Annotated in this window: 227 protein-coding genes and 2 pseudogenes (2 of these 229 running past the window's edge); 122 read left to right on the top strand and 107 right to left on the bottom strand. The window is 71.0% G+C overall.

What is annotated here, in order from left to right; translation table 11 throughout:
- The 4 genes from ASF28_RS08790 to ASF28_RS08775 all read right to left on the bottom strand — a co-directional run.
- Positions 1–123: the 5' portion of an HD domain-containing protein gene (locus ASF28_RS08790; protein WP_056090293.1), read on the bottom strand. Its footprint begins 375 nt before the window's first position; the window shows 123 of its 498 coding nt (coding positions 1–123); it begins with the start codon at positions 121–123; its stop codon lies beyond the left edge, outside the window.
- Positions 123–389, bottom strand: coding sequence for a hypothetical protein (locus tag ASF28_RS08785; protein ID WP_056090290.1), 267 nt, complete (start codon positions 387–389; stop codon positions 123–125). Before ASF28_RS08785 ends, ASF28_RS08790 begins: the two co-directional genes overlap by 1 nt.
- A gap of 16 nt (positions 390–405) precedes the next feature.
- Complete coding sequence (locus ASF28_RS08780) at positions 406–780, bottom strand: hypothetical protein (protein ID WP_082476065.1); 375 nt, start codon at positions 778–780, stop codon at positions 406–408.
- A gap of 65 nt (positions 781–845) precedes the next feature.
- Positions 846–1106 carry a hypothetical protein gene (locus ASF28_RS08775; protein WP_056090286.1) on the bottom strand — a complete coding sequence of 87 codons (261 nt, stop codon included), beginning with the start codon at positions 1104–1106 and terminating at the stop codon, positions 846–848.
- Positions 1107–2495: 1389 nt separating this feature from the next.
- Here ASF28_RS08775 and ASF28_RS08770 point away from each other — a divergent pair.
- A pseudogene (locus ASF28_RS08770) lies at positions 2496–3302 on the top strand (phage portal protein); the annotation flags it as partial.
- Positions 3303–3354: 52 nt separating this feature from the next.
- Here ASF28_RS08770 and ASF28_RS08765 read toward each other — a convergent pair.
- Entirely contained in the window at positions 3355–4293 is a 939-nt protein-coding gene (locus ASF28_RS08765; RefSeq protein WP_056090284.1) for a hypothetical protein, read from the bottom strand.
- 189 nt (positions 4294–4482) lie between these two features.
- On the opposite strand from ASF28_RS08765, the gene ASF28_RS21590 reads away from it, so the two are divergent.
- Both ASF28_RS21590 and ASF28_RS08760 read left to right on the top strand, forming a co-directional pair.
- Positions 4483–4995: a DUF488 domain-containing protein gene (locus ASF28_RS21590; RefSeq protein WP_082476277.1), complete on the top strand. Its 513-nt coding sequence runs from the start codon at positions 4483–4485 to the stop codon at positions 4993–4995.
- A complete protein-coding gene (locus ASF28_RS08760) occupies positions 4940–5692 on the top strand; it encodes a hypothetical protein (protein WP_244474932.1) in 753 nt (250 codons plus the stop codon). The genes ASF28_RS21590 and ASF28_RS08760 overlap by 56 nt, the downstream gene beginning before the upstream one ends.
- Positions 5693–5846: 154 nt before the next feature.
- Here ASF28_RS08760 and ASF28_RS21585 read toward each other — a convergent pair whose 3' ends face one another.
- Positions 5847–6557 carry a hypothetical protein gene (locus tag ASF28_RS21585; RefSeq protein ID WP_157085415.1) on the bottom strand — a complete coding sequence of 237 codons (711 nt, stop codon included), beginning with the start codon at positions 6555–6557 and terminating at the stop codon, positions 5847–5849.
- 270 nt (positions 6558–6827) lie between these two features.
- Here ASF28_RS21585 and ASF28_RS08750 point away from each other — a divergent pair, with 270 nt between their 5' ends.
- Positions 6828–7439, top strand: a complete 612-nt coding sequence (locus ASF28_RS08750) for a plasmid pRiA4b ORF-3 family protein (protein ID WP_056090280.1) — start codon at positions 6828–6830, stop codon at positions 7437–7439.
- Positions 7440–7463: 24 nt separating this feature from the next.
- On the opposite strand, the gene ASF28_RS08745 is transcribed toward ASF28_RS08750, so the two are convergent.
- The 4 genes from ASF28_RS08745 to ASF28_RS08735 form a co-directional block, all read right to left on the bottom strand.
- A complete protein-coding gene (locus tag ASF28_RS08745; RefSeq protein ID WP_056091487.1) occupies positions 7464–8075 on the bottom strand; it encodes a recombinase family protein in 612 nt (203 codons plus the stop codon).
- A 161-nt stretch (positions 8076–8236) separates the two neighbouring features.
- Positions 8237–8572, bottom strand: coding sequence for a hypothetical protein (locus ASF28_RS22365; protein ID WP_157085413.1), 336 nt, complete (start codon positions 8570–8572; stop codon positions 8237–8239).
- A gap of 532 nt (positions 8573–9104) precedes the next feature.
- A complete protein-coding gene (locus ASF28_RS08740; RefSeq protein WP_056090277.1) occupies positions 9105–9293 on the bottom strand; it encodes a hypothetical protein in 189 nt (62 codons plus the stop codon).
- A gap of 412 nt (positions 9294–9705) precedes the next feature.
- Positions 9706–11280: a recombinase family protein gene (locus tag ASF28_RS08735; RefSeq protein WP_056090274.1), complete on the bottom strand. Its 1575-nt coding sequence runs from the start codon at positions 11278–11280 to the stop codon at positions 9706–9708.
- A 46-nt stretch (positions 11281–11326) separates the two neighbouring features.
- Here ASF28_RS08735 and ASF28_RS08730 point away from each other — a divergent pair.
- From ASF28_RS08730 to ASF28_RS08710, 5 genes and pseudogenes are all read left to right on the top strand, one after another.
- A pseudogene (locus ASF28_RS08730) lies at positions 11327–11704 on the top strand (phage portal protein); the annotation flags it as partial.
- Positions 11705–11896: 192 nt separating this feature from the next.
- Positions 11897–12433 carry an HK97 family phage prohead protease gene (locus ASF28_RS08725; RefSeq protein WP_056090268.1) on the top strand — a complete coding sequence of 179 codons (537 nt, stop codon included), beginning with the start codon at positions 11897–11899 and terminating at the stop codon, positions 12431–12433.
- The gene (locus ASF28_RS08720) at positions 12430–13698 is read left to right on the top strand and encodes a phage major capsid protein (protein ID WP_056090266.1); all 1269 of its coding nucleotides are present in this window, start codon (positions 12430–12432) and stop codon (positions 13696–13698) included. Before ASF28_RS08725 ends, ASF28_RS08720 begins: the two co-directional genes overlap by 4 nt.
- Positions 13699–13754: 56 nt before the next feature.
- A complete protein-coding gene (locus ASF28_RS23090; RefSeq protein ID WP_157085411.1) occupies positions 13755–14978 on the top strand; it encodes a hypothetical protein in 1224 nt (407 codons plus the stop codon).
- Position 14979: 1 nt separating this feature from the next.
- Positions 14980–15225, top strand: coding sequence for a hypothetical protein (locus tag ASF28_RS08710; protein WP_056090259.1), 246 nt, complete (start codon positions 14980–14982; stop codon positions 15223–15225).
- 23 nt (positions 15226–15248) lie between these two features.
- Here ASF28_RS08710 and ASF28_RS08705 read toward each other — a convergent pair whose 3' ends face one another.
- Both ASF28_RS08705 and ASF28_RS08700 read right to left on the bottom strand, forming a co-directional pair.
- A complete protein-coding gene (locus ASF28_RS08705) occupies positions 15249–16136 on the bottom strand; it encodes a S1 family peptidase (protein ID WP_082476064.1) in 888 nt (295 codons plus the stop codon).
- 116 nt (positions 16137–16252) lie between these two features.
- The gene (locus ASF28_RS08700; protein ID WP_056090257.1) at positions 16253–16975 is read right to left on the bottom strand and encodes a S1 family peptidase; all 723 of its coding nucleotides are present in this window, start codon (positions 16973–16975) and stop codon (positions 16253–16255) included.
- Between the two features lie 32 nt (positions 16976–17007).
- Between ASF28_RS08700 and ASF28_RS08695 the strand changes: the two genes are divergently transcribed.
- From ASF28_RS08695 to ASF28_RS08650, 10 genes are all read left to right on the top strand, one after another.
- Positions 17008–17568 carry a head-tail connector protein gene (locus ASF28_RS08695; RefSeq protein WP_056090254.1) on the top strand — a complete coding sequence of 187 codons (561 nt, stop codon included), beginning with the start codon at positions 17008–17010 and terminating at the stop codon, positions 17566–17568.
- A gap of 14 nt (positions 17569–17582) precedes the next feature.
- Entirely contained in the window at positions 17583–17939 is a 357-nt protein-coding gene (locus ASF28_RS08690) for a phage head closure protein (protein ID WP_056090251.1), read from the top strand.
- Positions 17936–18433: a DUF3168 domain-containing protein gene (locus ASF28_RS08685; protein ID WP_082476063.1), complete on the top strand. Its 498-nt coding sequence runs from the start codon at positions 17936–17938 to the stop codon at positions 18431–18433. Before ASF28_RS08690 ends, ASF28_RS08685 begins: the two co-directional genes overlap by 4 nt.
- A gap of 28 nt (positions 18434–18461) precedes the next feature.
- Complete coding sequence (locus tag ASF28_RS08680) at positions 18462–18869, top strand: phage major tail protein, TP901-1 family (RefSeq protein WP_056090248.1); 408 nt, start codon at positions 18462–18464, stop codon at positions 18867–18869.
- Position 18870: 1 nt separating this feature from the next.
- Entirely contained in the window at positions 18871–19209 is a 339-nt protein-coding gene (locus ASF28_RS08675) for a gene transfer agent family protein (protein WP_056090245.1), read from the top strand.
- The gene (locus ASF28_RS08670; protein ID WP_056090243.1) at positions 19206–19448 is read left to right on the top strand and encodes a phage tail assembly chaperone; all 243 of its coding nucleotides are present in this window, start codon (positions 19206–19208) and stop codon (positions 19446–19448) included. The genes ASF28_RS08675 and ASF28_RS08670 overlap by 4 nt, the downstream gene beginning before the upstream one ends.
- Positions 19448–20023: a phage tail tape measure protein gene (locus ASF28_RS08665; RefSeq protein ID WP_056090240.1), complete on the top strand. Its 576-nt coding sequence runs from the start codon at positions 19448–19450 to the stop codon at positions 20021–20023. Before ASF28_RS08670 ends, ASF28_RS08665 begins: the two co-directional genes overlap by 1 nt.
- A 318-nt stretch (positions 20024–20341) precedes the next feature.
- Positions 20342–20977: a DUF2460 domain-containing protein gene (locus tag ASF28_RS08660; RefSeq protein WP_056090237.1), complete on the top strand. Its 636-nt coding sequence runs from the start codon at positions 20342–20344 to the stop codon at positions 20975–20977.
- An 11-nt stretch (positions 20978–20988) separates the two neighbouring features.
- Positions 20989–21882, top strand: a complete 894-nt coding sequence (locus ASF28_RS08655) for a DUF2163 domain-containing protein (protein WP_056090233.1) — start codon at positions 20989–20991, stop codon at positions 21880–21882.
- 38 nt (positions 21883–21920) lie between these two features.
- Positions 21921–22385 carry an NlpC/P60 family protein gene (locus ASF28_RS08650; protein WP_443189718.1) on the top strand — a complete coding sequence of 155 codons (465 nt, stop codon included), beginning with the start codon at positions 21921–21923 and terminating at the stop codon, positions 22383–22385.
- On the opposite strand, the gene ASF28_RS08645 is transcribed toward ASF28_RS08650, so the two are convergent.
- Positions 22382–22870 (bottom strand): MucR family transcriptional regulator, encoded by a 489-nt coding sequence (locus ASF28_RS08645; protein WP_082476062.1) that lies wholly within the window; start codon positions 22868–22870, stop codon positions 22382–22384. The two genes, ASF28_RS08650 and ASF28_RS08645, sit on opposite strands and share 4 nt — an antisense overlap.
- 458 nt (positions 22871–23328) lie before the next feature.
- On the opposite strand from ASF28_RS08645, the gene ASF28_RS08640 reads away from it, so the two are divergent.
- The 4 genes from ASF28_RS08640 to ASF28_RS08625 all read left to right on the top strand — a co-directional run bounded on the left by ASF28_RS08640 (position 23329) and on the right by ASF28_RS08625 (position 30575).
- Positions 23329–24297, top strand: coding sequence for a helix-turn-helix domain-containing protein (locus ASF28_RS08640; RefSeq protein ID WP_056090229.1), 969 nt, complete (start codon positions 23329–23331; stop codon positions 24295–24297).
- A 133-nt stretch (positions 24298–24430) separates the two neighbouring features.
- Entirely contained in the window at positions 24431–24877 is a 447-nt protein-coding gene (locus tag ASF28_RS08635) for a DMT family transporter (RefSeq protein WP_056090226.1), read from the top strand.
- A gap of 31 nt (positions 24878–24908) precedes the next feature.
- Positions 24909–28778, top strand: a complete 3870-nt coding sequence (locus tag ASF28_RS08630; protein ID WP_056090225.1) for a baseplate multidomain protein megatron — start codon at positions 24909–24911, stop codon at positions 28776–28778.
- Positions 28779–29012: 234 nt separating this feature from the next.
- Positions 29013–30575 carry a DUF2793 domain-containing protein gene (locus tag ASF28_RS08625; RefSeq protein WP_056090222.1) on the top strand — a complete coding sequence of 521 codons (1563 nt, stop codon included), beginning with the start codon at positions 29013–29015 and terminating at the stop codon, positions 30573–30575.
- A gap of 4 nt (positions 30576–30579) precedes the next feature.
- On the opposite strand, the gene ASF28_RS08620 is transcribed toward ASF28_RS08625, so the two are convergent.
- Complete coding sequence (locus tag ASF28_RS08620) at positions 30580–30867, bottom strand: hypothetical protein (protein ID WP_082476061.1); 288 nt, start codon at positions 30865–30867, stop codon at positions 30580–30582.
- 129 nt (positions 30868–30996) lie between these two features.
- Here ASF28_RS08620 and ASF28_RS08615 point away from each other — a divergent pair, with 129 nt between their 5' ends.
- From ASF28_RS08615 to ASF28_RS08580, 8 genes are all read left to right on the top strand, one after another.
- Positions 30997–31611, top strand: coding sequence for a lysozyme (locus tag ASF28_RS08615; protein ID WP_056090220.1), 615 nt, complete (start codon positions 30997–30999; stop codon positions 31609–31611).
- Positions 31612–31642: 31 nt separating this feature from the next.
- Positions 31643–32155, top strand: a complete 513-nt coding sequence (locus ASF28_RS08610; protein WP_056090217.1) for a hypothetical protein — start codon at positions 31643–31645, stop codon at positions 32153–32155.
- Between the two features lie 37 nt (positions 32156–32192).
- Complete coding sequence (locus ASF28_RS08605; protein ID WP_056090214.1) at positions 32193–32573, top strand: hypothetical protein; 381 nt, start codon at positions 32193–32195, stop codon at positions 32571–32573.
- 14 nt (positions 32574–32587) lie between these two features.
- Entirely contained in the window at positions 32588–32791 is a 204-nt protein-coding gene (locus ASF28_RS08600; RefSeq protein ID WP_056090212.1) for a hypothetical protein, read from the top strand.
- A gap of 85 nt (positions 32792–32876) precedes the next feature.
- Positions 32877–33242, top strand: coding sequence for a PepSY domain-containing protein (locus ASF28_RS08595; RefSeq protein WP_056090208.1), 366 nt, complete (start codon positions 32877–32879; stop codon positions 33240–33242).
- A 28-nt stretch (positions 33243–33270) separates the two neighbouring features.
- Positions 33271–33948 carry a response regulator transcription factor gene (locus ASF28_RS08590; protein ID WP_056090205.1) on the top strand — a complete coding sequence of 226 codons (678 nt, stop codon included), beginning with the start codon at positions 33271–33273 and terminating at the stop codon, positions 33946–33948.
- A 66-nt stretch (positions 33949–34014) separates the two neighbouring features.
- The gene (locus tag ASF28_RS08585; protein ID WP_056090202.1) at positions 34015–34452 is read left to right on the top strand and encodes an antitoxin Xre/MbcA/ParS toxin-binding domain-containing protein; all 438 of its coding nucleotides are present in this window, start codon (positions 34015–34017) and stop codon (positions 34450–34452) included.
- Positions 34449–34955 (top strand): RES family NAD+ phosphorylase, encoded by a 507-nt coding sequence (locus tag ASF28_RS08580; RefSeq protein ID WP_056090199.1) that lies wholly within the window; start codon positions 34449–34451, stop codon positions 34953–34955. The genes ASF28_RS08585 and ASF28_RS08580 overlap by 4 nt, the downstream gene beginning before the upstream one ends.
- Here ASF28_RS08580 and ASF28_RS08575 read toward each other — a convergent pair.
- A complete protein-coding gene (locus ASF28_RS08575; protein WP_056090196.1) occupies positions 34892–35233 on the bottom strand; it encodes a type II toxin-antitoxin system VapB family antitoxin in 342 nt (113 codons plus the stop codon). The two genes, ASF28_RS08580 and ASF28_RS08575, sit on opposite strands and share 64 nt — an antisense overlap.
- Positions 35234–35373: 140 nt before the next feature.
- On the opposite strand from ASF28_RS08575, the gene ASF28_RS08570 reads away from it, so the two are divergent.
- The 7 genes from ASF28_RS08570 to ASF28_RS23250 all read left to right on the top strand — a co-directional run bounded on the left by ASF28_RS08570 (position 35374) and on the right by ASF28_RS23250 (position 43701).
- On the top strand, positions 35374–36795 hold the full coding sequence (locus ASF28_RS08570; RefSeq protein ID WP_056090193.1) for a sensor histidine kinase: 1422 nt from the start codon (positions 35374–35376) through the stop codon (positions 36793–36795).
- 203 nt (positions 36796–36998) lie between these two features.
- Positions 36999–38573: a c-type cytochrome biogenesis protein CcmI gene (ccmI, locus tag ASF28_RS08565; protein WP_056090191.1), complete on the top strand. Its 1575-nt coding sequence runs from the start codon at positions 36999–37001 to the stop codon at positions 38571–38573.
- Between the two features lie 198 nt (positions 38574–38771).
- Positions 38772–39311 carry a cytochrome c maturation protein CcmE gene (gene ccmE, locus ASF28_RS08560; protein ID WP_056090188.1) on the top strand — a complete coding sequence of 180 codons (540 nt, stop codon included), beginning with the start codon at positions 38772–38774 and terminating at the stop codon, positions 39309–39311.
- Between the two features lie 46 nt (positions 39312–39357).
- Positions 39358–41361, top strand: coding sequence for a heme lyase CcmF/NrfE family subunit (locus ASF28_RS08555; RefSeq protein WP_056090185.1), 2004 nt, complete (start codon positions 39358–39360; stop codon positions 41359–41361).
- A complete protein-coding gene (locus tag ASF28_RS08550) occupies positions 41358–41840 on the top strand; it encodes a cytochrome c-type biogenesis protein (RefSeq protein ID WP_056090182.1) in 483 nt (160 codons plus the stop codon). Before ASF28_RS08555 ends, ASF28_RS08550 begins: the two co-directional genes overlap by 4 nt.
- A 161-nt stretch (positions 41841–42001) precedes the next feature.
- On the top strand, positions 42002–42706 hold the full coding sequence (locus ASF28_RS23255; protein ID WP_056090178.1) for a DUF1007 family protein: 705 nt from the start codon (positions 42002–42004) through the stop codon (positions 42704–42706).
- The gene (locus tag ASF28_RS23250; RefSeq protein WP_056090176.1) at positions 42697–43701 is read left to right on the top strand and encodes a nickel/cobalt transporter; all 1005 of its coding nucleotides are present in this window, start codon (positions 42697–42699) and stop codon (positions 43699–43701) included. Before ASF28_RS23255 ends, ASF28_RS23250 begins: the two co-directional genes overlap by 10 nt.
- Position 43702: 1 nt before the next feature.
- Here the strand turns inward: ASF28_RS23250 and ASF28_RS08535 are convergent, their stop codons facing one another.
- Complete coding sequence (locus tag ASF28_RS08535) at positions 43703–44293, bottom strand: histidine phosphatase family protein (RefSeq protein ID WP_082476060.1); 591 nt, start codon at positions 44291–44293, stop codon at positions 43703–43705.
- A 146-nt stretch (positions 44294–44439) separates the two neighbouring features.
- On the opposite strand from ASF28_RS08535, the gene ASF28_RS08530 reads away from it, so the two are divergent.
- On the top strand, positions 44440–45492 hold the full coding sequence (locus tag ASF28_RS08530; protein WP_082476059.1) for a tyrosine recombinase XerC: 1053 nt from the start codon (positions 44440–44442) through the stop codon (positions 45490–45492).
- Positions 45493–45685: 193 nt separating this feature from the next.
- Complete coding sequence (locus ASF28_RS08525; RefSeq protein WP_443189717.1) at positions 45686–47770, top strand: YgiQ family radical SAM protein; 2085 nt, start codon at positions 45686–45688, stop codon at positions 47768–47770.
- Between the two features lie 130 nt (positions 47771–47900).
- Here ASF28_RS08525 and gltX read toward each other — a convergent pair whose 3' ends face one another.
- From gltX to ASF28_RS08485, 8 genes are all read right to left on the bottom strand, one after another.
- The gene (gene gltX, locus ASF28_RS08520) at positions 47901–49247 is read right to left on the bottom strand and encodes a glutamate--tRNA ligase (protein ID WP_056090170.1); all 1347 of its coding nucleotides are present in this window, start codon (positions 49245–49247) and stop codon (positions 47901–47903) included.
- A gap of 10 nt (positions 49248–49257) precedes the next feature.
- On the bottom strand, positions 49258–50610 hold the full coding sequence (locus ASF28_RS08515) for a hybrid sensor histidine kinase/response regulator (protein WP_056090167.1): 1353 nt from the start codon (positions 50608–50610) through the stop codon (positions 49258–49260).
- A gap of 10 nt (positions 50611–50620) precedes the next feature.
- On the bottom strand, positions 50621–51793 hold the full coding sequence (locus tag ASF28_RS08510; RefSeq protein ID WP_056090164.1) for an FIST N-terminal domain-containing protein: 1173 nt from the start codon (positions 51791–51793) through the stop codon (positions 50621–50623).
- Between the two features lie 82 nt (positions 51794–51875).
- Positions 51876–52742: a hypothetical protein gene (locus ASF28_RS08505; RefSeq protein WP_056090161.1), complete on the bottom strand. Its 867-nt coding sequence runs from the start codon at positions 52740–52742 to the stop codon at positions 51876–51878.
- Complete coding sequence (locus ASF28_RS08500; RefSeq protein ID WP_056090158.1) at positions 52739–54793, bottom strand: glycosyltransferase; 2055 nt, start codon at positions 54791–54793, stop codon at positions 52739–52741. The genes ASF28_RS08505 and ASF28_RS08500 overlap by 4 nt, the downstream gene beginning before the upstream one ends.
- Positions 54790–56661, bottom strand: coding sequence for a glycosyltransferase (locus ASF28_RS08495; protein ID WP_056090154.1), 1872 nt, complete (start codon positions 56659–56661; stop codon positions 54790–54792). Before ASF28_RS08495 ends, ASF28_RS08500 begins: the two co-directional genes overlap by 4 nt.
- A complete protein-coding gene (locus ASF28_RS08490; RefSeq protein WP_056090152.1) occupies positions 56658–57332 on the bottom strand; it encodes a hypothetical protein in 675 nt (224 codons plus the stop codon). The genes ASF28_RS08495 and ASF28_RS08490 overlap by 4 nt, the downstream gene beginning before the upstream one ends.
- 44 nt (positions 57333–57376) lie before the next feature.
- Positions 57377–58774, bottom strand: coding sequence for a M20/M25/M40 family metallo-hydrolase (locus ASF28_RS08485; RefSeq protein ID WP_056090149.1), 1398 nt, complete (start codon positions 58772–58774; stop codon positions 57377–57379).
- A 213-nt stretch (positions 58775–58987) separates the two neighbouring features.
- Here ASF28_RS08485 and ASF28_RS08480 point away from each other — a divergent pair, with 213 nt between their 5' ends.
- From ASF28_RS08480 to ASF28_RS08460, 5 genes are all read left to right on the top strand, one after another.
- Entirely contained in the window at positions 58988–59494 is a 507-nt protein-coding gene (locus tag ASF28_RS08480) for a (2Fe-2S)-binding protein (RefSeq protein ID WP_056090146.1), read from the top strand.
- Positions 59491–60501: an FAD binding domain-containing protein gene (locus tag ASF28_RS08475; RefSeq protein WP_056090143.1), complete on the top strand. Its 1011-nt coding sequence runs from the start codon at positions 59491–59493 to the stop codon at positions 60499–60501. Before ASF28_RS08480 ends, ASF28_RS08475 begins: the two co-directional genes overlap by 4 nt.
- Before the next feature lie 10 nt (positions 60502–60511).
- A complete protein-coding gene (locus ASF28_RS08470; protein WP_056090140.1) occupies positions 60512–62764 on the top strand; it encodes a xanthine dehydrogenase family protein molybdopterin-binding subunit in 2253 nt (750 codons plus the stop codon).
- Between the two features lie 198 nt (positions 62765–62962).
- Entirely contained in the window at positions 62963–63358 is a 396-nt protein-coding gene (locus tag ASF28_RS08465) for a CopG family transcriptional regulator (RefSeq protein WP_443189716.1), read from the top strand.
- Between the two features lie 79 nt (positions 63359–63437).
- Complete coding sequence (locus ASF28_RS08460) at positions 63438–64628, top strand: extracellular catalytic domain type 1 short-chain-length polyhydroxyalkanoate depolymerase (protein WP_056090134.1); 1191 nt, start codon at positions 63438–63440, stop codon at positions 64626–64628.
- Here ASF28_RS08460 and panC read toward each other — a convergent pair.
- From panC to ASF28_RS08415, 9 genes are all read right to left on the bottom strand, one after another.
- Entirely contained in the window at positions 64618–65478 is an 861-nt protein-coding gene (gene panC / locus ASF28_RS08455; protein WP_056090132.1) for a pantoate--beta-alanine ligase, read from the bottom strand. The genes ASF28_RS08460 and panC overlap by 11 nt on opposite strands.
- Positions 65479–65580: 102 nt before the next feature.
- Positions 65581–65958 carry a hypothetical protein gene (locus tag ASF28_RS08450; protein ID WP_056090129.1) on the bottom strand — a complete coding sequence of 126 codons (378 nt, stop codon included), beginning with the start codon at positions 65956–65958 and terminating at the stop codon, positions 65581–65583.
- Positions 65959–66023: 65 nt separating this feature from the next.
- Positions 66024–67265 (bottom strand): hypothetical protein, encoded by a 1242-nt coding sequence (locus tag ASF28_RS08445; RefSeq protein ID WP_443189715.1) that lies wholly within the window; start codon positions 67263–67265, stop codon positions 66024–66026.
- Positions 67266–67450: 185 nt separating this feature from the next.
- Positions 67451–68335: a tetratricopeptide repeat protein gene (locus tag ASF28_RS08440; RefSeq protein ID WP_056090127.1), complete on the bottom strand. Its 885-nt coding sequence runs from the start codon at positions 68333–68335 to the stop codon at positions 67451–67453.
- On the bottom strand, positions 68335–69264 hold the full coding sequence (locus ASF28_RS08435; RefSeq protein ID WP_056091470.1) for a vWA domain-containing protein: 930 nt from the start codon (positions 69262–69264) through the stop codon (positions 68335–68337). Before ASF28_RS08435 ends, ASF28_RS08440 begins: the two co-directional genes overlap by 1 nt.
- Positions 69261–70277, bottom strand: coding sequence for a VWA domain-containing protein (locus ASF28_RS08430; RefSeq protein ID WP_056090124.1), 1017 nt, complete (start codon positions 70275–70277; stop codon positions 69261–69263). The genes ASF28_RS08435 and ASF28_RS08430 overlap by 4 nt, the downstream gene beginning before the upstream one ends.
- Position 70278: 1 nt before the next feature.
- Entirely contained in the window at positions 70279–70755 is a 477-nt protein-coding gene (locus ASF28_RS08425) for a DUF4381 family protein (RefSeq protein ID WP_056090121.1), read from the bottom strand.
- Positions 70756–70779: 24 nt separating this feature from the next.
- On the bottom strand, positions 70780–71703 hold the full coding sequence (locus ASF28_RS08420) for a DUF58 domain-containing protein (RefSeq protein ID WP_056090118.1): 924 nt from the start codon (positions 71701–71703) through the stop codon (positions 70780–70782).
- A gap of 8 nt (positions 71704–71711) precedes the next feature.
- Complete coding sequence (locus ASF28_RS08415) at positions 71712–72716, bottom strand: AAA family ATPase (protein ID WP_056090116.1); 1005 nt, start codon at positions 72714–72716, stop codon at positions 71712–71714.
- Positions 72717–73061: 345 nt separating this feature from the next.
- Between ASF28_RS08415 and ASF28_RS08410 the strand changes: the two genes are divergently transcribed.
- From ASF28_RS08410 to ASF28_RS23695, 4 genes are all read left to right on the top strand, one after another.
- A complete protein-coding gene (locus ASF28_RS08410) occupies positions 73062–73961 on the top strand; it encodes an alpha/beta fold hydrolase (RefSeq protein WP_056090114.1) in 900 nt (299 codons plus the stop codon).
- A 45-nt stretch (positions 73962–74006) separates the two neighbouring features.
- On the top strand, positions 74007–74717 hold the full coding sequence (locus ASF28_RS08405; RefSeq protein WP_056090111.1) for an MgtC/SapB family protein: 711 nt from the start codon (positions 74007–74009) through the stop codon (positions 74715–74717).
- Between the two features lie 133 nt (positions 74718–74850).
- Positions 74851–75534, top strand: a complete 684-nt coding sequence (locus tag ASF28_RS08400) for an SDR family oxidoreductase (protein ID WP_056090108.1) — start codon at positions 74851–74853, stop codon at positions 75532–75534.
- A gap of 157 nt (positions 75535–75691) precedes the next feature.
- A complete protein-coding gene (locus tag ASF28_RS23695) occupies positions 75692–76126 on the top strand; it encodes a type II toxin-antitoxin system PemK/MazF family toxin (protein ID WP_082476058.1) in 435 nt (144 codons plus the stop codon).
- 149 nt (positions 76127–76275) lie between these two features.
- Here ASF28_RS23695 and ASF28_RS08395 read toward each other — a convergent pair whose 3' ends face one another.
- Complete coding sequence (locus tag ASF28_RS08395; RefSeq protein ID WP_056090106.1) at positions 76276–76626, bottom strand: hypothetical protein; 351 nt, start codon at positions 76624–76626, stop codon at positions 76276–76278.
- Positions 76627–76851: 225 nt separating this feature from the next.
- On the opposite strand from ASF28_RS08395, the gene ASF28_RS08390 reads away from it, so the two are divergent.
- Entirely contained in the window at positions 76852–77718 is an 867-nt protein-coding gene (locus tag ASF28_RS08390) for a C40 family peptidase (RefSeq protein ID WP_056091467.1), read from the top strand.
- Here ASF28_RS08390 and ASF28_RS08385 read toward each other — a convergent pair.
- From ASF28_RS08385 to ASF28_RS08370, 4 genes are read right to left on the bottom strand one after another with little or no spacing between them, the layout of a single operon-like run.
- Positions 77696–78157, bottom strand: a complete 462-nt coding sequence (locus ASF28_RS08385) for an arsenate-mycothiol transferase ArsC (protein ID WP_056090102.1) — start codon at positions 78155–78157, stop codon at positions 77696–77698. The two genes, ASF28_RS08390 and ASF28_RS08385, sit on opposite strands and share 23 nt — an antisense overlap.
- A 49-nt stretch (positions 78158–78206) precedes the next feature.
- Positions 78207–78704: a UPF0262 family protein gene (locus ASF28_RS08380; protein WP_056091465.1), complete on the bottom strand. Its 498-nt coding sequence runs from the start codon at positions 78702–78704 to the stop codon at positions 78207–78209.
- Positions 78705–78711: 7 nt separating this feature from the next.
- The gene (hisD, locus tag ASF28_RS08375) at positions 78712–80007 is read right to left on the bottom strand and encodes a histidinol dehydrogenase (RefSeq protein ID WP_056090100.1); all 1296 of its coding nucleotides are present in this window, start codon (positions 80005–80007) and stop codon (positions 78712–78714) included.
- The gene (locus ASF28_RS08370) at positions 80004–80471 is read right to left on the bottom strand and encodes a DUF2948 family protein (RefSeq protein WP_056090098.1); all 468 of its coding nucleotides are present in this window, start codon (positions 80469–80471) and stop codon (positions 80004–80006) included. Before ASF28_RS08370 ends, hisD begins: the two co-directional genes overlap by 4 nt.
- Positions 80472–80813: 342 nt before the next feature.
- Between ASF28_RS08370 and ASF28_RS08365 the strand changes: the two genes are divergently transcribed.
- Positions 80814–81125, top strand: coding sequence for a hypothetical protein (locus tag ASF28_RS08365; RefSeq protein WP_187272991.1), 312 nt, complete (start codon positions 80814–80816; stop codon positions 81123–81125).
- Positions 81126–81170: 45 nt separating this feature from the next.
- Here ASF28_RS08365 and murA read toward each other — a convergent pair whose 3' ends face one another.
- A complete protein-coding gene (gene murA, locus ASF28_RS08360; RefSeq protein WP_056090095.1) occupies positions 81171–82460 on the bottom strand; it encodes a UDP-N-acetylglucosamine 1-carboxyvinyltransferase in 1290 nt (429 codons plus the stop codon).
- A gap of 134 nt (positions 82461–82594) precedes the next feature.
- Positions 82595–82795, bottom strand: coding sequence for a hypothetical protein (locus ASF28_RS08355; protein ID WP_056090093.1), 201 nt, complete (start codon positions 82793–82795; stop codon positions 82595–82597).
- A gap of 347 nt (positions 82796–83142) precedes the next feature.
- Between ASF28_RS08355 and hemA the strand changes: the two genes are divergently transcribed.
- The gene (gene hemA / locus ASF28_RS08350; RefSeq protein WP_370692905.1) at positions 83143–84453 is read left to right on the top strand and encodes a 5-aminolevulinate synthase; all 1311 of its coding nucleotides are present in this window, start codon (positions 83143–83145) and stop codon (positions 84451–84453) included.
- Positions 84454–84510: 57 nt separating this feature from the next.
- Here the strand turns inward: hemA and ASF28_RS08345 are convergent, their stop codons facing one another.
- Positions 84511–85029: a TspO/MBR family protein gene (locus tag ASF28_RS08345; protein WP_056090086.1), complete on the bottom strand. Its 519-nt coding sequence runs from the start codon at positions 85027–85029 to the stop codon at positions 84511–84513.
- A gap of 283 nt (positions 85030–85312) precedes the next feature.
- Here ASF28_RS08345 and ASF28_RS08340 point away from each other — a divergent pair, with 283 nt between their 5' ends.
- The gene (locus ASF28_RS08340) at positions 85313–86491 is read left to right on the top strand and encodes a trans-sulfuration enzyme family protein (protein ID WP_056090083.1); all 1179 of its coding nucleotides are present in this window, start codon (positions 85313–85315) and stop codon (positions 86489–86491) included.
- Between the two features lie 73 nt (positions 86492–86564).
- Positions 86565–86981: a hypothetical protein gene (locus tag ASF28_RS08335; RefSeq protein WP_056090080.1), complete on the top strand. Its 417-nt coding sequence runs from the start codon at positions 86565–86567 to the stop codon at positions 86979–86981.
- 7 nt (positions 86982–86988) lie between these two features.
- Here ASF28_RS08335 and mdoH read toward each other — a convergent pair whose 3' ends face one another.
- Positions 86989–88878 carry a glucans biosynthesis glucosyltransferase MdoH gene (mdoH, locus tag ASF28_RS08330; RefSeq protein ID WP_082476057.1) on the bottom strand — a complete coding sequence of 630 codons (1890 nt, stop codon included), beginning with the start codon at positions 88876–88878 and terminating at the stop codon, positions 86989–86991.
- A gap of 227 nt (positions 88879–89105) precedes the next feature.
- Between mdoH and ASF28_RS08325 the strand changes: the two genes are divergently transcribed.
- Positions 89106–90581: a glucan biosynthesis protein gene (locus ASF28_RS08325; RefSeq protein WP_056091459.1), complete on the top strand. Its 1476-nt coding sequence runs from the start codon at positions 89106–89108 to the stop codon at positions 90579–90581.
- Between the two features lie 13 nt (positions 90582–90594).
- Here ASF28_RS08325 and ASF28_RS08320 read toward each other — a convergent pair whose 3' ends face one another.
- Positions 90595–91707 carry a hypothetical protein gene (locus ASF28_RS08320; RefSeq protein WP_056090077.1) on the bottom strand — a complete coding sequence of 371 codons (1113 nt, stop codon included), beginning with the start codon at positions 91705–91707 and terminating at the stop codon, positions 90595–90597.
- Positions 91708–91841: 134 nt separating this feature from the next.
- Between ASF28_RS08320 and ASF28_RS08315 the strand changes: the two genes are divergently transcribed.
- On the top strand, positions 91842–94160 hold the full coding sequence (locus tag ASF28_RS08315; RefSeq protein WP_056090074.1) for a Tex family protein: 2319 nt from the start codon (positions 91842–91844) through the stop codon (positions 94158–94160).
- Between the two features lie 4 nt (positions 94161–94164).
- Here the strand turns inward: ASF28_RS08315 and ASF28_RS08310 are convergent, their stop codons facing one another.
- The 3 genes from ASF28_RS08310 to ASF28_RS08300 all read right to left on the bottom strand — a co-directional run bounded on the left by ASF28_RS08310 (position 94165) and on the right by ASF28_RS08300 (position 96328).
- A complete protein-coding gene (locus ASF28_RS08310) occupies positions 94165–94671 on the bottom strand; it encodes a phosphate-starvation-inducible PsiE family protein (protein ID WP_056090072.1) in 507 nt (168 codons plus the stop codon).
- A gap of 87 nt (positions 94672–94758) precedes the next feature.
- Complete coding sequence (locus ASF28_RS08305; protein WP_056090069.1) at positions 94759–95319, bottom strand: DUF4337 domain-containing protein; 561 nt, start codon at positions 95317–95319, stop codon at positions 94759–94761.
- A gap of 109 nt (positions 95320–95428) precedes the next feature.
- Positions 95429–96328 carry a peptidylprolyl isomerase gene (locus ASF28_RS08300; RefSeq protein WP_056090066.1) on the bottom strand — a complete coding sequence of 300 codons (900 nt, stop codon included), beginning with the start codon at positions 96326–96328 and terminating at the stop codon, positions 95429–95431.
- A 236-nt stretch (positions 96329–96564) separates the two neighbouring features.
- Here ASF28_RS08300 and ASF28_RS08295 point away from each other — a divergent pair, with 236 nt between their 5' ends.
- The 3 genes from ASF28_RS08295 (at position 96565) to ASF28_RS08285 (ending at position 100455) form a co-directional block, all read left to right on the top strand.
- Complete coding sequence (locus tag ASF28_RS08295) at positions 96565–96927, top strand: hypothetical protein (RefSeq protein WP_157085405.1); 363 nt, start codon at positions 96565–96567, stop codon at positions 96925–96927.
- Between the two features lie 219 nt (positions 96928–97146).
- On the top strand, positions 97147–100035 hold the full coding sequence (gene secA, locus ASF28_RS08290) for a preprotein translocase subunit SecA (protein ID WP_056090060.1): 2889 nt from the start codon (positions 97147–97149) through the stop codon (positions 100033–100035).
- A gap of 12 nt (positions 100036–100047) precedes the next feature.
- Positions 100048–100455, top strand: a complete 408-nt coding sequence (locus tag ASF28_RS08285) for a GNAT family N-acetyltransferase (protein WP_056090057.1) — start codon at positions 100048–100050, stop codon at positions 100453–100455.
- A 91-nt stretch (positions 100456–100546) separates the two neighbouring features.
- Here the strand turns inward: ASF28_RS08285 and ASF28_RS08280 are convergent, their stop codons facing one another.
- Positions 100547–102493: a potassium transporter Kup gene (locus tag ASF28_RS08280; RefSeq protein WP_056090054.1), complete on the bottom strand. Its 1947-nt coding sequence runs from the start codon at positions 102491–102493 to the stop codon at positions 100547–100549.
- 207 nt (positions 102494–102700) lie between these two features.
- Positions 102701–104008, bottom strand: coding sequence for a flavodoxin-dependent (E)-4-hydroxy-3-methylbut-2-enyl-diphosphate synthase (ispG, locus tag ASF28_RS08275; RefSeq protein ID WP_056090051.1), 1308 nt, complete (start codon positions 104006–104008; stop codon positions 102701–102703).
- Between the two features lie 361 nt (positions 104009–104369).
- Here ispG and ASF28_RS08270 point away from each other — a divergent pair, with 361 nt between their 5' ends.
- From ASF28_RS08270 to ASF28_RS08260, 3 genes are all read left to right on the top strand, one after another.
- On the top strand, positions 104370–105482 hold the full coding sequence (locus ASF28_RS08270; RefSeq protein ID WP_082476056.1) for a patatin-like phospholipase family protein: 1113 nt from the start codon (positions 104370–104372) through the stop codon (positions 105480–105482).
- Positions 105483–105557: 75 nt separating this feature from the next.
- Positions 105558–106178: a sigma-70 family RNA polymerase sigma factor gene (locus tag ASF28_RS08265; RefSeq protein WP_056090050.1), complete on the top strand. Its 621-nt coding sequence runs from the start codon at positions 105558–105560 to the stop codon at positions 106176–106178.
- 271 nt (positions 106179–106449) lie between these two features.
- On the top strand, positions 106450–107217 hold the full coding sequence (locus ASF28_RS08260) for an anti-sigma factor family protein (RefSeq protein ID WP_056090047.1): 768 nt from the start codon (positions 106450–106452) through the stop codon (positions 107215–107217).
- 528 nt (positions 107218–107745) lie between these two features.
- Here ASF28_RS08260 and ASF28_RS08255 read toward each other — a convergent pair.
- A complete protein-coding gene (locus ASF28_RS08255) occupies positions 107746–108768 on the bottom strand; it encodes a bifunctional riboflavin kinase/FAD synthetase (RefSeq protein ID WP_056090045.1) in 1023 nt (340 codons plus the stop codon).
- A gap of 278 nt (positions 108769–109046) precedes the next feature.
- Between ASF28_RS08255 and ASF28_RS08250 the strand changes: the two genes are divergently transcribed.
- Both ASF28_RS08250 and ASF28_RS08245 read left to right on the top strand, forming a co-directional pair.
- Positions 109047–109430 carry a response regulator gene (locus ASF28_RS08250; RefSeq protein WP_018046001.1) on the top strand — a complete coding sequence of 128 codons (384 nt, stop codon included), beginning with the start codon at positions 109047–109049 and terminating at the stop codon, positions 109428–109430.
- 162 nt (positions 109431–109592) lie between these two features.
- Positions 109593–110126, top strand: coding sequence for a protein phosphatase CheZ (locus ASF28_RS08245; RefSeq protein ID WP_056090042.1), 534 nt, complete (start codon positions 109593–109595; stop codon positions 110124–110126).
- A 7-nt stretch (positions 110127–110133) separates the two neighbouring features.
- Here the strand turns inward: ASF28_RS08245 and ASF28_RS08240 are convergent, their stop codons facing one another.
- Together ASF28_RS08240 and ASF28_RS08235 are read right to left on the bottom strand one after the other, a co-directional pair.
- Positions 110134–111021 (bottom strand): TIGR01459 family HAD-type hydrolase, encoded by an 888-nt coding sequence (locus tag ASF28_RS08240; protein ID WP_056090038.1) that lies wholly within the window; start codon positions 111019–111021, stop codon positions 110134–110136.
- Between the two features lie 90 nt (positions 111022–111111).
- Positions 111112–112542, bottom strand: coding sequence for an EAL domain-containing protein (locus ASF28_RS08235; protein WP_056090035.1), 1431 nt, complete (start codon positions 112540–112542; stop codon positions 111112–111114).
- A 233-nt stretch (positions 112543–112775) separates the two neighbouring features.
- On the opposite strand from ASF28_RS08235, the gene ASF28_RS08230 reads away from it, so the two are divergent.
- Positions 112776–112997: a heavy-metal-associated domain-containing protein gene (locus ASF28_RS08230; protein ID WP_056090033.1), complete on the top strand. Its 222-nt coding sequence runs from the start codon at positions 112776–112778 to the stop codon at positions 112995–112997.
- A 194-nt stretch (positions 112998–113191) separates the two neighbouring features.
- Positions 113192–114865, top strand: coding sequence for a formate--tetrahydrofolate ligase (locus ASF28_RS08225; RefSeq protein ID WP_056090031.1), 1674 nt, complete (start codon positions 113192–113194; stop codon positions 114863–114865).
- Between the two features lie 42 nt (positions 114866–114907).
- Here ASF28_RS08225 and ASF28_RS08220 read toward each other — a convergent pair whose 3' ends face one another.
- The 4 genes from ASF28_RS08220 to ASF28_RS08205 all read right to left on the bottom strand — a co-directional run bounded on the left by ASF28_RS08220 (position 114908) and on the right by ASF28_RS08205 (position 118674).
- A complete protein-coding gene (locus ASF28_RS08220) occupies positions 114908–115324 on the bottom strand; it encodes a hypothetical protein (protein WP_056090027.1) in 417 nt (138 codons plus the stop codon).
- A gap of 97 nt (positions 115325–115421) precedes the next feature.
- A complete protein-coding gene (locus ASF28_RS08215; RefSeq protein ID WP_056090024.1) occupies positions 115422–116114 on the bottom strand; it encodes a uracil-DNA glycosylase in 693 nt (230 codons plus the stop codon).
- Positions 116115–116127: 13 nt separating this feature from the next.
- Positions 116128–117654, bottom strand: a complete 1527-nt coding sequence (locus tag ASF28_RS08210) for a bifunctional metallophosphatase/5'-nucleotidase (RefSeq protein ID WP_056090022.1) — start codon at positions 117652–117654, stop codon at positions 116128–116130.
- 66 nt (positions 117655–117720) lie between these two features.
- On the bottom strand, positions 117721–118674 hold the full coding sequence (locus ASF28_RS08205; RefSeq protein ID WP_056090019.1) for a class I SAM-dependent methyltransferase: 954 nt from the start codon (positions 118672–118674) through the stop codon (positions 117721–117723).
- A gap of 102 nt (positions 118675–118776) precedes the next feature.
- Here ASF28_RS08205 and hemH point away from each other — a divergent pair, with 102 nt between their 5' ends.
- The 3 genes from hemH to hisG all read left to right on the top strand — a co-directional run bounded on the left by hemH (position 118777) and on the right by hisG (position 122110).
- A complete protein-coding gene (gene hemH / locus ASF28_RS08200; RefSeq protein ID WP_056090016.1) occupies positions 118777–119850 on the top strand; it encodes a ferrochelatase in 1074 nt (357 codons plus the stop codon).
- Between the two features lie 105 nt (positions 119851–119955).
- A complete protein-coding gene (locus ASF28_RS08195) occupies positions 119956–121125 on the top strand; it encodes an ATP phosphoribosyltransferase regulatory subunit (protein WP_056090013.1) in 1170 nt (389 codons plus the stop codon).
- 10 nt (positions 121126–121135) lie between these two features.
- Complete coding sequence (gene hisG, locus ASF28_RS08190; protein ID WP_056091452.1) at positions 121136–122110, top strand: ATP phosphoribosyltransferase; 975 nt, start codon at positions 121136–121138, stop codon at positions 122108–122110.
- Between the two features lie 98 nt (positions 122111–122208).
- On the opposite strand, the gene ASF28_RS08185 is transcribed toward hisG, so the two are convergent.
- The 3 genes from ASF28_RS08185 to ASF28_RS08175 are packed head-to-tail and all read right to left on the bottom strand — an operon-like array spanning position 122209 to position 124175.
- Positions 122209–122562 (bottom strand): lysozyme inhibitor LprI family protein, encoded by a 354-nt coding sequence (locus ASF28_RS08185; protein WP_082476055.1) that lies wholly within the window; start codon positions 122560–122562, stop codon positions 122209–122211.
- A gap of 39 nt (positions 122563–122601) precedes the next feature.
- A complete protein-coding gene (hemJ, locus tag ASF28_RS08180; RefSeq protein WP_056090010.1) occupies positions 122602–123045 on the bottom strand; it encodes a protoporphyrinogen oxidase HemJ in 444 nt (147 codons plus the stop codon).
- The gene (locus tag ASF28_RS08175; RefSeq protein ID WP_056090008.1) at positions 123045–124175 is read right to left on the bottom strand and encodes a uroporphyrinogen decarboxylase; all 1131 of its coding nucleotides are present in this window, start codon (positions 124173–124175) and stop codon (positions 123045–123047) included. Before ASF28_RS08175 ends, hemJ begins: the two co-directional genes overlap by 1 nt.
- A 518-nt stretch (positions 124176–124693) precedes the next feature.
- Here ASF28_RS08175 and ASF28_RS08170 point away from each other — a divergent pair.
- Positions 124694–125524: a pyruvate, water dikinase regulatory protein gene (locus ASF28_RS08170; protein ID WP_056090005.1), complete on the top strand. Its 831-nt coding sequence runs from the start codon at positions 124694–124696 to the stop codon at positions 125522–125524.
- A 98-nt stretch (positions 125525–125622) separates the two neighbouring features.
- Here ASF28_RS08170 and ASF28_RS23245 read toward each other — a convergent pair whose 3' ends face one another.
- Positions 125623–126252, bottom strand: a complete 630-nt coding sequence (locus tag ASF28_RS23245; protein WP_244474931.1) for a hypothetical protein — start codon at positions 126250–126252, stop codon at positions 125623–125625.
- Here ASF28_RS23245 and ASF28_RS23240 point away from each other — a divergent pair.
- The 15 genes from ASF28_RS23240 (at position 126236) to ASF28_RS08095 (ending at position 138322) form a co-directional block, all read left to right on the top strand.
- Entirely contained in the window at positions 126236–126649 is a 414-nt protein-coding gene (locus ASF28_RS23240; protein WP_244474930.1) for a glycosyltransferase 61 family protein, read from the top strand. The genes ASF28_RS23245 and ASF28_RS23240 overlap by 17 nt on opposite strands.
- A 70-nt stretch (positions 126650–126719) precedes the next feature.
- The gene (locus ASF28_RS08160; RefSeq protein WP_056090003.1) at positions 126720–126944 is read left to right on the top strand and encodes a hypothetical protein; all 225 of its coding nucleotides are present in this window, start codon (positions 126720–126722) and stop codon (positions 126942–126944) included.
- Between the two features lie 47 nt (positions 126945–126991).
- Positions 126992–127612 (top strand): Maf family protein, encoded by a 621-nt coding sequence (locus ASF28_RS08155; protein WP_056090000.1) that lies wholly within the window; start codon positions 126992–126994, stop codon positions 127610–127612.
- A gap of 26 nt (positions 127613–127638) precedes the next feature.
- Entirely contained in the window at positions 127639–128568 is a 930-nt protein-coding gene (locus ASF28_RS08150) for an AEC family transporter (RefSeq protein WP_056089997.1), read from the top strand.
- A 116-nt stretch (positions 128569–128684) separates the two neighbouring features.
- Positions 128685–129683: a cation diffusion facilitator family transporter gene (locus ASF28_RS23235; protein ID WP_056089996.1), complete on the top strand. Its 999-nt coding sequence runs from the start codon at positions 128685–128687 to the stop codon at positions 129681–129683.
- The gene (locus tag ASF28_RS23230; protein ID WP_244474929.1) at positions 129680–130519 is read left to right on the top strand and encodes a shikimate dehydrogenase; all 840 of its coding nucleotides are present in this window, start codon (positions 129680–129682) and stop codon (positions 130517–130519) included. The genes ASF28_RS23235 and ASF28_RS23230 overlap by 4 nt, the downstream gene beginning before the upstream one ends.
- Positions 130516–131124, top strand: a complete 609-nt coding sequence (gene coaE / locus ASF28_RS08135) for a dephospho-CoA kinase (RefSeq protein WP_056089993.1) — start codon at positions 130516–130518, stop codon at positions 131122–131124. Before ASF28_RS23230 ends, coaE begins: the two co-directional genes overlap by 4 nt.
- 71 nt (positions 131125–131195) lie before the next feature.
- Positions 131196–131918 carry a DNA polymerase III subunit epsilon gene (gene dnaQ, locus ASF28_RS08130; RefSeq protein ID WP_056089990.1) on the top strand — a complete coding sequence of 241 codons (723 nt, stop codon included), beginning with the start codon at positions 131196–131198 and terminating at the stop codon, positions 131916–131918.
- A 3-nt stretch (positions 131919–131921) separates the two neighbouring features.
- Positions 131922–132362: a TIGR01244 family sulfur transferase gene (locus ASF28_RS08125; protein ID WP_056089987.1), complete on the top strand. Its 441-nt coding sequence runs from the start codon at positions 131922–131924 to the stop codon at positions 132360–132362.
- A 239-nt stretch (positions 132363–132601) separates the two neighbouring features.
- On the top strand, positions 132602–133183 hold the full coding sequence (gene msuE, locus ASF28_RS22965) for an FMN reductase (RefSeq protein WP_056089984.1): 582 nt from the start codon (positions 132602–132604) through the stop codon (positions 133181–133183).
- Positions 133180–134118: an aliphatic sulfonate ABC transporter substrate-binding protein gene (locus ASF28_RS22960; protein WP_056089979.1), complete on the top strand. Its 939-nt coding sequence runs from the start codon at positions 133180–133182 to the stop codon at positions 134116–134118. Before msuE ends, ASF28_RS22960 begins: the two co-directional genes overlap by 4 nt.
- A 6-nt stretch (positions 134119–134124) precedes the next feature.
- Positions 134125–134922: an aliphatic sulfonate ABC transporter permease SsuC gene (ssuC, locus tag ASF28_RS22355; RefSeq protein ID WP_056089977.1), complete on the top strand. Its 798-nt coding sequence runs from the start codon at positions 134125–134127 to the stop codon at positions 134920–134922.
- A 45-nt stretch (positions 134923–134967) separates the two neighbouring features.
- Positions 134968–135825: an ATP-binding cassette domain-containing protein gene (locus tag ASF28_RS08105; protein ID WP_056089973.1), complete on the top strand. Its 858-nt coding sequence runs from the start codon at positions 134968–134970 to the stop codon at positions 135823–135825.
- Positions 135826–135929: 104 nt separating this feature from the next.
- Positions 135930–137090, top strand: coding sequence for an FMNH2-dependent alkanesulfonate monooxygenase (gene ssuD, locus ASF28_RS08100; protein ID WP_056089970.1), 1161 nt, complete (start codon positions 135930–135932; stop codon positions 137088–137090).
- A 239-nt stretch (positions 137091–137329) separates the two neighbouring features.
- The gene (locus ASF28_RS08095; RefSeq protein WP_056089966.1) at positions 137330–138322 is read left to right on the top strand and encodes an aliphatic sulfonate ABC transporter substrate-binding protein; all 993 of its coding nucleotides are present in this window, start codon (positions 137330–137332) and stop codon (positions 138320–138322) included.
- A gap of 201 nt (positions 138323–138523) precedes the next feature.
- Here ASF28_RS08095 and ASF28_RS08090 read toward each other — a convergent pair whose 3' ends face one another.
- The 4 genes from ASF28_RS08090 to ASF28_RS08075 are packed head-to-tail and all read right to left on the bottom strand — an operon-like array spanning position 138524 to position 142433.
- Positions 138524–139570, bottom strand: coding sequence for a sulfate/molybdate ABC transporter ATP-binding protein (locus tag ASF28_RS08090; RefSeq protein WP_056089963.1), 1047 nt, complete (start codon positions 139568–139570; stop codon positions 138524–138526).
- Positions 139571–139574: 4 nt separating this feature from the next.
- Positions 139575–140453 carry a sulfate ABC transporter permease subunit CysW gene (gene cysW / locus ASF28_RS08085; RefSeq protein WP_056089960.1) on the bottom strand — a complete coding sequence of 293 codons (879 nt, stop codon included), beginning with the start codon at positions 140451–140453 and terminating at the stop codon, positions 139575–139577.
- Entirely contained in the window at positions 140446–141303 is an 858-nt protein-coding gene (gene cysT, locus ASF28_RS08080) for a sulfate ABC transporter permease subunit CysT (RefSeq protein ID WP_056089958.1), read from the bottom strand. Before cysT ends, cysW begins: the two co-directional genes overlap by 8 nt.
- A 56-nt stretch (positions 141304–141359) precedes the next feature.
- The gene (locus tag ASF28_RS08075; RefSeq protein WP_056089956.1) at positions 141360–142433 is read right to left on the bottom strand and encodes a sulfate ABC transporter substrate-binding protein; all 1074 of its coding nucleotides are present in this window, start codon (positions 142431–142433) and stop codon (positions 141360–141362) included.
- Between the two features lie 1047 nt (positions 142434–143480).
- Between ASF28_RS08075 and ASF28_RS08070 the strand changes: the two genes are divergently transcribed.
- The 3 genes from ASF28_RS08070 (at position 143481) to ASF28_RS23565 (ending at position 146478) form a co-directional block, all read left to right on the top strand.
- A complete protein-coding gene (locus tag ASF28_RS08070) occupies positions 143481–145850 on the top strand; it encodes a putative bifunctional diguanylate cyclase/phosphodiesterase (protein WP_056089952.1) in 2370 nt (789 codons plus the stop codon).
- 148 nt (positions 145851–145998) lie between these two features.
- A complete protein-coding gene (locus ASF28_RS08065; RefSeq protein ID WP_056089948.1) occupies positions 145999–146235 on the top strand; it encodes a DUF6894 family protein in 237 nt (78 codons plus the stop codon).
- Between the two features lie 114 nt (positions 146236–146349).
- The gene (locus ASF28_RS23565) at positions 146350–146478 is read left to right on the top strand and encodes a hypothetical protein (RefSeq protein ID WP_274533114.1); all 129 of its coding nucleotides are present in this window, start codon (positions 146350–146352) and stop codon (positions 146476–146478) included.
- Positions 146479–146517: 39 nt separating this feature from the next.
- Here ASF28_RS23565 and ASF28_RS08060 read toward each other — a convergent pair whose 3' ends face one another.
- Both ASF28_RS08060 and ASF28_RS08055 read right to left on the bottom strand, forming a co-directional pair.
- The gene (locus tag ASF28_RS08060) at positions 146518–147852 is read right to left on the bottom strand and encodes a flavin monoamine oxidase family protein (protein ID WP_056089945.1); all 1335 of its coding nucleotides are present in this window, start codon (positions 147850–147852) and stop codon (positions 146518–146520) included.
- Between the two features lie 69 nt (positions 147853–147921).
- Positions 147922–148899 carry a Kelch repeat-containing protein gene (locus tag ASF28_RS08055; RefSeq protein ID WP_056089942.1) on the bottom strand — a complete coding sequence of 326 codons (978 nt, stop codon included), beginning with the start codon at positions 148897–148899 and terminating at the stop codon, positions 147922–147924.
- A 219-nt stretch (positions 148900–149118) separates the two neighbouring features.
- On the opposite strand from ASF28_RS08055, the gene ASF28_RS08050 reads away from it, so the two are divergent.
- From ASF28_RS08050 to ASF28_RS08010, 10 genes are all read left to right on the top strand, one after another.
- Positions 149119–149835 (top strand): sulfate transporter family protein, encoded by a 717-nt coding sequence (locus ASF28_RS08050; protein ID WP_056089939.1) that lies wholly within the window; start codon positions 149119–149121, stop codon positions 149833–149835.
- A 192-nt stretch (positions 149836–150027) separates the two neighbouring features.
- Entirely contained in the window at positions 150028–151170 is a 1143-nt protein-coding gene (locus ASF28_RS08045) for a complex I NDUFA9 subunit family protein (RefSeq protein WP_056089936.1), read from the top strand.
- A gap of 20 nt (positions 151171–151190) precedes the next feature.
- A complete protein-coding gene (crcB, locus tag ASF28_RS08040; RefSeq protein WP_056089933.1) occupies positions 151191–151559 on the top strand; it encodes a fluoride efflux transporter CrcB in 369 nt (122 codons plus the stop codon).
- 255 nt (positions 151560–151814) lie between these two features.
- Positions 151815–151976, top strand: coding sequence for a hypothetical protein (locus ASF28_RS22840; protein WP_162239966.1), 162 nt, complete (start codon positions 151815–151817; stop codon positions 151974–151976).
- Entirely contained in the window at positions 151973–152296 is a 324-nt protein-coding gene (locus tag ASF28_RS08030) for a hypothetical protein (protein WP_056089928.1), read from the top strand. The genes ASF28_RS22840 and ASF28_RS08030 overlap by 4 nt, the downstream gene beginning before the upstream one ends.
- A gap of 167 nt (positions 152297–152463) precedes the next feature.
- Positions 152464–152634 carry a hypothetical protein gene (locus ASF28_RS22955; protein WP_187273021.1) on the top strand — a complete coding sequence of 57 codons (171 nt, stop codon included), beginning with the start codon at positions 152464–152466 and terminating at the stop codon, positions 152632–152634.
- A gap of 183 nt (positions 152635–152817) precedes the next feature.
- Positions 152818–153072, top strand: coding sequence for a hypothetical protein (locus tag ASF28_RS08025; protein ID WP_082476053.1), 255 nt, complete (start codon positions 152818–152820; stop codon positions 153070–153072).
- A 188-nt stretch (positions 153073–153260) separates the two neighbouring features.
- A complete protein-coding gene (locus ASF28_RS08020; protein WP_056089925.1) occupies positions 153261–153716 on the top strand; it encodes a hypothetical protein in 456 nt (151 codons plus the stop codon).
- A gap of 102 nt (positions 153717–153818) precedes the next feature.
- Positions 153819–154715 (top strand): GGDEF domain-containing response regulator, encoded by an 897-nt coding sequence (locus ASF28_RS08015; protein WP_056089922.1) that lies wholly within the window; start codon positions 153819–153821, stop codon positions 154713–154715.
- Between the two features lie 219 nt (positions 154716–154934).
- A complete protein-coding gene (locus ASF28_RS08010) occupies positions 154935–155606 on the top strand; it encodes a response regulator transcription factor (protein WP_056089919.1) in 672 nt (223 codons plus the stop codon).
- 3 nt (positions 155607–155609) lie between these two features.
- Here ASF28_RS08010 and ASF28_RS08005 read toward each other — a convergent pair whose 3' ends face one another.
- The 4 genes from ASF28_RS08005 to ASF28_RS07990 form a co-directional block, all read right to left on the bottom strand.
- Positions 155610–157019 carry a cytochrome ubiquinol oxidase subunit I gene (locus ASF28_RS08005; RefSeq protein ID WP_056089917.1) on the bottom strand — a complete coding sequence of 470 codons (1410 nt, stop codon included), beginning with the start codon at positions 157017–157019 and terminating at the stop codon, positions 155610–155612.
- Between the two features lie 120 nt (positions 157020–157139).
- The gene (locus ASF28_RS08000; protein WP_056089915.1) at positions 157140–158150 is read right to left on the bottom strand and encodes an SDR family oxidoreductase; all 1011 of its coding nucleotides are present in this window, start codon (positions 158148–158150) and stop codon (positions 157140–157142) included.
- Positions 158151–158271: 121 nt separating this feature from the next.
- Positions 158272–159519 carry a DNA topoisomerase IB gene (locus ASF28_RS07995; protein ID WP_056089912.1) on the bottom strand — a complete coding sequence of 416 codons (1248 nt, stop codon included), beginning with the start codon at positions 159517–159519 and terminating at the stop codon, positions 158272–158274.
- A 77-nt stretch (positions 159520–159596) separates the two neighbouring features.
- Positions 159597–160025: a GNAT family acetyltransferase gene (locus ASF28_RS07990; RefSeq protein ID WP_056089909.1), complete on the bottom strand. Its 429-nt coding sequence runs from the start codon at positions 160023–160025 to the stop codon at positions 159597–159599.
- 42 nt (positions 160026–160067) lie between these two features.
- Here ASF28_RS07990 and ASF28_RS07985 point away from each other — a divergent pair, with 42 nt between their 5' ends.
- Both ASF28_RS07985 and ASF28_RS07980 read left to right on the top strand, forming a co-directional pair.
- A complete protein-coding gene (locus tag ASF28_RS07985; RefSeq protein ID WP_056089905.1) occupies positions 160068–161222 on the top strand; it encodes a glycosyltransferase in 1155 nt (384 codons plus the stop codon).
- Positions 161219–161878 carry a class I SAM-dependent methyltransferase gene (locus tag ASF28_RS07980; RefSeq protein WP_056089901.1) on the top strand — a complete coding sequence of 220 codons (660 nt, stop codon included), beginning with the start codon at positions 161219–161221 and terminating at the stop codon, positions 161876–161878. Before ASF28_RS07985 ends, ASF28_RS07980 begins: the two co-directional genes overlap by 4 nt.
- Here ASF28_RS07980 and ASF28_RS07975 read toward each other — a convergent pair.
- The 3 genes from ASF28_RS07975 to ASF28_RS07965 form a co-directional block, all read right to left on the bottom strand.
- On the bottom strand, positions 161803–162561 hold the full coding sequence (locus ASF28_RS07975; RefSeq protein ID WP_244474928.1) for a hypothetical protein: 759 nt from the start codon (positions 162559–162561) through the stop codon (positions 161803–161805). The two genes, ASF28_RS07980 and ASF28_RS07975, sit on opposite strands and share 76 nt — an antisense overlap.
- Before the next feature lie 132 nt (positions 162562–162693).
- Entirely contained in the window at positions 162694–163101 is a 408-nt protein-coding gene (locus ASF28_RS07970; RefSeq protein WP_056089899.1) for a DoxX family protein, read from the bottom strand.
- A gap of 354 nt (positions 163102–163455) precedes the next feature.
- Positions 163456–163698 carry a hypothetical protein gene (locus ASF28_RS07965; protein ID WP_157085403.1) on the bottom strand — a complete coding sequence of 81 codons (243 nt, stop codon included), beginning with the start codon at positions 163696–163698 and terminating at the stop codon, positions 163456–163458.
- Between the two features lie 350 nt (positions 163699–164048).
- On the opposite strand from ASF28_RS07965, the gene ASF28_RS07960 reads away from it, so the two are divergent.
- Positions 164049–164270, top strand: coding sequence for a hypothetical protein (locus ASF28_RS07960; protein ID WP_056089896.1), 222 nt, complete (start codon positions 164049–164051; stop codon positions 164268–164270).
- A gap of 140 nt (positions 164271–164410) precedes the next feature.
- Here ASF28_RS07960 and ASF28_RS07955 read toward each other — a convergent pair whose 3' ends face one another.
- The 4 genes from ASF28_RS07955 to zapE form a co-directional block, all read right to left on the bottom strand.
- On the bottom strand, positions 164411–164800 hold the full coding sequence (locus ASF28_RS07955; RefSeq protein ID WP_056089894.1) for a hypothetical protein: 390 nt from the start codon (positions 164798–164800) through the stop codon (positions 164411–164413).
- Positions 164801–164980: 180 nt separating this feature from the next.
- Entirely contained in the window at positions 164981–167308 is a 2328-nt protein-coding gene (locus tag ASF28_RS07950) for a molybdopterin cofactor-binding domain-containing protein (RefSeq protein WP_443189727.1), read from the bottom strand.
- Positions 167309–167322: 14 nt separating this feature from the next.
- Positions 167323–167802, bottom strand: coding sequence for a (2Fe-2S)-binding protein (locus tag ASF28_RS07945; protein ID WP_056089887.1), 480 nt, complete (start codon positions 167800–167802; stop codon positions 167323–167325).
- A 437-nt stretch (positions 167803–168239) separates the two neighbouring features.
- On the bottom strand, positions 168240–169418 hold the full coding sequence (gene zapE / locus ASF28_RS07940; RefSeq protein ID WP_056091437.1) for a cell division protein ZapE: 1179 nt from the start codon (positions 169416–169418) through the stop codon (positions 168240–168242).
- Positions 169419–169702: 284 nt separating this feature from the next.
- Between zapE and ASF28_RS07935 the strand changes: the two genes are divergently transcribed.
- The 3 genes from ASF28_RS07935 (at position 169703) to ASF28_RS07925 (ending at position 170951) form a co-directional block, all read left to right on the top strand.
- Positions 169703–170293, top strand: coding sequence for a GNAT family N-acetyltransferase (locus tag ASF28_RS07935; RefSeq protein WP_056089883.1), 591 nt, complete (start codon positions 169703–169705; stop codon positions 170291–170293).
- Positions 170294–170339: 46 nt separating this feature from the next.
- Positions 170340–170639 (top strand): hypothetical protein, encoded by a 300-nt coding sequence (locus ASF28_RS07930; RefSeq protein WP_056089880.1) that lies wholly within the window; start codon positions 170340–170342, stop codon positions 170637–170639.
- A gap of 111 nt (positions 170640–170750) precedes the next feature.
- Positions 170751–170951, top strand: coding sequence for a hypothetical protein (locus tag ASF28_RS07925; RefSeq protein WP_056089876.1), 201 nt, complete (start codon positions 170751–170753; stop codon positions 170949–170951).
- 7 nt (positions 170952–170958) lie between these two features.
- Here the strand turns inward: ASF28_RS07925 and ASF28_RS07920 are convergent, their stop codons facing one another.
- Complete coding sequence (locus tag ASF28_RS07920; RefSeq protein ID WP_056089873.1) at positions 170959–171642, bottom strand: spermidine synthase; 684 nt, start codon at positions 171640–171642, stop codon at positions 170959–170961.
- A 132-nt stretch (positions 171643–171774) separates the two neighbouring features.
- On the opposite strand from ASF28_RS07920, the gene rlmN reads away from it, so the two are divergent.
- From rlmN to ggt, 3 genes are read left to right on the top strand one after another with little or no spacing between them, the layout of a single operon-like run.
- The gene (gene rlmN, locus ASF28_RS07915; protein ID WP_056089870.1) at positions 171775–173088 is read left to right on the top strand and encodes a 23S rRNA (adenine(2503)-C(2))-methyltransferase RlmN; all 1314 of its coding nucleotides are present in this window, start codon (positions 171775–171777) and stop codon (positions 173086–173088) included.
- Between the two features lie 23 nt (positions 173089–173111).
- Positions 173112–173600: a hypothetical protein gene (locus ASF28_RS07910; protein WP_056089867.1), complete on the top strand. Its 489-nt coding sequence runs from the start codon at positions 173112–173114 to the stop codon at positions 173598–173600.
- Positions 173601–175334, top strand: coding sequence for a gamma-glutamyltransferase (gene ggt, locus ASF28_RS07905; protein ID WP_056089866.1), 1734 nt, complete (start codon positions 173601–173603; stop codon positions 175332–175334). It abuts the gene before it with no gap.
- Between the two features lie 206 nt (positions 175335–175540).
- On the opposite strand, the gene rpoN is transcribed toward ggt, so the two are convergent.
- From rpoN to ASF28_RS07875, 6 genes are all read right to left on the bottom strand, one after another.
- On the bottom strand, positions 175541–177115 hold the full coding sequence (gene rpoN, locus ASF28_RS07900) for an RNA polymerase factor sigma-54 (RefSeq protein ID WP_082476051.1): 1575 nt from the start codon (positions 177113–177115) through the stop codon (positions 175541–175543).
- Positions 177116–177452: 337 nt separating this feature from the next.
- Positions 177453–178283, bottom strand: coding sequence for an LPS export ABC transporter ATP-binding protein (lptB, locus tag ASF28_RS07895; protein WP_443189714.1), 831 nt, complete (start codon positions 178281–178283; stop codon positions 177453–177455).
- Between the two features lie 14 nt (positions 178284–178297).
- A complete protein-coding gene (locus ASF28_RS07890) occupies positions 178298–179041 on the bottom strand; it encodes an LptA/OstA family protein (RefSeq protein ID WP_056089856.1) in 744 nt (247 codons plus the stop codon).
- Positions 179038–179769 carry an LPS export ABC transporter periplasmic protein LptC gene (lptC, locus tag ASF28_RS07885; RefSeq protein ID WP_056089853.1) on the bottom strand — a complete coding sequence of 244 codons (732 nt, stop codon included), beginning with the start codon at positions 179767–179769 and terminating at the stop codon, positions 179038–179040. Before lptC ends, ASF28_RS07890 begins: the two co-directional genes overlap by 4 nt.
- Before the next feature lie 136 nt (positions 179770–179905).
- Positions 179906–180532: a ribonuclease D gene (locus ASF28_RS07880; protein WP_056089850.1), complete on the bottom strand. Its 627-nt coding sequence runs from the start codon at positions 180530–180532 to the stop codon at positions 179906–179908.
- Positions 180533–180668: 136 nt separating this feature from the next.
- A complete protein-coding gene (locus tag ASF28_RS07875; RefSeq protein WP_200912651.1) occupies positions 180669–181109 on the bottom strand; it encodes a ComEA family DNA-binding protein in 441 nt (146 codons plus the stop codon).
- Between the two features lie 407 nt (positions 181110–181516).
- Between ASF28_RS07875 and rpmF the strand changes: the two genes are divergently transcribed.
- Positions 181517–181705 carry a 50S ribosomal protein L32 gene (gene rpmF, locus ASF28_RS07870; protein ID WP_018046018.1) on the top strand — a complete coding sequence of 63 codons (189 nt, stop codon included), beginning with the start codon at positions 181517–181519 and terminating at the stop codon, positions 181703–181705.
- A gap of 139 nt (positions 181706–181844) precedes the next feature.
- Here rpmF and ASF28_RS07865 read toward each other — a convergent pair whose 3' ends face one another.
- Both ASF28_RS07865 and phaR read right to left on the bottom strand, forming a co-directional pair.
- The gene (locus ASF28_RS07865) at positions 181845–182084 is read right to left on the bottom strand and encodes a hypothetical protein (protein ID WP_147709681.1); all 240 of its coding nucleotides are present in this window, start codon (positions 182082–182084) and stop codon (positions 181845–181847) included.
- Positions 182085–182180: 96 nt separating this feature from the next.
- Complete coding sequence (phaR, locus tag ASF28_RS07860) at positions 182181–182798, bottom strand: polyhydroxyalkanoate synthesis repressor PhaR (protein WP_056089843.1); 618 nt, start codon at positions 182796–182798, stop codon at positions 182181–182183.
- A 388-nt stretch (positions 182799–183186) separates the two neighbouring features.
- Here phaR and ASF28_RS07855 point away from each other — a divergent pair, with 388 nt between their 5' ends.
- The 4 genes from ASF28_RS07855 to ASF28_RS07840 all read left to right on the top strand — a co-directional run bounded on the left by ASF28_RS07855 (position 183187) and on the right by ASF28_RS07840 (position 186257).
- Positions 183187–184368 (top strand): acetyl-CoA C-acetyltransferase, encoded by a 1182-nt coding sequence (locus tag ASF28_RS07855; protein WP_056089841.1) that lies wholly within the window; start codon positions 183187–183189, stop codon positions 184366–184368.
- Positions 184369–184507: 139 nt separating this feature from the next.
- Entirely contained in the window at positions 184508–185236 is a 729-nt protein-coding gene (gene phbB / locus ASF28_RS07850; RefSeq protein WP_056089836.1) for an acetoacetyl-CoA reductase, read from the top strand.
- A 142-nt stretch (positions 185237–185378) separates the two neighbouring features.
- Positions 185379–185624 (top strand): hypothetical protein, encoded by a 246-nt coding sequence (locus ASF28_RS07845; protein ID WP_157085402.1) that lies wholly within the window; start codon positions 185379–185381, stop codon positions 185622–185624.
- Positions 185625–185678: 54 nt separating this feature from the next.
- A complete protein-coding gene (locus tag ASF28_RS07840) occupies positions 185679–186257 on the top strand; it encodes a Shedu anti-phage system protein SduA domain-containing protein (RefSeq protein ID WP_056089831.1) in 579 nt (192 codons plus the stop codon).
- Positions 186258–186340: 83 nt separating this feature from the next.
- On the opposite strand, the gene ASF28_RS07835 is transcribed toward ASF28_RS07840, so the two are convergent.
- The 3 genes from ASF28_RS07835 to ASF28_RS07825 are packed head-to-tail and all read right to left on the bottom strand — an operon-like array spanning position 186341 to position 187799.
- On the bottom strand, positions 186341–186790 hold the full coding sequence (locus ASF28_RS07835; RefSeq protein ID WP_056089828.1) for a cupin domain-containing protein: 450 nt from the start codon (positions 186788–186790) through the stop codon (positions 186341–186343).
- A gap of 23 nt (positions 186791–186813) precedes the next feature.
- Positions 186814–187530 (bottom strand): hypothetical protein, encoded by a 717-nt coding sequence (locus ASF28_RS07830; protein ID WP_157085400.1) that lies wholly within the window; start codon positions 187528–187530, stop codon positions 186814–186816.
- Between the two features lie 11 nt (positions 187531–187541).
- On the bottom strand, positions 187542–187799 hold the full coding sequence (locus ASF28_RS07825) for a hypothetical protein (RefSeq protein ID WP_056089826.1): 258 nt from the start codon (positions 187797–187799) through the stop codon (positions 187542–187544).
- A 248-nt stretch (positions 187800–188047) separates the two neighbouring features.
- Between ASF28_RS07825 and ASF28_RS07820 the strand changes: the two genes are divergently transcribed.
- Positions 188048–190957, top strand: a complete 2910-nt coding sequence (locus ASF28_RS07820) for a phosphoenolpyruvate carboxylase (RefSeq protein WP_244474926.1) — start codon at positions 188048–188050, stop codon at positions 190955–190957.
- Between the two features lie 98 nt (positions 190958–191055).
- On the opposite strand, the gene ASF28_RS07815 is transcribed toward ASF28_RS07820, so the two are convergent.
- The 3 genes from ASF28_RS07815 to ASF28_RS07805 form a co-directional block, all read right to left on the bottom strand.
- Positions 191056–191268, bottom strand: coding sequence for a DUF1127 domain-containing protein (locus tag ASF28_RS07815; RefSeq protein ID WP_056089820.1), 213 nt, complete (start codon positions 191266–191268; stop codon positions 191056–191058).
- Positions 191269–191446: 178 nt separating this feature from the next.
- The gene (locus ASF28_RS07810; RefSeq protein WP_157085398.1) at positions 191447–192853 is read right to left on the bottom strand and encodes a thermonuclease family protein; all 1407 of its coding nucleotides are present in this window, start codon (positions 192851–192853) and stop codon (positions 191447–191449) included.
- A 25-nt stretch (positions 192854–192878) separates the two neighbouring features.
- Positions 192879–193694, bottom strand: a complete 816-nt coding sequence (locus ASF28_RS07805; RefSeq protein ID WP_056089815.1) for a hypothetical protein — start codon at positions 193692–193694, stop codon at positions 192879–192881.
- A 406-nt stretch (positions 193695–194100) separates the two neighbouring features.
- On the opposite strand from ASF28_RS07805, the gene ASF28_RS07800 reads away from it, so the two are divergent.
- Positions 194101–195030 carry a lipid kinase gene (locus ASF28_RS07800; RefSeq protein ID WP_056089812.1) on the top strand — a complete coding sequence of 310 codons (930 nt, stop codon included), beginning with the start codon at positions 194101–194103 and terminating at the stop codon, positions 195028–195030.
- 35 nt (positions 195031–195065) lie between these two features.
- The gene (locus ASF28_RS07795) at positions 195066–195827 is read left to right on the top strand and encodes a TerC family protein (RefSeq protein ID WP_056089809.1); all 762 of its coding nucleotides are present in this window, start codon (positions 195066–195068) and stop codon (positions 195825–195827) included.
- A 407-nt stretch (positions 195828–196234) separates the two neighbouring features.
- Here the strand turns inward: ASF28_RS07795 and ASF28_RS07790 are convergent, their stop codons facing one another.
- The 6 genes from ASF28_RS07790 to ASF28_RS07765 form a co-directional block, all read right to left on the bottom strand.
- The gene (locus ASF28_RS07790) at positions 196235–197089 is read right to left on the bottom strand and encodes an acid phosphatase (protein WP_056089807.1); all 855 of its coding nucleotides are present in this window, start codon (positions 197087–197089) and stop codon (positions 196235–196237) included.
- Between the two features lie 183 nt (positions 197090–197272).
- Complete coding sequence (locus tag ASF28_RS07785) at positions 197273–198148, bottom strand: alpha/beta fold hydrolase (protein WP_056089804.1); 876 nt, start codon at positions 198146–198148, stop codon at positions 197273–197275.
- 143 nt (positions 198149–198291) lie between these two features.
- On the bottom strand, positions 198292–199134 hold the full coding sequence (gene dapD, locus ASF28_RS07780; RefSeq protein ID WP_056089800.1) for a 2,3,4,5-tetrahydropyridine-2,6-dicarboxylate N-succinyltransferase: 843 nt from the start codon (positions 199132–199134) through the stop codon (positions 198292–198294).
- A gap of 62 nt (positions 199135–199196) precedes the next feature.
- A complete protein-coding gene (locus ASF28_RS07775; protein ID WP_056089797.1) occupies positions 199197–199673 on the bottom strand; it encodes a hypothetical protein in 477 nt (158 codons plus the stop codon).
- Positions 199674–199829: 156 nt separating this feature from the next.
- Positions 199830–200288, bottom strand: coding sequence for a Crp/Fnr family transcriptional regulator (locus ASF28_RS07770; protein WP_056089794.1), 459 nt, complete (start codon positions 200286–200288; stop codon positions 199830–199832).
- Positions 200289–200342: 54 nt separating this feature from the next.
- Positions 200343–201029 carry a response regulator transcription factor gene (locus ASF28_RS07765; protein WP_056089792.1) on the bottom strand — a complete coding sequence of 229 codons (687 nt, stop codon included), beginning with the start codon at positions 201027–201029 and terminating at the stop codon, positions 200343–200345.
- Positions 201030–201396: 367 nt separating this feature from the next.
- Between ASF28_RS07765 and ASF28_RS07760 the strand changes: the two genes are divergently transcribed.
- Both ASF28_RS07760 and ASF28_RS07755 read left to right on the top strand, forming a co-directional pair.
- On the top strand, positions 201397–201930 hold the full coding sequence (locus ASF28_RS07760; RefSeq protein WP_056089789.1) for a L,D-transpeptidase family protein: 534 nt from the start codon (positions 201397–201399) through the stop codon (positions 201928–201930).
- Positions 201931–202173: 243 nt separating this feature from the next.
- Positions 202174–202605: a MarR family winged helix-turn-helix transcriptional regulator gene (locus ASF28_RS07755; protein WP_056089785.1), complete on the top strand. Its 432-nt coding sequence runs from the start codon at positions 202174–202176 to the stop codon at positions 202603–202605.
- Positions 202606–202611: 6 nt separating this feature from the next.
- Here the strand turns inward: ASF28_RS07755 and ASF28_RS07750 are convergent, their stop codons facing one another.
- A complete protein-coding gene (locus ASF28_RS07750; RefSeq protein ID WP_056089783.1) occupies positions 202612–203334 on the bottom strand; it encodes a YggS family pyridoxal phosphate-dependent enzyme in 723 nt (240 codons plus the stop codon).
- A 190-nt stretch (positions 203335–203524) separates the two neighbouring features.
- Between ASF28_RS07750 and leuS the strand changes: the two genes are divergently transcribed.
- The 3 genes from leuS (at position 203525) to holA (ending at position 207882) form a co-directional block, all read left to right on the top strand.
- A complete protein-coding gene (gene leuS / locus ASF28_RS07745; RefSeq protein ID WP_056089780.1) occupies positions 203525–206128 on the top strand; it encodes a leucine--tRNA ligase in 2604 nt (867 codons plus the stop codon).
- Positions 206129–206330: 202 nt separating this feature from the next.
- Positions 206331–206840 (top strand): LPS assembly lipoprotein LptE, encoded by a 510-nt coding sequence (gene lptE / locus ASF28_RS07740; protein WP_244474970.1) that lies wholly within the window; start codon positions 206331–206333, stop codon positions 206838–206840.
- 13 nt (positions 206841–206853) lie between these two features.
- Positions 206854–207882, top strand: coding sequence for a DNA polymerase III subunit delta (holA, locus tag ASF28_RS07735; protein ID WP_056089777.1), 1029 nt, complete (start codon positions 206854–206856; stop codon positions 207880–207882).
- A 133-nt stretch (positions 207883–208015) separates the two neighbouring features.
- Here holA and ASF28_RS07730 read toward each other — a convergent pair whose 3' ends face one another.
- The 9 genes from ASF28_RS07730 to ASF28_RS07690 form a co-directional block, all read right to left on the bottom strand.
- Entirely contained in the window at positions 208016–208912 is an 897-nt protein-coding gene (locus ASF28_RS07730) for a ParB/RepB/Spo0J family partition protein (RefSeq protein WP_056089774.1), read from the bottom strand.
- A gap of 39 nt (positions 208913–208951) precedes the next feature.
- Complete coding sequence (locus ASF28_RS07725) at positions 208952–209818, bottom strand: ParA family protein (RefSeq protein ID WP_082476049.1); 867 nt, start codon at positions 209816–209818, stop codon at positions 208952–208954.
- Complete coding sequence (gene rsmG / locus ASF28_RS07720; protein ID WP_082476149.1) at positions 209815–210453, bottom strand: 16S rRNA (guanine(527)-N(7))-methyltransferase RsmG; 639 nt, start codon at positions 210451–210453, stop codon at positions 209815–209817. Before rsmG ends, ASF28_RS07725 begins: the two co-directional genes overlap by 4 nt.
- The gene (gene mnmG, locus ASF28_RS07715; RefSeq protein WP_056091427.1) at positions 210443–212326 is read right to left on the bottom strand and encodes a tRNA uridine-5-carboxymethylaminomethyl(34) synthesis enzyme MnmG; all 1884 of its coding nucleotides are present in this window, start codon (positions 212324–212326) and stop codon (positions 210443–210445) included. Before mnmG ends, rsmG begins: the two co-directional genes overlap by 11 nt.
- 74 nt (positions 212327–212400) lie before the next feature.
- Positions 212401–213918 (bottom strand): tRNA uridine-5-carboxymethylaminomethyl(34) synthesis GTPase MnmE, encoded by a 1518-nt coding sequence (mnmE, locus tag ASF28_RS07710; RefSeq protein WP_082476048.1) that lies wholly within the window; start codon positions 213916–213918, stop codon positions 212401–212403.
- Positions 213919–214078: 160 nt separating this feature from the next.
- The gene (gene rho, locus ASF28_RS07705) at positions 214079–215422 is read right to left on the bottom strand and encodes a transcription termination factor Rho (protein WP_056089768.1); all 1344 of its coding nucleotides are present in this window, start codon (positions 215420–215422) and stop codon (positions 214079–214081) included.
- Between the two features lie 228 nt (positions 215423–215650).
- Entirely contained in the window at positions 215651–216304 is a 654-nt protein-coding gene (locus ASF28_RS07700) for a Smr/MutS family protein (RefSeq protein ID WP_056089765.1), read from the bottom strand.
- Complete coding sequence (gene mltA, locus ASF28_RS07695) at positions 216301–217479, bottom strand: murein transglycosylase A (protein WP_443189713.1); 1179 nt, start codon at positions 217477–217479, stop codon at positions 216301–216303. The genes ASF28_RS07700 and mltA overlap by 4 nt, the downstream gene beginning before the upstream one ends.
- 26 nt (positions 217480–217505) lie before the next feature.
- Complete coding sequence (locus ASF28_RS07690) at positions 217506–218231, bottom strand: Tim44/TimA family putative adaptor protein (protein ID WP_056089758.1); 726 nt, start codon at positions 218229–218231, stop codon at positions 217506–217508.
- Positions 218232–218707: 476 nt separating this feature from the next.
- Here ASF28_RS07690 and secB point away from each other — a divergent pair, with 476 nt between their 5' ends.
- The gene (secB, locus tag ASF28_RS07685) at positions 218708–219220 is read left to right on the top strand and encodes a protein-export chaperone SecB (protein ID WP_056089755.1); all 513 of its coding nucleotides are present in this window, start codon (positions 218708–218710) and stop codon (positions 219218–219220) included.
- 163 nt (positions 219221–219383) lie between these two features.
- Positions 219384–220585, top strand: partial view of an MFS transporter gene (locus ASF28_RS07680; protein WP_056091422.1) — the 5' portion only. Its footprint extends 13 nt past the window's final position; only the first 1202 of its 1215 coding nucleotides appear in the window; it begins with the start codon at positions 219384–219386; the stop codon falls past the right edge of the window.

The following is a 220585-nucleotide window of genomic DNA, read 5'->3' as shown; positions in this document are numbered from 1 at the left end:
ACGGCCGCTGGCGGCCCCCGCAACGCGGTTCACGTGCCGGATGTAAGGCTTTCCGGCTTTGTCGACCTGTCCTGCATGGGCTTGCGCTGCGAACTGATGCGCGTCGGAGTTGGACGGAGGCATCACACCTTCTCCGGCCGGGCGAGCAGGATCGCCGTGCGCACGGCTGCGCGCTTCAGGTGGTCCGTCGCACCCTTATTCGCCGTCGTGACGGAGGCCCACTCGTGTGCCCGCACGGCCTCGGCCAGGTCGATCCGGTATCCCTCGCCAAACAGGAATGCCGACGTGTTGTGATCGGCCATGAAAGCTTCCACCGCGGCCGCGATGTCCGCGTCGCTTAAGGCCTTCGCCTTAAACAGTTCGCTGGTGGTTTGAAGTGCGTTGGCCATGGGCGCCAGATAGGGCCTAGCGCCCGAACAGCCAGATCGGCACGGCGCCCGTTGGCCGGCCGGGCGTGTCGCGGTAGTGGGCGGTGTTCATGAACGCGATCCGGCTAGCGGTGATCGCTGACACCTTGTCGCCCGACATGACGATGCCGCCGCAATAGTCCGGACGGATCAGGCCGGCCTCGGGGTGCACGCCGAACAGGTCCAGCGTCGTCCAACCCAGCCCGGCAGCCTCGTTGGCCCAACGGTCGAGGAAATCGACGCACTTCTCATGCACACCCGCCCAACTCTGCATCGTCAGGCCGGGGCACGGCACGACGCTCGACCGGAGGTTCAGGAAGCCTTGACGCCAAGCCTGCGGGTCAGCGGGGACGATCTTGGGTGCGGGGGCCATGGGGTCCGGTGCGTGATGGCCAAACGGCCTAGGCGGAGGGCGGCTGCCGCATAGCAGGCGTACCCTCAGTCCGTCTCCCCATTCACGGGCGCTTGCAGCATCCGGAGCGCTTCACTGACGGTCTCTTTCAGGTCGTACAGCGACTGCAGCCCCATCGGTACACCAATGCGCTGCCCCTCAGCCGTGTTTAAAACGACCACTGCCAGATCCTCCCCAACGAGAAGCTCGAAGTACGGCATGCAAACCGGGAGGAGGAAGTCGCCTTCAGCCCCTTCAGGTAGGGCGTCTCTCGCCTCGTTTGGTAGGAAGGGCTTGAGTCCAGTCATCAATCGGCCACTGAGAGACTACGCTCCTTGCGGCACGCAGGAACCCTGTACGAGTGTCGAAACCGAGCGCCAGAGCTACTCGGCACTGTGTCCAAGATGATTGTGTATCCCAATTTGCGATTCAGCGCCGGTCACATCTTATTGAACTTGCGAGAACACGGTCCGATGGGCGGTTGAGTTCGGCCGGCGGCAATTTGCCTGGGTCGCATCTAGCTTCGATCGGGGCGATGCGTATCAAGCAGGAAAACTTTACCGATCCGGCCACACGGCGCTCGCTCTAGCAAACCGTCCGACGTCACTGAGTCGCACGGGATCCGGTCATTGCAATTACACATTGTAAAGGGATGATCCATAGCTTGTGCCAGATTGCTCAACCTGAATTCGGATGCTCAGGATGTTATCGTGGCTCCCTTCCGTATTAAAACGCTTTAGCCCTCCTAGAAACGGCGAAATAAAACGCAAGAAAAATACGGACATCGTCCAGTCCGTTATCCGCATAGGACAGTCCAGTTTTCCCTGCGAAGTTGTTGGGGAACCTTCCGATAAGATACTCATAAATCTCAAACATAAGCCGGCTGGAAAGATCCCTCAGAAACTGGAATTGCGATTTTCGGGAGACAAAACTTTTCGCTGGGTACAACTTCGATGGCACCATGGCGAACAGATTAGCGTCCAGCCGATCACAACCTGGGCTATAAAATAGCGAGCTTTGAAGCACAGTAGCGTTCGCCGCTGCGGCGACGACCGTTTCAGTGATAGCCTTCGCCGTGAACAACTCTACGGTTGTCTGAGGAGCGTCGGCCATGCCGGCAAGATAGAGCCTACCGCGCGAACAGCCAAAGTGGCACCGCCCCCCGCCGGCTGCCCGCCGAACGAGTCACGCGACCGGTTATGATTTCCCCTTTTTCACCACCAAATCGCTTTTACAAGATGCTAGAACGTTCCCCTAATGTTCGACCAATGTTCGACATATTGCTGTAATACTAAGATACTGATTTTACACAATTTATTCCGAAAAACACGAAATCTGCGATTTCGGCCCCGACGGCCTGTCGTCCGGCGCCTCGCCCGACCGCCTCGACGCCCTCGTGTGGGCGCTGACCCACCTCCTGCTGCGCGGGTCGAGCGAACCGCGCATCCGGCGGCTTTAGAAAAGTCGATCGAATCGCTTGACGCGCATTCCCTCGCCCCGCGTGCGGGGAGAGGGCTTTGCCGACCCCGTCGTCGGCACAGCGAGGCGGCCCCCTCACCGTCGCTGCGGCTTCGCCTTCGCTCGCCGCAGGCACGACGGGGTGCCTGCGGCCCTCTCCCCAGCCAAGCGGGAAGAGGGGGAGGCGCGTCGGCGCTCCGCCAAACAGCGCAACGGCTTCGCGGACAAGGATCGATCCCATGCCCAACCTCTTCACCCGCCTCGCGCGGGCCGCCTTCCCCGTGCCCGAAGCCAAGGCGGCGCCGCTCTCGGTGCAGTTCTACGGCGAGGGCCGGGCGGTGTGGACGCCGCGCGAGGGGAGCGCCCTCGCCCGCGAGGGCTTCCAGCGCAACGCCGTGGTCCACCGGGCCGTGCGCCTCGTGGCCGAGGCCGCCGCCGCCCTGCCCCTGGTGCTGGCGGACGCGGGCAGCGATCATCCGCTCCTGCGGCTCCTCGCCCGGCCGAACCCGCGCGAGGGCGGGGCGCGGCTGCTCGAATCCCTCTACGGGCACCTCATGGTCTCGGGCAACGCCTACCTCGCGGCCGAGAGCCTGGACGGCACGGTGCGCGAACTCCATGCCCTGCGCCCCGACCGCATGCGGGTGGTGCCGGGGCCGGACGGCTGGCCGATCGCCTACGCCTACACCGTCGGCGGGCGCACCCTGCGCTACGACCTCGGGGCCGAGGGGGTGGCGCCCATCCTCCACCTCACCCTGTTCCACCCGGCGTGCGACCATTACGGCCTCGCCCCCATGGAGGCGGCGGCCACCGCCCTCGACATCCACAACGCCGCCAGCGCCTGGAACAAGGCGCTCCTCGACAACGCCGCCCGCCCGTCCGGCGCCCTCGTCTTCGCCTCGGCCGCCGGCAGCGCTTTGAGCGACGCGCAGTTCACCCGCCTGAAGACGGAACTCGAAGCCAACTACCAGGGCGCCGGCAATGCCGGCCGCCCGCTCCTGCTGGAGGGCGGCCTCGACTGGAAGCACTTGTCAACGAAAGACCTCGAACAAATCGCGTTGGGCAGAAGCTGTTCGTACTCCGATTAGGTCGTCCGCGCCCTCACTCTGTCTCACGCTCTTCTCCATGCTCCTCGTCAGGCAACCTCTCAGCTCCACAAGCCTCGCAGCGAGAGACGTACAGACCAGAAGGTCCAAGGTCCGGTCGCCAGTCCACCCTGATCTTGTAGGACCGACAGCGTTCGCATCGCACCGGAGAGCCTGCCTCCTTCCGCAAGGCTGCCGCTCCATAGTTCTCAATGACGTGCGAGGTGGCCTGGAACGCAAGTTCAGCGTCGCTTCGTGTCGCGTTCGCGGCGTGCGTCAGCCAACTCACAAGCCTCCAGGCTCGCTCGCCGGTCGTCTTCAGGTAGCCCCGAACGAACTCGGCAGAAGCGCCGGGGGCGAGAGCATTGGCGATCATGTCGTCCCAGGCAGGGAAGTCAGCCGCTTTTGGCACTGTCTCTCCTGCGGGAAGTTCTACGAGGTCGGCCACCTCCCGGATGAACGCGAGTAGGCACTCGCGGCATCTCATGCCGACTGCCTGGAACTCCTCCGCTTCGTCGGCAGCATCGAGGGCTTCTCCCACCTGCACCATCTTCCGGCTGGTGATCAGAAGTAGGTGCTCTTCCGCTTCGGGCACTGGTGGCTTTCGAGATGATGCCACGCGCGCCATCAGGCCCACGTGGAAGGAGAGCGTGTAGTCGAGGCTTGGCATCAGGGACTGGGAGTAGAGGTTCGTCGGGCTGGTGATCACCCACCACCTCTGCTTGTCGGTGTGCACATCCCAGACGTCATGCTTGTTTCCCATGACGCGCTCGCTGGCGATCTTCTCAGCGTGTTGGACGATCTCCTCACCACGGCACTGCCATTCGACGTAGTCCGTGATCTCCTGCGCCTCTTGCGGGGACTGCCTGAAGAGCAGCTTGTCCATCGCAGCGGCCGGTAACGCGGGTGGGACGGTGCAATCCGAGGAGGGCTCGGGGTCGTCGTTTGCGGTCATGCGTTCCTCATCCCGTCGCACCCGCCCAACTGTGGCAGTTCGGCTGGGTGTATCCAACCTGTTGTCTCCGGCAGCGGCTGTGCGGCTCACCCACCTCTTTTTAGCCAAGTTCGCGTTGAGTACGTAGCTGCGAGCGAAAGCCTTTTGGCCTCCTCCCAAAACCAAGCGAACCGAGCGCGAGTGCAGGCAGTGCGGACCATCTTCACCATCGGCTACGAAGGAACGGACATCGACCGCTTCGTCGCAACTCTCTTAGACGTAGGGGTGGAGGTGCTCGTTGATGTGCGAGCGGTCTCGGTCTCCAGAAAGAAGGGCTTCTCGAAGAATGGGCTCAGGGCTCGCTTAGAGGCTGAGGGGATTGGTTACGTACACCTCCGGGGGCTCGGAGACCCCAAGCCTGGAAGGGAGGCTGCGCGCGCTGGCCGATACGACGATTTCCGCACGATCTACGGCCAGCACCTGATTAGCCGGGAGGCTCAAGACGCGCTCGCGCAACTCGGCACGCTCACGCAGGAGCAGACAGCATGCTTGATGTGCTTCGAGCGTGATCCGACCGTGTGTCACCGGTCGATAGTTGCCCTTGCCATCACGGAGCAACCTGGGGCAGTTTTCGATCTCTACGGCGATGTACCGGATCGTTACCGCAATGCTCCAATCCGCACGGGTTACGATCCTCGTCAAGGCGCTCCCGCAGCCGAGTAAGACCTACGGCGAGACCGTCTGCTGCGCCGGGGTGACCACGGAAGGAAAGTGGCTCCGGCTGTTCCCGGTACGGTTCCGGCACTTGAAGGAAGCGAGCTTTAGTCGTTGGGATTGGGTTCGGTTCCAGTACGAACGACCGAAGGCAGACCGCAGGCACGAGAGCTGTCATGTCTACGAAGAGACAATCAAGAGGGACGGCCAACTCCTGGGACGCGAGCGGTCCACCCTGCTCGAACCGCTCCTCGTTAGCTCCGCTCAAGACGCACATGAGCAGGGACATTCCCTCGCTTTGATACGGCCTCGAAACACGCGGTTCATCTACCGCGCCAAGAAGCCCACCGACATCGAAGCAGACCGCGAGGCGTACAGACGAGCTGCACGTCAGACCTCATTCTTCGACGAGGAACTCGCAGCACTTGACCCGTCACCATTCGAGTTCAAGTTCCGCTTCGATGATGCCGCCGGTTCCCACGAGTACCAGAATGGTGATTGGGAAGCCCATGCGATGTTCTGGCGTGAACGTCAGAGAACCAGCGAGGCTGAAGCATTGCGTTGGATGGACGGCATCTTCAACGATGAGTACCCACGTCGCGGGATGGTCTTCGCTCTCGGCAACATGGCAAAGCGACCGCAAACCTGGCAGCTTCTCGGCGTCTTGCGTCTTGATGAAGCCAATCAGACCGCTTTTGCTTTTTGAGGCGGCCATGGAACACAGCATGATTAGTCACCGCTTCCATGCTCGGTAAGACCTAAAAGACTTTCGTCCCCTGCATGTTCGTTGTGCGTACAATCCGCTCTACCAGGACGGTGTTTGCTCTTGATCGAGCAGGCGACCCATCCCACCGCCTACCTCAAGCGGCCAGACGTTCCGGCATGAAGGCGTCGGGATCATTTTTGGGCTGGTTGTGGGCTTCGGTAATGTACCTCGCTCCGCCGGAGGCCAACACCTCAGCTTCGTGTCTCGTAGAAGAGCGGACCTTACAGACGTCGGGAAGGGACCGCTCCTTCCTTTGCCTCGCACTCGACCTCTGCCTCGACTGGATGCCAACGTAACGACTGACCACCTGCTGCGTCACGTCGAGTATGCCGGCCATCTCCGCGTGGGTGAGGTCAGGAAAGTGGTCACTTAGCCAAAGGACACAGCCCTGGACGTTCAGGTCACTGAGGCGTTCAGCACGGAAGGCGTTCAACGCCTCATGCGCCTGGATGATCACGGGACGTGTCTGCTTGGCTTCGAGAGCGGCAATCGTCTCTGACCACCTCCCTTCAATCCACTCTCTTCCGGCTGGACTGATGACGTCGAACGGGTGACGCACCCTCGGAGGCTTTGCTGGGATGTGCTTCCCGAAGCCTCGCTTCACGACATCAGGCGTCAGACGATGGCGATTGTGGGCACGACCACCTTCAACGTAGAGGAAGCCCATCTCACGGAGGATGGTCCTGATCCGACGTGGTGTAACTCCCATCAGCTCACCAAGTTCGGTGATTGTGATCCAGTCGCCTGCGCTGACCTCGACCAGTTCGCCCGTGCGCCTGTCCAGCGTGTGTTCTGTGTACTTCATGTCCGTGTTTCTCTTTTGTTGTGAGCTTCGGCAATCAACCTCGCTCCGCCGGAGGCAGAGGAGGAACAGGGGTGAGCACGACTGATCCCCGCGAGCCGTCAGGCGCACGTCGAGGACATCGTGAGTGTGGATTGGGTGTCGGGAAGGGGATTGAATGGAGGACGGCGTGGGGTCTGAAAAAGGGACCGATACGCACCATCAGAGCCGTGAGCGGAACTACGTCGCCCCTCACAGGCTCGACAGCCTCACTCGTCTGTCTACGATGCGAGCATGAGCTACGTTGACAGCATCGCCCGGCTACGGATCGTCCTCGACGACACCGATCCCCCGATCTGGAGGGTCGTTGAAGTCCCGCTGACAGCGAGCCTCAAGGCGCTGCATGAGGTGATCCAGGCGGTCATGCCCTTCGAGGACTACCACCTGTTCGACTTCCGTATCGGGGAGCGACGCTACGCACTGCCTGACCCAGACTGGCCTGATCCGAAGATCAGGGTCGCTAAGACCACAAGGCTGGGTGCTGCGCTGGAGCCAGGGGTCGAGCAGTTCTCGTACACCTACGACTTCGGAGACAACTGGCAGCACACCATCACGGTCGAGGCAGTCGGCCCCGCAGACCCTGCTGTGGCCTATCCACAGTTCATTGAGGGCAACAGGAGAGCACCTCCGGAGGACGTTGGCGGCACGATGGGCTTCGAGGAGTTCGTTGAAGCTGTCACCAAGCCTCACCACCGTGAACACAAGGCGATGCTGGCGTGGTGTGGTGGATCGTTCGATCCTGAGACCATCCCGACCGAGACCATCACCGAACGGATCGGCAAGCTGGCAGCACGGCGAACTACTGGGAAGGCAGGCTTCGCCAAGAGCCGAGGGCTGAAGGAGTAACCACCCCCAACCTCGCAGCAGCCTTCAGGCGGCCCTCTTCGCGATCTTGGCGATGGTCGCTCGGCTGCAGCCGGTGGCAGCCTGTACCTGGGACCAGGAGAGCCCCTTAGAGAGCATGGCCGCGATGCCGGTGTTGCGCTCGACGTCCTCAGGACGGCCCTTGTATCGGCCCTCTGCCTTCGCCTTCGCCTGACCCTCGGCCTGCCGTCTACGGCGATCCTCGTAGTCTTTGCGAGCTACGGCAGCGAGCACGTCCAGCATCATGCAGTTGACGGCCTCGAACATCCTGAGGGTGAAGGCGTCCGTGTTGGTGCTCGCCATCATCCAGGAGGTGGGAAGGTCCAACGCCACGACGCGCACTCGACGCGAGGCGATCTCGGTTTTCAGCTTGTCCCAGTCGTCAGCGGTGAGACGGGACAGACGGTCCACCTGTTCGACCAGCAGTACGTCACCAGGACGAGCGTCCTTCAGCAGGCGGAACAGCTCGGGACGAGCCAGCGTCGATCCGCTCTCGTTCTCCACGTACCAGCTTGCGATGTGCAGCCCCCGCTCTGTGACGAAGGCTTCGAGTTGCGCCCTTGCGCGCTCGGCATCCTGGTCGGTGGTGGAGGCGCGAAGGTAGGCACGAACGAACATGACGAAGCCCATCGGTCTGGTTTGAATGGTCTACATCATACTGGTTCGATTTGGATGGTCAAGACGTCTTTGTGAACCAGACCATTGGGTGGTACGGTAAGGGCACACCCAAATCGAACCATGCAAATCGGCGGCAACTGGCTGTCAGGCCGTCAGTCAGATCACGATGAACAGGAACCCTGATTGCCACTGCCGCCGTCACAGGAGCCACCGCCGCTACTTGAACTCGTGAACTGACCCATTGAGTGTGCGCCGTTCCCAGCTCTGAAGCACAGGCGACCGTCGGTAAGAGCGCAGATGATGAGCGAGGCACCGAGTAACGGCGCGACGCAGCCTGCCATAAAAAAATGACCGGCGATGCCGTTGAACGGCTTCTGAGGCGGTCCGTAAACAGAATAGTATCCGCCAGCGGCCATGAGCCCGCCAACTACCAAAATCAGGATGCCAAGAGCCAACATCCACGACATCCGCCGGTGTTTCGGCTGTTCATCGTCCATGCAATCTACCCTCTGATTAGGACGCCATACAGTCCCAGAGTTCTCCTGCCTTGGCCATTTTGGTAGTGACGGCTTCAGGCGGTAGCTGTCACCACTGAACTTATAACGCGCCACTCCCCACGAGGGTCGCAACAGCGGGAGCTGTGCAGGTCGCCTGAAGCGAGAGAGACCAGCGGCGGCGGCATGAGAGGCACCCTAGTTGCCCACAGCCCCTGCCGACTGTGCCGACGAGGCAGGCCACGGGGAAAACCGGTCTCCGCGAATGTGTCGATGGGTCTTCGATTGCGTTTCGCCCACATTCCGACCTCCTCAGCCGGCCTCACACAACCCACTGGGTCGCTTGGTTCAGGCTGTCGCGTGATCCACGCCAGTCCTCTCCACGGCCTGAGGTCGCCGCCTTCTCCTAGTGATGGCCCCAATGGCGGCCCAGAGCGCCTACGCACTGATCCCATGGTAGAAGCGCATGTCCGCCTGTAAATGCTTGGCTTGATCGTACTACCCGCCAAGGGCTCTCGGCGGCTGACGGATGTAGTCAGAACGGCCATTCGTAGTGCCGCTCCCAATCCCTCGAGCGGATGAACAGGCCAGAGGCGAAGGCAGCATCCCCCCACAGGGCCGTGATCCCGTACCGTCCCACGTTCAGCTCGACGTCTCCCGAGTAGACGGTGAGGCTGATGCCGAAGGCGTGGACCTCGAAGGCGGGGAAGAGGCGTGACAGCATTGGACCTGACCTATCGGTGCCCACCACGGCTGTGAGCGAACGGTCAGGCTTGCCTCACAGGTTCCGTGAGGTGGCCATGAAGCATGATGCGACATGGACATTCAGCAGATCCCGTGCTCCACTGTGACTACATTGTGCGCAGGGGTGCATACCTCTGCGACTGTGCAGTGATACCGCCACACAGTCTCCGTGGTCTCCTCAGACCGCCACAGCCTTCATCTTGTCTTCCAGCTCGCCCAACCACCGGAACAGGTTCCTGTCCAGGCGGTGCCGACCACTGTCCAGGACCACACAAAGGGCCGTCAGGGAGAGGAAGGTCTCTCGGTGGCCTTGACCCTGCCACTGGGTACGGATGTGTCCTCCAGGCGGTGGTGACGGCGCGCTCTGAAGGCTTCCGTGGACAACTGAAGAACTAGTCAACTGTCCCCAACGGTAGTGACCTTCGGACGGGATCGAAGAGAGGCCCCCAGCGAAGCCAGCTTGTGCTGCCGCTCTTCCAGACGAACTCAATCTGCCCTCTGGGTCTCCGGCGAGACGCCTCCCGGTCGAAGCGGATCACCGCACGATCAACGAGTTGCCGAAGCAACACGTTCGCTCGGCCCACGTTGACCACCCCTTTACCCGCTACGGCGGCTTCGAGATCATCGAGGCGCTTCGAGATGACTGGCTTTGCCGTGTCCCTCAAGTCTGCCGCAATCTGCTCTTGCCGCTTCGTCAACTCACTTAGTTCCACCTGCAGCCCGTCCAACTTGTCGATGAGGGGCACCAGAGGCTTTCTTGCGATGGCCTCCACCAAGCTCTCGATCTGCTCCCTCGTGACATCGATTTCGGTCTCCACCTGATTGTAGGCAGCCGTTAGTTGTTCATCGTGCGAGGGAGCCTCCAGGACGAAGCGGCCGATGTTCTCAACTAGCGCGTCCTCCAACACCACTTGCCTGACAGAACGGCTCTCACAGCCCTGACCGAGCTTCGAGCCCTGACACACGAAGACGTAGTAGAGCCCCTTCTCGGCGTTCCCCTTCCTCGCCCTGATCATCGGCCCACCACACTCCTCGCACTTGGCCAGTCCTGAGAAGATCGAAGCTGTTGCTGTGGGAGGAGCCTTGCCGACTGGCCTGTCGAGGGCCCTGACGGCCTCGAAGGTCTCGGGGCTGATGATTGCCGGGAAGTAGTCCTGGATCGGCTCCATGGGCACTCTCCGGCCCTCCACCATCCTGTGAGGCGTGAAGGTCCCGATGACAGCGGGGTTCTCCAGTACGCGCTTGACGTAGCTCCGATGCCAGAGCTTACCCCCCCCGAAAGCGGGCACGCCCTCCTTACCCAGGATCGACGTGATCGCGTGCTGGCCCTCTCCCTGCAGTGTCAGGTCGAAGACACGGCGGACCACATCGGCACGCTCTGGAACCACAACCAGCTTCTTACCGTCCCGCCGTAGCCACGCCGGCACCTGAGAGGTGATCGCCTCACCCTGGGCTGCCCTCTCCCGCTTCTTCAGCCAGTCGGCCTTGATGCGGCCTGACTTCGTCTCGCTCTCCTCTCGGGCTCGGATCAGTTCGATCAAGGAGATGAGCAGGTCTGTTGGGTTCGCCGTGACCGTCTCACGCGAGTAGACCCGTGGCGCTCCCTTCAACGTCACGAGGGTGATACCGGCGTTGATGATCATCAGGAACGTGCCTTGAGCGTCGAGGATCGCCTCTCGGGAGATGCGGTCCAAGCTCTCCACCAGAAGGTAGCTGCCCTCTGGAATGATCTCCTCGTCCACGAGATCGAGGAACGTGCGTAGAGCGCCCTTGCGTTTGTTGCGCCCTGAGAAGGCCGAGATGCCCCGGTCCTCGAACGTCAGCTCGGTGTCCAGATCAAGCCCGTTCGCGCGGGCGTAGTCCTCCGCCAGAGCCGTCTGGCGACGGAAGCTGTCGCCCTTCGCCTGCTCGGCGGTAGAGAAGCGGAGGTAGCTGTAGGCTCTGGGCTTTTTCACGGTCTCGGCCATCGTGGGTCCTCATGTCAGCAGCTTACATACGAGGTCCTACGTTCACAACTGGAAGCCCCTGGCCCTGTCGCCCAAGGACATGGATTTCGTGGAGGCGAAGAGCGGCGCCGCCCGCGAGATCGCCCTGGCCTTCGGCGTGCCGCCCCTGCTCCTGGGCCTGCCCGGCGACAACACCCACGCCAACTACGCCGAGGCCAACCGCGCTTTCTACCGCCAGACGGTGATTCCCCTCGTGCGCCGCACGGCCGAATCCCTCGCCCACTGGCTCGAACCCGCCTTCGGCCCCGCCCGGCTGGAACCCGACCTCGACGCCATCGAGGCCCTCGCGCCCGAGCGCGAGTCGTTGTGGCGCCGGGTGGGGGATGCGGATTTTTTGACGGATGCCGAGAAGCGGGCGGCGGTGGGTTACGGGGCGGCGGACTGAAGTCGCTCGCGACCCTCCCCCCTCTGCGGGGGAGGGTGCCTGCGGAGCAGGCGGGAGAGGGGCAGCGCGCCATCTCTGGATCAGGCGGTGCCCCCCTCTCCCGACCCGCATGCGCGGGCCACCCTCCCCCGCAAAGGGGGGAGGGACACGCGCACGAAGCGGCGAATTTCGTCTTGAACCCCGGAGCCCCCCATGGACGGCCATTTCACCGGCTATGCCAGCCTGTTCGGCGTGCCCGATCTCGGGCGGGACGTGGTGGCGTCGGGCGCCTTCGCCGCAAGCCTCGCCGCGCGCGGTGCCGCCGGCGTGCGCATGCTGTGGCAGCACGATCCGGCCGAGCCCGTCGGGCGCTGGCTGTCGCTCAATGAGGATGCGCGCGGCCTGCGCGTGGCGGGACAGCTGAACCTCGCCGTGCAGCGGGCGCGCGAACTGAATGCCCTCGTGAACGACGGCGCCCTCGACGGGCTCTCCATCGGGTTCCGCACCGTCCGGGCGGTCCCGGAGCGCGGCGGCCTGCGCCGGCTCCACAGCCTCGACCTGTGGGAGATCTCCCTCGTCACCTTCCCGCTCCAGCCCGGCGCCCGCATCGCGACGAAGGCCGTCCCGAGGCAAGCCGAGCCCCTGGCCCAGGCCCTCCACGCCTTCGCCCGGCGCGTCGCCCCGCCGCGCGCCCACCCCTTCACCCGGCCCGTCGCCGCCCCCTCCCCCCGCGCCCAGAGGCTCGCATGACCGTCCACACCCCCATCGAGACGAAATCCTTTCCCCTGGAGGACAAGGCCGCCGGCGGCGATCCGGCCGTGGCCCACGCCATGACCGACCTGCAGGGCGCCTTCGCGGCGTTCCGCGAGACCAACGACACGAGGCTCGCCGAGATCGAGGGCCGGCTCGGCGCCGACGTGCTGACGGAGGAGAAGCTCGCCCGCATCGACGCGGCCCTCGACACCGCCCGCACCCGCCTCGACCGCCTCACCCTCGACGGCCGCCGCGCGCCCCTCGGCGCCGGAGCGCCGCCCCGGGACGCGGCCGCCACGGAGCACAAGGCGGCCTTCGACCTCTACGTCCGCGCCGGCGAGAGCGGCGGCCTCAAGCGCCTGGAGGAGAAGGCCCTGTCGGCGGGTTCCGGCCCGGATGGCGGCTACCTCGTGCCCGCCACCGTCGAGCGCGACGTGCTGACCCGCCTCGCCCGCCTGTCGCCGATCCGGGCGCTGGCCACGATCCGCACCATCTCGGGCGGCCAGTACAAGCGCGCCGTCTCGGTCACCGAGGCGGTGTCGGGCTGGGTCGCCGAGGCCGCGCCCCGGCCGCAGACCGACGCGCCGACCCTGTCTGAGCTGAGCTTTCCGGCCATGGAGCTCTACGCCATGCCGGCCGCGACCCAGACGCTGCTCGACGACGCCGTCGTCGACATCGACGCCTGGCTCGCCGACGAGGTCGAGACGGCGTTCGCCGAGCAGGAGGGCACCGCCTTCGTCACCGGCAACGGGGTGAGCCGCCCGCGCGGCTTCCTCAGCTACGACACCGTCGCCAACGCCGCCTGGGTTCCGGGCAAGCTCGGCTTTGTCGCCACGGGGGCGGCCGGGGCGTTCCCCGCCGCCAACCCCGCCGACGTGCTGTTCGACCTCGTCTACGCCCTGCGCGCCGGCTACCGCCAGAACGCCGGCTTCGTCATGAACCGGCGCCTGCAGAGCACCATCCGCAAGATGAAGGATGCCGACGGCAACTACCTGTGGCAGCCGCCGCAGGCCGCCGACCGCAGCGCGACCCTGCTGGGATTCCCCGTGACGGAGGCCGAGGCCATGCCGGATGCCGGCGCCGGCAGCCTGTCCCTTGCCTTCGGCGACTTCCGCCGCGGCTACCTCGTCGTCGACCGCGCCGGCCTGCGGGTCCTGCGCGACCCCTACTCGGCGAAACCCTACGTGCTGTTCTACACCACGAAGCGCGTCGGCGGCGGGGTGCAGGACTTCGATGCGATCAAGCTGTTGAAGTTCGCCTGAGCCCCGTGTGCCCCCGGTCCTGGACGGGCCGGGGGCATCGTCCGGTCTGAAACCTGTTGATCCCGCGACACAACCTCCGGTTTATAACCCGCGCGACGGGATTTTCGGGAACCGAGGTCTTCCCCTGGGCCTTGAACTGTCTCAGAATCAACCTGAGGTTTTTTGGGGCGCATGAAATGAACTTGGACGGGGCAGAAAACGCCAAGGCCGACGTGTTCCGGCATGCCTTCCGCTATGGTGAGGTTCCGCGTGCGGCTCTGGATGAGGATGCCCTGCCGACCTTCGCGCCCCTGCCGGGCACGCAGGCGCACGCCGATATCCTGCACGCGCGGCGCGAAAGGACCTTCGATCCGAAGGAGAAGATCGCCGTCGGCATCCTGAGGAACCGGCCCGATCACGATCGGGGCGCGGCCCTGAAGGTCGGATTGTTCGTCCAGCACAAGAAGCTGCTCCATCATCCCGTCGTCGAAGCGGCGCAACGCATCGCGCGCGGCGAGATCGAGGTTCGCGTCACGGGTCGCGTCAGGCGCCGGGCCTCGGCGAACGCCAAGCCATGCCGCCCCCTGCGTATGGGACATTCCGTGGGCCATCACCGCATCACGGCGGGAACGATCGGCTGTTTCGGCATCGATCGCGACGGCGGCATCGGGATTCTTTCGAACAATCACGTGCTGGCCAATACCAACCGTGGCCGCGTGGGCGACATCATCCTGCAGCCGGGTCGTGCCGATGGTGGCCGGATGCAGGAGGCCGACCACCACGTCGCCAAGCTCCACGCCTTCGTGCCCATCGACTTCGACCCCACGGCGTCGAACCTCGTGGATTGCGCGTTCGCCCGGCTCGACGCGGGACGCGACTGCGATCCCCGCCGGATCGATCAGATCGTCCTCGGCGCCAACGGTTGGGACATCGGCGAGATCGAGGATCTCCTTCTGGAGCGGATGCCGGTGAAGAAGGTCGGCCGGACGACGGATTTCCGGGAAGGCTGGGTGGACGCGATCGACGTCGACAACGTCCGGGTCCAGATGATCAGCGGTGCCCGTGCGAAGTTCGCGATCTTCAACCGCCAGATCGCGATCGGCGGCACGGACGGACCTTTCTCGAAGGGCGGCGACAGCGGCGCGCTGATCTGCACGCATGACGGCCGGCCGGCGGCGCTTCTGTTTGCCGGAACCGAAACGGGGGGCCTCAACGGGCACGGCATCACGTATGCAAACCCGATCCGGACGGTCCTTGAAGCCCTCGAAATCGACCTCTACACTCAGCCGGCAGGAGCGTGACATGAGTGACCCGCGGGAGAAGCTGCGCGCATCGAGGCCGGCGGCGATGGCGGCCAAGGATGCGTTCGTATCCCAGTATGCGGCCGGTCGCCGTGACCGTGCCGTCGGCCTGGGCCTCAATCGACGCGGCGACGATTGGACCGTCAAGGTCTTTGCCGAGTCGGCGCTGGCGGCCCGGGAATTGCCGGACCATTTCGGCGAGTTCGACGTGGAAGTTCAGATCACCGGACCGGCCGCCACGTTCTAGGACGCAGGGGAGGGATTTGCCCCCTACCGCCGCCCCGGCCGCGCCATCCACTCCGTGCGGCCGCCGCGCGCTTCGCCCCCCTGCATCCGCCCCATCTCGGCGGCGCGCGAAGAGATCCAGCCCGTGTGCTCGGCCGTGGGGGTGACGGCGGTGAAGCCGCCGCAGGCCGTGCGGGCGCGCTTGTCCTGGCGCATGGCGCCGCTCGACCAGCTCACCACGCCGACGATCTGGTAGCCGCCGGGGCCGCCGCGCAGGATCGGGCCGCCGGAATCCCCCAGGCACGCCCCCGCCCCCGCCGTCTCGGCGAGGCGGCGGCGGTCGGTCACCACGGTGACGCGGTTGGCGACCTGGAGCGAGCCGATGGAGACGAGCTGGGCCTGGCGCAGGGTGCGGGCGGTGTTGCGCCGGTTCTCGGCCACCACGCCGAAGCCCGCGATCTCGACGGCGTCGCCGGTGTTGATGCCGCCGCCGCGCGGGTCGAGGGGCTGGAAATCGCCGCCGAGGGGCTCGGCCAGCTTGATCAGGGCGAGATCGATGCCCGGCTGATCCTCCGGCGTGGTGCCGGGGACGAAGTCGGGGTGCATGGACGCCGCCAGGGCGTTGATGCGGCGCGAGCGGAAGGCGCGGTCCACCACCACCACGCTGTAGCCGGCCTGGTGCATCACGCAATGGGCCGCCGTGAGCACGAGGTCGGCGGCGATGAGGGTGCCCGAGCAGATCTCGCCCTGGGTGCTCTCGATGCGCACCACGGAGGCGCGCAGGCCGTTGGGATCGCGCGACACCGCGCCGTTGATCACCGCGAGGGCGGGGGCGGGCAGGAGCGCGACCAGGGTCGCGACGGCAACGGCGGGCAGGACTTTCTTGCGGAGGGCGGTCGAATGAAGGGCCGTCTGGCGGAACGCGGTCGGCATCGTGTCTCTCCCGCGTCCCGGCCCCGTCGAGGGGCGTTCCGGACGGCACTGGTGGAAACCTATCCGAAGGGAATGGCCCGGCCAAGCTCCGGGTTCCGCTGGGACACGTCCGACCCTCACGGCCGGTCCCAGCGGGCGGCGAGGCCCCAGCCGGCCAGGGTCGCGTCGATCCAGGCGCGCTGCGGCCCGAGCAGGACGCCCTGGGTGAGGCCGCCGCAGGCCCCGCCGACCCAGGCCGCCACGGCGACGACGCCGGTCTCGCCCGTCACCGGTCCGCCGGAATCACCCTGGCAGGCACCGGAGCCCTTTGCGCCGCGCAGCCAGACGAGGATGCGGCTCGGCCCGTAGGGCTCGACCACGGGCACGCCGGCCCGCCGGTAGGTGCCGGTGCTGCGCGGGTCCCCCGGTTTCGCCACGCCGTAGCCGGAGACGGTCAGGGCCTCGCCGGCGCGCGGCATCGCCGCGCTCAGGATGGCGGGCGCGAACGGTGCCGGGAGGGGTGCCGCGAGGCGCACCAGGGCGAGGTCGATGGAGCGGCGGCGCCCGGCGACGGCGCCGGCATCGTAGCCGGGATGCACCGACGTGGCGGCGGGCTCGGCCAGGACCGGAGCCCCGGCGGCGTCCTTGTAGTGGACCCGGTGGACGAGGCGCGGCGCGAGGCAATGCCCGGCCGTGAGCACGGCGCCCGGCGCCACCACCACGCCGGTGCACACGCCGCCGTTCGAGGACAGCACCATCACGGCCCCGGACGCGTCGGGCGCCGGATCGCCGCCCACCACCGCGTGCGCCGGGCCGGCGACGCCCATGAGCACGGCGAAAAGCCCGACCGTCCGCGCCATCGGCGACCCATCCTGTCTTGAGGAGACCATTGATGATTCCGATACGCGTCGCGGGCCCCACCGTCGAGCCGGTGGGCCTCGCGGAGATGCGCGCCTACCTGCGCCTCGATTCCGATGCGGGCGGGGCCGAGGACGCCCTCATCGGCAGCCTCCTGGCCGCGGCCCGCGCCGGCATCGAGGCCGCGACCCGGCGCCTCCTGGCGCCCGGCCGCTACCGGATCATGCTCACGGCCTGGCCCACCGACGGGGTCCTCCCCCTGCCGCTCAGCCCCCTCGTCGCCGTGGAGCGGGCCGGCCTCGTCGATGCGCAGGGGGCGGTGACCGATCTCCCCGCCGGCCTCGTGCGCCTCGGCCCGGACCCGGTGGAGGCGCCGGACCTGCGCATCGATCCCGGTGCGCCCCCCCTCGATGCCCGCGCCGCCCTCGTGGAGGTCAGCGCCGGATACGGCGGCGACGGCCTCCCGGTTCCCCCCGCCCTCGCCCAGGCGATCCGCCTGCTCGCCGCCCACGGCTTCGAGCATCGCGGCGACACCGCCGCCCCGCCGCCCTCCGTCGCCGCCCTCGTCGAGCCCCTGCGCCGCCTGCGCCTCTGACTCCGGAGCCGATCATGCCCGATTCGAATCCGCGCGTGCCCATCGGCGCGCGCCGCCGCCGCTTCACCCTCGAACGGCCCGTGGAGGAGCCGGACGGGTTCGGCGGCGTGGTCCGCCGCTACGTCCCCGGCCCCCTCCTGTGGGGCGCCCTCGAGGCCCTCGGCGCCCCCGAACGGGTCCGGGGCGGGCGCCGCGACGCGGTGGAGACCCACCGGGTCCGCCTCGCCTACCGCGCCGACGTCACCCCCGCCATGCGGCTCGCCGCCGGCCCGCGCCGCTTCGCCATCCGGGCGGCGAGCGACCCCGACGGGCGGGGCCGCGAGCTCGTCTGCCGGGTCGAGGAACTGCTGGCCGGGGCGCGCGCGCCATGACGACCCTCGCCATCGAGACGACCCTTGCCGCCGAAACGACCCTTGCCGCCGAGCCGGCCGTGGTCGCCGATCCGGTCTCCGCGAGCCCGCTGCTCGCCCTGCGCGGGGCGATCCTCGCCCATCTCGCCGGGGATGCCACCCTCGCCCGCCTCATGGGCGGGTCCCTGCGCCTCCACGACGAGCCGCCGCGCGGGGCGGTGGCCGTCTACGGCGTGTTCGGCGACGCCGAGATCCGCGACGAATCCGTCGACGGCGCGAGGCGCCACGCCCACGGCCTGAGCCTCACCCTCTACGCCCGGCCGGGCTCGGCCCGCTCGGGCCTCGCGGCGGCCGAGCGCATGGCCGACCTCCTCGCCGACGCCCCCCTGGTGCTGCCCGGCCACCACCTCGTGACCCTGCGGGTCGCGCGGCTCGGTGCCACCCGCGACCCCGCCACCGGCGAGGCCCGCGCCACCCTCACCCTCCAGGCGGTCACCGAGCACCGCCCGGCCTGACCCGCCTCCAACGTTCCGGAGTCCGACCATGAGCGCACAACGCGGCAAGGACCTTCTCATCCGCGTGGCGAGCGGGGGCGGCTTCGTCGCCGTCGCCGGTCTGCGCGCCCGGCAGATCGCCTTCAACGCCGAGACCGTGGACGTGACCCACGCCGACTCCGCCGGGCGCTGGCGCGAGCTGCTCTCCGGAGCTGGCGTGCGCCGGGCCGCCATCGCCGGCGCCGGGGTGTTTCGCGACGAGGCCTCCGACGCGCGCCTGCGGCAGCTGTTCTTCGAGGGGACCATCGAGACGTTCCAGGTGGTGGTGCCGGCCTTCGGCACCCTCGAGGGGCCGTTCCAGATCACCAGCCTCGAATATCGCGGCGACCATGCCGGCGAGGTCACCTTCGACCTGGCGCTGGATTCCGCCGGCGCCCTCGCCTTCACGGCGGCCTGATATGGCCAACCGCCGACGCGGCGAGGTGCCCCTCGATCTCGGGGGGACCCGCTACACCCTCTGCTTCACCCTCGGGGCCCTCGCCGAACTCGAATCGGCCCTCGGCGCCCGCGACCTCACGGGGCTGGCCGAGCGCTTCGCCGGCGGGCACCTCGCCACCCGCGACCTCATCGCCCTGCTCGGCGCCGCGCTCCGCGGCGGCGGCCATGCCCTCGACGAGGCCGACGTGGCCGCCCTGCCCCTGGCCGGCGGCCTCGAGCCGATCACCGCGGCCCTGGGCGAGGCCCTGTCGGCCGCCTTCGGGGGGGCGCCGGCGGGAGGTCCGCCCGCAAACCCTTGAGCCCCACGGGCGGGACCGCGCCGGAGCCCGCCTCCGCCTTCCCGTGGGACGATGTCCTCGCCCTGGCGCTGGGCCGCCTCCTGTGGCGCCCGCGCGACCTCTGGCGCGCGACGCCGCGCGAACTGTTCGCCGCCGCCGGCCTGTCCGCCCGGGCGCCGGCCCCCGGCCGGGCCGACCTCGACCGGCTGCTCGCGGCCCATCCCGATGTCCCACCATCCTGTGATCCTGGGAGCCTGTGATGCCAGAGACCGAGACCGACCGCGCCCAGGCCGCCCGCGAAAAGCAGCTCCACACCCTCGACCGGCTGGCGAAAGGCTTCGGCCAGAGCCTGACCCAGGCCCTGGGCGGCCCCCTCGGCGCCGGGCGCCAGCTCGACGGCCTCCTCGGCACCCTCACGACCAAACTCTCGAGCCTCGCCCTCAAGGCGGCCCTCGCCCCGGTCAAGACCGGCATCACCGGCCTGGTGAAGGGCGCCCTCAGCGCCGGCCTCAGTGGCACCGAGACCTTCGCCCGGGGCGGGGTGGTCGCGCGGGGACGGGTGCAGCCGTTCGCGGCCGGCGGCATCGTCGCCGCCCCCACCTACTTTCCCATGCGGGGCGGCCACGGCCTCATGGGCGAGGCCGGGCCGGAGGCGATCCTGCCCCTGAAGCGCGGCAGCGACGGCCGCCTCGGGGTCGCGGCCGGCGCCGAGGCCCGGGGACCGAGCGTCACCGTCCACATCACCACCCCCGACATCGCCGGCTTCCGCCGCTCCGAAGCCCAGGTCGCCGCCGGCCTCGCCCGCGCCGTGGCGCGGGGACGGCGGGGATTGTGAGGCGGTTTTTCGCCCGTCGGGTTCGGCCGCCGGCCCACGCGATGATGGCGCGGGTCCTCCTCTCCCCGCCTGCGGGGAGAGGGCCGCAGGCACCCCGTCGTGCCTGCGGCGAGCGAGAGGCGAAGCCGAAGCGAGGGTGAGGGGGCGAATCCGAACCAGGCTCCTCCGGAATCGCCCCCTCACCCTCGGCTGCCGCCTCGTTCGAGACCCGGCAAGGGGTCTCGAACCCTCTCCCCGCAAGCGGGGCGAGGGAATGTGCACGCCCCTCCGCGAGACGTCCGGAACAGCGATTCCCTTTTTCGCACCCAGGAGCCGCCCATGGGCGCCGATTTCCACGAGGTCCGCTTTCCCCTCGACGTCGCCCTGCGCGGCAGCGGGGGGCCGGGGCGGATGACCGAGATCGTCACCCTGGCGTCGGGGCGCGAGCACCGCAACAGCCGCTGGGCCGATTCGCGCCGGCGCTACGATGCCGGCCTCGGCATCCGCACCCTGGACGCCCTCCACGCCGTGCTGGCGTTCTTCGAGGAGCGGCGCGGGCGCCTCTACGGGTTCCGCTACCGCGACCGGGTCGATGCCCGCTCCGGCCCGCCCTCGCGCCCGGTCGCGGCCACGGACCAGGCCATCGGCACCGGCGACGGGGCGACGCGGAGCTTCCAGCTCGCCAAGACCTACGGCAGCGGCCCCCTGCCCTACCGCCGGACCATCGCCAAGCCCGTGGCCGAGAGCGTGACCGTGGCGGTGGCCGGTCTCGCCCTGCCGCCCGCCGGCTTCGCCTGCGACGGCACGACGGGCCGCGTCACCCTCGCGGCGGCCCCGCCGGCGGGGGCGATGGTGACCGCGGGCTTCCTGTTCGACGTGCCGGTCCGCTTCGACACCGACGACCTCACCGTCGACCTCTCGGCCTTCACGGCGGGCGAGATCCCCAAGGTGCCCCTCGTCGAGATCGTCCCATAGGAGGGTTCTCCATGCGCGACCTGCCCCAAAGCCTCGCCGACCATCTCGCCGGCGGCGCCACCACCCTGTGCCATTGCTGGGCGCTGACCCGCCGCGACGGCGCGCGCTTCGGCTTCACCGACCACGACCGCGACCTCACCCTGGCGGGTGTCCCCTACGCGGCCCGCTCCGGCCTGGAGGCGGCGGAGGCCAGCGCCGAACTCGGCTTCGCCGTCGGCGGCGGCGAGGTGGCGGGCGCGCTCACCGCCCTCGGGATCACCGATGCAGACGTCGCCGGCGGCCTCTACGACGGGGCCGGCGTCGAGACCTGGCTCGTGGACTGGACCGACCCCGAGACCCGCCTGCTCCTCGATGTCGGCACCCTCGGCGAGGTGCGCCGGGCGGGCGGGGCCTTCGTCGCCGAGCTGCGCGGCCTGATGGACCGCCTCGACGTGCCCACCGGCCGGACCTACCGCGCCACCTGCTCGGCCGATCTCGGCGACGGACGCTGCCGCGTCGACCGCGACCGGCCGGCGTTCCGCACCACCGGCACCGTCGTGGCCGTCCCGGAACCCGGCACCCTGCGGGTCGCCCTGGCGGCTTCGTTCGCGCCGGGCTGGTTCACCGGCGGTCGCCTCGCCTGGACCGGCGGCGCCCAGGCCGGGCACGCCGCCGACATCCGCGACCACGGCGCCGATCCGGCGGGCCCGCGCCTCGCCCTGTGGCAGGCCCCGTCCCGCCCGGTGGAGCCCGGCGACGGCTTCACGGTCACCGCCGGCTGCGACAAGCGCTTTTCCACCTGCGGGCGGAAATTCGCCAACGCGCTCAACTTCCAGGGATTCCCGCACATGCCCGGCAACGACTTCGTGGTGCGCCACGCGCCGAATTCCGGCCCCGGCCTCGACGGCGGCAGCCTGTTCCGATGATGTTTTTGGAGTCCGACCGGATCTCGCGGGACACGATCTTGCAGGACAGGATCGTGGCTTCGGCCCGGGCCTGGATCGGCACGCCCTACCGCCATCAGGCCTCGGTGAAGGGGGTCGGCTGCGACTGCCTCGGCCTCGTGCGCGGGGTCTGGCGCGACTGCCTCGGCCCCGAGCCCGAGGCGGCCCCGCCCTACGCCGCCTCCTGGGCGGAATCGGCCGCCCCCGGCACCGACCCCCTGGCCGAGGCCGCCGGGCGCCACCTCGTGCCGGTGCCGCTGGACGGCGGCCGAGCCGGCGACGTCCTGCTGTTTTCCTTCCGCGCCCACCTGCCGGCCCGCCACTGCGCGGTGGCCACGGGTGCGGCCACGATGATCCACGCCCATGACGGCGCGGCCGTCACAGAAGTGGCCCTCACCCGCTGGTGGCGGCGGCATTGCACGCACGTGTTCCGGTTTCCGCAGGGCCCCGGCTCCGGCCGGAGGATGACCGGCGCGACGTCCTAGGCCGCGGCGGACTTCCGCACGGCCTGCGACCGCGGAACGGTCCGATCCGGTGTCTGGCGCGCATGGCGGTCCTTGGTGCCGAACCCGCTGGCGATCGCCAGGGCGGAGCGGTTGGCTGCGTAGGACGGGGCGACCATGGGATAGTCCATCGGCAGCCCGAAGCGCTCCCGATAGGTATCCGGGTCCAGGCCGTGCTTGGTGAGATGACGCTTCAGGGTCTTGTACGACTTGCCGTCGATGAAGCTGACGAGTCCGTCCGGCGTGATCGACTTGCGGATCTGGGCCGGCTTGAGCTTCTCGAACTTGTCCTCGGACGCGTCCCCCCGGGCGTCGCGATCCCCCAGATCCATCAGGGCCACGCAGACGTTCCGGATCAGAACCGGAAGTTCGGCCGCCTGGATGGCGTTGTTCGACAGGTAGGCCGAGACGACCTTTTCCGTGAGATCAATACAGGCGCCGGTCGCGGCGGGCCGATGGTCAGTCATGGTGGGGTCCAGTGTGTACGAGCGAGGAGTGTTGAAGGTCCGGCCGATCCGATGAGGTCCCATCGGGACTCCGCAACGGCGCCGGTCGTTACGGTTCCGGCCCGGCATTCCATGAAAACATCCGGTAACGGATGCTGTCCTGCATTCGCCCGGAAAGATCATGGATTGACGGGATTACCGTTTCGGGCGGATCACCGATGACGGACGGCACTTATATTGAAAGACTAACATTTGTTTTTTCCAGAGATATGTCCGCCGGCAATCCAAGACTTGAGATCTTTTCATGCGTCTATTCATCCACAATCGGCGGATTGACGAACCGGACCAAGCCTCTGATTTACAGATTTTATAGACCGAAATGGATTTGGTTTTTTGCACGAAGACGCGGATTGTTTTGCCTATCATGCGCAAGTGAGACATTGCGGCGGCACCAAACAATTGGCGGGGGCACGAAACGATTGCGCACGTTGCTGTCGACGGCATCGGTCCAGAAAAAGGATGCGTTTCGCGTGTGGCGCGAAACGATCTACGATCGGTTGTCCCCCCTCGAGATCACGAAGATTGGCGACCGGCCTTTCGAAGGAGCCATCGAGGCTGCGGATCTCGGGTCCATGCTGGTCACCCGCGTGTCCTCGGGCGCGACGCGGACCCGCCTCACGGCCGACGCGCTCCGGCGCAGCGACAAGGACGCGACGGTCACCGTCGCGATCATGCTCTCGGGCGTCTCGACCTTCACCCGCGACGATCGGGAGGCGGTCCAACGGCCCGGCGACATCGTCGTCCTCGATCGCAGGCCGGGCTCGACCCAGTCGAGCGACGACAGCCGGGCGCTCTTCCTCGAGATTCCCGCGCACCGGCTGGAATCGATGCTCGGCTCGGCGCGCCAGTTCGCGGCCCTGAACATCGCATCGGATCAGGCCAGCGCGTCCCTGGTCCGGACGTTCTTCGACGAACTGGTCCAGATCCACCAACAGCTCGATCCCGAGACCGCCGCGCGGATGTCCTCCATCGGCATCGACCTCCTCGTCGCCAGCATCGCCGAGCGCATGGCGCGGGACGTTCCGACGGGGGTGGACGGCAATCTCGTGGTCCAGCGGGCCAAGGCCTACATCGAGACCAACCTGCACGATCCGACCCTCGATCCCCCCCACCTCGCGGCGGCGGTCGGCGTCTCCCTGCGGCGGCTCCAGGAGCTGTTCCACGCCCGCGGCCGGCACGTCTCCGACTGGATCTGGGGCCGGCGGCTCGACGTGGCGGCCCTGCGCCTGACCGATCCCGGATGCGGCCACCTCGCCATCGGCCTGCTCGCGCACGGATGCGGTTTCTCCAGCCAGGCGCATTTCTCCCGCCGGTTCAGGGACCGCTTCGGGATGACGCCGAGCGAGTATCGCCACGCGGCGAGGCTGGCCGCCGCATCGGCGCCGTGAGGACGCAGTGATCCCGGCGCGCGGCGAGGGCCCTGTCCCGCCCGACGAAGGACCCGGACATTTGACGGCCCGATCGCGCGATGGTTGTCACGGCGGGCCGCCCCGGGGCGGCGATTCCCCGCGAGGTCCGCCGATGCTGAACGTCCTGCTCCCCGCGATGCTCGCCGCCCTGGCGGGCGTCGCCATCGTGATCCAGCAGGGGCTGAACGCGAGCCTGCGCGTCGCCCTGGCCTCGACCGCCTGGGCGGGGGTCGCGAGCTACTGCGCCGGCCTCGCCTGCATGGGCGTGCTGGCGCTGGCGCTCCGCGATCCGCTGCCGGCCTGGAGCGCGCTCGCCCGCGTGCCGTGGTGGGCCTGGAGCGGCGGGGCCTTCGGCGCCCTGTTCATCGGCCTCGGCATCGTCCTCGTGCCGGTTCTGGGGGCCGGGACCTTCATGGCCCTGCTCGTCGCCGGGCAGATGCTCGCCTCCGCGGCCTTCGACCATTTCGGCTGGATGGGCCTCGCCCAGCGCCCCATCGACGGCCCGCGCTGCCTCGGCGTCGCCCTCCTCATCGGCGGGGTGATCCTGATCCGGCGCTGACGCCTTACCCCTCCCGACGCCGGAGCCCGCCATGGCCACGCTGATCCTGCAAACCGCCGGAGCGGCGGCCGGTACGGCGTTCGGCGGCCCCATCGGGGCCATCGTCGGCGGGGCCCTCGGCGCCGCGGCGGGCTCGGGGATCGACGGGGCCCTGTTCGGCGGCGGCTCCGGCCCCCGCATCGTCGAGGGGCCGCGCCTCACGGAGGTGGCGGGCCTGACCTCGACGGAGGGCGATCCGATCCCCCGGCTCTACGGCCGCGCCCGCCTCGGCGGCACCCTGATCTGGGCGACACGCCCCCTGGAGGTCGCCAACACCCGCGTCGAGCGGGCGGGCGCGGGCGCCAAGGGCGGCGGCGGCCAGAAGACCGTGCGCACGGCCTACGCCTACTCCGTCGACCTCGCCATCGGCCTGTGCGAGGGCCCGGTGGCGCAGGTGCGCCGGATCTGGGCCGACGGGCGCGAACTCGACCTCACCACCCTGACCTGGCGCCTGCACCGGGGCGAGGTCGACCAGGCGCCCGACCCGCTCATCGTCGCCAAGGAGGGCACCGCCCCGGCCTATCGCGGCCTCGCCTATATCGTGTTCGAGCGCCTCGCCCTCGCCGAGTTCGGCAACCGCGTGCCGCAATTCGCCTTCGAGGTGCTGCGGCCCGTGGCGGGACTCGCCGACCGGGTGCGGGCCGTGTGCCTGATCCCCGGCTCGACGGAGTTCGACCTCGACCCCGCCCCCGTCACCGAGGCGGCCGGCTACGGCGTGAGCCGGCCCGCCAACCGCTTCCAGCTCCAGGGCGTCACCGACGTGATCGCGTCCCTCGACGCCCTCCAGGCCCTGTGCCCGAACCTCAAACGGGTCTCCGTGGTGGCGAGCTGGTTCGGCGACGACCTGCGCGCCGGGCATTGCACGGTGGCGCCGAAGGTCGACGGCGCCACCAAGGTGACGACGGGCGATGCCTGGCGCGTCGCCGGCCTGACCCGGGCGGGGGCCGGCCTCGTCTCGACCACGCCCGACGGCCACCCGGCCTATGGCGGCACCCCGTCGGATGCCGGCCTCGGCCGCCTGGTGTCCGACCTCCACCGGCGGGGTCTTGGCGTGGTGCTCTACCCGTTCCTGATGATGGATGTGGCGCAGGGCAACACCCTGCCGGACCCCCGCGACCCGTCCGCCCGAGGCCAGCCGCCCTATCCCTGGCGCGGGCGCATCACCTGCGATCCCGCCCCCGGTGTCCCGGGGAGCCCGGACGGCACGGCCGCCGCCGCCGCCCAGGTCGCGGCATTTTTCGCGCAATATCGCCGCCTCGTCCTGCACTACGCGGACCTTGCCGCCGGCTGGGCCGTGCCGCTTGCCGGCTTCCTCGTCGGCTCCGAATGCGTCGGCCTCACCCGCGTGCGAGGCGAAGGCGACACCTACCCGGCCGTGGACGGTTTCCGGGCCCTCGCCCACGCGGTCCGCGACCGCCTCGGACCGGCGATCCCCCTCGTCTACGCCGCCGACTGGACCGAGTACGGCGCCCACGTGCGCGACGGCGGCGCCACCTTGCGGTTCCCCCTCGATGCCCTGTTCGCCGATCCGGCGATCCACGCGGTCGGCATCGACTATTACCCGCCCATCACCGACTGGCGCGACGGGCCGGATCACGCCGACCTGGCGGAAGCCGATTCGCCCTACGACCCCGCCCATCTCAAGGCCCGGCTCGGGGCGGGCGAGGCCTTCGACTGGTACTATGCGGGCGACGCCGACCGAGCGGCGCAGGTCCGCACGCCGATCACCGACGGCGCCCACGGCAAGCCGTGGGTGTTCCGGGCCAAGGACCTCGTCGGCTGGTGGGGCAACCCGCACTGGGAGCGGGACGGCGGCGTCGAGACCCGCAGGACCGCCTGGGTTCCGGAGGGAAAGCCGATCTGGCTCACGGAGATCGGCGTGCCGGCCGTGGACAAGGGCACCAACGGCCCCAACGTGTTCCCCGACCCGAAATCCGCCGAGAGCGCGGCGCCGCCCTTCTCCACCGGCACCCGCGACGACCTCATCCAGGCCCGCGGCCTCACCGCCATCCTGGAGCGGTTCGATCCGAGTGCCCCCGGCTTCGTGCCCGCCCATAACCCGGTCTCGGCCCTCTACGGCGGCCGGATGGTGCCGGCGGACCACGTCTTCGTCTGGTGCTGGGACGCGCGGCCCTACCCGGCGTTTCCGGACTTCGACACCGTGTGGGCGGATGCCGGCAACTGGTCCGTGGGCCACTGGATCACCGGCCGGATCGAGGGCCTCGAACTCGACCGGCTGATCGCCGCGATCCTGGCCGATTGCGGCGTCGCCGTGCCGGCGCGGATCGGGTGCGCGGCGCAGCTCGACGGCTACGTCCTCGACCGGCCGCTCTCGGCGCGGGCCGCCCTCGAACCCCTGGCCCGGCTCTACGGCCTCGACGTCTCGGCTTTGGCCGGCACCCTCACGGTTCGGGGGCCCCGCCCGGAAGCGCCGCGGCCGATTCCAGCCGGGGACCTCGTGGCCGCCTCCGACGCGGCGCCCCTCGCCCTGGTCCGGGCCGAGGAATCGGAACTGCCGCGGTCCCTCGAGGTGACCGTGACCGATGCCGAGGGCGGGGCCTATCGCCGGATCACCGCCGCCGCCCTCCGCCCCACGGGCGCGCGGCGGCGCGAGGCCCGGTTCGAGGCCGCCGTGGTGACGCGGCGGACCCAGGCCGAGGCCCTGGCGGAAGCCATGCTCGACGCCGACCTCGCCGCCCGTGACACGGCGACGTTCTCCTTGAGCCCGCGCCGGATCGACCTCGAACCCGGCGACCTCCTGCGCCTTCCGGGCGAGGCGGTCCCGCACCGCATCGTCCGCATCGCCGACGGCCCCGCCGGGCGCCGGATCGAGACCCGCGCCGTGCCCCGGCACGGCCGGGCCCCCCGGGCGGGGGAGCGTCCCGATGCGGCCCCGCGCCGGGCGCCGCCGGCCCTGCCCGGGCCGCCCTTCGCCGCCATCCTCGATCTGCCCCTCGATGCCGGCAGCCCGACGCCGCTCCAGGTCCTGGCCGTGCGGGCCGAGCCGTGGCCCGGCGAGATCGCCGTGTGGCGGGCCGAGGAGGACGGCCCCCTGGCGCTGCACACCCTCGTCGACCACCCGGCCTGCCTCGGGCAGACCCTGACGCCCCTCGGCGCCGGCCCGCTCTGGCGCTTCGACCGGGCGGCCCGCCTCGAGGTTCGCCTCGGGCCGGCCGGGGGCCTCGCCTCCGTCTCCGAGGCGGCGGCGCTGACCGGCGCCAACCGCTTCGCCCTGGTCGGGGCGGATGGCCAGATCGAGATCGTCGCGGCGGCGGGGGTGACGCTGGTGGGCGCCGACACCTACCGCCTCACCCGCCTCCTCCGGGGTCTCGCCGGCAGCGAGGGAGCGGCCGCCCGCACCCTGCCGGCCGGAGCCCTGATCGTGCGCCTCGACGAGGCCGTCATCCCCCTCGTCACCCGCCTCGACGAGGTCGGCCGCCCGTTCCGCTACCGCATCGGCCCGGCCACCCGCGACCCGGCCGACCCCCTCTTCGTCGCGCGCATCGCCACCGCCGGCCTCGCCCCCTACCGGCCCCTGGCCCCGGTCCACCTCCGGGCCCGGCGCGAGGGGCCGGGCGTTCGCCTGACCTGGACCCGCCGGGTCCGGCGCGACGGCGACGCCTGGGAGCCGGCCGACGTGCCGCCCGACCCCATGGTCCAGGGCTACCGCGTCGACATCCACGGCCCCGGCGGAGCGGTCCTGCGCAGCCTCGCGGCGACGGAGCCCTCCGCCCTCTACGCCGACGAGGCCGCCGATTTCGGCACGCTCCAGGTGACCCTCGAGGCCAGCGTCGTCCCCCTGGGCACCCTCACCGGACCGGGGCCGACCCTGCGGGCGCGGGTGCCCATCCGCGCGGCGTGACGCCCCTTCGGAGAGATGCCGGCCCCTTCCCCGGACGGGCGCAGCGCAGCGGAGCCCGATCCGGGGCCCAGCACACGGTGCCGCGAAGCGCCCGAATGTCCGTGCCGTTCGGATCGCGCCGCTGACGCGGCCTTTCGCGCTGGGTCCCGGATCACCTTCCGCTGCGCTCCAGGCGTCCGGGAAAGGCCTCCGACGCGCGTCCGACACCGTCCCTCTTCACCCCGGAGGCCGCCCATGGCGCAGACCACCCCGCACCTCGCCCTGCCGCTCCTCGCGGGGGGCCAGGCCGGCAAGCACGTCACCCACAACGAGGCGCTCCTCGCCCTCGACGCCCTCGTCCACCTCGCCTGCCGCGGCAAGGATCTCGTCGCACCGCCCGCCAATCCGGCGGAGGGCGACCGCTACCTCGTGGCGGCGCCGAACCCGACGGGGGCGTGGGCGGGATTCACCGGGCGGATCGCGGTGTTCGGCGACGGCGTCTGGACCGGGCTCGTGCCCCGGCCCGGCTGGCTCGCCTACGTGGCCGACGCGGACGCGTTCCACCGCTTCGACGGCACGGGCTGGCGCCCCCTCCTCGACGGCGTCCGGGCCCTGCGCAACCTCACCGCCCTCGGCCTCGGCACCGAGGCGGAGGCCGGCACGCCGTTCTCGGCCAGGCTCGACCGCGCCCTGTGGAGCGCCCGCGCGCCGGCGGAGGGCGGCAGCGGCAGCCTCGCCGTGGTTCTCAACAAGACGGCGTCGGCCGACGCCGCGGCGCTCCTGTTCCAGGCCGCGTTCTCGGGCCGGGCCGAATTGGGGCTTTTGGGCGAGGATGCCATCGGCCTGAAAGTCTCGCCGGACGGCACGGCGTGGCACGGCGCGTGGCGGGCCGATCCGGCCACGGGCCATCTCGGCCTCGGCGCCCTGGCCGCCCCCGGCGCCCCGGCGGCGCGGGCGCCCCTGCACGTGGCGCGGGACGGCGCGGGGCCGGCCCTGTGCCTCGACGCCTACGGCGCCGGGCCGGCGGGAAACCTCATCGAGACCCGCATCGGCCGGGGCAGCCGACAGGCCCCCGCCCCGGTCCGGGCCGGGGATGGCCTCTTCGGCCTTTCCGGCGGCGGGTTTCACGCGGGCGGCCCCGCCGAGGGACGCCTGACCCTGCGGGGCGTGGCCGAGGAGGATTTTCTGGCCGACGCCCAGGGAACGGGAATCGTGGTCGAGACCACGGATCTCGGCGGCACCGCCCCCCGCCCGGTGGTGAAGCTGCGGGCCAACGGCGCCCTCGAACTCGTGGCCCGCGCCAGCGTGCCGGGTGCCGGCACGGCGCCGGGGCAGATCGTGTTCGACAGCACCGCGGGCGCCTTCCGGGGCTGCGGCGGCGCCACGTGGTCGCGCCTTAGCAACCTCGCCCGCTTCCGGGCCACGACGAGCTTCGACAACTACGTCGGCGCCGGCGCCTGGACACGGATCGGCTTCAACACCGGGGTCCTCAACGACCAGGGCCTGTTCCGCGCCGCCGACGGCGCCTTCGTCGTCCCCGAGGCGGGGACCTACACCCTCGCGGCGGGCCTCGCGTTCAAGCGCAACGGCGCCAATGCGCCGGCCTCCCTGCAGGCCCGCTTCCACCGCAACGGCGTCGCCGTGGAGGGGACCCGCCGCGGCGTCGCCGCCCCCGTCGACGGCGTCTCGACGGTGAGCCTGTTCGCCGTGGTGGCCCTGGCGGCCGGCGACGCGATCACGGTCCACGCCCTGTTCACGGGCACCGACGGCTACGTCGCCGCCGCCGACAGCGACTTTTCGGGCGTCGGTCTCGCGTGAGGCCTCAGTACGGGTAGCCGTAATACGGCGCTGGCCTGCGCCGCCCGTATCCGTCGTCCGGGCCGCCACGGACCGGGCGCCCGTAGCCGCGCGGCGCGCCGTAGGCCCCCGGGTAGCCATAGCGCGGCGGCTGGTAGTTGCCGTTGTTCACGCCGGCCGAGCGGTCGTTGCCGCTCTCCGTGGCGAACGGCGTCAGGCCGCTGCCGCTGCTGCTGTTCTGGGCCGTGGCGGCGCCCGCGCCCGCGAGCAGCAGGCCGGCGGCGGCACAGGCGACGAGGCGTGGTCGCGTCATGGCTGATCTCCCGGGCCCGAACCGGGCCCCGTCCTCGGATGAACTCCCCGAACGAACCGCCGGGCATGCCCTTCCGTTCCGCGCCTCGCCTCGCCGTTCCGCGTCCCCCCTCACAATCCGGAGTGTTCCATGGACCTCAGCGCCATCGGCAAGGCCGTGCTCGTCGCCCGCGAGGGGCGGCGCCTCCACGCCTACCGCGATTCCGTCGGCATCTGGACCATCGGGATCGGCCACACCAGCGCGGCCGGGCCGCCCCTCGTCACCCCCGCCCTCGCCCTGACCCCGGCCGAGTGCGACGCGGTGTTCGACCGCGACGTCGTCCGCTTCGTCGCCGCCGTGCGGGCGGCGGTGCGCCGCCCCATCCCGCAGCACAGCTTCGACGCCCTCGTGTCCTTGAGCTTCAACATCGGCCCGGCGGCCTTCGCCCGGTCCACCCTGGTGCGGCGCCTCGCCGACGGCGACGTCGACGGCGCGGCGCAGGCGATGATGATGTGGGACCGGCCGGCCACGCTGATCCCGCGCCGGGGCGCCGAGCAGGACCAGTTCCGCACGCCCTACGCCGTGGCTTTGCCCCGGGCCCGGCGCACGGACGCGACGCCCATCCCGGCCCCGGCCGCGCTCACCCCACCCCGTCCGGCGCCGCGCCGCACGGTGCCGCGCCTGCCCGCCGCGCCGCCGGCCGGGCCCGCACCGGGCTGGCTCGCCCGCATCTGGGCCGCCCTCGGCGGACGACCCCGCGCCTGACCTTTCCACGCCAACTCCGGAGACTCCAACGATGCCCCGTCTGTTCCTGCGGCCGACCCGCGCCGCCCTCGTCCTCGCCCTGATCGCGAGTCCCGCCGCCGCCGGCCTCGATCCCGCCAGCGTGATCGTCCCGTGGGGCGACGCCGTCGCGGCGGCCGCCCAGGCGGTCACCGGCCTCGTCCTGCCCCTGGCCGTCACCGCCGCCACGGCGGCCCTGGCGCGCCTGGCCGGGCCGCTCCGCGCCCTCGTCACCGCCACCCTGGTGGAGCGGCTGGTGCGCAACGTCGGCGACTACGCCGTCAATGCCGTGGCGGGCGCCGTGCGCGGGCGGACGCTCAGCGTCCCCGTGGGCTCGGCGGTCATCGCCCGGGCGGTGCAGCGCGGCCTCGACGAGGCGCCGGCCTGGCTCGTGCGGGCGGCCGGCGGGCGCGCGGGCCTCGCCGAGAAGGTTTTCCGCAGCCTGCCGCTCACGGAGGAGGCCACCGTCGCCAACACCCTGCGCCCGGCCCTGGAGGCGGGGCGGACGGGGCGCCCGACGCCCTGAGACAACGCGCGGAGAGGACGCATCGCGGAGGCGCATCATGGAGACGATCGCCCTCGAAGGCGCCCGCCTGCTGTTCTCCCATGACGGGGCCGGCTGGGTCGTCGCCGTGCTGCTCGGCCTCGCCTGCCTCCACCTCCACCGCGAGACCGTGCGGGCCCAGGAAGCCCGCATCGGCGACACCGGCGCCACCGCCACCGCCCTGGAGCGGGCCTCCCACACCAACGCGGCCGTGGCCGCCGCCCTGGAGAGCCGCACCCGGGTGCTGGAGGATCTCGCGCGCCTCGTGAGCGAGATGGCCCGGGCCGTCGAGCGCGGCGACGCGCGCACCCGCGAAAAACTCGACGCGATCCTGCGCCGCCTCGGCGAGGGCCGCCCCCTCATCCCCCCCCTGAAGGGCCGCCCCCCCATCCCCCCCTGACAGGAGATTCGCCCATGCCCCGCTTCCCCCTCACCGTCGATCCGGCCCGGAGCCGGGCGGCCGGCCTGCGCCTCGGCGCGGCCCGGCGGCGCTTCGACCTCTCCACCATCGCCCTTCGCCGGGCGGCCCTCGACCATGTCGACGGCGAGGCCCTCGTCAGCGCCACCCTGCGGGCGGCCCTGGAACGCGTCGCCCTCCCGGCCGGTCCGGGCCTGTGAGGGTCGACGTGGAACCGAACCGCGCCGGCTCCGCTTGCACCGGCATTCACGGCGCATTCAGTGCCCCCTCCCTATGCCAAGCGTCATGCGTATCTTCCTTGCCCTGCTGCTGATCGGCCTCGCCGTCGCGGGTTTCGCGACGGGCTCGATCGGCACGCAGGCCGAGGAGACCACCGGGGCCGCCATCATCGCCCCGGTGCAGGCGGTGCCGCGCCCCGACACCTGCCTCAACGCCGCCGACCTGCGCGAGGCCGTGGCCGACAAGCGGGTGATCGAGCCCGTGGCCGCCATCCGGGCCGCCCGCAAGGTCATTCCCCGCGCCGAGATCCAGCGGGCGCGCCTGTGCCGGCACGACGACGTCCTGGTCTATCTGCTCACGGCCTTGCGCCGGGACGGGCAGTTCGTCCACGTCATGGTCGATGCCACCACGGGCGAGATCAGCGGCCCCTGAACCCATCGCATTAGAGGAGTACGGGACCGTGCGTCTGCTCGTCGTCGAGGATGACCGGGACATCAACCGGCAGGTGGTCAGCGCCCTGGAGGAGGCCGGCTACGTCGCCGACAAGGCCTTCGACGGCGAGGAGGGCGGCTACCTCGGCGAGAGCGAGCCCTACGACGCCATCATCCTCGACATGGGCCTGCCCAAGGCCGACGGGGTCAGCGTGCTGCAGAAGTGGCGCCGGGCCGGCATCAAGACGCCCGTCATCATCCTCACCGCCCGCGACCGCTGGTCGGACAAGGTCGACGGCTTCGACGCCGGCGCCGACGACTACGTGACCAAGCCCTTCCACATGGAGGAGTTGCTCGCCCGCGTGCGCGCCCTCCTGCGGCGCGCCGCCGGCCATGCCACGAGCCAGATCGCCTGCGGCCCCGTGGTCCTCGACACCCGCTCGGGGCGGGTGTTCGTCGACGGCAACCCCGTCAAGCTCACGAGCCACGAGTACCGGCTGCTGTCCTACCTCATGCACCACACCGGCCGGGTGGTGTCGCGCGCCGAACTCACCGAGCACCTCTACGACCAGGATTTCGACCGCGATTCCAACACCATCGAGGTGTTCGTCGGGCGCCTGCGCAAGAAGCTCGCCGTGGACCTGATCCAGACCGTGCGGGGGTTGGGCTATCTCGTCGACCCGACGCAGCCGCCGCCGCGGGTGTGAGGCGCGGCGGCTTGTGCTCGGCTCATATGAGCCTCATATCTGTCTCAGATGAGACAGGAGCCCAGTATGGCCAGTGGAGCAGCCGTCGCCGACGTTCTCGGCTTCGAACGAGCGGGTTTCGGGGAGACGACGGAAGCGTCCGTCATCGCTCAGATCGTCGCGGGCTTGCCGATTGCATCGGTCGACCGATTGGCGTCCGCCGTCGCTCCCGACGACCGCGCCTTCGCATTCAATCTCGTCGCGCGCGCCACCCTCAACCGGCGCCGTGCGGAGGCGAGGGGCAAGCTGACCGCGCAGGAAGGCGCAAAGGTGGTGCGCCTCGCCAGGGTGTGGGCGATGGCGCGCGACGTCTGGAAGACGGACGCCGCCGCCCGCGACTTCCTGCACCGGGCTCATGCCCTTCTCGAAAACCGCCCGCCCCTCGATATCGTCCTTGAATCCGAGTTCGGTGGACCGCGCGTGGAGGCTGTTCTCGGCCAGTTGAAGTATGGCTCCGCGGCGTGAAGGGGCAGACCCTCGCCCAGGCGCGGAAAGCCTATCGGATCGGAGATCCCGATGGAGATCACAAGATCTTCGACGCGACGGGCTCGCGCCTCTTTCCGGGCCGCTGGAACACGCCCGCGAGCCCAATGATCTATGCGGCGGCCGATTACGCGACCTCCATGCTCGAAAAGCTCGTGCATGGCAGTGGCCAGTTGCCGCCGAACCAGCACTACGTCGAGATCCTGCTGTCAGCGGGTCTCACGTACGAAGTGCTGGCGCAACCTGCGGTGCCGGGTTGGGATCATCCGGATTGCCTCGCGTCCAAGGCCTTCGGCGAGGCTTGGCACAGGTCACGCCGGTCGCTGTTGCTGTTCGTCCCGAGCGTGGTCGCACGGGTGAGCCAGAACATCCTCATCAACCCGGAGCATCCGGATTTTTCGAAGATCACCGTGGGGGACCATCAGCCATGCTGGTGGGATAGCCGTCTGTTTTCCGCTGCGCCCGAGTCCGGTCTGGTGTCGTAACCACCACGGATCGTGTTTGCATCGTCCGGCAACACGGTCAGACATGTCACGGCGAGACCGTCGTAGAACGCCTTGTCGGCGTCGAGCCCCGTCGCCGGGCGGGAGAGAACGCGCTCCTGGATCGGCCGAATCCGCTCCCACAGGCTCAGCGTCCCGTCCTCGCGCTGCAGTTCGTTGCCGACGGCGAGCTTGATCGCCTCATCGGCGGAAAGGCCCCTGCGCGCGGCCAGGGTCCGGACCAGCTGCTCCGTCTCGGGATCGTGGATGTCGAGGCTCATCGTCGAATCTCCGTTCGGATGATGTACAGACGGAACGCGTAACCTTTCAACCGTCGCGCGCGGTGACCAGACCCCACGACGGGACCCGCATGAACCTCGCCCCCGCATGAACTTCGCCCCCGCATGAGCCTCTTCTCCGCATGAGCCCGTTTCCCGCCTGGCTTCCCCTGCGCCGGGGCTCCATCGCCGTGCGCCTCGCCACCTCCGCCCTGCTGGCGAGTTCGGCGATCCTGCTCATCGCCGCCGGCATCCTCACCACGCTGTATCGCGAAAACACCGAGCGGGCCTTCGACAGCCGCCTGCTCGTCTACGCCAACAACCTCGCCACCGACCTCGTCTCGCCCAACGATCCCGAGAGCCGGTCCTTCACCTTGAGCGATCCGCGCTTCGACCTGCCCCTGTCGGGCTGGTACTGGCAGATCGGCCGTCCCGACGCGAAGCCCCGCGACCTGCGGACCTCGCGCTCCCTCGTCGGCGTGCCGCTGAAACCCGCCAGCACGCCCGACACCCAGGCGGGGGTCGGCCAGATCCGCCAGGGCTACGGCCGGGCCCAGGACGAGCGGCCCCTGCGGATCATCGAGCGCGACGTCGATCTCGGCGAGGAGGGGCGCTACACCGTGCGCGTCGCCGGCCCGGCCGACGAGATCGCCAACGATGTCGGGCGCTTCCGCTTCTCCCTGATGGTGACCTTCGGGCTGCTCGGCCTGTCGCTGGCGCTCACCACCCTGCTGCAGATCCGCTTCGGCCTAGCGCCGCTGGCCAAGCTCCGCAACGCGCTCGGCGCCATCCGCCGGGGCGAATCCGACCGCATCACCGGCGAGTACCCGCGCGACATCGCGCCCCTCGCCGGCGAGGTGAACCTGCTCATCGAGACCAACCGCGAGATCCTGGAGCGCGCCCGCACCCAGGTCGGCAACCTCGCCCACGCCCTGAAGACGCCGCTCTCGATCATCGTCAACGAGGTGGGCGCGGCCGACGCCCCCGGCGACCTCTCCGCCAAGATCCGCGAGCAGGCCGCCGTGATGCGCGATCAGGTGAACTATCACCTCGACCGGGCGCGGGCGGCCGCACTCGCCGGAACCCTCGGCACCTCCACGGAGGTCGAGCCGGCGCTGGCCGGGCTGGTCCGGACCTTCGGCAAGATCTACCGCGATAAGGACATCGCCTACGCCGTCCACGTGCCGCCGGGACTGCGCTTTCGCGGAGAGCGCCAGGACTTCGAGGAAATGATCGGCAACCTCGTCGACAACGCCTCGAAATGGGCCGCCGGCCGGGTCTCGATCCGGGCCGAGGCGGTGGCGGAGGACGATTATCCCCACCTCCTGGTCTCCATCGAGGATGACGGGCCGGGCCTCGCCCCCGAGGACCGCGCCGCCGTCCTCGGTCGGGGCCGCCGCCTCGACGAGACCAAGCCGGGCTCCGGCCTCGGCCTCTCCATCGTCGCCGATCTCGCCGCCCTCTATCGCGGCCGGTTCCGCCTGGAGGCGGCGAGCCTCGGCGGACTTCGCGCGGTGATCGAGGTCCCGGGCGACGCCCCCGCCGGCGCCGCGCCGCACGCCTGAGCAGGTTTTTATCGCAGAACCGGGGACCCCTTCTGCGAAACCTGCTTAGGGTGAATCCCGTCCCGGCTGCCATTTGCCAGTCCGCTTCACACGGTTAAGGTCGGCCGCGCGCCGTCCTTCGCGTGACACCGTGTCACCGGAAGTCCGCATCGTAGGAGCCGGAGCGTGGCCTTACATGCGGGCGCACAGTATCTCGAGGCGTGATGACGGCACTCTGGTTCATTCTGGCATTCATGACCGGCGCGGCGGTGCTCGCCCTGCTCTGGCCGATGTCGCGTCGGGCCACTCCGGCGCCGGCGGCCGGCACCCTGGACACCGAGACGGGGTTCTACGAGGACCAGCTGCGCGAGATCGAGCGGGATCTGGCGCGCGGCCTCATCGCCCCGCCCGAGGCCGAGGCCGCCCGCACGGAAGCCGGCCGGCGCCTGCTGCGGGCCAACCGCGCCGGCGTGCCCGTCTCCCCCGGCATGGCCGAGCCGGCCCTGCGCCAGCGCCGCGCCGCCTCCGCCTTCGCCCTCTCGACCATTCCCCTCGTGGCCCTCATCGCCTACGGGCTCTACGGCTCGCCGCACATGCCGGCCCAGGGCGCCGCCGAGCGGCAGGCGGCCGAGACCGGCGGCCAGGACCTGCTCAACGCCATCGGGCAGATCGAGGCGCGCCTCGCCAGCAATCCCACGGACGGGCGCGGCTGGGCGGTGCTAGCCCCCGTCTACATGCGGATGGGCCGGTTCGACGACGCGGCCCATGCCTACGAGGCCGTCGCGCGCACCCTCGGCGAGACCCCGCAGCGCCTGTCCGACTGGGGCGAGGCCCTCATCGCCGGCAACAACGGCGTGATCTCGCCCCAGGCCAAGACTCTGTTCGAGCGTGCCGTCGCCCTCGACGGCACGGCGGCCAAGCCGCGGTTCTACCTCGCCCGCGCGGCCGAGCTCGACGGCGACATTCCCCTGGCGATCCAGCGCCTCACCGCCCTCGCCGAGACGGCGCCCGCCGACGCGCCGTGGCTCCCGGTGGTTCGCGACAACCTCGCCCGCCTGAAGGGCGAGGCCCCCCCGAAGCCCGAGGCCGCACGGCCCGGCACGGGTGCGGCGCCGGAGGCGGGCGCGGCCGCGTCCCTCCAGGCGATGCCGCCGGAGGGCCGGAACGCCGCCATCCGCAGCATGGTCGCCGGCCTCGACCAGCGTCTGTCCGAGAAGGGCGGCACGGCGGACGAATGGCTGCGCCTCGTGCGCTCCCTCGCCGTGCTCGGGGACCGCGACGGGGCCGCCGGGGCCGTGGTCCGGGCGCGCACGGCCCTGGCGTCCGACGCGACGGCGCTCCAGGGCCTCGACGCCCTGGCCGGGGAATTCGGCCTGTCCAAGGAGGCCGGTCCACGGCCCGACGGGGCGGGCAAGGCGGAGGGCGAAAAGTCCGATGCTGCCAAGTCCGATGCTGCCAAGTCCGATGCCGTCAAGTCCGGTCCGGGCGAGGCCGCGAAGGATGCGGGTCAGGCCGGCACCGAGGCGGCGGTGGCCGCCGTGAAGGCCATGCCGGCGGCCGAGCGCGATGCGGCCATCCGCGGCATGGTCGCGGGGCTCGACCGGCGCCTGGCCGCCAAGGGCGGGACCATCGACGACTGGCTGCGCCTCGTGCGCTCCTACGCCGTGCTGGGCGAGCGCACCCAGGCGCTCCAGGCCCTCGACCGGGCGCGGATGGCCCAGAGCCCCGAGCCCCAGGCGAAGGAGCGCCTCGACGAACTCGGGCGCGAACTCGGGCTGAACGCCCAGCCCAGGCCCTGATCGAAGGGCGTCCCGACCCCGGACCGCCGCTGAATCGGGTTTGCCCCTGACAATCGGTCCCGGCCGCCGACCTTGACCCGGGCGGCGGAGCGTCCGACACCGTTCCTTACGCTCATTCCAGAGACGATCACGTCCGCCGGCGACGGAAAAGCCCGCCGCCGGCGCCCGTGACGCCCCAACCGAGACGGGACAACCCGCGTGACCCGCAAGAGCCGCCGCCTCATCCTCATCAGTGCCTGCGGCGCCGTGCTGGCCCTGGCGCTGGGACTGATCCTGTCGGCCATGAGCGGGTCGATCGTGTTCTTCCGCTCGCCGACGGAGGTCGCCGCCCAGGGCGTGGCACCCGGCACGCGGTTCCGCCTCGGCGGCCTCGTCAAGGACGGATCGCTCCAGCGCGGACCGGACCAGACTGTGGAGTTCGCCGTGACCGACACCAACGCCACCGTGACGGTGGCGTATCGCGGCCTGCTGCCCGACCTGTTCCGCGAGGGCCAGGGCATCGTGGCGGAGGGCCGCCTCGAGCCGGGCGGGCTGTTCCGCGCCGACACGGTGCTGGCCAAGCACGACGAATCCTACATGCCCCGCGAGGTCGCCGACGCCCTCAAGGCGCAGGGGCGCTGGCAGGAGGGCAAGGGCATGGTCGACAAGCCCAACCCAGCCAAGCCCAACCCGGCCAAGCCCGCCGACGCCAGCACGGCCCTCACGGACAAGACGCTCGGACAGCGCAGCGAGCGATGATGCCGAGACTGTCCCGCCAAGAATTTTTCCGGAAGGACGCCACCCCGTGCTGATCGAAGTCGGCCACTTCGCCCTCGCCCTGGCGCTCGCCCTCTCCCTCGTCCAGGCGGTGATGCCGGTCTGGGCCGCCCGCTCGGGCGACCGGGCCCTGCGCGCCGTGGCGACGCCGGCGGCTCTGGGCACCTTCGCCTGCATCCTGTTCAGCTTCGGGGCGCTGACCTACGCCCACGCCACCTCGGACTTCTCGGTCCAGAACGTGGTCGAGAACTCGCACACGGCCAAGCCCTTCCTCTACAAGCTGTCCGGCGTGTGGGGGAACCACGAGGGCTCGATGCTCCTCTGGATCCTCATCCTCGCCCTGTTCGGGGCCCTGGTGGCCGTGGCGCGGGACTCCGTGCCGCCGACGCTGAGGGCCAACACCCTCGCGGTGCAGGGCCTGATCACCTTCGTGTTCGTGCTGTTCATCATCACGACCTCGAACCCGTTCGCCCGCGTCAGCCCGGCCCCACCCGAGGGCAACGACCTCAACCCGCTGCTGCAGGATTTCGGCCTCGCGATCCACCCGCCGCTGCTCTACGTCGGCTATGTCGGGTTCTCCATCACCTTCGCGTTCGCCATCGCGGCCCTCATCGACGGGCGCATCGACGCCGTCTGGGCCCGGGCCGTGCGGCCGTGGACCCTCACCGCCTGGAGCTTCCTGACCCTCGGCATCGCCATGGGCTCGTACTGGGCCTATTACGAGCTCGGCTGGGGCGGCTGGTGGTTCTGGGACCCCGTCGAGAACGCCTCCCTGATGCCGTGGCTCGCCGGCACGGCGCTGCTGCACTCCACCGTGGTGATGGAGAAGCGCGACGCCCTCAAGGTCTGGACGGTGCTCCTCGCCATCCTGACCTTCTCGCTCTCCCTCCTCGGCACCTTCATCGTGCGGTCCGGCGTGCTCACCTCGGTGCATTCCTTCGCCACCGACCCGACGCGCGGCATCTTCATCCTGGCGATCCTGATCCTGTTCATCGGCGGCTCCCTGACCCTGTTCGCGTGGCGGGCGCCGATGCTGCGCCAGGGCGGGCTGTTCGCGCCGATCTCCCGCGAGGGGGCGCTCGTCATGAACAACCTGTTCCTCGCCGCCGCCTGCGCCACGGTGTTCGTCGGCACCCTCTATCCGCTGCTCCTGGAAATGCTCACGGCGGAGAAGATCTCCGTGGGTCCGCCGTTCTTCAACTACACCTTCATCCCCCTGGCGATCCCGCTGCTGCTCATCGTCCCCTTCGGCCAGACCCTGGCGTGGAAGCGCGGCGACGTGCACGCCGCCGCCCAGCGCCTGTTCGCGGCCCTCGCCTTCGCCCTGGTGGTGGGCCTGGCCACCCTCGCCTACACCTGGGGCGGCCCGATGATGGCTCCCGTCGGCATCGGCCTCGGCGCCTACCTCGTCATCGGCTCCGTCCTGGAGATCGTCTCGCGGGCGCGGGGCTACGGCGCCAGCCGGACCCGCAGGGCCTCCGTGGTCTGGCGCCGGGCCATCGGCCTGCCGCGCTCGGCCTGGGGCACGGCGCTCGCCCATGCGGGCGTCGGCGTGGTGGTCCTCGGCATCGCCGCCCAGGGTTGGGCGACGGAGGGGCTGAAGACCCTGAAGCCCGGCGAGTCCCTGACCTCGGGCCCCTACGTCGCCACCCTCGACCGGGTCGGCCCGCGCATGGGCGAGAACTATTCCGAGACCACGGCCTTCCTCACCATCCGCAACACGGCCGGCGACATGATCGGCACCGTGGAGACGGGCAAGCGGTTCTACCCGAGCCGCAAGATGACGGTGACGGAATCCGGCCTTCTCACCGTCGGCGTCAGCCAGGTCTATGCGAGCCTCGGCGAGGTGATGCCCGAGGGGGCCATCGGCCTGCGCCTGTACTCGAAGCCCCTGGTGCTGCTGATCTGGCTCGGCGCCGTGGTGATGGCGCTCGGCGGCGCGGTCTCGCTCACCGACCGGCGCATGCGGGTCGGCGCCCCGGCCAAGGCCCGGACGAAGCCCCTGCCCGCCGGCATGGCGGCGGCGGAATGACCGCCCCCCGCCTCGCCCTCGCCCTGCTGCTGGCCCTCGGCTCCGCCGGGGGCGTCGTTGTCCCCTTCGGCGGGGCGCGCGCGGTGCAGCCCGACGAGGTGCTGAAGGATCCGGCCATGGAGGCGCGGGCGCGGGAGATCTCGGCGGGTCTGCGCTGCCTCGTGTGCCAGAACCAGTCCATCGACGATTCCGACGCGCCCCTGGCCCGGGACCTGCGCGTCATCGTCCGCGAGCGCCTCCAGGCCGGCGACACCGACCCCCAGGTCGAATCCTACGTGGTCGGGCGCTACGGCGAGTACGTGCTCCTGCGTCCGGTCTTCGCCGCCCACACCCTGCTCCTGTGGCTGACGCCGCTGGCCGCCCTCGGCCTCGGGATCTTCGGCCTGTGGCGCCTGTCCCGCCGCCGCGCCGGGCCCGCGCCGCAGGGCCTCAGCGCCGCCGAGGAAGCCGAGATCGCCGCCCTGACCCGGCGGGATTGAGCGGCCGTCGACGGACGACGCGCCGGGGCCGAGGACCGCGACGCCTCGCTTTCGCCCCACTGAACCGGAATGGATGAGGCCGGCCCACGCTCGGCAAAGCCCAACTTGGCGAAGGGCGTCGTTTACGCTTTCTTCACCACGACCCGCGAGCGTCCCGTGCCATGCCGACCGCTCTGCCCAAACGCTTCCTGACCGGTCTCGCCGCCCTGGCCGCGGGTGCGGCCCTCGCCCGTCCGGCCGAGGCGCATCCCCACGTCTGGGTTACGACCAAGGCCGAGATCGCCTACGGCGAGGGCGGGCGCGTCACCGGCATCCGCAACGCCTGGACCTTCGACGCCTCCTACTCGGCCTTCGTGGTCCAGGGCCTCGACACCAACGGCGACGGCGTGTTCTCCCCCGACGAACTCTCGTCCCTGGCCCGCGAGAACACCGCGAATCTGGCCGAGTTCGGCTACTTCACCAAGCTCAAGGTCGCGGGCAAGGAGCAGCTCTTCGCCGATCCCACCGAGCCGCGCATGGCCATGGCGGACGGCAAGCTCACCCTCACCTTCCTGCTGCCCCTCAAGGCGCCCGTGGCGCAGGGGCGCGGGGTGACGACCGTGGAGGTGTACGATCCGACCTACTTCGTCGCCTTCGGCCTCTCCGACGAGGCCGACGCCGCCCGCCTCACGGGCGCGCCGGCGGGCTGCGCCGCCTCCCTGACCCGGCCGAAGCCGGACGCGGGCAAGACGGCCGATGGCAGGACGCCCGATGGCAAGACGGCCGATGCCAAGCCCGGCCTGTCGGAGGCGTTCTTCGAGGCGCTGACCGCCTCGGCGAATTACGGCAGCCAGTTCGCCAACCGGATCATCGTCGCGTGTCCGTAGGCGCCGCCGTGGCGGCACCGCCGCCGGGGCTCCTCGGCCGGCGCCTGATCCTGGCCGCCGGCGCGACGGCCCTGGCCGCCGCCCTCCTCACCGGCCTCATGCTCGTCCTCGGACCGGACGTGGCGGCCCCGCCGCCGCGCTCGCCGTTCGGCATCGGCTTTCGCGAGGCGGCGCCCTCGGCCACCGGCCTCGGCGGCCGGGTCCTGGCCCTCCAGGCGAGTTTTTCCCGCAGCCTCCAGGGCGCGCTCCAGGGCATCAAGGCCGGCGGCGCCTGGGGGCCGATGCTGCTGCTGGGCTTCAGCTACGGGGTGTTCCACGCCGCCGGCCCCGGCCACGGCAAGGCAGTCATCGCCGGCTACATCGTCGCCGGGGAACGCACCCTCGCCCGCGGCTTCTCCCTCAGCTTCGCCGCAGCCCTGCTGCAGGCCGTGGTGGCCGTGGCCATCGTCGGCATCGGCAGCCTGCTCCTCAACGCCACCGCCGCCGGCATGACCCGGGCCGGCACGCTCATCGAGACCGCGAGCTTCGCCCTGGTGGCGGCCCTCGGCCTCGCCGTGACCTGGCGCAAGGCCGGACGCCTCGCCGCCCTCGGGCGCGAGGCGGACGCCTGCGGCCCGGGGTGCGGCCACGTCCACCTCACCGACGGCGCGGCCCTGGCCCGCCTCGGCACGTGGCGCGAGCGGGCCGGCGTGGTGCTGGCCGCCGGCTCGCGCCCCTGCGCCGGCGCGATCCTCATCCTCGTCTTCTCGGTGTCCCAGCACATGCTGTGGGCCGGCATCGCCGCCACCTTCGCCATGGCGCTGGGTACGGCCCTGACCACGGGCGTGCTGGCGAGCGTCGCCGTCTTCGCCAAGGCCCTCGCCCTGCGCCTGGCCGGCGGCCGGGGCACGGCGGGCACGCGGGCGGTGGCCGCCCTCGAACTCGTGGCCGGCGCCTTCGTGCTGGTGCTCGGCATGGCCATGCTCACCGGCCTCGCCTTCGGTTCGGGCGGCTGATTCAGGCCCGCCGGGTGATCCGGTCGGTGCCGAGGTCGAGTTCGACGGTCTCGCAGTTGTCGAGCCACACGCCGGTGAGGTGGTAGAAGAACGTGCCGTGGCCGACCACCGCGATGGTGCCCTCGGGCCGCGCCGCGAGCCAGTCGCGAAACGCCGCGACGCGGTCGTCGAACAGGGTGCGGGGCTCGACGTGGATGCCGTCGGCATCGGGCTCGCCGCCTTCGTGCCACCAGATCTCGGGCAGGTGATCGACGGCGACGTCGGGGAACTCGGCGGCGAGCACGGAGGCGGCGCGGCCCATGTCGCAGCTGCTCTCCTGGCACTCCCGGTGCAGCACCTCGACGAGGATTTTCGGCTCGGCCGGATGGCCCGAAAAGATCCCCTTGGTGGTCTGGATCGCCCGGGTCAGGGGCGAGGTCACCACGAGGTCGAAGGCGATGTCGTGGAGATCGGCGCGGGCGGCCGCGACCTGGGCCTGCCCCCGCTCGGTCAGGCGGGCATCGATGTGGCCGGGGTCGCGCCCCGTGAGGCGGTGGGCGGCGTTGAAGGTCGATTCGCCGTGGCGGATGCAGACGATGCGCGTCGGGGTCATGGGGGTCCGATGTGGAGGGCGGGGGTTAGGGCCGAGATAGGCGGCCGGCCCCATGGCGGAAAGGGCGGCGTCGCACCGCGCCCGTGAACGGAGCCTCAACCAAGAGCGCGTTGAGTGGGCGGCCAACGCTCAGGATGGCCGCGCCGATGCTCCAGCCCACGCCGCCCCCGCCGGACGCCCCCCCCGACGCCTCGACCGTCCCCGACGCCTCGACCGTCCCGGACACCTTGGCGTTCCCCGGCGACGCCGCCCTTCAAACCGCGTTCGGCACCTGGCAGGACGAATTGCTGCGCGAGCGCCGGATGGCCGGCAACACGGCGGAAGCCTATGCCCGCGACCTGCGTCAGTTCCTCGCCCACCGCCAGGCCCGGCACGGCCGCCCCGACATTCCCGGCCTCGTCGCCCTGAAGCCCCGCGACCTGCGCGGGTTCCTCGCCGCCCGCCGGGCCGAGGGCATCGGCGGGCGCTCGCTCATGCGCCAGCTCGCCGGCCTGCGCTCGTTCGCCCGGCACCTCGCCCGCGAGGGCCACGGCACCGTGGCGGCGCTGGGCGCCGTGCGCTCGCCCAAGGTGGAGCGCCGCCTGCCCCGGCCGATCCCCATCCCCGCGGCGAAAGCCATGACCGGCACGGCCCTGCGCGACGGCGAGGATCGCGAGCCCTGGATCATCGCCCGCGACGCGGCGGTGATCGCGCTGCTCTACGGCTCGGGGCTCCGCATCTCCGAGGCGCTGGGCCTCGCCGCCAGGGACGCGCCGGGGCCGGGCACGGAGTCCATCACCGTCACCGGCAAGGGCGACAAGATGCGGATGGTGCCGGTGCTGCCCGCCGTCCAGCAGGCGGTGGCGGCCTACCGCGCCGCCTGCCCCTACAGCCTCGACCCGGAGGGACCGCTCTTCGTAGGGGCCAAGGGCGGCCCGCTCTCGCCCCGGATCATCCAGTACGCCGTCGCGTCCATGCGCGGCGCCCTGGGCCTGCCGCCGAGCGCGACGCCGCATGCCCTGCGCCACTCCTTCGCCACCCATCTGCTCGGCCGCCAGGGCGAGCTGCGGGCGATCCAGGAGCTTTTGGGCCACGCCTCCCTGTCGACGACCCAGCTCTACACCAAGGTCGACGCCGCCCGCCTCATGGACGCGTTCGACGCCGCCCATCCGCGGGCGGGGACGGTACGGCGGGTTTCGGGAGGGGCTTCAGGATTGTGAGCTGACGCTGGGTCCTGCCCGGAGCCGACCCGACCCCGCCGTTCAAGCGTCCGCCCCCGACGTCCGTGAGGGTACGTGAAACAGACCCCGCTGCGGACCGAAAGCCGGTCTCAGCCGCTGGGGTGAGGTCGCGGCTCCCGGCCACCCCGCTCTTCGTTGAGCTCGCGGCCTGGGCGGTCTATGGACAGCCCCCATGGACCTCCAAGATTCCCGCCTCCAAGATTCCCACCTCCAGGCTTCCGCGAGCCGATCCCCGGCTCCCCTCGCCTGCAAGCCCCTCGCCTGCAAGCCGCCGCGTCCCGGGAAGGCGGCGCCGTTCCTGCCCATGAGCCGTGCCGAGATGGACAGGCTCGGGTGGGATTCCTGCGACATCGTCCTGGTGACGGGCGACGCCTATGTCGATCATCCGAGCTTCGGCATGGCCATCATCGGCCGCCTGCTCGAAGCGCAGGGCTTCCGGGTCGGCATCATCGCGCAGCCCGACTGGCAATCGGCGGAGCCGTTCAAGGCGCTCGGCCGGCCGACGCTGTTCTTCGGCGTCACCGGCGGCAATCTCGATTCGATGGTGAACCGCTACACGGCGGACCGGCGCCTGCGCAGCGACGACGCCTACACGGCGGGCGGGGAAGGCGGCGCCCGCCCGGACCGGTCGACCATCGTCTACACGCAGCGCTGCCGCGAGGCCTACAAGGACGTGCCGATCATCCTCGGCGGCATCGAGGCGTCGCTCCGCCGCATCGCCCACTACGATTACTGGTCCGACAAGGTGCGCCGCTCGATCCTGGCCGACGCCAAGGCCGATCTGCTCCTCTACGGCAATGCCGAGCGCGCCGTCGTCGAGGTGGCGAACCGCCTCGCGGCCGGCGCGGCGCCGCACGAGCTCGATTCCGTCCGGGGCGTCGCCCTGTTCCGCCGCGTGCCCGGGCACTACACCGAGCTGCCCGCCGACGATCTCGATTCGGCCGACGAGGCCGCCATGCGCCGCCCCGGCGACACCGTGATCCGGCTCCCCGCCTACGACGAGGTCAAGGACGACAAGGAGGCCTATGCCCGCGCCTCGCGGGTGCTGCACCGGGAGGCCAACCCCGGCAACGCCCGCCCCCTGGTCCAGCGCCACGGCGACCGCGACCTGTGGCTGAACCCGCCGCCGATCCCGCTCACCAGCGAGGAGATGGATTCGGTCTACGACCTGCCCTACGCCCGCGCCCCCCATCCCGCCTACGGCGACGCCAAGATTCCCGCCTGGGATATGATCAAGTTCTCGGTGACGATCATGCGCGGCTGCTTTGGCGGCTGCACCTTCTGCTCCATCACCGAGCACGAGGGCCGCGTCATCCAGAACCGCTCGGAAGGCTCGATCCTGCGCGAGATCGAGCTGATCCGCGACAAGACGCCGGGTTTCACGGGCGTGATCTCGGATGTCGGCGGACCCACCGCCAACATGTACCGGATGGCGTGCAAGGACCCGAAGATCGAGGCGGCGTGCCGCCTGCCGTCCTGCGTCTTTCCGGACATCTGCCCGAACCTGAACACCTCGCACGACGACCTGATCCGGCTCTATCGCAAGGTCCGCGAGGTGGAGGGCGTCAAGAAGGTGATGGTCGCCTCCGGCGTGCGCTACGACCTCGCGGTCCGAAGCCCCGAATATGTCGAGGAACTCGTGACCCACCACGTCGGCGGCCGCCTCAAGATCGCGCCGGAGCACACGGAGCGCGGCCCCCTCGACCTGATGATGAAGCCGGGCATCGGCACCTACGACCGCTTCAAGGAGATGTTCGACGCCGCCGCCAAGAAGGCCGGCAAGAAATACTACCTGATCCCGTACTTCATCGCGGCGCATCCGGGCACCACCGACGAGGACATGATGAACCTCGCCGTCTGGCTCAAGAAGAACGACTACCGCGCCGATCAGGTCCAGACGTTCCTGCCCTCGCCCATGGCGACGGCCACGACCATGTATCACACCGAGATCAATCCCCTGCAGGGCGTGCGGCGTGGCGGCAGCGAGCCCGTCGACGCGATCAAGGGGATGCGGCAGCGCCGCCTGCACAAGGCGTTCCTGCGCTACCACGACCCCGAGAACTGGCCCCTGCTGCGCGAGGCGCTGCGGGCCATGGGCCGCGCCGATCTCATCGGCCCGAGGCCGGACCAGCTCATTCCGTTCTCGCAGCCGCCGGGAACGGGTTCAGGCGTGGGCAAGGGGCATGGCCAGCCGCGATCCGGGCGCCATCCGGGCGCGCCGCGTTTCACCACGAAGGGTGTGCCGCTCGGGAAGTGACGGTTTCACGCGCCCGGCGACCGACTGTTCCGAGGGTGGCTTTCGGGGAGTTCCACGTCCCGAAGCGGACACACCGAAAGCCGTCCATCCCGGTCCTTCACCGTGACCACCGAGGCTTCGATCCCGCCCCCTAGGCCAACCGCTCCAGCACCCGCGCGCGGCCGATGAGGGGCAGGAGCCCGGCGAGATCCGGCCCGTGCTCCAACCCCGTCAGCGCGAGGCGTAGGGGCATGAACAGGGCCTTGCCCTTGGCGCCCGTGCGCGCCTTCACGGCGCCGGTCCAGGCCTTCCACGTCTCCCCGTCCCAGGGCTCGGCCGGCAGCAGTTCGACGGCCGTCGCGATGAAGCCTGCATCGGCGATCACCGGCGCGACGGGGCCGGTGACGACGCGCCACCAATCCCCGGCCTCGGCGACCTTCGCGAGGTTGGCCCGGACGGTGAGCCAGAACGACTCCATCACGGCCTCCGGCACGCCCAGCGCGCCCAGGCGCCCGCGGACCTCCTCCACCGGCATGGCGTGGATGAGCCGGGCGTTGAGGCCGTCGAGCTCGTGCGGATCGAACTTGGCCGGCGCCCGCGAAATGTGGGCGAGGTCGACCAAGCGCGCGAGTTCGTCCAGGGACGGCACCGCCCGCACGGCCTCGGCCGAGCCCGTGAGGACGGCGAGCGAGCGCACGGCCGCCGGCTCGTAGCCGGCTTCGCGCAGGCCCCGGAGCGACAGGTGGCCGAGGCGCTTCGACAGCCCCTCCCCGTCCGCCGTGGTCAGCAGGTTGTGGTGGCCGAAGACCGGGACCGGATATCCCAGCGCCTCGAAGAGTTGCACCTGCACGCCGGTGTTGGTGACGTGGTCCTCGCCCCGGATCACGTGGGTGACGCCGAGATCGGCGTCGTCGACCACGGAGGGCAGGGTGTAGAGGTAGGAGCCGTCGGCCCGGATCAGCACGGGATCGGACAGGGAGGCGCACTCGACATGGGCCTCGCCGCGCACGAGGTCGGTCCACGAGACCGTGCGCGGCTCGAGCTTGAACCGCCAATGGGGGGTGCGCCCCTCCGCCTCCAGGGCGGCGCGGTCGGCCTCCGTCAGGCTCAGCGCCGCCCGGTCGTAGATCGGCGGCTGGCCGCGCCCGAGCTGGCGCCGGCGCCGGCGCTCGAGCTCGTCCTGGGTCTCGTAGCAGGGATAGAGCCGCCCGGCGTCCTTGAGGCGTTGGGCCGCCGCGTCGTGGATCGCCGCCCGGTCGGACTGGCGGGCGCGCAGGTCCGGCACGATGCCGAGCCAGGCGAGATCGGTCTCGACGGCGTCGGCGAATTCATCCGTCGAGCGCTCGCGGTCGGTGTCGTCGAGGCGCAGGAGGAAGCGCCCGCCGCGGGCCCGCGCGAACAGGAAGTTCAGCAGGGCCGGCCGGGCATTGCCGAGGTGGAGGTAGCCCGTGGGCGACGGCGCGAAGCGGACGAGGGGCGTGGCGTGATCGGTGGTCATGCGCGACCGTCTAGCAGGCGGCCGGAGCCGAGGAAAACTCCGCGCGCGCCAGCAGGGCGGTGAGCAGGGCCCGCAATTCCGCCGGCCGGGTCGGCTTGTGGACGAGTTCGGCCCCCATTGCCGCGACTTCGGCCGCGATCGCGGCACCGTGGTCGGCGGTGGTGACGATCACCGGCAGGGGCCGCCCGGTCGCTTGGCGAAAATGCTCGGCGACGGCGAGGCCGCAGGCGCCGTTGTCGAGGTGGTAGTCGAGGATGAGCAGGTCCGGCACCGGACCGGCCGCCCGCGCCCCGGCGAGATCGCGCACCACCACCACCTCGGCGTCCCAGGTGCGCAGGAGGCGGGCGAGGGCGTCGGCCGTGGCCGGGTCGTTCTCGACGACGAGGATCTTGGCGCCGGTCAGGCGCGTGACGACCGGGCTGACACGGATTTCGGCGTCCGGCAGGGCCGGGCTGAGCGGGACCGTCAGGCTCACGCGGGTGCCGTGGCCGGGGCGGGAGGCGAGGGTCAGGGGATGGAAGAGGGCCGTCGCCATGCGCTGGACGATGGCGAGGCCGAGGCCGAGGCCGGGCTCGGAATCCATGGTCTCGGCCGCGCCGCGATAGAATTCCTCGAACACCAGGGCGCGCTCGGCCGGAATGATCCCGCAGCCGGTGTCGATCACTTCGATGCGGGCCGCGGCGCCCCGCATCCGCACGGCGATGAGCACCCCGCCGGAGGACGTGTAGCGCAGGGCGTTGGAGACGAGGTTCTGCACGATGCGCCCGAGCATCACCGGATCGCTCGCCACGACGCGGTCCGGGCCGCGCACGTGCAGGCGCAGGCCCTTGCCCGCGGCGCTGCGCTGGAAGCTCGCGGCGATGCCGGCCAGGAGATCGGACAGGCGCACGGGCCGGATAACGGGGCGCACCACGCCGGCATCGAGCTTGGAGATGTCGAGGAGGGTCTTGATCAGGTCCTCGATGGTCTGCAGCCCGCGCTCGATCTGGCCCGAGATCGCCCGCGCATCCGGGGTCAGGGGCATGTCGGCCAGGGCCGAAGCCGAGAGGCGGGCGGCGTTGAGGGGCTGGAGCAGGTCGTGGCTGGCGGCGGCGAGGAAGCGGGTCTTCGAGCGGTTGGCGGTCTCCGCCTCTTCCTTGGCCGCGACGAGGGCCGCGTTGGAGCGCTCCAGGCTGTGCATCAGCCCGGTCAGTTCCTCCGTGCGCGAGCGGACGCGCCCCTCCAGCATGATCGCCGTCTGGAACAGCGAATAGGCGCTGCCCTGCTGGTCCATGCTGCGCTCGACATGGGCCATGAGCGCGGCGTTGATGCGCTCGAGCTTGGCGATGCGGCGGGCGCCGTCGGAATCCGGGGCCGCGCTCATGGGGCGAAACTCATCGGGATGAACGCCGCCCGATGGCGATCCCCGTAAGCGTCTGGTTGAGGTGCATGGCGCGGTACTGTTCGCCGTAGGTCTCGAAGCCGACGACGTCGTAGCGCCGGTAGAGGTCGCAGATGCCGTGGCGATTTTGCGCGTGCTCGGCATCGAGGCGGCGCAGGATGCAGTCGAAGCCGATGACGAGGTCGATGCCGCCGAGCTGCGCGTCGAGGCGTTCGAGCTCGGCCCGGGTGGTGGCGACGATGTCGCGCGGCCGGGCGAGGGTGAGCACCACGCCCTCGTCGATGGCGCAGAAGAAGCTGAGCGAGCCGTCCTCCGGGTCGAGGCGCCGGATCGAGCGGCAGAAATACTCGCCGCCGATCCGCACGGCGAGCGGATAGGCGGCAAAGCTCATGGGCGTCAGCCCTTCCGGGTCGAGCCCCACCGCCATGGCGTATTCCCGCGCCGCCGGCTCGGCGTTGAGCTCGTAGACGATGCGGCGCTCGTCGTCGGAGGCCGTCACCACGAACTTCGTCGTCGTCGGCTCGAAATTGTCGCTCTTGAAGATCTGAGTCGGGTAGGCGGTCTCGACGAGGAGCAGCACCGCCGCCCGCCGGTGGATGGCGCCGCCGTGCAGGAGCGTCGCCTCGCGAAAGTCGAGGCCGTCGCCGGCCGAGCCGCCGACGAGGGGAATGCCGTCGAGGGCCCAGGCGATGGCCGAGACCACGGTCTCCTCGGCATTGGCCAGCCCGTCGATGAGCGAGAGGGCGAAGCGCCCGCCCGGGGGCGGTTCGCCGGCCTCCCCGCCGAGGGTGCGGCGCAGGGCGCGGACGGCGGCGGCGGTGCGGGCGACGTCGAGGTGGTCGATGGCGTCGAGCACCGCCGAGACGATGCGAAAGCCGGCCACCGGAAATGCGATGAGGACGAGGCCGCGGGCCAGGCCCCCGGCCGGGCTGATCCCGCCCGACATGGTGCAGCCGGCGACTGGCACCGCGGGAAAGTGCTCCGCCAGGGCGTGATTGAGGGTCTCGACGCAGTAGTCGGACGAGAAGAACACCACGATCTGCGACAGGTCGGCCGACCCGATGGCGGCGGCGAGGTCGGACACGGCCGCGCGGGCTTCGGACGCGTCCGTCCAGGCCGTCCGGATTCCGCACAGATGCGTGCGCACCTGCGTGCCGTGGCTCACGCTTCGCTCCCGTGGTGGGGAGGGACGTTTCGCCCCTCCGAAGCCGACTGTGTCAGTCCGCCCTGACCGCGGCAAGCGCGCCTCAGGGGACGGTCTCGCGAACGGAGAGGCCGCCGCCCCGGCCGATGGCCCGCAGGTGCGGCCGCTCGGGCACGAGGTCCCAGAGCCGGGCTTCGGCGTAGCGCAACAGCACCGTGCCGTCCGCGCCGGGCCCATGGAAGCAGTGCTCCAGGGCGAGGATCGCGGTCGGGCGCGGCGGATGGGGCCGCGCGGCGGTGTCGACGTCGAGGGTGACGGCGTCCTGGGCCCCTTGCGAGAACCCCTCGATGGATTCGACGAGGGCGGCGGTCTCGGCCCCGTCGAGGGTCAGGACGAGGCAGATCCGGGGGGCGTGGTCGGGGCAGGCCGTCACGGGGACGTCGCGCCGCAGGGTAAGGGCGAAGCGCGGCCCCCGTTGGGAGGGATAGTCCCAGCGGTGCGCGGCGCGCACGCCGGCGAGCGCCACCCACTGGTCGGGATCGGACGCGGACGGGGCGGCGATGCGGCCCTCGGGCCGCCCGTCCTGGCGGTAATGCAGCAGGGGGTTGATGCCGGCCCGGCCGACATCGGGGTAGCGGGCGAGGTACATCAGGGTGCTGAAGGCAGGGCTCGGATCGAGGCCGGCGGCGGCGCCCGCACGCAGGTAGTGCCGGATGGGGTCGAGGCGGGCCGGTCCGCTCTGGCGGCGGTAGAACGCCGTGTCGAAATCCGCGTTCGGATCGTAGGCGAGGCCGACGCCGCGGCGGACGTAGTGGAGGTACGGGTCGACGCCGGAGCGGGCGACATCCGGATAGGTCGCCCGGTAAAAATCCGCGTCGAACAGGCGGGGGACCCGGCCGATGGTGAGCCGGCGAATGGCCTTCGTGACGCTCGCGACGATGCGCTGGCGGGGGGTGGGCTTTGTGCTCATGCGAAGGTCGGGGCCTCGCACAGGCGCCGCAGGGTTTGCGCGTAGGCGGCGGGATCGCATTCCGCTCCGATCCGGGCGAGGCCCGCCCGCTGAACCGCGCTCCAGAGGGCCTCGTCCGTGTGGAGGTTCGCCAGGGCCCCGGCGAAGCCGGCGGGATCGCGCCAGTCGCGCACGAGGGAGCCGGTGCCGTCCGGCCAGCCGATCTGTTCGGCGAGGATCGGCGTGACCACCCCCGGCAGGCCCCGCGCCACGGTCTCGTGGACCTTGTGCGGGATGCCGGCGGCGAACCGCGTCGGGGCCAGCGACACGCGGGCGGCGTCGAGGACGGGGCCGACATCCTCGACCCGGCCGAGGATGCGCACGCCGGCGCCGGCGAGGCGCTCGCGGATGGAGGGCGCCACGGCGCCGACGACGGTGAGGTGCACCTCCGGCAGGCGTGTTCGAAGGAGGGTCCAGACCTCCGCAAAGAACCAGTCGAGGGAATCGATGTTGGGCTCGCCCTCGCGGGCGAGGGACCCGAGGAAGACGAAGCCGTTGCGGGCGGCGAACCCCGGCGGGGTGCCGTGCGGGGACAGGGCATGGCCCAGCACCGTGGCGTTGGGGACGCCGTGGGCCCGCAGCACCCGCGCCTCGGCCTGCGAGACGCAGACCACGTGGTCGGCCACGGCGAAGTGGCGGACTTCGCGGGCGCACGACCGGGCCAGGGCGGGGCCGTCGGCCGGGGCGACGGACAGCGCGTCGGTGACGAAGGTGCGAAGCGCAAAGACCGCTTCCGAATCGAACACCACGCGGGAGCGCCCGACATCCCGGGGGGTGAGGCCGAGGTCGTGCAGCACCCGGCAGGTCCGGTCGATGTTCGGCGGCCGGCTGACCCACAGCACGTCGTAGTAGCCCGGCCGTTCCTGAACGAGGCGGCGCAGGCCGTCTTCGCCGCAGGGCTCGACGATCTCGATGCGGGTGGAGAGGTCGCGGTAGAGCCGGCCCGGTTCCTCGCGCTCGCCGTGGATGGAGCAGAGGGTCACGGCGTAGCCGAGGGCCGCCATGGCGTTGAGGATGTGATTGGCGCGCGGCAGGCCGGCGCCGAGGTCGAGGTGGGGCGCACGATCCTCGACGTAGAGGATGCGCAGGGTCCAGGGATCGTGGTCGCGGGCGGCGAATCCGGTGCGCTGCGGTCCCTGCCCGAACAGCCAGGCGGCGTGGCGGTCGCGAAAGCGCGCGCGGTTGCGGTCGAGGAGCTGCTCGACGTCGTCGCGCCGGGCGCTGGTGACGTTCTCCACGTGGATCGCGATGGCGCGCGGCTGATAGATCACCCGGCGACCCGCCTGATGGCAGCGCACGCACAGGTCCGTGTCCTCGAAATAGGCCGGCGCGAACAGGTCGTCGAACCCGCCGAGGGTCGTGAACAACCCGGCCTCGATCATCAGCACGGCGCCCGAGACGTAGCCGACCTCGCGGGCGAAGGAGGCTTCCGCCGCGAACGGATCGGCTCCGCCGCGGCCATACGGATGGGTGGTCTGGGCGTCGTCGTGGAAATTCGCGCCGGCTTCCTGGAGCAGGCCGCCCGGAAACACGAGGCGGGCACCGGCGATGCCGACGGCGTCGAACTCCCCGAAGGTGTCGAGGAGGGCGCGCAGGGCGCCGGGCATCAGGTCGACATCGGGGTTGAGGAACAGGAGATGCCGTCCGCGCGCCAGGGCCGCCCCGGCGTTGCAGGCGGGGCCAAAGCCGATGTTGTCCTCGTTGAGCACGATGGTGGCGCCGTCGATGCGCCCGAACAGGGCGCGGGTCTCCGGATCGGAGGCGTTGTCGACGACAATGACCTCGAACGAGACGCCGGCCAGCTCCTGCCCGGCGGCGAGGCGGTAGAGGGTCCAGGCCAGCATATGGCGCGCACCGCGCGCGACGAGGACAATGGAGACCTGCGGGTCCGCCTCGGCGCGGTACCGGATGCGGACATCGTTGAGGAACAGGGCGTTCCAGACGAGGGCCGCCTCGGCAAGCGCGGCCTTGCGGCCGGCGGGGGCGTCCACGGGTTCGAAGGGCGGCGTCATGCTCGGCGACCCGCGCCGGGCAGCGTGACGCGGCCGATGAGGTCGTCGTGCAGGACGAGGATCACGCTGTCATTTGCCGGCAAATCTGCACCTTCCACCGTGAGGCTCGCGGGGACGGGGGCGAGGTCCGTGCGGGTCCGGCCCACGAACGGCAGGGTCTGCGTGAGCCCCAGGGGCGCGACGGCGCCGAGGGTCAGTTCGCGGGCGTCGTCGGGCCCGATCAGGAAGGCCGCGCCCGGATGGCGGCCGACACCGAGGTGGCTCGGCAGGGCGAGGGCGACGGTGATGCGCTTGGGGCCTGCGCCGACGGGGCGCGCCTCGGCTTCCCAGTCGGGTCGCGCCGTGGCGATTGCCATTGCCAGGGTGGCGCGGAAGGCCGGCGGCAGCCGGTGACCGCGGACCCATTCGGGCGCGAGGGCCAGTTCGGCCCCGGCCAGGCCCAGCGCGACGTCGGTGGCGATGCCGGTCGCGATACCGGTCGACGGGCCGGCGCCGGCACGGGCGAACCAGCATCTCCGCTCGGGTGCGTAGGGGCCGGCGCCCGGCGGGGCGGCGCGCTCGGTGGCGACGAGGACGCCCCGTTCGGACTCGTCGCGCTCGGCCGTGCTGAGGCCGGTGACGCAGGTCAGGGTGCCGCCGGGCAACGCCTGCGTCAGGGCGTCGACGCGCGCAGCCTCCGGAGGGGCACTGTTCGGGTTCGGCTCCGCCCCGTCCCCCGGCCGGTGCAACAGCGCCAGGAGGGCGTCCTCCGCCGACAGGGTCACGGTATTGTAGTCGGCAAAAAGTCCCGCACAGGCCTCGGTGAGATTCGCGAGGCCGGCCGGATCGTCGCGGAGGGCGAGGACCTGTGCCTTGACCTCGGCGACGGTCCCGCAGCGATGGGCCGGCACGCGCGGCGAGAACCCCTCGAAGCCGATGCCGGTGCCGATGACCGGCATGCCGAAGGACAGGGCCTCGGCGACCTTCATCTTGAGGCCGCTGCCCATGAGCATCGGGGCGACGACGAGGTCGACACCATCGTAGAAGTCCTCCAGCCGCTCGACATAGCCGGCAAACTCGACGCCCGGTCGCGGCGCTTTGCCGAGGCCGGTGCAGATCTCGCCCGCGATGACGAGGGTCGGATTGCCCGGAGCCCAATCGGCGCTCCAGGCCTCGGCGAAGCGGCCGATGGAGAACAGGTTCGGATCGTTGCCGTGGCCGATGAAGCCGATCCGGGCGAGGCGCCGGCGCGCGCGGAACGGCCGGCGCGCCGGGAAATGCGGCGGCAGGAGATGGACGCGGGCGCGGGTGGCTTTGGCGAAATGGGCCGCCTCCTCGGCCTGGATCGCCAGCACCAGGTCGGCCCGGTCGAGGCCCGCCGCCTCACCGGCCGCGTCGGTGTAGAAGAAATTCGGCTCGGCCCGGAACGGGCGGTACTGGGCCTGCCGGTCGGCGAAGCGGTCGTGGGTGTCGATGAGGGTGAGGATGCCGGGCGGCACCGCCTGGAGGCAGCGCGACAGGAACACGTAGTTGACGAGGACGGCCCGGGTCTCGGGGTGGGCCGCGCAGTACCACGCGACGAAATCCCCGACTTCATCGGGGCACCAGTCGTCGAGGCCGAAATGGTGCGCGCGGGTCTTGAGGGGGATCGCCGCCTTCGGCTCGATGCGGAACGTGCGCTGGAAACCCTCGGCCATGGCCGCCGCATCGGTGGGCGGGTGCTGGCCGAAGCGGCGGTAGATCTGATCCTCGTGGGCGAAATAGGCGAGATCGACGGCAAAGCCGCCCCGCGTCAGGGATTCGCACGTGGTCACGAGGCGGCGCCGGTTTCCGGCACTCGTGGGGAAGGCCGGCATCGGCGCGACGACGAGGATGGTCGGCCGGGTCATGATCGCACCTCGGCGGCGACGATCTCGCCGGGCCAGACCAGGAGGGCAGCCTCGGCCGGGCCTTCGGGGGGCCCGCCGGCCTCGGCCAGATCGAGGACGGCGCGGGGCTCGGCGCCGAAGCTCAGGCGGGCGCCCGCGACCCGGAGGCAGCGCCACCGGGCGCCCGCGCGCAGCACGAGATAGCCCGGAACGCGGCTGCCCGTCAGGATCGCACCGGTCTCGCCCGTCGGGGTGAGACAGGGCCTGGGGCCGGACGGGTTTTCACGGGATTCCGCGAGGGCGGACAAGGCGCCCCCGAGGAGCGGCAGCATTCCGGCCAGCGGCGCGAGGGTCGCGGGCGTGAGGGCACCGAGCACGGCCGGGCACAGGGCCGCGCGCGCGGCCGGATCGAGGTCGGTGCCCGCCTGCACCGGCGGCACCGTCACGGCGAGATCGTGAAAGTGCGTCTCGACGGTGAGGCTCTCGGGGGGCGCGTCCGCCGTGAACACGATCAGCGCCGCCGGGTCCGCCCCGCTCGGGCCGAGGCCGCAGAACGCCCAGGTCAGGAGGTGTCCCCCGCGGAGGCGCAACGGAATCGGCAAGGCGGTGGACAGGGGATAGCGCACGACGAACAGCCCCTCGCCCACCGCGAAAAGCTGCCCGGCGACCCGCCGCTCGGGAAGCTCACTCATGCGGAACGGAGACGGCTACGCAACGCTGCGATCCCGTACCGCCCTCAGGCCGTCCGTCCGGCGGCGCCGAAGGCCGCCAGGATGCGGGCCCAGGAGCGGGTGCCCTTGTGGAAGCTCGTGAGGTCGTACTTCTCGTTGGGCGAATGGATGCGGTCGTCGTCGAGGCCGAAGCCGATGAGCAGGGTGTTGCGGTCGAGCAGGCGCTTGAAGTCGCCGACGATGGGAATCGAGCCGCCGGCCCCGATGGTCACGGCGGGCACGCCCCATTCCTCGGCCAGCGCCGCCCGGGCGAGGTCGAGCTCCGGCATGTCGTAGGGCAGGCTGATGGCGCGGCTGCCCTTGTAGCAGATCACCTCGACGGAGCAGTCGGCCGGGATTCTTTCGCGCACGAAGGCCTCGAAGGTCCGGGCCAAGACCTCCGGGTCCTGATCGTCGACGAGGCGGAACGAGACCTTGGCGCTGGCTTGCCCCGCGATCACCGTCTTGGTGCCCTCACCGGTATAGCCGCCGATGATGCCGTTGACGTCGCAGGCCGGACGCGACTGGACGAGTTCGATGAGCATGCGTCCGCGCTCGCCGGCGGGCTCGTTGAGGCCGATGGGACCGAGGAACGTCTCGGCGGTGAAGTCGAGGCCGCGCCACTGGTCGAGGATCTCCGGCGGCGTCTCGCGCACGCCGTCGTAGAAGCCCGGCAGGGCCACCCTGCCGTCGGCATCGTGCAGGTCGGCGATGATCTTGGCGAGGACGTGGATCGGGTTGCGCGCCGCCCCCCCGAAGAACCCCGAATGCAGGTCGCGGTCGGCACACCGCACCTTCACTTCGAAATACGCGAGGCCGCGCAGGGACGTGGTGATGGCCGGTGTCGTCGGATTCCACATGCTGGTGTCGCACACGAGCACGATGTCGGCGGCCAGTTTCTCGCGGTTGGCCGCGACCCATTCGGGCAGGCCCTGCGAGCCGTTCTCCTCCGCGCCCTCGATGAGGATGGTGACGCCGCAGGGCAGTTCGCCCTCCATGGCCTTGAAGGCGCGGCAGGCCTCGATGAAGGTCATCACCTGACCCTTGTCGTCGGAGGCGCCGCGCCCGACGATCTGCTGCTCGCCCTTGGCGTTCAGGGCCATGCGCGGCTCGAAGGGCGGGGTCTCCCACAGGGCCAGGGGGTCCACGGGCTGCACGTCGTAATGACCGTAGAACAGCACGTGCGGCGTGCCGGGCTTCGGCGCGTGGGCGAGCACCACCGGGTGCAGGGAGGTCTCGTGGATACCGGTCTCGAAGCCGAGCGCCGTCAGGGTGCCTTCGAGCCACTGCGCCGCCGCACGGCAATGGCCGGCATAGGCCGGATCGGTGGAGACGGACGGAATGCGCAGGAACGCGAACAGGCGCTCCAGGGCGTTGTCGAGATCGCGGTCGATGTCGTTGAGAACGGGAGCGAGCGCAGTCATCGAGCGTCCTTCGTCTGGAATCGACACCGGGTTAGCCGAGGCGCCCGGAGGGTGCAAACCCGCGCGCGGGGGCGGCCAGGGAACAGGGGCAATCTGGAACGGTTATCGATTGGACCGGCCACGGATGGATGATTTTTCCCAGCCTGCCGTCCCGACGAGATTCCCGAAGCCCGGCGCCCCCAGCGGCGGCCGCTCCTGTCACGGATACGCACCATGCTCATCGAAAGCGGCTCGCCCGGCCCGGCGAACACCATCGCCATCAGCCTGACGATCAACGGGCAGGCCCGCACCCTCGACGTCGCCCCCTGGACCACCCTCCTCGATCTCCTGCGCGAGGACCTCGATCTCACCGGCACCAAGAAGGGCTGCGACCACGGCCAGTGCGGCGCCTGCACGGTGCTGGTGGACGGGGTCCGCATCAATTCCTGCCTCGCCCTCGCCGTGATGAAGGACGGGGCCAGCATCACCACCGTCGAGGGCCTGGCCGAGGGCGCCGGCCTCCACCCGCTCCAGGCGGCCTTCGTCGAGCACGACGCATTCCAGTGCGGCTACTGCACGCCCGGCCAGCTCTGCTCGGCCGTGGGCATGATGACGGAGGGCCACGCCCAGTCCCGCGAAGAGATCCGCGAGGCCATGAGCGGCAACATCTGCCGCTGCGGCGCCTACACCAACATCGTCGATGCGATTCAAGACGTGATGCAGTCGGGAGCCGCGAAATGAACCGCTTCGATTACGTCCGGCCTCAGACCGTCGCCGACGCCGTGAAGGCCGTGGCCGGCGGCAACGCCCGCTTCATCGCCGGCGGCACCAACCTCGTCGACCTGATGAAGTACAACGTCGAGCAGCCCGACCGGCTCGTCGACATCACCCGCCTGCCGCTGAACGCCATCGAGGCCCGCGACGGCGGCCTCAGCATCGGCGCCCTCGTGACCAATTCCACCGTGGCGTACGATGCGCAGGTGGTGGAGCGCTATCCGCTGCTCGCCAGCGCGATCCTCGCCGGCGCCTCCGGCCAGCTGCGCAACGCGGCCACCACCGGCGGCAACCTCAACCAGCGCACCCGGTGCTACTATTTCTACGACGAGGCCACCCCTTGTAACAAACGCCTGCCCGGCTCCGGCTGCCCGGCCATCGGCGGCGTCAACCGCATCCACGCCATCTTCGGCACGAGCCCGAGCTGCATCGCCACCCACCCCTCCGACATGTGCGTCGGGCTGGCGGCCCTCGACGCCGTGGTCCGCGTCGCGGGCCCCGAGGGTGAGCGCACGATCCCCTTCGCCGAGTACCATCGCCTGCCGGGCGACATGCCTGAGCGCGACACCAATCTGAAGCCCGACGAGATCGTCCTCTCCGTCGATCTGCCCGACGAGGAGTTCGGGCCGCACCACACCTACCTCAAGCTGCGCGACCGGCTGTCCTACGCCTTCGCCCTGGTCTCCGTCGCCGCCGTCATGAGGCTCGAGGGCGACACCATCGCGTCCGCTCGCTTTGCCCTTGGCGGCGTCGCCCACAAGCCGTGGCGCGACGGGGACGCGGAAGCCTTCCTCGCCGGCAAGCCGGCGACGCAGGAGACCTTCGCGGCCGCCGCCAACATCGTCGTGGCCGCGGCCCGGCCCCAATCCGAGAACGCGTTCAAGGTCGAGCTCACGCGACGCGCCATCGTGCGCGGCCTGTCCCAGGCCGCCGTCGGCACGCCCCAGTCGCAGTCCGACAAGCGCATCGCCTAGAGGAACACCCATGGCCAACTCCATCAATTCCTCCGGCACGGACACCTATGTCGGCACCGCCCGCAGCCGCGTCGACGGCCCGGCCAAGGTCACCGGTCAGGCGAAGTATGCCGGCGAGTTCTCCGCCCCCGACCTCGCCCACGGCTACGTCGTGTCGAGCGGCATCGCCCGCGGTCGCATCACCGCCATCGACACGTCGGCCGCAGAGGCGGTGCCCGGGGTGATCAAGGTCCTCACTCACGAGAACCGCCCGCGCACGGCGTGGCTCGACTACAATTACCAGGACGCCGTGGCGCCCCCCGGTTCGCCGTTCCGGGCCCTGTACGACGACAAGATCCACTACAGCGGCCAGCCCGTCGCCCTCGTGGTGTCGGAGGATTTCGGCACGGCGCGCCACGCCGCGTCCCTGGTCAAGGTCGCCTACGCGGCCGAGGCGCCGACCACGGACCTGTCCGCCCAGCGGGAGCTGGCCTACGAGCCGCCGAAGAAGCGCTCGGGCATCAAGCCGCCGCCGGCCCCGTGGGGCGATGCGGCCACCGCCTATGACGATGCGCCCATCAAGGTCTCGCAGGATTATCGCCTGGCCGTGGAGCACCACAACCCGATGGAGCCCCACGCCTCCACGGTGGTGTGGGAGGGAGACGGCAAGATCACCGTCTATGACAAGATCCAGGGGGTCGCGAACACCCACGGTTACATCGCCGGCGTGTTCGGGATGAAGAAGGACGATGTCCGCGTCCTCAACCCGTATCTCGGCGGCGGCTTCGGGTCGGGTCTGCGCCCGCAATACCAGCTGTTCCTGGCGGTGCTGGCCGCCCGGGCCCTGGAGCGCTCCGTGCGCGTGGTCCTGACCCGCGACCAGATGTTCTCCTTCGGCTACCGCCCGGACGTGCTCCAGACCGTATCCCTCGGCGCGGACGCGTCGGGCGGACTCCAGTCGATCCGCCACGACGCCATCTCGGGCACCTCGAACTTCGAGGACTACCAGGAGGTCGTCGTCAACTGGTCGGGCGTCCTCTACGATTGCGACAACGTCGCCCTCACCTACAAGCTCGCCCAGCTCGACACCTACACGCCGTCCGACATGCGCGCCCCCGGCGCCGTGACGGGGGTGATGGCGCTGGAAATCGCCATGGACGAGCTCGCCCATGAGACGGGGCAGGACCCCATCGCCCTGCGCCTCAGGAACTACAGCGAGTCGGACCGCACGGAGGGCAAGCCGTTCAGCTCGAAGTCCCTGCGCGCCTGTTTCGAGGAGGGCGCGACACGCTTCGGCTGGTCGACCCGCAATCCGGAGCCCCGCTCCATGCGCGACGGGCGCGAACTCGTCGGCTGGGGCATGGCGACGGGCATCTGGGAATCGATGATGCAGCAGTCGGGTGCCCAGGCGACTCTCACCGCCGACGGCAAGCTCGTGGTCGGCAATTCCACCGGGGACATCGGCACCGGCACCTACACCATCCTGACCCAAATCGCCGCCGACACCCTCGGCCTGCGCATGGAGGACGTGACGACGAAGCTCGGCGACACCGATCTCGCCGAGGCGCCCCTGGCCGGCGGCTCATGGACGGCGGCGTCGTCCGGCACGGCGGTGATGCGGGCCTGTCAGGATCTGGCCGGACAGCTCTTCGCCCTCGCGCGCGGCCTCGACGATTCGCCCCTCGCCAACGTCGATTTCGAGCGTGCGGTGTTCAAGGAGGGTCGCATCGCGGTGGCGGGCGACGAGACGCGCGGCATCGCCATCACCGACGTGCTGCGCGCCACCGGCACCGACACGCTGGAAGCCACCGGCTCGGCCGGTCCGGATGCCGCCCACCAGAAGGCGTTCGCGCCCTACACCCACTCGGCGGTGTTCGTGGAAGTGAAGATCGACGAGGATCTCGGCGTGGTGCGCGTGACCCGGGTGGTCTCGGCCATCGCGGCCGGCAAGATCATCAACCTCAAGACCGCGCGCAGCCAGATCCTCGGCGGCGTGGTCATGGGGATCGGCTCGGCGCTCGAGGAAGAGTCGATGCTCGACCACACGCTCGGCCGGTTCATGAACCACAATCTCGGCGAGTATCACGTGCCGGTGAACGCCGACATCCACGACATCGACGTGATCTTCGTCGACGAGGAGGACAAGGCCAACCCCATGGGGGTGAAGGGCCTGGGCGAGATCGGCATCGTCGGCACGGCGGCGGCGGTGGCCAACGCGGTGTTCCACGCCACTGGCAAGCGCATCCGCGAACTGCCCATCACCATCGACAAGATCCTGGGCTAATCGGCGCGACGCAGCGAGGCGCCACGGCACCGATGCATCGGCCGACATGATGCGAAGCGCATGCATTCGAGTGCGGGATCAGAGTCCAAAGTGCGGCGCAATATTTCATATTGCGCCGCACCATAAGACATCCATATACCATCCCTCTAGATGGTAGTGGAGTTGGCCGTGCTCGGTTTATCGGACAGAACGCGCCCCGTGGTGCGGAGCGCGGACAGCGAGAAGATCACGATCAATCTCGGTTACGTCGATCTCGGACACATCGATCTTCTCGTGTCGGAGAGCGTCTACGCAAACCGGTCCGACTTCATCCGCACCGCCGTGCGCAACCAGATCGAGCGGCACGCCGAGGTGACGCGCCAGTCCGTGGCGCGCAAGCGCGTCGAACTGGGCCTGCGCCGCTACGACCGCGCCGATCTCGAAGCCCACCGCGAGGCCGGCACCACCCTCGACATCCGCGTCCTGGGAATGGCCAGCATCGCCGCCGACGTCTCGCCCGAACTGGCGCGCGCGGCCATCGCGTCCGTCGAGGTCATGGGCAGCCTGCAGGCGAGCCCGGCCGTCAAGGCGGCCTTGGCCGATCGCCTGCGCTGACCTCCCCCTCTTCCCGATCTGCGCCCCGGACCGCTCGTCCGTCCCCCGCGTCGCATCGAGCCTGAAAGCGATTGTTTCGATGAGCGATCAACACAACCGGATGCAGGACCGCATGGCGGATATGATGGAGGCGACCCGTCTGACCGCCAGCGGACGCCTGGGCGACGCTTCGGCGCTGGTCCAGCGCAGCTTGAGCGAGGGCACGACCGAGCCACATGGCGGCGTCGCCCACACGACGGACGCCGGGTTGACCGACCGCCTGCGCAAGGTGGTGGAAACGGTGACGCAGGGCCTTGGACGCAGCGTCGCCCCGGTCCTGCACGGGCTGGGCGTGCAGGGTCTGGGCGGGGGCGCGCAGGAGCCGGGTCAGCGCGGACTGGACGTGCTCGGCCGCCAGGTGGCGGAGCCCGAGGCCGTCCGGGACGCGGACCGGTTCGTCGAGCGCTCCTTCACCGGCGAGCACGGGAGCCGCGACTACAAGCTGTTCGTGCCGGGCTCACGGGCGCGCAACCGTCCCCTCGTGGTGATGCTCCACGGCTGCAGCCAGTCGCCCGACGATTTCGCCGCCGGCACCGGGATGAACGCCCTGGCCGAGGCGCACGGATTCACCGTCGCCTATCCGGGCCAGTCCAGCCGGGCCAACGGCCAGCGCTGCTGGAACTGGTTCCAGCCGGGCGAGCAGGACCGCGAGGCCGGCGAGACCGGCATCATCGCCGGCCTGACCCGGGCGGTGATCGCCGAGTACGGGATCGACCCGCGCCAGGTCTTCATCGCCGGCCTGTCGGCGGGCGGGGCGGCGGCGGCCAACGTGGCCCATGCCTATCCCGAACTGTTCGCGGCCGTCGGCATCCATTCGGGGCTGGCGGCGGGTTGCGCCCGCGACGTCTCGGCGGCCCTGACGGTGATGCGCCTCGGTCCCGTGGCCGAGGCGGATTGCATCGTCCCCGTGACCCCGATGCCGACCATCGTCTTCCACGGCGAGAGCGACGGCACGGTCAATCCGCGCAACGGCGCCCAGGCCCTGGCCCAGGCGGGCATCGGCGGCCTGACGCCCGAGACCACGGAGGCCGTCAGCGCCGGCGGCCTGCCCTACCTCCGCACCCGCTACGCCGACACGAAGGGCCACGTCTCCGTCGAGAGCTGGATGGTCCGGGGCCTCGGCCACGCCTGGTCCGGCGGCACGCCGGCCGGCAGCTACACCGACCCGCGCGGGCCGGACGCGTCGCGCGCCATGCTGAACTTCTTCCTGGCGAACCCGCTCAAGACCTGAACGCCGCGACATTGTCGATGAGACGGGTGCGGCCGAGATAGGCCGCCGCCAGGACCCGCACGGGCCGGTCGGCGCGCGTGACCGGCGCCAGGGTCTCGGCATCGCGAATTTCGAGGTACTGCACCGGCGCGAAGCCGGCGGCGTCCAGGGCGGCATGCCCCTTCGCCACGAGCGGCCCCGCCTCGGCCCCCGCCGACAGGCCCTCGGCAATGCCGGTCAGGACCGCGTGCAGCCGGGGGGCCACGGCCCGCTCCTGCGCGCTGAGATAACGGTTGCGCGAGGACAGGGCGAGGCCGTCGGTCTCCCGCAGGGTCGGCACGCCCCGGATCGCCACGGGCAGGTCGAGGTCGCGCACGGCGCGTCGGATCACCAGGAGCTGCTGGTAGTCCTTCTCGCCGAACAGGGCGATGTCGGGCTGGGCCTGGTTGAGCAATTTCGTCACCACCGTGGCGACACCGGAGAAATGCCCCGGCCGGAACTGGCCGCACAGGCCCTCCGTGAGCCCGTCGACCACGATGCGGCTGGAGAAATCCGGCGGGTACATGGTGGCGACGTCGGGCAGGTAGGCGGCGTCCGCCCCGGCCTCCGCCAGCAGGGCGAGGTCGGCCTCGGTGTCCCTGGGATAGCGTGAAAAATCCTCGGTGGGGCCGAACTGCGTCGGGTTGACGAAGATGCTCGCCACCACGCGGCGCCCGAGTTCGCGCGCCCGCGCCACGAGAGCGAGGTGCCCGGCATGCAGGGCACCCATGGTCGGCACCAGCACCACGGACTCGCCGGCCCCGCGCCACGCCGCCACCCGCGCCCGCAAGGGGGCCACGGCGTCGAACCGAAGGATGGCTTGATCGGACACGGGAGGCTCCGTCTGGGTCGCGCGCAGTCTTGAGGTCGCGCGCAGTTTCAGGTCGCGCGCATGGGCGCAGACCTAATCGCCCCGCCGCGCCGGCGCCAGTCGTCAGGGACAGTAGGGCAGCAGGGGCCGGCCGTAGGGATCGTCGACGCCGAGGGGCGGCGTGAACCCGTAATAGCTCGGCTTGCCGAGACCGTAGCCGGAGCCGACGTAGCTCGGATCGCCCGGCGCATCGGTGGGAATAGGAACCCGGCGCGGGATGCAGCCGACCACGCGACGGCGCGGCACCGGTGAGCGGCGCACCACGGAATCGTCGCCCTCGGCCCGGGGGAAGTAGCGCGGCAGGGGTTCGGCATAGGTCGCGGGACCGTCGGAGCGCCGCCCCGTCTCGGTGAAATCCGCCGCCCGGACCGGCCAGCCGAGCGGAAGCGCCAGGGCGACCAGCCCCGCCGACAGCCGCTGCCCCCTCGTCGTCGACCGCATCGCTCCGCTCCCCGCGGGCCAGACTTGGCAGAGGGACGTAAACCGGCGGTTAACCACGACGGACGTCAGGACCGCCCGTCGAGGTCGGCGAGGCGGCCATGGTTCGCGCGCCGCCGGGCCGGAGCCGGGACCGGACGGGCGAGGCGCCGGGCGAGATCCGGCAGGTCGAGGGCGGTGGCGGGGCCGCGCCCGTAGACGGCGCCGTCGAGGGCCCCGAGGCCGGCGGCGATCGCCGGGTCCGCACGCCAGGCCCGCGCGAGGTCCGGCGTCCCTTGGAGGGCGGGCGTGAGGCGGGTCCGAAAGGCGGCCGCGTCGCCGGTGGCTGCGGCCTGCGCCAGGGCGCGGCGGGTGGCACGGTCGAGGCGCGGCCGCGGCCGCGTCGGCACCCCGAACCCGATGAGCGCCAGGCCGAAACCGAACGCGGCCAAAGCCGCCGCCATCACCACGAGGGGCGAGGCCGGCGTGACCGGCTTGGCGTCCTCCTCCCGGTCGGGCAGGCCGCCGCCGATCTGGCGGGCCGGAATCTCGGCCTCGCGCAGGGTCCGCGACACGGTGTCGAACCACGGGATGACGATGGCGTCCAAGGGAATCACCTCCGCGATGGCCGGCCGGACGTCCCATTGGTAGGTCGCCCGGGCGATGGGACCCGTGGGGGTGATGATGGTCTCGCGGGTCACCGGCCCGGCGAAGGTGAGGATGCCGCGCGTGCGCATGACCGGCCGGGGCGGCAGGCCTTCGGCGACCATGCCGTGCGCCTCCAGGGTGACGATGCGCCGGGTGCTCTCGCCGATCTTCACCGTCTCCGGGTCCGGGCTCCACGAATCCGTGATGGTGACCTCGCGGGCCGGCAGCCACCACGGCTCCTTGGCGTCGGGGCCGCCGACGGGCTTCGTCCAGTTCGCCACGGAGAGCTGCACCGGGGGCGAGGGTACGTCGACCACCTTCCGGATGCCGCCGTCGTTGACGGTGAGGCGGTGGAGGAACGGATCGAGGGTGAAGTCGCCCGGATGGTGCGGGAAGATCGCCACCACCCGGTCGAACGCGATGGCGACCTGCCCGTCCGGCAGACGCGTCTTCGACCAGGTGTCGCGGCCGAGCTGGGTCCAGCTGAAATTCGCCAGGGAGGGCTGGATCACTTCCTCCAGCAGGATCGGCTGGCGGTAGACCCCGCGGATGCGCAGCAGCACCATCTCGCGGGCGAACGGGTCGGCGTTGCCGTTGCGCTCCGGGGTCACCGTGAGGGTGAGGTCGCCGGGGCCGATCTCGGCGCGGGCAAGCCCAGGAAGGATCAGGAACACGGCGGCCAACAGCGAAGCGGCCAGTGAGCGAACCCTCCCCCCCCTGCGGGGGAGGGTGCCTGCGGAGCAGGCGGGAGAGGGGGCAACCTCTCCAGACAGCGGGCTCCCCTCTCCCGACCCGCTGACGCGGGCCACCCTCTCCCGCAGAGGGGAGAGGGGATGCGCGCTGAAGACCATCCAGAACCAGTGACCGCTCACCATGGGTTGCTCCCCCCCGGCACGGCCGTGCCGGCCTCCACGCGCACGGCCTGCTCGGCCTTGAGGCGCAGCTTGAGATAACGGCCGGGATCGTCCGGCAGGGTCTGGAGCCAGAGGCGGTCGGGCCGGATCTCGTGGGCCTCGAAGCTCTTCGTCACCCGCCGCACCTCCCGCTCGGGGGCGGCGGCGACCATGGCCGAGCCGGCGCCCGTGCGCCCGCGCCCGGCGGCGTCGCTGGCCGAGCCGCGCGCCTCGCCCTTGCCGGACTCCACCGAGACCTGCTCGGCCTTGCCCCGCCGTGCCACCTTGCTGTTGCCCGGCGTCGAGGAGGTGGTGCCGCCCTCCTTGTTGCCGGCCAGTCCCTCGCCGCTCGACGTCGCCTGGGTGTCGTCGTTGGGGTCCTGATTCGAGGTCTTGTTGTAGCGCGCGCCCGTGGTCGCGGTCGCATTGGCGACCCCGCCGCCCTTGCCGGGATCGCCGGCCCCCTCGTCGACGAGGCGGGCGATGAGGGAGCGGTTGGCCTGGGCGTCGGCGTCGCGCGGATTGTAGGTGAGGGCCGCGTCGTAGGCGTCCAGCGCCCCCTGCAGGTCGCCGGCCCTGGCGAGGGCGTTGCCGAGGTTGTAGGCCCCGCGCCGCCCGGCCGCGCGGAACAGGGCGGCGGCCTCGTCGTAGCGCCCGGCCTGGTAGAGCGCCGGGCCGCGCCAGGCCGGATCGTCGAGGATGGCGGCGGCGGCCCCGGGCAGGCCGAGGCCCAGGAGCGTCCGTCCGAGACCCGTGCGCGGCTGCGACACCAGGGCGAGGCCGAGGATGCCGGCGGCCGCGAGGCCGAGGCCGGCAAGGCGGGCCCAGGTGGTCCAGCGGCGCGGCAACGCGAGGGGCATCAGGCGCTCCGGCGGAACAGGGCCAGCGCCGGCAGGAGCGCCAGCAGGATCAGCCAGCGCCCGAGATCGGCGAAGGCCAGGACGGTGTAGCCGCCGGCGGCGAGGTGCTGGGCCGTGCTCGCCCCGACGATGTCGAGGACGGGTCCCGGCGCGTCGAGGTCGGCGAGACGCCCGCCGCCCGTGGCGACGAGGCGCTCCAGCGCCGCGCGGTCGGGCTTCGGCGAGCCGGCCGGCAGGCTCGGGCCGGCGGGCACGAAGACCCCGCTCAGGGCCCAGCCCTTGGCCCGGATCGCCGCGGCCTCGCGGGTGGCGGCGTCCCCGATGCCGTCGCCGTCCGTCACCAGCACCACGTCGCCGGCGATGACCCCGGCCTCCGACAGGGTCCGGCGCGCCAGGGCGAGGCCACGTTCGGGGTGGGTGCCCCGGTCGGGCACCGTGTCGCCATCCAGGGCGAACAGGGTGGAGGCCAGCGCGTCGCGGTCGGTGGTGGGCGGGATCGCCAGGTAGGCGTCCCCGGCATAGACCACCACGGCGACGCTGCGGGTGCCGGCCGCCTGGGCGATGCCCTCGGCGATCTGGCGCACGTCCTTGAGGCGCCCGCCCTCGGCGACGGAGCGCGAGAGATCGACCACCACCACGGTGGCGTCGAGGTTGCGGAAGGTGGTGGCGTCGGGCCGCTCCACGGCGGGTCCCGTGAGCGCCACGGCGATGAGGCCGGCGGCCAGCGCCGCGGCGAGGTTGGCCTGCCGGCGTCCGCCGAGCACGGCGCCGCGCTTCGCCAGCAGCGCCATGAGGCCGGGATCGACGGCCTTGGCCCAATCGCCGAGGGGCGCCGAGCGCCAGGCGGCCCGGAGCGCCAGGGCCGCGACGAGGGGGATCGCCGCGAGCCACCAGGGCCGCAGAACCGCGAGGGTGTCGAGGAGGTTCACGCGACCCGCCTCGCCGCGAGAAGGCCGGCCGCGCACAGGAACGCCACGGTGGCGGGCCACGGCCACAGGTCCTTTCGCAGGGGCAGGGGCGGCGCCTTGGCGCGCCCGCCCTCGATGGCGTCGATGGCGTCCGCCATGGCGACGAGGTCCTCGGTGGTCTTCACCCGGAACATCCGGCCGCCGGTGAGCTCGGCGATCTCCCGCAGGGTCTCGGTGTCGACCACATCCTGCTCGCCCTCGGCGTTGGAGAGGTCGCGGGGGCCGAGCGCGATGGTGTGGACCCGCACCCCGAGTTCCTTGGCGAGGCCCGCGACATCGCGCGGCGTGGTCTGGCCGGCGTTGTTGGCCCCGTCCGTCATCAGGATCACCACCTTGGCGGTCACGGGCGGGGCGGCCTCGCCGGTCTCGGCCGAGGGGGCCGGCGTGAGGCGCTTCAGGGCGAGGCCGAGGCCGTCGCCGATGCCGGTGGAGCGGCCGACGAGCCCGATGGTCGCCTCGTCCAGGGCACGGGCGACGGTGGCGGTGTCGAAGCTGGGGCTCGCGGCGACGTAGGATTCGTTGGCGAAGATCACGAGGCCGATGCGGTCGCCGGCCCGGCGGCGGATGAAGTCGGTGCCGACGCGCTTGACCGCCGCCAGCCGGTTCACCGTCTGGCCGTCGAGGGCGAAGTCGCGCCGCTCCATGCTGCCCGACAGGTCCATCACCAGCATGATCTCGCGGCCCGAGGCCGGCAGCGCCGTGGCGGGGAGGACGAGGCGGGGACCGGCCAGGGCCGCCACCAGGGCCGCCCACAGGGTCCAGACCAGCACGGCGCGGCCCCGGCCTCGGGCGGCGACGCTGTCGCCCCGGGCCGCCGCGGCGACGAGGGAGGCGGGCACGCGCAGGGCCCCGCTCGATCCGACCCGCTCGGCCGGCATCAGGCGGGCGGCCAGCAGCGGCAGGGGCAGGAGCAGCAGGGCGTAGGGGCTCGCGAGATCGAAGGCCGAGGCGAGCGCGGTGAGCCAGTTCGGCATGTCAGGCCCCGATCCGCTGCATCAGTCGGCCGAGTTCCGCATCGATGAGGCCGGGTTCGGGCGGGTCGCGGCGGTAGAGCCCGTCGGCGAAGGTCCGGCCGGCGCCCTTGGTGAAGAAGTCCGTGGCGAACAGGCCGTCGAGGGTGGCGGCCCACGCGTCCCCCTGCGTCGAGGCCGCGGCGTCGCCCCGCAGGGTGCGGGCGAGGCGGCGCAGGAGGCGCGCCTGCGCGACCCGGCGCGGCCCCGGCGGCAGGGCATTTGCGGCGGCGAGTTCGCGCGCGGCGACCCGGCGCACGGTGCCCCGCTGCCGCGCCCTGAGGTACCGGACGAGGCCGACGAGCAAGGCCGCCGTGAAGCCGAGGGCGAGGGCGAGCACCACCGGCCCCTGCGCCGCGCCGGCGGCCTCGGCGGGCAGGTGCAGGCCGCGCAGCTGGTCGAGGCCGGCGGGGATGTCGGCGGGGGCGTTTGCGGGATTCATGGGCACCGTCCGTCGGCGCGGATTTCAAAGCACCGCATCGAGCCGTTCCATGAGGGGGGCATAGGCCTCCGGCCCCGCCTCGACGTCGAGGCGCAGGCCCTCGATGCCGCGCCGCGCATACTCAACCAGGCGGGCGTCGGCGTCGCCCGGCGGGCGGTCGGCGCGGCTCGCCTGCACGGTGCCGCGCCGGCCGTCCTGGGTGGCGAAGGGGTAGAAGCCCGGCGGGCGGGTGCGCTCGAAGGCGTCGCTCACCAGCACGAGGCGGATCGACAGGCGCTCGGCCATCACCGTGAGAAGGTGGTCGAAATCCTCCCCCGGATTGTCGAGGGCGGTGCCGAGGACGAGGTGACCGCCCGACGGCAGCAGGCTCCGGGCCAGGGTGAGGGCGCGCGACAGGGGCGGGTCCTGGGTGGAGGTCTCCGCCAGGGCCCGGGCATGCGCCATGGCCAAGGCCCCGGTGACGGCGGTCATGGCCCGCTCGCCCCCGGCCGGGCGCACCACCACGGGTTCGCCGGCCCCGATCGCCACGAGGCCGACCCGGCCGCCATCGCCGGCCACCCGCCAGCCGAGGAGCACCAGGGCCTCGGCGGCGGCCACGGAGCGGAGCGCCCGGCGGGTGCCGAACAGCATGGACGGCCGGAAATCCACGAGCAGCACCACGGCGCGGTCGCGCTCGTCGTGGTGGGTGCGCACGTGCAGGATACCCGTGCGGGCGGTGGCGTTGCGGTCGATGTGGCGGCGGTCGTCGCCCTCGGACCACAGGCGCACGTCGTCGGGCTCGGAGCCGCGCCCGCGCCGCCGGGTGACGATGCCGCCCGGCAGCCCCGCGAGGGTGCGGGTGGCCGGGGACGTGCCGCGCCGGGCGAGGTGGCGCAGGCCCATGAGGGCCTCACCCGAGAGGTGGATGCCGGGCGCCTGCGTCGGATCGGGAACGGACGGGGAGGCCATGGCGGCGGTCAGAGCGCCCGCACCCGCTGGACGAGGTCGCGGATGATGCCGCGCGCGGTCTTGCCCTCGGCGGCGGCCCGCCAAGTGAGGCCGATGCGGTGGGCCAGGGCGTCGGCGGCAAGCGCGGCGATATCCTCGGGGATGACGTGATCGCGCCCGCGAAGGTACGCCCGCGCCTTGCCGGCGAGCATCAGAGCGAGGGTTCCGCGCGGCGAGGCCGGATGCTCGATGGCGGCGCGGAGATCGGGTGCGGCCGAATCCGTGCGGGTGCCGGCCACCAGGCGCACGAGGTAGTCCTTGAGGGCCGGCGCGACATGGACGCCGAGCGCCGCCTCCCGCGCGGCCCGGATCTCGGCCACCGAGAGCTTCACCGGCATCGCCTCGGCGTGGTGGTTCAGCTCGCCCTCGACGAGGTCGAGGATGCGGCGCTCGGCGGCCTCGTCGGGCATCTCCACCACCACGTGGAGCAGGAAGCGATCGAGCTGGGCCTCCGGCAGGGGGAAGGTGCCGGCGTGCTCGATGGGGTTCTGGGTCGCCACCACCATGAACGGATCGGGCAGGCCGTGGGTGTGGCCCGAGACGGTGATCTGCCCCTCCGCCATGGCCTCCAGCAGGGCCGACTGGACCTTGGGCGGGGCGCGGTTGACCTCGTCGACGAGGACGAGGGAGTGGAACAGGGGGCCGGGCAGGAACTCGAAGTCGCCGGCATCCTGGCGCCAGACGGTGGTGCCGGTGAGATCGGCGGGCATGAGGTCGGGCGTGCACTGGATGCGGGCGAAGCTGCCGTCGAGGCCGTCCGACAGGCGCTTGACGGCGCGGGTCTTGGCCAGGCCCGGGGCCCCCTCGATGAGGAGGTGGCCGCCCGTGAGCAGGCCGATGAGCAGGCGCTCCACCATGGCGTCGGCGCCGATGAGCCCGTGCAGCAGGCCGTCGCGCAGGGCCAGGACCCGCGCGTGCAGGGCGGGATCGACGGGGGACGCGGCCGGACGCTCGGCGAGCACGGCGCCGCTCATGCGCGCGGCTCGGCGCTGGCGAAAACGGCCTTCGTAGCAAGGACGGTGATCCGTACCATGCGCGTCTCCTCGACGTTTTTTGGGTGCGGATTCTTAAGCGATCCACATGCTTCGGGTGTGCCGATGCGGGCGACCAGCGTCAATCCCACGCGGGCGGCCCGATGGCCGCATGCCCGCGACCGGGCAATTGGCCCGGCGGCCCGATGGCCGCATGCCTGCGATCGGGCAATTCGCCCGGCGGCCCGATGGCCGCGTACCTGCAATCCGGCAAATGGCCCGGCGACGCGTGGTCGGCGCGCGCGGGCGGCCCTATAGTCCGGCACCCATCGCCGGAGCCCGCGCCCCGTGACCACGGACCTCTTCCCCGGTTTCTCCGCCCCCTGGATCGACATCCCGGCCGGGCGCTTCTTCGCCCGGATCGGCGGCCCGGAGGACGCGCCGCCGGTCCTGTTGCTTCACGGCTTTCCCCAGACCCACGCCTGCTGGCACCGGATCGCCCCGGCCCTCGCCGAGACGCACCGGGTGATCTGCCTCGATCTCAAGGGCTACGGCTGGTCGGCGGCCCCCGGGGGCGATGCGGCGCACGGGGCCTACGCCAAGCGAACCCTCGCGCGGGACGTCGTCGCCGTGATGGAGCATCTCGGCCACGTGCATTTCGCGGTCGTGGGGCACGATCGCGGCGCGCGCGTGGGCTACCGCCTGGCGCTCGACGAGCCCGGCCGCGTCGCGCGCCTGGCGCTCCTCGATATCCTGCCGACCCTGGTGCAGTGGGAGCGCATCGAAGCCTCGAGCGGGTCCGCACATTGGAAGAACCTCGCCCGTCCGGCGCCCGCGCCGGAGAACGAGATCGGACGCGATCCCGACGGATACTTCGAGGGTCTGCTGCGCGACTGGAGCAATGCCAAGTCGCTCGACGCCTTCGCGCCCGCCGCCCTTGCCCTCTACCGGCAGGGCTGGACCGTGCCCGAGCGCATCCATGCCATGTGCGAGGATTACCGCGCCGGGGCGACCCGCGACCGCGAGGCGGATCTCGCCGACCTCGCCGCCCAGCGCACGATCGCCTGCCCGACCCTGATCCTGGCCGGCGACGGCTACCTCGACCGCAGCGCCGAGACGCCGCTCACCGCCTGGCGGCGCACCTTCGCGCCGAATGCGACGGCCGTCGATCTCGTCTCGGGGCACTTCCCGGCCGAGGAGAACCCCGAAGGGACGCTCCAGGCCCTGCGCGTCTTCCTGGCAGCCTAGACGGACCTGTCACGGTTCCGTCACGCGGGATGGCGATGAGACGGGATGCTCCTGCCATCGCCCCTTCCCGAATTCGTCAACTCCGCCGTCAGCCTCGTCGTCGCCTTCGGCCTCGGCACCCTGATCGGGGCTGAGCGCCAGTATCGGCAGCGCACGGCGGGCCTGCGCACCAACGTCCTCGTGGCCGTGGGGGCGGCCGCCTTCGTCGACCTCGGCATGCGCCTCGAGGGGGCGGCCGGCGGCACCCGCACGGTCGCCTACGTGATCTCCGGCGTCGGCTTCCTCGGGGCCGGCGTGATCATGAAGGAGGGCATGAACGTGCGCGGCCTCAACACCGCCGCGACCCTGTGGTGCTCGGCGGCCGTGGGCGCCTTCGCCGGTGCCGACTTCCCCCTGGAGGCCGCCTTCGTCACGGCGGCCGTGCTCGCCGGCAACACCCTGCTGCGGCCCCTGGTCAACGCCATCAACCGCGCGCCCATCGACGAGAGCCAGACGGAGGCGACCTACGAGGTGCAGGTGACGGTGCAGGCGGAGTCCGTCGGCCCCGCCCGCGACCTCCTCGTCGAGCGCCTGGAGGCGGCGGACTATCCGGTGGGCGGGATCGAGGTGGTGGAGCGCGGCGAGGACACCGTCGAGGTGGTGGCGACCCTCGTCGCCACGGCGGTGACCTCGGCCGAGCTCGATGCGGTGACGGCTTCCCTGGCGCGCATGCCCTTCGTCACCCACGCCACGTGGTCGGTGCAGACCGCCGATTGAGGGTGCGCCCGCACACCTCGAACGCACGGGGCCACATTGCCGCGGGATGATCCGCGCCCGACCTGTGAGGCAGCGGGTTCGCACGCTCCGGCTTCGGGCCGGCGACGATCCCAGATCGAGAGGATCGAACACCATGGCAGACCGGAAGAACGCGCTCATCGTCGGGGCCTCGCGCGGCCTCGGTCTCGGCCTCGTCGAGACCTTCCTGCAGCGGGGCTGGCGCGTCACCGCCACCCAGCGCTCGGCCTCGCCGGGGCTCGCGGCCCTGAAGTCCGAGGCGCTTCGCGTCGAGACCGCCGATATCGACGACGACGGCGCCGTCGCCGCCCTCCACGAAACCCTGTCGGGTGAGCGCTACGATCTGATCTTCGTGGTCGCCGGGGTCGCGACGCAGGCGCATGATCCGCTCCACGCGGTGCCGCGCGACGTCGCCGCCCAGGTCTACCTCACCAATGCGGTGAGCCCGATCCGCTTCGCCGAAGCCTTTTTGGACCGGCTCGCGCCGAAGGGGCTCGTCGCCTTCATGAGTTCGATCCTCGGCAGCGTCGGCCTCAACGAGGCGGGCGGCTGGGAGAATTATCGCGCCAGCAAGGCGGCGCTCAACACCCTCGCGCGCAGCTTCGAGATCCGCCACCGCGACGCGGGCTTCGGCGTGGTGCTGCTGCATCCGGGCTGGGTGCGCACGGAGATGGGCGGGGCCGACGCGGACATCGACGTCGCCACCAGCGTCACCGGCCTGACCGACGTGATCGAAGGCCGTCTCGGCCGGACCGGCTGCGTCTATCTCGACTACACCGGCAAGACGCTCGACTGGTAAGGGCGCTCGACTGGTAAGGACGCCCTGTCGCATCCGAAATCCTGGGTATCCCTGACTCGGCGGTCTTTCACAGATCGCCGGGAATCACTAAAGCCACTACACCCTGCGCGGGAAACGGTTCGACACACCGGGCGCCACAGGGTAACCAAAATGTATAATGGCGATCACCTTTACGCCGCGTCGTGGCGGTATCCTCATGTGTGCATTCGGTCCCGATCCTCGCGATCCAACGACGTTTCCGCTGGATCGATCGCCCGTCCCCGTAACGCCAGAAATGTGGAAGACGCGCCGCGTCATCGTTGTTTCAAACGATCGATTGAATCATAGACATGGAACTGGTCCGGGCCTTTGCCTGGTCGTGCCGTGCAGTGCGACGCCACCAGCCACACCGGGACCTTGGGACGTACCGTTCGTGGCCCGATCCTATCGGGCTTTCACCAAGGATATCTGGGCAAGCTGCGCCTCCATCATCCGGGTGTCACATCATCGGCTTGATCGCGTGATCGCCGGACGAGGGTATCGCGGGGAATTTCTGTCGGCAGCCGACATGGCTCGGATCGAGGCTGGAATGCGGGCCGCACTTGAGCTTTGAGGTTGCATTCAGGCTTGGAAACATCCAAATTCAGTGTGTCTCCGAAAGGAGCTTTGGGAGCCCGGTCCGCTCAGGGTCGACACCGAGACTTTACCGAGCTTCAGAACAGGCCTCGTCGAAGCAATTCGGCGGGGCCTTTCTCGTTCGCGCTACCGGCTCAGGGGCGGCCGGCCGCGCCGTTCCACGATGACGGGCGGACGGGTGCGGCGCTCGACGATGACCGTGCGCGGCGCCCGGTTCGGGCTGCCGGCGGTCAGGATGTGCTCGGGGACGCGCTCGGGCTTGGCCTTGGCGGCGGCCAGGACGTGCGGACGGATCTCGTCGGCGGTCAGGCCGATGAGGCCGGCGGCGATCTCGACCTGATGCTCGACCTCGTCGGCGAGGTCCTGCGCGGCGGCCACGGCCTCCGGAATCGTCGGCGGCTCCCGGCGCACACGGATGGGCGGCAGGTCCTTGAAGGATTTCGGGATCTTCTTCACGACGGGACTCGCGCTTGGCATTCCACGATCATACGCCGATCGAGCGATATGTGCAGCGCACAAAATCGCGTCGGGCGGTTGCGCCGCGCACAGTGCTGAGGAACGCGGGCCGCCCCCCCCCGAGCAGGGCACGCGGGACGGCAAGCAAGCGTCGAGCCGCTTGGCCGATCCGGCAGCAATGCGGCACGGTCCCAGGCCGTTGCCGCCCGCGACGGGACAGCGGATAATCCGACCATGCTCGACGCCCTGACCGACATCACCGATCCGCGCCTCACGCCCGCGCGCGCCGATCTCGCCGACATCCGCCTGCGCGGCCGGATCGCGGCGGACCGCTACGTGGCGGGAGAAGCGCGCCGGGTGGTGGTGCCGTCGTCGCCCCTGCGGCGGGCGCCCCGGTTCGATGCCGCCGTGGACACCGAGGCGGTGATGGGCGATGCGGCAACGCTCTACGAGGCGGAAGAAGGCTTCGCCTGGGTCCGCCTCGGTCACGACGGCTATGTCGGCTACCTGGCGGAGGCGGCCCTGGGGCCGGTCGATCCGGCGCCGACCCACCGGATCACGGCGCTCCGGACCTTCCTGTATCCCGGCCCCGACCTGAAACTGCCCGCCACCGGCTACCTGACCCTCGGCGCCCGCGTGGCGGTGGTGGGGCAGGCGGGCGAGTACCTTCGCCTCGCCACGGGCGACCATGTCTTCGCCGGTCATGGCGCCGCGCTTGGCCGGACGGAGCCCGATTTCGCCGGCACCGCCGAGCGCCTCGTCGGCACGCCCTACCTCTGGGGCGGACGCACCAGCCTCGGCCTCGACTGCTCGGGCCTCGTCCAGCTCTGCCTCGCCGCCGCGGGGATCGTGGCACCGCGCGATGCCGACCAGCAGGAGCGGGCCCTCGGGGAAAAGCGGCCGACCGGCCTCGACGGCTTGCGGCGCGGCGACCTCGTGTTCTGGCGCGGCCATGTCGGGCTCATGCTCGACGCGGTCCGGCTCATCCACGCCAACGGCTTCCACATGGCGGTGGCGGTGGAGCCCCTGGCCGAGGCCGTCGCCCGCATCCGGGAGAAGAGCTACGGGCCGGTGACGGCCATCAGGCGCCTCACCCCTTCAGCCGCGTCTTGATCCGGTAGATCAGGCCGTCGCGCACGTCGCGGTAGCCGTCGAGGCGCTGGTCGCGCGACCCCTCGTGAAAATTGGTGGGGTCGGGCGTCGGCCAGTATTCCACCTCGACGGCGTTGGTGCGGGTGAGCTCCAGGGCGGCGTGGTGGGCCTCCGGCGCCAGGGTGACGATGAGGTCGAAGTTCAGGCCTTCCCACTCCTCGAGTTCGGCGAGCGTCCGCGGCTTGTGACGCGACGCATCGATGCCGATCTCATCGAGCGCCGCCACCATGAACGGGTCGGCGGGCTCGCCCGAGCGGACGCCGGCCGACTGCACGTAGATCGATTTGCCGAAATAATGCCGCGCGATGGCCTCCGCCGCCAGCGAGCGCACGGCGTTGAAGTTGCACATGAACAGGGCCGATTGGACGCGCTTCTTCTTCGGGCCGGCCTCGTCCGCCATCCGGTCACTGCCTCCGGGCTCTCAGGCGCAATGCTCCAGGGAACGTCGCTCAGGCCTTCCAGTGCAAGGCGAAGACCAGGGTGAAGAGGCGCCGGGCCGTCTGGTGGTCCAGATCGACCTTGCCTTCGAGACGCTGTTTCAGAAGGTCGGAAGCCTCGTTGTGCAGGCCGCGCCGGCCCATGTCGATGGCCTCGATCTGGGTCGGCGAGGCCGTCTTGATGGCGTTGTAGTAGCTCTCGCAGATCATCTCGTAGTCGCGGATCACCCGGCGGAACGGGGTCAGCGACAGGAGGTGCGTCATCACCGGATCGCCGGACTCGGTGCGGATGGCGAAGGCGAGCTTGCTCTCCACGAGTCCGAGGGTGAGGGCGAACGGCCCCTCGCGGCCGGGGATCGCGAAGCTGTTCTCTTCGAGGATGTCGAAGATCGCGATGGCGCGCTCGTGCTCCTGGTCGGGGTTGCCCCGGCCGATGGAATCCTCGTCGAGGGTTACCGCCACGAGGCGGTTGGGAGATTTCGGCTCCGTGGATCTGGCCGCGCCGGGCATCATCGCCTCACAGGTTCAGGCGGATGGCCACCGAGCGGGCGTGGCCTTCGAGGCCCTCCGACCGTCCCAGCGCAATGGCCGAGGGTCCGAGCGCCCGCAGGCCCTCGGGGGTGCAGCGCAGGATCGTCGTGCGCTTCATGAAGTCGAGGACGCCGAGCCCTGACGAGAACCGCGCCGAGCGGGCGGTGGGCAGGACGTGGTTGGGGCCGCCGACATAGTCGCCGATGGCTTCCGGCGTGTGCGAGCCGAGGAAGATCGCCCCGGCGTTGCGCACCTTGGCGGCCAGCGCCTCGGCGTCCGCCGTCTCGATCTCGAGGTGCTCGGGGGCGAGGCGGTCGACGAGGGGCACCGCCTCGTCGAAGTCCCGCACCACGACGACGGCGCCGTAATCGCGCCAGCTCGCCCGCGCGATCTCCTGCCGGGGCAGGGTCGTCAGCGCCCGTTCCACCGCCGCCTCGACGGCGTCGGCGAGGTCGGACGAATCGGTGACGAGGATCGATTGAGCGGCGACATCGTGCTCGGCCTGAGCCAGGAGGTCGGCCGCGACCCAGTCCGGATTGGCGTGGGCGTCGGCGAGGATCAGCACCTCGGACGGGCCGGCGATCATGTCGATTCCGACCTGCCCGAACACCCGGCGCTTGGCCGCCGCGACCCAGGCGTTGCCGGGCCCGACGATTTTTGCGACGGGCGCGATGGTCTCGGTGCCGTAGGCGAGCGCCGCCACGGCCTGGGCGCCGCCGACGCGGTAGACCTCGTGGACGCCGGCGAGGTCGGCGGCGGCGAGCACCAGGGGGTTCATCGCCCCCTCCGGCATCGGCACCACCATGACCACGCGCGGCACCCCGGCGACGCGGGCCGGGATCGCGTTCATCAGGACCGACGAGGGATAGCTCGCCGTACCGCCGGGCACGTAGAGGCCCACCGATTCGAGGCCGGTCCAGCGCCAGCCGCTGGTGACCCCGAGGGCATCCGTGCCCATGTGATCGCCCGGCACCTGGCCCTCGTGGAAGGTCCGGATGCGCGTCGCGGCGAAGCGCAGGGCCTCCAGGGCGTCGGCCGGGCAGGCGGCGATGGCCGCCCGGATCTCGTCGGCCGTCACCCGCAGGGACGCGGCGGTGAATGCCTCGCCGACCCGGTCGAAGCGGCGGGTGTAGTCGACGAGGGCGGTGTCGCCGCCCGCGACCACGCCGGCGATGATGCCGCGCACGGTCTCGTCGACATCCTCCGAGATCTCGCGCTTGACGGTGAGCAGGCGGGCGAAGCTGTCCGCGAAATCGGCGGCGCGGGAATCGAGGCGGATCATGGGTTGCGTCCCTCGACGGCAGCGCGCCCGGCGGCGGCGGCCTCGTGATCGGGGCGGCCATCGACCTCCCAGACGGGTCCGAGATCCTTCATCCGCACCTCAATGCATTCGAGATCGAGCTGGATCGCGGCGTTGCCGGCGAACACCAGGGTGGCGGTGCCGGATGGGGCCTCGCCCGGCGTGAAGGTGACGGCCAGGAGTTCGAGGGGCGTCTCGGAGGGCGCGCCCGGCACGAGGCCGCGGCTGCGCACGCCGAGGACCCGCTCGAAATGCACACCCGTCAGGCGCCGGCGCGGGGCCTCGCCGTCTTCCGCCGACCAGTCGAACCGCCGCGCCACCAGCACGAAGCGGTGGGTGTCCGTGAGGTAGGCCAGATCCTCGGCCCGCAGGATCGCGTCCTGCAGGTGGGCCGAGACGACGGCGAGGTCGTCGGCATCGAGGGCGGCGAGCTTGAGAAGCTCCATGGCGGGGGTGTCGCGCTCTTGGGTGGGGTTGGGCCGGGGGTGGGGTTGGGCCGGGCCGGTCCCGGATCTGGCAACGGTCGGCCCCGTAGGTAGCGAGACCGTCGGCCCACGGCAACCATGCGCCCGCGGCCCAAAGCCCCCCTGCGCCCGCGGAACGCCCCCGCGCCCGCAGGTTTCTCGCGCGGACGGACGGGCCTCGCGTCAGGGAACGCCGGGTCTCAGGCCCCGTTCATCCGCATCGGTCTAGGTCTCGTGCCCAGACCCTCGGAGCTCACGCCCCGGATTCCGGCCACGAGCGCGCCGGATCGGGCGGCGGGCCGGGATGACGGAAAGGACAGTTCGGTGAAGCGCATTCTCCTGGCGATCGCGACGGCCGCGACCCTCGGCACCGGCCTCGGCGCCTTCGAGGCCAAGGCCCAGTATTACGACGACGGCCCCCGGCGCTTCGAGCGCCGCTATGACGAGGACCGCTACGAGCGCCGCCGGGATCGCTACGACGACGATCGCTACGAGCGTCGCGGCCGGGGCGGACGCGGCGGCAGCGTCTGCGTCACCGCGCGCGGCAACTGCGTCACCCGTCCGGCCCCCTACAACGCGCCTTGCGGCTGCGACATCCCCGGCTTCGGCTTCAAGCGCGGCGCCGTCGGCGGCTGACGCTCCCGGCGTCGGCCCACACGGGCCGGCGCCGATGCCCGATCTCTACGAGCGGACGCGGGTGATCTCGGCGCCGCAGCGGGCGAGCTTGGCCTCCAGGGCCTCGAAGCCGCGGTCGAGGTGATAGACCCGGTTGATGCTGGTCTCGCCCTCGGCGGCCAGGCCGGCGATGACCAGCGACACCGAGGCGCGCAGATCCGTCGCCATCACGGGCGCGCCCTTGAGGCGCTCGACGCCCTCGACGATGGCGAGATCGCCCTCGAGGCGGATCCTGGCGCCGAGCCGGGCCAGTTCCTGCACGTGCATGAAGCGGTTCTCGAAGATCGTCTCGCGGATGTGCGACTGGCCCTTGGCGAGGGTCATCAGCGCCATGAACTGGGCCTGCAGATCCGTGGGGAAGCCCGGGAACGGGTCCGTGGTGACATCGACGGCCGCGATACCGCCGCCGTTGCGGCGGATGCGGATGGTGTCGGTGCCCACCGTGATCTCGGCGCCCGTGGTCGAGAGCACGTCGAGGGCCGAATGCAGCAGGTCGGCCCGGGTGTTCTCCAGGGTGACGTCGCCGCCTGTCATGGCCACCGCCATGGCGTAGGTGCCGGTCTCGATCCGGTCGGGCAGCACGTCGTGCCGCGCGCCGTGCAGGCGCGAAACGCCCTCGATGGTGATGCGCGGCGTGCCGGCGCCCTCGATCCGGGCGCCCATCTTGGTGAGGCAGGCGGCCAGATCCACCACCTCGGGCTCGCGGGCCGCGTTCTCGATGAGGGTGGAGCCGTTGGCGAGTGCGGCCGCCATCAGCGCCACGTGGGTGCCGCCGACCGTCACCTTGGGGAAGTGGATCTCACCCCCGCGCAGGCCGTTCTTGGCGCGGGCGATGACGTAGCCGCCGTCGACCTCGACGGTGGCGCCAAGGCGCTCCAGCGCCATCAGCAGGAGATCGACGGGGCGGGTGCCGATGGCGCAGCCGCCCGGCATCGAGACCCGGGCCTCGCCGAAGCGCGCCAGCAGGGGCGCGATGACCCAGAAGCTCGCCCGCATGGTCGAGACGAGCTCGTAGGGCGCCGTGGTGTCGATGACGTTGGAGGCGGTCAGCCGGATGGTCTGGCCGGTCTCCGTGGTCTGGCCCGGGCGCTTGCCCACCACCATGTGGTCGACGCCGTGATTGCCGAGGATGCGCAGGAGGGCGTTGATGTCGGCGAGCCGCGGCACGTTGCCGAGTTCCAGGGTCTCGCCGGTCATCAGGCTGGCGATCATCAGGGGCAGGGCCGCGTTCTTGGCGCCCGAGATCGGGATCACGCCGTTGAGCGGCCTGCCGCCGATGATGGTGATGCGGTCCATTGTCGTCAAACCTTGCGCTCGGGTCCCGCGTCCTGCGGACGTCGGACCGGTCTCGTGGAGAGCCCGCGGCCCGCCTTCGGTGTCGTTGAGCCGGCGTATACGTCAGTTTTGTCGGAAAAGGGATGCGGTCCCGCTCAGGCCGGATCGTCCTCGGGCGGCTCCGCCGGATCGCCGTCCCGGACCCCTGCGCGTGCCCCTTGCGCCCCTGGCCGGACCTCTTCCAGAACCTCCTCCGGCGCCTCGGAGCGGCCGCGCACCTGCAGCTTGCGCCGTCGCAGGTTCTCCCGCAGGGCCGCCTTCAGGCGCTCGGTCCGCTTGTCCGTCTGCTCGGTCATGGCTCTCGGGTCGGCTTCACGCGACGCATCGTCACCACGGCGACGGGCCGGCTGTCCATCCCCACCGTCCACCGGCCCAACCCGCACCGTCAAGCTGCAGACCAGGGCTGCGGTTGTCGACTTGAACCAATTCCAAGTTCGCCTGTATCGTGCCGACCGCGCTGGAGGAGCCAGCCACGACGCGCGGCGTTCGATGTCTCCGGATCGGGGACAGCGACACCTTGCCGAAACCAAACGCGAAGACCCCGTCTGGCATAAGGGTCCGCGCGGAAACGATCCCGCCAGAGGCCGCGATCCCACCGCCGGCCAATCAGCCCAAGCGTGAAGGACGGATGCCCGTGAACCGGATGCCCGCGACGAGCGAGATCACCGAGACCCGCAAGACCCGGAAGACCACCGAGACCCGTCCGGGCCAGGGCCGGGCCGATTACGACGCCCATTTCCGCACGGCCCTCGACCGCCTGCACACCGAGCGCCGCTACCGCGTCTTCGCCGATATCGAGCGCATCGCCGGACGCTTCCCGACGGCGAACTGGCGCAAGCCCGATGGCGGGACGTCCGAGATCACCGTCTGGTGCTCGAACGACTACCTCGGCATGGGCCAGCATCCCGACGTGGTGAACGCCATGACGCAGACGGCGGCGCGCTGCGGCGTGGGCGCCGGCGGCACCCGCAACATCGCCGGCAACAATTCACCCCTGGTGGATCTGGAGCGCGAACTCGCCGATCTGCACGGCAAGGAAGCCGGCCTCGTCTTCACCTCGGGCTACGTCTCGAACCAGGCCGGCATCTCGACCATCGCCAAGCTGCTGCCGAACTGCCTCATCCTCTCGGATGCGTTCAACCACAACTCGATGATCGAGGGCGTGCGTCACTCGGGCTGCGAGAAGCGCATCTTCCGCCACAACGATCTCGCGCATCTCGAAGAGCTTCTGATCGCGGCGGGCGACCGCCCGAAGCTGATCGCCTTCGAGTCCGTCTATTCCATGGACGGCGACGTGTCCGACATCGCGGCCATCTGCGACCTCGCCGACCGTTACGGCGCCATGACCTACCTCGATGAGGTCCACGCCGTCGGCCTCTACGGGCCGCGCGGCGGCGGCATCTCCGAGCGCGACGGCGTGATGCACCGGGTCGACGTCATCGAGGGGACGCTGGCCAAGGGCTACGGCTGCGTCGGCGGCTACATCACCGGCTCCACCGTCCTGTGCGACGCCGTGCGCAGCCACGCGCCGGGCTTCATCTTCACCACCGCCCTGCCGCCGGCCATCGCGGCCGCCGCCCGCGCCTCCGTGCGCTATCTCAAGCGCTCGAACGTCGAGCGCGAGGCGCACCAGCGTCAGGCCAACCGCACCAAGATGGCGCTCGAAGCCGCCGGCCTGCCGGTGCTGCACACCCAGACCCACATCGTGCCCGTGATGGTGGGCGATGCCGAGCTGTGCAAGGCGGCGGCCGACCACCTGCTGGAACACCACGCCATCTACATCCAGCCGATCAACTACCCGACGGTGCCGCGCGGCACCGAGCGCCTGCGCATCACGCCCTCGCCGTTCCACGACGACGCCAAGATCGCCAAGCTGACGGCGGCGCTCATGGAAACCTGGGACACCCTCGACCTGCCCCGCGCCGGCACCGTGTTCGTGGAAGCCGCCGAGTAGGGCTTTCCGCAGCATCGGCCTTTGCCGAAAACCGGATACCACTTTTCGGGCCGATGCTCAGTTCAACCGCCAGAGGGCGAAGTTGAGAATGGTCGCGAAGCCGACCCAGGCGGCATAGGGCACGAGCAAACCGGCGGCGAGGCGGTCGAAGCGCCAGGACAGGCGGATGGTCCAGAGGATCATCACGAACATCGCTGCCGAGACCACCACGCCCGTCCCGATGGCATGGGCGGCGAAGAACGTCGGGGTCCAGGCGGCGTTGAGGGCGAGCTGCACCGCGAAGGCGATGACCGCCAGCCGCCAGCCCTCCCGGGTCGGTCCGGTGCGCGGCATGGCGCCGAGCAGCCGCCAGGCCGAGACGGCGATGAGGCCGTAGAGGATGGTCCACGCCAGGGGGAACGCCCAGTTCGGCGGATTGAAGGACGGCTTGGTCAGGCCCGCGTACCAGCCCTCGATGTTAGGCCCCGTCGAGAGCGACCCGATTACGCTGGTGACGAGCACGGGCAGGATCGCCGCCGCCAGGCGGGGATAGCGGGACAGGGCCGGCCTGTCGGGCACATGCGGGGTGGCGGTCATCCGTCTCGACGTCCTGGTTTCATTGTCGCTGGGCGGCCAAAGTCTCTCGTCGGCCAAGATCTCTGGTCGGCCAAGATCTCTGGTCCGCCGGGAAGGCTGCCGGGGTGCCCGTGCTTCGGAGGCTGGCATCGGAACGCTGTTCGATCAGCCATGGTTTCATGAGGCCAGCCCCCCGGCCCGGACCGTGCGACGGGTCTGGGTCACGGGGCCGGTGTCGTCGCCAGGGCGGCTTCGCGGGGCCCTTTACGGACCTTCCCAGACCTGACGAAAACGGAGGGACCTCATGCCGGACGACACCGCCCCCCGCCCTTTCCGCGCCCGCAGCCTCGCGGCCCAGGCCATGGGGCGGATCGAGCCCGTGACCCGGGCGGTGGTGGCCCCGCTCCACGTCTCCACCACCTTCCTGCGCGATCCCGACAACGGCTATGCCTCGGGCTTCTCCTATGCCCGGCCCGACAACGCCACCGTGCGCGAGGCCGAGGCCGTCATCGCCATGCTGGAGGACGCCCCGGCCGGGGCGCTGCTGTTCGGCTCCGGCATGGCGGCGGCCACGGCGGTTTTCACGGCCCTGGAGCCCGGCGACCACGTACTCGCCCCCACCGTCATGTACTGGGCCCTGAAACGCTGGCTCCGCGACGAGATGCCCCGCCGGCGGATCGCCATCGACTTCGTCGCCATGGACGACCTCGATGCCCTGCGCGCCGCCCTGCGTCCGGGCACGACGAAGCTCGTCTGGATCGAAACGCCGGGCAACCCGCTCTGGACCGTCACCGACATCGCCGCCGCCGCGCGCCTTGCCCACGCGGCCGGGGCGCGGCTCGCGGTGGATTCCACCGCCGCCTCGCCGATTCACACCCGGCCCCTGACCCTGGGGGCCGACATCGTGATGCATTCGGCCACAAAAATCCTCAACGGGCATTCGGACGTGGTCGCGGGCGTCCTCGCCGGGGCCGAGGCGGACGCGTTCTGGGCGCGGCTCGTCACGATCCGCGCCGGGGGCGGCGCCATCCTGGGGCCGTTCGAGGCCTACCTGCTGATGCGGTCCCTGCGCACTCTGCCCCTCCGGGCCGCCGCCCAATCGGCCGCGGCCGCAGACCTCGCCCGGCGCTTCCAGGCGCATCCCGCGGTGCGTGCCGTGCTCTATCCGGGCCTGCCCGACGATCCCGGCCACGCGGTGGCCGCGCGCCAGATGGCGGGCGGCTTCGGCTTCATGCTGTCGATCCGGGTCGCGGCGGGCGAGCAGGCGGCCATCGCCGCCGCCGCCCGGGTACGCCTGTGGAAGCGGGCGACGTCGCTGGGCGGCGTCGAGAGCCTCATCGAGCACCGGGCCTCCGTCGAGGGGCCGGGCTCGCCCTGCCCGCCCGATCTCCTGCGCCTGTCCGTGGGGATCGAGGATGTCGACGATCTGTTCGGGGATCTCGACGACGCCCTGCGCGGGGGAGATGCGCCGGCCGTGCCGTGATTTTCTCAACCCTGCAGGGGGCCAATGGCAGGGCATCGCGTTGTTGGTCAGAGATCACCCTGAAAGACCGGCGATGACGAATACCCAATCCCTGCTGACCGGACTCGCGGCCCTGCTGCTGATGGGAGCCCCCGTCCTGGCGGCGGACGGCCCGCCGAATCTCGACATCGAGCAGACCTGCAAGTCCGCCGCCTCGGCCGGCGTCAACGACAACGCGAGCCAGGACGGTTGCCTGCGTTCGGAACGTTCGGCCCATGACGAGGTCAAGCGCCGCTGGGGCGAGTTCACCCCGGCGGCCAAGCGCCAGTGCGAGAAGCAGTTCGAGGCCGGCGGGTTTCCCTCCTACGTCGAGATGGTGACCTGCCTCGAACTCGCCAGCGGCACGGGCCTGAAGTCGAACGGCAAGCAGGGGGGCGACAGCGTCACCAAGGAGCCGGGTCCGAGCCAGCGCACGGACCCCATCGAGGTGCTCGGCAAGCCGGCGCAGTGAGGCGCGCTCACGACACCGGCGCCTCACTGGCCCGCAGGGCCGCCGTTTCGGCGAGGGCCGGCCGGTCCGGGCGAACTTCGGCGCCGCCCCGGGACTGGGCCAGGGCGACGAGGTCGGGCGCGCGGTCCGTGTCGTCGATGGTGAGGAACAGACCCCGCTCCTGCGCCCGCCGGCCGAGATCGGCCCGGCTGGTCAGGACGCTCTGGGCCGGGCTCGACAGGAGCCCGAGGGCCACGGGCGCCATCCACAGGGCGAGCCACGGGTCGGCCGCATAGGCCAGGATTCCGGCGAGCAGGGCACCGGCCACGAGGGTGTCGACCTGGAGCCGGCAGGCTTCCGCCCAGGGCACCTGGCGGTCGTCGCGGATCTGCGCGTCCCAGCGCACCACGCGCCCGACGAAGGTGGTGGCGACGGCACCCGCTGCGAACAGGGTCATCACCGGCCAGAGCAGCACCCACACCACCTGCTCCAGGGCCGCGCTCTTCAGGAGCGAGGCGGTGCCGCCGAAGTCCGCCCGGCGCTCGGGCGAGGCGAGGACGTGGCCGAGGCTCAGGAGTTTCGGGAGCGCCAGGACGGTCAGCACCACCAACGCCAGGGCATGGGCGGCCGCCCCCGTGCCGGTGAGGCCGTAGCCCAGGAGGCCGAGGTCGCCGGTCGCCGCGGCCTGGACTGTGCCCAGGGCCAGGAACGCCACCCAGAGCGGGCAGGCCATGTAGGAGAGGATGCCGACGGCGAGATGCCAGCGGCTGGCGGGGCGCAGGCCCGGCATGGGGACGACGCGCAGGTGCTGCATGTTGCCCTGGCACCAGCGGCGCTCGCGGCCGAGGAGATCGACGAGGTTCGTCGGCATCTCTTCCCAGGTGCCGCCCATCTCGGGCAGCAGGCGCACCTCCCAGCCGGCCCGGCGGAGCAGCGCCCCCTCGACGATGTCGTGGCACAGGATCTCGCCGCCGAGCGGCGCCTTGCCGGGCAGCACCGGCAGTTCGGCGTTGTTGGCGAAGGCCTCGACCCGCAGAATCGCGTTGTGGCCCCAGTAGCTCCCATCGGGCCCCTGCCACGTCTCAAGGCAGCGGATCGAGAGCGGCGCGTAGAGGCGCACGGCGAATTGCTGGATGCGGGCGAACAGGGTGTCGCGGCCGGTGGCGTAGCTCACGGTCTGGATCAGGCCGACGCGGGGGCTCTCCTCCATCAGCCGGGCGAGGCGGCGCATGGCCGCCCCGGTCATCAGGCTGTCGGCGTCGAGGACGATCATGAAGTCGTATTCAGCGCCGTAGGTGCGGCAGAACTCGGCGATGTTGCCGGCTTTCCGCCCGGCATTGTCCCGGCGGCGGCGGTAGCGCAGGCGCGGCAGGCCCGCACCGTTCTGGGCCGCCCAGGCGGTGATGCGGGAAAACTCGTGCTCCTCCAAAGCCGCGATGGCGCCGTCGCGGGTGTCGGACAGGACGAACAGATCGATGTCGGAGCCGTCGCCGCCCTCGCGCTGGAGCGAGCGGGCCATGACCCTCAGCGCCGCGAACACCGCCACGGCGTCCTCGGCATGGATGGCGACCACGGCGGCCGTCCGGCTCCGGCCGGAGGCCTTCGCCGGCACGGTCAGGGAGCGGATTTCGAGGTCCGACTTCGCCCTGTCGCCGAGGCCGTCCGCGACGAGGCCGTAGACGTACTGCCAGGCGACGAACGACTGCCAGGCCATCACCAGGCAGAACAGGACGAGGACGGCGCCGGCGAACCACCCGGCCGGCGGGCCGTAGGCCATGGTCGCCAGGGTCGCGATGAGGGCGGCCGTCGCCAGGGTCGGCAGCGCCAGCATCAGCCGACGCCCGAGCAGGGATCGCTCCGAATCCGATCCGTTCGGGATTTCGACTACGGGAGCGTCGTGCGACAACCGCTGGGACATGGGACGCGGGACTCTCGTGCGAGGGGAGCCGAGCGATGCCCGATCACGGGGACAGGCACACGATGGGCGATGGCAACGGTGGGGACGGGAACGGGCAGACCGGCCCCGTCTCGCGGCGGCAAGCCCTTCAGACGCTCGGCGCGGCCACGGGCATGCTCCTGCCTAGTATCACCGATATGAATGCCGTCCGAACGCTGGCCGCCCCCCTCCCCGACCGGGCGACGCCCATGACCTTCGCCGATCTCGCCGAGCGGGCGAAGGCGCTCGCGGCGGCGCCCTACCGGCCGCATCCCGACGACCTGCCGCCCGCCCTCAAGGCCCTGACCTACGATGCCTACCGGGCGATCACCTTCCGCCCCGCGGCGAGCCCGCGCCTGGGCGCCCACTTCTCGGCCCAGCTGTTCCATCGCGGCTTCCTGCAGGCGAAACGGGTGGACCTCTACCTGCAACCGGCCGACGGCCCCGCCAGACCCATCGCCTACGGCTCGGATCTGTTCGACCTCGGCCCAACCCTGCAGGGGCAATCCTTCCCGGCCGACCTTGGCTTCGCGGGCTTTCGCCTGCACTACGCCTTCGACGGTTCCCGGCCGGACACGCAGGAAGAATTCCTCGTCTTCCTCGGGGCCTCGTATTTCCGCCTGCGCGGCAAGGGCCAGGAATACGGCCTGTCGGCGCGGGGCGCGGCCATCCGCACGGGCGGACCGGGCGCGGAGGAATTTCCGGACTTCACCGCGTTCTGGATCTGCGAACCGAAGGACGACGCCCGCACCATCGACGTGCTGGCGCTCCTCGAATCGCCGAGCCTGACGGGGGCCTACCGCTTCGTCGTGGCGCCGGGCGATCCCTCCATCATGCGGGTCGAAGCCGCCCTCCACCCCCGAACCGCCATCGACCGCCTCGGGCTGGCGCCCCTCACCAGCATGTTCCTGCACGGGCAGAACGGGCCGGGCGCGCCGGGCGCCGAGCCCTTCGACGATTTCCGGCCCCAGGTCCACGATTCCGACGGCCTCGCCGTGGCGACGCGGGGCGACCGGATGTGGCGGCCCCTGGTGAACGGGCGCCGTGACCCGCAGGTCTCGGCCTTCGCCGTCGATCCCCTCGACGGGTTCGGGCTGCTCCAGCGCGAGCGGAATTTCGGCGCCTATCTCGACGTCCAGGCCCGTCACGAACTCCGGCCGGGCCTGTGGGTGACCCCGGAAGCGGGGTTCGGGGCCGGCGCCGTGCAACTCTTCGAGATCCCGTCGCGCGAGGAGTACATGGACAACATCGTGGCGGCCTTCGTGCCGGCCGCTCCCGTCACGGCGGGAACGGTCCTGTCCCCGCGCTACACCCTGACCACGGTGGGCGCGGAGCCCACGGGCGTCGTACCGGGGACCCTGGCCCGCGTGGTCTCGACCCGCGTCGGCTCGGCCGAGCGCCTGCGCCCGACGACACCACCGAGCCCGGGCCGGCGCCTCTACACGATCGATTTCGAAGGCCCCGGCCTGCCGCGCGACCCGGCCTCCGCCCTCACCGCCGACATCTCGGCGAGCGCCGGTACCCTGGTGGACCCGTTCATCGAGTTCGTGCCCCAGACCGGGGGCTGGCGCCTCTACGTCGAGTGGCGCCCGCCCGCCACCCGGCCGCCCGGCGACGTGGTGCTGCGCGCCCGCCTGCTCGGCGAGGGCCGGGCGATCACGGAGACCTGGGACGCGGCGGCCTGAAGGCCGCCGCGGGTCAGGGGGCTGGGGCGCGCTTGCGCAGGACCGTGTCGCCTCGAAACACGAACTTCTGGGCGCGCTTGCCGGTGTCCACCTCCGTGGTGAAGACGTTGCCCTTCGAATCGATAGCGAGGTTGTGGACCCAGTGGAAATCGCCGGCCATGCGGCCGTTGCGGCCGAAGGCGCCGACCACTTCGCCGGTATCGCGCTTCAAGGTGCGGACCTCGTTGTTGGCGCCGTCGGCGTTAAGGAGGTAGGTCTGCTCGGCGTCGGGCCACAGGGCGAGTTCCCAGACCGAGCCATTGGCGCGGGTGTTCTTCTCGACGAAGAACTCCTTCACGAAGCGACCGTCCTTGTGAAACACTTGCACCCGGTCGTTGGCGCGGTCGCAGATGTAGACGAGGCCGTCGCGGGCGATCTGCACGCAGTGGACGGGATTGCGGAACTGCTGGGCCGGGGCGGCGGCCGGATCGTAGGGCGGCAGGGCCTCGTCCGTCGGTGGCTTGCCGTAGGCGCCCCACATCCGCTTGAACGCGCCGGTCTCGGCGTCGAACACGATGACCCGGTGGTTGTAGTAGCCGTCAGCCACGTAAAGTTCGTTGGTCTCCGGGTCCACCTGCATGGCGGCGGGCCGGCCGAGACGGGTGGTGTCGAGGCTGTTGGTCTGCGGACCCTGTTTGCCGATCTGCAGGACGAACTTGCCCTCCGGCGTGAACTTCAGGATCAGCCCGTCCTGCTCGCCGTTTCCGGCGAGCCAGACGAAGCCCTTGTGATCGATGTGGATGCCGTGCTCGTTCTGCGGCCAGTCGTAGCCCTCCCCCGGGCCGCCCCAGGACCGGATCAGGCTGCCGGCCTGATCGAACACCAGCACCGGCGGGGCCGGCACGCAGCACTTGGTGCGCGGAGGGGTGAGGCTCGCGGCCTTCTCGTCGTCGGTGAGGGTGCGGGGGCGCTGCACCACCCAGATGTGGTCCTCGGCATCCACGGCGACGCCGGAGGCCTGACCCATGATCCAGTTGTTCGGCAGGGTTTTAGGCCAGGCCGGATCGACCTGGAACGTCGGAGGTTCCGCCGCGGCTGCCCCCGTGAGCGCGAGCCACAGCACGGCGAGCCCAAGCCCGAGCTTCATGACGACCTCCCCAAAGCGTTTGTTGTTGGACGAAAGTGTCTGCCGGGATCGCGGCGTTGTCCAGGATAGCGTGGGCGGTTTGACCGCCCGGCGCGGCGCCCTGTAGACACCCCGGCCCCACCGGGAGACGCTGCATGGCCGCCATCAACGCAATCCTCGCCGCCGAACTCGGCGTGGCCGAGTGGCAGGTGAAGGCCGCCGTCGACCTTCTCGACGGGGGCGCCACGGTCCCGTTCGTGGCGCGCTACCGCAAGGAAGTCACCGGCACCCTCGACGACACGCAGCTGCGCACCCTCGAGGAGCGCCTGTCGTATCTCCGCGAGCTGGAGGCGCGGCGCGCGGCGGTGCTGGAGAGCATCGAGGCCCAGGGCAAGCTCGACGGGCCCCTGCGTGCCCGCATCCTCGCCGCCGACACCAAGGCGCGGCTGGAGGACCTCTACCTGCCGTTCAAGCTCAAGCGCCGCACCAAGGCGCAGATCGCCCGCGAGGCCGGACTCGGGCCCCTGGCGGAGGCCGTCCTGGCCCGGCCCGACCAGGCGCCGGAGGCGGCGGCCAAGTCTTATATTGATGCGGGCAAGGGCGTCGCCGATGCGGACGCCGCCCTGGAAGGGGCACGCGCGATCCTCATGGAGCGCTTCAGCGAGGATCCGGAGCTGGTTGGGTCCTTGCGCGAGACCGGCTGGCAGCGCGGCCGCATGGTCGCCACGGTGAAGAAGGGCAAGGCGGCGGCGGGTGAAAAATTCGCCGACTATTTCGAGTTTACCGAGCCCCTGACCCGCCTGCCCTCGCACCGCATCCTCGCCCTGTTCCGGGGTGAGAAGGAGGAGGTGCTCGACCTCGACCTGACCGATGCCGTGGGCGACGCGCCGGCCAAGGGCCAACCCTCCGCGCAGGAACTGCGCATCGCAAAAACCTTCGGCGTGCGCGACGGCGGCCGACCGGGCGACGCGTTCCTCATGGAGACCATGCGCCGGACGTGGCGAACGAAGCTCAAGCCCAGCATCGACACGGATCTGCGCGCCCGCCTCTGGGCCGTGGCCGAGGCCGGTGCGGTCGGGGTGTTCGCCGGCAACCTGCGCGACCTGCTGCTCGCCGCACCGGCCGGCGCCCGCCCGACCCTCGGCCTCGATCCGGGTTTTCGCACGGGCGTGAAGGTCGCCGTGGTCGATGCCACCGGCAAGGTGGTGGCCACGGACACGATCTATCCGCACGAGCCGCGCCGGGACTGGAACGGCGCCCTGATGGCCCTGGCGAAGCTGTGCCGGGCGCACGGGGTCGACCTCGTCGCCATCGGCAACGGCACCGCCTCGCGCGAGACCGACAAGCTCGCCGCCGAACTCATCGCCAAGCAGCCCGAACTCAAGCTCACCAAGGTGATGGTCTCGGAGGCCGGCGCCTCGGTCTACTCGGCCTCGGCCTATGCCAGCGCCGAACTGCCCGACCTCGACGTGTCGATCCGCGGCGCCGTCTCCATCGCCCGGCGCCTGCAGGACCCGCTCGCCGAACTCGTGAAGATCGAGCCGAAGGCCATCGGCGTCGGGCAGTACCAGCACGATCTGGCGGAGGGAAAGCTGTCCCGCTCCCTCGATGCCGTGGTGGAGGATTGCGTGAACGGGGTCGGCGTCGACGTGAACACCGCCTCCGCGCCCCTGCTCGCCCGGGTGTCCGGCCTCACCGAGCGGGTGGCGTCCAACATCGTCGTCCACCGCGATGCCCACGGCCCGTTCCGCAGCCGGGTCGCCCTCAAGAAGGTCGCCGGCCTCGGGCCGAAGGCCTACGAGCTCGCCGCCGGCTTCCTGCGCATCCGCGACGGGGCCGACCCCCTCGACGCGTCCGGCGTCCACCCGGAGGCCTACCCGGTGGTGCGCCGGATTCTCGCCGCCACCGGCCAGCCGATCCAGGCGGTTATCGGCAATGCGGGCACGCTGCGCGGCCTCGACCCGAAGAAATTCACCGACGCGACCTTCGGCCTGCCCACGGTCACCGACATTCTCTTGGAGTTGGAGAAGCCCGGCCGCGATCCGCGCCCGGCCTTCCGCACGGCCACCTTTCAGGACGGCGTGGAAAAGATCACCGACCTCAAGCCCGGCATGCGCCTCGAGGGCGTGGTCACCAACGTCGCCGCCTTCGGCGCCTTCGTGGATATCGGCGTGCACCAGGACGGGCTGGTGCACATCTCGGTGCTGGCCGACCGCTTCGTGAAGGACCCGCGCGACGTGGTCAAACCCGGCGACGTGGTGCAGGTGCGCGTCGTCGAGGTCGATCCGGGCCGCAAGCGCATCGCCCTCTCCATGCGCTCGGACGATGGGGAAGGCGCCCGCCCCGGCCGGCGCGCGGAGTCCCCGGCACCGGCACGGATGCAGTCGGCTCCGCCGCCGAAGGCCGGAGGGGAACCCGGCGGCGCCATGGCCGAAGCTCTGCGTCGGGCGGCAGAATCCAAGCAGCGGCGCTGAGCGCCTATTCCTGCCCCGCCACCTGCTGGTCGTCGCGGGCGCGGTGCAGGAGGAAGATCGACAGCACCATGACGAGGATGAGCCCGGCGAGCACGCCGAGCTCGATCATCGAGGCGCGAAACAGCGCCTCGCGCTCCGGCGTCAGCGGACCGTGCATCACCTCGGACGATTGCAGGGTGATCACCAGCACCCGCCGGATCGAGGCGATGAGCCCGACGATGAGGAACGGCTCGCAGGTGAGCTTGCCCGAGCGCATGGAGACCCGCACCGTGTGCAGGATCTCCACCAGCATCAGCAGAAACAGGAGCCGGTCGACGATCTCGAGGAGCTTGGCCGATCCGCCGAGTTCGCGGATCGCCCCGACGAGGAGGCCGGTGGCGTCGACGAGCGCCAGGATCGCCGTCGCCGCCAGCAGCACCCCGAGCACGGCGTAGACCGCGTGCTCCGTGTGCATGAACAGAAAGCCCGAGGCCCGCGTGAGCCGGCTTTCCCCGTCCGCGTCGTCCGCCATGGCGTATCCACCCCGGCGCCGGGTTCGATCACCGGTCGCAGGACGGATTAGGCAGGCAAAGCGGCGCGCTGTCGAGTGGCCCGGGCGTCAGTGGAAAAACGGCAGCACGTGCGGGGCGTAGAGGCCGAAGCCGAGCATGGCCAACCCGGCGAGGCCGATGAAGGCACCGCCGAAGACCAGGGCCGAGATGCCGGTGATCACCTCGGCCGAGGCCAGCACGATGCCGATTTGGAAGGCCGCCGAGCCGAACTCGTAATGGTGGTAGCGGTGGAGCGCCTTGTCGCGGACCTCCTGGGCGTGCCGGGCCTTCTCGCTGAGTTCCTTGCGCCCCTCGCCGGTGGTGGGCTCGCTGTCCCAGCGGGCCATGGTCTTGGCCCACTCGGCGCGCTTGGCCTTGATCGCTTCCGAATTCGCGGCATCCGGCGGCAGCAGGGCCAGGGTCTCGTCGGCGGTCTTGAGAATCGTGCCGCGGATGGTGCGGGCCTGGAAGTAGGCCCACTGGTTCGACGATTCGACGTTGGCGCTGAGCGCCTCCGTCTGCGCACCCTTGGCCAGGGTCTCTGCGAGCGCCAGGAACAGCGCCAGCACCGAGATCAGCAGCGCCACGCGCTTGTTGGAACTCCCACCGCCACCGTGACCACCCGACATGCTGCCCCCTCGATTCGACGGCCGCAGTCACAGCCGATCCGGGGGGCAAGCGCAACCACAAACAAGCGCCCCCCGTGAATCGGAGGGCGCCGCTTCGGGACCCTCCGCCTCAGGGCTTCTTGGGCTCGGCCTTCGGCTCGGCCGGGGCGGCGGCCGTGCGCTCGACCTTGGCGGCCTCGCGCAGCTTGAGGATGAGATCCTGCTGGGTCTTGCGGGTGATGTACTGCTCGACCTGCTCCTTCATCTCGGCGAAGGTCGGTACCGGCTTCACCCGCTTCTCCTCGACCTTGATCACGTGCCAGCCGAACTGGGTCTTGATCGGGTCCGAGACCTGACCGGCGCTGAGCTTGAACGCCGCCTCGGCGAAGGGGGCGACCATGCGCTCCTTGGTGAACCAGCCGAGATCGCCGCCCTCGGCCTTCGAGCCCGGGTCCTTCGAGGCCTCGCCCGCGACCTTGGCGAAGTCCTCGCCGCCCTTGATCCGCGCGGCGATCTTCTTCGCGTCGTCCTCGTTGTCGACGAGGATGTGGCGGGCATGAACCTCCTCGTCCGGCTTCATCGCCTTCACGGTCTGCTCGTAGAGAGCCTTGGCGGCCTCCGGCGTCACCGCCTTCTTGGCCTCGCGCTCGAGGTATTCATCGAGGAGAAGCTTATCGCGAAAATAGGCGAGCTTGCGCTGGAACTCCGGCGTCTCGGCCACCTTGGCCGCGTCGGCGGCCTGGGCGCCGACCTTGAGGTCGACCATGTAGTCGACCAGGAGGTTCTTCTTCTGAGCGTCGTCCACGCCCGGCAGGGACAGGGCCGGATCGTCCGACGCGATGGCGAGGTCGCCCTGGGTGATCGGGGCGCCGTTCACCTTCGCCACCACCGTCTCGGGCGCCACGACGGCTGCCGTCGGCGCGGGGGCGGCGGGCTGCTGCGCGTGAACGCCGGCCAGGGGCGTGGCCAGGATCAGCGCCAGGGCGCTGGTGCGTGCGCTCGTGCGCAGGAGGGCGGGGGTGATGGGCATCGCGGCGTCCTTCGGGAATGGCACCCCGCCGCATCCCCGACGTCTGAATGGTCGGGATCGGTGCGAGGCGGTGGCGGCCGGAAGGGCCGCGCGTTTCGCGCCGACACAGGTGGCGTGCGGCGGACCCGAAGACAAGCAGGGCGGCCCCCGATCCGTCGCATCCGCACGGTCGCGGCGAGGCGGCGTTAACGGGTCCGGCCGTAGCCTTCGATCGGTTCGTTCCGGGGAGATGTCGCGTGCGTGCAAATCCGGTCACCCTCGGTTTGATCCTCCTCGGAGCGATCCCGGCCCTGGCCGCCTCGGACGCCGAGGCACGCGGGCGCCGCGGCGCGGGGATCGCCTTCGTCCCCACCGCCACCGGCAGCATCCGCTCCGCGCCGGCGGGCCGGGCGGCGCGTGAGGAACCCGCCGCGAGCCTGGCGATGCCGCGCCCGACCCCGCCCGTTGCCGCCCCGGTCGCCGCAGCCCAGATTGCTGCAGCCCAGGTCGCCGCAGCTACGGTCGCGACCGCATCCGGCCGGGACGCCCGCACGGCGCAGGCCTGGTGCGGCAAAGGGCGGATCGTCGGCTCCGGCGCGGGATTCTGCGAGATCAACTGACCGCTCGCGGCGGACGCGCTCGGCGGGGGCCCAACGGCATCGGCGCGAACGCGGCGCCCCTGCGCATTCTTCCCCCTGTTCCTTCTCCGGCGGCTGACCGGCGACACCTCACGGCGACGATCGACAGGCGCGGCTCTTTCGGATGCGTCGGGCAATATTTACCTCTATAAGCCCGGCCAACATTCGCCTTCACGCTTTTCGATCGACCGTAGGTTCACGATGCTCGGTGCCCTCGCCAAGAAGATTTTCGGCTCGTCCAACGACCGGCGCGTGAAGGGCTACCGTCCCCGTGTGGCCGAGATCAACGCCCTGGAGCCGCAGCTGGCCAGCCTGTCCGACGCGGACCTGCGCGCCCGCACCGACATGCTCAAGGGCGAGCTCGCCGCCGGCAAGTCCCTCGACGACATCTTGATTCCGGCCTTCGCCACCGTCCGCGAAGCCGCCAAGCGCGCCCTCGGCCAGCGCCACTTCGACGTGCAGCTCATCGGCGGCATGGTGCTGCACGAGAGCGGCATCGCCGAGATGCGCACGGGTGAGGGCAAGACCCTGGTGGCGACCCTGCCGGTCTACCTCAATGCCCTCTCCGGTCTCGGCGTCCACGTGGTGACCGTGAACGACTACCTCGCCTCGCGCGACGCCGAGTGGATGGGCCGGGTCTACCGCTTCCTCGGCCTCACCGTCGGCACCATCGTCCACGGCCTCGACGACGAGCAGCGCAAAGAGGCGTATGCCTGCGACATCACCTACGGCACCAACAACGAGTTCGGCTTCGATTATCTTCGCGACAACATGAAGTACGAGCTCGGCCAGCTCGCCCAGCGCGGCCACAATTTCGCGATCGTGGACGAGGTCGATTCGATCCTCATCGACGAGGCGCGGACCCCACTCATCATCTCCGGCCCGGTGGACGACCGCTCGGAGCTCTACGTCTCCGTCGATGCGCTGATGCCCCACCTGGACAAGGAGCATTACGACCTCGACGAGAAGCAGCGCACGGTCTCGCTCACCGAGAGCGGCAACGAGTTCATCGAGGACCTGTTGCGCGGGGCGGACCTGCTGAAGGAGGGCGACCTCTACGACGCCCACAACGTCTCCCTCGTCCACCACGTGAACCAGGCCCTGCGCGCCCACACCCTGTTCACCCTGGACAAGGACTACATCGTCAAGAACGACGAGGTGGTGATCATCGACGAGTTCACCGGCCGCATGATGCAGGGCCGGCGCTACTCGGAGGGCCTGCACCAGGCCCTGGAGGCCAAGGAGCGGGTCACGATCCAGCCCGAGAACCAGACGCTGGCCTCGATCACCTTCCAGAACTACTTCCGCCTCTATTCCAACCTCGCCGGCATGACCGGCACGGCCTCGACGGAGGCCGACGAGTTCGCCGAGATCTACAAGCTCGAGGTCGTCGACATCCCGACCAACAAGGAGGTCGAGCGCGTCGACGAGGACGACGAGGTCTACCGGACGGTTGGCGAGAAGTACGACGGCATCATCGCGGAGATCGAGAAGGCGCATGCGCGCCATCAGCCGATCCTCGTCGGCACCGGCTCCATCGAGAAGTCGCAGCATCTGGCCGAGATGCTGACCAAGGCCGGCTTCACGCCCCTCGACTACTCGGACCTCAACGCCCTCACCGACGTCTACGCCGCCGCCCGCGAGGGTCGGGTGACGAAGCGCTTCGCCGTGCTCAACGCCCGCTTCCACGAGCAGGAGGCCTACATCGTGGCGGAGGCCGGCGTGCCCGGCGCCATCACCATCGCGACCAACATGGCCGGGCGCGGCACCGACATCAAACTCGGCGGCAACGTCGAGATGCGCGTCGAGAAGGAGCTCGCGGGCATCCCCGAGGGCGCGGAGCGCGACGCCAGGATCGAGGCGATCAAGGCCGAGATCGCCGAGTACCGTGAAAAGGTGCTGGCCTCGGGCGAGCCGGCCGATCCGGAGGCGGGCCGCAAGAAGGCCCTGCCCGGCGGCCTCTACATCATCGGCACCGAGCGCCACGAATCGCGGCGCATCGACAACCAGCTGCGCGGCCGCTCCGGCCGCCAGGGCGATCCCGGCCGCTCGAAGTTCTACCTGTCGCTCCAGGACGACCTCATGCGGATCTTCGGGTCCGACCGCATGGACGGCATGCTGACGCGCTTGGGGCTCGAGCAGGGCGAGGCGATCATCCACCCCTGGATCAACAAGGCCATCGAGAAGGCGCAGCAGAAGGTCGAGGCGCGCAACTTCGACATGCGCAAGAACGTGCTCAAGTATGACAACGTCATGAACGACCAGCGCAAGGTGGTGTTCGAGCAGCGCCGCGACTTCATGGGCCAGGAGAGCGTGCGCGACACCGTCGACGAGATGCGCCACGGCGTCGTCGACGACCTCGTCGCCGTGCACGTCCCCGAGAACGCCTACGCGGAGCAGTGGGACGTCGAGGGCCTGCGCGAGCGGGTGCAGACGGTGCTCAACCTCGACGTGCCGGTGGAGGACTGGGCCAAGGAGGAGGGCATCGCCGACGAGGAGATGCGCGACCGCCTGCGCCAGGCCGCCGACGACGCCTACGCGGCGCGCACGGAGAAGAACACGCCCGAGGTCATGACCTATGTCGAGAAGCAGGTTCTCCTGCAGACCCTCGACCACCTCTGGCGCGAGCACCTCGTCACCCTCGACCACCTGCGTCAGGTGGTGGGCTGGCGCGGCGTCGCCCAGCGCGACCCCCTGAACGAGTACAAGTCGGAGGCGTTCGACCTGTTCAACGGCCTCGTCGGAAGCTTGCGCGAGCAGGTGACCCAGCAGCTCGCCCGCATCGAGATCATGTACGAGGACCCCGCCGCCGAGGAGTCGCCGTTCGCCTCCCCCGCCCTGCCGCCGATGTTCGCCCAGCACCTCGATCCCGTCACCGGCGAGAACGAGGTGGGCCGTTCGGGCAGCGGCAGCGACGGCGGGGGCGGTCCGGCCTACGGCTACGCCGCCCAGGCGATGCCGACGGACACGGCGGTGCTGGAGCGCGACCCCACGGATGCCACCACCTGGGGCCGGGTCGCGCGCAACGAGCCCTGCCCGTGCGGCTCGGGCAAGAAGTACAAGCACTGCCACGGCGCCTTCGCCGCCTGAGCTCCCGGGCTCATGGCGGAGATCGCCTACGGCATCGAGCCGGACCTCGACGTGGCGGAGTTCCGCCGCGTCCTCGTCGAATCGGGTCTGGCGCCCCGCCGGCCCGCCAACGATGTGTCGCGCCTGTCCCGGATGCTGGCGGCGGCCGACCTCGTGGTCACCGCCCGCCGCGACGGCGTCCTCGTGGGGGTGGCCCGCACCCTCACCGACTTCTCGTTCTGCGCCTACCTGTCGGATCTCGCCGTATGCGCGTCCGTGCAGGGACTCGGCATCGGCCGGGGCCTGATCGCCGCCACCCGCGAGGCGGTGGGCCCGCAAGCCTCGCTCCTGCTCACAGCCGCCCCCGACGCCATCACCTTCTACGAGCGCATCGCCATGCCCCGGGTGCCCGACGCGTTTCGGTACGACCGGGAGGCTTGAGGGGCGAAAATGGCCCATAACCTTGCAAATCCGGAATCGAATTCCGGATTTGCAAGGTTATTCTCTCACAAGACGGGCCGGGCGCTGGCCTTCACACCGTCACCTGGGTCCCGACTTCCACCACGCGCCCCGTGGGGATCTGGAAGAAGTCCGTGGCGTCGTTGGCGTTCTTCGCCAGGGTGATGAAGATCCGGTCCTGCCACAGGGGCATGCCCGAATGGGCCGCCGGGCGGATGGAGCGTCGGGACAGGAAGAACGACGTCGCCATGATGTCGAACTTGAAGCCCTGCTTCTTCAGGAGCGTCAGGGTCCGGGGGATGTTGGGCGATTCCATGTAGCCGAACTTCATCACCACCTTGGAGAAGTGCGGGCCGATGGGCTCGATGCGGACGCGGTCGCTCGCGCGGGCGCGCGGGGTGTCCACGGTCTCCACCGTGAGGACGACGTTCTTCTCGTGCAGCACCTTGTTGTGCTTGAGATTGTGCAGCAGGGCCGCCGGCGCGATGTAGGGGTCGCTGGTGAGGAACACCGCCGTGCCGCGCACGTGGTGGGGCGGGCTCTTCTCCAGCATGCCGACGAGTTCGGTGAGCGGCACGTCCGTCTTGCGGGTCTTGTTGATGAGGATCGCGACGCCCCGCACCCAGGTCCACATCAGGACGATGAGGGCGCCGGCGAACAGCAGGGGCACGTAGCCGCCCTCGAACACCTTGAGCATGTTCGACAGCAGGAACAGGAATTCGAGGGCCGCGAACGGCAGAATCGCGAGGCCGGCGGCCCAGGGCGACCATTTCCAGGTCTTCCACAGCACGAGGAAGGCGAGGCTTGCGGTGATCAGCATCGTGCCGGTGACGGCGATGCCGTAGGCCGAGGCCAGCGCCGCCGAGGAGCGGAACAGGATCGCCAGGATCACCACGCCGATCATCAGGAGCGCATTGATCTGCGGCAGGTAGATCTGCCCAGAATGCGATTCCGAGGTGTGGCGGATTTCGAGGCGCGGCAGGAGGCCGAGCTGGATCGCCTGGCGCGACAGGGAGAAGGCGCCGGTGATCACCGCCTGGCTCGCCGTCACCGTGGCGGCGGTGGCGAGCAGCACCATGGGCAGCAGGCCCCATTCGGGCACGAGCTGAAAGAACGGGTCCGTGGTGTCGGGTTTCGCCAGGACCAGGGCGGCTTGGCCGAAATAGTTGAGCACGAGGCAGGGCGCCACGAGGTAGAGCCACGCGATCTGGATCGGCCGGCGGCCGAAATGCCCGAGGTCGGCGAACAGGGCCTCGGCCCCCGTCACCGCCAGGAAGACCGCGCCCAGGGCCACGAGGGCGCCGGTGCCGTGGCCGAGCAGGTAATGCAGGGCGTAGTAGGGGTTGATGGCCCAGAACACGTCCGGCGTCGCGTAGATGTGCGGCAGGGCGGCGAGCGCCATGGCGGCGAACCACACGGCCATCACCGGCCCGAAGAAGGTCGCGACCTTGCCCGTCCCCCGGTTCTGGATGAGGAACAGCGGAACGATGATCGCGATGGTGATGGGCAGGACGTAGGCCTCGAAGGCCGGGGTGACGAGTTTCAGCCCCTCCACCGCCGACAGCACCGAGATGGCGGGCGTGATGATGGCATCGCCGTAGAACAGCGAGGCCCCGAGCAGGCCGAACATGAACACGATGCGCGAGCCGCCGAGGGCCGAGCGGGCCAGCGCCATGAGCGAGAGGATGCCGCCCTCGCCGTTGTTGTCCATCCGCATGAGGATGACGACGTACTTGATGGTGACGATGAGGAGCAGCGCCCACAGGATCAGGGACGCGACGCCGAGAACCTCCTCGCGCAGGAGGATGCCGTCGGCGCGGGCCGAGACCAGGGCCTCGCGGAACGCGTAGAGCGGGCTCGTGCCGATATCGCCGTAGACGACGCCGATGGAGCCCAGCACCAGGGTCCACAGGCTGGCGGGTGCGTGGGCGCGGCCCGTCTCCGCGTCGATGGCCGCTGCGGACGGGTCCCCGCCCTCGGGGGTGGGACCGGGCGCGCTCGGAATGGCGGATTGCGTCATGCGGCTCGATCGCGACGTGTTGCGAACCCGGGTCTCTCGCGATGCGCCATCGGACGCGCGCAAGGAACACCGGGGCCGGTCCCGACGGGGTCGGGCGGCGGGGATTAGGCTACGTTCACGCTATCACGCGGCGCAGCATGCGAGAACGGCAACCCGCTCGGGGGTGCCGTCCGGCCATCAAGGCAGGGTGCGTGCCGCGGAAGCGGATTACTCCGCGGCGCTGCGGGTGCCGGAGCCGAAGCGGCGCTCGATGTAATCGGTCACCACGGTCTCGAAATCCTTGGCCAGCGTCGGTCCGCGCAGGGTCATGGCCTTCTTGCCGTCGATGAAGACCGGCGCGGTGGGGGTCTCGCCGGTGCCGGGGAGCGAGATGCCGATATCGGCATGCTTCGATTCGCCCGGACCGTTGACGATGCAGCCCATCACCGCGACGTTGAGGCCCTCGACGCCCGGATAGGCCTTCTTCCACTCGGGCATCGACGTGACGATCCAGTTCTGGATGTCGCGGGCGAGTTCCTGGAAGGTCGTGGAGGTGGTGCGCCCGCAACCCGGGCAGGCGGCCACGAGCGGCACGAACGTCCGGAACCCCATGGTCTGCAGGAGTTCCTGGGCGGCCTTCACCTCGACGGTGCGGTCGCCGCCCGGCTCGGGGGTCAGCGAATAGCGGATGGTGTCGCCGATGCCTTCCTGCAGCAGCACGCCGATGGCGGCGGAGGCCGCCACCAGGCCCTTCGAGCCCATGCCGGCCTCGGTGAGGCCGAGATGGATGGCGAAGTCCGAGCGGCGCGCCACCTCGCGGTAGACGGCGATGAGATCCTGCACCGCCGAGACCTTGGCCGAGAGGATAATCCGGTCTTTCGGCAGGCCGAGTTCCACGGCGCGTTCGGCCGAGGACAGGGCCGAGCGCACCATGGCCTCGCGCATCACCGCGCGGGCGTCGATGGGCCGGGGCAGCCGGGCGTTCTCGTCCATGAGGTGCGTCAGGAGCGCCTCGTCGAGGGAGCCCCAGTTGGCACCGATGCGCACGGTCTTGCCGTAGCGGATCGCCTGCTCGACGATGGTCGAGAACTGGGTGTCCTTCTTCTCCTTGAAGCCGACATTGCCCGGGTTGATCCGGTACTTGGCGAGGGCCTCGGCGCAGGCCGGGTGATCGGCGAGGAGCTTGTGGCCGATGTAGTGGAAGTCGCCGACCAGGGGCACGTGGATGCCGATGCGGTCGAGGCGCTCGCGGATCTTCGGCACCGCCACGGCTGCCTCGTCGCGATCGACGGTGATGCGCACGAGCTCCGAGCCGGCCCGGGCCAGCTGGGCCACCTGCGCCACCGTGCCGTCGATGTCGGCGGTGTCGGTGTTGGTCATCGACTGCACGACGATGGGGGCGCCGCCGCCGACCATGACGGCGCCCTCCCCGGACCCGACCATGACGCCGACCGTGCGGTGGCGGGGGCTGGGACCGGCGATCTCGGGGGCAGTGCCGCTGATCGGGTTGGCGGGGGTCGCGTCCATGGCTTCCATCGTTGATCCGTGCGCTCCCGGAACCTCCGCCGGCTCGGCGGCCTTCCGTCTGCGAGGGCGCCGTCTGGCCCGGCCGGGCGATCCGGCCGGTGGCGTCCACGACGCCCTCTTGGTCTACGCTCTCAACCCTTGAGCTGAGATGACGGTGGGCGGGCGTCAAGCCCGCGCCGGTGGGGACCTAAGGGGCGCTGGTCTGTTGTCAGCCCCATCCCATGTCCGATCCGGGGCGAGATGTCGAGTTCATCCCGGCGGCCGGCGGATGGCTGCACTGCGCCCCGGTGAGGGAACCCGGCGCGACCCGGCCCGATTGTTGCCCTGTCGCATCATATATTGCGGTGCACCATCCACCCTGGAGGCCCCCATGCTCGACGCGAACCAGCAAGCGCCCATCGATTCGCCGGCCGATATCGGCCCGGGTGGCTCGTGTCCGGATCATGCCGTCGCGCCGACACGCGTGCTCGCAGGTCCCCGCGCGGAGAAGACCGTCGCCCTGGCGCTTCAGGGCGGGGGTGCGCACGGCGCCTTCACCTGGGGCGTTCTCGACGCGCTGATCGAGGACGGGCGCCTCGGCTTCGAGGCGATCACGGGGGCCAGTGCCGGCGCCATGAACGCCGTGGTGATGGTCGACGGCTGGCTCGAGGGTGGCCCCGACGGCGCGCGTGCGGCCCTGGAGACTTTCTGGCGCGAAGTGAGCCTCGACAGCGATCTCTGGCCCGCCCAGCGCGGGGCCCTCAACGGCCTGTTCGCCCTGTGGAAGGACAATCCCGTCGTCGAGTTCTGGGGCCGGGTGATCAAGACCAGCCCCTACGCGTCGAACCCCCTCAACTACAATCCCCTGCGCAAGGCGCTGGCCAAGCAGGTGGATTTCGAACGCCTGCGCAAGGCCGAGACGGCGGCCCTGTTCGTGTCGGCCACCAATGTCTGGACCGGTAAGCTCGCGGTGTTCGAGCGCGCAGATCTGAAGGTCGACCATCTCATGGCCTCGGCCTGCCTGCCCACGGTGTTCCAGGCGGTGGAGATCGACGGCGTTCCCTATTGGGACGGGGGCTACCTCGGCAATCCGCCGCTCTATCCCCTGTACCGGGGGGCGGAGACCCGCGACATCCTCCTCGTGCAAATCAATCCGGTGGAGCGGCGCGAGACCCCGCGCACGCAGCAGGAAATCCAGGACCGCCTCAACGAAATCACCTTCAACGCCAATCTCATGCGCGAGCTGCGCGCCATCGATTTCCTCGACGGCCTCATCGCCGAGGGCGTCCTCGGCCAGGGCGGCTACAAGTCGCAATACGTCCACCGCATCGACGGCACCGGGGCGCTCGACGACTATCAGGCTTCCTCCCGCCTCGACGCGCGCTGGCGGGTGTTCGAGCGCCTGCGCGACAAGGGTCGGGGCGCGGCCCAGGCCTGGCTCGCCGAGACCTACGATCAGGTCGGCCGGACCTGCAGCCTGAACCTCCAGGCGACCTACCAGTAGGGTTGGCCCCGAGGGCGCAGGGGACCCGTGCGCGGCGTGCGGGATTAATCCGCCGCCGCGCACGTTACTACTCTTATGACGACCGAACCGCTCCGGCACGGCTCCGCCACCTCCATCGTCGATCTCATGGTGCCCCTGCGGCGCTACGCACGATCGCTGACCCGCGACAGCCTGCGGGCCGATGATCTCGTCCACGATGCCCTGGTGCGCGCCCTCGAATCCGGTCAGATCCACCGGCCGAACACCAACCTGCGCACCTGGATGATGACGGTGCTGCACAACGTCTTCATCGACGAACAGCGCCGCCGGCGCGTGGAATCGCGCCACGCCGAAGCCCTGGTGCAGATGAGCGAGGAGATCACCCCTCCCGCCCAGGAGTCGCAGGTTCGCCTCGCCCAGATCCGCCGCGCCTTCCTCACCCTCCCGGAAGAGCAGCGCGCCGCCCTCCATCTCGTGACCCTGGAAGGCATGGCCTACGCCGACGCCGCCGCGGTCCTGGGCATTCCCATCGGCACCCTGATGTCGCGGTTGGGCCGCGGGCGCGCCGCCCTCAGGGCGTTCGAGGAGGGCGAGCGCGATCTGGATCAGCAGCGCCGCCCGCCACCGGAGCGTCCGCGCCTGCGTCTGGTGCCCCAGCAGGCTGGGGCACCAGACGCAGGCGCGGGGCTCGGGGGACGGGCCGCGGGAAAGAGCTGATCGGTCCGCGGAGCAATCCGTAGCGGGACAGGGCCGGCAGCGGCCCAATCCGGTTTCCGGGCAGAAAACGTTCAGGGCCATGGAAATCGCAGGATATTGAAATCGCAGGTTAAAGGGCGGTGCGTCGTCAACGGGGTCCTTCGATCCCCTGATCGGTCCGCTGTCCCCGAAGAAAGCCGAAGGCGTTGCCATCGTGGTGACGGACCGACCGATCTGGCCGGAAGACCATCGGCGCCGAGGCGCAGGCCAGAACCGAATGGAAGCGACAGCGATGGTCGACCCGATTACAGACACCGATCTCACCGCCTTCGTCGACGGACAGCTCGACGTGATGCGACGCCTCGACGTGGAGGCCCACCTCGGGCGCAATCCCGAGATCGCGGCCCGTGTCATGGCCGAGATGCACGATCGCGATGCCCTGCGGGAGGCCTTCACCCGGATGCCCGGTCCGGGGCCGGAGCGAAACCGCGCCGCGGCCCGCCGCCTCGACCGGTCCCTCGCCTGGCGCCGGGTCGGCGACCGCCTGCGCCGCGCGGCCGTGATCGCCCTGCTGGTGGGCGCCGGGTGGCTCGCGCATTCGGACAGCTTCCTGCTCGGCGTGCCCGACACCTTCGCGGCTCCGGTGGATCCGACCCTGGTGGCCGATGCCCGCAACGCCCGTGAGGCGGCGCAGATCCGAGGTCGGCTGGCGGCGCAGCGCACCACCACCTACGACCGCACGGGCATCGCCGGGGCCACGGGCATCGCCCTCCCGGACCTTCCGGGCGACTGGACCGTGCGCGACGTGCAGATCGTGCCCGCCCGCAACGGCACGAGCGTCGAGGTGGTGATCGATGCCGGGGCCCTGGGCGAACTCTCCCTGTTCGCCACCCAGGGCGGCAAGGCCGGTCCGGGCGAGGGCGAGGTGGCGAGTCCCGGCGATGGCGAGACCGCCTACTGGATCGTCGGCCGCACGGCCTATGCCCTGAGCGGCGGCCACGATCATGCCGGTCTTCAGGTCGCCGCACGGCGGCTGGCCGCGAATCCGACGAAGCTGTAGGGGCGCGTCCCGGCGCTCCCGGATCGTCGCCCCACCCGCGGGTGGGGCCGCGCGGATTTCAGGCGGCGGCGAGGCGTCGGCGTGCCAGGCTTCGGACACTCCGGAACGGCAGGAGCACCACCCGCACGGCGGCGGCGAGGGCGAGGACAACAACGACCGTCAGGACGACCATCAGAGTTTTGACCATCGGGGCACCTGCTTCGTGAGCGGAACGTCGCGGCTCCGGACGGAGCCCGAGCCGTGCGTTCGAGGGAGCGCCCGAACTTCGGCGAAACTGAGAGGGTCCCCGGGGAGCCGCGTCCTGGCGCGGTGACCACGGGAGCCGGGAGCGGATGCGCGTACATCCGGCGTCATCCGTCCCGGCCTCGTGGTCCCCTCCGACCGTGGAGCGAAGCCGCGTCCGGGGTGAGGGAAGAATGCGCCGGGATGGTTAATGAACCGTGACCGGCAGGGGGCATTGGAACCGCCGGAGGGACAGGCGTGACCCGATCCCCCCGACGGGACCAAAAGCCTACAGCATGCAAGAGCCTACAGCATGGACGGGACCGTATCGGCCGCGAGGATCGCGCGCGCCTGCGCCGCGTCGATATCCATGCGGGCGACGAGGCTTTCGGCGGACGCGAATCGCTCCTCGCCGCGGATATGGTCCACGAATTCCACTGTGATGGCCTGGCCGTAGAGATCGCCGGAGAAATCGAACAGGTTGACCTCGAGGAGGGGCGCCCCGTCGTCGAAGGTCGGCCGGCGGCCGTAGCTCGCCACCCCGTCCCGGAGGCCGCCGTCGGGCAGGGCGACCCGCACGGCGTAGATCCCGTGGGCGAGGCCGCAGGCGGGAAGCGCGACGTTGGCCGTGGGGTAGCCGAGGGTGCGTCCGCGCTTGTCCCCGTGCTGCACCTTCCCCGAGACGAACCAGCGATAGCCGAGTAGCGCATTGGCGCGGGCGACGTCGCCCTCGGCCAGGGCCGTGCGGATCGCACTCGACGAGACCGGCTCCATGGCATCCTCCTGGGAAACGGGCGGCAGGGAAACGGGCGGGATGATGCGGCAGCTCAGGCCCGCGCCCGCGCACAGGTCGGCCAGGACGGCCGGCGTGCCCTCGCGCTCCCGGCCGAAATGGAAATCGTGGCCGACGACGACGCCCGAGAGGCCGAGGTCGCGCACGAGCAGGGTCTCGACGAAGGCCCGGGCGCCGGTCCCCGCCAGCACCGCGTCGAAGCGGCGGACGACGAGGCCGTCGAGGCCGAGATGGGCGAACACCCGCTCCTTCGCCGCCGCGTCGGACAGGCGGAACATCGGCAGATGCGGCGCGAAATACGCCCGCGGATGCGGCTCGAAGGTCAGGGCCACGGCCGGCCGGTCGGCCGCGGCGGCGGTCTCGCGCACGGCGGCGATGAGGGCGCGATGCCCGAAATGGACGCCGTCGAAGTTGCCGATGGCCGCGATGGCGCCGGCGATGGCCGACGGCACGGGCTCGTCCTCGCGACAGACCGTGAAACGCCGGCCCGGCGCGGGAATCGAGTCCGGCAAGGCTGTCCTGTCGCCGGGCGGCATCTGGTCCTGACGGTGCTGTGGCTCGGTGGACGCGGGTCCGACGCCCCGCGTCGGCGGCGGAACCTGTCGAAATCCGCCGGGGGGGTCAAGCGACGACCACGCCCCGCACCGGCACGCCTCGCTCCGGGATGTCGACACGACGCCGCAGTTAACCGCTTTGCAAGTCGATGGGCCGTAGTTTCACGATCACGGGGCACGAACATCGATCGGCCCCGGCCCAATCCCGAGCCGCCGCGGCGTGAGCGCATCGGCCTCGACCTGACGGAGCACACGCGCCCATGGCCCTCGATCTCGGCATGCCGATCCTCGTCGTCGATGATTATCAGACGATGGTCCGTATCATCCGCAACCTCCTGAAGCAGCTCGGCTTCGAGGAGGTCGACGACGCCTCCGACGGCACCGCCGCCCTCGCCCGGCTCAAGAACCGCAAGTACGGCCTCGTGATCTCCGACTGGAACATGGAGCCGATGACGGGCTACGAGCTGCTGCGCCACGTGCGGGCCGACGAGGCCCTGCGCACCACGCCGTTCATCATGGTCACCGCCGAGTCGAAGACCGAGAACGTCATCGCCGCCAAGAAGGCCGGCGTGAACAACTACATCGTCAAGCCGTTCAACGCCGCCACGCTCAAGAGCAAGATCGAGGCGGTCTGCGGCGCCTGATGCGGGCACCGATCCGTCGGATCGGTTCGCCTTTCGGCCCGGCCGCGTCGCGCCGGCGCGGACGGCCCCCGCCATCCCGGAGCGGGTGGAACGGGGGTCGTCCGAGGCGCAGACGGGGCCGACACTTCGCGGGAACGAACGGCACAGGGGAGGCGGGAGTCGATGGCACTCGCAAACAGGGCGCGCAAGGCGAACACCGCGCCGGAGAAACCGTCCCTGGTCCGGGAACTCGTCGAGATCGCCGATTACATCGCGCATCTCCGCACCGAGATCGCCGCCCTGCGGGCCAACGAGCTGACGCGCGACCGTCTGCCCATGGCCCACGAGGAACTCGGCTGCGTGGTGGCGGCGACGGCGGGGGCGACCAACTCGATCATGAACGCGGCCGAGGAGATCCTCGGCCTGCCGGACGACAAGAACTACCGGGCCACCGTCGAAGCGCGGATGAACGACATCTTCGAGGCCTGCACCTTCCAGGACATCACCGGCCAGCGGATCAGCAAGGTGGTGGATGCCCTGCGGCAGCTGGAGAGCCGCCTGTCGCGCTTCGCCGCCGCCGTGAAGGCCCGCGACGAGGGCGGCATCGATCCGGAAGAGGTCGAGCGCCGCGTGCGCAGCGAGCTGCTGATCCTCAACGGACCGCAGATCAACGGCCCCGCCACGGCCCAGGACGCCATCGACGCGATGTTCGCCTGAACCAAGCCTACCAGACGAGACGCTCGATGATGGCGTCCGGCCGCACGGACTGCCGACCGAGCCATTCGGCGACGTCGCCGAGGGTGGCCCCTTCCGTCGAGACCCCCAGTTCCTCGGCATGGATGCCGCGCGCCACGAGGAGGTTCGGGAGTCCGAACGCCGACGCCCCGGCGATGTCCGTGCGCAGGGCGTCGCCCACGGCGAGCACCCGGGCGGGGTCCGGGGCGGCGAGACCGTCGAGGGCGCCGGCCATGTCGAGGGCCGCCGCGTAGACCGGCCGGTACGGCTTGCCCGCATAGGTCACCCGGCCACCGAGGGTCGCATAGGCCTCGGCGATGAGGCCGGCGCAGGGAATCAGCAATCCGGCACGCTCGACCACGAGGTCGGGGTTGGCGCAGATCATCGGCACGTCGCGGGCGCGCCACTCCTCCAGGGCCGGGCGATAATCCTCGGCCGTCTCCCGGGTGTCGTCGAACAAGCCGGTGCAGACGACGGCGTCCGCCTCCCCGGCCGCGACGCGGCGGATGTCGAGGCCGTCGAAGATCGGGGCGTCGCGCTCGGGCCCGAGATGGTGGATGCGCGCCCCCGGCGTCCCGGCCAGCAGGCTGCGGGTGAGGTCGCCCGAGGTCAGGATGGCGTCGTAGGCCTCGCGCGGCACGCCGTATCCGTCGAGGATCGTCCGGACGCCGCCCCAGGGGCGCGGCGCATTGGAGACCAGCACCACCCGGCGCGGACGCGTCCCGCCCGGCAAGCCGCGGAATCGGATCAGGGCTTCGCCCGCTTCGGTATGGGCGCGCACGCCGTCGTGCAGCACGCCCCAGACATCGCACAGGATCACGTCGAAGCGGTCGGCGATGGCGCTGAGCCCTGGGATCGTGGGCACGGGTTCGGTCATGCGGGGGCCTGTGGGGGGTCGAGGGCGTGGCGCGTCGCTCGGTTAGGCGCGGGGGCGCATGAAATCAACGCCGGACGAGGGGCGACGCGTCTAACCGGCCCGCCGCAAAAAGTCCCGGAACGGGCGGCGCTGGGGCGGCGGCTCGGGCTCGTCGCCCGCCGACTGGGCCGGCTCGGGCGCGGGCGGCGGGGCGGCCAGCACCTCGGCGCGCACGGCGCGGGCGGGGGCGAACACCGTCCCCTGCGCCCGGGGAACGTTGAGGTCGATGAGGTCCGGCACGTCGGTCTCGCGCTCGACGCGGTCGGCGACGAGCTGGATGCCGGCCCGGCCCAGGGCGGCGACGAGATCCTCGATGGCGAGGTCGGGCATGATCTGATGGGTGCCGGGCCGCAGGAGCATGTCGGCGGGCACCTTGACCTGACCCACGCCGCGGTCGGCAAGGGCGGACGGATCGAAGCGCAGGTCCACGGGCCGGTCGAGGGTGAAGCCGATGGCATCGCGCAGGTCGGCCAGGGCCCCGGCCTGCTCGGCGTCGAGGCTGCGCCAGCTCGTCTGCGGCAGGGCCACGACGAGGCGGCCGGCGAGTTCGGGCTCGTCGGCCACGAGGCGACCCAGGGACCGCAGGAAGCCGGGCTCGAACAGGGAGAGCGGCGACAGGCCGTAGGCGACGGCCGCCCGGCTGCCGCGCCCGGCCAGGTGGCGTGCCACCGTGGCCGTGCGCTGGAGCATCCGCCGATCGAGATCGGTGGTCCGGCCGTGGCGCTCGAGGATGGACAGGAACGCGTCGGGCGCCAGGAGGTCGCCGGAGGGGAGGTCGCCCGGTCCCGCGACGCGCAGGCGCGCCACGGCCTCGTAGGAGACGACCTTGCGCTGCGGCAGGGAGACCACGGGCTGGAGATGGACTTCGAGGCCGATCCCGTCGAAGGCCGCCAGGATCGCGCCGTCGCGGACCGCCTCGCGCGACGCGGCCTCGCGGGCGGCCACATCGAGGGGTCGGGGTGTCCACGGCGCGGCCGGCGGGGGCGCCTGCCGGGGGACCACGACGATCTCGGGGGCGACGGGCGGCGGCTTGATCGCCGGGGGCACGGGCACCAGCTTCAGGCCGGCGATCTCTCCGTCCTGCGCCGCGACCACGGCGGCGAGTTCGCGCACGATGCCGCTGAGGAGACCGATCTCGGCGGTGACCTCCTCGACGCCGGCCGCCAGGGCCGCCGTGTCGGCACCGGCCTTCGCGTCGGGACCGGCCCCATTGGCCCGCACCTGCTGCTCGGCGATGAGGCGGGTCACGGATTCGAGGCGCAGGAGGCGCTGGGACAGCACGTCCACCTCGCCCGAGAGCTTCTCGCAGCGGGCGGACAGGGCCTTCGCCCGCCGATGGGCGAGGAGGGCGCCGGCACCACCGGCCGTGGCCAGTGCGAAAGCCCCGCTCAAGGGGGCGTAGACGGACAGCGGCGCCAGGGCGCCGAGTCCCAGGAGACCGAGGACCCACGGGCCGCCGCGCCGGCCGACGATCCGGGCCATCGGGATGATCTCACCTCAGAACGCATCTGCGATTTCGCGGCCGGCGCCGCGGGACGGCACCGGCCCGAGCGCTCTTTGTCGCCGAGACGCCGAGTCCTCACAAGACGCGCCGCCCGTGGCCCACGACGATTTTTGCCCTGTGTGACCTGGGCTTTCCGCCTCCGCGCTTGCATCGCGTCCGCGCCGGATCAACATGGCCGCCGGGGCGCGCGACGACGAAAGGTCCCAGGACCATGAATCCGATGCAGTCGGACCTGCTGATGCAGGTGGACGGGATGACCTGCGACGGCTGCGCCACGGCGGTGCGCCGGGCGATCCTGCGCCTCGACCCCGATGCCCGGGTGGCGGTGGACCTCGATCACGGCCGCGTCGCCGTCACCACCCGCGAGCACGGGGCAACGGTCGCGGAAGTCCTGACCCAGGCCGGCTACACCGCGATGGCCATGACGGGTTGACCCCATATGACGGGCTGATTTCAAACGAAATTTTGTCCGCGCGTTGAAAATTTCCCAAGCGCTTTTCCTTGCCCCTTCCATCAAACTGGTGTGATCGAACACAATGCGGTTCCGCGTGCGCCTCACGGCGCCGGGACCGCACACGCCAAACACGCGCCCTTCGGCGCGAAGAAAAAATCGGGAGAGACGAAGGCATGCCGTCAGACATCGAGATCGCCCGCGCGGCGACCCTGAAGCCGATCACCGAGGTCGCCGCCCGGATCGGCATCCCGGAGGACGCCCTCCACCATTACGGCCGGCACATCGCCAAGATCGACCACGACTTCATCAAGGGCCTGGAAAGCAAGCCCGAAGGCAAGCTCGTGCTGGTGACGGCCATCAGCCCGACCCCGGCCGGCGAGGGCAAGACCACCACCACGGTGGGCCTCGGCGACGCGCTCAACCGCATCGGCAAGAAGACCGTGATGTGCCTGCGCGAGCCGTCGCTGGGTCCCTGCTTCGGCATGAAGGGGGGTGCTGCCGGCGGCGGCAAGGCCCAGGTCGTGCCGATGGAGCAGATCAACCTCCACTTCACCGGCGACTTCCACGCCATCACGTCGGCGCACTCCCTCGCCGCAGCCCTCATCGACAACCACGTCTACTGGGCCAACGAGCTCAACATCGACGTGCGCCGCATCCACTGGCGCCGCGTGGTCGACATGAACGACCGGGCCCTGCGCTCCATCACCCAGTCGCTCGGCGGCGTCGCCAACGGTTTTCCGAGGGAGGACGGGTTCGACATCACCGTGGCGTCGGAAGTCATGGCGGTGTTCTGCCTGGCGCGCGACCTCGACGATCTCGAAGCCCGCCTCGGCCGCATCGTCATCGCCGAGACCCGCGACCGCAAGCCGGTGACGCTCGCCGACGTGAAGGCGACGGGCGCCATGACGGTGCTGCTCAAGGACGCCCTGCAGCCGAACCTCGTCCAGACGCTGGAGGGCAATCCCGCCCTCATCCACGGCGGCCCTTTCGCCAACATCGCCCATGGCTGCAACTCGGTCATCGCCACCCGCGCCGGTCTCAAGCTCGGCGACTACGTGGTGACGGAAGCCGGCTTCGGCGCCGACCTCGGCGCGGAAAAGTTCATCGACATCAAATGCCGGCAGGCCGGCCTGAAGCCGTCCGCGGTGGTCATCGTCGCCACCGTGCGCGCCCTCAAGATGCATGGCGGCGTCTCGAAGAAGGAACTCGGCTCCGAGAACCTCGAAGCCCTGGAGAAGGGTTTTGCCAACCTCGCCCGCCACGTCGCCAACGTGCGGAGCTTCGGCCTGCCCGTGGTCATCGGCGTCAACCACTTCTACGCCGACACCGATGCCGAGCACGCCAAGCTGAAGGAGCTGTGCCGCGACAGGCTCCAGGTCGAGGCCATCACCTGCAGGCATTGGGCGGATGGCGGCGCCGGCGCCGAGGAACTAGCCCAGGCCGTGGTGAAGCTGGCCGAGGGCGAGCAGAAGCCCCTCGCCTTCGCGTACGAGACCGAGACCAAGCTCACCGACAAGGTCCGTACCATCGCGACGAAGCTGTACGGCGCCGCCGACATCCAGGTGGAATCGAAGGCCGCCACCAAGCTCGCCCAGTTCGAGAAGGACGGCTACGGCAACCTGCCCGTCTGCATGGCCAAGACCCAGTACTCGTTCTCCACCGACCCGAACCTCATGGGCGCCCCCGACGGCCACGTCATCTCCGTGCGCGACGTGCGTCTCTCGGCGGGGGCCGGCTTCGTCGTGGTGATCTGCGGTGAGATCATGACCATGCCGGGCCTGCCCAAGGTTCCGGCCTCGGAGGGCATCCACCTCGACGCCAACGGCCAGATCGAAGGCCTGTTCTAGGCCCAAGATCCGGAGGCCCCGAGGGGCCTCCGGACAACGATCCTACTGGGCGGGCTTCGGCGCGGTCTCGGCCGGGGGAGCTTCGCCCGGTGCGCCCGCCGGCAGCGGCGGCAGCAGCACGTTCTTGGTGATGTTGCCCTCGGGGCCATACTCGCCGGCTACCGCGAGGCACGCCTGCTCGCGGTTGAGCTGCATCTGGTTCGACATCAGCGCGAAGATGGTCTGGACCCTCCCACCGAACGGCCCGCGCGGGCCGACATCGGCGGCGCGCGTCCCCTGCTTCTCGAGCAACGCGTCGAACTGATCGGCGCCGATGCGGTAGCCGCAGACATTGGCGGCGGCGAAGATGTAGGCGGCGAATTCCAGCGCCCGCGGCTGCGGCGCGTTGCGGATCTGCGCCTGCGCGGCGGCCGGCAGGGCGAGCGCGAGGCTCAGGGCAAGGGCGGAGCGTACGAGCATGGGGCGTTTCCTCGGAGTGCGGCGGATTCTTAAGCTCCGCTTATGTGCCCGACGGAGATAGACCGCCCGCCCCCCGCCTCCAAGGGGCCGCGTCGCCTCAGCCCAGACTCCAATCGATGGGCGCGACCCCGTGCGCTTCCAGCCAGGCATTGGCCGCCGCGAAGGGCTGCGAGCCCGGAAAGTCGCGCTGGCGGTTGAGCGGCGAGGGATGCCCGGATTCGATGACGCCGTGGCGCGCCGTGTCGATGAGGGCGGCGCGCGCCCGCGCCTGGGCACCCCACAGCAGGAACACCGCCGGCTCCGCCCGCTTCGAGACGGCCTCCACGGCCTGATCGGTGAGCGAAGCCCAGCCGTAGCGCAGGTGCGCGCCGGACTTGCCCTGCTCCACCGTGAGGGCGGAGTTCAGCAGCAGCACGCCGCGCCGCGCCCAGGGAGTGAGGTCACCGCCCGTCGGCTTGGCCGCCGCCTCCGGAAGTTCGGCCAAAATCACCTTGAGGGAGACCGGCAGGCGCCGCGCGCCGACATAGGAGAAGGCCAAGCCGTTGGCGTCGCCCGGCGTCGGATACGGGTCCTGGCCCAGAATCACCGCCTTGACCGCATTGAGCGGCGTCAGCGCCAGGGCGTTGAAGATGTTCTCCGGCGCCGGCAGAACGGTGACGCCTTCGGCGATGCGCTCATCGACCCGCATGGCGGCGGTGTCGGCCGCGTCGCCGGAAAAGAACGGCAGTTCGAGCCAGGGCGAACCCGAGCGGCGAAACCGCGCGAGGGCGTCGGCGACGGGGCCTGTCATCGGCAAAACATCCTCAGGGCGTCAGGATGCGTCCCTCGGACGGGATGGCGAGGGGCGCGTTGGCCCGGATGTAGGCCATGACCGCGTTGGCGACGAGGGTGCCGTCGGTGCGGCCGATGAGGGTGCGGCCCCTGGCCAGTTCGCCGTAGCCGTTGCCGCCGTCGTAGAGGAAGTTGTTCGAGGCCACCGTGTAGGTCTTCCCGGGGTCGAGCGGCGCGCCGTCATGGCTCAGGGCGACGATGCGGGCGCCGACCGGGGCGGCGGGATCGACGGTGACGACGAGGCCGGAGACGTGCGGGAAGCGCCCCGCCGGTCGGCCGAACTCCGAGAACCCCGTCTCCAGGAGGGCGCGGATCTGCGCGCCGGTCAGCGCGACGAGGACCGTGGTGTTGCCGAAGGGCAGTTCCAGGAGGATGTCGCGGCGCGTCAGCACGTGGCCCGCCGGATACAGGGTGTCGCCCCGGATGCCGCCGCCGTTGGTGATGGCGAGATCCGCCCCCGTGCCGGCGCGCAGGGCATCGGCCACGAGGTTGCCGAAGCTCGCCTCGCGGACGCGCACGGCGGCGATGCGGCTGTCCAGCGGCAGGCGCGTCTCGCCGAGGGCAACGTCGAGTTCGCGGGACAAATCCCCTTCGAGGCGCCGGACCACCGCAAGGGTCTCGGGGTCCGGGACGACGCTGGCCGAATCATACACGCGAAAACCCGGGCGCCAGGTCACCGTCCGGGCCTTACCCGACCCAGTGACCGTCACGGTGACGTCGATGGCGGTGACGAAATGGGCGTCGAAGCTCGATTCGACCATGACGGTCTGGCCGTCGTAGCGGAGCGCCAGGTCGTGGTCGTGCCCCGACAGGAGGATGTCGACGAGGCGCCCGGCGACGATGGCCTCGTCCGTCACCCGGCCCGTATGGCAGACGCCCACCACGAGGTCGGCGCCCTCCATGCGCAGGCTTTCCGCCTCCCGGGCCAGGGTCTCGAGTTCGGGGGCGAAGCGCAGGTCGCCCGACTGGGACTTGTCCGGCGTGCTGGCGAGGGCGATGCCGACGATACCGACTCGGATGCCGCCCAGGGTCGTCAGGGTCCGGTCGCGGAGTCCCGGCAGGGGGCGCCCGGCGCCATCGCGAAGATTGGCGGCGAACACGGGAAAGTTCGCCTCGCCCATGCGCCGGGCGAAGATCGCCGGACCGAAATCGAACTCGTGGTTGCCCGGCACGAACACGTCGGGCGGGGCGATGTTGAGGAGTTCGACGATGTGCGCGCCCTGGTCGAAGCCCGACATCAGGGACGGCGACAGGGTGTCGCCGGCATGGGCGTAGAGGAGCGGCACGCCGCGCGCCCGCTCGGCCTTCACGATGGCGTTGAGGCGGGCAAAGCCCCCGCGCCCCTCGTTCTCCGACATCCGGTAGAGGTCGTTGACGAGGAGCAGGGTGAAGGTCGGTTCGGGGACGGGGATTGCTGCCCGGGCCTCGGAGCCCATCCCGGCGGCGAGACCGGCGCCGAGCCCGAGGCCGAAGGTCTGGCGACGGTTGGGGCGCGGCATGGGACAGGTCTCGGCGGCTGGGGTTCCCGTTCTAGGCCAATTCCCGCGACGCGACGACGACGGAGCTCAGCGCGCCACGAAGGTGTCGCGCACGGCCTTGGCGTTCCGGCGCAGCATCGGCCAGATCCAGGCGCCGGACGCGAGGTAGGCGCCCGCCGGCATCGGCTTGAGGTCGACGGCGAGGCGCTCGGCGAGGCCCGGCACGGCGAGCGCACCCATGGGCGCATCGGTCTTGGCGTAGACCACCGTGGTGTCCTCGCGCCAGTAGTCCGGATGCGGCACGAGGCCGGCCCGGCGCGCCGTGAGGTCGAAGGTCTCGCGCACGAAGCCGTGGACGTGGGCGAAGTGGAAGCGCTCGTGCGGCGGCTTGCCCGTGGCGGCCATGTTCGGCACCGCCGCGTAGAGCACGCCGTCGGGCTTGAGCCAGCGCGACAGGCGCGCCATCACGTCGGCCGGATCGCGCAGGTGCTCCATGACGTGGTGGGTGGTGATCACGTCGAAATGCCCGGCCGGGAAGCGCGCATCGTCGGCGTCGTCCAGCACCTCGACGCCGTGCTGCGTGCGGGCATAGGCGGCGTAGTCCCTGCCCGGCTCGACCCCGATGGCCTCGCAGCCCTTGGCGCGGACGGCCGCCAGGAACTCGCCCGAGCCCGAGCCGAAATCGAGGACGCGGGCACCGGCCTTGAGCTTCGGCGCCAGGAGGCCGGCGCGGAACGTCGCCTCGCGGGCCGAGCGGTTGAGGTGGTTGCGCGGCGGGCCGCCGGCGAAGGCGAGCTGGTAATCGGCCCGGTAGGCGGTGGCGTAGTAGTCCGCCAGCTCCGCCGGGGTCGGCATCGGGTCCGTGCGGATGAGGCCGCATTGCTCGCAGGCGATGGAGCGCAGGGTCTTCAGCCGCCGGTCGGTCTCGGCCACCGTCACGCTGCGCGTCGAGCCGCAGAGATTGCAGGCGGTCGGGGCACCCGTATAGGGATAGCCCGTGAACGGCATGAAGTGGTTGAAGAAGTACCGGGGAGACGGCATGTCGCGCCCTAATCCATCGGGTGATGCTGGCAGGCCGCCTGCTCTAGATAGATATCCCCGCTGACACAACTTTGCCGCCCGCCCGGCGAGCCCGGAAACCCGATGACCGAACGCGTCGCCCCGACGTCCCTGCAGGACAGCATGCCGCTCCAGACCAGCACCGCCCCACTCCCCGCCGAGCATCCGCCCGTGCGCTGGGGCCGCATCGGCGTGCTCCTGACCAATCTCGGTACGCCCGAGGGCACGAGCTACTGGCCCATGCGCCGCTACCTCAAGGAGTTCCTGTCGGATCGCCGGGTCATCGAGGTGCCGCGCCTGATCTGGTGGCCGCTCCTCAACCTCATCATCCTGACGAAGCGCCCGGGGCCAAAGGGCCGCGACTACGCCTCCGTGTGGAACAACGAGCGCGACGAGGGACCGCTCAAGACCATCACCCGCGGCCAGGCCGAGGGCCTGCAGGCGGCCATGGGCGATCAAGTCGTGGTCGATTGGGCCATGCGCTACGGCAAGCCCGAGATGGACAAGCGCATCCAGGCGCTCCTCGACCAGGGCTGCGACCGCATCCTCCTCGTGCCGCTCTATCCGCAATACGCCGCCGCCACCTCGGCCACGGCCTGCGACCAGGCGTTCAAGGCCCTGATGAAGATGCGCTGGCAGCCGACGTTGCGGGTCTCGGCGCCCTATCACGACGATCCGGTCTACATCGAGGCCATCGCCACCTCGATCCGCGAGGGCCTGGCCAAGCTCGACTTCGAGCCCGAGGTGATCCTGACCTCGTTCCACGGGGTGCCGAAGAGCTACCTCCTCAAGGGCGACCCCTACCATTGCCAGTGCGTGAAGACCGGCCGCCTCGTGCGCGAGGCCCTCGGCTTCTCGACGGACAAGATGCGCACCACCTTCCAGTCGCGCTTCGGCAACGAGGAATGGCTGCGCCCCTACACGGACGAGACCGTGCAGGAGCTGGCGAAAAGCGGCGTGAAGCGCATGGCCATCGTCGCGCCCGGCTTCTCGGCCGACTGCCTCGAGACCCTGGAAGAGCTCGACGGCGAGAACCGGCACTATTTCGAGGACAATGGCGGCGAGCGCTTCGCCTACATCCCGTGCCTCAACGACGGGGCACTCGGCCTCAAGGTGATCGAGACCGTGGTCCGGCGCGAATTGCAGGGCTGGCTGTAGTGTCCCCCACAAAACGCCCGGCGACCGGTCGTTTTGTGGGAAGCACTTGGTCGCCAAGCCGGATTCCGGTTGCTACGAGGGCGCGATGACGAGGCGGGCGGACCCATGATGAACCCGGAAGCCGGCGGCGCGATCGCCGGCGGACAATCGCACGGCACGGCGCGCCTGCTCGCCCAGTTCGCGGATGCCGGCTACGGCGCCGTGACCCCGCCGGTGCTGCAGCCCGTGGAGCCGTTCCTCGAACTGTCGGGCGAGGACATCCGCCGGCGCATCTTCGTGACCCAGGATGCCGGCGGCGCCGAGCTGTGCCTGCGGCCGGAATTCACGATTCCCGTCTGCCGCCACCATCTCGCGCACGGCGCCGGGGCCTCGGCCGATTACAGCTATTGCGGGCCGGTGTTCCGGCTGGGCCGCGACGAGCCGGACGAGTTTTTGCAGGCGGGCATCGAATCCATCGGCCGCACCGACACGCCGGCGGCGGATGCCGAGGTGCTCGGCCTCGCCCTGGACGGTCTGTCCGCCATGGGCCGGAGCGACGTCGCCGTGCGCCTCGGCGACATGGGCCTCCTCGACGCCCTTCTGGACGCGCTCAATGTGCCCCCGGCCGCCAAGCGCCGGACCCTGCGGGCCATCGCGGCCGGCAGGTCCCTCGACGAGGTCACCAACGGCGTGCGCCAGGAGGACCCGCATGCGGGCCTGCTCGCGGCGATCCAGGGGCAGGACCCCAAGGGCGTGCGCGCCTTCGTCGAGGACGTGCTGTCCATCGCGGGCATCTCGCGGGTCGGCGGCCGCAGCGCCGGCGAGATCGCCGAGCGCTTCCTGTCGAAGGCCGCCGCCCAGGCGAGCGGCGGCGCCGGCCTCAACCCGGAGAACCGCGCCCTCGTCGAGCGCTACCGCGCCATCGCGGGCGACCCCGACGCCGCGGCGGCGGCCATGCGCGAGCTCATCCGCGCTGCCGGCCTCGACCATCCGCCCCTCGAGGCGGCGCTCGGTCTGTTCGAGGAGCGCACGGGCTTCATGGCCGCGCGGGGTCTCGCCGTGGAGAGCTTCGCCTTCTCGGGCGGCTTCGCCCGCAACCTCGACTACTACACCGGTTTCATCTTCGAGGTGACGGCGGCCGGTCCCGCTGGCCCGCCCCTCGTCGGCGGCGGGCGCTACGACGGCCTCCTGCAGCACCTCGGCAGCCCGATCCCGGTGCCGGCGGTGGGCTGCGCAGTCTGGCTCTCGCGGGTCGCTCCTTCCGACACCTCCCATGCCCGAACCTCCCATGGCTGAGCCGGCGCCGATGACCGATCCCCTCGTCCTCGCCGTGCCCTCCAAGGGGCGCCTGCAGGAGAACGCCGCCGCCTTCTTCGCCCGGGCCGGCCTCAAGCTCGCGCAGAACACCGGTGCCCGCGACTACCGCGGCAAGCTCGTCGGCGTGCCCGGCGTCGAGGTGCGCTACCTCTCGGCCTCCGAGATCGCGGCGCAGCTGGCCTCCGGCGCCGCCCATCTCGGCATCACCGGCGAGGACCTCATCCGCGAATCCCTGCCCGAGGCGCGGGGGCAGGTCGAACTGCTGACTCCGCTGGGCTTCGGACAGGCGACGGTGGTCGTCGCCGTGCCCCAGGCCTGGATCGATGTCCGCGCCATGAGCGACCTCGACGAGGTGGCGGCCGAGATGCGGGTGCGCCACGGCAAGCGCCTGCGCATCGCCACGAAGTACGTCAACCTCACCCGCCGGTTCTTCGCCGAGCACGGGGTCGCGGATTACCGCATCGTGGAAAGTCTCGGCGCCACCGAGGGCGCGCCGGCGGCCGGCTCGGCCGAGATCATCGTCGACATCACCACCACGGGCGCGACCCTCGCCGCCAACGCCCTGAAGATTCTGGACGACGGGATCATCCTGCGCTCGGAGGCGAACCTCGTCGCCTCCCTCAACGCCGCCTGGGGCCCGAGCCCGCGCAATGCCCTGCGGGCCGTGCTCGGCCGCATCCAGGCCGAGGAGCGGGCCCGCACCACCCGCGAGGTCCGTGCCGCCATGCCCGATGACGGCGACATCGATCTCGCCGGCATCTCCGCCCTGCACGACGCCGATCTGCCCTACGGCGCCCCCGAGGGTCGGGGCGAGATGGTGCTGCACTGCCCCGTCGACGCGGTGTTCGATCTGGCCGACGCCCTGGTGAAGGCCGGGGCCGGCTCGGTCAGCGTGCGCAAGATCGACTACGCCTTCACGCCGGACAACCCGCTGATGGACCGGTTGCTTGCCCGTCTGAGCTAGAGCCGTGCCCGATCCAGCGGGATCGGATCACGTCTCCGACGCCTTGTTCCGTCGTGCTCTCGTGCGACGAACCGGTCTCCCCTTCGCCGGAGGGCACCCTAGAGCGGGCCCTGCTTGGCGAACTCCGAGAACACCGCGCGCAGGGTCTTCAAGCGGCCGTCGTAGGCCTGAGTCAGGCAGGCGACATCCGCGCCGCAGGTGCGGCGCTCGGCGAGCCACGTTTCCTGGTCCTCGCGCAGCTTGGCGTTGCCGCCCATGGGCAGCATGGCGCGCAGGATCTCGAAGCGGGTGGACATCTCGACGTCGCGGTCGTTGAGGGCGAGGGTGGCGCAGATCGCCCTCTCGTCCGCCGCCTCGGCCTTGTCGCACGGGAAGCTCGCCGCCCGGGCGGTGCCGGTCGCCAGGAGGGCCATGGCCAGGCCGGCGAGGGCGGACGTCACGATCGGAGGCATGGCGGTCCTTGAAACGGAGGTCAGGTCGCTGCTCTCTTCCTACGTCCCCGGCTTCACCACCACCAGCACGACGATGGCGACCATGAGCAGGGTCGGTCCCTCGTTGAGCACCCGGTAGAATTTGTGGCCGCGGGTGTTCCGGTCGGCGGCGAAGTCCTTGACCATGCGGGCGAGCCAGCCGTGGATGCCGCTCATGGCGAGCACCAGGACCACCTTCGCCTGGAGCCAGCCGGCGGCGTAGTAGCCGCTCTGCCAGACCAGGATCAGCCCGAACGCCCAAGTGGCGATCATGGCCGGCGTCATGATCGCCTTGAGGAGCCGGCGCTCCATCACCTTGAAGGTCTCGGACTGCGCCTGCGCGTGCGGCCCGGGCACCAGGGAGGCGTGGTAGACGAACAGGCGCGGCAGGTAGAGCATCGCCGCCATCCACGAGATGACGGCGACGACGTGGAGCGCCTTGATCCAGAGGTAGAGGCCGTCCATCAGCCGCGCAGTCGCTTCAGCATCTGCTCGACATGGGCGATGGGGGTCTGCGGCGTGATGCCGTGGCCGAGGTTGAAGATGTGCGGCAGGCCGTCCGTCGCCGCCAGCACGCCGTCCACGGCCGCGTCCAGGGCCGCTCCGCCCTCGATGAGGGTATCGGGGTGGACGTTGCCCTGGGTGACGGTGGTGGCCGGTACACGGCCCCTCAGCGCCGCCAGATCCACCGACCAGTCGACGCCCACCGCATCGGCCGCCGTCTCCGGCACCACGCGGGCGTGGCCGTCGAGGCCCGAGCCCCTCGCGAACACGATGATCTTGGCGCCCGGCACGCGGGCGCGGACGCCGGCGATCATCCGGGCGATGGGCTGGAGCGACCAGCGGGTCAGGGCGTCGCGGGGCGTCCCCTCCGGCAGGGCGCTCTCGGCGACCTCGTTGACGGGCGCTTCCTCCGGCTCCGAGGCGCCGCGCACGTCCGGCAGCGACCCGGCATGGGACTCGAAGATCTGCACGGCGTCGGCCCCGGCCTCGAGCTGGCGCACGAGATACTCGGTCTGCACCGTGACGAGGCGGTCGATGAGGGCTTCGACCAGGGCGGTGTCGTGCCGGGCCAGCGCCCGCGACGGCGCGAGGTCGGGGGTGCCGCGCCCGCCGATCATGTAGCTCGCCACCGTCCAGGGCGCGCCGCAGAAGCCGAGCAGGGTGGTCTCGTGGGGCAGCTCCGCCCGCAGGCGGCGCACGGTCTCGAAGACGGGTGCCAGATGCGAAAAAATCGCCGGATCGTCGGCCTGGCGCAGGCGCTCGAACTCGGCCCGGCCGGCGAGTGGGTCGAGGCGCGGCCCCTCCCCTTCGACGAAGCGCACGTCCTGGCCGAGGGCATCGGGGATCACGAGGATGTCGGAGAACAGGATCGAGGCCTCGAAGCCGAAGCGGCGGATCGGCTGGAGGGTGACCTCCGTGGCGAAATCCGGGTTGTAGCAGAGGTCGAGGAACGAACCGGCCCTGGCGCGGACCTCCCGATACTCGGGAAGGTAGCGGCCGGCCTGGCGCATCATCCAGGCGGGAGGACGCGCCTGCGCCTCGCCCGAGAGCACCCGCAGGACCACGCGGTCCGCCCCATCACCCTGGCTCATCCGATCTCCGACGCCTCAACCCCGTGACCGGTATGTAGCACCGATGGCGCGGCTGTCTCCCCTCGAAAACCGTTCCTGCGTCCTTCCATGGACGCCCACCCCGGATCGATCCCCACACGGCCCTTCTAAAAGGAAAGAGAGATTCTAGGACTCTGTTTTTTCTTTTAGGGGGCTGGATGACGGGAGCGGAAAAGCGTCCACAGGCCGTCCCCGCCGCCACGGCGTTAAGAGGGCTTTAACGGATTGGGAGCAATGTCCCGGATAGACGATGCCGGACAGTGCCTTGCGAGGCGCCCCGCGCCGCTGGGCGCTGCCGGGTCCCTGATTCTCCCAAAACCGCGTCGCGGCGACGTGCGTCGGACGGCGTGTGGACGCCAGAGTCGACAACACGGGGCGGGTCCCGCCTGGACCCCGATGGCGAGCCGGCTTATCCACACTCATCGACTCCCCCGAGGCCGGCGCGGTGGACAGGGCCGGCCCGCTCCTTGTCTCCTGATCCCGAGGAGACCGCTTTCTCCATGAGCCGCAGCTACTTCCACCTCCACCTCGTCTCGGATTCCACCGGCGAGACCCTGATCAATGTCGGCCGCGCGGCCGCCGCCCAGTACGAGGGCGTCTCGGCCATCGAGCACGTCTACCCCCTGGTGCGGTCCGGGCCGCAGCTCGAGCGGGTGATCTCCGAGATCGAGGCCGCGCCCGGCCTCGTGCTCTACACCCTCGTCGGCCACGACCTCACCGAGCGCCTGGAGGCGGCCTGCCGCGAGACCGGCTCGCCGTGCCTCTCCGTGCTCCAGCCCGTGCACGCCCTGCTGCAATCCTACCTCGGGGCGGATTCGACGGCCCGGCCCGGCGCCCAGCACATGCTCAACGCCGAGTACTTCAAGCGCATCGACGCCATGAACTTCACCCTGGCGCACGACGACGGCAACCTGCCCGTCGATGTCGACGACGCCGACGTGATCCTGGTGGGGGTCAGCCGCACCTCGAAGACCCCCACGGCAATCTACCTCGCCAACCGCGGCCTCAAGACCGCGAACTTCCCCCTGGTGCCCGGCATGCCGCTGCCGGCCTCCCTGGAGAACGCGCGAAAGCCCCTCCTCGTCGGGTTGCTGGCGAGCCCCGAGCGCATCGTGCAGATCCGCCAGAACCGCCTGCTCAGCCTGAAAGCCGACGATTCGTCCCTCTACGTCGACCGCTCGGCCGTGGCCGACGAGATCGCGGCGTGCCGGCGCCTGTGCACCAAGCACCGCTGGCCGACCATCGACGTGACCCGCCGTTCCATCGAGGAAACCGCCGCCGCCATCCTCGACCTGCACCGCGAGCACCGGCTGAAATTCATCGCCACATGAGCGTCGTGGGCCGGCCGATGGACGAGGCCATCATCGACCTGCGCGCCAGCGTGCAGGCCGGGCGCGGATCGATGATCGAGGTGAGCCGGGCCCATCGCTCACGGATCAAGCCACCGTCCCTGCTGATCGGCGCCGTCACCAGCGACCTGCTGCGCCTCTATCATTCCCAAAGCGTCGTCCTCGGAACCGCCATCTACCGTGTCCGCGAGGCCACCGTCCTCGGCGAGGGCATCGTGATGACGGACGGGTGCTTCAACGTCGGCCACGACCTCAATCTCGGCCGGGACTACATCGCGAAGAATTACGCGGCGACCGACGCGTGGCTTCCGGACGCGGCGGTGCGGCGCGTCCACGATCCCGTCGTGCTCCTGACCGGAGCGGGTTATCTCGGCTACGGCCACTGGCTCGTGGATTTCCTGCCCAAGCTCCATCTGCTCCGCCTGGCCGGTTACCGCCTGAGCCGGCTGACGTTCCTGATGCCGTCCGACACGCCCGATTTCGCGCGCCGGTGGCTCGCGATCCTGGGGATCGATCCGCACCAATGCGCCGTCTACGATCGCACGCGCGAGGTGGTCCTGTGCCGGGAGCTCATCGTTCCCTCGACCTTGCGGTTCGGCACACGCGTGTCCCCCCTGTTCGCCGAGGCCTGCGCCGCCCTCCGCGATCCGGCGGTTCCGGCGGTTCCGGCGCCCCGCCCGGCGAAGGATCTTCGTGACGCGCTCGGTCAATGCCGTCACCCACAACACCCGGTCCCTCCACCAGCGCGTCCTGTTCGAGGACACCGCCCGCAAGCGGGGCTTCACCATCGTGTCCCCGGAACGGCTCGGCCTCCGCGAGCAGGTCGAACTGTTCGACGCGGCCGGGACCATCTGCGGGGAATACGGGTCCGGCCTCCATGCCTCGATGTTTTCGCGGCCCGGCACCCTTGTGATGGCGGCCCGGGACGACACGGCCGATCTCGGATTCCTGCAATCCGGGATCGATCAGGAACTCGACCATCACAACGGCTACGTCATCGGCGCGGCGTCCCCGGACGGGGACGGCCGTTTCAGCGTCGATCCGGCGGATCTCGACCTCGCCTTCGACTGGATCGACTGGGGCGGCCCGGCCAAGGCGACGGTCTGACGACGATCGGACCCGCGAACCAATCGGGATCGGCGCCGGTTGACGGGTATCCGCTATTTCGGGATGCCCGATGCCGAACCGCCTCGCCTGCGCCGCCCTCCTCGCCCTCCTCGTCGGCGGGTCCGTCGCCCCCGCCGAGGCCGGCCGGGCGCAGGATCACCAGGGTCGCAACAAGAGCTACAAGTATTCCTGCCGCCCGCCCCTCAAGTTCGCCGCGGGCGCCTGCGTCGCCCGGTGTCCGGGCGGCTTCCAGGACAACGGCCGGTATTGCCGCTTCCGCAGCATGCGCCGCTAGACCGGAACGGACCTTGTCGTGGCGCGGCGATCCGTGACACTGGAGCGATGGATTCGCCCTCTCCCCTGTGGCGCGGCGCGGCGCCGCTGCTTCTCGCCTCCACCAGCCCGACGCGGCGCGCCCTCCTCACGAGTGCGGGCCTGACCGTCGAGACGCAGGCCCCCGGCGTGGACGAGCGCGCCGTCGAGGCGGCCTGCGCGGGGCTCGGCCCGGTCGACCTCGCCCTGCGCCTCGCCCGCGCCAAGGCCGAGGCGGTGGCGGCCCGCGTGCCGGACCGCATCGTCGTCGGGGCCGATCAGGTGCTCGAATGCGACGGCATCGTGTTCCACAAGCCCGCCGATGCGGCCGCCGCCTGCACCCAGCTCGCGCGCCTCGCCGGGCGGACCCACCGCCTCCATGCGGCGGTGGCCCTGTGCGGCGGCGGTCACCCCCCCGACAGCTTCGTCGAGACGGCCCACCTCACCGTGCGGCCCCTCGGTGCGGCGGCCATCGCAGCCTACGTGGGGCTCGCCGGTCCCGGCGCCACGGCGAGCGTCGGCGCCTACCAGCTCGAGGGCCTCGGCATCCATCTCTTCACGCGGATCGACGGCGACCACACCACCATCCTGGGCCTGCCCCTGCTGCCCCTGCTCGCCCGCCTGCGCGCCCGACAGCTCCTGGCGTTCTAGATGCGCGACCCGTCCGGCGGTCCGCGATGATCGGGTCCGTCCTCCTCGCCCTGGTTCCCATCGGTCTGCTGATCGCCCTCGGCGCCGTCCTGCGCCGGGTCGGCTTCCCCGGCGCAACGTTCTGGCCCCAGGCCGAACGCCTCAGCTACTACGTCCTGCTGCCGTCCCTGTTCGTCCACGGACTCGCCACCGCGCATCTCGAGGGCGTGCCGGTGCTCGCCCTCGTCGCCGTGCTCGTCGCGTCCACCTGCACCGTCGCCGCCGCCCTCGTGGCGGCGCGAGAACGCCTCGGCTTTCAGGGGGCGGCCTTCACCTCGGTGTTCCAGGGCGGGGTCCGCTTCAACAATTACGTCGGCGTCTCGGCGGCGATCGGGGTGTTCGGGACGCAGGGGATCGCCCTGGCGGCGGTGGCGAACGCCGCCATCGTCCCCACGGTGAACATCCTGTGCGTGCTCGTCTTCGCCCGCTTCGGCACCGGCGGCCGGCCCGGCGCGGCCGGCCTCGCCCGCCAGCTCGCCCTCAACCCCCTCGTCCTCGCGTGCCTCGGTGGCATCCTGCTCCAGGCGTCGGGGCTCGGCGTGCCGCCCGGCCTCGAGCCGGTGCTCAGGGCCCTGGGGCAGGCGTCCCTGCCCCTCGGCCTGCTCTGCGTCGGCGCCGCCCTCGACCTGTCGACGGCGCGAACCTGGATGCGTCCGGTCCTGGTGTCCTCGGCCGTCAAGTTCCTGGCGATGCCCCTGGCCACGGTCCTGGCCTGCCGCGCCCTCGGCCTGCACGGACCGGCCGCCCTCACCGCCCTGATCTTCCAAGCCCTGCCGACGGCCTCGTCCTCCTACATCATGGCGCGCCAGCTCGGCGGCGACGCGCCCCTGATGGCGGGCATCGTCGCGGTCCAGACGATCCTGGCCGGCCTCGCCATTCCCCTGGTCCTGATGGTCCTGCAGGGGTTTGCCACCTGAGGGCGGCGGGACCTGACCGGTCCCCGAGGCCATGCGCGCTGGATGGATGCGCGTATCGCGGCTAAGGGCATCGCACGGCGCGCGAGACGACTCGGCCGGGGTGCCACGGAGATCCCATGGCTGCACACCATCACGACCACGATCATACCGGCCACGATCATGCCGGCCACGATCACGGACATCGCCACAGCCACGGCGGCGGTCATGGCGGGAGTCACGCCGGCGGGCACGTCCACGCGCCGGCCTCGTTCGGCCGGGCCTTCGCCATCGGCATCGCCCTCAACACCGGGTTCGTGATCGTCGAAGCCGGCTACGGCTTCGCCGCGCAATCCATGGCCCTGGTGGCCGATGCCGGCCACAACCTGTCGGACGTGCTCGGCCTCGTCGTCGCCTGGATCGCCTCGGTGCTGGTCAAGCGCGCCCCGAGCCCGCGCTTCACCTACGGCCTGCGCGGCTCCTCGATCCTCGCCGCCCTGTTCAATGCCGTGTTCCTCCTGGTGGCCACGGGCGCCATCATCTGGGAGGCGATCCTGCGCCTCACGGACCCCGCACCCGTGGCGGGCGTGACCGTGATGGTGGTGGCCGGCATCGGCATCGCCATCAACGGCGTCACCGCCTGGCTGTTCGCGTCGGGCAAGGGCAGCGACATCAACATCCGCGGCGCCTACCTGCACATGATGGCCGATGCCGCCGTGTCGCTCGGCGTCGTGCTCGCCGGCCTCGCCATCGTGCTCACGGGGGCGGCGTGGATCGACCCCGTGGTCAGTCTCGCCATCGCCGGCCTCATCGTCTGGATGACCTGGGGCCTGCTCCGCGACAGCGTGGTCATGGCCCTGTCGGCGGTGCCGCCCGGCATCGATCCGGAGGCCGTGCGCGGGTTCCTCGCGGCCCGGCCGGGCGTGTCCACGCTCCACGACCTCCATATCTGGCCGATGAGCACCACGGAGATCGCGCTCACCGCCCACCTCGTCATGCCGGGCGGCCACCCGGGCAACGCCTTCCTGCTCGGCCTCGCCGAGGACCTGAAAACGACCTTCGGCATCGGGCACGCGACCGTGCAGATCGAAGGGACCGACGGGCCCGCCTGTCACCTGACTCCGGAGGACGTGCTGTGACGAAGGCCTTCGTCGTCGGACACCCCATCGCGCATTCGCGCTCGCCCCTGATCCACGGCCACTGGCTCGCGGAGCACGGGATCGCGGGCACCTACGAGCGTGTCGACGTGGCGCCGGACCGGTTTCTGGAATTCCTGCGGACCCTGCGGGAGCGGGGGTTCGCCGGCGGCAACGTCACGATCCCGCACAAGGAGGCGGCGTTCCGCCTCGTCGACGCCCTGACGCCGCGGGCGGAAAAGATCGGCGCGGTCAACACCGTGTTCTTCGACGCGGACGGCCGCCTGTGGGGTGACAACACCGACGCGCCGGGCTTCATCGCCCATCTCGACCAGAGTCTCGGTGCCGATTGGCCGGAGCGCACGGGCGGGACGGCCCTGGTCCTCGGGGCCGGCGGGGCGGCCCGCGCCATCGTGGTCGGTCTGCTCGACCGCGGCCTCGCCCGCATCCGCGTCGCCAACCGCACCCATGCCCGCGCCGAGGCCCTCGTGGCCCTCGATCCCCGGCGGGTCGCCGCCCTCGACTGGGCCGACCTGCCCGCCGCCCTGTCCGGGACGGGACTCCTCGTCAACACCACCTCCCTCGGCATGGCCGGCCACGGCGCCCTCGACCTCGACCTGACGCCCCTGCCCGCCACGGCGAGCGTCGCCGACATCGTCTACGTACCCCTGGAGACCCCGCTCCTCGCCGCCGCCCGCGCCCGGGGCCTGGCCGCCGTCGACGGCCTCGGCATGCTCCTGCATCAGGCGGTGCCGGGCTTCTCGAAATGGTTCGGGGTCGAGCCGAGAGTCACCCCGGCCCTGCGCGACCGCCTCGTCGCCGATCTCGTCGGTCGATGAGCGGGCCGGTCGTCCTCGGCCTCACCGGCTCCATCGGCATGGGGAAATCCGCCACCGCCGCGATGTTTCGCGAGCGCGGCGTGCCCGTCCACGATGCCGATGCGGCGGTCCACGCCCTCTACGCCCCGGGCGGCGCGGCCGCCGTCGCCATCGCCAAGGCGTTTCCCGGCACCCTGGCGCCGGACGGGTCCGTCGACCGGGCCCGCCTGCGCGCCCAAGTGCTCGGTGACCCCGACCGCCTCGCGACCCTGGAATCCCTGGTCCATCCCCTGGCCCGCCGGGCCGCCGGCGATTTCCTCGCCGCCCACGCGCGGGCGCCCGTCGCCGTCCTCGACATCCCCCTCCTGTTCGAGACCGGGGGCGACGCCCGCTGCGACGCGGTGCTGGTGGTCACCGCCCCGGCCGAGGTCCAGCGCGAGCGGGTGCTGGCCCGCCCCGGCATGGATGCGGCGACCTTCGAATCGATCCTCGCCAAGCAGATGCCCGATTCCGAAAAACGCGCCCGGGCGGATTTCGTCCTCGACACGGGTCTCGGCTTCGCCCGGGCCGAGGCCGAGGTCGATGCGATCCTGGCGCGCCTTCACGGAACGCCGCCCCCGCCTTGAACCTGCCCCGCCTTGAACCCGCCCGGCCTCCGGCGCATGGTCGGCCACCCCCGCCCTCCATGGAACAGACGATGCTGCGCGAGATCGTCCTCGACACCGAGACCACCGGCACCGACGCCAAGAACGGCGACCGCCTCATCGAGATCGGCTGCGTCGAGCTCATCAACCACGTCCAGACCGGGGCGACCTTCCACCGCTACTGCAATCCGACGCGGCCGGTGTCCCAGGGCGCCTTCGGAGTCCACGGCCTCTCGGACGCGTTCCTGGCCGACAAGCCCCTGTTCGCCGACATCGTCGACGACTTCCGCAAGTTCTGCGGGGATTCGCCCCTGGTGATCCACAACGCACCCTTCGACGTCGGCTTCCTCAACATGGAATACGCCCGCCTCGGGGCCGCGGCGCCCCCGCCCATCGATCTTTCCGACGTGGTCGACACCCTGCAGCTCGCCCGGCGCAAGCACACGGGTGCGTCGAACACCCTCGATGCCCTGTGCGTGCGCTACGGCATCGACACCACCCGGCGCACCAAGCACGGGGCGCTCCTCGATTCGCAGATCCTGGCGGAGGTCTATGTCGAGCTGCTCGGCGGCAAGCAGACGAGCCTCGGACTTGCCGCCGCCGAGACCGCGCTGGCCGAGACCGGGCCGGCCCTCTCCGACGATGGCGCCCCCCTGGCCCCGCGCCGCCTGCGCCACCGCCTCACCCCGGAGGAGAGCGCCCGCCATGCCGCCTTCCTCGCCACCCTCGGGCCGGCTTCCGTCTGGCGCGACTACCTCGGCGAAGAGGGGGCCTGACCCATGCGGCTCACGCGGATCGACGACACCCTCTCGGTGGCGGGTCAGCCGACCCTGGACGAGATCGCCGGCCTGGGACGCCAGGGCGTCACCACCCTCATCAACAACCGTCCCGACGGCGAGGAACCCGGCCTGCCCGGCACGGCGGCCGAAGCCGCCGCGGCGCGAACCGCCGGCCTCGCCTATCACCACCAGCCGGTGACGGGGGCCACCCTCGGCCGCGCCGAGATCGACGCGTTCCGGGCGGCGGTGGCGGCCGCCCCCGGCCCCGTCGTCGCCCATTGCCGGTCCGGCACGCGCTCCCTGACGCTCCATGTCCTCGGCGCCGTCCTCGACGGGCGCCTGCGCCGCGACGACGTGCTCGCCTTCGGGACGCGGCACGGGTTCGACCTCTCGGGCGCCGTCGCCTGGCTCGACGCCCACGCCCCCGACGCCGCCGGCTGATCCCGCCGTCCGAGGGGGCCGATGGTGCACTGCGCTGTCGGCCGGGGAGACCCGCTGCCCGGGATAAAAGAAAATTCCCTTCTTGGACCTGATCGAAGAAAGGTTCGTCTTCGGCCATACCGATCTTTGCGGGAACGTTTCATTGACCCAGGGGTGACCGTGGGACATCTTTTCGTGAATGCAGCGTTGCTTTGGGCGACGCTGTTTTTCTTCTGAAAAGCTGTCCGATCGGAACCTTCATGACCCGTCCCCGCATCGTGGGCTTCAGTGCGAACCTGCAGCGCCCCTCGAAGACGCGCAGCCTCGTCGAGGCCGTCGCCGCGCAGACCGAGACGCAGATCCAGGCCGACATCCAGCTGTTCGACATGGTCGATGCCGGCACCGCCCTCGGCGCCGCCTGGTCGCGCCAGGACCTGTCCCTCCCGGCCCGCCGCATCGTCGAGGCCATCGAGGGGGCGGACGCCCTCATCGTCGGCTCCCCGGTCTACAAGGGCGCCTATACGGGCCTGTTCAAGCACCTGTTCGACCTCGTCGATCCGACGGCGCTGACGGGCAAGCCGGTGGCCATCGTCGCCACGGGCGGCGGCGCCCGCCATGCCCTGGTGGTCGAGCACGCCTTCCGGCCCCTGTTCGGCTTCTTCGGGGCGCTGGCCCTGCCCACGGCCGTCTACGCCGCCGACGCCGACTTCACCGACGGCGTTCTCACGGATGCCGGCGTGCGCGCCCGGGTCTCCGACGCCGCCGGCCAGCTCGCGAGCCAGCTCCTCCACGCGTCGGCCGCGCGCGAACCCGCCCGTGCCGTGGCCGGAGCCGCCCGTTGATCGACCGGCGAGCCCTTCTCGCGACGGCGTTCGCCACCGCCGCGTGGCCTGCCCGGGCGGCAGACCCGGTGTTTCGCATCGGCTACCAGAAGAACGGCATCCTCGTGGTCGCCAAGCAGCAGGGCGTCCTCGAGGCACGCCTGAAACCCCTCGGAGTCGGCGTCGGCTGGACCGAGTTCTCGTTCGGGCCGCCGCTCCTCGAAGCGCTCAACCTCGGCGGCATCGCGTTCGGCCAGACCGGCGACGCCCCGCCGATCTTCGCCCAGGCGGCGGGCAGCGACCTCGTCTACGCGGCGGCCCAGGGTGCGGCGGGCTCGGGCGCCGCGATCCTGGTGGCGGAGGCGTCGCCGATCCGGACATTGGCCGATCTCAAGGGCAGGCGCGTCGCCTTCGCCAAGGCGTCGAGCGCCCACAACCTCACCCTGGCGGCCTTGGCCAAGGCCGGCCTGACCTACGCCGACATCGTCCCCGTGACCCTGGCGCCGGCGGATGCGGCCGCTGCCTTCGCCAGCGGTCAGATCGATGCCTGGACCATCTGGGACCCCTACTTCGCCATCGCCCAGGGGCGACCCGACGTGCGCGTCCTGGCCCTCGCGACGGACATCGCCCGGCCCAACAATTTCTTCCTCGCCAACCGCTCGGTGGCCCGGACCCAGCCGCAGGTCGTGAAGGCCGTGGTCGAGGCCCTGTCCGGCGTGGCCGCCTGGTGCGAGGCCAACCGCCCCGCGGTGGCGGCGATCCTGTCCCGCGGTACCGGCGTCCCCCTGGCGGCCACCGAACGGGCCGTCGCCCGCACGGACTACGTCATCGGCCCGGTGACGCCCGAACTCGTGGCCGAGCAGCAGGCCATCGCCGACCGCTTCCACGCCGCCGGCCTGATCCCGAAATCCATCCGCGTCGCCGACGCGGTGTGGGCGGCGCCCCCCAACGGCTGACATCCCATGGCAAGTCCCCGTCTCCTCCCCCGTCTCCTCGACGGCACCACCCAGCGCCTCGTCCCCTGGCTCCTGCCGCTGGGCATCGTCCTCGGCTGGCAGGCGGCGAGCTCCGCCGGCCTCGTCTCGACCCGGTTCATGCCGGCGCCCCTCGACGTGATCGCGGCGGGCTGGCAGCTCGGCCGCACGGGCGAGCTCTGGGCCAACCTCTGGATCAGCACCCTGCGGGCGCTCGCGGGCTTCGCCGTCGGCGGCGGCATCGGCTTCGCGCTCGGCCTCGCCAACGGCCTGTCGCGCGCCTCCGACCGGCTCACGGACACCACGGTGCAGATGGTGCGCAACGTGCCCCACCTGTCCCTCATCCCCCTGGTGATCCTGTGGTTCGGCATCGGCGAGGAAGCCAAGCTCTTCCTCGTGGCGCTGGGCGTGTTCTTCCCCGTCTACGCCAACACGCTGCACGGCATCCGCTCCGTCGATCCGCAACTCGTGGAGATGGGCCGGGTCTACGGCCTGTCGTCGTGGAGCCTGTTCATCCGGGTGGTGCTGCCCGGGGCCCTGCCGTCGATCTTCGTCGGCCTGCGCTACGCGCTCGGCATCATGTGGCTCACCCTCATCGTCGCCGAGACCATCTCGGCCTCCTCGGGGCTCGGCTACATGGCCATGCAGGCGCGGGAATTCATGCTCGTCGACGTCGTGGTCCTCGCCATCGTGATCTACGCCGGCCTCGGCAAGCTCGCCGACGTGCTCACCCGCTGGCTCGAGCGCACGTGTCTCGCCTGGAACCCGGCCTACCGGACCGTCTGAGGCGCCGCCTCGCCCAATCTGACCGAACACCCACGGAACCCGGCCATGATCGCCACCGCCCTGCGCGCCCACGAGGCCGCCGCACCCGGAACCGCACCGGTCCACAAGCTGGCCGACCGACCGGCCAAGGGGCCGGTCCGCGCCCGGACGCCCGAGGCCGCCGCCACGGGCGGCCTCGCCGTCACCGTCCGCGACCTGTCGAAATCCTTCGACGGGCACGCGGTCATCACCGGCCTCGACCTCCACATCCCGGCCGGGCAGTTCGTCGCCGTTGTCGGTCGCTCGGGCTGCGGCAAGAGCACCCTGCTCCGGCTGATCCTCGGCCTGGAGCAGCCGAGCGCCGGCCGCGTCGTCCTCGAATCCGAGGCCGTGCGGCCACCGCCCAAACGCATCATGTTCCAGGAGCCGCGCCTCCTGCCCTGGGCGAAGGTGGTGGACAACGTCGCGGTGGGCCTGGGCGAGACCGGCACCCGGGCCGAGCGCCGCGCCCGCGCGCTGAGCGCCCTGGGCGAAGTCGGCCTGTCCGACAAGGCGGCCAACTGGCCCGCCACCCTGTCCGGCGGCCAGCGCCAGCGCGTGGCCCTCGCCCGCGCCCTCGTCTCCCGCCCAGGCCTTCTCGCCCTCGACGAACCCCTCGGGGCCCTCGACGCCCTCACCCGCATCGACATGCAGGCGATGATCGAGGGAATCTGGCGGGCACAGGGCTTCACCGCCCTCCTCGTCACCCACGATGTCGCCGAAGCCGTCGCCATGGCCGACCGCATCCTCGTCGTCGAGAACGGCCACATCGCCCTCGACGTGAAGGTCGAGGTGCCCCGCCCGCGCCGGCGCGGCGACCCGGACCTCGCGGCCCTCGAAGGCCGCATCCTCGATCACCTGCTTCAGAACCACGCGCCGGCCTGAGCCGCGCAATCTTCAGAACCCCGCGCCGGCTTGGCCGCGCCTTCCTCAGAACCACGCGCCGGCCTGGGCCGCGCTTTCCCTCCCCTCGATCCGAAAGAATCCCCATGACCGGTCAGACCGACGTCCTCTGGTTCCTGCCCACCCACGGCGACGGCCGCTACCTCGGCGCCACGGACGGCGCGCGGGCCGTCACCCTTCCGTATCTCCGTCAGATCGCCCAGGCGGCGGACGAGCTCGGCTATTACGGCGTGCTGCTGCCCACGGGCCGCTCGTGCGAGGATTCCTGGGTGGTGGCCTCGGCCCTCGTCCCCCTGACCCAGCGCCTGCGGTTCCTCGTCGCCGTGCGCCCCGGCCTGCAGGAGCCGGCCGTCGCCGCCCGCATGGCCGCCACCCTCGACCGGATCTCCGACGGGCGGCTCCTCATCAACGTGGTCACGGGCGGCGATCCGGTGGAGCTGCGCGGCGACGGCGTCTTCCTCGACCACGACGAGCGCTACGTGGTCACCGACGAGTTCCTGCACATCTGGCGCGGCCTGATGTCGGGCGAGACCGTGAACTACGCGGGCAAGCACCTGAAGGTCGAGGAAGGCCGGGTGATCTTCCCGCCCGTGCAGAAGCCCTACCCGCCGCTCTACTTCGGCGGTTCCTCGCCCGCTGGGATCGAGGTCGCGGCCGAGCATTGCGAGGTCTACCTGACGTGGGGCGAGCCCCCGGCCGGCGTGGCCGAGAAGATCGCCAGGGCCAGGGAAGCCGCCGACCGCAGGGGCAAGACCTTCTCGTACGGCATCCGCCTGCACGTCATCGTCCGCGAGACCGAGGGCGAGGCCTGGGCGGCCGCCGAGAACCTGATCTCGCGCCTCGACGACGAGACCATCGCCAGGGCCCAGGCCACCCTCAAGCGCCAGGATTCCGTGGGCCAGAGCCGGATGATGGCGCTCCACGGCGGCGACCGCACCAAGCTCGAAGTCTCGCCCAACCTCTGGGCCGGCGTCGGCCTCGTGCGCGGCGGCGCAGGCACCGCCCTCGTCGGCTCGGCGGATCAGGTGGCCGACCGGATGAAGGAGTACATCGATCTCGGCATCGACCGCTTCATCCTGTCGGGCTACCCGCACCTCGAGGAAGCCTACCGCTTCGCCGAACTCGTGTTCCCGAAGCTCCCCTTGCGCGCCACCACCGGCGTCGCGCCGAGCAACGCCCGCAACGACGGCCCCTTCGGCGAAGTCATGGCCAACGACATCGTGCCCCGCCGGGTGTCGGCGCACTGAAGCAGATTCTCTTTCACGATTGAAAGCTTGCACCTGAACGCTTGATCGTCACGGAAACCGAGGTGGGTCTGGCGCGGGTCCCCTCTCCTGGAAGGAGAGGGACAGGGTGAGGTGCGGGACTTTTCCGGAGAGTTCGCACACCTCACCCCAACCCTCTCCTTTCAGGAGAGGGAGCCCGTTGTGACTGCCGGGACCGGGGTGATCGAGCCGAACCAATCTCGAACCGGGGACAATTGTCCATGCCACGCGCCACCGCCCTTACCCTGACCTCTGGAAGATACGCTCCGTTCAACGGCTGGATGCTTTTCGCCGCTGCCCTTACGCTCCTTGCGCTCTTCAGCCCCCAGGCCCGTGCCGACGAGAAGGTGATCCGGATCGGCTACCAGAAGTACGGCACCCTCGTGCTGCTCAAGGGCAAGGGCCTGCTGGAAGAGCGGCTGAAGCCGCTGGGCTACCGCGTCGCCTGGTCGGAATTTCCGTCGGGGCCGCCCCTGATGGAAGCCCTGAACGCCGGGGCCATAGATCTCGGCTCGGCCGGCGAGGCGCCGCCGATCTTCGCCCAGGCCGCGAGCCGCGACCTCGTCTACGTCGCCCACGAGCCGGCCGCCCCACGCGGCGAGGCCATTCTGGTGGCCGCCGACAGCCCGATCCGCACCGTGGCCGACCTGCGCGGACGGACCATCGCCCTCAACAAGGGCTCCAACGTCCACTACTTCCTCGTGCGCGCCCTGGAGGCGGCGGGGGTGCCCTACGACGCGGTGAAGCTGGCCTTCCTCGGCCCCGCCGACGCGGCGGCAGCCTTCGCCCGCGGCTCCGTCGAGGCCTGGGCGATCTGGGACCCCTACCTCGCCTCGGGCGAGCGGGCGACGGGGGCCCGCACCCTCGTCACCGGCGAGGGCCTCGTGCCCAACCGCCAGTTCTACCTCTCGCGCCGGCCCTTCGCCGACGCCCCCGCCAACCGCGCCGTCCTCGACACCACCCTGGCGGCCATCGGCACCATCGACGCCTGGGCCAAGGACAACACCGACGCCGTCGCGGCCGAGCTCGCGCCGTCCGTAGGCATACCGGCCCCGATCCTCACCGTCGCCCTCAAGCGCCTCACCTACGGCGTCACGCCCCTCGACGCCGGCACGGTGGCCGACCAGCAGGCCGTGGCCGATGCCTTCCACCGCCTCGGTCTGCTGCCCAAGCCCCTGGTGGTGTCGGACGCCGTGTGGAAGCCGGGCACCTGAGCTTCGGTACACGCGAAGGGGTTGGTCGCAAACGAAAGGGCGAGGGAATGTCCCTCGCCCTTTCGTTTGCGCCGCGCCCATCGGGGATTCCGAAGGGCGAGCCCTTCGGCGGGTGTCGGGCAGAGCCCGACGAAGCAATCCAGGGCTCCGCCCTGGACCCGCGAAGGGCTGGCCCTTCGAACCCGGATACCCCCCCGGGGCTTACCCGGCGAAGACGTGTCCGGCGAGGATGCGCAGGCCGACTTCGCGGCCGGCGGGCAGGCGGGCGGTGTCGGAGGCTTCCACCACCACGGTCTTGCCCTCGATCCGGTCGACCTCGATGCGCTGGCGGCCCTGGCTGCGGTAGGACGAGCGCACGGTGCCGTGCAGGTGCGCCTCGCCGGCTTCCGCGAACTGGAGCTGCCACGGCCGGGCGTAGAGCTTGACCGGGCCGACGAGGCCGGGGGGCGCGACGACGGGCGTGAGCCGGCCGTCGACCCGGACCTCGCCGCCCTGGGCGATGGCCTCGACCTCGATGGTGTCGCCCAGGAACTTCAGGACCGTGGCGGAGACCGGCGCCTCCTGCACCTCGTCGGGCGTGCCGATCTGCTCGAGGCGGCCCTTGGCCAGCACCGCGACGCGGTCGGAGAGTTCGAGGGCCTCGTCCTGGTCGTGGGTGACGAAGATCGTGGTCTGGCCCGTGCGGTCGTGGATCTCGCGCAGCCACCGCCGCAGATCTTTTCGGACTTGCGCGTCCAGGGCTCCGAACGGCTCGTCCAACAGGAGCACGCGTGGTTCCACGGCGAGCGCCCGGGCGAGCGCGATGCGCTGGCGCTGGCCGCCCGAGAGCTGGGAGGGATAGCGGTCGGCGAAGCCCGAGAGCTTGATGAGATCGAGGAGATCGCCGACCCGGCGCTTGATCTCGGCCTTGGCCGGGCGCTCCGAGCGCTTCCGGGCGTTCAGCCCGTAGGCGATGTTGTCGGCGACGCTCATGTGCTTGAACAGGGCATAGTGCTGGAACACGAAGCCCACGGCGCGCTGCTGCACGGGGAGCCGCGTGGCGTCCTCGGCGCCGAACACGATGCGGCCGCGATCGGGAAAATCGAGGCCGGCGATGATGCGCAGGAGCGTGGTCTTGCCCGAGCCCGAGGGGCCGAGCAGGGCCAGGAGCTCGCCCGCCCGCACGTCGAGGGAGAGGTCGTGCAGGACCGCGGCCGTGTCGAAGGTCTTCGACAGGTTCTCGACGCGGATGGCGGTGGAGCCGGTCACGGGGTCAGTGCCGGCGCCCGGACGCCGCGATGTCGCCGGCGTAGCGCCATTCGAGGAGGGATTTGAGGCCGAGTGTGACAAGAGCGAGGCCGGCAAGGAGGGAGGCGACGGCGAAAGAGGCAACGAAGTTGTACTCATTGTAGAGGATCTCCACGTGGAGCGGCAGCGTGTTGGTGAGGCCCCGGATGTGGCCCGAGACCACCGAGACCGCGCCGAATTCACCCATCGCGCGGGCGTTGCAGAGGAGCACGCTGTAGAGCAGCCCCCAGCGGATGTTGGGCAGCGTCACCGTCCGGAAGGCGTGCCAGCCGGACGCGCCCAGGGTCAACGCGGCCTCCTCCTCGGCGGTGCCCTGCTCCTGCATGAGCGGGATGAGCTGGCGGGCGACGAACGGGAAGGTGACGAAGATCGTCGCCAGGACGATGCCGGGGATCGCGAAGATGATCTGGATGTCGTGCTCCAGCAGCCACGGGCCGATGAGCCCCTGCGAGCCGAAGACGAGGACGTAGATCAGGCCCGAGACCACCGGCGAGACCGAGAACGGTAGGTCGATGAGGGTCACGAGCAGGTTCTTGCCGGCGAACTCGAACTTGGCGATGGCCCAGGAGGCCATGATGCCGAAGACGAGGTTGAACGGCACGGCGATGGCGGCCGTGATCAGAGTCAGGCGGATGGCCGCGTGGGCGTCGGCCTCGTGGAAGGCGGCGAGATAGGCGTCCCAGCCCTTGGCGAAGGCCTGAACGAACACCGTCGCCAGGGGCAGCACCAGGAACAGGGCGAGGAAGACGATGGCCACCGCGATGAGGAGGCCGCGCACGAGGCCGCCCTCGGTGACGACGCTGGCCGGCTGGTGCCGGGGCAGGTCGGTCGCGATCTCAGACATAGCCGAATCTCCTGCGGCTCCAGGCCTGGATGAGGTTGATGGCGAGCAGGGTCACGAACGAGATGCCGAGCATGATCGTCGCGATGGCGCAGGCGCCGCCGTAATCGAATTCCGAGAGCTTGATGACGATGAGGAGCGGGGCGATCTCGGAGACGTAGGGCAGGTTGCCGGCGATGAAGATGATCGAGCCGTACTCGCCGACCCCGCGGGCGAAGGCGAGGGCGAAGCCCGTGAGCACGGCCGGGATCAGGGGCGGCAGCACCACCCGGGTCAGGGTGTGGAGGCGGCCCGCCCCGAGGGTGGCCGAGGCTTCCTCGATCTCCCTGTCGATCTCGACGATGAGGGGCTGCACGGTCCGCACGGCGAACGGCAGGCCGATGAACACCATGGCGATGTAGATGCCCACCGGCGTGTAGGCGGCCTCGATGCCGAGTTTCGCCAGCTGCGCACCCACGAGGCCGTTCGGCGCGTAGAGGGAAGCCAGAGCGATGCCCGCGACGGCGGTGGGCAGGGCGAAGGGCAGGTCCACCACCGCGTCGACGATCCGGCGGCCGGGAAAGTCGTAGCGGGTCAGCACCCAGGCGACGAGGAAGCCGAACACCGACGCGGTCAGCGCCGCCAGGGCCGAAACGCCGAAGCTGACGCGGAGCGCCGAGGCCACGCGGGGATCGGTGGCGACCTCCCAGATGCCCGAGAATCCGAGCCCGGAGGCGCGCACCACCAGGGCGGCCAGGGGCAGCAGCACGACGAGGCTGAGGCAGGTCAGGGTGTAGCCGAGCGTCAGGCCGAAGCCGGGGATGACGCTCGGCTGCCGGAAGCGCCGTCGCGGGCGCAGGGGAGGCTCTGCCATGGGAGGGTCCTGAAGGTTGGTCTTTGTCCCTCCCCTCTTTGCGGGGGAGGGTGAACTTACCGTCCGGCCTTGCTCAGCTGGTCGAACAGGCCGCCGTTGTCGAAATTCTTCTTCTGGATGTCGTCCCAGCTGCCCTGGAGATCCTCGATCTTGAACAGCTTCACCTCGGGCAGCTGGGCCAGATGCTCGGGCTTCGCCGCCGCCCGGTTGAGGGGGCGGTAATGGTGCTTGGCGAAGATCGCCTGGGCGGCATCCGAGTAGAGGAATTGCAGGTAGGCCTCGGCCTGTTTGCGGGTTCCTCGTCTGTCGACGTTGGCGTCCACCAGGGCGACGGGCGGCTCGGCGTAGATGGAGGTCGGCGGCACCACCACGTCGAACTTGTCGCGACCGAACTCGTCGAACACGAGGTAGGCCTCGTTCTCCCAGGTCGGCAGCACGTCGCCGAGGCCCCGCTGGGCGAAGGTCACCGTGGAGCCGCGGGCGCCCGTGTCGAGGACCGGCACGTTCTTGTAGAGCTCGCCCACGAAGGCGTTGGCCTTGTCGGCGTTCTTGGCCTCCTTCTCGTAGGCGTAGCCCCAGGCGGCGAGGAAGTTCCAGCGCCCGCCGGCCGAGGTCTTGGGGTTGGGGGTGATGACCTTGACGTCGGGTTTGACGAGGTCGCCCCAGTCCTTGACGCCCTTCGGATTGCCCTTGCGCACGAGGAACACCACCGTGGAGGTGTAGGGCAGGCCCTCGTTGGGGAGCTTGGTCCGCCAGTCCGCCGGGATCTTCTTGGCCAGCCGGCTGATCGCGTCGATGTCGGAGGGGATGCCGAGGGTCACCACGTCGGCCGGGATGCCGTCGATCACCGTGCGGGCCTGCGAGCCGGAGCCGCCATGGGAGGCGCGCACGGTCACGGTCTCGCCGGTCTTGGCCTTCCAGTCGGCACTGAAGGCGGCGTTGATGTCCTTGTAGAGCTCGCGCGTCGGATCGTAGGAGACGTTGAGCAGTTCGCTGTCGGCCCGGGCGGGCCCCGCCAGGAAGACGGGCCCCGCCAAGAAGACGGGTCCGGCCAGGAGAAGGGCCGCGGCGAGGCGGGCGGACAGGGTCAGGCTCCGCCGGCCCGGGGTCGGATGGGTCTCGCTCAACATCTGTCGCCTCTCGAAAACGGGCCGTGCGGAATCCTGGATCGACCGATCCACGGCAAGGTTTTCGTTCGATATAACGAACGTTGTCAACCGCGCGATGATCCGTGCCGCGTCGGGATATGGCGGTGAGGGACCGAAACTCCAGGCGTTCCGCGTAGATTCACCCGGCGAAGGAAGGATTTTTTGCGAATCGATGGTTCGGGAGGCGATCTCTTCTCCCCCGTTGCGTTCTTCAGGAAGAACATTTTTAGACGATCTCGCCTCCGCGAGATCGCTTCGTCGCGTCCCGATCCGCAGAAAATCGTGACATGGGATCGTGGCATGCGAACGTGACATGCGAACGGGCGATGAGAAAAGTTCTCCGGTCCAGGCGACCGCCGGCGAGGCCGTGGGAGCCATCGGCACCGGCGTGGTGCGCGCCCGTTGCGGCCCGCCGTCGATCGATCTCCGAACGGGGGATTGCCCGTCCGCGCAGAGGCGCCGGCACGGCGGTCGAGGCACATGGGGGCCTCTCCGCGAATCAGCGGAACGCCGCCGGCCTCTGAAAACTCGGTCCGGCATGATGCGCGGGGAGGAGAGGCCGTCGCGCTGGATCGGATATTCGATCCAGTTCTTCGCTCGATCTTGATGTCGTCTTGTTCGCCCGCGTCAAATCAACGTCGCTATCGCCGGTGGTGCCTCCGGAGGACGTGTTGGACAGGGACTGACCTGTCGCTGCCGACGCATCGGCCCTGTCCGCCGAGGTTCCGGCGGTAAATCCGGCTTCGCGCGTAGGTCTCGACAGGATCGACCCGCGTCCGTCCTTTAACGATCCTTCAAAGGACCGGATTCTAAGGTTCCGCGTCGCCCTCCCATGGACGGCGGACATGACACCGGAACGGGACCTTCCGAATGCCGAGTCCCTTTTCACCCGACCATCGGGGAGCCCTCTTCGGGAGGGGCAAGCCGGTCTCCATCCTGCCGGGAAATCCCCGTGAAGTGGGACGTCCCCGTGAACCCGCGCCCGATACGCGGGTCCCCGCATTCCGGCACGCGGCCTTCGATCCCGCCGTGTCCGGCGCAGCCCCGGGGCGGACCGCCCTACCCGACCGGTACCGGATCGCCCTGGCGACGGGCCAGCTCGGCGAGACCCTGCCCTTCGCGCCCTACATCGCCCTGACCCATGTGGTCGTGGCCGTCACGGTCCTGCTGCTGTTCTGGGGCGATGCCCCGACCGCCTATCTGCTGGCCCTGCTTGCCGGCGCGGTGGTGCCGGCGGCGGCCTGCCTCGCCGGCGCGGGCTTCTGCCGCCGTGCGCGCCTGTCCGCGGCCCGGGTCGGGACGGCGCATGCGGCGGTGCGCCTCCTGGCCCTGACCCTCGGCCTCGCCTGGGCCACGATGCCGGTGGCCCTCTTCGTCCGGGCCGATGCCGATCACAGCCTCTACGTCGTCGCCCTGTGCGCCGGACTGATGGCGACGGCCTACGCCCTCGGCCCGATCCGCCATGTGGCGACCCTGTTCGTTCTGCCCGTGGTCGCCGGCGGCTTCGTGGCGCTGGCGGCGCGCGGCGACGACGTCTCGCGGACCCTGGCGATCCTGTTCGTCGTCTATGCCGCCTTCGTTCTGTTCACCACCGGACGCATGGCGCGCCTCTCGACGGGACGCATGGTCGATCGCCTCCGGGTCGCCGAGCAGAACGAGACCATCGGCCTCCTGCTCAACGACTTCACCGAGAACGCCAGCGAGTGGCTGTGGGAGACCGGCCCCGACGGCCGGTTCCAGAACGTCTCGCAACGTCTCGTCCAGATCTCGGGCCAGTCCGCGGCGCAGCTTCTGCAGGCCCCGTTCGAAACCCTGCTCCGGGGTGCGAAGACCGCCGGCGCGGAGATCGAGGGCGCCCGCCCCGCCCCCGGCGCGGCGGCGGCCGAGATCATCGCCCTCGTGGCCGGGCGCCAAGCGTTCCGCGAACGCGTCGTCGAGGTGGGCATCGCCGGAGCGGCCCAATGGTGGCGCCTGAGCGGCAAGCCCCTGTACGGCCCGTCCGGCGAGTTCCTCGGCTTTCACGGGATCGGCGCCGACATCACCGCCGCCCGCCAGTCCGAGGCGCGGATCGCCTACCTGGCGAGCTACGATTCCCTGACGGGCCTCGCCAACCGGGCCCTGTTCCAGGACCTGGCCTCCATGGAATGCGAGCGGGCGGAGCGCATGGGCGTGACCTGCGCCCTGCTCTATCTCGACCTCGACGGCTTCAAGATCGTCAACGACACCTTCGGCCATGCCCTCGGCGACGCGCTGCTGACCCGGGTCGCCACCCGGCTCGCCGCCCTGGCCCGGCCCGGCGACCTCGTGGCGCGCCTCGGGGGCGACGAGTTCGCCATCCTGCACCCCTGCGCCGACGCGGACGACGCCCTCGCCCTGGCCCGCGCGGTGATCGGGCAGATCAGCGTTCCCTACGTCATCGACGGCGTGCAGGTGGAGATCGGCGTCAGCATCGGCATCGCCCTCGCGCCGCACGATGCCACCACGCCCGAGACCCTCCTGGGGCGGGCGGACCTCGCCCTCTACCGGGCCAAGGCCGCCGGCCGGGGCGAGGTGTCGGAATTCACCCCCGATCTCGAAGCCTCCGTGCTCAAGCGTCGGGACCTCGAAGTCGATCTCAAGCGCGCCATCGCGCAGGGCGAACTCAGCCTGCACTATCAGCCCCTCGTTGGCCTCGTGCGGGGCGAGGTCCGCGGTTTCGAGGCCCTGCTGCGCTGGACCCGCGATCCCGGCGGCCCGGTCTCGCCGGCGGATTTCATCCCCGTCGCCGAGGCGTCCGGGCTGATCGCGGTGATCGGACGCTGGGTGTTGCAGGAGGCCTGCCGGGAGGCGGCGCGCTGGCCGGAGCCCATCCGGATCGCGGTCAACATCTCGCCGACGCAGTTCCGCCACGCCGACTTCGTCCTCGACGTGTTCCAGGCCCTCGAGGATAGCGGCCTCGCACCGGACCGCCTCGAACTCGAGATCACCGAATCGGTGTTCTTCGAGATGAACGGCACCACCGTCTCGAACCTGAAGGAATTGCGGGCCCTGGGCGTGCGGATCGCCCTCGACGATTTCGGCACCGGCTACTCGTCCCTGAGCTACCTGATCCGGTTCCCCGTCGACAAGATCAAGATCGACCGCTCGTTCATCAACGAGATGGGCACCCGCCACGAGTGCCTGGCGATCATCGAGGCGATCCTGACGCTTGCCCGCGAATTGTCCATCACCGTCACGGCCGAGGGCGTCGAGACCGTCGAGCAGGCGGCCATGCTCCGGGCACGGGGATGCGACGACATCCAGGGCTTCCTGTTCAGCCCGGGCCGGCCGAGGGCCGAGGTCGACGGCCTGATCGCGGCCCTGCCCGGCCGGTTCGCGTCGATCTTCTTCGCGGCTCCGGAAGCCCGCGCGGCGGCCTGACAACCCCTGGCGATGATCCCGTTCGTCGGGATCATCGGGGCCGGCGGAGGGGCGCTGCCACCATCGAAACCGGCATCATCGGGCATATTTAAGAATCACCGCACGCTATCGTACGGCAACGCGAAATGATGTTTCGCGTTGGACAGCGATGCCCCGTTTCTTCCTGCATATCCGCGACGGCACTGTCCTTGTCGAAGACGAGGAGGGAGGCGACTTCCCAAATGTCGAGGCCGCCTGTCGGGAGGCTGTTCTGGCCGCGCGTGAGATCCTCGCCTCGAAGCTCGTCGCGGGCGAAGAGGTGGACGGCCAGACCTTCGAGATTACCGATGAGAACCATGTGGTGCGTGCCACGTTTCCCTTGAGAGACGTTTTGAAACTGAAGTGAACGGCCGGAATGACAGCGCTTTTCTCGCGAATCTGGACGCCGCGATCCGACAAGTGCCACCGGACCCCGTTTCGAACGGGTGTCGACCGGGCCCTGGCCGATGCGTTTCCGCCCATGGACGACGACGCGCTGCCGGACAGGATCGGGGCGGCGCTGGTTCGCCTGGATCGCGCCCTGCACGACATCCGGCCCGGTTCGTCGGGCGGGGGCGAACCGTCCGCGGCGTCGTCCGAGGCGCATTGACGCCGCGGCCCCGCGGGTGAGGCCGCCCGGACGACGGCCTCACGCCGCGTCGGGCGTCCGGGTCCGTTCCCCGGAGGAGCGAAGCCGGCCGGCGACCTCCGCCCCCGCCCGCAGGCCCTCCGCATAGGCACCCCCGGCGGTACCCCATTGCAGACGCGACAGGGCCTCGCCGGCGAACCAGATCCGCTCGCCCACGGGCGCCTGCAACGCCTGGCGGGCGCCGGCATGGCCCGGCGGCACCACCGCCCAGGAGCCGCGCGACCACGGGTCGTGGCGCCATTCGCTGACCACCGGGATCGACAGGTCGTGGAGGGCGCGCGCGCCGAAATGCTGTTCCAGGGCCCGCCGGACCAGGCGCCGCGCCCCGTCCGGCCCGGCCCGGCGCGCGTCGAGGGCGGCCGTCATGGCGTAATCGAGCTCGAAGTAGTGGAACGGCGTGCCGTCGATGCGGGTGAGGAGCCCCGGCACGGGATGGTGCCCGCCGACGAGGCTGGCGAGGCGGTCGTTCCCCCGGAACGGGCAGGACGGCCAGTGCAGCACCGCGTGCTCGTAGAGTCCGACGGAGAAGCCGTCGAGGGCCGCCGCCACCGCAGGCGGCAGGGCCGGGGTGAACAGCGACGCCCGCCGCAGGACCATGGTGGGGATCGTCACGATCACAGCCTTGGCCGAAAAGGTCCCGCCGCCGGCGCAGGCGACGCGCACGCCCGGCCCGGTCCAGTCGAGGCCGGTCACCGGCGTGTCGAGGGCGATGGGCAGCCCCTGCGCGAGGCGGGCGAGGTAGCCGCCGTAGCCCCCGGCGATGAAGCGGTTGTCGCCGTACTCCATGCTGGGGAAATCCTGGAGGGAGACCTCCCCGAGGGGCCGGCCCGAGACGAGGCCGTGGACCCGTTCCACCCGCCGGCCCCAGGGCCCGAGCCCCGGCGGCAGGGCACTGGCGGCGGGGCGGTCCGGCCCGCCGCGCGCGGCGCCGTCGGTCATGGCCCGGTCGGCCACCGTGAAGGCGCGGCCGAGGGCGGCGGCCTCGGACGGCCGTCCGGGCCGGCGCCCGACCCGGACGTGGCTCTCCTGGGCGGCGATCCGCAGGGGCTCGCCCCGTGCCTCGGCGAGGCGCACCAGGGGATTGATCGGTCCCGCATGGAGCCAATGGGCGCCGAGATCGACGGCGTGGCCGCGCAGGGCGGCCGTCGCCACCCGTCCGCCGACGCGGCCGCGGGCTTCGAGCACCGCCACGGCGATGCCGGCCCGGTCGAGTTCGCGCGCCGCCGCGATCCCGGCCGCACCGGCGCCGATCACGATCACCTCCGGCTCGGCCGGCAGGGGGACGAAGCGCGGCGCGATGCTGGGCGGCAGGCTGTCGTGCTCGGGTCTGCGCATCGGGGCGTCCGGGGCTCGGGTGGGAGGCCGGCCTACCAGAGGCCGGCGATGCGCGGCAACGCGCGAGGGTCAGCGCCGGGCCCCGTCCCCGGGGGCGAGTCCTTCGGGGTCGTGCATTTCGGGGTCGAGCACCTCGACGCGGTCCGAGCGGTCGCCCCCCGGATTCGGGCTGCCCACCAGGGTGTGGATGCGCCCGGCCTGGACGATGGCGCCGAAGCCGTGGCGCGGCGTCGGCAGGGGCGTGCGCCGGGTCCAGGCATCCCGGGCCGGATCGTAGGCCTCGACGGCGCCGAAGGTGCGGGCGTTCGATTCGCCCCCCATCACGAAGACCTCGCCCCCGAGAACCGCCGCGGCGGCGCCGCTGCGGGCCGTCGGCATCGGCGCCCCCGTGCGCCAGCCGTCGGTGGCCGGGTCGTAGATCTCGGTGACGGCGAGGTTGCGGTCGGGATCGCCGTCCATGCGTCCGCCGATGGCGACGAGGCGGCCGCCCACGGCCTGGACGGCGAGGTGGTCGCGCTGGGTCGGCAGGGGCGCCGCCGCGCTCCAGGCATCGCGCGCCGGATCGTAGACCGCGTGGCCCGACGCGTTGGCGCCGCCCGAGACGCTGCCGCCGACCACGTGGATGCGGCCGTCGATCACCGCCGCCCCGCCGGCCGCGCGGACGGAGGGCATCGGCGCCCGCGGGCTCCAGGCATCGGCCTTCGGATCGTAGGCCCAGACCCGGTCGCTCGCCCGCCAGCCGGTGCCGTAGCCGCCGAACACGTAGACGCGGTCGCCATGCCCCACCGCCATGGCGTGGTGGATCGGCGTGGGGAACGGCGCGCCCGTCCGCCACCCGCCCGTCGCCGGATCGTAGATGAGCAGCCCGGTCGCCCCGTTGTAGTCGCCGATCACGTAGGCGCGGCCGGCGAGTTCGGCGACGGCCACCTCCGAGCGCGGGGCGGGGGCCGGCGCGGCGCGGCTCCAGAGTCCGGCCGTCCCGGACTCGTGGGCGCGCACGGGCAGGGTGCCGACAGCGATGGCGAGGGTGAGGATCAGGGCACGCATGATGTCCGCTCCGGTGGGCCGCCTTGAGTCCGAACGCGCCGCGAGGGTCGATGGCTGCGCGGGATCGGCCCGTGCGGGCACGCCCTTGCCGGCCCGGACGCCCTTCGCTTGCCCGGACGCCCTTGCGTCCGCCGGCGCGCGCCGCCAAAACCTCCGGCGAACGGGCGGCGGGGGCGACGCCCGGCACCCATCGACACGACCACGGGATTCGCAACGGTCATGCTGTTCAAGGCTGCCTTCGCCGCCCTCCGGCAGGTCTTCTCGCCGCCCCTGCGGGCGATCCTGTGGAAGTCCCTCGGACTCACCGTCGGCCTTCTGTTCGTGGTCTGGGCCGGGCTCACCCGGGCGATCAACTGGTTCCTGTCCCAGCACCACCTCTCCGTGGACTATCCCTTCCTCGATACCCTGGCGGTGTTCTTCGCGGGTGCGGGCCTGTTCGTCGGCCTCGCCTACGTGATGCCGGCCATCTCGATCCTGGTGGCGGGCTTCTTCCTCGACGACGCGGCCGAGATCGTCGAGCGCACGGATTTTCCCGGCGATCCCCCGGGCACCGCCCTGCCGCTCGGCCGGGCGATGCTCTACGCCGTGCGCTTCGCCGGCCTCGCCCTCCTGGTGAACCTCGTCGCCCTGATCCTGTTCTTCGTGCCGGGCGTGAACCTCATCGCGTTCTTCGGCGCCAACGCCTACCTGCTCTCGCGGGAGTATTTCGAGCTCGCCGCCGGGCGCTTCCGGCCCCTGGACGAGGCCGGCGCCATGCGCCGCCATTTCGGGCCGACCACCCTCACCGCCGGTGCGCTCCTGGCCGGCCTCATGGTGGTTCCGGTGCTCAACCTGCTCACCCCCCTGTTCGGCATCGCCCTGATGGTCCACGTCCACAAGGGCCTGAGCCGGCGCACCCCGCTGGCTCCGCCCGAGACGCAGGCACGCCTGCGCTGAGGACGGCCCGCCCGTGACAGGCCGGCGCTTTTCGTGCGCCCACGGCTCCCCCACCGGCCGGAACTGTCCTAGATAGTCCCCGTCGAGGCCGAACCGGTTTCGGCACCCGTCAAGGACCGGCGCGGACCCGTGCCCCGATCGGGGTCACGGCAGGGCGCACCGGGGCCGCTTTTTCGAGACCTTAAGAGCGCGATGACCGGCTTCGAGACCCTTCCCCTCACCCGCCCCGCCGACCAGCTCGTCACGGTGTTCGGCGGCTCCGGCTTCCTCGGCCGCCACGTGGTCCGGGCGCTCGCCAAACGCGGCTACCGCATCCGGGTCGCCGTGCGCCGGCCCGATCTGGCCCTGTTCCTCCAGCCGCTGGGCAAGGTCGGCCAGATCGTCGCCGTGCAGGCCAACCTGCGGTATCCCGAATCCATCGCGGCGGCGGTCCACGGCTCGGACGTGGTGGTCAACCTCGTCGGCATCCTGCAGGAGACCGGGCGCCAGAGCTTCTCCCGGCTCCAGGCCGACGGGGCCGGCGAGATCGCCCGCGCGGCGGCCGCCATCGGCGCCCCCCTCGTCCACGTCTCGGCCATCGGCGCGGATGCCGATTCGCCCTCGGCCTATGCCCGCACCAAGGCGCTGGGCGAGGCCCGCATCCGCGAGGCCGGCGGCGACCACGTCGTCCTGCGCCCGTCCCTGGTGTTCGGACCGGGCGACAGCTTCTTCAACCGCTTCGCGGCCCTGACCACCGTCCTGCCGGTGCTGCCGCTCGCCGGCGCCCAGACCCGGTTCCAGCCGGTCTATGTCGGCGACGTCGCCGAGGCGGTGACCCGCGCCGTCGAGGGCCGTGTGCCCGCCGGCGCGGTGTACGAACTCGGCGGCCCCGAGGTCGCCACCCTCGAGGCCCTCGTGCGCTACATGCTCACGGTCACCATGCGCCGCCGCAAGGTCCTCGACCTGCCCCTGCCCGTCGCCCGCCTGCAGGCACGGGCCCTGGAGATCGTCGACACCCTCACCCTCGGCCTCCTGCCGGATTCCCTCAAGCTCACCCGCGATCAGGTCACCCTGCTCCAGACCGACAACGTCGTCTCCGACGCGGCCAGGGCGGAGGGGCGCACCCTGGAAGGGATCGGCCTGCAGCCCACCACCATGGAAGCGGTGGTGCCCGGCTACCTCTGGACCTTCCGCAAGGCCGGCCAGTTCGCCAAGCCCCGGGTCGCGGCCGAATCCGAAGTGCCCGAGACCCTGGCTCCGGTGCCCTACGTGCCGTCGAAGCCGAGCGGCCCGGCGCTGGGCCCCGACGCCACCCGGCCGAGCCGGATGGGGACCCGCTGGGGCACCCGCGGCTGACGCCCTCCAGGGCCGCCGCCATGGGGTTCCTCCTCGTCTTCCTCGGATCGGGTATCGGCGGCATGGCCCGCCACGGCGTCGGCCTCGCCGCCGTGCGCCTCGGCTCGACCTTTCCGTTCGGCATCCTCGCCATCAACATCGTGGGTTCGACCCTGATGGGCGTCCTCGTCGGCTGGTACGCCATGCGCGGCGGCAGCCAGCCCCTGCGCCTGTTCCTCGCCACCGGGGTGCTCGGCGGCTTCACCACGTTCTCGACCTACGCCCTCGACGGAATCCTCCTCCTGCAGCGCGGCGAGACCGCCGCGGCGCTGGCCTACATCTTCGGCTCCGTCGGCCTCGGCCTCGGTGGCCTGCTCCTCGGCCTCATGGCCATGCGGGTGGTCCTGTAGGGCGCCGCGATTTTTTTATCGAACCCGCCGTGCGGCCGGCCCTTCGACGGACCCGTCGCGCCAGAGCTGCACAAACCCGCGCCGGACCTCGGGTTTCATCGAAGATCTGGAATTGATCCAACTCGAAACTCCGGTCGAGAGGCTACAAGCCTTGATTTATACGCGTTCCAATCTTTCCCAATACGGTTGAAATCCAAGTTGTTGCGCCGCATTGCTGCTGTCGTCGATTCGGCGGCGGGTAGGGAGGCGATGATGATGGAACGGGCGTTGGATTGGGTCCGGGGCTACGCGCAACTCGCTTGGTGGGACGGGTCCTGCCTCGACCTGCGCCTGCATCGCTTCACGGATTTCCTCGACTTCGTCGCCGGCGCGCCGGAGCCGGCCCCGGCCCACCTCCGCCGGGGAACCTCCGCATGAACGTCCGCCCCGCCCACCACACCTGCGCCGAGGTGGTCCCGGCGGAGGACACCCTGGACGAGGCCCTGCGCCGGGCGTTCTGGCAGAGCCTCAACCGCGCTCCCCTGCCGGCCATGCACGCCCTCGAAGTGGCCGCCCGGACCCTCGGCACGCTCTACCGTCAGGTGGCGCGGGCCCACGAGCAGCCCGGCGGTTGCGGCTGCGGCTGGGAGCCCGATCCCGACTGCGACCTCATCGTCCTCGAGGCCAACCTCGCCGCCGCCCTGCTCCACCCGCCGCAGACGGACCTGATCCGCATGCCCGTGGCCGGCTCCGCCTGACGAGATATCGTCCCTTCGACGATTGCGCCCACGCGAAGACGGCGCGCGTTCGAAGACTGGTCATCCCGAAAAGATCCGGCCCTCCAAAAAATTCAGCGACGGGTTACCCTTTCCTCAGGGAGTTGCGCCGATGATGATCGGCGTCACGCAGGGCGGAGGGGGTTGTCATGGACCGGTTCTATCGCGGCATCGAGGTCTCCCTGCTCGGCTTCAGCCTGCTCCTCGGGCTCGGTGCCATCCTGCTGCCGACCCTGCCCGGTGCCTTGCCCGGCACCCTGCCGGGGGAGACCCGGCTCGCCGTGACCCTGCCGATGATCACGGTGACGGCGACGCCTTGAGCCGGCGTTCGCGTCGGGACTGACATCTTGGGGCGGCCGACGTTTTTCTGCCATCCAACCGCCTGAATTCCTGCAACCCTTCCGGCCCGCCGGGATTTAACCTATCGCAAGGACGGACGGGTCTCGTGCCTGTTCCGGACGGCGATGGGGCGCGCCAGGGTGGCGCGCGGTCGGGGTTCAGGCATGCTGGTCTTTCATACGCGCGGATTCCTCAACGCGGGCGTCGTCCTTTTCGCCATGGCCGGCCTGTCGGGCGCCCAGGCGGCTCCGGCCGCGCCCCAGGCGCCGGCCGAGGTCACCCAGCTCGCCAACCGGCCGATCACCGCCGTCGCCGCCATGGCCGAGGACGACGAGCTGACCAATTGCAGCCGCACCCGTCGCCGCCTCTGGGTCGACGGCGAGGGCTGGATCGTCCGTCGCGTCACCACCTGCCGCTGAAGCGATCCCGCGACAATCCCCGCCGCTAGGCGGGGTTTTCGCGCGAAGGCATCCGCATCGCACGGAGCAAGCCGACCCGCCTACGCAGTCTTCCCCTGGCCCGCCGTCCGGAACACCCGTGCGGCCGTGCGGTTTGTCTCCCATGATGCCGCCGAGGACTTAAGGTCCCGCACGGGAGTTCGTCGTCCATGCCGTCACGCCTCACGGCCGCCCTGCTCGGGGCCGCCCTGTCCTGCACCGCCCTCGGAAGCGCCCAGGCGCAATACGCTTCCGACGAGGCCGGTTACGCGGTGGTCTCGACCTACGGCTATGCCGGGTCGGCCATCCGGGGCGACTATGTCGGTGCGCCCCTCACCCGGTTTCCCCGCCCCGACCAGATCGTCCCGAGCGCATGGGGTTACGGCACCTACGGGGTCCCCACCGTCGCCGGAATCCATCCGGCCCCCGTCGGCACGCCGACGGTCTACGTGATCGATGCCCCCGCCCCGACGGTGCGCCGGCGGGCGGCGGCGCGCCCGCGGGTCGTCGCGCGCAACCGAACGGCCGGGGTCTCGGCGAGGCCGGCCGCCGCCCCGGCGGTGTCGACGGGCGGCGCGCGCGTCGTCACCGTGACCGTCCCCCATCGGCAGGCGGCCCTGCGCTGACGGCGATCGCGCGCTCCGGCGGTGCCAAGTCGCCACCGGAGAAAGTGGCAACAAGTTAATCTCTTGGCGTCATCGTTGCCCGATACGGGGAGCCGCTACGCCATGCACATCGTTCTCGTCGATACCAGTCGGGTGGTCCTCAAGATGATCGCCGCCCTGCTCGAACCCAACGGGCACACGGTCAGCGTCTTCACGAACTCCACCGAGGCCCTCGACTTCGTCGAGACCACCCCATCCGTGCGAGTGCTGATCACCAGCCTTGAAGTCCGGCCCCTGAGCGGCCTGGAACTGTGCTGGTCCGCCCGCCTGCTCGCCGAATCGAACCGGCCCCTCTACGTCATCACCATGTCGTCCGCCCGCAACGCCCGGAACCTTGCCGAGGCCCTCGACAGCGGCGCCGATGATTTCATCGAGAAGCCGCCCGGGCCCGAAGAGCTGCATGCGCGCCTGCGCGCCGCCGACCGGCTCACCAGCATGCAGGGCGAACTCATCCGCCTGGCCCAGACCGATTCGCTCACCGGCCTCCTCAACCGCCGCGCCTTCCTCCAGCGGTCCCACGAGGCGGCCGAGCGCGTCGGCAACCACGGCAGGATGTCGGCGATCCTCCTCGACATCGATCACTTCAAGCGCATCAACGACGAGTACGGCCACGATGTCGGCGATGCGGCGATCCAGGCCGTCGCCCGCGAGATCGGCGCCGAGGGCATCGTCGGGCGTCTTGGCGGCGAGGAGTTCGGGGTGATCCTGCCGCATCGCCCGGGGACGGAGGCCGAGACCCTGGCCGGGCGCCTGCGCCGGGGCATCGAGGCCCTGCGCATCCGCGGCGCGCGGGCGCCGATCCGCCTCACCTGCAGCTTCGGCGTCAGCGACTGGATCGAGGGGGACACCGTGGAGGGTCTGGTCAAGCGCGCCGACATCGCGCTCTACGAGGCGAAGTCGACGGGCCGCAACCGCGTCGTCACCGCCACCGCCGACCTGCTCCTCGCCCGCGCCGGCTGATCCGGCGGCCGCTTCTCCCATCGGGACTCCGGTCTGTGCCGTTGCGAGACGGGTTCGGCGAGGTCGGCGCCAGTTCTCCGGCCATCGTCCACCGGCCCCGTGGGTGTTCACCCTGAAACGGCGCAAGACGTCGTCGACGGAGGTCTGGAACAAGTCTTGAAGTGAACTCTCACAGTCCTGCTGCGGTGTCTCGTGGCGGCACATGAGGGGGATCGCGGCATGCATCAGGCCGTTGGGGTGTTGATCGTCGACGAACCGTATGGGCTCGAGCCGACCTTTCGGGCGGTCCTCGAGCACGAGCCCGCCCTGCACACGGTGAGCGAGGCCGACCTGATTCGGGGTGGCCCGGACATGCCCGGTGCCACCGTCGCCCTCGTGATCGTCGGCGCCGGGGATTCCGGCGGCGGTGCGGCCCGGATCGAGCGCCTGCGTGCGCGGTGTCCCGGCCTCAAGATCCTCGCCGCCTTCGAGACCCTGGACGCCGCGGCGTCGGGCCGCCTGGTCGCGGCCGGCGCCGATGTCTTCGTCGCCCGCAGCGCCTGCGCCCGCGTCGTCTGCGCCGCCATCCTCGCCCTGGCCGGCCTGCCCGCGGCGGCGCGGACCGTCGACCCCACGGACGGCCTGACCCCCCGCGAGGCGGAGATCCTGCGGTTCCTCAGCGCCGGATTCAGCAACAAGGAGGTGGCCCGCCGCCTCAACCTCAGCGTCCGCACGGTGGAGACCCACCGGCTCAACCTGCGCCGCAAGACCCAGACCGGCCGCCTCAAGGACCTCGTCGCCCTGGCCCGCCATCTCGGCCTCGCGCCCGTGACGGAGGCCGACGGCGCCGTGTCCGTGCGCCGCGCCGCCGGGCCGTCCCCCGCCGCGTTCACGGCTCCGGCCGCGCTCTGACGGTCAGGCCGAGCGCAGCGTTTCGCTGACCGCCGAGAGCGGCCGCTTGGGCTTGCGGGCGAGATCCTCGCCGCGGATCGCCTCCTCCAGGGGCTCGGGGCCTTTGCGCAGGAGCTTGGCGAGGTAGTACGAGCCGAAGCCGAAGATGATCGTGTAGGCGATGAGGAACGCCACGAGGGAGGTGGTAACCGCGCTGACCGTGAGCGGCGAGTGCGCGTCCGCCGTCCGCAGCTGCCCGTAGACGATGTAGGGCTGGCGCCCGATCTCGGCTGTGAACCAGCCGAACAGCACGGCCCCGAACCCGGACGGCGTCATCAGCATCGCGGCGTTGAGGAACCAGCGGTTGGTGTAGAGCGTGCCGCGCCAGCGCAGGACCAGGCTCCAGAGGCTCAGGCCCAGCATCGCCATCCCGATGGCGACCATGATGCGGAACGAGTAGAACACCGGCCAGACCGGGGGCCGCTGGTCGCGCGGCACGTCCTTCAGGCCCGGCACCACGCCGGAGAAGTCGTGGGTGAGGATGAACGAGCCGAGCTTCGGGATGCCGATCTCGAAGTCGTTCTTCTCCTCCGCCATGTTCGGGATCGCGAACAGCAGCAGCGGCATGTTGGCCTGCCGATCCCAGTTCGCCTCGATGGCCGCGAGCTTCGTCGGCTGGTGCTTGAGGACGGCGAGGCCGTGCGAATCGCCGATCATGATCTGGAGCGGCGTGCAGATCACCGCGAACCACAGGGCCATGGACAGGGAGACGCGGGCACCCACCACCTTGGCCGGCGGCTCCTTCCGCCCGCGAAGAATCATCCAGGCCGACATGCCCGCCACCGCGAAGGCCGTGGTGAGGAAGCAGCCCATCACCATGTGGGCGTAGCGGATCGGGAAGGACGGGTTGAAGATCACCTGCCACCAGTCGGTGGCCACGGCCCGGCCGTTCTCGACGACGAAGCCCGCCGGCGTCTGCATCCAGGAATTGGCCGACAGGATCCAGAACGCCGAGACCAGGGTGCCGAAGGCCACCATGCAGGTGGAGACGAAGTGCAGGCGGTCCCCCACCCGTTCCCAGCCGAACAGCATGATCCCGAGGAAGCCGGCCTCGAGGAAGAACGCCGTGATCACCTCGTACTGGATCAGGGGCCCGAGGACGTTGCCGGTGAAGTCGGAGTAGCGCGACCAGTTGGTGCCGAGCTGGTAGCTCATGACGATGCCGGACACGACGCCGAGGCCGAACGACACCGCGAACACCTTGACCCAGAACCGGTAGAGGTTCCGGTACAGGGGGTTGCCGGTCCACAGCCACTGGCCTTCGAGGCGGGCGAGGAAGCTCGCCAGCCCGATGGTGAAGGCCGGGAAGATGATGTGGAAGGCCATGGTGAAGCCGAACTGAATCCGCGAGAGCAGAAGCGCGTCGACGTCCATGGGTCATCCTCCCGTTCGGCCCGCAGCGTCAGCAAACAACGCGGCCGATTCGGTCTACTCTAATGCAAATCCATCCGCGCGGCGCGGCTTGGTCGCAGCTTCGAACACCGGGCTCGGATCTTAGCGGCGCGGCGGCAAACGGCGCGGTCCCCGCGCCAGGGCCAGGGCACCGACGAAGCCGATCGCCGCGATGCCGCCGAGGCCGGCGAGCAGCCAGTCGCGCTCGCGGCTGGTCCAGTACTCGCTGCGCGTGGTCTCCGTGCGGTCGCCGAAGCGCCCGTCGATGCGGGCCGGTCCCGGCACGGGCGCGAACAGGTTGCCGGCCTTGTCCGGGGCCGGCGCGTCGGTCAACTGGGCGTCCCACATGCTGGCGGCCTTCCGGTCGGCGAAGCCCGGCGCGATCACTTGCGCGGCATGCATCATCAGCACGCTGCGACCGACCCAAACGTCCCGCTGCGGCGTCACCGCCGTGGCGACGATGGCCTCGGCGCACAGGCGCGGATCGTAGACCGGATCGGGGGCGTACTGGCCGTGGCCCGTGCGGTTGCGGGCCCAGTTGAACTGCGGCGTGTTCACAGCCGGCAGGTAGACGATGCTGAGCGACACCCCGACCCGGTCGTGGATGAGTTCGCAGCGCAGGGCGTCGGTGAAGCCGGTGACGGCGAACTTCGCGGCGCAGTACGGCGCTTGGAGGGGGGCGGCCCGGATGGCGAGGCCCGAGGACACCTGGATGATGGCGCCGCGGTTGCGCGGCTTCATGGACCGCAGGGCCGCGAGCGTCCCGTAGACCTGGCTGAGATAGGTCGTCTCGGTGACCCGCCGGTACTCCTCCGGGGTGATCCGGTCGGCCGGGTTGACGATGGTCGCCATGGCGTTGTTGACCCAGGCGTCGATGGGCCCGAGTTCGCGCTCCACCCGCTCGGCCGCCCCCGCGACGGCCTCAGCATCCGCCACGTCGGCCGCGAGGGCGAGGACGGGCCGCCCATGGACGGCCAGCCTGTCGCGCACCTGCGCCAGACGTTCGGGATCGCGGGCGATGACGGCCACCGCCCAGCCGCGCTTGGCGAACAGCTCCGCCGTCGCCAGCCCGATGCCGGCGGTCCCGCCCGTGACGACCGCGATGCGTGCCATTTTTTGGAGTCCCTGTCCGTCCGCCGAACCGGCCCGGACGCGTCCTCGGCAACGGGCGTTTTCGGATGGGGTTGCGGTCGGGCGGCGTGCCCAAACGACACGGCTTCGCAGCGGCATGGGCTCAGGCGGCGGGCCGGTCCGCCGTCCCGGCGTCCGAGGCCGCCTTCGCCAGGGTCTTGGCGCGGGTCTTGGCGCCGGACGACGCGTCCCGTCCGGCCGATGTCCTGCCGGCCGTCTTGGCCTTGGCCTTGCCCGCGGCCTTGGCGACGGTCTTGGCCGGCGTGGCCTGGCTCGCTTTGGCGAGGCGGGCCTGGAGCAGGCCGAGCACGGCCGCCTCCTCGGGCTTCAGGCGGGTGAGGTCGTGGCGCAGCTCGTCCTCGACGGCGTCCTTCACCTGCAGCAGCAGGTCGCCTTCGAGGTAGCCGTCGAGGACCTGCGGATGGATGTAGCACTTGCGGCAGATGGTTGGGGTGTTGCCGAGCCGGCTCGCCACGCTCTCGATGGCGGCGCGCAGGTTCTTCTTGGCGGCGGCCGCGCTGTCGAACGCCTCGAATTCCTGCAGGGCCAGGGCGGCCAGCACCGTGCCGGCCCAGGTGCGAAAATCCTTGGCGGTGACGGGCTGGCCGGTGATCTCGCGGAGATAGGCGTTCACGTCGGCCGAGGTCACGTCGCGGACCGTGCCGTCGGCGTCGCGGTACTGGAACAGCTCCTGGCCGGGCAGATCCTGGCAGGCCTTGACGATTCGGGCGACGCGCCGGTCCTTGACGCCGAGGTCCCAGGTCTTGCCGCTCTTGCCCTTGAACCGGAAGCTGAGCGCGGCGCCCGCGATGGTGGCGTGCCGGTCGCGCAGGGTGGTGAGGCCGAAGCTCTTGTTGGTGCGGGCGTAATCGTCGTTGCCGACCCGGATCAGGGTGGTCTCGAGGAGGTGCACCACCGTCGCCAGCACCTTTTCGCGGGGCAGGCCGGCCTTGCCCATGTCGGCGTCGACGCGGGCCCGCAGACCCGGCAGCACGTCGGCGAAGGTCATGATGTGCTCGAACTTGGTCTGGTCCCGGGCGGCGCGGAAATCGGCGTGGTAGCGGTACTGCTTGCGCCCCTTGGCGTCGCGCCCTGTGGCCTGGATGTGGCCGTTGGCGCGGGCGCAGATCCACACGTCGGTGTAGGCCGGCGGAATGGCCAGCGCCCGGATGCGGGCCAGGGTCTTCGCGTCGCGCACGGCGGCGCCCTTGGGATCGCGGTAGGAGAAGCCCGTGCCGCTCCGGCGGCGGGTCAGGCCCGGCGTCGCGTCGTCGACATAGGCGAGGCCCGCCTCCTCGGCCGCGTCGCGCGGATCGGCGACGGTGCCGTCCTCGTCCCGATCCGCCGCCATTCTCCTGCTCCCCCGGATGGTTTCGTAGGGCGACAACCGGTGGCCGGGCCGCCGCGTTCCGGGCGCGACACTGCGTTCTAGAGCCGGCGTTCCATCACGATGCGCGGACTCTCGTCCCAGCCGAGCCCTGTGTAGAAGTCGCGCACGGCCGCGTTGGTGTCGCGGATCAGGAGCTGCGCCTTCGGGACCTCGCGGGCGCGCAGCCACGCCTCGGCGGCGGCGACGATGGCCCGGCCGTGGCCCCGGCCCCGCGCGTCCGCCGCGACGGCGACGTAGTAGAGCCAGCCGCGATGGCCGTCATGGCCGACCATCACGCTCGCCGCCACCCGCCCGTCCGCCGTGACGCCGACGAGGACGTCGGAATTCGCCCGGCCGGCGGCGCGGTCGATGTCCGTCTCCGGATCGTTGTGGGGCACCACGAGGCCGCAGGCCCGCCACAGGGCGATCACCGCCGCGCGGTCGCCGGCTTCGAACGGCCGGATGGTCAGGCCCTCGGTCGTGGCCATCGTCGGACTCCCTGCGCCGTGAGACATGCTACAGGCTGGCCGATGGATACGCCGCCCCCTCGCCCTGCCGCATCGCCAAAAACCCTGGTCTTCGTCGTCACCGAGGACTGGTTCTTCGCCTCGCACTTCCTGCCCCTGGCGCGGGCGGCCGTCGCCATGGGTCTCACCGTGGCGGTGGTGACGCGGGTGCGCGACCACCGCGCCCTCATCGAGGCCACGGGGGCGCGGGTGGTCCATCTGGAGGCCGAGCGCTCCAGCCTCAACCCCATGGCGGCCGGCTACGCGGCGGGCCAGCTCGCCGGCATCCTCAAGGCGCTGAAGGCTGACATCGTCCACTGCATCGCGCTGCGCGCCATCCTCGTCGGCGGCACCGCCGCCGCCATGGCGGGCATCCCGGCGCGGGTCTACGCCCTCACCGGCCTCGGGCTGCTGGGCGCCCGCGCCGACGCCACCGGACGCCTGTCGCGCCTGGCGCTCCGCGGCCTGATCCGGGGACCGCTCGCCTCAAGGAGGACCCGGTTCCTGTTCGAGAATCCCGACGACGCCCGGGCCCTCGGCCTCGACCCGGCCGACGCGAACGTCACCCTCGTGGGCGGCGCCGGCGTCGATCCCGACGCCTTCGCGACCCGGCCCCTGCCGCCGGCCCCGCCCCTGCGGGTCGCCCTGGTGGCCAGGATGCTGTGGTCGAAGGGCGTCGACACGGCGGTGGCGGCCGTGCGCCTCGCCCGCGCCGACGGCGTGGCCGTGGAGCTCTCGCTCTACGGCGCGCCCGACCCGTCGAATCGCCGGGCGATCCCCGAGGCGACGCTGCGGGAGTGGTCGCGCGACGGGATCACCTGGCACGGCGCCACCACCGACGTCGCCGGAGCCTACGCCGCCCACCACGTCGCCTGCCTGCCGTCCCGCGGCGGCGAGGGCCTGCCCCGCACCCTGCTGGAGGCCGCCGCGTGCGGGCGGGCCCTTCTCACCACCGACGTGCCGGGCTGCCGGACCCTGGTGCGCGACGGGATCGAGGGGCTCGTCGTCCCCCCCGACGACCCCGCCGCCCTGGCCGCCGCCCTCACGCGCCTCGCCGCCGATCCCGGCCTCGTGGCGCGCCTGGGCGACGCCGCGCGGCGTCGCATCCGCGAGGGCGGCTTCACGGAGACGGCCGTGAGCCGCGCCGTGTGTGCGATCTACGCGGAACTGATCGCATGATCGCCTCGCCCGATCCCCTCGCCTTCATCCGCGAAAACACCCGGCTGATGCCGGTGCCCCATGCGCCCGAGATCGTGCTGCACGTCGCCGACGAAGCCACCGCCCTGTGGCAGAAGACCGAGGACGAGCTCGAGGCCATCGGCCTGCCGCCGCCGTTCTGGGCCTTCGCCTGGGCGGGGGGCCAGGCGCTCGCCCGCTACATCCTCGACAACCCGCACGTGGTGGCCGGGCGCCGCGTCCTCGATTTCGCCTCGGGCTCCGGCCTCGTCGCCATCGCGGCGGCCAAGGCCGGGGCGGTCCACGTCACGGCGAGCGACCTCGACGGCTTCGCGATCCCCGCCATCGGCCTCAACGCGGTGGCCAACGGCGTCGCCGACCGGATCGAGGCCGTGCGCGACGACCTCATCGGCTCCGACCCCGGCAGCGCCGTCGTGCTCGCCGCCGACATCTTTTACGAGTGCGATCTGGCCGGCCGCGTCACCGAATGGCTCGCAGGGCTGCACACGCGCGGCGCCACCGTGCTGGTGGGCGATCCCGGCCGGTCCTACCTGCCGCGCGACCGGCTCGAACGGCTCGCCACCTACGAGGTGCCCGTGAGCCGCTCCCTGGAGGATGCCGAGATCAAGCGGAGCAGCGTCTGGCGCTTCACCGCCTGAGGGGGGTTCGGCATCACGGCCCGCAGGACGAGGTGCGTCGGCCCGCACAGGGCCAGGGGGATGCCGACGACGAGGAGTCCGAACCAGGCGTAGGCCGGCATCCAGGTCTGGGCGGCAATGTCGCTCATGCCCCAGACGTAGTTGATGTTGACCGGGGTGAGGCCCGGATCGGGCCGGGGCGCCGGCATGGCGAAGAAGCAGACCGCCAGCACCACCACGGCGAGGGCCGACCACGCGGCCCAGGCGCGGCGGTCGTAGCCGAGGCGCCAGACGAGGTAGACGAGCAGGAACGGCAGCCAGCCGTGGAACAGCGACAGGCCGCGCAGGAACGCCGAGTTCTCCTGCTTGAACATGTAGTCGGTCATGCCCGTGAGCGGCATCCCGAACAGGCCGGCGGCGAAATCCGCCACCCAGATCACCTGCGGCGCCAGGATGCCGACGGCGCCCATGGAGATCGGGAGCGCGCGCTCGGTCCAGATCCCGACGAGGGTCAGGATCAGGGCGATGTCGCAGAAGTACAGGAAGTTCGTCGGCCCGTAATACCAGCCGTAGGTCGGCACCAGCACGGCCATGAAGGCCGTGTAGGCGAGCTTCAGGGCGAGCGGCAGGCGATGGGCGCCCGCCGCCGGCCCGGTGGGAGCCGTCGTGCCGTCCCAGGGGGTCGGCGAGAGGGAAGCGCTCATCGTCTGAAGGTCCGTCCGGCCGCGATCGGCCCGTGGGGAGGGACGATGCCGTGCCGCCGCCGCCAACGCGGTGACGAACGGCACAGCTTACGGTCCGCCGCGGGCGACCGGAACCGCCGGCGGCGCTTTTTTTTAGAACCGGCCGCGGCGCTGGGCGTCGAGGCTCCACGGGCCGGCGCCGGCGGCGGCGAGGTAGAGGAACACGAAGCAGAACAGGATCGCCGCGTCGCCGCCGTTGAGGGCCGGGAACGGGCTCTTGGGCGCATGCGCCATGAAGTAGGCCACCGCCATCTGGCCCGACAGGAGGAAGGCCACCGGCCGGGTGAACAGGCCGAGCACCATCAGCGCGCCGCCGACGAGTTCGAGCAGCCCCGCCAGCCCCATGAGGGAGATCAGCTCCGGCGCGCCGCCGCCGCCCATGCGCGGGGGAAAGCCGAGGAGCTTCTGGGTGCCGTGGGCGAGGAACAGCAGCCCCGCCATGATGCGCAGGACGCTGAGGAGGCGCGGAGCCCAGGTCGTCGAGAGGGCGGTGGTGTTCATGCGGTGGCAGGCTCCGAAAGGCGGCCCGTGGGCCGAGACGCGGGAGCCTCGCATCGAGCATGAATTTCCCGGCGGGTCGATCCACGCCGGCAACGAACGGACGGGACCGATCACCGGCCGGTGTCGGCCGGCACGGTCAGCGGCGCCCGCGGCGGCGGGAGAACGGGACCGCCGGCAGGACGTTGCCGACGACGCGGGTGAGGACGCGCAGGGTGGGATGACGCGGCATTCGAGGATCGGGAGCCGGACCCGACGGTCGCGGATCCGGTCCGTTCGTGAACGCCGGGGTCCGGCCGGCCGACCAACGTGAGCGAACCGTCTTGCGCGAATCTTGAGGATCGCGCGCGACTCGAATCAGGACAGCGGGTTTGCCGGCGGTTCCTCGCCGAGCCGGTCCAGCAGGGCGGCGATCCGGTCGTCCACGGGCTCGGCCAGGGTGGCGGCGTAGAAGGTCCGCAGGCTGAGGCCGAGGTGGCGGCGGATGTTCGGCGCGAGGGGCGGCGGTCCGGAATGCGCCGTCCGCGCATCGGCCCCTGTGCCGCTGTCCCGTGCGCCGGTCTGACGGATCCGGGGGTTCCCGCCTCGTATGATGGGCATGTGGAAGTCCCCTTCCCGCCGCGTTGTCGCAACGGCACCGAAACCCGGCACCATCGGCCGTCCGCGAGAATCTCATGGCAGGGTTAAGGAAGGTTTCCGCCCCGTGGTCCCGGCCCGGCGCGACCCGGGTGCGGGGCAGCAAATAAAACGCGAATCACCCGATCCGCGGGAAACGGCACGGCGTCAGGGACTTGGCGCGGGTCCGGTGCTTCGGCCCCGCGCGCGGACCGTTTCAGCCTCGCTGTCAAGTGGTAGACGTCAGCCTCGATACCGGTCTACATCCACTGCTGAGGCGTGAGTGCGATCGGCGCCTGGCCATCTCACAGTCACAGGAGGTCGAGGTGAGCGGAATGCAGAGTATATCTGTGACCGAGCGTGAGCGGGATACATTGATTGCTGCGTTGCGGTATTATCAGTTCTACCGACTTCAGGGAAATCCGTTCAATCCGCAGCAGGACCATTTGATCGACGCCATCGCCAGTCATTCCGGCGACTCCCTGGATCTGGCCGACATCGACGACCTGTGTGCCGGTCTCAACGGCAACAAGCACGCCCTCAGCGCCGCGGCCTGAGGGACTGCCCGGCGGCCTTCGGTTAACCCGGCCGCCGCGGCGCAGCCATTCCCCCTTCGACCCTCGTCCCGAGCGAGGGGTACGGACGGCCGGGGAGCGCTTCCCCGGCGCCCTCCCGGACGAAATCGGGCGCTAGAAGTTCAGGGGGCCGCGTCGAGCTGCTGTCTGGCCCGCCCGAGGGCGTCCATGCAGCCCTTGGCATCGCCCTTCCCGTCGGCGGTGCGCGCCTCGTCGAGGGCGACCTTGGCCTGCATCGCCTTGTCGCCGCCCTTGCCGGCCTCGGCGGATTTCTCGGGCGGCGCCGTCGGCGGCGTGTCCACCTTGCCTCCGGCCGCGCCGCCCTCGCCGCCCCGCGCACCGGCGTCGGCCTGGCCGCCCGTCGAGGCCGAGATCGACTCCTTCGCCTGATCCTTCACCTTGGCCTCGAGGGCCGCGATCTGGTCCGTGCAGGGCGAGGCGTGGGCCGGGCCGGCCGCACCCGCGAGGGCGGCGGCGAGGAGGCCGGCCGCGAGCCATGTGTTCGATGTCATCGTTGCGTCTGTCCTGAAAGAATGGGCGGAAGGCTGCGTCCCTCCGTCAACCCGCCAGGACGCCCGAGGGCTCCGGGCCGGGGGACGGAACCGGCGCTTTTCCTGACGAACGCCACGAAAAAGGGGTGCCGCGCGACGCGACACCCCCCGGTCGTGATGGACCCCCGAAGGGGCGCCGGGTCAGGCGCTCAGCTGGTCGCGGATCGGCAGCTGCCGGATGCGCCGGCCGGTGGCGGCGAAGATCGCGTTGGCGATGGCCGGGGCCACCGGGGGAACCCCCGGCTCGCCGACGCCGCCCAGCGGCCCCGAAAAATTCGGGTTCGGCAGCAGGTGGACGTGGATCTCCTTCGGCGCCGCGTCGATGCGGGTGATCTCGTAGCCGTCGAAGTTGTTCTGCTGGGCACGCCCGTCCTTGAACGTGATCTCGGCCGAGAGGGCGAGGCCCATGCCCATGACCACGGCACCCTCCATCTGCGAGCGGATGCGCTCCGGGTTCACCTGCGGCCCGCAATCGACGGCGATGTCGACGCGCTTGACCACGACTTCGCCCTTGGCCCCGACCTCCACCTCGGCGGCGACCGCCGTGTGGGTGACGAAGCTGTAGTGCCCGGCGATGCCGAGACCCGTGTTCTTCGCCATCTTGCGGCCCCAGCCGATGCCCTTGGCCGCCGCCTCGATGACCCCGCGCAGGCGCCCGGTGTCGATGGGATAGCGGGCCGGGTCCTCGCCGTAGTTCCAGACGTCGCCGAGGGTGGTCGGATCGATCTTGCGATCGGGACCGATGAGGGCGAGCAGGTACTCCTTCGGGTCCCGACCGGCTTCATGCGCGAGTTCCGACACGAAGGACTGGATCGCGAAGGCGTGCGGGATGTTCGAGACCGAGCGGAACCAGCCGATGCGCACGTGCGCGTCGGCGGCCGGGTTCTCCAGGCGGATGTTGGGCACGTCGAACGGCGTGTTGGTGAGCCCCATGCCGAGCTCGAACGGGAGTTCGTTCTTGGCGCCCGCCGCGAAGATCGAGCCGATGGTGGGGGCGGCCGAACGGTGGAGCCAGGCCACCGGCATGCCCTTGTCGTCGAGGCCGGCTTCCAGGCGCTCCACCGAGATGGTGTGGTAGTAGCCGTGGTGCAGGTCGTCCTCGCGGGTCCAGGTGAGCTTCACCGGGGCGCCGTCCACGGCCTGAGAGCACAGGGCCGCCTCCAGGACGTAGTCGGGCTTCGACTTGCGGCCGAAGCCGCCGCCGAGCAGGGTCTGGTTGACCCGCACCTTGTCGGCTGCGAGGTTCAGCTTCTTCGCCAGCCGATCATGGGTCGCCTGCGGCGCCTGGGTGCAGGCCCAGGCCTCGCAGAACCCGTCCCTGATCCGCACCACGGCGGCCGGGGGCTCCATCGGGGCCTGGACGAGGTGGGGCACGAAGTATTCGGCCTCGACCCGCTTCTTGGCCTTCGCCATGGCGCCGTCGACGTCGCCCTGGTTGCGCACGACCTTGCCGGGCGCCCGCGCCGCCTTCTCCAGCTCGCCCCGGAAGGCGACGGAATCGTAGGTGGCGTTGGGGCCGTCGTCCCAGGTGATCTTGAGGGCCTCGCGGGCCTTCATCGCCGCCCAGGTGTTTTTCGCAATGACCGCGACGCCGCCCAGCGGCTGGAACTCCACCGGGGCTTCGGGAGCGTCGATCTTGAAGATCTTGACCACCCCGGCGACCTTCTTCGCCTCGGTGTCGTCGTAGCTCGCGACCTTGCCGCCGAAGACCGGCGGGCGGGCGACGAGGGCGTAGAGCATCCCGTCGATCTTGGTGTCGAGGCCGTACACCGCCTTGCCCGTGGTGATGTCGCGGTTGTCGACGAGGCCGATCTTGCCCTTGCCGATGTACTTGAAGTCCTTCGACTCCTTCAGGGTCACGGATTCGCGGGCGGGCACCGGCAGTTCGGCCGCCGCCGCCGCGATCTCGCCGTAACCCAGCGTGCGCTTGGACTTGGCGTGGGTGACGACGTGGTTCTCGGCCCTCACCTCCGAGACCGGCACGTTCCACTGCTTGGCGGCGGCCTGGACCAGCATCAGGCGGGCGGCCGCACCGGCGTGGCGCAGGTGCTGGAAGAAGTGGCGGAGCGAGCGCGAGCCGTCCGTATCCTGGTTGCCGAAGCGGGTCTCGTCGCCCCAGGCCTGCGTGACCTTCACCTTGTCCCAGGTGGCTTCGAGTTCGTCGGCAACCACGAAGGCGATGGAGGTGCGAACCCCCTGGCCCATCTCGGCCCGGTGGCAGGTCACCGTCACGGTGCCGTCCGGCGCAATGGCGACGAACACCTTCGGGTCGTCCTGCCAGCCATGCGGCATGGCATCGGCACCGAACTTTTTCGGCTCGTTCGTCTTGTCCTCGGCTTTCGCCGAATCACGCCACGACAGGGCGAGCACCAGGGCGCCCATGCCGCCGAGCATGGCGCGGCGGCTGACATTGGCGAGGGCGGTCGGGGCGGTCGTGGTCGGCTCGGAGACGAGCATGTCGGACATCATCTGGGAATCGTGGATCACAGGCGCTCTCCCTTGGCGGCGGGGGCAGCCTGACCGGCGGCCTGATGGATGGCGGCGCGGATGCGCGGGTAGGTGCCGCAGCGGCACAGGTTCCCGCTCATGGCCTCGTCGATCTGCGCGTCCGTGGGCTTCGGGGTGTCGGTCAGCAGGGAAGCGGCCTGCATCATCTGCCCGCACTGGCAGTAGCCGCACTGGGCGACGTTGAGGTCGCGCCACGCGGCCTGGACCGGGTGGTTGCCGTCGGGGGACAGGCCCTCGATGGTGACCACGGCCTGGCCCTCGGCGGCCGAGACCGGCGTCACGCAGCCGCGCACGGCGGTGCCGCCGACATGGATGGTACAGGCGCCGCAGAGCGCCTGGCCGCAGCCGAACTTGGTTCCGGTCAGCCCGACCTCGTCGCGCAGGTACCACAGCAGCGGCATGTCGGGATCGCCGTCGAAGCTGCGTTCAGCCCCGTTCACGGTGAGTTTGATCATCGGTCTATCCTGTCCTGAATCGGGCGAGGCCGGCGGTCGTGATCCGCCGGTTGCCCGTCTGGGTCGCCACTCATGAGCCACATCGTCGGCGTCCGGGCACGCGATCCGTGTCGCGGTCCCGCATCGATCGCTCGCGCGGAGAGCCCCGGCTTCCTGCAGGAACGGCTGCCGCCGGGATGCGGCAGCGGACGCGGCGCGGCGGGCGCGTCGCCGTTCTTCGGAATGAGACCAATTAAATGCAGCGCGTGCTGCAGTGCAACGCCGTCGGTTCGATCAGGCTCCGTGCCCGGGACGTTTCGGCATGGCGTATGTGCGATGGCGCACCAGGGGTACGGCCAGCGGTGCGACCGCCCGCCGCTGACGGCAGGGACGGCCGGTGGCCGTTGTCAGACAAAGGGCGGCCGGCGGTCGTGTTCAGGCCGAGGCCCGTGGCCGGGTCAGGTCTCGACCAGGCCCGCGCTCGACCCCGACGCCTCCGAATCCCCGGCGCCGTGCGGCAGGGCGAGGTAGTCCGACGAGCGCATCTCCATGAGGCGCGACACGGTCCGGTCGAACTCGAAGGCCTCCCGGCCATCGGTGGCCGTGTAGAGCCCCTGCGGCTCGGCCGCCGCCGAGGCCACGAGCTTCACGTGGGCGTCGTAGAGGGTGTCGACCAGGGTGATGAAGCGCTTGGCCTCGTTGCGGGTCTCCGCGCTCATCACCGGGATGTCGGCGAGGATCACCGTGTGGAAGGCCCGGGCCACGGCCATGTAGTCGGAGGCCCCGAGGGGCTGGGCGCAGAGATCGGCGAAGGTGAAGCGCGCGACCCCGGCCGCCTCCTCCGGCACGGAGACGTCGCGGCCCTTCACCCGCACCGTGGCGGGCCTGCCCCGGGCCTTGCCGGTGAGGCCCTTGAAGGCGCGGGCCAGGGCCGCCTCGGCCTCGGCGTCGGCGGGCACGTGGTAGACCGCGGCGCCGCCGAGCTTCTCCAGGCGGAAATCCGTGCGCGAATCGAGGCGCAGGACTGCGACGCGTGCCGTCAGTTCGGCGACGAACGGCAGGAACAGGGCCCGGTTGAGGCCGCCCTCGTAGAGCCGGTCGGGCTCGACGTTGGAGGTCGCCACCACGGTGACGCCGCGGCGGAACAGGGCGTCGAACAGGCGGCCGAGGATCATCGCGTCGGCGATGTCGGTGACGGTGAACTCGTCGAAGCACAGCAGGGTGGCCTCGTCGGCGAGGGCATCGGCGACCACGGGGATCGGGTCGTCGCCCTTGGCCGTGCCGGCCTTGAGGGCCTGGCGGTGGGCGTGGATGCGCTCGTGCGCGTCGGCGAGGAAGCCGTGAAAATGCACCCGGCGCTTCGGGCCGGGCGCCGCCTCGTGGAACAGGTCCATGAGCATGGTCTTGCCGCGCCCGACGGAGCCCCAGATGTAGAGGCCCTTCGGCACGGCGGCCGGGTCGTCCTTGCGGGAAAACAGCCAGCCCAGCGCGCTGCCCTTGCGGGCGCGCCGGCGCCGGCCGAGTTCCTGCGCCAGGCCGTCCAGCGCCCGCACGAGGTGGACCTGCGCCGGGTCGCGCTCGATGGCGCCGGAACCCACCAGGGCCTCGTAGCGCTCCAGGACCGGACCGTGGGGGATCGCGCCGGAGCGGGCGTGATCGGAGGGGGCCGGAGGGGCTGATGAACTCACGACGGACAAAGCCTCGACGCGTGGGCCGGACCGGAACGGGCGGCCCGCTCCGGGTCTGCCGCGGGCCCGAGGCCCGATCAAGCCGAATGGTTGGTATGCCAGAAACACCGGCGGCAGGACGTTTTGTTGCATTGCACAAAACTGGCAGCGGTGCCACATCTGCCTGACCTTGAGGGAGGTGACGTCCGGACCCCGGCGCGACGAGCGCGCCCCAGCACCGGAAAGGCATCACCATGCCAGAACCCCGACCCGAGCCCCGCGCCGAATCCAGCTCCTTGCACCCCCTCATCCGCCGCCTGTGGCCGAGCGACGCCGCCGCCGTGGAGGCCTATTTCCTGCGCCTCGATCCCGAGACCCGCGCCAGCCGCTTCATGGGCACCCTGAGCGACGCGGCGGCCCTCGCCTATGCCCGCCGGGCCCTGAAGGTCGACGGCGTCGTCTTCGGCGCCTTCGTCGACGGCACCCTGCGGGCCCTCGGCGAACTGCGCCCGACCCGCGCCCCGCCGCCGGGCTTCTCCCTCGGCCCCGACGCGGAAGCCGCCTTCGCGGTGGAGCGCGACTACCGGCGCAACGGCCTCGGCCAAGCGCTGTTTCACCGCATCGCCGGGGCGGCGCGCAACCGCGGCGTGCGGGATCTGCGCGTGCGCTGCCTCGCCCGCAACCGGCCGATGCTCGGCCTCGCGGCCCGGGCCGGCGTCGACCTGCGGATGGCGGGCGGCGAATCCGAAGGCGCCCTCCACCTCGCCCACCCGACGCCGGTCTCCCTGTGGCAGGAAGGGGTGACCGAGGCGTTCGACTTCACCCTGGCGCTGGCCGCCGCGTGAGGCCAGTGTGGGGCCCGGCGCGCGACGCGCCCGCGAGGTGACCGCCATGCGACGGACCCTGTTCACCGGCGTCCTCCTGCTCGTCCCCGCGGGCGCGGCCGTGGCCCAGGCGCGCCCGGCCACGCCGGACATGACCTGTGCCGAGGCGGCCGGCCTCGTGACCCGGACCGGCGCCATCGTGCTGACGACGGGGCCGTTCACCTATGCCCGCCTCGTCCGCGACGGCGGCTTCTGCCCCCTGCCGGAGGTGCCCAAGCCCGCCTTCGAGGCGACCCGCGACGCGGCGCGCTGCTTTGTCGGATACACCTGCCACGACCGGTTCACCGAGGGCGCCGGCCGGGAATAGAGGGAGGACGCGTCGAGGCCCCCACGGCCAAGCTGCCTTGTTGCGGCCAAGCCCCGTGCCGATGCTGGCCCCGACGCCCCGTGAGAGGGCCGGCACCGAGGGGCCACCGTCATGAACACCATCGAACCCGTCGCGCGGCAACCCGGCGATCTGCGCCTGCAGCGTTCCGTCGCCGACACCCTGCGGACCATCGCGGCGGCCTGCGCCGAGCGCGACGCCCCGCTGGTCAAGGCAGCCCGGCGCGAACTCGCGGCCGTCTACGGCGCCACCCGCCTGAGTCGCCGGCGCGACCGGTTGCGCGCCGCCGGCTGATTTCGACTCACCGTCCCCGCTCCGGCCGCACGGCGAGCCAGACCGTGTGGCGGGCGCCGCGCCCGCGCCCGGCCCGCACGGGCACCGCCTCCACGGCGAAGCCGGCGCGGACGAGGCGCTGGGTGAAGGCCGGATCGGGATGGGCCGACCACACGGCGAGCACGCCGCCGGGGCGCAGGGCATTCCGCGCCGCCGCCAGCCCGCCGGCATCGTAGAGCCGGTCGTTCTCCGCCCGGGTCAGCCCCTCGGGGCCGTTGTCGACGTCGAGGAGGATCGCGTCCCAGGCGAGCGCCGAGGACCGGATCAGGCCGGCGACGTCGGCCTCGCGCGCCTCGACCCGGGGGTCGGACAGGGAATCGGCGGAGATGTGGGCGAGGGGGCCGCGCCCCCAGGCGAGCACCGCCGGCACCAGTTCGGCCACCACGAGGCGGGCATCCGGCCCCAGGGCGTCCAGCGCCGCCCGCAGGGTGAAGCCCATGCCGAAGCCGCCGATGAGGATCTTTGCCCCGGCCCGTCCGCCGATCCGCGCCGCCGTCAGGGTCGCCAGGGCCTCCTCCGAACCGCTGAGGCGGCTGTTCATCAGGTCGTCCCGGCCGATCCGGATGAGGAATTCGTGGCCGCGCTGGAGCAGGCGCAGCTCGTCGGTCGTGCCCGGGATCGGGGCGGTGTCGAGGGCGACCCAGGGAATCACGGCGAACCTCGCGGGCAAACAGGCGTGGACCCGGTATCACACCCGGCGCACCCCGCCCATGCGCCCCCGTATTCGCGTTTGACGCGCCGATCGCCTATATCGGACCGATTCCAGATCGAAGGTTCCAAGACCATGGCGACGGCGTCGTTCGACACCGCCCGGGGCGACGCGAGCGCCGCCCCCGCAATCGAGAAGCTGCCCGAGTTCGAGCCGGCCTCCGCGCCGCTTGGAGGCCCCCTGGGAGGCCCCCTCGGACGCACGTCCCTCGTCGGCCTGACCCGGGACGACCTCAAGGCGCGGCTGTCGGCCATCGGCGTGTCCGAGCGCGAGCAGCGCATGCGTTCGGGCCAGATCTGGCACTGGGTCAACGTGCGCGGCGCCAAGCACTTCGACGACATGACCAATGTCGGCAAGGGCCTGAAGGCGGACCTCGCCAGCGCCTACACCCTCGACCGCCCGGAGGTGATCACCGAGCAGGTCTCGCGGGACGGCACCCGCAAGTGGCTCATGCGCATGGCGCCCACGGGCAAGCACGACCACAACCGCGGCGCCGAGATCGAGTGCGTCTACATTCCCGGCCGGGGACGGGGCACCCTCTGTGTCTCGAGCCAGGTCGGCTGCACCCTCACCTGCTCGTTCTGCCACACGGGCACCCAGCGCCTCGTGCGCAACCTGACGGCGGCCGAGATCGTCGCGCAGGTGGTGGTGGCCCGCGATCACCTCAACGACTGGGCCGGCCAGAACCCGACGCCGGCCGGGGCCGACGAGGTCCGCCGCGCGGTCACCAACATCGTGTTCATGGGCATGGGCGAGCCCCTCTACAACATCGACAACGTCATCGATTCCGTCGGCGTCATGGCCGACCAGGAGGGGCTGGGCCTGTCGCGCCGGCGCATCACCGTCTCCACCTCCGGCGTCGTGCCGCAGATGCAGCGCCTCGGCACCGACGCCCACGCCATGCTGGCGATCTCGCTCCACGCCGTGCGCGACGACCTGCGCGATACCCTGGTGCCGCTGAACCGCAAGTATCCGCTCGCCGAACTCATCGCCGCCTGCCGCAACTATCCCGGCCTCAACAACGCCCGGCGCATCACCTTCGAGTACGTGATGCTCAAAGGCATCAACGACACCGACGCCGATGCCCGCGAGCTCGTGCGCCTGCTCCAGGGCATTCCGGCCAAGATCAACCTGATCCCGTTCAACCCCTGGCCCGGCAGCGTCTACGAGTGCTCGGACTGGGAGCGCATCGAGCGCTTCTCCGAGATCGTCTACGAGGCCGGCTACGCCTCCCCCGTGCGCACCCCGCGCGGCCGCGACATCCTCGCCGCCTGCGGCCAGCTCAAGAGCGAGACCGAGAAGCTGCGCGCCCGCGCCCGGATGATGCTGGAGGACGGCATCGGCGCCGAGGGCGTCTACGCGGGCGCCGACGACGGCGACGACGATTGATTCCCCTACGGCGGCCTTAAGCCATGCGGTTCCTCGGCCGCGTCTTCGTCGGGTGCCTCGCCCTGGTCCTGGCGATCCCCTGCGGCGCGTTCGTGCTCGGCCTCGGCGCCATGCTCGATCCGGTCTCGCGGGACGTCCTCGGGAGCCTCGGATTGGTCGGCCTGTTCGAGGGGCTGAACGATCTCGCCTCCGGCATCGGCCCCGAAACCATCCTGTTCGCCCTCGCGGCCTTCGCCCGCGCCCTGTTTCTCCTCCTCGTGGCGCCGCCCGTCGCCATGGCGGTCATCGGCGAGACCCTGAACTGGCGGAGCCCCGCGTGGTACGGCGCTGGCACCGGCCTCCTCACGGCCCTCGTGCCGTGGCTCGCCCGGACTACGGCCCGTGGCGGCGACCCACAGGCCTTCGCCCAGGAGGGCCGCATCACCGCCATCCTGTTCCTCACGGGCGCGGCCTCGGGCCTCGTCTACTGGCTGGTGGCGGGTCGCTTCGGCCCGCGCGACGGAGCCGTGTGAATGCGCCGCCCCTCCGCTCCTTGGCTCGCCCTCTGCCTCCTGCTCGGCCTCCCACACGCGGCGTGGGCCCAGGCGGATTCCTCGCCGATCCAGGCGGACACCGCCCGGATGCTGCCGGTGCTGGCGGCCCACGGCATGGTCTCGTCCCAGGACGCCCAGGCGACGCGGGTCGGCGTCGCGATCCTGAAGGCCGGCGGCAACGCCGTCGATGCGGCCGTGGCCGTGGGCTTCGCCCTCGCCGTCACCCTGCCGAGGGCGGGCAACCTCGGCGGCGGCGGCTTCATGATGGTGCATCTGGCGCGAACGGCCGAGACCGTGGCCATCGATTACCGCGAGACCGCCCCGGCCGCCGCCAGCGCCGACATGTTCCTCGACACGCGGGGCGAGCCCGACCACGCCGCCTCCACCCGCACGGGCAAGGCGGTGGGCGTGCCCGGCACCGTGCGGGGGCTGGCCGAGGCGCACCGGCGCTACGGCTCGGGCCGCTTCACCCTCGCCGACCTCATCGCGCCGGCCGAGCGCCTGGCGCGCGACGGCATCGACGTCGAAGCCGGCCTCGCCGATTCCCTGCCCCGCGCCGCCGATCTTTTGGGAGTTTGGCCGTCGAGTCGGGCGATCTTTTTTGCCGGCGACAGACCGCTGGGACGCGGCGAGCGCCTCGTCCAGACCGACCTCGCCGAGACCCTGCGATCCATCGCGGAAGGCGGGCCGGACGCGTTCCACACCGGACCCATCGCGCAGGGCATCGCGCAAGCGGTGCGCGACGCCGGCGGGGTCATGACGGCGGACGACTTAGCCGCCTACCGACCGGTGATCCGCCAACCCGTGCGCGGCACCTATCGCGGCCTGTCGATCGCGTCGATGCCGCCGCCGAGTTCGGGCGGCATCCACCTCGTCGAGATCCTCAACGTGCTGGAGGGCTTCGATCTGGCGAAGATGGGGGCCGGCAGCGCCGACGCCATCCACACCCTCGCCGAGGCCATGAAGCCGGCCTATGCCGACCGTGCCACCTGGCTCGGCGACCCGACCCGCTCGCAGATTCCCGTCGAGGGGCTGACGGCGAAATCCTACGCCGCGGGGTTGCGCGCGGCCATCGACCCCGCCCGCGCCCGCCCGGCGGCGGAGGTTAGGGCCGGCGATCCCCTCCCCCACGAATCCGACCAGACCACGCATTTCTCGGTGATCGATGCCGAGGGCAACGCCGTCTCCAACACCACCACCCTGAACTTCTCCTACGGGATGGGCCTCGTCGCGCCCGGCACCGGGGTGCTGCTCAACAACGAGATGGACGACTTCTCCGCCAAGACCGGGGCGCTGAACGCCTACGGCCTCGTCGGCGGCAAGGCCAACGCCGTGGCGCCCGGCGCCCGGCCCCTGTCCTCGATGACGCCGGCCTTCGTGTTTCGCGGGGACAAGCTGTTGCTGGTGACGGGGAGTCCGGGCGGCAGCCGCATCATCTCGACGGTGCTGCAGACCATCGTCAACGTCGTCGATTTCCGCATGACCCTGCTGCAGGCGGTGGCGGCCCCGCGCATCCACCACCAGTGGCGCCCGGACGTGCTCACCGTCGAGGAAGGCGTCTCGCCCGACACCCTCGCCATCCTGCGGGCGCGCGGCCACCGGGTGGTGGTGGCCCCGGCCTCGGGCTCGGCCAATTCGGTGATGGCCGTCGACGGGCTCGTGGCCGGCGCGGCCGATCCCCGCCAGCGCGGGACCCTGGCCGAGGGGTATTGAGCGAGTCTTCGTCCGGACCTTCCCCGGACGGGGGCCGCGAAGCGGAAGCCCGATCCGGGGGCCAGCAGAGGAAGCCGCGAAGCGTCAAAAACCCAGCGCCGTCCGGATCGAGCCGCTAACGCGGCCCTCCTTGTGCTGGCTCCCGGATCACCCTCCGCTGCGCTCCGGGCGTCTGGGAAAGGCTCAAGGGTCGCCAGGGGCTCGGTTCAGCGCGCGTAGGCGAAATGCTCGCGGCGGCGCTCGATGGAGGACGGAATCCGGAGGGATTCCCGGTACTTGGCCACCGTGCGTCGGGCGATGTCGATGCCCTCGTCGCGCAGGCGCTGCACCAGGGCGTCGTCGGAGAGCACGTCGCTGCGGGCCTCGCCGTCGACGAGCTGCTTGATGCGGTGGCGCACGGCCTCGGACGAGTGCGAGGCGGTACCGGCCGCACCGGGAATCGCCGCGGTGAAGAAGTACTTCATCTCCAGGGTGCCCCGGCTGGTGCCGATGGACTTGTTGGAGGTCACCCGCGAGACGGTGGATTCGTGCATACCGATGGCCTCGGCCACGGTCTTGAGGTTGAGGGGGCGCAGGTGCGCGACCCCGTGCAGGAAGAACGCGTCCTGCTGGCGCACGATCTCGGAGGCGACCTTGAGGATGGTGCGGGCGCGCTGCTCCAGGCTGCGGGTGAGCCAGTTCGCCGTCTGCAGGCACTCGGACAGGAACGCCTTGTCGCCCTCGGCCTGCGCCCCGCGCGAGACCCGGGCGTAGTAGCTCTGGTTCACCAGCACCCGCGGCAGGGCCTCGGCGTTGAGCTCCACCAGCCACGACCCGTCGGGGGCGGCCCGCACGAACACGTCGGGGATCAGCACCTCGACGGCCCGCGCCCCGAAGGCGCGGCCGGGCTTCGGATCGAGGCGGCGCAGCTCGGCCAGCATGTCGACGAGGTCCTCGTCGTCGACGCCGCAGAGGCGGCGCAGGGACGCGAAATCGCGCTTGGCCACGAGGTCGAGGCGCGAGACCAGGGCCTGCATCGCCGGATCGAACCGGTCGCGGTCGCGCAACTGCAGGGCGAGGCATTCGGCGAGGTCGCGGGCGGCGATGCCCGCCGGCTCGAAGCTCTGCACCAGCTTCAGCACGCGGGCGACGGTGTCCAGGGGCGTACCCAGGCGCTCGGCGACCTCGTCGATGGACTCGCGAAAGTAGCCGGCGTCGTCGACGGCATCGATGAGGAAGCCGCCGATGAGGCGGTCGACGGGATCGCGGGTGGCGAGGTCGAGCTGCGCTGCGAGATGCTCGCGCAGGGACATCTCGGAGGTGAGCGTCGCCTCGAAATCCGGGGCGTCGCCGTCGAAGGAGCCGCCGGTGTTGCCGTAGGGCGCCGGGGTCAGGGACAGCATGTCGCCCGACGCCGCCTCGCGGGCATGGGTCGGGTTCTCGTCGGCGAACACGTTGTCGAGGCGGGTGTCGAGGGCGCTCTCCATGTCGGCGCCGCTCGCCGTCAGGGTGGTGGCGATCCAGGGTTCGTCGCCGCCGTCGAAATCGCTCCCGTCGAAATCGCTTGCCTCGCCGTCGGCGGGGCGATCGACGGAGGATTCGGATGGGGTCTCGCCGGGCGGGCGCTCGTCCCCGGTCTCGCCCTCGGCGCGTTCGAGGAGCGGATTGCGCTCGAGTTCGGCGTCAACGTAGGCGGTGAGGTCGAGATGCGAGAGTTGAAGGAGCTTGATCGCCTGCAGGAGCTGAGGCGTCATCACCAGGGCCTGGCCCTGGCGCATTTCCAGCCGTTGCACCAGACTCATGATAAGGTCCCGATCCCGAGTCGCACCGCCGCCCGACGGCGCGCGTCACCGCGGGCCGAACACCGGCATCAATCTTGCTTCTTTTTACTGTTCCAAGGTTTAGACCCAACCCGCCCGGACGTCAAAGCGTGTTGGGCCGGCCCTGCCTAAAAAATGCCCACGCTCATGGATCGCCGGGGCGGCGTGGTGTCGGCATCACAGGGGGACGGTCGCGTAAGCCCATGCGCAGGCGGCAGCCTTCCGGGCATTCGGGGATGGACCCCGGCGCATCGGTGGATCGCGTTCGGATGCGGGCGTTCGCGCGGCCTCCGCGAAAATCCGTCCGGGAGCCGGGATCCTAGAGCCGAAAATCCTCGCCGAGGTAGAGCCGGCGCGCGTCGGCGTTGGCGACGATCTCGGCGGGCGTCCCCTCCGTGAGGATGCGGCCCGAATGGGCGATGTAGGCCCGGTCGATGAGGCCGAGGGTCTCGCGGACGTTGTGGTCGGTGATGAGCACGCCGATGCCGCGCTGCTTCAGGTGCTTCACCAGATCCTGGATGTCGCCCACGGCGATGGGGTCGATGCCGGCGAAGGGCTCGTCCAGCAGCATGAAGCTCGGGGACGAGGCCAGCGCCCGGGCGATCTCGCAGCGGCGGCGCTCGCCGCCCGACAGGGCGATGGAGGGGGATTTGCGCAGGCGCGCGATGTCGAACTCCTCCAGCAGGGATTCGAGTTTTTTCGCGCGCTCCTTGCGGTCGGGCTCGGCCACCTCCAGCACGGCGCGGATGTTGTCCTCCACCGTGAGGCCGCGAAAGATCGAGGCCTCCTGCGGCAGGTAGCCGATGCCCAGCCTCGCGCGCTGGTACATGGGCAGGTGGGTGATCGGCAGGCCGTCGAGGCTGATGGAGCCGCGATCGGCCGAGACCAGGCCGGTGATCATGTAGAAGATCGTGGTCTTGCCGGCGCCGTTGGGGCCGAGCAGCCCCACGGCCTCGCCGTTGCGCACGGTGAGGCCGGCCTCGTGCACGACGGTGCGGGCGCCGTAGCTCTTGCGCAGGCCGCGCACGTGGAGAATGCCCGGACCGCCGCCCTCGGCGAGGATCGCGGCCTCGCGCGCGGCGGCCGCGTCGCGGCGGCCCCGACCGAATAGGCGGCCGAACAGGGAGGGCCGGACCGGGGCGGCGGACACCGGTGACGCGTCGCTCAATTGGCCTGCGCCCGGGGCTTGATCGCCTCGGCGGGCTTCTCTGCCGGCTTCGGAGCCGCCTTGGCGGCGGCGGGCGGCTGGGCGCAGCCCTTGCCGGTCTTGGGGCCGTCCTCCTTCTGCGGCACGAACAGGGCCGAGACCCGGCCGCCGGCCACGGGGTCCATGTTCGCCCGGCCGGTGTTCATGTCGTAGACGAGGCGCGAGCCGCGCGTCACGTTCTGGCACTGGCTCAGGACGACGTTGCCGGTGAGCACGATGCGCTTGGCCTCCTGATCGAACACGGCGCTGTCGCCGGTGGCGACCTGGTCCTTCTGCACCACGGTGACGGGGCCGGCGCACTCGACGCGCTGAATGCCGTTCTCGCCCATCCCGCCGGCGGGCTTCTCCGAAGCGTCGGCCGTGTCGGCGGCGGGCTCTTTCGCCGCTTCGCCCTTCTTGTCGTCCTTGGACTTGTCGTCCTTTTTGGCCCGCTTGTACCGCACGGTCATGCTGGAGCAGCGGATGGTGCTGTCGCCCTGCACGGCCACGACGTTGCCGGCGAACACCGCCTTGTTCTCGCGGTCGAACACGTCGAGGCGGTCGGCGTCGATCTTGATCGGCTCCTTGCCGCCGCCGCCGAGGTTGCCGAGGCCGCTCGTCGCCTTCTCCTTCTTCGGCGCGGCCGTCTGCGCGCCGGCCGGCGCCGCCAGGGCCAGACCGGCGACGAGCACCACCCAGCCGAGGGACCGCGCCGCCGTCACCGCCGGCCCTCGCCGTCGTGCGGTTCCGCGGCGGAGGTGAGGACGCGGGCGGGCTTCGCCGGCTTGTCCGGCTTCTCGAGCTCGTGCAGCACCGTGTGGACGTTGCCCACGAAGGAGATGACGTGGCCGCTGTCGGTGACGTCGAGGGTGTCGGCCGTCACGGTGCCGCTCGGGATCGCCACCGCCACGGTCTCGTTCGACTTGACGGTGCCGGCCTTGAAATCGACGGCGGCCGATTTCAGGCGGATCTCCTCGCCCTTGTCGGTCCAGATGCGGATGTCCTGTTCGAGGGTCAGGGATTCCCGCGCCGTGTCGAACAGGCCCGAGGCCGCCTCGAGATGGGCGATGCCGCCCTTGTCGTCGGTGTTGAGGTGGCCCTTCATGGCCTGCAGCTCGATGAGGGTCGGCTTGCGCACGTCCTGGAAGGCGGCGGTGGCGGTGACCTCGTAGCCGCGCTCGCCCTGGCGGAAGCCGGACAGGCGCGGGCTCTCCATCTTCACCTTGGTGCCCGACAGGCTCACGGGGCCGATGCTGACGCCCGGCAGGGTGGTGCCGAAGGGATTGAACATCACGGCGGCGAGCGCCAGCACCGCCGTGCCGGCGACGAGGGGGATGACCCGCCGCAGGGTCCGCACCCGGGTGCTGTGGTTGCGCGCCCGCGCGTGGGCACGGGTCCGGCGCGCATCGGCGCGCGGTGCTTCGGTCTGGATGGCCTCACCCACGTGCATGATCGTCCCAAACATGCCGCCGGATGCGCGCGGGCCATGGCGAAGTTATGACCACCCGGTTGCCAAATCATCAAGGGCGGCGGCGCCCGTCGCCGCGATCATGTGCGGGGGCGCACGAACCTTCGAGGAACGGCTTTCAGGTATGGGCGAAGATGTCGGTCTCGGGCCAGCCGGCGAGGTCGAGGCGGGCGCGGGTCGGCAGGAAGTCGAAGCAGGCCCGGGCCATCTCCGTGCGGCCCTCGCGGGCGAGCATGGCGTCGAGGCGGGCGCGGGCGGCGTGGAGGTAGAGGACGTCGGAGGCCGCGTAGTCGACCTGCGCCTGGCTCAGGGTATCGGCGCCCCAGTCGGAGGATTGCTGCTGCTTCGAGAGATCGACGCCGACGAGCTCGCGGACCACGTCCTTGAGGCCGTGGCGGTCGGTGTAGGTCCGGGCGAGCTTGGAGGCGACCTTGGTGCAGTAGACCGGCGCCGGCATCACCCCCAGGGCGTTGAACAGCACGGCGAGGTCGAACCGGGCGAAATGGAAGATTTTTTGGGTTTCCGGATCGCCCATGACCCGTGCCAGGACCTCCGGCACCGGCCCGCCGGGGATGATCTGGACGACGTCGGCGCTGCCGTCGCCGCGCGAGACCTGCACGACGCAGAGCCGGTCCCGGTGCGGATTGAGCCCCAGGGTCTCGGTGTCGATGGCGATGGCGGGGCCGGCGACGTAGTCGGCGGGCAGGTCGCCGCGATGGACGCGCACGAGGGGCTGGGGGGCCATGGAACACTTCTCGGGGGAGCGGGACGCGAACCCGCGCGTAACACCCGGCCCCCCTCACGGACAAGCGCGGCGGATCGTCGATCCGCCGCGCCTGTCCGAAGACGATCTCCGCCCGAACACGAGATCTACGCGAAACCTATTTCTGCTTGGCGATGACCTTGTCCTTGATGCCGTCGTAGACGCCCTGCGGAATCACCTTCTTGGAGACGAGCTCGTCCTTGCCGCGATAGGGCCGGCCCTTGACGATGGCGGCCGCGCGGGCGGCGCCGATGCCCGGCAGGGCGTCGAGCTCGGCGGGGCTGGCGCTGTTGAGGTCGATGAGCGCGGCCTTTTCGGATTTGGCGTCGGCCTTGGTCTCCGGCTTGGTCTCCGGCTTGGCGGCCGGTTTGGCCGCCTCCGGGGCCTTGGGCGGCGTCACGGTCGGCGGCGTCGGATTCGACGGGACCGGGACCGCCGGGGCGGGCTTCGTCGTCGGGGCCGCGGGGCTCGGCGCCTGTGCCAGGGCGGGGGCGGCGGCGAGGCAGGCCAGAACGGTCAGGCTGCGCAGGAGGGATGACGGCAAACGTGACGACAACATGGGACACTCCCGGGTCGATGGCGCGGTCGCGATGCCCCGCCCTCGAACGAAGACTTAGAAAGGCGCGGTTGAACCGCTGCTTAACGGTGCGACATCGATGCGGATTTCGGCTGAGATGGCGACGGGACGATCCGACGTCTTGATCGGTCGGCGCCCGCGCGTCACGGAAGCCGGGGCGAACGCGCCGAAACATGCGTCCTGAACTTGCGCCATGAACGCGCGCCATGGCTCTGCGGTCCCGGCGGCGGCCGAAGGGCGGACTCCACTTTTCGGACGCGTGCTCTAGCCAGGGCGGCCGCACGCGGCTATAAGCCCGGCCTCGAATCTCCGTTTGAACACGGTGCCGAGGCGTCCTCCCGGAGGGGGACCGCCTGAGGCGCCGTTTTTGCCATCGACAGGATCATCCCATGGCCGTTCCGAAGCGCAAGACCTCCCCCTCGCGGCGCGGCATGCGCCGGTCCGCCGACGCCCTCAAGGCCCCGACCTACGTCGCCGACAAGGATTCGGGCGAGCTCCGCCGTCCCCATCACATCGACCTGAAGACCGGCATGTACCGGGGCCGTCAGGTCCTCAAGGTCAAGTCCGCCGAGGCCTGAGCCTGCGGGCTTCGCCCGCGGGCGAGGCCGGCCGCTCCGGCGGCCTCTTTTAGAACCACGAAGAGAGCCGTGCCCTGCGAGAGCGGGCGCGGTTTTTTGCGTCGGGGTGTCGGTTCGGGACGTCGGTTCGGGGCCTGGGTCAGGCGCTGCGCCGGGCCGCCTCGGCGTAGGTGGCCGCCGCATTCCGGGTCCGTTCCAGGCGCGCGGACCGCAGGCCCGGATCGGCGCTGACGAGGAGCTGGATGAGAAATCCCGCATCGGGACGCGCGGCGGCGCGGCGGCGGGCGCCGTAGGCTTCGCCCGTCCCGGGAATCACCACGAGGTCGTAGGCCGGGACCTGTTCCGTTTCCGGACGTCCGTCTGTTCCCAATCGCCCCATGGCATCCATTCCCGCGTGAACCGGGGTGAGATGCGCAAGAGGTGGGCCGAGGTTAACGGTTCGTCAACCTTTGGTCCGGCCGACCCGGATCGGGGCCTACTTCTTCGACAGATCCTCGAGGCGCGACTGCATCTCGGCCATCTGGCGCTTGAGATCGTCGAGGTCGGCGCCGGCGGGGGCCGCTGCCACGGCGGCCTGCGCCGGGCGCGGCGCGGCCGAGGGGTGCGAGCCCATGCCGGAGAGGGGGCCCGTGCCGAAGGCGGTGAACATCTTCATGGCGTCGCCGAAGAAGCTCATGTTGGCCCGCACCTGCTCTTCCATGGCGCTCTGGAACACGGTGGGGGCGAAGCTCTGGGTCATCTTTTCGCGAAGACCGTCCTGGTCCCGGGCGAAATTGGCCATGGAGAATTCGAGGAAGCTCGGCACCATGGTGCGCATGCTGTCGCCGTAGAAGCGGATGAGCTGGCGCAGGAAGGCGACCGGCAGCAGGTTGTCGTCGCCGGCCTTGTTCTCCTGCTCGAAGATGATCTGCGTCAGCACGGAGCGGGTGATGTCGTCGCCCGAGCGCGCATCGTAGACGAGGAAGTCCTCGCCGTTCTGGACCATCGTCGCGAGATCCTCGAGGGTGACGTAGGTCGAGGTGCCGGTATGGTAGAGGCGCCGGTTGGCGTACTTCTTGATAACGGTGTGGTTGGACTTACCGTTGTCCGCCATTTCTGGGGGCCTCTCCCAACGCGATCATGCAGGTCGCTCGATCTCTGCCGCGCGATCGTCGGCGACACGCTCGGAGCCGAGAACGCTCCCGATCCGCCTGATCCCATCTTAAGGCCTTCGCCCGCCGACGAAAACACCTATCTCGCCGCCGTCCACGCGGAATAGTGCCGGTCTCCGCGTCGGCCCGGCCAAGGACCCGGCCAAGGACTCGGTCAAGCACTCGGCCGAGGACCCGGCATGGACTCGGCGTGACAGCGTCCGCGCGTCCTCGCCAAAGCGCCTTGACTTCGCGGGGTCGTGGGCTTTCATCCGAACGCTACGGCACAAGGCGCGCCCGCTCACCCGAAAGCGACAACGCAGCGCCGGCCGGCATGAGGAGACCATAACCATGGCAGCAGAAGATATCGTCATCGTCGGCGCGGCGCGCACGGCGGTCGGCTCGTTCGGCGGAGTGTTCAACACCGTGCCCGCGCACGACCTCGGGGCCGTGGCGATCAAGGCCGCCCTGGAGCGGGCCGGCGTCTCCCCCGATGACGTGGACGAGGTGATCTTCGGCCAGGTGCTCACCGCGGGTGCGGGCCAGAACCCGGCCCGTCAGGCCGCCATCAAGGCCGGCATCCCCGAGAAGGCCACGGCCTGGGGCGTCAACCAGGTCTGCGGCTCGGGGCTCCGCACCGTCGCGCTGGGCATGCAGCAGATCGCCAACGGCGACGCGACCGTGATCGTGGCCGGCGGCCAGGAATCCATGTCGCTCAGCCCCCACGCCCAGTACCTGCGCGGCGGCCAGAAGATGGGCGACGTCAAGCTCGTCGACACCATGATCAAGGACGGCCTGTGGGACGCCTTCAACGGCTACCACATGGGGACCACCGCCGAGAACGTGGCCCAGGCCTTCCAGCTCACCCGCGAGGAGCAGGACGCCTTCGCGACGAAGTCGCAGAACAAGGCCGAGGCCGCCCGCAAGGAAGGCCGGTTCAAGGACGAGATCTGCCCCGTCACCGTGCCGGGCCGCAAGGGCGACACCATCGTCGACACCGACGAGTACATCCGGGACGGCGCCACCGTCGAGGCCATGGCCAAGCTGAAGCCCGCCTTCTCGAAGGACGGCACCGTGACGGCCGCCAACGCGTCGGGCCTCAACGACGGCGCCGCTGCCATCGTGCTGATGTCGGCCTCGGAAGCCGAGCGTCGGGGCATCACGCCCCTCGCCCGGATCGTGTCCTGGGCCACGGCCGGCGTCGACCCGAAGGTGATGGGAACCGGCCCGATCCCGGCCTCGCGCAAAGCCCTGGACAAGGCCGGCTGGACGCCGTCCGACCTCGACCTGATCGAGGCCAACGAGGCCTTCGCCGCCCAGGCCCTCGCCGTGAACAAGGACATGGGCTGGGACACGGCCAAGGTGAACGTCAACGGCGGCGCCATCGCCATCGGCCACCCCATCGGCGCCTCCGGTGCCCGCGTCCTCGTCACCCTGCTGCACGAGCTCAAGCGCCGCGACGCCAAGAAGGGCCTCGCCACCCTGTGCATCGGCGGCGGCATGGGCGTCGCCATGTGCATCGAGCGCGTCTGAGACGGCCTATCCCGCGGCGGCGTCACGGAAATCTTGACGCCGCCGCAAATTTAAATGGGTCGCGCGACGGCCGCCTCGCCAGCTAGAGCCGCGCACGACCCGCTCACGAACCTGCCAAAAAACGACATCGGAGGAAATCATGGCTCAGGAACGCGTCGCCCTCGTCACGGGTGGAACGCGCGGCATCGGCGCCGCCATCTCGAAGGGCCTCCAGGCCAAGGGCTACAAGGTCGCCGCCAATTACGGCGGCAACGACGAGGCCGCCAACGCCTTCAAGGCCGAGACCGGCATCCCGGTCTTCAAGTTCGACGTCGGCGACTACGCCGCCTGCGAGGCCGGCATCAAGCAGATCGAGGCCGAGGTCGGCCCCATCGACATCCTGGTGAACAACGCCGGCATCACCCGCGACGGCGCGTTCCACAAGATGAGCTTCGAGAAGTGGCAGGCGGTCCTCAAGACCAACCTCGACTCGATGTTCACCTGCACGCGCCCGCTGATCGAAGGCATGCGCTCGCGCAACTTCGGCCGCATCATCCTGATCTCGTCGATCAACGGCCAGAAGGGCCAGGCCGGCCAGACCAACTACTCGGCCGCCAAGGCCGGCGTCATCGGCTTCGCCAAGGCGCTCGCCCAGGAGAGCGCTTCGAAGGGCATCACCGTCAACGTGATCGCGCCGGGCTACGTCGCCACCGAGATGGTGATGGCGGTGCCGGAGGACATCCGCAACAAGATCATCTCCACGATCCCCGTCGGCCGCCTCGGCGAGGCCGAGGAGATCGCCCGCGCCGTCGAGTACCTCGCGGCCGAGGATTCGGGCTTCGTCACCGGCTCGACCCTCACCATCAACGGCGGCCAGTACATCACCTGAAACGGCGGGGTGGACGGCCCCCCGGCCGTTCACCCCTCATCCGTTCCGGTCCAGCGCCCCTTAAAGAATCTGCCGCCGTATCCTATGCTGTAGTCCGCAGGCCGATGACGGATTCGGCCCCTGCGGCTCCCGGGTGAAGGCCATGAGCGTCGACAAGTTCGCTGTCGCATCGTCGGCTCGGATGCAGGTGGATCGCCTGCCGCCGCCCGAAAAGCGCGCGCTGACCCGTCTGTTCTCGGGCGACGCGTTCGCCAGACCCGAGAACACCCAGCCGACCCCCACGGGGCGGTTCGTGTCGCGCCTGGGCGCACGGCGTTTGTTGTGGCAGCGCTCCGACGGCGGGCGCCCTGAAATTCTCAGTATTCTCGATCGCTCCTACGCCGATTGATCGGTGAGCTAGTTCAGGCCGATCGCCTACAGTCTTTCGGCTGCCGAAACCGAATTGCTCTCCTTCAAGGCGTGGCTTGCCGGGCGGACCTTCTTCGGCGAGGCCGAGGTGGTCGCGCAGATCAGGGCGCGCGCACAAATGTGCTGCCTTCTGGCGTCCCATGCCGGAATCAGGGCGCCCGATCTGATCCGGTTCGAATTGGCCCTCAAGGGTCTGTTCCGGACGGATCTGGTCCTGGGGAACGATCACTTCCGGCAGTTCGCCCTGATCGAGTTCGAGGATGCCCAGGCCGACAGCCTGTTTGCCGGCGGAACCCGACAGTACCGGCACTGGTCGCGGCGGCTCGAACACGGCTTCGGGCAGGTGCTGGACTGGGCGTGGATTCGCAACGATCACCCCAACGATACGGTGCTGACCGCCGCGTTCGGCGGCCCGATCCATGACAGTGCCTACCTCGTCGTGTGCGGACGCGATGCGAGCCTGGTCGATGAGATGGAACGCAAGCGCTTCGAACACCGACGCTTCAAGACCCGGATCGAGGGAACGCCGGTGGCGTTCCTGACCTACGACGACATGGTCAAGGGGATGGAGTTGAGCTTGGAGAACGCCAAGAGCTTCGCCATCCTCGGATAAGGAGCGTTTCGCGATCCTTCAAGCGGACAGCGCTTCGCAGGCCCGGACGCCGTTGCCCGCGGTGGCGATGCATGCGGCCCGGCCTATCCCCGCGGCGTCGGCCGCCAGTCGGGCGGGGCCATCTCGAACCCCGAAAACTCGAAGGCCGGCGAGACCGTGCAGCCGACGAGCGTCCAGGCGCCGAGGCTCGTGGCCGTCTGCCAATGGCCGGCCGGCACGACGATCTGGGGCTGCTGGCCGCGCGCGAGGTCGGGGCCGAGATGGGCCGCCGCGGCATCGTGGCCGTTGGGGCTCTGGGTGATCACCAGGGGCGCGCCGGCGTGCCAGTGCCAGATCTCGGCGGCATCGACCCGGTGCCACTCGGACACCTCGCCCGTATCGAGCAGGTAGTAGATCGCGCTGCCCACCGAGCGCCCGTCGAGGGTGCGGGGATCGCGAAAAGTCTCGCGGTAATGGCCGCCCTCGGGATGCGGGGCCAGCGCCAAGCGGGCGATGATCTCGGCGGCCGTCGGGCCGGCCGGTGCTGCGCCCATGGGTACTCCTTCCCGTCGCATGATCATGGCTCCAGGGCCGAGGCCGGCATCCGCATGCCCGAAGGGGATTCGGCCTGTCCGGCCGGCTTGCCCGGTTTCGGGCGCGGGGCCGCCTTCGCCTTCGCCACCGGCGCCGCCTTGACCACCGGTGCTTCGCCGCAGGACTGGAAGGCGAGCTGCGCCAGGGGCTGGCCCGCCTCCGAGACGATGTTGAGGGTGTCGGGCAGGGGCGTCGGCGTGGCGTCCCAGCGGATGCTGCCGCCTTTGCTTCCCTCCAGGACCGCGGGGGCGCCGCCCCGGCGCAGGGCGAACAGGTCCGGCCCGTAGGCCGTGGCGACCTTGCCGGCGATGACCACCTGCAGCACCCGCGCCGAGTCCGGCGTCAGGGGCAGGAGGGGGTTCTCGACCACGATGAGCCCCGTGCGGGTCACCCAGACGGAAAAATTCTTCGGCCCCTCGTAGAGGGCGGCCTTCTCGGCACAGGCGACGGTCAGGTCCGGACGCGGCGCGGCGGGCACGGGCGGCGGCAAGGCTGAGGGCGTGACGGCCGCGGGCGTCATGGCGGGCGCCGGGACGGGCGCGAGCGGCTTCGGCTTGGCCGGGACCGCCTTCCGGGGCGCCGGCTTCTTCGCGGGCGCCGGGTCGTCCACCGCCGGCCCGTCCACGGCCGGTGCCTGGGCGGAGGCGGCGTGTGTCCAGGCGGCGACGAGGGCGGCCAGGGCGAGGCGGGACGGGCGCATCCGCGGACCGATCATCGCAGCTCGCCGCCGGGGGGGAGACGCCGGGCCTCCGCCTGCGGCTCGATGGGCAGGATCGGCGCCGAGCGGTCGATGGGGCTGATCCGGGGCGGCTGCAGGCTGCGCATCAGGGTCTCCTCGCCATCCTCCATCAGGTCTTCCTCGCGCTCCATGCGCAGCTCGGGCCGTCGCGCGCGGGCCATCACGGCCATCACCACGATGCACGACAGGGTGAAGGCCGCGATCGCGGCCAGGATCAGGGTGGTTTCCATGCCGCCACCAGCGTTACCCCAGGATGGCCGGCGATGCGACCGGGGCGGTGATCGGCCGCGCGGGCCGGAACGGTCCTTGCGTGGCGTCCGGCCGGTCCGCGGGCGGTCCGGTCCGTCGGTCCGGGGGCGCGGAACGGCATCCGCCGCCGCCTGTCCACCGGGGCGTTCCGTGCCGGCATTGCCCGATCGTCATCGGACTGTCCTATGACGGTCCCCGTCCACCTCCCCATCAAGGTCGAGCGATGCGCATGCATGACCGCAGCCCGGATCACGCGGTTTCGAACCCCGAGACCCTCGAAGCGGACCTCCTCGAAGCGGATCTTTTGGGTCTGATCGAGGAATCCCGCGAGCAGGCGGCGGAGGACCCGTTCCGCAACCCCGTGCTGGCCGTGACCCTGGCCATCACCCGCCGGTTCGATCGCGGCGAGATCGACGAGGACGCCCTCGACGGCCTGTTCGCCCGGCTGCGGGCGCACGCCCTGGCGGACCGGGCCGAGCGCCTGCGGGCCTATGTCGGGCTGGAGCGGGATGCGGGCGCGACGCACGAGGCCTTCACACCGGCCCGCCTCGTCGCGGCGATCCCGAAGCGCCAGGGCGATTTCGAGGCGTTCCGCGACCTCGTCGGCCGCACGGGCTTTGCCGTGGTGTTCACCGCGCACCCGACCTTCGGCATGCCCAAGGCCGTGGCGCGCCTCATCGCCGAGGCCGCCAGCGAGTCGGTTGCGGCCGCGCGCCGGCCCCTGACGGAGAAGGCCGCCGCCCTCTCGACCCGGCCCGATCCGGCCATCTCCCTCGACGACGAGTTCGACCAGGCCTGCGTCGCGGCCAATCACGGCCGCTCGGCCCTGGACGCCTTCAACGACGCCCTCCTGGACGCCGCCCGCCAGCGCTGGCCCGACCGCTGGACGGAGCTCGTGCCAAAACCCTTCGCCATCGCGAGCTGGGTCGGCTGCGACACCGACGGGCGCACGGATATCGGGTGGTGGGACACCCTGCGCTACCGCATCGAATCGAAGCGCATGCAGCTCGACCGGGTGATGCGCCACCTGCCGCAGGTGCCGGCGACGCAGGTGGTGCGCGATCTCACGGCCGGGGCGCTGGCCGCCGTCAACCGCCAGCTCGCCGTGGCCCCCCGGCTCGGCACCAAGCCGTCCCTGGAGTCGGTGCACCGCTTCGCCCTCGCCCTCATCATCGAGCGCGAGCGTGCCCAGACCGACGCCACCGCCATCCTCGCCGGCCTCGCCGGGGCCATGGGCGGCGTCACCACGGACGAGGAGCGGCGTGCCATCGCGATCCTGCGCTCGGGCATCGCCACCCACGGCCTCTCCAACGCCCTGCCCCATTTCCGGCTCAACGCCAGCCAGATCCACAACGCCGTGCGACGGGTGACGGATCTGGAGGGCGAGCCCACGGACGCCGCCCAGCGGCGCTCCCACCTTTCGACGATCCACGCGCTGCTCAACGACGTCCACGCCGTCGACGTGGATTTCGGCGCGCTCGCCGCCGAGCGCGCCTCCGCCGCCCGGCTGATGATGACCATCACCCAGATCCTCAAGCACGTGGACGGCACCCATCCCGTGCGCTTCCTCATCGCCGAGACGGAGACGGGCTACACCCTGCTCGCCGCCCTCTGGCTGGCGCGCCACTACGGCATCGCCGACAAGGTCGAGATCACGCCCCTGTTCGAGACGGCCTCGGCCCTCGAACAGGGCATCCGCGTCCTCGACGATGCCCTCCGCAACCCGCACTGGCGGCAGTACCTCAAGCGCATCGGCCGGCTCACGGTGCAGTTCGGCTACTCGGATTCCGGCCGCTACGTCGGCCAGCTCGCGGCGAGCTTCTGGATCGAGCGCCTGCGCCTGCGCATCACCGAACTCATGGTGCAGAACGACCTCACGGGGGTCGAACTCGCGATCTTCGACACCCACGGCGAATCCATCGGCCGGGGCGCCCACCCGACGAGCCTGCGCGACCGCCTCGCCTACCTCGCCCCCGAGGATGCGCGCCGGCGCAACCGGGCGGCGGGCATCCGGGTCCGCCTCGAATCGAGCTTCCAGGGCTCGGACGGCTACCTCATGTTCGGCACCCTGCCGCTGGCCAAGGCCACGGTGGAGCGCATCGCCGAGCACGTCTTCGCCCTCGACCTCGCCGACGACGATTCATTTGCCGACTACGTTCTGTCCGATGCGGCGAGCGGCGCCGACGAGGCCGACGACCCGATCTACGGCGAGGCCGACTTCTCCGCCGAGTTCTTCACGGTGGTGCGCCAGGACATGGAGACCCTGGTGGACGATCCGGGCTACGCGGCGCTTCTGGGGACCTTCGGCCCGAGCCTTCTGGATCGCACCGGCTCACGGCCCGTGGCGCGCCAGTCCGATGGCGGCGGGCCGACCATGATCACCCATCCGCGCCAGATGCGGGCGATTCCCAACAACGCGATCCTGCAGCAGCTCGGCTTCCTCGCCAATTCCGTGCACGGCATCGGCCGCGCCGCCGGCCGGGCGCCGGACCTGTTTCGCGACATGCGCCGCGAGTCCGTGCGGTTCTCCCGCGCCTTCCGCCTGGTCCAGCACGCCGCCAGCGTCGGCGACCTCGACGTGCTGAGGGCCTACGTCGACACCCTCGACCCGGCGGTGTGGCTGGAGCGGGCGCGGCGGACCCAGCGCGACGGCCGCCGCGAGGAACTCGTGGTCATCGCCACCGCCCTCGACCGCCTGCGCCTGGCGCCGGACCTTCGCCGGCTCTTCGGACGGCTCACCTGCGACTGGCTCAGCCTCCAGGCGGCGGCCCCCGACCTGGGCAAGATGTCGCCCCGCCTGACCCTGTTGCACGCCATCCGCCTCGCCCTGATCCACCGGATCTGGTTCCTGGCCGTGCACATCCCCGGGTTCCGGCCGCAATCGGGGGTGAGCCGCGAGGCGCTCATCGAGCGCTTCCTGCGCCTCGACATCGACGGCTGCCTGACGCTGCTGGAGGACATCTTCCCGGTGACGCCGGACCCGACGCTCGGCCTCAACTTCGGCGAGCCGGCGGGGCCGCGGGACGTCGGCACCTATGAAGCCGAGCACAGCACCCTGTTCGAGCCCATCCGCCGCTCCTTCGCCCGGGTGCGCGAACTCTCCGGCATGATCCAGCACGAGGTCGGGGCGTTCGGGTAACCGCATCGCCGTGTGCTGCTCCGCACATGGAAACGCCGGCCACGGGGGCCGGCGTGTTCAGGCGGTCGAGGAAACCCGGCGTTGGCCGGGACATCCGGTCAGGCGGAGGGGAACGAAGCGTAGCGCAGGGGCGATTGCGTTCCGCGCAGGCCGTCGGCGACGCGGTAGTTCTGGGCCTTGGACAGGATGCGGCCGCCGATGTGCTGGGCGCCGATATCCGCGAGTTCGCGGTCCGTCAGCCGGGCGATCTGGCGGGCGGTTTCGTTGTCCTTCCAGTGGGACTTGAGGCTGGTGATGAGGGAGAGGGTCACGGGCTTTGCTTTCCGGCTTTGTCTTCGCCGCCTAGGGTCTCGTGCGGCGGCGTCTGATCGGAAAGTAAGGTTTGTGCACTGCAACGACGAGGGGGAAAGCGGGTAGGTCACCTATGCCCCCTGAGCATGGAGTGGGCAGGGATTGCTTCATCTTCATGCAATCCGCCCGTTTCGGTTCCTACCGGGCCCAGACCCCCAGGCGCTCCGAGCGGGCGCGATCCTCGGCGGCGACGAGGTCGGGGGTCGCTTCCGACGAGGCGCGGCCGCCGCCGTTGAACAGCACCACCTCCGACAGGTCGCGGCCCTCGACGTTGCACAGGCGCGCCTCGCTGCCCGCCACGGGCTGGCACGTGACCGTGCGTCCGGCGAGGTAGCGCGTCAGCTCGTCGGCCTGCCCGCCCCGCACCCACTCGACGCCGAACAGGCGCACGAGCTTGCCCGCCACGCGCAGGGTCGCCGTGTCGATGACCTCGGCGGGGCCGGCGAGGGCGTTGGTGGGCTTTGCCGCCTCTTCCGCGGGCGCCGTCGTTTCGGCGGGGGCCGCCGGCGGGACGGCCGCCTCGGACCGGGGGGCGGCGTCGGTGGGCGCCGAGGGCGGAGTCGACGGGGCGGCGGTGTCGTCGTCGGATCGCGGGATCAGGGTGATCGCGGCGGCGAGCGCGACGAGGCCGGCTCCGGCGGCGAGGATACGGCGGTCGCGCAGGGCCCCGCCCTCGTGTCCGGCGCCGCGGAGGCGCCCGCCCGCATCGGCCAGACGGCCCCGGACCTGACCGGCCACATGGCCGAGGAATGGGCCGAGGACCGGGCCGAGGCGGCCCGTCCCGGCCGCTGCGGGTTCGGCCGAGGGCGGTCCCGCCGCGGGGGGCGCCTCGGCCGGTGTCGATGGCCGGGACGGCGTGAGGCGTCCGCGCAGGGTTCGCCAGCCCTCGGCCGCGCCGGCCGAGAGGGCCCGCCCCCGCGTCGCCGTCCCGGCGAGGGCGGTTCGAACCTGGCTGGATCGGACCGCGACGAACCGGGCGGCGGCGCCCGGCTTCGATGGTGCTTCCGTAGTGATCTTCACCTCGGGCGGAGGGGCCTCCGTCGGGCTCGCCGCCGTGGCCGCCGGATCGTCGGCCTCGGGCTGCACGAACAGGGCCGGATGCCGGACCCGCAGGTCCGTCACGACATCGGCGAGGGTCATCGCCCGGTCGGGCCCGGCTGCGGCGAGGGTCTCGCCCTCGGCGGCGGCCTTGGTCCGGGCGGGAGGTTTGCCCTTGGAAGACGCCTTGTCCTTGGAAGACGCTTTGCCCTTCGAAGACGTTCGGTCCTCGGCCAGGGGCGCCGGATCGGTGATGCGGCGCGGCCGGCCGTCGCGGTCGAGGATCCGGTAGCCCGGTGGCGCCGGGTCGGGTTCGACGGCGGCTTCGGCGAGGAGCTGGAGCGTGCGCCGGGCCAGGGGATGGCCGCCCTGGCGCACGACCTCCTCGGCGATCCGGAGCCGCAAGGCGGCGCGCTCCGCATCGAAGGCGGCGCGCGCCGCATCGGGGGCGTCCGCGTCCTGCGGGGCGCGGGGTATCAAGGCGCTCGCTTCCAAGGCGTGGACCACTCCCAGGGCTGTCGACGCGGCGGGGTCAGGCCCCGCGCGTGCGTCCCGCTATAGCGCCGAGCGGCCCCGGACCATAGCGGCGCAGCACCCGGCTCGTCTCCGAGACGATGACCGGGCGCGGGCCGGACATGTCGAGGGTGAGGACGAGTTCCGACACGCCCTGCGCCCGTGCGCCCTTGGCCGGGTTCTCGGCGCGGTAATCGAAGGTGGTTTGGACGATGCAGGTCGCCGTGGCGGCGTTGCAGGCGGTGCGCGTCGCGCCGCCCTGCGGCTCGTAGCGCCGCTCCGGCCAGCGGGCGACGAAGCGGCGCTTCTCGTCCATCAGGGCGGCCAGCGACAGGGTCCGGCCGTGGAACCGCACGCGCTCGCCATAGAAGCGCGGGGCGGCCGCGACCATGCCGAGGCCCGGGGCCGAGACGCTGTCGAGGTAGTCGTCGCTCAGGCGCGCGGCGGCGGCGGCCCATTCGGGGAAGCGGTCCGCCGAGGCCATGGGCGAGGTCATGGGTGTCGCCGGGGCGGCGATTGCGGGCGTCCGCGACAGGCGGCGGGGCCGCCGCTCGTCCCCGTCGACCTCCCGGCGCCGGCTCTCGCGCATGGGCGGCCGCGTCCGGACCGACGGGCGTTCGGCGCGGCGGGCGGCGGACTTCGGCTCCGTCGGCGCGTCGAGGGCCTCGCCTCCGGCGGCCGGCGTCCCGGCACTCTCCTGGGGGGCCGGCACCGCCGGTTCGGTCCGGGCCGGCGGATCGACCCAGCCCGGCCGCGACTGCGCCAGGGCGGGCCCGGCGAACCAGGCGAAGCCGATCAACGCGGCGGAACAGACGGAACACGAACCGTAGCGCATGGCATCATCACCGGGGTCGCGACCGATTCGGAAGATCTCAAGGACGGGATCTCGGGGACGGGTTCGGTCGATCGAGGGATGAACGTTTCGTGAGCGCGCTCGGTTTCGCGCCCTCGGCCCGCGCGTGCGATCTCCGGCGACCGTGGCGCCGGGGTCACAGTCGGGCGGCCGCCGCCGCGCCCGCCCTGCGTGTGCGAGGCCGGTTTCGTGCCTCGTCCGCCCTTGCCATCCCCGCCCGGCAACCCACCTTGACCGTACCGGGTCCGGGCCCCTCTGGCGGTCGAGGCGTTGACCGTGATGTCGGACCCCGTCTCTGCCTTTGCGCTCACGCGGCGCGAACGCACCGGAGGGTCCAGAACCGCATGACGATCCAGCACCGTGCCGACACCACCCCGGGGAGCGCCGCGTGAGCGCCGGCCAGACCGCCCGCCGGGGCCTGCTCCTCGTCAACCCGAATGCCCGCAACGGCGGCTTCTCCCTCGACGCCGTGCGCGACGCCCTGCGCCAGGGCGGCATCGAACCGTTCGAGCCGCCCGGCGATCCCGACTGCACCGCCGTGATCAAGCGGCATGCGGGGCAGAGCGACCTCGTGATCCTCGGCGGCGGCGACGGCACCCTCAACGCGGCGGCCCCCGCCCTCGTCGAGACCGGCCTGCCGCTGGGCATCCTGCCGCTCGGCACCGCCAACGACCTCGCCCGGTCCCTCGGCCTGCCCCCCGACCCCGTGGCGGCGGCCGGCCTCATCGCCAGCGAAGAGGCGCGGCCCGTCGACCTCGGCTGCGTCAACGGACATTACTACTTCAACGTCGCCAGCATCGGCTTCTCGGCCGAACTCGCCGGCGACCTCACGGCCGAGTCGAAGAAGAAGTGGGGGACCATCGGCTACGGCATCGCCGCCCTGCGGGTCCTGCGCCGGGTGCGGCCGTTCACGGTCTACCTCGAACACGACGGCCAGACCGAGACGATCACCACCATCCAGGTCTCGGTGGGCAACGGCCGCCACTACGGCGGCGGCATGACCGTGGAGGAGACGGCCACCGTCGACGACGGCAAGCTCGATTTCTACAGCCTCGAGGTCAAGCACTGGTGGCGGCTGCTCGCCCTGCTGCCGGCCCTGCGGCGGGGCACCCAGGGGAAGGCGGCGGACGTGCGCGCCTTCCACACCACCGAGATCGTGGTGAAGACGAAGAAGCCCCGGCCGGTGAACACCGACGGCGAACTCTCGACCTACACCCCGGCCCATTTCAAGGTGGTGCCGAAGGCCGTGCGCATCTTCGCGCCCGAGGCCTCGCAGCGCCCGGGCGTCGTGCGCCCCGGCTTCACCCTGCCTTTCTAGCCCCTGCCCTTCTGGACGTTCGGAACAGCCTCCCCGTGGACAGCATCCTTCCCCTCCTCAGCGACCCGACCGCCTGGGCGGCCCTCGCCACCCTCATCGTGATGGAGGTGGTGCTCGGCATCGACAACCTCATCTTCATCTCGATCCTCACCAACAAGCTGCCGGCCGACCAGCAGGACCGGGCGCGGCGCATCGGCATCGGCCTCGCCCTGGTGCTGCGGCTCGGGCTGCTCGGCACCGTCGCCTACATCGTCGCCCTGACGCAGCCGGTGTTCGCGGTGTTCGGCAAGGGCTTCTCCTGGCGCGACCTCATCCTCATCGGCGGCGGCCTGTTCCTCCTGTGGAAGGCCACCAAGGAGATCCATCACACCATGGAGCCCGAGCCGGAGGACAAGGGGCTCGGCAAGGCCGCGACCCTGGGGTTCGCGACGGCCATCGGCCAGATCCTCGTCCTCGACCTCGTGTTCTCCATCGACAGCATCATCACGGCGGTGGGCATGACCGAGCACGTCCCGATCATGGTGGTGGCCGTGATCGTCGCCGTGACGGTGATGCTGCTCGCGGCGAACCCGCTCTCGCGCTTCATCGCCGCCAACCCCACGGTGGTGATGCTGGCCCTGGGCTTCCTCATCATGATCGGCATGACGCTCATCGCCGAAGGCTTCGGCGCCCACGTGTCGAAGGGCTACATCTACACGGCCATGGCGTTCTCGGCCGGCGTCGAGGGCCTCAACATGCTGACCCGCCGCCGGAGGCGGAAGCGGGCGGCGGCGGATCCGGCGTCCGCCCGGCGGTAGGCCACCCGGTTTCACGTGACAAAGAAAAGGCCCGCCGGAGCGCTCCGGCGGGCCTTTTCATTTCGGGGCATCACCGGCGCGGGATCGGGCCGGTGATGTTGGCGTCGAGGCGTCATACGGTTTCCGCCTGATCCGTTCGGTGACGCGGTGCCATGCGGGTCCCCTCTCCTGGAAGGAGAGGGACAGGGTGAGGTGTGTGACCTTTTCGGAGAGTCCACACACCTCACCCCAACCCTCTCCTTCCAGGAGAGGGAGCACCCGTGGGCTTCACGCCCGCATCCGGATGCCGTCAGATGCCCTGTCTCTGCACGAGATCGACCCGTTCGCAATTGTGTGAATCCGGTAACCGGACAGGAGAGGGGGCCCGTCGCGGCTGCTCAATCCGGATTGATCAACCGGAGCTGGCGTCAGAGGATGGAATCGTATCCCGTCGCTTCGCGCTTGCAGACCGCCTGGTCCGGGGCCGCGCCGCCGCCGGCCACGAGCTTGGCCACCTCCGTGCGGGCGCGCTCCAGGTCGGCGCGGAACCCGGCATCGCCCTGGAGGGCGGCGAAGACGATGCTCCCCGTGGTGCGCCCGGCCTGGATGTCGGTCATCCAGTGCAGGCCGCAGACGACGCGGCTCTCGCCGTAGGAGCGGGCGCGCAGGAAGAAGTCCGTCGCCTTCTCGGGCATCAGGGCGGCCAGGATCGAGGCGTAGGTCCAGGCCTGGGTGGCGTGGCTCGACGGGAAGCTGAAGGCGTTGGCGATCTCGGCCGAGCGGACGACGCAGATCTCCGCGTCGTTGCCGACGAAGGGGCGGATGCGCCGGTAATGCTCCTTGGGACCGCGCAGGGCACGGGTGATGTCGAGGCGGCTGCGCTCCAGCAGGGTCATGAGGGCGGGCGCGCGGGTCTGGTCGATGCGCTGGCCGATGACGCAGGCGAAATCGTCGAGGATGGCCGAGGCGCCGTCGGCCACGTCCGTGGTGGCGAGGTCCCAGCGCGGGGTGCCCTTGAGGGACCGGGTCGCCGTGAAGGCCGCCTTGTCGGCGGTCTCCGCCGCCGACTGGCCGCGGGGCGGGGCCGGCAGGATCTTCACGGTGTCGGGCGCCGCGGCGTCGGACAGGTAGGGCTGGCGCGCGGCCTTGCCCGGCGTCACGGGGGTGTTGGCGACGGGCGGCGCGGAAGCGGGCTTCTGGGGCTGCTGCCCCTCCTGCGCCAGGACCGGCGGAACCCAGGCCGCGGCGGCGAGGAGGACGAGGGCGAAGGGCAGGCGGGCCATCGGCGTCTCTGGAAGCGTGAACGGAAGGGGGCGACGAAAGGGAAGCGGCCTTCTGCCATAGGGTTCCCTTGTAACGGTCCGATGGCACTCGGTGCATCTTATCCGGACCGCACCTGAACGGCGCCCGACCGAACCGTCATTCCGACTCCGCTCACCGCCGCGTGTCGCGGCGTCCGCCATCGCTCACCCGGCGCGGATCGCCGCCGCGACTTCGCCGGGATACTCCTCGTGCGGGCTCAGGGCGCCGGGGATCGACGCGCGGGCGACGTGGCCGGTGGCGACGAGGGCGTCCATCTCCGCGCCGGACCGGCGCGGCGCGCGCTCCGGGCGCAGGACGAGGATCGGCGGCAGGCCGTCATCCGCGAACAGGTCGAGGAAGTCCTTGCGGGTCCCGCACGGGTCGAGGCCGCCGGTGACGAAGGCGGCTGTGCCGAAGCGGCCGCCGGGATGGCGGGTGACGGCGTGCTTGTCGGCGATGATCCCCGGCGTGACGTGGGCCGGGTCGGCGTAGACGTGGGCCCGCATCATCCGGCCGATCACCGGCGGGCTGATGTTGAGGCGGTACAGCGCCTCGCCGAGGATCGGCAGCTCGACGGCGCGGCGGATGCCGGCGATGAGGCCGCGCCGGTCCGGGCCCATCATGGTGGGCAACGGCCCGCGCCAGGTCGGCGCCACCAGGACGAGGCGGCCGAACAGGCCGGGATGTCGGGACGCCGCCGCCACGAGGTAGCCCGCCGCGTGACCGGCGGCGACGCCGAGGGCGTAGGGACCGCGCTCCACCGCAAGGAGGGCGTCGAGGAAGGCGTGCAGGGTGGCGGGGGTCAGGGCGATCCGCGCCCGCGTCCGGTCGCCGAAGCCGGGCCAGTCGGGCACGTGGCAGCGGAAGTCCAGGCCGAGGTCCTTGGCGAGGGGCCGCATCTCGGCCCGGGCCGAGATCGACGACAGGGCCGGGAGCAGCAGGGCCTCGGGGCCGTTGCCGATGACGTCGCAGGGCGTCGGCATCGGCCGTCCCATGACGGTGAGGGACAGGCTGCGGGCGGAACAGGCGGGCTCGATCATCGCGCGTTCTCAACGGGTCCGGTGTCGGGAAGATGGGGCCGGCCCCCTCCCCCCGACATGCGACACAATATGGGTCCCTTCGCTCGGGATCGAAGCGACCCCGTCGGGGTCCGGCAGGTCCGTCAGGTGCGCGGCGGCCGGCGTCAGGTCCGCAGCAGCTCGTTGATGGCGGTCTTGGAGCGGGTGCCGGCATCGACGCGCTTGACGATGACGGCGCAGTACAGGCCCGGCCCCGGCGTGCCGTCCGGCAGGTCCTTGCCGGGCGTGGTGCCCGAGACCACGACGGAATAGGGCGGCACCCGGCCGTACATGACCTCGCCCGTCGAGCGGTCGATGATCTTGGTCGAGGCGCCGATGTAGACGCCCATGGACAGCACGCTGCCCTCGCCGACGATCACGCCCTCGGCCACCTCGGCGCGGGCGCCGATGAAGCAGTTGTCCTCGATGATCACCGGGTTGGCCTGGAGCGGCTCGAGGACGCCGGCGATGCCGGCGCCGCCGGAGATGTGGCAGTTCTTCCCCACCTGCGCGCAGGAGCCGATGGTGACCCAGGTGTCCACCATGGTGCCCTCGCCCACATGGGCGCCGAGGTTGATGAAGGACGGCATCAGCACCGCGCCGGGCGCGATGTAGGAGCCGCGCCGCACGACGCAGCCGGGCACGGCCCGGAAGCCGGCCTCGCGAAAATGCTTCTTCTTCCAGCCCTCGAACTTGGACGGGACCTTGTCCCACCACGTGGCGCCGTCGGGGCCGCCGTGGATGATCTCCATGTCGTTGAGGCGGAAGGACAGCAGCACCGCCTTCTTGAGCCACTGATTGACCTGCCAGTCGCCGTCGACCTTCTCGGCGACCCGGGCCTTGCCGGAATCGAGGAGGTCGAGGGCGTTTTCGACGGCCTCGCGCACGGCGCCCTTGGTGGCGGTGTCGATGCCGGCGCGCTCCTCCCAGGCGGTCTCGATGGTGGTGGCGAGGTCGGCGTGGGACATGGCGGCTTCCGGGGGGTGAGACGAGGGCTTCGTGCTTACAAAAGCCCGCCGGTCCTGTCACCTCAACCGGCGGTTAGGGGCTTCGACGCGGCGTGGCCGCAGGCGTCGAAGCGGCGCTGGATGACGACGTAGTCCTGGCGCGTGGTGTTGAAATACTTGGCCGAGACCGAGACTTCCGGCTTGCCGGGGGCCCCCGACGGCAGCCGGTCGGTGATCCGTTCGATGATGCAGCACTCGGTGCGGTCGCCGAGATAATCGACGGTGTTGCCGTAGGCGCGTCCGCCATGGTCGCCCTCGCGGACGATGTTGGCGATCATGATGTCGATGTAGTTCTGGTCCGTGAGATATCTGTTGGTCTCGTGGCAGACCATGATCCGGTCCGAATAGACCGTGCCGGCGCAGACCGCTCCCACGACGGCCAGGCCGAGGAAGACGGCTCCGGCCATCCGCACACGCTGCTCGCGGGGTTCGTCCTGGCGGGCGTCCTTGTGGGCGTCTTGGCGGGCGTTCTGGCGGGCATTCTCGAGAGTGTTCGGCATCGTCCTGGCGACCCCTTGGGTTGGCGGCCCTCGGGGTCGGACCGCGCGGGGCGCGGCCAACCGCGGGCGCGTGATCGACGACGCGATCATGCGCCCGCACATCTTAGGAAAGCGCTCACGCGTTCGTGATCATTCCGTCATTCGCGCGGCCAGGCGTCAGGGCGCGATGGCATCGAACCGCAGGCGCACGTCATCGAGGTCGCGGGCGAGGACGGCCAGATCGTCGGCGAGTTCGTCGTGGATGGCCTGGGCGGCCTGCGGAAACTCCGCCAGCACCCTGCGCATCAGGGTGGGGGTGATGCGGATCACCTCCGCCGCCGCCGCCGCATGGGCGTCCGTGGGACGTTCCCCGGGCAGGAGCAGGGCGAGGCGGCCGACGAGGGCCGAGCGGCCCACCGTCACCGTCTCGCCGCCGGCCACGCGCGGGGCCAACGCGATGGTGCCCGACAGGACGACGAAGCCGCCATCCGAGGCGTCGCCCCGGGCGAACAGCCGGTCGCCGGGGGCGAGGCTGCGCCGCTCGGCGGCGAAGGAGAGAAGCCGCAGGGCATCCCGGCCGAGGAACCAGAACAACGGCGCGGCGGCCAGGATCGCGATGTCTTCGTCGAGCCCCAAGCCGTCCCGTCCCCCGTTCACCCACGCGAGCTTAGCGCAAGCGGCGGCGCGCGACTACGGCAGCAGCTTGTAGCCGCCGCCCTCGGTGACGAGGATCGCGGCGAGTCCGGGGTTCGGCTCGATCTTCTGGCGCAGGCGGTAGATGTGGGTCTCGAGGGTGTGGGTGGTCACCTGGGCGTTGTAGCCCCAGACCTCGGCGAGGAGGGTGTCCCGGCCGACCACGGCGCATCCGGCGCGGTAGAGGAAGCGCAGGATCGCGGTCTCCTTCTCCGTGAGCTTCAGCTTCGACCCGCGTGCGTCCACCAGGAGCTTGGCGCCGGGACGGAAGGTGTAGGGCCCGATCTGGAACACCGCGTCCTCGCTCGCCTCGTGGCTGCGCAGGTGGGCGCGGATGCGGGCCAGGAGCACGGCGAACTTGAACGGCTTGGTGACGTAGTCGTTGGCGCCCGCCTCGAGGCCCTCGACGGTGTCGTCCTCGGAATCCTGGCCCGTGAGCATGATGACGGGGCCGCGATAGCCGTTGCGGCGCATGGCGCGAACGGCCTCGCGCCCGTCCATGTCCGGCAATCCGACATCCATCACCGCGAGGTCGATCCGCCCATCGGTGACGCAGGCGATGGCGCCGCTGGCATCACCCGTGCCGATCACGCGGAATTCCTCGTAGAGATCGAGTTGTTCCGACAACGTCTCCCGCAAAGCGGCATCGTCGTCGCAGATCAGCAGGCGATGGATATTGGGCATCGGCCGGACGACTTTCACGCACGAACGGGATCACACGAGTGGCGCGTGATCCTCAGGCAAAGGGAAGGGCGGAGGCGTCCGTGCCAAGCGGATGCCGGGGGGAGAGGACGAAGGGACCGGACCGCCTGCCAAGACTGGACTGTCTTGATCGGGAGGACCGTCTTGACAGGAAAAGCTCGGGAAGAACGGCTTCGATGGAAAAGAAAGGTTGAGAAGAACAAAAGGGCCCGGACGGACACGTCCGCGGTTTCCTCACAAACGGGTGATGACGGCCAAAAGTTTCAGCTGCGCGGCGACGCAAACTGCCGAGGGGCCGCGGCTCCGGCGAGGATGGTCTCCCGCGCGCCGCCGGGCGATAAGACGCCCCATGAAGCGAACCACCCTCTCGCGCCTGCGGGTCCGACCGCTCGTGGGCGATCGCACCCGTGGACAGGTCCTGGCCGGTCCCGTCGTCATGTCCTGCGCCCTGGGCCGTTCGGGGATGGTCCGGGGCAAGCGCGAGGGCGATGGCGGCTCGCCCCGGGGACGGTTCCGCCTGCGGGGCGGCGTCTACCGCCCGGACGTCTTCGCCATCCGCCCGCGCACCGCCCTCCCCTTGCGCCCGACGCGACGCGACGACGGCTGGTGCGACGCAGCCGGCGACCGGCGCTACAACCGGCCCGTCGCCCTGCCCTGCCCCGTCAGCGCGGAGCGGATGTGGCGCGATGACGGGCTCTACGACCTCGTCATCGACCTCGACTACAATCGCGGACCGATCCGGAAGCGCCTCGGCTCGGCGATCTTCTTCCACTGCGCCCGGCCCGGCTACACGCCGACGGAGGGCTGCGTCGCCCTGAAGCGCGCCGATCTCGCCCGGCTCCTGCGCCGGCTCGGCCCGCGCACGCGGATGTGGATCGGATAGCCGCATGGTCAGCGGTTCATCGGAGCGGCGGCGAAGGGCCCGATCGGGCCGAACGGCACCGGCCGGATCGCCGGGGTGCCGGCCGGGACTGCCAAGGGGGCGAGGGGCCCATGGGGCATAGGCGGGGCTCCGCGAACGACGCGCCACGCGGCGCGTTGGGCGAAATAGGCGCATATGCACGCATCACACAAGCGTGGCCGGAGGCCTTTGTGCGTGGCCGGATGCCTTCGTGAGGACAGATCGATGATGAAGCCGGCCCAGGTCACGCCGTGCCACTGCCAGACGGCACGCCAGGGGGCGCGACAGCTGACGCAGTTCTACGACCGCCACCTCGCCCCGACGGGCCTGCGGGCGTCGCAATACGCCGTGCTGTCGCGTCTCGGCCGCCTCGAAACCGCGTCCATCAACCAACTGGCCGAGGCTCTGGTGATGAACCGGACCACCCTCGGGCGGGCCCTGCGGCCGCTCCAGCGCGACGGCCTCGTGCGCGTCGGCCCCGGCGCCGACGGACGCACCCGCGCCCTGTGCCTCACCGCGGCGGGCCGGGACCGCCTCGCCGCCGGTCTCCCCCTGTGGCGGCATGCCCAGGACGCCTTCGAAGCCGCCTTCGGCGCCGCCGAGGCCGAAGGCCTGCACGCGGCGATGGGGCGGGTCGTCACCGCCCTGCCCGGCTGAGACGTCTCACGGGCGCGCCGGCCGCGCCCCGAAGATCGCCGTGCCGACGCGGACATGCGTGGCCCCCATCTGGATCGCGGCCGGGTAGTCCGCGCTCATGCCCATGGACAGGATCGGCAGGTTGTGGCGCTCGGCGATGCGCGCGAGCAGGGCGAAATGCGCCGAAGGCGGGTCCTCGGCGGGGGGGATGCACATGAGGCCGTTGATGGCGAGCCCGTGGGTGTCGCGACACTCGGCGAGCAGCACGTCGACCTGCGCCGGCGACACCCCGGCCTTCTGCGCCTCGTCGCCGGTGTTGACCTGGATGAGCAGCTTCGGGGTCCGGCCGCTCCTCGTGGTCTCCTTGGCGATCTCCTTGGCCAGCGCCGCGGCCAGGGACAGGCGGTCGAGGCCGTGGATCACGTCGAACAGCTCCACCGCCTCGCGGGCCTTGTTCGACTGGAGCGGCCCGACGAGGTGCAGCTCCACGTCCGGGAACCGCTCCCGCAGGGCCGGCCACTTCGCCTTCGATTCCTGGACGTAGTTCTCGCCGAACACCCGGTGCCCGGCCTCCAGGGCAGGCAGGATGCCCTCGGCCGCGATGAGCTTCGAGACGGCCACCAGGCTGACGGAGACCGGATCGCGCTCGGAATCCTCCGCCGCCTGCCGGATCTTTTCACGGACGGCCGCGAGACCGGCCACCACATCGGCGGGATCGGGGTGGGCATACGCGAAGGGGCTGTCGGCCATGGGGCTGGTTCTCGGGTCGGTGACGGGGTCTGAGGGTCGGACTACCATTCCGAACGCAGGCCGCAAGGCGGGGCTCCCGGCGGGTGCTTCGTGTTGACCGGATGACGCCGCGTGCTAGTCCGGCGGCCGACCCCTTCTACCCAGCGGACCGCGATGCCGGCCGCTCCCCTGACAGTGAACGGCGCCAGCCATGACCAGCCCCGCCCGCCCCGCCCCGCCCGAGCGCTACAACGCCAAGGAGACCGAGCCGCGCTGGCAGCAGGCCTGGACCGAGGCCGGCATCTACGCGACGAAGAACGACGACGCCCGGCCGAAATACTACGTGCTGGAGATGTTCCCCTACCCGTCCGGCCGCATCCACATGGGCCACGTGCGCAACTACGCCATGGGCGACGTGGTCGCCCGCTACAAGCGCGCCCGCGGCTTCAACGTGCTGCACCCCATGGGCTGGGACGCCTTCGGCCTGCCCGCCGAGAACGCCGCCATGGAGCGCAAGGTCAACCCGCGGGAGTGGACCTACGCCAACATCGCCACCATGCGCGGCCAGTTGCAGAGCATGGGCCTGTCGCTGGACTGGAGCCGCGAGATCGCCACCTGCGATCCCGACTACTACAAGCACCAGCAGCGGATGTTCCTCGACTTCCTCGGCAAGGGCCTCGTCACCCGCCGTACGGCCAAGGTGAACTGGGACCCCGTGGATCACACGGTGCTGGCCAACGAGCAGGTCATCGACGGGCGCGGCTGGCGCTCGGGCGCCCTCGTCGAGCAGCGCGAGCTGACCCAGTGGTTCTTCAAGATCACCGACTTCGCGCAGGACCTCTACGATGCCCTCGACGGCCTGGAGCGCTGGCCGGAAAAAGTCCGGGTGATGCAGAAGAACTGGATCGGCCGGTCCGAGGGGCTGGAGGTCCGCTTCGCCGTGGACGCGCCGCCCCCCGGTGTGGCACCGGAGGTGAAGGTCTACACCACCCGCCCCGACACCCTGTTCGGCGCGAAGTTCCTGGCCATCGCGGCCGATCACCCCATCGCGGCGGCGCTCGCGCCCGCGCGGCCGGATCTGCAGACCTTCATTGAGGAATGCCGCCGCACGGGCACGGCCCAGGCGGCCATCGATACGGCGGAAAAACTCGGGTTCGACACGGGGCTGACGGTGCGCCATCCCCTCGACCCGTCGTGGCTGCTGCCGGTCTACGTCGCGAACTTCGTCCTGATGGAGTACGGCACCGGCGCCGTGTTCGGCTGTCCGGCCCACGACCAGCGCGACCTCGACTTCGCCAACAAGTACGGCCTCGGCAACACCCCTGTGGTCTGTCCCGAGGATCAGGACGCCAAGACCTTCGTCGTCACCGACACGGCCTATGACGGCGACGGCCGGATGATCAATTCGCGCTTCCTCGACGACATGACCACGGACGAGGCGTTCCACGCCGTCGCCAACCGCCTCGAAGCCGAGACCCTGTCCGGCGCCCCCGTCGCAGGGCGAAAGGTGCAGTTCCGGTTGCGGGACTGGGGCGTGTCGCGCCAGCGCTACTGGGGCTGCCCGATCCCGATCATCCACTGCGACGCCTGCGGCCCGGTGCCGGTGCCCGTCGCCGACCTGCCGGTGCGCCTGCCCGACGACGTCTCGTTCGACGTGCCCGGCAATCCCCTCGAGCGCGACCATGCCTGGCGCGACGTCCCCTGCCCCACCTGCGGGAAGCCGGCGCGGCGCGAGACCGACACCATGGACACGTTCGTGGATTCGTCCTGGTACTACGCCCGCTTCACCGCGCCGTGGCTGCAGGATGCGCCCACGGACCGCACGGCCGTCGACCAGTGGCTCGCCGTGGACCAATACATCGGCGGCATCGAGCACGCGATCCTGCACCTGCTCTACGCCCGGTTCTTCATGCGGGCGATGCAGGCCACGGGCTGGTCCGGGGTGTCCGAGCCCTTCGACGGCCTGTTCACCCAAGGCATGGTGGTCCACGAGACCTACAAGGATGCCGCCGGCGCCTGGGTCCAGCCGGCGGACATCCGCATCGCGGCGGAGTCCGGCGAGCGCCAGGCGTTCCACGTGAAAACCGGCGCACCGATCAGCATCGGCGCCATCGAGAAGATGTCGAAGTCGAAGAAGAACGTCGTCGATCCCGACGACATCATCGCCAGCTACGGCGCCGACACCGCCCGCTGGTTCATGCTCTCCGACTCGCCGCCGGAGCGCGACGTGATCTGGACGGAGGACGGCGTCCAGGGCGCCGCCCGCTTCGTCCAGCGGGTCTGGCGCCTCGTCTCCCTCGCGGCGCAGGCGAACGGCATGCCGGGCGCCCACGACGCGGCCCTGCGCAAGGCCGCGCACAAGGCCCTGGCCGCCGTCGAGGAGGATGTCGAGCGCCTGCGCTTCAACCGCTGCGTCGCCCACATCTACACCCTCGCCAACGCCCTCGACGAGGCCCTGCGCGGCGGCGTCGCCGCGGGGGCCGCCCGCGAGGCCGCCGGCATCCTGACCCAGCTCGTGGCGCCGATGATGCCGCATCTCGCCGAGGAATGCTGGCAGGCCCTCGGCCGCGACGGCCTCGCCGCCCAGGCCGCCTGGCCGGTGGTGGACCGCGCCCTGCTGGTGGAGGATTCCATCACCCTCCCCGTCCAGCTCAACGGCAAGAAGCGCGCGGACGTCACCGTGCCGCGCGAGGCCGACAAGGACGAGGTCGAGCGCCTGACCCTGGCCGACGAGGCCGTGCAGAAGGCCCTCGAAGGCCGGGCGCCGAAGAAGGTGATCGTGGTGCCGGGCCGGATCGTCAATCTGGTGGTGTAGGGCATCGTCCCGAACGGTGGTTGCCGGCTTTCGGAAAAGGACGATGCCACGATCCAGCCGGAGACGAAGCGTAAACCTCGGGCCAATTAGGGTGACGGCGGGCATGGGTTCGCCGTACACAGCGAAGCTGGGCAATCGGGACGGCGGCGGCATGATGCGTTTGGCGATTCGGACGGAGCGGAACGGTCGCGCCTACCGGGCGATGCGGGTGGCGCTGGTCTGCGCCCTCGGCCTCAACCTGTCCGCCTGCTTCCGGCCCCTCTACGGCCCCACGGCCTCGGGCGAGCCGATGGCGGCCCTGCTCGCCTCCGTGCAGGTGGACGAGGTCAACATGGCCCAGGGCCAGGAGCGCATCGGGCATTACCTGCGCAGCGAACTGATCTTCGACCTCGACGGGTCGGGCCAGCCCTCGACCAAGCGCTACCGCCTGAAGATGCAGGGCAGCGAGACGGTGCAGACCCCCATCGTCTCGTCCCAGACCGGACGCGCCGAGGCCGGCACCATCATCGCCAACGTCAAGTACTCCCTGGAGAACCTCGACGGCACCAAGATCATCAGCGAGGGCGTCGCCACCTCGACGGCGACCTACGACCGCTCGGTGCAGCGCTTCGCCTCGCTCCGTGCCGCCCGCGACGCCGAAATCCGCCTCGCCAAGACCCTGTCGGAGCAGATCAAGACCCGCCTCGCCTCCGTGCTGGTGACGAAGCCCTGACGGATTCGCCCGCATGACCGCCGTCAAGGCCGGCGACGTCGAGGCGCTGATCCGGCGCGGGCCGGACCCGCGCATCGCCGTGCTGCTGCTGTACGGGCCGGACACCGGCCTCGTCTTCGAACGGGCCAAGCGCCTCGCCGAGGCCTTCGTCTCCGATCCGGGCGACCCGTTCGCCATGGTCAAGATCGACGGCGACACCCTGGCCCAGGATGCCGGCCGCCTCGTCGACGAGGCCGGCACCGTCGGCCTGTTCGGCGGCAACCGCACCATCTGGGTCCGGGCGGGCAGCCGCAACTACGCGCCGGCCGTCGAAGCCGCCCTGAAGGCGGAAATCACCCAGGCCCGCATCGTCGTGGAGGCCGGGGATCTCGCCAAGACCGCGCCGCTCCGCACCCTCTGCGAGAAGTCGCCCAAGGCCCTGGCGATCCCGTGCTACCCCGACGACGAGCGCGCCCTCGGCGATCTCATCGAGCGCACCCTGCAGGAGCAGGGCCTGCGCATCGCCCGCGAGGCCCGCGACGTCCTCGCCACCAGCCTCGGCGGCGATCGCGGCGCCAGCCTGTCGGAGATCGAGAAGCTCGCCCTCTACGCCCGCGGGCAGGACACCGTCAGCCTCGACGATGTCGAGGCCGTGGTGAGCGACGTCGCCGCCAGCGTCCTCAACACCCTCATCGACGCGGCCTTTTCCGGCCGCAGCGCCGACGTCGAGCGCGACTACCGGCGCTTTCGCCACGAGGGCATGGACCCGTCGATGATGCTCGGCTCGGCCCTGCGCCACGCCCTGACGCTCCTGAGCACCCGTCTCGCCGGGGAGGGGCAGAGCGCCAGCCTCATGGTCGGCAATTGGCGCGGCCTGCATTTCCGGCGCAAGGCCACGGTGGAGACCCAGCTCGCCCGCTGGACGCCCCCGGCCCTGCGCCACGCGATCCAGCTGCTGCAGGAGGCTGTGCTGGCCTGCCGCCGCTCTCCGCCCGACCTCGCCCACGCCAACGCATCGAGCACCCTCCTGCGCATCGCCTCGGAGGCGGCACGGCGGCGTTGAGCATCGCTTACGTCCACAAGATGAATGCGGCTTGCCGGCGTCAAGCGCGACAGGCTCCCTCTCCTTCCAGGAGAGGGGACCCGTGGTACTTGCGAGACCTTCGGGAGCTATGATCCCGCAGCTAGAAGATCTTCTAGACCTGCGGCGAAACCTTCAGCAGCCGGCAAAGCCCATCCAATTCCTCCGCGGTCTCGTAGCGGATGCGGATCTCGCCCGTGCCGGCGGCCTTGGTCTTGAACGAGACCGGCATGCCGATGGCCCGGCCGAGGGCCTGTTCGAGGGAGCGCAGGGTGGCGTCCTTGTCGGCCCCGCGCCGGGGCCGGCCGGGGCGCGGAGCGTCGCCGTCCGGAACCTCGGCGGAGGCGAGGGCTTCGACCTCGCGCACGGACATGCCCTCCTCCACGATCCGCCGGGCGACGGCTTCCGGGTCCTTCACCGCCAGGAGGGCGCGGGCGTGCCCCGCCGTGATCTCCCCGGCGACGACCCGGTCCTGGATCGCGGGCGAGAGCTGGAGCAGGCGCAGGGTGTTGGCGAGGTGGCTGCGGCTCTTGCCGATGATCTCGGCGAGCTCGCTCTGGTTGTACTGGAACTCGCTCATCAGCCGCTCGTAGCCGGCGGCTTCCTCGATGGCGTTGAGGTCCGTGCGCTGGACGTTCTCGAGGATGGCGAATTCCAGGGAGGTGCGGTCGTCGATCTCGACGGTCACCACCGGCACGTCGGTCAGGCCGGCGCGCTGGGCCGCGCGCCAGCGCCGCTCGCCGGCGACGATCTCGAAGGTGTCGGGCACGCCCGACAGGGCCCGCACGACGATGGGCTGGATGATGCCCCGCACCTTGATGGAGGCGGCGAGCTCTTCCAGGTCCGCCTCGCTGAAGCGCCGGCGCGGATTGCGCGGGTTCGGTCGCAAAAACTCCACCGCCACCTTGCGCTGGGCCTGGGATTTGTTCGCGTCGGCACCCTCGTCGCCGAAATCACCGATCAGGGCCGCGAGACCGCGTCCGAGCCGGGGCCGCACCACATCATCCGCCATCGCCACCCGCTCGACTCCGTTACGCATCGTTTTCATGGATTAGGCCGCGACGGGCAGACGCCCCTCGCGCTGGATGATCTCGGAGGCGAGGCGGAGATAGGCCTGGCTGCCGGCGCATTTGAGATCGTAGAGCAGCACCGGCTTGCCGTGGGACGGCGCTTCCGACACCCGCACGTTGCGCGGGATCATGGTCTCGTAGACCTTGTCGCCCATGAAGCTGCGGACATCCGCCACCACCTGGGCCGAGAGGTTGTTGCGCGGGTCGAACATCGTGAGAACGATGCCCTGGATGGTAAGGCGGGCGTTCAGCGCGCCGCGCACCTGCTCCACCGTGCGCAGGAGTTGGCTCAGGCCCTCCAGGGCGAAGAACTCGCATTGCAGGGGCACCAGCACCGCGTCCGCCGCCGCCAGCGCGTTGATGGTGAGCAGGTTGAGGGAGGGCGGGCAGTCGATGAGGATGTAGCTCACGCCCTGCGTCGCCCCATTTTGGCCGACGCCCTTGAGGACGTTGCGCAGGCGATGGGCCCGGTCCGGGGCGGTGGCCATCTCCATCTCGAGCCCGAGCAGGTCCATGGTCGAGGGCGCCACCATGAGGCGGGGCACGGCCGTCTGCACGCAGGCGGCGCCGAGTTCGGCCTCGCCCGCGAGCACGTGATAGGTCGAGACCTTGCGCTGACGCCGGTCGACGCCGAGGCCCGTGGAGGCGTTTCCCTGGGGATCGAGGTCGATCACCAGCACCGATTCGCCGATGGCGGCGAGCGCCGTGCCGAGGTTGATCGCCGTGGTGGTCTTGCCGACGCCGCCCTTCTGGTTGGCGAGGGCGAGAATGCGCAGGGGTCGGTCCGGCTTTCCATCCGTAGGGAATTTGCCGCCGGACGACAGGTCAGTGAGGGGAGCGCTCGTCATGAATCCACGCGGGAGAGGGCGGTGACGCGGACGATCCGCGCGTCAGAATCGGTGCGGCTCGGCACAAGATCGTAAACGAATCTCCACCGTTGTGCCGCCTCGGTCAATTCGGATTGCACGTCACGCCCCTTGGGAAACAGCGCGACGGTCCCGGTTGTCAACAGGGGCTCGGCCCAGGCGAGGAGCTGGCTCAGCGGCGCGAGCGCCCGGGCGCAGACGATCTCCACGCCGGTCTGCGCCGCGATGGCGTCCTCGATCCGGGCGTTGTGGACCCGCGCCGGCGCTTCGGTCAGGCGCGCCGTCTCCGTGAGGAAGGCGCATTTGCGCGCGTTGCTCTCGATGAGATCGACCCGGAATTCGGGCCGGTCGCGGCCGGCCAAGGCCAGGATCAGGCCGGGAATTCCGGCCCCCGAACCGAGGTCGAGCCAGCGCGTGGCTTCGGGCGCCAGCGCCAGCAGTTGCAGGGAATCGGCGACATGCCGGGTCCAGACCTCGCCGAGGGTGGCGGGGCCGACCAGGTTCTTCACCGTCTGCCAGCGGCGGAGCTGCGCCACGTAGGTGTCGAGGCGGGTGGCCGTTTCACGTGAAACACCGGCCTCGGCGAGGACGCGGTTGCGTCCGGGCTCACTCGGCATGGGCGCGCACCGAACGATCGCCGCGGCGGGCATGGGCCGCGAGCAGGGTCAGGGCGGCCGGGGTCACGCCCTCGATCCGCGCGGCCTGACCCAGGGTGCCGGGGCGCACGGTCTCCAGCTTGCTGCGCATCTCGTTCGACAGGCCCGGGATCGCGCCGTAATCGAGCCGGATGGGGAGGGCGACGGCCTCGTCCCGGCGGAAGGCGGCGATGTCGGCCCGCTGGCGGTCGAGGTAGACCGCGTAGGTGGCGTCGGTCTGCAGCCGCTCGGCGATCCGGTCCGGGACCTCGGCGAGGTCGGGCCAGACGGCTGCGAGACGCGACCAGTCGATGTCCGGATAGGACAGCAGCTGAAATGCCGAGCGGCGGATGCCGTCCTGATTGAGGGCGAGGCCGTGACCCGCCGCCTGGCTCGGGGTCAGGCTCAGGGTCTCGAGCCGCCCGCGTGCCGCTTCGAGGGCGGTTTGGGAGCGGGCGAAATGATCGGCCCGGCGCGTGCCGACGCAGCCAAGGGCCGCGCCGCGCGGGGTCAGGCGCTCGTCGGCATTGTCGACCCGCAAGGACAGACGGTACTCGGAGCGCGAGGTGAACATGCGGTAGGGCTCGCTCACCCCGTGGGTGACGAGGTCGTCGATCATCACGCCAAGGTAGGATTCGGCCCGGTCGAACACCGCCAGGGGCGCCCCGCCGGCGAGGCGGGCCGCGTTGAGCCCGGCGACGAGGCCCTGCCCCGCCGCCTCCTCGTAGCCGGTGGTGCCGTTGATCTGGCCGGCGAGGAACAGGCCGGGCAGGCGCCGGGTCTGGAGGGTGGCGTCGAGCTCGCGGGGATCGACGTAATCGTACTCGATGGCGTAGCCCGGCCGCACGATGGCCGCCCGCTCCAGCCCCGGAATCAGGGCGATCACCGCGCGCTGCACCTCTTCCGGCAGGGCCGTCGAGATGCCGTTGGGATAGATTGTGGGGTCGTCGAGGCCCTCGGGTTCGAGGAAGATCTGGTGGCCCTCGCGGTCGCCGAACCGCACCACCTTGTCCTCGATGGACGGGCAGTAGCGCGGGCCGCGGCTGGCGATGCCGCCGGAATACATGGGCGAGCGATGGAGGTTGGCCCGGATCACGTCGTGAACGGCCTGCGTCGTCCGGGTGATGCCGCACTGGATCTGGGGCGTGGTGATGCGGTCGGTGAGGGACGAGAACGGCACCGGATCGGCGTCGGCCGACTGCATCTCCAGGCCGGACCAGTCGATGGTGCGGCCATCGAGGCGCGCCGGGGTCCCGGTCTTGAGGCGGCCGAGGCCGAAGCCGTGGCGGTCGAGGGTCTCGGCGAGGCCCACGGAGGGACCTTCGCCGACGCGGCCGGCGGGCGTGCGGATCTCGCCGATATGGATCAGTCCGCGCAGGAAGGTGCCGGTGGTCAGCACCACGGCGGCGCAGGAGAGGGCGCGTCCGTCCGCCAGGACCACGCCGGTGACGCGACCCGCGTCGACGGTGAGGTCGGCGACTTCGCCCGCGATCACCGTGAGGTTGGCGGTCTCGGCGATGGCCGCCCGCATGGCGGCGGCGTAGAGCTTGCGGTCGGCCTGGGTGCGCGGACCGCGCACGGCCGGTCCCTTGCGGCGGTTGAGCAGGCGGAACTGGATACCGGACGCGTCGGCGACCCGGCCCATGAGGCCGTCGAGGGCGTCGACCTCGCGCACGAGGTGTCCCTTGCCGAGGCCGCCGATGGCCGGGTTGCAGGACAGGGCGCCGATGGTGGCGGCGTTGTGCGTCACCAGGGCCGTGCGGGCGCCGAAACGCGCGGCGGCCGCCGCGGCCTCGGTGCCGGCATGGCCGCCGCCGACGACGATGACGTCATAGGGCGAAGGGGAATGGAACATGGCGTTGGAGTACGCGTCCGGGCGCGGCAGCGTCAACGAGTGTCACGGTTTTTCACGTGAAACCGCACGCCTGTCTACTTTCCGATACAGAAGCCGGAGAACAGGCGATCGAGCATCTCGTCGACGCTCACGTGTCCCGCGATCTCGCCGAGGGCGCGCACGGCCAGGCGCAGGTCCTCGGCCGCGAGTTCGGGCAGGGCTGTGCCCTGCAGCAGGCGGTCGAGGTGATCGCGGCAGCGGGTCAGGCCGTCGCGATGGCGCTCGCGGGTGATGAGGGCGGCCTCGCCGCCGACGGCGTTCGCGGCACGGCGTTCGATGGCGGCGAGCAAGGTGTCGAGGCCAAAGCCGGTGACGGCCGAGATCGCGATCGTGTCGGAAGACACCGGGACGGATAAGAGATCGGATTTGGTCGACACGCGCAGGATGGCAGCACCCGAACTCGGAACGCGACCCTCGTCACAGCTCCACTCAGGCGCGATTGTCGAAAGCCTCGATGCATCGGCAAGGGGCACGACAGGCTCCCTCTCCTGAAAGGAGAGGGTTGGGGTGAGGTGTGGGACATCTCCGAATGACTCACACACCTCACCCTGTCCCTCTCCTTCCAGGAGGGGGGACCCGCGGGGATCGGGAGACGGGTCGGGGAGGGGACCAGGTGCCGGCACGACACGGGCGTCATCGAGGAGCAACACGAGGTCGGCCTGGGCCATGCGCGCCCTGGTCCGGCGGATGCCCTCGGCCTCGATGGCGTCCGTGGCCGCGCGCAGGCCGGCCGTGTCGACGAGGATCACGGGCAGTCCGCCGAGGTCGCACCGCACCTCGATGACGTCGCGGGTGGTGCCGGGGATGGCTGAGACGATGGCGGCGTCGCGGCGGCTCAGGGCGTTGAGCAGGGTCGACTTGCCGGCATTGGGCGGGCCCGCCAGGACGACGGTGAAGCCGTCCCGCAGGCGCTCGCCGCGCCGCCCGTCGTCGAGGGTGGCGGCGATGGCATCGCGGAGATCGCGGGCCTTGGCGAACAGGGCGGCATCGAGGGCGTCGTCATCGACATCGCCCTCGTCGGAGAAATCGAGGGCGGCTTCAACGCCCGCCAGGAGATCGATGAGGCCATCGCGCCACGCCGCCACCTGACGCCCGAGGACGCCGTCGAGCTGGCGCAGGGCCTGGCGCCGCTGGGCCTCGGTCTCGGCGTCGATGAGGTCGGCGATGCCCTCGGCTTCCGTCAGCCCTAGGCGGCCGTTGAGGAAGGCCCGGCGGGTGAAGGCCCCGGGGGCCGCCGGGACGCAGCCGGGGAGGGCCGCGAGGGCCCGCAGGACCGCCGTCCGGACGGCCTGACCCCCATGGAGATGGAGTTCGGCCATGTCCTCGCCCGTGAACGTGCCGGGACCGGGCATCCAGACGACGAGGGCCTGGTCGAGGGTCTCGCCCGTCTGCGGATCGCGAAGGGTCCGCAGGACGAGGCGGCGCGGGGCGGGGAGGGGGCCGGCGAGCCGGGTCAGGTGCCGTTCGGATTCCGGCCCGGTGATGCGGAGGACGGCGACGGCCGCGCGGCCGAAGCCGCTGGCAGGGGCGAAGATGGTCGACGGGGCATCCATCGCGGCAGGCTTTTCGGAGATGGCAGACATCTAACCCTAAGCCGGCGAAGCGATTGGTTTCCGCCGGAAATCGCAGCGCGCCGTCAATGGCCTACGGGAATGTCTCGCGCCCTTGCGGAATACGAAATGGGCTCCCCGCGGGGAGCCCTTCGCATGTGCCTCAGGTGTTCATCGAGTCGAAGAAGTCGTTGTTGCTCTTGGTCTGGCGCAGCTTGTCCATGAGGAACTCGATGGCGTCGGTGACGCCCATCGGGTTGAGGATGCGGCGCAGGACGTAGGTCTTCTTGAGGGAATCCGGCGGGACCAGGAGCTCTTCCTTGCGGGTGCCCGAGCGAGTGATGTCGATGGCCGGGAAGATGCGCTTGTCCGACACCTTGCGGTCGAGGATGATCTCGGAGTTGCCGGTGCCCTTGAACTCCTCGAAGATCACCTCGTCCATGCGCGAACCCGTATCGATGAGCGCGGTGGCGATGATCGAGAGCGAGCCGCCCTCCTCGATGTTGCGGGCGGCACCGAAGAAGCGCTTCGGCCGCTGCAGGGCATTGGCGTCGACGCCGCCGGTGAGCACCTTGCCGGAGGACGGCACCACGGTGTTGTAGGCGCGTCCGAGGCGCGTGATGGAATCGAGCAGGATCACCACGTCGCGGCCGTGCTCGACGAGGCGCTTGGCCTTCTCGATGACCATCTCGGCGACCTGCACGTGGCGGGTGGCCGGCTCGTCGAAGGTGGAGGCGATGACCTCGCCCTTCACCGAGCGGATCATGTCGGTGACTTCCTCGGGGCGCTCGTCGATGAGCAGCACGATGAGGTAGCATTCCGGGTGGTTGATGGTGATCGACTGGGCGATGTTCTGCATCAGCACGGTCTTGCCCGTGCGCGGCGGCGCCACGATGAGGGCGCGCTGGCCCTTGCCGATGGGGGCGACGATGTCGATGATCCGCGGCGAAAAATCCTTTTTGGGCGGATTGTCGAGTTCGAGCTTGAAGCGCTGGGTCGGGAACAGCGGCGTCAGGTTGTCGAAGTGGACCTTGTGCTTGATCTTTTCGGGATTTTCGAAGTTGATCGTGTTGACCTTGAGCAGGGCGAAGTAGCGCTCGCCGTCCTTGGGGCCCCGGATCGGACCCTCGACGGTGTCGCCCGTGCGCAGGCCGAAGCGGCGAATTTGCGTGGGCGAGATGTAGATGTCGTCGGGGCCCGGCAGGTAGTTCGACTCGGAGGAGCGCAGGAAGCCGAAGCCGTCCTGCAGCACCTCGACGGTGCCGGCGCCGATGATCTCGACCTCCTTGGCAGCGAGCTGCTTCAGGATCGCGAACATCAGCTCCTGCTTGCGCATGGTCGAGGCGTTCTCGACCTCGACCTCTTCGGCGAAGGCCGTCAGCTCGGTCGGCGTCTTGGACTTGAGGTCCTGGAGCTTGACCTCGCGCATGCCGTCGAGATCGGCGGCGGCAATGCTGCCCTCGGCCGGCGAATCCACGGGTTCAAGGGCGTCGTAGGTGGATGTCATGGGCGTTCAAAACCGCGGAAGGACGGACAACGGGCGACAATGTCGGGAGTGAATTCGCCGGGCGCCGTTGAGAGCGCCTGTGGTCGGGCCATCGGGGAGATGGCTCCGCGCATCGTCTTGGGGGAGCCCCGGGGGCTCACGGGATGCAGCACGGCGTAACGAGGAGGGAGTTCACCGTTATCGCGTTTCTTGCGTTTGCTCAAGTCCCGGCCTTGCGCGCGTCTCGATTCAGCGCCGGCGCAGGCGGACGTAGAGGGCGCCGGCCCCGCCATGGTGGCGGGCCGCTTCCTCGAAGCCGACCACGAAGCCGCGCAGTTCCGGGGCCCGCAGCCAGTGCGGCACGCTCCGGCGCAGGACGCCGCGCTCGGAGAACGCGTCGTCGTACTCCGACCCGCCCCGGCTGAGCCCGCCCTTGCCCGTGACCACGAGGACGTGGGTGTGCCCCGCCGCCCGCGCCCGCATGAGGAACCCGGTCAGGGCGCCGTGGGCCTCGGCCTGGTACATCCCGTGCAGATCGATGCGGGCATCGACCTGCAGCGCCCCCCGGCGGAAGGCGAGGCGGACGCGCCGCTCCAGGCCCGGCGCCAGGGGAGGGGGGGCGAGCACCGGGGCCGGGGGCGCCGGCGGCGGGCTGGGCTTCAGGGTGACGCGCTTGGCCGGCGGCTTGACGGGCGGCTTGGCAGGAACCGCCGCAACGGCTTTGTGAGCCGGCTTCGCAACAATCTTGGCAACGATTTTGGGCGGTGTCCCGACGGGCGCCTCCGCCGGCTTCGCCTTGGCGGGCCTCGCCCTCGCCCGCAGGGGCGTGATCAGCCGGGCGATCTCGCCCCACAGGTAGGCATCCTCGCCCGAGAGGCCGCGCGGCCGGCGGGGGGGCCTCATGGTGCTGTCGGCGCGCTGGAACGCGGAAGCAGAACGACGAACCCGGTTTGCGCTCGCAGGTTGCCGGCGGTGACGCCCGCCGCCTCGCCGGTGCCGAGGTAGAGGTCGCCCCGGACGGGACCGACGATGGCCGAGCCGGTATCGGCCGCGACGGCGAGGCGGCCCGTGGCGGGATCGTCCGAGGCTTCGAGCCAGAACGGCAGGCCGTAGCGCCACAGGGTGGCGTCGACGGCGAGGCTGTGACCGGGGCTCAGGGGAACGCCGGCGGCTCCGGGTGGTCCCAAGGTCGGATCGTCGATGGGGGCGAGCTTGAAGAAGATGTACGATTGGTTGCGGCGCATGAGCCGGCGGGCCGTCTCGGGATTGTCGCGCAGCCACCCGGTCCAGCGCGCCAGGGTGAGGCCGTCGAGGGGCAGGTGGCCTTCCCCGACGATGAGCTTGCCGATGGCGGTGTAGGGCCGGCCGTTGCGCCCGTCGTAGAGCACCCGCACCACGCGCCCGTCCGTCAGGCGCACCCGTCCGGAGCCCTGGACCTGCAGCACGAACAGGTCGACGGGGTGCAGCCACAGCAGCGGGACCGCCGCATCGCCCAGGGCCCCGTCCTCGATGGCGGCGCGGTCGGGATAGGGCACGAGGCCCGTCTCGGTCCGGCGCCCGGCGCGGAGCACCGGGTCGAGGCCGGGCCGGGTCTCGCCGGGCTCCAGGCTCACGAGGTCGCCGGGCCGGGCGAGGACGGGGGCGGCAAAGCCCGGCGCCGGGCCGGGCGAGCCCGCGAGTTCGGGCTCGAAGTAGCCGGTGAGGAAGCCGGTACGCCGCTCGGGCACGCCGTCCGCCGCCGGGCGGACGATCCGGTGGGCGGTGAACGCCGTGGCGAAGAATGCCGCCGCGCCGTCCGCCGGCACGGCAGCGGCCCCCGCGCACGCCGCGGCGAGGTCGGCGGCGGAGCCGGTCACCGCCGGCGCCATGGCCACGGGCGGGGCCGCGCAGGTGCGGCGGAACGCGTCGAGGGCGACGGCCGGATCGGGGCCGGGAAAGCCCGGCAGCCCCGCGAGATCGACGGCCTCCAGGGTCGCCTCACCCGAAGCCGCCCCAGCCAAGCGCGACGGCTCGGCCGCGGGGGCGGCCGAGCCGGGAAGGGCACAGAAGGCGAGGGCGGCGACGGCCGCCCCGATCACGGGAGGTCGCACGAAACCTGAGCGGATCAGGCGCCGGCTTCGGTGGCGACGAGCTGCCAGTTCGGGTCGCGGGTGCCCAGCGTCCGGGCGAAGGTCCAGACGTCGGGCACCTCGACCACGGTCTCGGCGCTGCCGTCGATGACCTGGCCCTGGGCGTTGCGGGTGGCGGTGATGAGGTGCGACAGGAAATGCACCGTCACCTGGGCCACGCGGTTCTTCACGTCGACGGCGACGATCTCGGCCTTGTCGAGGGAGACGAAGGTGGTCTCCACCACCTCCTTGCGGCCCTCGCGGGCGTCGATCTCGCGCTCGAAGCCCTCGCAGACCTCCCGCGACAGCAGGCTGCGCAGGGTCTTGCGGTCGCCCTTGGCGAAGGCGATGACGATGGCCTCGTAGGCCGACTTGGCGCCCTCGACGAAGCCGCGCGGATCGAAGCCGGGCTCCACCTGCACCACCGCCTCGAGGCCGTTGGCGATGGCCGAGCCGGGCTCGGCGATGCCGCGCCAGTCGCGGACCTCCGCCTTGGGGGCCGCCTGCGTCCGATCGGCCGGGGCGCGGTCGGCGCCGGGCAGGCGCACCACGTTGTCGCCCTCCGTCCGGGTGGCCGGCGGCTCCGTGCGGCTGCGGTCCACGGGCTTGAACGGCGAGCGCTCCGCGCCGGTCTTCTGGCCGAGCACCGAGCGCAGCCGCCAGATCACGAACACCGCCAGGGCGAGGAAGATCAAGGTCGTCACGTCGAAGGAGTCCTGCATCACCGATCCTGATCGTGGCCGTCGCACGACGACTTCATTTCGAGGGGCTCCGGAAACCCCGCCTGATGCGCGCCGCGCGTTGCTCGCAAAACGCCCGCCGCGCCGTCATGCCCTGGGCGATAACGAGCCCGGGGCAGAAGTGTTGTAAGCCCTCTTAGCGGAGCGCCGCGCCGGGAGCGAGCCAGGTCGTTCGAACCCGCTCACCGCCTGCGCCCGCCACGACGGCCCGGTGCGATGTTGAGATATGGTACGCCGCCGGCCCGGTTCCAGGCGTCGCGAGCCCAGTTCCAGGCGTCGCGAGCCCGCGCCTTGTTCGCACCCGGCTGGCATGATAGCGCGCTCTCGCACCGGATGGGTGGTCGCAACCGTCGCAAGCGCACAAGAACTGGCTCGGTCGTCGGCCCGCGCGTGCCCCCAGGAATCGCGTCCCCCAAGGGTATCGTGCCCCCCGGGGACCTTGAGAAGGACGAAACGCCATGGCCGACACATCGGCACCGAACGGGAACGGTGGCGCCACGGCGCAGACCGAGGACCAGCTTCCGGGCATCAACGCCCTGGGACAATACGCCAAGGATCTCTCCTTCGAGAATCCGAACGCCCCGCGCTCGCTCCAGCCCCAGGACGCCGCGCCGCAGATCAACATCCAGGTCAACGTCAACGCCAAGCAGCTCGCCGAGGAGGATTTCGAGGTCGAGCTGACCCTGGAGGGCGACGCCAAGACCGCGACGGAGGTGCTGTTCGCCTTCGAGCTGACCTATGCGGGCATCTTCCGCATGCGCAACATCCCGCAGGACCAGCTCCATCCGGCCGTGATGATCGAGTGCCCGCGCCTGCTGTTCCCGTTCGCGCGCCAGATCGTCGCCGAGGCCGTGCGCAACGGCGGCTTCCCGCCCCTCTACATCGACCCCATCGATTTCGTCGGCCTCTACCGCCAGAAGGCGCTGGAAGCGCAGGCGCAGGGACCTGAGAGCGGCCCGCTGTCCTCCTGAGCCCGTCGACACCGCGCGCCCGCGCGGGCGTATGCCGCCCCGGCCCCACGGCCGGGGCTTTTTTGTCGACCCCTCTTTGTCGACCTCTTCTTATTGACGCCTTCCGCCGAAGCCCGCGCCGTTTCGTTGCCGGCGGCGGTCGTGGATGACGGACACGGACCGGATGGCCCCGACCAGCCACCTCGCGCTGATCAACGTCTTCACCGGCGACATCCAGGGCGGCCTCGGGCCGTTCCTCGGCACCTGGCTCGCCGGCATCGACGGCTGGACCCCCGCCCGGGTCGGCCTCGTCACCACGGTGGTGGGCATCGGCGCGCTCCTCCTGAGCGGCCCCTTCGGCGCCCTGGTCGATCGCCTCGGCCGGCCGCGCCTCCTCATCGGCCTCGCCTGCGCGGCGATCCTGGCCGGCACCCTGCTGCTGCTGCCGGCCCGGGCCTTCGCCACGGTGCTGAGCGCCCAGATGCTGGCCGCCGCCGGCGGCACCCTGCTCCTGCCCGCCGTGACGGCCCTCACCCTCGGCATGGTCGGCAAGGACGCGTTCCCGCGCCAGCAGGGCCGCAACCAGGCCTTCAATCATGTCGGCATCCTCGCGGCGGCGGCGATCATCGGCCTCGGCACCCGCACCACCGGCCCGGCCATCGCCTTCTGGGTGCTCGGCGCCATGGCCGCCCTCGCCATCCTCGCCACGGCGACGACGCCGGCCGGCGCCTTCAACGCCCGCCGCGCCGCGGGCTGGACGGAGGACGCGGACGACGCCCCCGCGCGCTCGCCCCTGCGCCAGATCTTCGGCAATCGAAAACTCCTCGTCCTCGCCCTGGCCCTGGCCCTGTTCAACCTCGGCAGCGGCGGCATGCTGAGCCTGCTCGGCCAGAAGCTCGTGGCCACGGCCGCCGATGCCCAGTCCTGGGTGGCGCGCTACGTCATGGTCGCCCAGCTCGTGATGATCCCCGTGGCCCTGTTCGCCGGTTCCCTCGCCGACCGGCGCGGGCGGCGCCAGCTCCTCGTGGCGGCCTGCGCCGTCCTGCCCGTGCGGGCGGCGATCTCGGCCTTCGTCGACGATCCCGTCTGGCTCGTCACCGCCGAGATCCTCGACGGCGTCGCCTCGGGCATCATCGGCGTCGCCGTGCCGGTGGTGGTGGCCGACCTCACCTGGGGCTCCGGCCGGACCCAGACGGCGCTGGGCAGCCTCAACGCCGTCCAGGGCATCGGCGGCGCCCTCTCGGCCTGGTACGGCGGCCTCGCCCAGGCCTGGCTCGGCTGGACGGGGGCCTTCCTCGCCCTCGGGGCGCCCGCCGTCGCGGCCCTGGCCCTCGTTTTGTGGCTCGACACCACGACGGAGTCGCCGCGCGGCGGGAGCCCCGCCCC

Source organism: Methylobacterium sp. Leaf99, assembly GCF_001422375.1.
Classification (GTDB): Bacteria; Pseudomonadota; Alphaproteobacteria; order Rhizobiales; family Beijerinckiaceae; genus Methylobacterium.
This window is presented reverse-complemented; position numbering and strand designations above follow the sequence as displayed.

Excerpts from the sequence above, each read along its gene's own strand:
- ASF28_RS07835 (WP_056089828.1), bottom strand. The coding sequence starts at position 186,790 with ATGGGCGCAGCACCGGCCGGCCCGACGGCCGCCGAGATCATCGCCCGC.
- hemJ (WP_056090010.1), bottom strand. The coding sequence starts at position 123,045 with ATGGACGGCCTCTACCTCTGGATCAAGGCGCTCCACGTCGTCGCCGTC.
- ASF28_RS08205 (WP_056090019.1), bottom strand. The coding sequence starts at position 118,674 with ATGCCGTCTCCCCGGTACTTCTTCAACCACTTCATGCCGTTCACGGGC.
- ASF28_RS08065 (WP_056089948.1), top strand. The coding sequence starts at position 145,999 with ATGCCCCGTTTCTTCCTGCATATCCGCGACGGCACTGTCCTTGTCGAA.
- ASF28_RS08405 (WP_056090111.1), top strand. The coding sequence starts at position 74,007 with ATGCTCCTGCCATCGCCCCTTCCCGAATTCGTCAACTCCGCCGTCAGC.
- ASF28_RS07750 (WP_056089783.1), bottom strand. The coding sequence starts at position 203,334 with ATGGCCGACAGCCCCTTCGCGTATGCCCACCCCGATCCCGCCGATGTG.
- ASF28_RS07990 (WP_056089909.1), bottom strand. The coding sequence starts at position 160,025 with ATGGCCACGACCGAGGGCCTGACCATCCGGCCGTTCGAAGCCGGCGAC.
- coaE (WP_056089993.1), top strand. The coding sequence starts at position 130,516 with ATGAGCGGGCCGGTCGTCCTCGGCCTCACCGGCTCCATCGGCATGGGG.
- ssuC (WP_056089977.1), top strand. The coding sequence starts at position 134,125 with ATGGCAAGTCCCCGTCTCCTCCCCCGTCTCCTCGACGGCACCACCCAG.
- ASF28_RS08515 (WP_056090167.1), bottom strand. The coding sequence starts at position 50,610 with ATGAGCGCGGCCCCGGATTCCGACGGCGCCCGCCGCATCGCCAAGCTC.
- ASF28_RS08780 (WP_082476065.1), bottom strand. The coding sequence starts at position 780 with ATGGCCCCCGCACCCAAGATCGTCCCCGCTGACCCGCAGGCTTGGCGT.
- ASF28_RS07930 (WP_056089880.1), top strand. The coding sequence starts at position 170,340 with ATGCGACGGACCCTGTTCACCGGCGTCCTCCTGCTCGTCCCCGCGGGC.
- ASF28_RS07875 (WP_200912651.1), bottom strand. The coding sequence starts at position 181,109 with ATGTTGTCGTCACGTTTGCCGTCATCCCTCCTGCGCAGCCTGACCGTT.
- ASF28_RS22365 (WP_157085413.1), bottom strand. The coding sequence starts at position 8,572 with ATGGACGATGAACAGCCGAAACACCGGCGGATGTCGTGGATGTTGGCT.
- ASF28_RS08625 (WP_056090222.1), top strand. The coding sequence starts at position 29,013 with ATGGCGCAGACCACCCCGCACCTCGCCCTGCCGCTCCTCGCGGGGGGC.
- ASF28_RS08340 (WP_056090083.1), top strand. The coding sequence starts at position 85,313 with ATGCCGGACGACACCGCCCCCCGCCCTTTCCGCGCCCGCAGCCTCGCG.
- ASF28_RS08785 (WP_056090290.1), bottom strand. The coding sequence starts at position 389 with ATGGCCAACGCACTTCAAACCACCAGCGAACTGTTTAAGGCGAAGGCC.
- ASF28_RS08280 (WP_056090054.1), bottom strand. The coding sequence starts at position 102,493 with ATGACGCAATCCGCCATTCCGAGCGCGCCCGGTCCCACCCCCGAGGGC.
- ASF28_RS08595 (WP_056090208.1), top strand. The coding sequence starts at position 32,877 with ATGCGTATCTTCCTTGCCCTGCTGCTGATCGGCCTCGCCGTCGCGGGT.
- lptC (WP_056089853.1), bottom strand. The coding sequence starts at position 179,769 with ATGCACGTGGGTGAGGCCATCCAGACCGAAGCACCGCGCGCCGATGCG.
- ASF28_RS08600 (WP_056090212.1), top strand. The coding sequence starts at position 32,588 with ATGCCCCGCTTCCCCCTCACCGTCGATCCGGCCCGGAGCCGGGCGGCC.
- ASF28_RS07980 (WP_056089901.1), top strand. The coding sequence starts at position 161,219 with ATGATCGCCTCGCCCGATCCCCTCGCCTTCATCCGCGAAAACACCCGG.
- ASF28_RS08665 (WP_056090240.1), top strand. The coding sequence starts at position 19,448 with ATGCCAGAGACCGAGACCGACCGCGCCCAGGCCGCCCGCGAAAAGCAG.
- ASF28_RS08060 (WP_056089945.1), bottom strand. The coding sequence starts at position 147,852 with ATGCGCAGACCCGAGCACGACAGCCTGCCGCCCAGCATCGCGCCGCGC.
- ASF28_RS08745 (WP_056091487.1), bottom strand. The coding sequence starts at position 8,075 with ATGTTCGTTCGTGCCTACCTTCGCGCCTCCACCACCGACCAGGATGCC.
- ASF28_RS08175 (WP_056090008.1), bottom strand. The coding sequence starts at position 124,175 with ATGAGCCAGGGTGATGGGGCGGACCGCGTGGTCCTGCGGGTGCTCTCG.
- ASF28_RS22955 (WP_187273021.1), top strand. The coding sequence starts at position 152,464 with ATGGACCGGTTCTATCGCGGCATCGAGGTCTCCCTGCTCGGCTTCAGC.
- ASF28_RS08695 (WP_056090254.1), top strand. The coding sequence starts at position 17,008 with ATGATTCCGATACGCGTCGCGGGCCCCACCGTCGAGCCGGTGGGCCTC.
- ASF28_RS08370 (WP_056090098.1), bottom strand. The coding sequence starts at position 80,471 with ATGGAGCTTCTCAAGCTCGCCGCCCTCGATGCCGACGACCTCGCCGTC.
- cysW (WP_056089960.1), bottom strand. The coding sequence starts at position 140,453 with ATGTCTGAGATCGCGACCGACCTGCCCCGGCACCAGCCGGCCAGCGTC.
- secA (WP_056090060.1), top strand. The coding sequence starts at position 97,147 with ATGCTCGGTGCCCTCGCCAAGAAGATTTTCGGCTCGTCCAACGACCGG.
- ASF28_RS08355 (WP_056090093.1), bottom strand. The coding sequence starts at position 82,795 with ATGACCGAGCAGACGGACAAGCGGACCGAGCGCCTGAAGGCGGCCCTG.
- ASF28_RS08525 (WP_443189717.1), top strand. The coding sequence starts at position 45,686 with ATGGACCTCCAAGATTCCCGCCTCCAAGATTCCCACCTCCAGGCTTCC.
- ASF28_RS07820 (WP_244474926.1), top strand. The coding sequence starts at position 188,048 with ATGCATGACCGCAGCCCGGATCACGCGGTTTCGAACCCCGAGACCCTC.
- ASF28_RS08005 (WP_056089917.1), bottom strand. The coding sequence starts at position 157,019 with ATGGACGTCGACGCGCTTCTGCTCTCGCGGATTCAGTTCGGCTTCACC.
- ASF28_RS07865 (WP_147709681.1), bottom strand. The coding sequence starts at position 182,084 with ATGGGGCGATTGGGAACAGACGGACGTCCGGAAACGGAACAGGTCCCG.
- ASF28_RS07760 (WP_056089789.1), top strand. The coding sequence starts at position 201,397 with ATGAAGCGAACCACCCTCTCGCGCCTGCGGGTCCGACCGCTCGTGGGC.
- crcB (WP_056089933.1), top strand. The coding sequence starts at position 151,191 with ATGGGGTTCCTCCTCGTCTTCCTCGGATCGGGTATCGGCGGCATGGCC.
- ASF28_RS08160 (WP_056090003.1), top strand. The coding sequence starts at position 126,720 with ATGCCGAACCGCCTCGCCTGCGCCGCCCTCCTCGCCCTCCTCGTCGGC.
- ASF28_RS07970 (WP_056089899.1), bottom strand. The coding sequence starts at position 163,101 with ATGAACACCACCGCCCTCTCGACGACCTGGGCTCCGCGCCTCCTCAGC.
- ASF28_RS08425 (WP_056090121.1), bottom strand. The coding sequence starts at position 70,755 with ATGAATCCCGCAAACGCCCCCGCCGACATCCCCGCCGGCCTCGACCAG.
- ASF28_RS08270 (WP_082476056.1), top strand. The coding sequence starts at position 104,370 with ATGCTCGACGCGAACCAGCAAGCGCCCATCGATTCGCCGGCCGATATC.
- ASF28_RS08530 (WP_082476059.1), top strand. The coding sequence starts at position 44,440 with ATGCTCCAGCCCACGCCGCCCCCGCCGGACGCCCCCCCCGACGCCTCG.
- ASF28_RS08480 (WP_056090146.1), top strand. The coding sequence starts at position 58,988 with ATGCTCATCGAAAGCGGCTCGCCCGGCCCGGCGAACACCATCGCCATC.
- ASF28_RS08630 (WP_056090225.1), top strand. The coding sequence starts at position 24,909 with ATGGCCACGCTGATCCTGCAAACCGCCGGAGCGGCGGCCGGTACGGCG.
- ASF28_RS08055 (WP_056089942.1), bottom strand. The coding sequence starts at position 148,899 with ATGCGTGCCCTGATCCTCACCCTCGCCATCGCTGTCGGCACCCTGCCC.
- ASF28_RS08655 (WP_056090233.1), top strand. The coding sequence starts at position 20,989 with ATGCGCGACCTGCCCCAAAGCCTCGCCGACCATCTCGCCGGCGGCGCC.
- ASF28_RS08300 (WP_056090066.1), bottom strand. The coding sequence starts at position 96,328 with ATGCCCATCACCCCCGCCCTCCTGCGCACGAGCGCACGCACCAGCGCC.
- ispG (WP_056090051.1), bottom strand. The coding sequence starts at position 104,008 with ATGGAAGCCATGGACGCGACCCCCGCCAACCCGATCAGCGGCACTGCC.
- ASF28_RS07855 (WP_056089841.1), top strand. The coding sequence starts at position 183,187 with ATGGCAGCAGAAGATATCGTCATCGTCGGCGCGGCGCGCACGGCGGTC.
- gltX (WP_056090170.1), bottom strand. The coding sequence starts at position 49,247 with ATGACCACCGATCACGCCACGCCCCTCGTCCGCTTCGCGCCGTCGCCC.
- ASF28_RS08150 (WP_056089997.1), top strand. The coding sequence starts at position 127,639 with ATGATCGGGTCCGTCCTCCTCGCCCTGGTTCCCATCGGTCTGCTGATC.
- ASF28_RS07965 (WP_157085403.1), bottom strand. The coding sequence starts at position 163,698 with ATGCCCATCATACGAGGCGGGAACCCCCGGATCCGTCAGACCGGCGCA.
- ASF28_RS07995 (WP_056089912.1), bottom strand. The coding sequence starts at position 159,519 with ATGGCGGCGGATCGGGACGAGGACGGCACCGTCGCCGATCCGCGCGAC.
- ASF28_RS08345 (WP_056090086.1), bottom strand. The coding sequence starts at position 85,029 with ATGACCGCCACCCCGCATGTGCCCGACAGGCCGGCCCTGTCCCGCTAT.
- ccmI (WP_056090191.1), top strand. The coding sequence starts at position 36,999 with ATGACGGCACTCTGGTTCATTCTGGCATTCATGACCGGCGCGGCGGTG.
- mnmE (WP_082476048.1), bottom strand. The coding sequence starts at position 213,918 with ATGGATGCCCCGTCGACCATCTTCGCCCCTGCCAGCGGCTTCGGCCGC.
- rpoN (WP_082476051.1), bottom strand. The coding sequence starts at position 177,115 with ATGAGTCTGGTGCAACGGCTGGAAATGCGCCAGGGCCAGGCCCTGGTG.
- ASF28_RS08195 (WP_056090013.1), top strand. The coding sequence starts at position 119,956 with ATGATGAACCCGGAAGCCGGCGGCGCGATCGCCGGCGGACAATCGCAC.
- ASF28_RS08585 (WP_056090202.1), top strand. The coding sequence starts at position 34,015 with ATGGCCAGTGGAGCAGCCGTCGCCGACGTTCTCGGCTTCGAACGAGCG.
- hemH (WP_056090016.1), top strand. The coding sequence starts at position 118,777 with ATGACCGAACGCGTCGCCCCGACGTCCCTGCAGGACAGCATGCCGCTC.
- ASF28_RS08550 (WP_056090182.1), top strand. The coding sequence starts at position 41,358 with ATGACCGCCCCCCGCCTCGCCCTCGCCCTGCTGCTGGCCCTCGGCTCC.
- ASF28_RS08245 (WP_056090042.1), top strand. The coding sequence starts at position 109,593 with ATGGCACTCGCAAACAGGGCGCGCAAGGCGAACACCGCGCCGGAGAAA.
- ASF28_RS22840 (WP_162239966.1), top strand. The coding sequence starts at position 151,815 with ATGGAACGGGCGTTGGATTGGGTCCGGGGCTACGCGCAACTCGCTTGG.
- ASF28_RS08690 (WP_056090251.1), top strand. The coding sequence starts at position 17,583 with ATGCCCGATTCGAATCCGCGCGTGCCCATCGGCGCGCGCCGCCGCCGC.
- ASF28_RS08735 (WP_056090274.1), bottom strand. The coding sequence starts at position 11,280 with ATGGCCGAGACCGTGAAAAAGCCCAGAGCCTACAGCTACCTCCGCTTC.
- ASF28_RS21585 (WP_157085415.1), bottom strand. The coding sequence starts at position 6,557 with ATGAAGTACACAGAACACACGCTGGACAGGCGCACGGGCGAACTGGTC.
- ASF28_RS07975 (WP_244474928.1), bottom strand. The coding sequence starts at position 162,561 with ATGAGCGCTTCCCTCTCGCCGACCCCCTGGGACGGCACGACGGCTCCC.
- ASF28_RS08095 (WP_056089966.1), top strand. The coding sequence starts at position 137,330 with ATGCCACGCGCCACCGCCCTTACCCTGACCTCTGGAAGATACGCTCCG.
- rho (WP_056089768.1), bottom strand. The coding sequence starts at position 215,422 with ATGACATCCACCTACGACGCCCTTGAACCCGTGGATTCGCCGGCCGAG.
- ASF28_RS08610 (WP_056090217.1), top strand. The coding sequence starts at position 31,643 with ATGCCCCGTCTGTTCCTGCGGCCGACCCGCGCCGCCCTCGTCCTCGCC.
- ASF28_RS07830 (WP_157085400.1), bottom strand. The coding sequence starts at position 187,530 with ATGCGCCCGTCCCGCCTCGCCCTGGCCGCCCTCGTCGCCGCCTGGACA.
- murA (WP_056090095.1), bottom strand. The coding sequence starts at position 82,460 with ATGGACCGCATCACCATCATCGGCGGCAGGCCGCTCAACGGCGTGATC.
- ASF28_RS08485 (WP_056090149.1), bottom strand. The coding sequence starts at position 58,774 with ATGACTGCGCTCGCTCCCGTTCTCAACGACATCGACCGCGATCTCGAC.
- ASF28_RS08710 (WP_056090259.1), top strand. The coding sequence starts at position 14,980 with ATGAGTGACCCGCGGGAGAAGCTGCGCGCATCGAGGCCGGCGGCGATG.
- ASF28_RS07805 (WP_056089815.1), bottom strand. The coding sequence starts at position 193,694 with ATGCGCTACGGTTCGTGTTCCGTCTGTTCCGCCGCGTTGATCGGCTTC.
- ASF28_RS08260 (WP_056090047.1), top strand. The coding sequence starts at position 106,450 with ATGGTCGACCCGATTACAGACACCGATCTCACCGCCTTCGTCGACGGA.
- ASF28_RS08675 (WP_056090245.1), top strand. The coding sequence starts at position 18,871 with ATGGCCAACCGCCGACGCGGCGAGGTGCCCCTCGATCTCGGGGGGACC.
- ASF28_RS08400 (WP_056090108.1), top strand. The coding sequence starts at position 74,851 with ATGGCAGACCGGAAGAACGCGCTCATCGTCGGGGCCTCGCGCGGCCTC.
- ASF28_RS07730 (WP_056089774.1), bottom strand. The coding sequence starts at position 208,912 with ATGGCGGATGATGTGGTGCGGCCCCGGCTCGGACGCGGTCTCGCGGCC.
- ASF28_RS08700 (WP_056090257.1), bottom strand. The coding sequence starts at position 16,975 with ATGGCGCGGACGGTCGGGCTTTTCGCCGTGCTCATGGGCGTCGCCGGC.
- ASF28_RS08325 (WP_056091459.1), top strand. The coding sequence starts at position 89,106 with ATGACCTTCGCCGATCTCGCCGAGCGGGCGAAGGCGCTCGCGGCGGCG.
- ASF28_RS08415 (WP_056090116.1), bottom strand. The coding sequence starts at position 72,716 with ATGAGCGGCGCCGTGCTCGCCGAGCGTCCGGCCGCGTCCCCCGTCGAT.
- ASF28_RS08660 (WP_056090237.1), top strand. The coding sequence starts at position 20,342 with ATGGGCGCCGATTTCCACGAGGTCCGCTTTCCCCTCGACGTCGCCCTG.
- ASF28_RS08685 (WP_082476063.1), top strand. The coding sequence starts at position 17,936 with ATGACGACCCTCGCCATCGAGACGACCCTTGCCGCCGAAACGACCCTT.
- ASF28_RS08265 (WP_056090050.1), top strand. The coding sequence starts at position 105,558 with ATGACGACCGAACCGCTCCGGCACGGCTCCGCCACCTCCATCGTCGAT.
- ASF28_RS07935 (WP_056089883.1), top strand. The coding sequence starts at position 169,703 with ATGCCAGAACCCCGACCCGAGCCCCGCGCCGAATCCAGCTCCTTGCAC.
- ASF28_RS08615 (WP_056090220.1), top strand. The coding sequence starts at position 30,997 with ATGGACCTCAGCGCCATCGGCAAGGCCGTGCTCGTCGCCCGCGAGGGG.
- ASF28_RS07910 (WP_056089867.1), top strand. The coding sequence starts at position 173,112 with ATGCGGTTCCTCGGCCGCGTCTTCGTCGGGTGCCTCGCCCTGGTCCTG.
- ASF28_RS08440 (WP_056090127.1), bottom strand. The coding sequence starts at position 68,335 with ATGCCCCTCGCGTTGCCGCGCCGCTGGACCACCTGGGCCCGCCTTGCC.
- ASF28_RS07950 (WP_443189727.1), bottom strand. The coding sequence starts at position 167,308 with ATGATGTCCGACATGCTCGTCTCCGAGCCGACCACGACCGCCCCGACC.
- ASF28_RS07955 (WP_056089894.1), bottom strand. The coding sequence starts at position 164,800 with ATGACATCGAACACATGGCTCGCGGCCGGCCTCCTCGCCGCCGCCCTC.
- phaR (WP_056089843.1), bottom strand. The coding sequence starts at position 182,798 with ATGGCGGACAACGGTAAGTCCAACCACACCGTTATCAAGAAGTACGCC.
- ASF28_RS07775 (WP_056089797.1), bottom strand. The coding sequence starts at position 199,673 with ATGCCGAACACTCTCGAGAATGCCCGCCAGAACGCCCGCCAAGACGCC.
- ASF28_RS08470 (WP_056090140.1), top strand. The coding sequence starts at position 60,512 with ATGGCCAACTCCATCAATTCCTCCGGCACGGACACCTATGTCGGCACC.
- ASF28_RS07700 (WP_056089765.1), bottom strand. The coding sequence starts at position 216,304 with ATGAGGCCCCCCCGCCGGCCGCGCGGCCTCTCGGGCGAGGATGCCTAC.
- ASF28_RS08230 (WP_056090033.1), top strand. The coding sequence starts at position 112,776 with ATGAATCCGATGCAGTCGGACCTGCTGATGCAGGTGGACGGGATGACC.
- leuS (WP_056089780.1), top strand. The coding sequence starts at position 203,525 with ATGACCAGCCCCGCCCGCCCCGCCCCGCCCGAGCGCTACAACGCCAAG.
- ASF28_RS07985 (WP_056089905.1), top strand. The coding sequence starts at position 160,068 with ATGGATACGCCGCCCCCTCGCCCTGCCGCATCGCCAAAAACCCTGGTC.
- ASF28_RS08620 (WP_082476061.1), bottom strand. The coding sequence starts at position 30,867 with ATGACGCGACCACGCCTCGTCGCCTGTGCCGCCGCCGGCCTGCTGCTC.
- rpmF (WP_018046018.1), top strand. The coding sequence starts at position 181,517 with ATGGCCGTTCCGAAGCGCAAGACCTCCCCCTCGCGGCGCGGCATGCGC.
- ASF28_RS08250 (WP_018046001.1), top strand. The coding sequence starts at position 109,047 with ATGGCCCTCGATCTCGGCATGCCGATCCTCGTCGTCGATGATTATCAG.
- ASF28_RS08720 (WP_056090266.1), top strand. The coding sequence starts at position 12,430 with ATGACCGTCCACACCCCCATCGAGACGAAATCCTTTCCCCTGGAGGAC.
- secB (WP_056089755.1), top strand. The coding sequence starts at position 218,708 with ATGGCCGACACATCGGCACCGAACGGGAACGGTGGCGCCACGGCGCAG.
- hisG (WP_056091452.1), top strand. The coding sequence starts at position 121,136 with ATGACCGATCCCCTCGTCCTCGCCGTGCCCTCCAAGGGGCGCCTGCAG.
- ASF28_RS07725 (WP_082476049.1), bottom strand. The coding sequence starts at position 209,818 with ATGACGAGCGCTCCCCTCACTGACCTGTCGTCCGGCGGCAAATTCCCT.
- ASF28_RS08285 (WP_056090057.1), top strand. The coding sequence starts at position 100,048 with ATGGCGGAGATCGCCTACGGCATCGAGCCGGACCTCGACGTGGCGGAG.
- ASF28_RS08725 (WP_056090268.1), top strand. The coding sequence starts at position 11,897 with ATGGACGGCCATTTCACCGGCTATGCCAGCCTGTTCGGCGTGCCCGAT.
- dapD (WP_056089800.1), bottom strand. The coding sequence starts at position 199,134 with ATGTCCCACGCCGACCTCGCCACCACCATCGAGACCGCCTGGGAGGAG.
- ASF28_RS08105 (WP_056089973.1), top strand. The coding sequence starts at position 134,968 with ATGATCGCCACCGCCCTGCGCGCCCACGAGGCCGCCGCACCCGGAACC.
- ASF28_RS08045 (WP_056089936.1), top strand. The coding sequence starts at position 150,028 with ATGACCGGCTTCGAGACCCTTCCCCTCACCCGCCCCGCCGACCAGCTC.
- ASF28_RS08420 (WP_056090118.1), bottom strand. The coding sequence starts at position 71,703 with ATGGCCTCCCCGTCCGTTCCCGATCCGACGCAGGCGCCCGGCATCCAC.
- ASF28_RS08760 (WP_244474932.1), top strand. The coding sequence starts at position 4,940 with ATGCTCCAATCCGCACGGGTTACGATCCTCGTCAAGGCGCTCCCGCAG.
- ASF28_RS08235 (WP_056090035.1), bottom strand. The coding sequence starts at position 112,542 with ATGGCCCGGATCGTCGGCCGGCGCGGCGGCCCGTGGGTCCTCGGTCTC.
- ASF28_RS08155 (WP_056090000.1), top strand. The coding sequence starts at position 126,992 with ATGGATTCGCCCTCTCCCCTGTGGCGCGGCGCGGCGCCGCTGCTTCTC.
- ASF28_RS08460 (WP_056090134.1), top strand. The coding sequence starts at position 63,438 with ATGAGCGATCAACACAACCGGATGCAGGACCGCATGGCGGATATGATG.
- ASF28_RS08030 (WP_056089928.1), top strand. The coding sequence starts at position 151,973 with ATGAACGTCCGCCCCGCCCACCACACCTGCGCCGAGGTGGTCCCGGCG.
- ASF28_RS08225 (WP_056090031.1), top strand. The coding sequence starts at position 113,192 with ATGCCGTCAGACATCGAGATCGCCCGCGCGGCGACCCTGAAGCCGATC.
- hemA (WP_370692905.1), top strand. The coding sequence starts at position 83,143 with ATGCCCGCGACGAGCGAGATCACCGAGACCCGCAAGACCCGGAAGACC.
- ASF28_RS08495 (WP_056090154.1), bottom strand. The coding sequence starts at position 56,661 with ATGACCCGGCCGACCATCCTCGTCGTCGCGCCGATGCCGGCCTTCCCC.
- ASF28_RS08740 (WP_056090277.1), bottom strand. The coding sequence starts at position 9,293 with ATGCTGTCACGCCTCTTCCCCGCCTTCGAGGTCCACGCCTTCGGCATC.
- ASF28_RS07755 (WP_056089785.1), top strand. The coding sequence starts at position 202,174 with ATGATGAAGCCGGCCCAGGTCACGCCGTGCCACTGCCAGACGGCACGC.
- lptE (WP_244474970.1), top strand. The coding sequence starts at position 206,331 with ATGCGGGTGGCGCTGGTCTGCGCCCTCGGCCTCAACCTGTCCGCCTGC.
- ASF28_RS08430 (WP_056090124.1), bottom strand. The coding sequence starts at position 70,277 with ATGCCGAACTGGCTCACCGCGCTCGCCTCGGCCTTCGATCTCGCGAGC.
- hisD (WP_056090100.1), bottom strand. The coding sequence starts at position 80,007 with ATGATCCGCCTCGATTCCCGCGCCGCCGATTTCGCGGACAGCTTCGCC.
- ASF28_RS08535 (WP_082476060.1), bottom strand. The coding sequence starts at position 44,293 with ATGACCCCGACGCGCATCGTCTGCATCCGCCACGGCGAATCGACCTTC.
- ASF28_RS07690 (WP_056089758.1), bottom strand. The coding sequence starts at position 218,231 with ATGCAGGACTCCTTCGACGTGACGACCTTGATCTTCCTCGCCCTGGCG.
- ASF28_RS08575 (WP_056090196.1), bottom strand. The coding sequence starts at position 35,233 with ATGAGCCTCGACATCCACGATCCCGAGACGGAGCAGCTGGTCCGGACC.
- ASF28_RS08605 (WP_056090214.1), top strand. The coding sequence starts at position 32,193 with ATGGAGACGATCGCCCTCGAAGGCGCCCGCCTGCTGTTCTCCCATGAC.
- phbB (WP_056089836.1), top strand. The coding sequence starts at position 184,508 with ATGGCTCAGGAACGCGTCGCCCTCGTCACGGGTGGAACGCGCGGCATC.
- mdoH (WP_082476057.1), bottom strand. The coding sequence starts at position 88,878 with ATGTCCCAGCGGTTGTCGCACGACGCTCCCGTAGTCGAAATCCCGAAC.
- ASF28_RS08020 (WP_056089925.1), top strand. The coding sequence starts at position 153,261 with ATGCCGTCACGCCTCACGGCCGCCCTGCTCGGGGCCGCCCTGTCCTGC.
- msuE (WP_056089984.1), top strand. The coding sequence starts at position 132,602 with ATGACCCGTCCCCGCATCGTGGGCTTCAGTGCGAACCTGCAGCGCCCC.
- ASF28_RS08765 (WP_056090284.1), bottom strand. The coding sequence starts at position 4,293 with ATGACCGCAAACGACGACCCCGAGCCCTCCTCGGATTGCACCGTCCCA.
- ASF28_RS08255 (WP_056090045.1), bottom strand. The coding sequence starts at position 108,768 with ATGCCGCCCGGCGACAGGACAGCCTTGCCGGACTCGATTCCCGCGCCG.
- ASF28_RS08645 (WP_082476062.1), bottom strand. The coding sequence starts at position 22,870 with ATGACTGACCATCGGCCCGCCGCGACCGGCGCCTGTATTGATCTCACG.
- ASF28_RS08000 (WP_056089915.1), bottom strand. The coding sequence starts at position 158,150 with ATGGCACGCATCGCGGTCGTCACGGGCGGGACCGCCGGCATCGGGCTG.
- mnmG (WP_056091427.1), bottom strand. The coding sequence starts at position 212,326 with ATGTTCCATTCCCCTTCGCCCTATGACGTCATCGTCGTCGGCGGCGGC.
- ASF28_RS08775 (WP_056090286.1), bottom strand. The coding sequence starts at position 1,106 with ATGACTGGACTCAAGCCCTTCCTACCAAACGAGGCGAGAGACGCCCTA.
- ASF28_RS08385 (WP_056090102.1), bottom strand. The coding sequence starts at position 78,157 with ATGGCGGACGAGGCCGGCCCGAAGAAGAAGCGCGTCCAATCGGCCCTG.
- ASF28_RS08635 (WP_056090226.1), top strand. The coding sequence starts at position 24,431 with ATGCTGAACGTCCTGCTCCCCGCGATGCTCGCCGCCCTGGCGGGCGTC.
- cysT (WP_056089958.1), bottom strand. The coding sequence starts at position 141,303 with ATGGCAGAGCCTCCCCTGCGCCCGCGACGGCGCTTCCGGCAGCCGAGC.
- ASF28_RS08475 (WP_056090143.1), top strand. The coding sequence starts at position 59,491 with ATGAACCGCTTCGATTACGTCCGGCCTCAGACCGTCGCCGACGCCGTG.
- ASF28_RS08310 (WP_056090072.1), bottom strand. The coding sequence starts at position 94,671 with ATGGCGGACGACGCGGACGGGGAAAGCCGGCTCACGCGGGCCTCGGGC.
- ASF28_RS08570 (WP_056090193.1), top strand. The coding sequence starts at position 35,374 with ATGAGCCCGTTTCCCGCCTGGCTTCCCCTGCGCCGGGGCTCCATCGCC.
- ASF28_RS08320 (WP_056090077.1), bottom strand. The coding sequence starts at position 91,707 with ATGAAGCTCGGGCTTGGGCTCGCCGTGCTGTGGCTCGCGCTCACGGGG.
- ASF28_RS08705 (WP_082476064.1), bottom strand. The coding sequence starts at position 16,136 with ATGCCGACCGCGTTCCGCCAGACGGCCCTTCATTCGACCGCCCTCCGC.
- ASF28_RS08075 (WP_056089956.1), bottom strand. The coding sequence starts at position 142,433 with ATGTTGAGCGAGACCCATCCGACCCCGGGCCGGCGGAGCCTGACCCTG.
- ASF28_RS07845 (WP_157085402.1), top strand. The coding sequence starts at position 185,379 with ATGAGCGTCGACAAGTTCGCTGTCGCATCGTCGGCTCGGATGCAGGTG.
- ggt (WP_056089866.1), top strand. The coding sequence starts at position 173,601 with ATGCGCCGCCCCTCCGCTCCTTGGCTCGCCCTCTGCCTCCTGCTCGGC.
- ASF28_RS08305 (WP_056090069.1), bottom strand. The coding sequence starts at position 95,319 with ATGTCGGGTGGTCACGGTGGCGGTGGGAGTTCCAACAAGCGCGTGGCG.
- ASF28_RS08505 (WP_056090161.1), bottom strand. The coding sequence starts at position 52,742 with ATGAGCACAAAGCCCACCCCCCGCCAGCGCATCGTCGCGAGCGTCACG.
- ASF28_RS07880 (WP_056089850.1), bottom strand. The coding sequence starts at position 180,532 with ATGGCCCCCCAGCCCCTCGTGCGCGTCCATCGCGGCGACCTGCCCGCC.
- holA (WP_056089777.1), top strand. The coding sequence starts at position 206,854 with ATGACCGCCGTCAAGGCCGGCGACGTCGAGGCGCTGATCCGGCGCGGG.
- ASF28_RS08210 (WP_056090022.1), bottom strand. The coding sequence starts at position 117,654 with ATGCCGCGCCCCAACCGTCGCCAGACCTTCGGCCTCGGGCTCGGCGCC.
- ASF28_RS08335 (WP_056090080.1), top strand. The coding sequence starts at position 86,565 with ATGACGAATACCCAATCCCTGCTGACCGGACTCGCGGCCCTGCTGCTG.
- ASF28_RS08015 (WP_056089922.1), top strand. The coding sequence starts at position 153,819 with ATGCACATCGTTCTCGTCGATACCAGTCGGGTGGTCCTCAAGATGATC.
- ASF28_RS07960 (WP_056089896.1), top strand. The coding sequence starts at position 164,049 with ATGCAGAGTATATCTGTGACCGAGCGTGAGCGGGATACATTGATTGCT.
- ASF28_RS08170 (WP_056090005.1), top strand. The coding sequence starts at position 124,694 with ATGAGCCGCAGCTACTTCCACCTCCACCTCGTCTCGGATTCCACCGGC.
- ASF28_RS08215 (WP_056090024.1), bottom strand. The coding sequence starts at position 116,114 with ATGACAGGCCCCGTCGCCGACGCCCTCGCGCGGTTTCGCCGCTCGGGT.
- ASF28_RS08185 (WP_082476055.1), bottom strand. The coding sequence starts at position 122,562 with ATGCCTCCGATCGTGACGTCCGCCCTCGCCGGCCTGGCCATGGCCCTC.
- ASF28_RS08010 (WP_056089919.1), top strand. The coding sequence starts at position 154,935 with ATGCATCAGGCCGTTGGGGTGTTGATCGTCGACGAACCGTATGGGCTC.
- ASF28_RS23255 (WP_056090178.1), top strand. The coding sequence starts at position 42,002 with ATGCCGACCGCTCTGCCCAAACGCTTCCTGACCGGTCTCGCCGCCCTG.
- dnaQ (WP_056089990.1), top strand. The coding sequence starts at position 131,196 with ATGCTGCGCGAGATCGTCCTCGACACCGAGACCACCGGCACCGACGCC.
- ASF28_RS07785 (WP_056089804.1), bottom strand. The coding sequence starts at position 198,148 with ATGATCGAGCCCGCCTGTTCCGCCCGCAGCCTGTCCCTCACCGTCATG.
- ASF28_RS08220 (WP_056090027.1), bottom strand. The coding sequence starts at position 115,324 with ATGCTCGTACGCTCCGCCCTTGCCCTGAGCCTCGCGCTCGCCCTGCCG.
- ASF28_RS23695 (WP_082476058.1), top strand. The coding sequence starts at position 75,692 with ATGGCGATCACCTTTACGCCGCGTCGTGGCGGTATCCTCATGTGTGCA.
- ASF28_RS08450 (WP_056090129.1), bottom strand. The coding sequence starts at position 65,958 with ATGCGGTCGACGACGAGGGGGCAGCGGCTGTCGGCGGGGCTGGTCGCC.
- ASF28_RS08025 (WP_082476053.1), top strand. The coding sequence starts at position 152,818 with ATGCTGGTCTTTCATACGCGCGGATTCCTCAACGCGGGCGTCGTCCTT.
- ASF28_RS07790 (WP_056089807.1), bottom strand. The coding sequence starts at position 197,089 with ATGGCCCGCCTGCCCTTCGCCCTCGTCCTCCTCGCCGCCGCGGCCTGG.
- ASF28_RS07945 (WP_056089887.1), bottom strand. The coding sequence starts at position 167,802 with ATGATCAAACTCACCGTGAACGGGGCTGAACGCAGCTTCGACGGCGAT.
- ASF28_RS08680 (WP_056090248.1), top strand. The coding sequence starts at position 18,462 with ATGAGCGCACAACGCGGCAAGGACCTTCTCATCCGCGTGGCGAGCGGG.
- ASF28_RS08750 (WP_056090280.1), top strand. The coding sequence starts at position 6,828 with ATGAGCTACGTTGACAGCATCGCCCGGCTACGGATCGTCCTCGACGAC.
- rsmG (WP_082476149.1), bottom strand. The coding sequence starts at position 210,453 with ATGCCGAGTGAGCCCGGACGCAACCGCGTCCTCGCCGAGGCCGGTGTT.
- ASF28_RS23235 (WP_056089996.1), top strand. The coding sequence starts at position 128,685 with ATGGCTGCACACCATCACGACCACGATCATACCGGCCACGATCATGCC.
- ASF28_RS08395 (WP_056090106.1), bottom strand. The coding sequence starts at position 76,626 with ATGCCAAGCGCGAGTCCCGTCGTGAAGAAGATCCCGAAATCCTTCAAG.
- ASF28_RS07925 (WP_056089876.1), top strand. The coding sequence starts at position 170,751 with ATGAACACCATCGAACCCGTCGCGCGGCAACCCGGCGATCTGCGCCTG.
- rlmN (WP_056089870.1), top strand. The coding sequence starts at position 171,775 with ATGGCGACGGCGTCGTTCGACACCGCCCGGGGCGACGCGAGCGCCGCC.
- ASF28_RS08315 (WP_056090074.1), top strand. The coding sequence starts at position 91,842 with ATGGCCGCCATCAACGCAATCCTCGCCGCCGAACTCGGCGTGGCCGAG.
- ASF28_RS08125 (WP_056089987.1), top strand. The coding sequence starts at position 131,922 with ATGCGGCTCACGCGGATCGACGACACCCTCTCGGTGGCGGGTCAGCCG.
- ASF28_RS08500 (WP_056090158.1), bottom strand. The coding sequence starts at position 54,793 with ATGACGCCGCCCTTCGAACCCGTGGACGCCCCCGCCGGCCGCAAGGCC.
- ASF28_RS08490 (WP_056090152.1), bottom strand. The coding sequence starts at position 57,332 with ATGAGTGAGCTTCCCGAGCGGCGGGTCGCCGGGCAGCTTTTCGCGGTG.
- ASF28_RS07765 (WP_056089792.1), bottom strand. The coding sequence starts at position 201,029 with ATGCCCAATATCCATCGCCTGCTGATCTGCGACGACGATGCCGCTTTG.
- ssuD (WP_056089970.1), top strand. The coding sequence starts at position 135,930 with ATGACCGGTCAGACCGACGTCCTCTGGTTCCTGCCCACCCACGGCGAC.
- ASF28_RS23565 (WP_274533114.1), top strand. The coding sequence starts at position 146,350 with ATGGACGACGACGCGCTGCCGGACAGGATCGGGGCGGCGCTGGTTCGC.
- ASF28_RS07825 (WP_056089826.1), bottom strand. The coding sequence starts at position 187,799 with ATGGAAACCACCCTGATCCTGGCCGCGATCGCGGCCTTCACCCTGTCG.
- ASF28_RS08380 (WP_056091465.1), bottom strand. The coding sequence starts at position 78,704 with ATGCCCGGCGCGGCCAGATCCACGGAGCCGAAATCTCCCAACCGCCTC.
- ASF28_RS08240 (WP_056090038.1), bottom strand. The coding sequence starts at position 111,021 with ATGACCGAACCCGTGCCCACGATCCCAGGGCTCAGCGCCATCGCCGAC.
- ASF28_RS08050 (WP_056089939.1), top strand. The coding sequence starts at position 149,119 with ATGCTGTTCAAGGCTGCCTTCGCCGCCCTCCGGCAGGTCTTCTCGCCG.